A 222,206-nucleotide genomic window follows, 5' to 3' on the forward strand; every position below is an offset into this window, starting at 1 on the left:
AAGCGAATGTGGGCCTGCGCCAGGTCGCCCGCCTGTGCTGCCGGCGTGAGGGCGGCGATGGGGGCGCTGGCGTCAAAACCTTTGCCAATGCACCAGGGGCGGCCTTGTTTTTTCATCTCGGCCTGCAGGTCGCGCCGCGTCATGTCCAGGCCCACGGCGTAGCCCCAGACGTGGCGCAGCGCCTCGTCCACGGCAATATCGCGCCCGCCCAGGCCAATGGCCACCACCAGCTCCACTTCGTGGTGCAGCTCTTGCGTCAGGCTGGGGTAGGGCAGGTGGGTGGGGGCGCTGCCCTCTACGGGCAACAGGGCGTCGGCTGGCTTGAGGAAGAAGAACGGCGCCTCGCGCCCGCTGGCGCCCATTTCGCGGGCGTGCTCGGCGTAGTTGCGGCCCACGCAGTAAATGCGGCGCACCGCAAAGCGCGCTGGCGTGCCGACAACGGGCAAGCTGGGGGTGGGGGCGGGCGGTAGAACGTAGGCAGTCGTCATGGCAGCGGCTCAAAAACGCCAGTGTGCCACCACGGATGCTGCCAATTTGCCTATGGCGGCTGCAGTATGAGTTGGCAAACCCTATAGCCCCCTTGGGCTGCACTACACTGCCTCTATGAGCAGAGCTTACGATTTTCGTCAGGTACCGGCCCACTTGATTCGTCGCGCCCACCAGCGGGCGGCAGCGATTTTCATGGAAGAGATGCTGGAGTTTGATGTCACCCCGGTGCAGTTCGCCATCCTCATGACGCTGCTTGAACGCCCCCGGCTCGACCAGGTGACCCTGGCGCAGCATGTGGCGCTCGATGCGGCCACTTCGGGCTCGGTCATCACCCGGCTCGAAGGGCGCGGCTGGCTCGAACGTGAATCCGACCAGCGCGACCGCCGGCGCAAACTGCTGTGGCTCACGCCCGAGGGCGAGCGCCAGGCGCTGCAAATGGCGCAGATCGGGCCACAGATTCAAGAGCGCCTGGTGGCGCCGCTCGACGCCCACGAACGCGCCGAACTGGTGCGCCTGCTGGGCAAAATCGAACAAGGCCCGCTGTGAAGCTCTACAGCTACTTTCGCTCCTCGGCCTCGTACCGGGTGCGCATTGCCCTGCAGCTCAAGGGCTTGCCCTACGACTATCTGCCGGTGCACCTGGTGCAGGGCGAGCAGTTGCAGGCCGACTACGCCAGCGCCCAGGGCGACGCGCTCGTGCCCCGGCTGCAGACGGACGACGGCGCGCTCCTGAGCCAGTCGCTGGCCATCATCGAATACCTGGAAGAAGCCTATCCGCAGAGCCCGCGCTTGTTGCCGTCTGCCCCCCTGGCCCGCGCCCAGGTACGGGCGCTGGCGCAGATGGTGGCGTGCGAAATCCACCCGCTGAACAACCTGCGCGTGCTGCGCTACCTGGTGCACGACATGCACAGCAGCGAGGAGGCCAAAACCGCCTGGTACCAGCACTGGGTGCGCAGCGGCCTGCAGGCATTCGAGCGCCAGCTGGCCCTGCTGGCGCAAGAGCGCGCCCAGGCCGGACTGGCGCCCTCGCGCTACTGCTGGGGCGATGCGCCCACGCTGGCCGACTGCTGCCTGCTGCCCCAGCTCTACAACGCCGACCGTTTTGGCGTGCCCTGCGCCGATCTGCCGCACATCCTGGCCGTGCAGGCCGCCTGCCAGCAGCTGCCCGCCTTTGCCCGTGCGCACCCCAGCGCCTGTCCTGACGCCGCATGATGGATTTTTTGCGCCCCGACTGGCCAGCGCCGCCCGGCGTGCACGCCCTGTGCAGCACGCGCGCGGGCGGCGTCAGCCAGGCCCCGTTTGCCAGCCTCAACCTGGGCGACCATGTGGGCGACGACCCCGCTGCCGTGCACACCAACCGTGCCCGGCTGCTGCAGGCATTGCAGACCGAGGGCGGGCGACACGCGCCGTTTTTGCGCCAGGTACACGGCACGCACTGCCTGACGCTCTCGCCCCACACCCCGCAGGGCAGCGAGGCCGACGCCTGCGCCAGTGCCGAGGCCGGCCTGGTCTGCACCATCATGGTGGCCGACTGCCTGCCAGTGCTGCTGGCGCACCGCAGCGGCGCCGTGGTGGCCGCAGCCCACGCCGGCTGGCGCGGCCTGGCGGCGGGGGTGCTGACCACGACTTTTGAACGTTTTTCGGCCCTAGCGCTTACCAGGCAAGCGCAAGCAGCTCCTAAAACAATAGCAAGTCAAACCCTGGCCTGGCTCGGCCCCTGTATCGGGCCACAGGCTTTTGAGGTCGGCGCCGAGGTGCGCCAGGCTTTTTGCGCTGCCGATCCGGGCGCCCAGGGCTGCTTTGTTGCCCGGCCCGGTGGCAAATACCTGGCCGATCTGGCTGCCCTGGCACGCCGGCGGCTGGCGGCGCTGGGCATTACGGCCATCTACGGCAACGACAGCACACCGCCTTGGTGCACGGTGGGCAATGCCTCACGTTTCTTTTCGCACCGAGGCGGCAGCGACGCTGGTGGCAGCGGGCGCTTCGCCGCCTGCATCTGGCGCAGCACCTAGGGGTGGCGCTGCTTGCTGGGCCTCCCAGGCGGCCTGTTCTGCCGCCTGCTGCGCCCGCAGCTGGCGCTTGCGCGCCGGCGTGCCCAGGATGTAAACCACGATGCCCATGGGCAGCAGCCCGTAAAGCGTGAAAGTGATGGCAGCGCCGAGCAGCGAACCGTGGCTGCTCGTGGCTTCGGCCAGCGCCATCATGAAGGTGACGTAGAGCCAGGCAATGACGACCAAATACATGTGAAGGCAGGGGGCGAGTGAAAGCTTGATGAAAGGGTGAGTAAAACCCCGTAGCAATCGTTGCGTTTGCGCACAGCGCTGGGCAACAATGGCAAGTGGCGTTCTTTGTTTTTTGTTTACTGAGGTTGAGGCATGGATTCTGAATCACTCTGGGCCCAAGGCTCCCAGCAATTGCAGCAAATGTTCACCCAAGGCTGGGCCCAGGCATTGCAAGCTTTTCAAAACGTCGATGCGGGCAGCAGCAAGGCGCCGCTGCCGCTGCGCCTGGCGCCGGAAAAAATCCAGGCCCTGCAAAACCAGTACCTGCACGACGTCGCGCAGCTGTGGAACCAGGGCTTGCAGGCGCCAACGCCGGCGGGCGACAAGCGCTTTACGGGCGAGGGCTGGGCGCACAACCCGCTGGCGGCCTTCTCTGCGGCGGCTTATGCGCTCAACTCACGCACCATGATGCAGCTGACCGACGCCGTCGAGGCCGACGAAAAAACCCGCAACCGCATCCGCTTTGGCATCGAGCAATGGCTGGCGGCGGTGGCGCCGAGCAACTTCCTCGCCTTCAACCCCGAGGCGCAGAAAAAAGCCATCGACAGCCACGGCGAGAGCATTGCCAAGGGCCTGGCCAACTTGCTGCACGACCTGCGCCAGGGCCATGTGTCGATGACCGACGAGAGCCTGTTCGAGGTCGGGCGCAACGTTGCCACCACCGAAGGCGCGGTGGTGTTCGAGAACGAGCTCTTTCAGCTCATCGAGTACAAGCCACTGACGGAGAAGGTGTACGAGCGCCCCTTCCTGCTGGTGCCGCCGTGCATCAACAAGTACTACATCCTCGACTTGCAGCCTGAAAACTCTTTGGTGCGCTACGCCGCCGAGCAGGGCCAGCGCACCTTCGTCGTCAGCTGGCGCAACCCCGACAGCAGCCTGGGCCACAAGACCTGGGACGACTACATCGACGAGGCCGTGCTCACCGCCATTGACACGGTGCAAAAAATCAGCGGCGCGCCGCAGATCAACGCCCTGGGCTTTTGCGTCGGCGGCACCATGCTCGCCAACGCCCTGGCGGTGCTGGCGGCGCGCGGCGAAAAGCCGGTGGCCAGCGCCACCTTCCTGACCACGCTGATCGACTTTGCCGACACCGGCATCCTTGACCTGTTCATCGACGAGCCCTCGGTGCGCCTGCGCGAGCTGCAAATGGGCCAGGGCGGCCTGCTGCGCGGGCAGGAGCTGGCCTCCACGTTCAGCTTCCTGCGCCCCAACGACCTGGTGTGGAACTACGTCGTCGGCAACTACCTCAAGGGTGAAACACCGCCCGCTTTTGACCTGTTGTACTGGAACAGCGACTGCACCAATCTGCCCGGCCCGTATTACGCCTGGTACCTGCGCAACATGTACCTGGAAAACAAGTTCGTGCAGCCCGGCGCGCTCACCGTCTGCGGTGAAAAGCTCGACCTGCGCCAGGTGAACCTGCCGGTGTACATCTACGGCTCGCGCGAGGACCACATCGTGCCCATCAACGCCGCCTACGCCAGCACCCAGGTGCTGCCGGGCGAGAAGCGCTTCGTCATGGGCGCCTCGGGCCATATTGCCGGCGTCATCAACCCACCGGCCAAGGGCAAGCGCAGCCACTGGACGCGCGAGGGCGGCGAGCTGCCCGCCACGCTCGAAGCCTGGATCGACGGCGCTACCGAGCACAAAGGCAGCTGGTGGAGCGACTGGTCCGCCTGGCTGCAGGGCCACGCCGGCAAGCAGATCGCCGCGCCCAAGAGCTACGGCAAAGGCCAGCGCTACAAAGCCATCGAACCGGCCCCGGGCCGCTACGTGAAGCAAAAAGCCTGAGTTTCTCCTGCCACAATGGCAGGGTTGTCGCCCAGGCCCCGACCCTGCCTCGGATCATTCTCGTTCCCCCAAAGGATACAAAAGGATAGCCATGGAAGACATCGTCATCGTTTCCGCCGCCCGCACCGCTGTTGGCAAGTTTGGCGGCACGCTCGCCAAGACCCCCGCCACCGAGCTCGGCGCCATCGTCATCAAGGAAGCCCTGGCGCGCGCCCGCGTCAGCCTCGACCAGGTCGGTGAAGTCATCATGGGCCAGGTTCTGGCCACCGGCTGCGGCCAGAACCCGGCGCGCCAGGCGCTGATGAAGGCCGGTATTGCCAAGGAAACCCCGGCCCTGACCATCAACGCCGTCTGCGGCTCCGGCCTCAAGGCCGTGATGCTCGCCGCCCAGGCCGTGGCCACGGGCGACAGCGAGATCGTCGTTGCCGGCGGCCAGGAAAACATGAGCCTGGCACCGCACTTCCTCGCCGGCTCGCGCGATGGCCAGCGCATGGGCGACTGGAAGCTGCAAGACACCATGATCATCGACGGCCTGTGGGACGTGTACCACCAGTACCACATGGGCATCACCGCCGAGAACGTGGCGCGCGAGTACGGCATCACGCGCGAAATGCAGGATGCCCTGGCCCTGGCCAGCCAGCAAAAAGCCGCCGCCGCGCAGGATGCTGGCCGCTTTGCCGCCGAAATCGTGCCCGTGACCCTGGCGCAGAAGAAGGGCGACCCCATCGTCTTCGCCGCCGACGAGTACCTCAACCGCAAGAGCAACGCCGAGGCCCTGGCCGGCCTGCGCCCCGCCTTTGACAAGGCCGGCAGCGTGACGGCGGGCAACGCCAGCGGCATCAACGACGGCGCTGCCGCCGTGGTCGTGATGAGCGCCAAGAAAGCCGCCGCCCTGGGCCTCACGCCCCTGGCGCGCATTGCGGCCTACGCCACCAGCGGCCTCGATCCGGCCACCATGGGCATGGGCCCGGTGCCCGCTTCGCGCAAGGCGCTGGCGCGCGCCGGCTGGAGCGCTGCCGACGTTGATCTGTTTGAGTTGAACGAAGCCTTTGCCGCCCAGGCCTGCGCCGTCAACAAGGTGCTGGAGATCGATCCGGCGCGCGTCAACGTCAACGGCGGCGCAATTGCCATTGGCCACCCCATTGGCGCCTCTGGCTGCCGCGTGCTCGTCACGCTGCTGCACGAGATGCAGCGCAGCGGCGCCAAGAAGGGCCTGGCCGCGCTGTGCATCGGCGGCGGCATGGGCGTGTCGCTGGCGCTCGAGCGTTAAACCAATCAACACACCCGGCCCTTGATGGAGATATCAGGGGCTGGTTTACCACCGAAGAGGAGCACAAGAATGGGTCAGAAAGTAGCGTACGTGACGGGCGGTATGGGCGGCATTGGTACCGCCATCTGCCAGCGCCTGCACAAGGAAGGTTTCAAGGTCATCGCCGGCTGCGGCCCGACGCGGGACTACCAGAAGTGGCTCGACGAGCAAAAGGAGCTGGGCTACCACTTCTACGCCTCGGTGGGCAACGTCGGCGACTGGGAGTCCACCGTCGAAGCCTTTGCCAAGACCAAGGCCGAGCATGGCAGCATCGACGTGCTGGTGAACAACGCCGGCATCACGCGTGACCGCATGTTCCTGAAAATGTCGCCCGACGATTGGAAGCAGGTCATCGACACCAACCTCAACTCCATGTTCAACGTCACCAAGCAGGTGGTGGCCGACATGGTGGAAAAAGGCTTTGGCCGCATCATCAACATCAGCAGCGTGAACGGCGAAAAAGGCCAGGCCGGCCAGACCAACTACTCGGCCGCCAAGGCCGGGATGCACGGCTTCACCATGGCGCTGGCACAAGAGCTGGCAACCAAGGGCGTGACGGTGAACACCGTGGCTCCGGGCTACATCGGCACCGACATGGTCAAGGCCATTCGCCCCGATGTGCTGGAAAAAATCGTTGCCACCGTGCCCGTCAAGCGCCTGGGCGAGCCGAGCGAAATTGCCTCCATCATCGCCTGGCTGGCGAGCGAGGAGGGCGGCTACGCCACCGGTGCCGAGTTCTCGGTCAACGGCGGCCTGCACATGAATTGAGCGCCACGCGCCCACAAAAAAACCCGCTGTGTGCGGGTTTTTTTGTGGGCCGTGGAACCAGGGCCGCTGGCGGCTGTGCCCGGTCAGATGCGGGCGGGGGCGCGCTTGCGGTCACGTTCGTCTTCAGGCCAGGCGGTCAGGATAGCGGTGGTGTTCATGGCAAAAAACTCCTTAGAGATGAGTGAACAACGCCCCTGGTAAACACTGGGTTGACAGTTTTTTTAAAAAATTTTTTCGCTATTAAAAATATAGCTGCTTGCGCTTGCCTGTATTGGATTACAGCCCATTTTCTATTTCTTCAATGGTTTCGGACAGCTCCAGCCAGCGCAGCTCCAATGCCTCGATCTCGTCGCTGCAGGCCTTCAGGCGCCGGCCGCAGTCGGCGATGTCCTGCGGCGCCAGGCCCTGGCTCAGGCGTTCTTCGAGGGTGGTTTTTTCGGCGTTCAGGGCTGCCAGGCGGGTATCGACCTGGGCCAGCTCGCGCTTGTAGGGCTTGGTTTTTTCGGCCAGTTGCTGGCGTGCCTGGGCGCTGGCGCGGCGCTGTTCGCGCCCATCCTTGGGGGCGGCGGTGCTGGCCGGGGCCACTGGCGCGCTGGCGCGCAGCTGTTCGCGCAGGCGCTTGGCCTCGTCGAGCAGGTAGCGCTGGTAGTCGTCGAGGTCGCCGTCGAAGGGCCCGACCTGGCCGCGCCCGACGAGCCAGAACTCGTCGCACACCGCGCGCAAAAGCGCCCGGTCGTGGCTCACCAGCATGACCGTGCCCTCGAATTCGTTGAGCGCCATGGCCAGCGCCTCGCGCGTGGCCAGGTCGAGGTGGTTGGTCGGCTCGTCGAGCAGCAGCAGGTTGGGGCGCTGCCAGACGATGAGCGCCAGCACCAGGCGGGCTTTTTCGCCGCCGCTCATGCTGCCCACGGGCTGCGTGACCATGTCGCCGCTGAAGTTGAAGGAGCCCAGGAAGTTGCGCAGCTCCTGCTCGCGGGCGTCGATGCCGCAGGTGCGCGCCAGGCGCACCATGTGGCCCAGCGGGTGGTCGTCCGGGTGCAGCACGTCGAGTTCCTGCTGCGCAAAGTAGCCAATCGCCAGGCCCTTGCCCTCGGTCACTTTGCCCGCCAGTGGCGCCATGGTGCGGGCAATGGTCTTGACCAGCGTCGATTTGCCCTGGCCGTTGGCGCCCAGGATGCCGATGCGCTGACCGGCCAAGACGGTTTTGCTCACGCCGCGCAAGATGGTTTTTTCGCTGCCATCGTCCGCGCGGTAGCCAAAGGCGGCATCGGTCAGCGCCAGCATGGGGTTGGGCAGGTTGGCCGGCTCCTTGAATTCAAAGGTGAAATCGGCGCTGGCGAGCACGGGGGCGATTTTTTCCATGCGCTCCAGGGCTTTGACGCGGCTTTGCGCCTGGCGCGCCTTGGTGGCCTGGGCCTTGAAGCGGTCGATGAATTTTTGCAGGTGTGCGATCTTGTCCTGCTGGCGTTCGAAGGCCGCTTGCTGCAGCAGCATCTGCTGTGCCCGCAGGTCTTCAAACAGGCTGTAGTTGCCGCCGTAGCGCGTGAGCTGCGCGTTCTCGATGTGCAGCGTCACGCGGGTGACGGCGTCGAGAAACTCGCGGTCGTGGCTGATGACGATGAGCGTGCCCTCGTAGCGCGTCAGCCAGGCTTCGAGCCAGACGAGCGCATCCAAATCGAGGTGGTTGGTCGGCTCGTCGAGCAGCAGCAGGTCGCTCGGGCACATGAGGGCGCGCGCGAGCTGCAGGCGCATCCGCCAGCCGCCGGAGAAGCTGTTGACGGGGTTATCGAGCTGCCCGACCTGAAAGCCCAGGCCCAGGATCAGCGCCTGGGCGCGCGCTGGCGCGTCGTGGGCGCCGGCGTCCGCCAGGTCGGCGTGCGCCTGGGCAATGGCCAGGCCATCGCCCGCTTGCTCTGCTTTTTGTAGCTGCTCACGCAGGCTGGACAAGCGTGTGTCGCCATCGAGCACAAAATCGGTGGCCGATTCGCTGGTCTCGGGCATGTGCTGTGCGACCTGCGCCATGCGCCACTGCGGCGGCATGAAAAAATCGCCGCCGTCTTCGTGCAGGCTGCCGTTCAAGAGCGCGAACAAGGAGGACTTGCCCGCGCCGTTGCGCCCGACCAGGCCAACGCTTTCGCCGGGGTGGATGGTGGCGTTGACGGCGTCGAGCAGCACCTTGCTGCCACGGCGCAAGGTGACGTTTTTGAGGGTAATCATTCAGGCGGGAGAGAGTTCGAGCAGGGCGCGGCGGGTGATGAGCAGCACCTGGTCTTCGCCCGCGCTGGTGTCAAGCCAGAACACGGGCAGCTGGGGAAAGGCGGCCTCGAAGTGGGCGCGTTCGTTGCCAATTTCAAGCACCAGCACGGCGTCTGCGCTCATGCAGGCGGGGGCGTCGCGCAGCAGGCGGCGGATGAAGTCCATGCCGTCGGCGCCGCCAGCGAGCGCCAGTTCTGGCTCGGCGCGGTATTCCTGCGGCAAGGCGGCCATGCTGTGCGCGTTGACGTAGGGCGGGTTGCACAAGATCAAATCCCAGGGGCCGGGCACTTGCGCCAGGCCGTCGGATTGCACCAGGGTGATGCGCTCTTGCAGACCGTGTTTTTCGACGTTGATGCGGGCCACGGCCAGGGCCTCGGGCGAGAGGTCGGCGCCGGTGACCTGCACCTCGGGCCAGGCCATGGCGGCGAGCACGGCGAGACTGCCGTTGCCGGTGCACAGGTCGAGCACCTGGCGCGTCTGGTCCGAGAGCCAGCCGTCGATGCTGCCGTCGGCCAGCAGCTCGGCGATGAAGCTGCGCGGCACGATGGCGCGCTCATCGACGTAGAACGGCACGCCCATCAGCCACGCCTCTTGCGTGAGGTAGGCGGCGGGCTTGCGGCTGGCGATGCGCTTTGCAAAAAGTGTAGCTACTCGCGCTTGATCGGCGGGCGTTACAGGCGTATTGGCCACGGAATCGGGGGCGTCGTCCAAGGGGCTGTCGAGCGCCAGGCCCAGGGCCCAGAGCACCAGCCAGGCGGCTTCGTCCTGGGCGTTGCTGGTGCCGTGGCCAAAGCCGACGCCGGCCTGCGTGAGCGCCGCCGCGCCGCTGGCGATCAGGGCGCTGACGTGCGCGCCGTGCACGGGGGCGCCGCTCATGCCAGCGCCTGCGCGTGCAGGTTCTCAAGGGTGCGGCGGTAGATGTTCTTCAGGGGCTCGATGTCGGCCAGGGCAATGTGCTCGTTGATCTGGTGGATGCTGGCGTTGGGCGGGCCCAGTTCGATCACCTGCGGGCAGATGGCGGCGATAAAGCGCCCGTCGCTGGTGCCGCCGGTGGTCGAGAGCTCGGTCGCCAGCCCGGTTTCGGCGCTGATGGCCGCTTGCACGGCGGCGAGCAGGCTGCCGGGCTCGGTCAGGAAGGGCTGGCCGCCCAGCGTCCACTGCAGCGCGTACTCCAGGCCGTGGCGGTCGAGCAGGCTGTGCACGCGCTCTTTGAGGCCCTCGGCCGTGCTGGCGGTGCTGAAGCGGAAGTTAAAGTCGATCACCACCTGGCCGGGGATGATGTTGCTCGCGCCCGTGCCGCCGTGCATGTTGCTGATCTGCCAGCTGGTGGGCGGGAAAAAGGCGTTGCCCTGGTCCCAGACGGTGGTGGCGAGCTCGGCCAGCGCCGGCAGCGCCTGGTGGATGGGGTTGCGTGCCAGCTGCGGGTAGGCGATGTGGCCCTGCACGCCCTTGACGGTGAGCTTGCCCGAGAGCGTGCCCCGGCGGCCGTTTTTCACCATGTCGCCGGTGCGCGCCACCGAGGTCGGCTCGCCGACGATGCAGGCATCGAGGCGCTCGCCGCGTGCGGCCAGGCGTTCGACGACGATCTTCGTGCCATCGACCGAGGGGCCTTCCTCGTCGCTGGTGAGCAAGAAGGCGATGTCGATCGCCGGCTCAGGCGTGGCGGCGAGGAACTCCTCGACGGCGACGACGAAGGCGGCGATGGAGGTTTTCATGTCGCTCGCACCGCGCCCGTAGAGCTTGCCGTCGCGGATCGTCGGCACGAACGGGTCGCTGTCCCAGCGCTCCAGCGGGCCGGTGGGGACGACGTCGGTGTGGCCGGCAAACACTATTGTTTTGATAGCTGCTTGCGCTTTATTGGCGGGCGCTGCAGGCCGTTTGGCCCATAAATTGCGGACAAAAAAGCTGTCTGGGCCACTGTCCATGCGTTCGCAGGCAAAGCCCAGGGGCGCCAGGCGTGCGCACAGCAGTTCGAGGCAGTTGGCGTCTTCGGGCGTGACGGAGGGGCGCGCAATGAGTTGCTGCGCCAGTTCCAGGGTAGCGGTCATACGGGAGGGTCAGGTGGGTTTCACGTCCAGGACGATTTCGGTGAACGAGGGCGTGTCGTCCTCGGCGCCGTCTTCCTGGGCGGCTTTTTGGGCCTGGGCGGCGTTGGCCGCCATGGCAAAGTCGTTTTGCAGGCGCCACATCAGGTTGGTGGGCGAGTCAGCGTAGGCCAGGCCCTCTTTGCGGTCGATGCGCTCTTCGCGGATCAGGCGTGCCAGGTCTTCTTCAAAGGTTTGCGAACCTTCGGCCATGGATTTTTCCATGGCCTCGCGCACGCCAGAGAAGTCGCCTTTTTCCACCAGTTCGCTCACCAGTTTGGTGTTGAGCATGACCTCGCAGGCGGGCACGCGGCTGCCGTCTTGCGTGCGCACCAGGCGCTGCGAGATCACGGCCTTGAGGGCCGAGGACAGGTCGCCGAGCATGGTGGGGCGCACCTCGACGGGGTAGAACGACAAAATGCGGTTGAGCGCGTGGTAGCTGTTGTTGCCGTGCAGCGTGGCCAGCACCAGGTGGCCCGACTGGGCGTAGGCGATGGCGGCGGACATGGTTTCGCGGTCGCGGATTTCACCGATCAGGATCACGTCCGGCGCCTGGCGCAGGGCGTTTTTCAGGGCGATTTGCAGCGACTGTGTGTCGCTGCCGATCTCGCGCTGGTTGACCACCGATTTCTTGTTCCTGAACTGGTATTCGATGGGGTCTTCGATCGTCAGGATGTGGCCCGACATGACGGCGTTGCGGCTGTCGATCATGGCGGCGAGCGAGGTGCTTTTGCCCGAGCCGGTGGCGCCCACCATCAGGATCAGGCCGCGCTTGTTGAGCATCAGCTCGGGCAGCACGGCCGGCAGGTTGAGTGTGGACAGCTCGGGGATGTGCTGCGCGATGAAGCGGATCACGACCGCGTACGAGCCGCGCTGGCGCATGGCGCTGACGCGAAAGCGCCCGACGCCGCTGATGGGCACGCCCATGTTGAGCTCGCCGGTTTCCTCTAATTCTTCGATGCGCTCGGGCTCGACCACCTCGGCCAGCAGGTTTTTGGGCGCATCGGGCGGCAGAATTTGGTTGTTGATCGGCAGGCACTCGCCGTTGATCTTGATGAGGGCCGGCGCCGAGGCCGAAAGGTAGACGTCTGACGCCCTTTTCTCGGCCATCAGGCGCAGGATGCGCTCCATGGTTCCCATGCTGGTGCTCATGACAGTCTCCTTTCGTGGCTCGCTTCGTGGCTCGCGATCGCTGGGCTTAGTCGCGCAGCAGATCGTTCAGGCTGGTCTTGGAGCGCGTTTGCGCGTCCACGGTCTTGACGATGACGGCGGCGTAGGTGCTGTAGTCCTGGCCGGCCTTGGTCTTCTTGGGCAGGCTGCCGCTGATGACGACCGAGCCCGAGGGGACGCGGCCGTAGCTGATCTCGCCCGTGTCGCGGTTGAAGATCGGCGTGCTCTGGCCGATGTACACGCCCATGCCGAGCACGGAGTTTTCTTCCACGATCACGCCCTCGACCACTTCGGAGCGCGCGCCAATGAAGCAGTTGTCCTCAATGATGGTCGGGTTCGCCTGCAGGGGTTCGAGCACCCCGCCCAGGCCCACGCCGCCCGAGAGGTGCACGTTCTTGCCCACCTGCGCGCAGGAGCCGACGGTGGCCCAGGTATCGACCATGGTGCCTTCATCGACGTAGGCGCCGATGTTGACGTAGCTGGGCATAAGGATGGCGCCACGGGCGACGAAGCTGCCCCGGCGCGCCACGGCCGGCGGCACCACGCGCACGCCGGTGGCGGCCATCTCTTGTGCCGACAGGCCGGCGAACTTGGTCGGCACCTTGTCGTAAAAGCCCAGCTCGCCCGCTTGCATGAGGGCGTTGTCGTTCAGGCGGAACGACAGCAGCACGGCTTTTTTCAGCCACTGGTGCACCGTCCATTGGCCCACGCCGGTGCGCGTGGCCACGCGCAGGCGGCCATCGTTGAGTTCGGCCAGCACATGCTCGACGGCGTCGCGCACTTCTTGCGGTGCGCTCTGGGGCGACAGGCTGGTGCGCTGTTCCCAGGCGCTGTCGATGATGTGTTGCAGTTGTTCGCTCATGGCAGGGGGTCTCTAGTTGCTGTGGGATTGGATGAATTGGGCGATGCGCGTGGCCGCTTCGGTGCACTCGTCGGTCTCGGCCACCAGGGCCATGCGCACGCGCTGCGCGCCGGGGTTGACGCCAGCGGCCTCGCGGGCCAGGTAGCTGCCCGGTAGCACCGTCACATTGTATTGAGCGTACAGGGCGCGGGCGAACTCGGCGTCGCTCAGGCCCAGGCGCTCAGGCACTTGGGCCCAGAGGTAAAAACCGGCATCGGGCAGTTGCACGTCCATCACCGCCGCCAGCAGGGGCGTGACGCGCGCAAACTTCTCGCGGTACAGGGCGCGGTTGTCTTGCACATGGACCTCGTCGCTCCAGGCGGCGATGCTGGCGTTCTGCACCGCCGGCCCCATGGCGCTGCCGTGGTAGGTGCGGTAGAGCAAAAAGGCTTTGACGAGCGCCGCGTCGCCGGCGACGAAGCCGCTGCGCAGGCCCGGCACGTTGCTGCGCTTGGACAGGCTGGTAAAGGCCAGCAGGCGCCGAAAATCGCTGCGCCCCAGGCGCTGCGCCGCTTCCAGGCCACCGAGCGGGGGCTCGTCACGGAAATAAATTTCGCTGTAGCACTCGTCGCTGGCGATGACGAAGCCGTAACGGTCCGACAGCGCAAAGAGCTTTTCCCACTCGGCCAGCGGCATGACGGCGCCCGTCGGGTTGCCAGGCGAGCAAACGAACAACAGCTGCGTGCGCTCCCAGACGGCGGCGGGCACGCTGTCCCAATCGACGGCAAAGTTGCGCGCCGCATCGCTCGGGGCGTAGTGCACCTGGGCGCCGGCGAGCAGGGCGGCGCCTTCGTAGATTTGGTAGAACGGGTTGGGGCAGACGACGGTGGCGCCGGCCCGGGTCGGGTCGATCACGGTCTGGGCGAAGGCAAACAGCGCCTCGCGCGAGCCGTTCACCGGCAGCACCTGGCTGGTGGCATCGACCGCGACCGCGTAGCGCCGCTGCAGCCAGTCGGCGCAGGCCTGGCGCAGGCGCGGCTCGCCAGCCGTGAGGGGGTAGCTGGCCAGGCCCGGCAGGCCATCGACCAGGGCCTGGGCGATGAAGGCGGGCGTCGGGTGGCGTGGCTCGCCCATGCCCAGGCTGATAGGGCGGTAGGCGGGGTTGGGCGTGACCCCGGCAAAGAGCTGGCGCAGGCGCTCGAAGGGGTAGGGCTGAAGGTGGGAGAGCAGGGGATTCATGGCCAGCGGATTATCGGGGCTTTCCTGGGTGGGGCCTGGCGTGGCGCCAGCGCCAAATCCGTGGGCAGCACTCGCCTGTCAAGCTGACGTAAGGGGTAACAATTAGTTTCGCTGCGCGGATGTTATGCACACAAACAAAATTTCCGCTTTCCCTTACCCCTTACACGATAAACAGGAGACACAGGGTATGACAGGACGATGGATGATGCGCCCCGGCATCGGCTTGCTGCGGCGCTTGCCCCTGGGCGGCAAGCTGGCCGTGCTTGGCGTGTTGGCGGTACTGGCGCAGCTGGTGCTGTGGTGGTCGCAATCGGGGTGGGCGGCTCTGGCCGGCGCGCTGCTGCTGGGTTACCTGCTGCTGGCGCTGTACCTGGGGCAGAGCGCCAGTTTGCAGCGCATTACGCAGACCATGGAGCTGGTCACGCAGGGGGATCTGCGCGCCCGCGCTGCGATTGATGGCAGCGATGAGCTGGCATGCATGGCGGCGCTGCTCGATGCCATGACCATCACCCTCTCGGGCATGGTGGCCGACATCCGCAGCAACGCCGCCCTGGTGGCGCACGCCGGCCAGAGCCTGGCGCTGGACAGCCGCGCTCTGGCCGAGCGCACCGAGCAGCAGGCGGCGAATCTCAAGCAAACGGCGGCCAGCGTCGATGCCCTGGCTGGCACCGTACAGCGCAATGCGGACACGGCCCACAGCGCCGACCAGCGCGCGGCCCTGGTGCGCGATGCGGCCCAGAGTGGCGCGGCGGGTATGGAGCGTGCGGTGCAGTCGGTGCACACCATCGAACACAGCGCGCAGCGCATGAACGAGATCATCGGCGTGATCGACGGCATTGCCTTTCAGACCAATATTTTGGCGCTCAATGCCGCCGTCGAGGCCGCGCGTGCCGGCGAGCAGGGGCGTGGTTTTGCCGTAGTGGCGTCCGAGGTGCGCTCGCTGGCGCAGCGCTCGAGCGAGGCGGCGCGCGAGATTCGCCAGCTCATTGGTGACTCGGTGCAGCAGGTGGCGGCCAGCGCGGCGCTCATTCGCCAGGCGGGCAACGGCATTGCGCAAATGGCCGACGGCATCCGCACCGTGGCCAGCAACATGAGCGCGATTGCGCAGTCGGGCCAGGCGCAGCACCAGGGGCTCGGTGAAATCGGCCAGGCGGTGCAGCAGCTCGAACACATCACGCACAGCAACGCGCAAATGGTGGACGAGGCCGTGCACCACGCCGTGGCGCTGGAGCAGCGTGCGGCCACGCTCAGCTGCGCGGTGGTGGCATTTCGCCTGCAGCAGGGCACGGCCGAAGAAGCGCAGCAGCTGGTGCAGCAAGCCGTGGCCATGGCGCTGCAAAAAGGCCAGGGGCAGCGCCTGCTCGACAGCATCACCGATCGCAACCAGCCGTTTTACGACCGCGACATGTATGTTTTTGCGCTCGACACCGAGGGCCACTACCGCGCCTTTGCCGGCAACCAGGCCAAGGTCGGCACCCGGGTGCAAGACATTGCTGGCGTGGACGGTGAACGCCTGCTGCACGATATCTGGGCCCAGGCCGAGCGCGGGCCGGGCTGGGTGGAGTACGACATCGTCAACCCCACCAATGGCCGGGTGCAGACCAAGATGTCGTTCGTGCAGCGCCTGGGCGACGTGGCCCTGGGCTGCGGTGTTTACAAGGCTTTTGCGGCCTGAGTTTTTGCCTGGGTTTTTACCTGGGTTTTGGCCCGTGCCAGGGCGGCGGCGATAACGGCTGACTTGTCGGCTGCGCCCGCACTTGCGGCGGTGGGCGCGGCGCTGCGTGCCTGGCGCTGCTCACGCTCTTGGCGCTGGGCATAGCGCTCGCTAGCGGCCTGCGCCTGCGCGGGCGACCAGGCGGCCCAGCCGCTCGCTTGTGCCAGCGGGCCAGCGAGCGGCTGCATGGCAATGCAATCGACCGGGCAGGCGGGCACGCACAGCTCGCAGCCGGTGCAGTGCGCAGCGATCACGGTGTGCATGAGCTTGTTGGCGCCCACGATGGCATCGACCGGGCAGGCCGCCAGGCACAGGGTGCAGCCTATGCACCAGTCTTCGTCGATCACGGCCAGGGTGCGCGGGCCTTCCTGCCCATGCTCGGGGTTGAGCGCCAGCGGCGCCTGGCCTGTGAGTGCGGCCAGGCGCGCCACGCCCTCGGCACCCCCGGGCGGGCATTGGTTGATGGCAGCCTGCCCCTGCGCCATGGCCTGGGCGTAGGCGGCGCAGTCAGGGTAGCCGCAGCGCTGGCACTGCGTCTGCGGCAGGGCGGCGTTGAGCTGTACGGTCAGGACGGCTGCGGTGCTGCGGCTCATGCCTTGCGGGTGCTGCGTCGCGTGCGCGGCTGGGCGCTGGCGGTGACGGCGGCGGCGGCGGTCGGCACAGCGTCATCGACCGGGCCGGCGGCAGCGCCGGTGGCGGCGCGTGGCTGCGGCATCTGGTGCGCGGCGATGAAGCCCTGCACCTCGGGATAGACGTTGTCGCGCCAGCGCCGACCGCTGAAGATGCCATAGTGGCCTGCGCCTGTAACTTCCAGGTGGCGTTTTTGCCCTTCGGCAACGCCGGTGCACAGCGCATGGGCGGCGCGCGTTTGGCCGCTGCCGGAGATGTCGTCGAGCTCGCCCTCGATGGTCAGCAGCGCCGTGCGCTGGATGTCTTGCGGGCGTACGCGCTCGCAGCGGCCGTCGGGCGAGAGCACGTCCCAGGTGCCTTCGACGAGCTTGAACTCCTGGAACACGGTCTGGATGGTTTCCAGGTAGTAATGCGCGTCCATGTCGAGCACGGCGTTGTACTCGTCGTAGAACTTGCGGTGCGCTTCGGCGCTGGCGTCGTCGCCCTTGACCAGGTCTTTGAAGTAGTCGTAGTGGCTGCTGGCGTGGCGGTTGGGGTTCATGGCGACGAAGCCCGTGTGCTGCAAAAAGCCGGGGTAAACGCGCCGCCCGGCGCCCGGGTAGCCCTCGGGCACGCGGTAGATGACGTTGTTTTCAAACCAGCCAAAACTGCGCTCGACGGCCAGGTCGTTGACGGCGGTGGGCGATTTGCGCGCGTCGATGGGCCCGCCCATCATGATCATGGACAGCGGCGTGGTCTCGCCCCGGCTGGCCATGAGCGAGACGGCGGCGAGCGTGGGCACCGTCGGCTGGCAGACGCTGATGACGTGGCAATTGCCGTAGCTCGCCTGCAGGTGGCGAATGAATTCCTGCACGTAGTTGACGTAGTCGTCGAGGTGAAAATCGCCATCTGCCAGGGGCACCAGGCGGGCGTTTTTCCAGTCGGTGATGTAAACCTTGTGGTCCTTGAGCAGGGCACGCACCGTGTCGCGCAAGAGCGTGGCGTAGTGGCCCGACAGCGGCGCCACCACCAACACCACCGGCTGCACCTTGAGCTTGGCCAGGGTGGCGGGATCGTCAGAAAAGCGCTTGAAGCGGCGCAGTTCGCAAAACGGTTTGTCGAGCTCGATGCGCTCGTGGATGGCCACTTCGACGCCGTCCACATCCACCGTCGCCAGGCCGAACTCGGGCTTTTCGTAGTCCTTGCCCAGGCGGTACAGCAGATCAAAGCCGGCCGAGATACGCTGCGCAAACGGCGTTTGCCCCCAGGGCGAGAGTGGGTTGCTGTAGAGCTTGGCAGCCGCCAGCGCAAAGTCGGCAAAGGGCTCCATCAGCGAACGCTGGGTTTCGTAGAACTGGTACAGCATGGTGGGAAAGCGGAGTTATGTTGCAGTGCACAAATATAGCGAGGAACGCGGTTTTTTGACCACTGTGGAACACCGCACCAACTGTCACGCAAATGACAGGCAGTGCGAGAAAGGATTTTGCTTGCTATTAAAAATATAGCTGCTAGCGCTTGCTGCGCCTTGCTTTCAGGCCTTTTTTTCTCTGTGCTTACAGCGGTGCAGAAAATCCGGACTGTGGCGTGCGCGCGATGGCCATGACCTCGCTGGCGGGCAGGTGTTTGAGGCGGTGGTCGCTCCACACCTGGCGCCAGCGGCGTGCGCCGGGCAGGCCGTTGCGCAGGCCCAGCATGTGGCGCGCTACGGCATACCAGGGGGTGCCGTGCGCCTGCGCCTCGCGCTCCATGTAGGCCACCATGGCTTCTTCCACGCCCTCGCGCGTGGTGTGCTGCGGCGCGGCGCCAAAGTACAGCGCGTCCCACTGCGCCAGCCACCAGGGGTTGTGGTAAGCCTCGCGCCCGACCATCACGCCATCGACCAGGGCCAGCTGCTCTTGCACGGCGGCATCGCTGGTAAACCCGCCATTGATGGCGATGTGCAGCTGCGGGAAATCGCGCTTGAGCTGCGCCACCACGGCGTAGCGCAGCGGCGGAATGTCGCGGTTTTCCTTGGGCGAGAGGCCCTTGAGCCAGGCATTGCGCGCGTGCACGATGAAATGGTTGCACCCCGCCTGGGCCACGGTGCCGATGAAGTCGCGCACAAAGCCGTAGTCTTCTTCCTTGTCGATGCCAATGCGGTGCTTGACGCTGACGCGAATCTGCACCGCATCGCGCATGGCCCGCACGCAGTCGGCCACCAGCTGGGGCTCGCGCATCAGGCAAGCGCCAAAGGCGCCGCGCTGCACGCGCTCGCTCGGGCAGCCGCAGTTGAGGTTGACCTCGTCGTAGCCCCAGTCCTGGCCCAGCCGTGCGCAGCGCGCCAGGTCCTGCGGTTCGCTGCCGCCGAGCTGCAGCGCCAGCGGGTGCTCGGCCGCATCAAAGCGCAAATGCCGCGCCACGTCGCCGTGCAAGAGGGCGCCGGTGGTCACCATCTCGGTATAGAGCAGGGCGTGGCGTGAGAGCAGGCGGTGCAGGTATCGGCAGTGGCGGTCGGTCCAATCCAGCATCGGGGCCACGGAAACCCGCCAGGGCGATACTTTTTCTTTAAGTTGTTGATTTTGTTCTACATTCATTCTTTGGCCTCTCGGCGTCGCCCGCGCTTTCCTGGGCATTTAACGGGGTAAAAACGCACAAAGTGCAACGGCTAAGTGCAACTTTCCGCTACAGTTGCACCACATCATAAAAGCAAGTTGCACTGGAGATCACACCATGGCGTCAATCACACCACGCGGCGACAAATTCCTCGCGCAGGTTCGCATCAAACAGGGCGGCGCCCTGATTTTCTCAGAGTCGAAGGTCTTCGACACCAAGGCCCAGGCAGTCTCCTGGGGCGATCGCCTGGAGGCCAAGGTCAAAGCTGAGGGGCCGGCCAGGCACGCCTCCGGCAAGATGACCGTAGGCGACCTCGTCCGCATGCACCTCGCTGCGCAGCTGGCGGTGCGCCCTCTATTGGGCCGCTCGACGATCCACAACCACAACAAAATCGCGGACGAGTTCGACACGGTTCTGGTGCGCGAGCTCAAGCCCAAGCACCTGATCGACTACGCGACTCGACGGAAAACCGAGGACGGCGTTGTACCCGCCACCATCAAGTCCGATCTCTCCCCCTTGTCGGCAGCGTTTGGCGTCGCCCGCATCGCGTACCACGTCGACGCCGACCCCGCCGTCATTCAAGAGGCCATGTTCCACCTCGACAAGCAGGGCCTGGTCGGTAAATCCCGCGAGGTCATCCGCTGGGTGGACGGGGAGGAGGAAGAAGCGCTGCTGGCCGAGTTTGCACGGCGCAACGCACACCACCAGACGACCATCGACATGGCGCAGCTTTACAAGTTCGCGCTGGCCTTCCCGAGGCGGCTGAGCGAGCTGGGGCGCCTGGAGTGGAAGGACATTGATACCAAGCGCCGGACGATCATCCTGCGCCAGGTGAAGCACCCCAACAAGAAGGAATACAACGACCAAGTGGTGCCCCTGCTCACGCCGGCCTGGACCCTGCTGGAGGAGATGCCAAAGCTGGACGCCCGCATCTTTCCGTACAACATGGAGTCCGCCTCATCCGCATTCGAGCGGGCACGCGATCGCATCGCGGAAACCGGGCTGCCCAAAATCAAGGACCTGCGCTTCCACGACCTGCGCCACACGGGCATCTCGATGCTGTTCTGGTACGGCTTCAAGATCGAGGAAGTTGCTCTGGTGTCGGGGCACAAGAACTGGAACACGCTGCGCCGGTATACGCACATCCGACCGGAAGATCTGCATCGGCGGTTCGAGGCGCTGAAGCCGGCGGGCTGAGCGTCAGCTCGGTCGACCGGACTCGAGTCGGAATTGGAGGACATTTGTGGCTTTCCAGACCTCCTGGCGGTCCTTCTTTGGAAGGCGCTCCCTCACGTACCCACCGCCACTCCGGCCGCACCCAGAGATTGCCCCTCCGAGCAACGCTCGACTCTCCTACACACAAAAATCCAAAGACGAGGAAACCTGCAGCGTTTACAGTCTAGCGTCTGCACAAGAGGAGGCATAGGGTCGGGCAGGTCGTGCATATCGGGCAAAGCTTCAAGGCGTCAAAAACCTCGAAACCAACTTTGAAAAAGCGGCCGGCGCCCTCGAAAGCGCCTGAACAGAAAACAACAATCTCAACCTCTCAAGTTCATAAGGAGAACGCCATGGACCCTGAAAATGTGTCATACGCTTTCAATGCAAACGGGAAATTTTCCTGGAGCAAAACCCTCGGACCTTGGGCTTTGGCGATTGCATGCTCTGCTCAGACGGGTGGACAGTTCCATTCTGCCCAACCCTATGCCCCTTCTACCTAGTTCGGCGCACGGCGCGAGCCAAGGCCATTGCGCTCGGAACTAACCCGCGTTGAACGACGGCGCATGGATGTCGTTATCAAAAGTCGAACTCGCGATTCGGGCCTTGCGCAACATCACCCCAAATCCGGTTCGGAAGCTCATGGCGGCTGAAGAAGACTAGGTGATAAAGGGGCCGATTGCCGTCATCGCGAACCAGAGGCATGCGGTGACTGATCGAGAACCCGAGTTTTTTGACCAGCCCGCACCAATAGTCAAAAAATTCCTCATCAGCATCGCCACGTACGAATGCGAGAGGATCGACATGCTGGCGCCAACCAGGTGCCGCGTCGTCGAATCGCGCGCGGTCGGGGTTGTACTCCATCAGGATGTTGCGCCGCAAATCCATCGTGCTGAAATGGACTGCAAAGTCAACATAGGGCAGGCGAGCCAGCTTCTCGATCACGTTGAACGAGAGGTACTGGAGGTTGTAGGGGTCAAGATATGCAAGGCACAGTGCACTTCTAGGAATTTGCCCAAGCACTTGATCTACCGTGGATTCCGCCGCACCCGGGAATGCAACGGCCGGGGCTCCCATACCCCGCAAGCGCTCTGCACAGGCGGCTGCACGGGCAGCATCCAGATCGCCAACAAGGCACGAGGTGAAAGCAATATCGTCTCGCAGCGAATGTTGCCATGCAACCTGGGCGCCGCCGGGGCGTGTCATCGTCTCGCCTTTGACCTGGATACGCCCAGGCCCACAAAACAGATCGACATACACGCGCTGCTTGAACTTCTCCCTCGCGCGCCGTGTGCCCTCCACATACTTCGCCAAGAAGGTGTGCTTCATCTCGGGAACCCAGCGACCAACACCCTCACCGGCCCGTCCAAGTTCGATTGGAAGATGCGGCATGGGGTCCGCGTCATGGACAAGACGAAAGCTCATTGCGCGAGTACCTCTGGAGATTTGAACAACGACCCCTGCCGATTGCGCTCAATCCAATCGGTGTCACGCATGTACCTCGCGCGCCGCCGAACGGTACCGTCCTCGGCACGAATGACGATGTCCTTCTCACCGGACAACTTCTCCAGAACGTCTTTGTACATGCCGGAGGTACCCGGCGAAGTGTTGCAAGTCGAGGCGTACAACTGCCCGATCTGCACAGGCTGGCTTCGCCCGTAAATGTTGTCGGCCAGTTGTTGAACCAGAGCCTCAGACGACAACCGATGCGCCACATCGTCGAAAAGAAATCCGCCGGTGAACTCCTGTCGAAAACCCATCATGTGCGTGGCGAGCATGTCGAGGCCTGGACCGCCGTAGTGGATGGAATGATTCTGGTGCATCCAGTGCACCTGCTTCATGACGTCCTGCGCACGGGGATGCCGAGAGAGATGCACAAGCCAGTATTCGCCCTGGCCGCTGCCCTCACCTCGAATGAAGAATGGCGTGAAATACTCAGCCCCACATCCCCGCACCAGGGCCTGATAGAGCGCCGCCTGAATGAAGCGCCGCCAATCCGCTGAATCTTCTTCCTTGATCTGTTCAACCGTTCTGCCACCCAATGCAGTACGGATATTTATGGCCAACTTGTCAGACACCTGGTCTGTGAACTTGTCGTTGGTATAGGTCGCGAACGCCGAGACATGGAATGTCAAGACGACCTCGCTTCCGGGCAGCTCCGAAAATATCTTCTGAATCAGCGGCGCCGGGACGTCGCTATAGCCGTACTGGTCCAGAAAGAAAAGCGCAGTGTTTGCGCGTGGCGTATGGTCTCTGACCAGTTGGAGCGCCGAGGACGACGCCGAAACAAAATCGTTGTGGATGATGTGGATGGAGTGACCGATGGCCTCTCCATAACCGCGATCTTGCAGGACTTTCCTCAGATGGGACAGCGCCCTCGCGTCCTTGTCGATGAATACATATCGGACATCCAGATCGAGCGGCTTCGTTCTTTTGGCGTTGATCAGAACGCGTGCTTCCTCGACGGCTGCCAGCATACGAAGAGGTGAACCCATAACCTCCTTGTTCCGGCCTTTAAGCGTATACAGCCCACCACCGCAAAAACCATCAACCAGCGTAATCCGAAGCCGCTCCCGGCCGCGGGCATTCAGCGTTCGCTGCTCGAAGTACCGAATCAGGTAGCCGACAAGCACCTCGTGCTTGGTGACACTATGCGGATCGATCTCTGCCGGACCGCTCCCCCAATCGTAGTGACTCTGTGCCAAGAGCTAGCCTTTCTCCGGTGTGAATCGACGCTAAACCTGATTCTCGACGTTGGGAAACTGATCCCAATGGCGCCCGCCCAAAGTGCGGCCAGCTTTCCCCTTGCCGACGGCGGCCAATTTAACCTCTGAACCATCGCGTCTGACGATGTGAATCGGAGTCCGCCCGGTCACTACGTCTGACGACTGCTCAAGGGGTGCCCAATGCCCCCATTGCTTGAAATGAAACGCCACGCCAGCGTCGTTGCATTGCTTGCGAAGGTCGTCTGGCCATTGCGGCTCCATGGGCCGCGAACCCGGCCCTGACTCGCCGCCAGCGATAACCCAATCCACCCGCGTGCCGGCATCGCCCACCTGCAGCCACGGGCGTAAGTCCAGCGGCCCGAGCAGAGGCTCGCACGAAAGGAACCGCACAGCGGGCGTGTCGAATTCCAGAAGGTACTTCAGGCGCTTGCCCGCAGCGTCTTGGTTCTCAACGGTTGCACCGAGCCAGACATTGGAAGGGAACGCATAGCCCTTCGGCAGTTGCTTGCGCACCAAGTGAATCCGCTTGGTCAACAGCAGCCAGTCAAGATGGGGCGTGACCGCAATGAGTTCCAACAAACGAAGCCGATGAGGAACCAGGTCTTTACGGTTCTCAAAAACGTCCGCCATGGAGGCGCAAAACACGCGCCGCCTGGTCTTGCTCTCCTTCGCTTCGCGGTCCCACTTCAGGGGCTCCTTCCAGTGCGCATCGCTAAAAAAGCGGCGCTCCGACTTTGCGCCCCAAACATCTTCCCCGAGCCGTTTAGCCCAGGTTTCAGCATAGCAATGGTCACAAGCATCGGACACGCGCACGCAACCCCACCATGGATTGAAGGTGTGGTGCGTCCATTCAATGCGGGTGTCTTTTCCCATAAGTCATCTTTCAGTGCAGCACATCAATGCACTGTTTATTTGCACAGTATAAATCTACTGCGCAGCACGAATCAGCCGAGCGGTGGTGAGGTCGTATGACACGCCGGTGATCGACCCATCGCGAATGCACTGCACGGCCTCATCGATCACATGCAGTGGCACCAGAAACCACTCCCTTGGTTTGACCGGATTTCCAAAGCGATCCTCTATCGTTAGGTCCAACTGAGCGGCGCCGAACAGGCGATGAAAGATGTTTTCGAGCCTTGTGCGGTTCAGGTTGTGCAGCTTGTAGGTCGCAACAATGTCGACCTCAGCCAGCAGGTACGTCGCGTCCTTGTCGGCGCCAGCGATGCGGGTCTCCACCTTGCCCCCAGTCACGCCGATCTTGTGGATCAACTCACGGTGCTCGGCCACGAACGGATGACTGGACTTGCTGCGCAGCACATAGATGGTGCCGGACTCGATGTCGTCGGGCTCGGCTTCGCCACCGAACAGGGGACCCATGTCGGGGTCGGAGAGGCGCCGGCCGGTCTCGTCCTTGTAGAGCGCCCGTTGCAACGAGCGGCGCAGCAGGTTGCTTTCGGTGCCGTTGGCGTAGATGACGCGCAAGCGCGCATCGCTCTCGCCGTTCGGGGCCTTGATTGTGTCGCCGACCTCGGCCACGTATGCAAGCTGGCCGCCCACGATGAAGTAGTTGCCATGGAAAACGCTGGCATCGCGGCCAAATGGAAGGGCCTTGCGCACGCTGGATTTCAGCTCGCGTTCCACCTGCTCAAACAGGGGTTGGAAACGCTGGAAGTCCTCGCACGGCGTGCGGTCCGCCACCTCTTCAGCCGCGCGTTTCTCGACACTGGATCTGACGTGGCGAAGCACAGTGATGTCGCTGGCGTCCGCAGGCTCCGTGCTAACACCCAGTTCGGCCAGCAGAGCATCTTCGTCCAAGGCATCCACATCAGTGTGGGCTACAACGGCGCCGCTCAGCAGCCCCGGGGTATCCAGCCCGGCCAACAGCGCATGCGCTTCCGGCAACTTGCGCAACTGATCCAGCCTCACGGCATACAGCCGCTCAAAAATGTCGCCACCCTCGCTATGCTGAGGTGCGCGCCCATGCGTTTGGTGAAAGCGCAGGATGTCTTCAAAACCCGCGATGATGCGTTCCTCGCGCGGTGTGTGGCTTGAGGTCTTGAGTGGCGTCGCATCGACGCCCAGAGCGTCCAGCAGCTCGTCATCGTCCAATTCAGCCATTGCTGGACTCCCCTTGCGCCTGTGCTGCCTTGGCCTGAGCGCGATAGCGTGCGAAGGCTGCCACGCCTTCTGCCATGCGCTTTTCCCAGGCATCGGCCGAGTTGATGTCGGGCAGGCGACCACGCTCGTTCTTGAACTGCAACGCTCGCTTGGACAGGTCGCGCGCTTCTTCCTCAGGGATGCTCACTTTCTTTGCGGCAATGGCTGCCTGCACCTGGCGCAGCGATTTCTCGTCCATCGCTTTGGCCAGCACCGAATAAGCGGCGTCAAACGGGTTGATGCTGTCGATCAGGTCGATGTCCAGATCGCGCACGTTGACGAACTTGCGCACGCCATCAAGCAAAGCAGTGCTGCCCTGCACAGCGCTGCCGCCAGCGTCGGCCTGGGCCAAGGCCAGCTTGGCTTGCTGAGTAATGTTCATGGCGGCGATGGCGTGCTGGCGAATGGCTTCCTGGTCGGCCTCGCTCAGCTCGGGGTAGCGCTCGCGCACGATCTTTCCCATGCGCAATTGCGTCAGCTCTTCGGGTACGGTGTTTTCCTTGTCGAACAGGCCGCGTTCCAGCGCGGTCTTGTCCTGCAAAAAGCTGGTGACCACCTCGTTCAAGTCTTCCTTGCAGATGCGGGTGGCTTCGGGCGTTTCGGGCTTGGCCAGGCCATTGATCTCGACGTGGTACTGGCCTGTGGCCTCGTTTACGCCGACGTTGGTTCGGCCTTCTTGGTAGCCTTCGCCGCCGTTGTAGACGAAGCCATCCTGGGCTCCGGCATTCTTGGGCGTGAACTCATAGCGCGGCGCCAGCACCTGCTCCATCAGCAGACTGGCCGAGATGGCCTTGAGCATGTCGTTCACGGCCTCGGTCACGGCGGATTGCTCGGCCGTAGGTTCTGCGATCAGGTTGGTGAAGCGGGAGCGCTCCTTGCCTTTGGCGTCGCGCGTGGCGCGGCCGATGATTTGCACAATCTCGGTCAGGCTGCTGCGGTAGCCAATGGTCAGCGCATGTTCGCACCAGATCCAGTCGAACCCTTCCTTGGCCATGCCCAGCGCGATGATCACGTCCACATGATCGCGGTTGTCTTTTTGCGCCGGGTCTTTCAGCGCGCCCAACACCCGCGTGCGCTTGGCCGCGTCGCTGTCATCGACCAGGTCTGCCACCTTCAGCACGCGGCCCTCTTTGGTCTGAACCAAATGAAAGCCGGTGACAGGATCAACGCCTGTCCAGGTGCCCAGGCCGTGCATGATCTCGTCGACCTCACGCTGCTTGTCTTTCAGGCTCTCTCGCGCGTTGACGTTGGGAATGTGAACGATGGTCTTCAGCGCCGGGTCCAGCACCTTGGTCACGGCATCCACATACGGCCCGGTGTAGAAAAAGTAGCCGATGTCCAGCGATTTGAGCCACTGGTAGCCGTTGAGCTGTTCGTAGTAGGTATAGGTGATGGTCTCGAACCGAGATTCGTCCGCGGGACCCAGCACAGCCTCGCTGTCGCCGCGGAAGTAGGAGCCCGTCATCGCCACCAAGTGCACCTTGTCGCGGGCGATGAAGGCGCCCAGTTGGCTGCCCAGAACGTTGTCCGGGTTGCTGGAAACGTGATGGAACTCGTCGATGGCGATCAGCCGGTTGTCAAAGGCTGCGATGCCCATCTCTTCCACTGCAAAGCGGAAAGTTGCATGCGTGCAGACCAGAACCTTGTCGCTACTGGCCAAGAACTGGCGCACCGCCTCCACCTTGGACTTGGCCGCGCGGGGCTCGTCCCCACCTGGCGCGTTGCACAGGTTCCACTGCGGCGCCACCTGCCAGTCCCAATAGAAGCCGAAGCGGGTCAAGGCCTCATCCGCAAAGCTGCCACCGATGGACCGCTCCGGCACCACCACGATGGCCTGCTTCAGCCCTTGGTTGTGCAGCTTGTCCAGCGCAATGAACATCAGCGCGCGCGACTTGCCCGAAGCCGGCGGCGACTTGATCAGCAGGTATTGCTCTCCGCGCTTGGCATAGGCGCGCTCCTGCATGGCGCGCATGCCCAGCTCGTTGGCCTTGCTGGATGCGCCTGTGCGCGCTGTGGCGATGGACACCGAGGGAACGGTGTAGGCGTTGGTCGGGTTGTTGGCGAGGTCGCTCATGATGTTTTCTTTCTTCCCTTAGCGGCCTTAGCGGCGGGTTTGGCCTTTTCGGCCGCCGTCATCTTGGTGTACAGCTCAAACAGCTTTTCCAGCCGCTCGGTGTCATTCTTGAATCGGCGGCCGATGTAGATGCGCTCCAGCACCTCGTCATTTCGCTCGTGCGCGCGACGTAGGTTTTCCGGCATGTCGTCGGGGTCGTACAGGTCGGCGATAGCAGCGGGGAAATGCGCCTCGCGAGCCAGCAATATGTTTTCGGCGCACCGAGCCAAGTCGGCCTTGTTTTGTTCGGTGAGCATCGGCATCGGAAAAGTGTTCCAACCAAGGGTGTTGGAATATGAAAAGCGCATTTCAAGACGCACACATACAGCTCCAATCCAAACCCAGTGCAGACGTGAAGCAATTAGTGCCATGTTCCAAATGGGCGCATCATAGAGTGCAAAGCATTTATTTGAAACAATCGATTCTTTGCCCAGCAAATCAACCGGCAAATAACTTCTATTCTCCGACGAAACCACCGGAATCGCAAAAAAATAGTTATCACAACTTCGCATTTCACGAAACTGATGCGGTCTTTTGACCATGCCATTGGAAACAGCATCTTTTGATTTTTGGCGCGCAGCCTCCCCCTGCCTCAGCTTTTCCTTGATATCCAGAATTGCAACCACCTCAGCTGGAGGATCATCAGGAAACCAAAAACAAGAACGTGGTTTCGCTTTAATGACTTCTGACGAGCCGTAAAACTTCCTAATGTAAGCGGGATTCAATCCAGCATTCAGATATACCTGCCTCCCTGCTGAGTCAAAGATCAAATGCTCGGACATACCGTAGTAGTTGCCCTTGAGCATTGGCTGTATATCAGAAACCGGTCGAGAAACCGGATTAACCCAATAGTCATCAGCAGGCATCAAATAAGCATTGACATTCTTCGTTGTCAGCTTTTTATCTTCATCGTAAAGGTCCGCAGCAGTTGTTTGGGCCCCGGCACCAATGCAAACAACGGTAACACCCGCATCGTTAGCTGCCAGATTTGTCCATTTGAAAGAACGAACCGCAAAATTAAACTTCAGCCCGTCATCGAAAAGCGGCTTCCAGAAACCAGTGACATGCTGCCCCTGAGAAATGCTATTTGTTGCCACAAAAGCAAACTTTGACGGCGTATTTTTTGAATATTCGTGGGCTTTGAAGAACCATCCGCAAACATAATCCAGCAACCCCCACCCATCAATTTTTCTGTCGAGCAGATCTCCCATGTCGCTCTTTTGCTCGGCAGTCTTTTTAGCATTTCCCTTGTAGGGAGGGTTGCCGCAAATATACGTTTCACCACCCTCATTCTCAAAGTCGATTTCTTTTTGATCAAGTGGTGTACCAAATAGATCATCCGCAACCAACTTCACCCCAGTCCCGGTAGGTGGGCATATTTTCAGCCAGTCCAACCGAAGTGCATTCCCGCAGACAATCCAGTTTTGCGCATCCAAAGGCAGAAACTCTGCCAGTGCATCTTTCTGCCCGCGATGCAGCACGTCGCATTGAAACTCAGCAATGATCAGCGCCAGACGAGCAATTTCAGCCGGAAAGTCGCGCAGCTCAATACCTCGAAAGTTGGTCAGCGGAATCTCGCTACCTAAGTGCAATTCACCCCTGCGGCGATTGATCTCCGCCTCGATCTCGCGCATCTGCTTGTAGGCGATGACGAGAAAGTTCCCCGAGCCGCAGGCCGGATCGAACACCCGGATGCGCGCCATGCGCTTGCGCAGATTCAGCAGCTTGCGCTCGTTGTCGCCGGCCTCGGCCAAAGCGGCGCGCAAGTCGTCCAGAAACAGCGGGTTCAATACCTTCAGGATGTTGGGCACGCTGGTGTAGTGCATGCCCAGGGCCCCGCGCTCTTCGTCGTCGGCCACCGCCTGGATCATGCTGCCGAAGATGTCGGGGTTGATCTCACGCCAGGTCAAGGCCCCGGCGTGCAGCAGGTAGGTTCGCGCCATGCGCGTAAAGCGCGGCACCTCGGTGCTGCCAGAGAACAGACCACCGTTCACATAGGGAAAACCGTTGGCCCAGTTGGGCAAACGTGGCATGGCGGTCGCACGGTCGGCCACCTTGATGTTCATGGAACGAAATATCTCGGACAGCACCTCGTGGGTGTTGCTGCCGTCGCCGGCGCTCATCTGGTCCACGGTCTGGGTGAACAGGCCAGTGCCATTGAAGATGTCGGTGTCTTCGGCAAAGAAGCAGAACACCAGGCGCGCCATAAAGTGGTTCATGTCGCTGCGGCGCTCATCCGTGGCCCAAGCCGGGTTCTCGCGCAGCAGTTCGACGTAGAGCTTGTTCAGGCGCCCCGTGGCGCGCACGTCGATGGGGTTGTCCTTGATCTCCTTGATGGTGGAGATGCCAGCCAGCGGCAGCAGGAAACCGAAGTGGTTCGGGAAGTCTGAAAAGGCGCTGGCGATGGTTTCGCCGCTGGCCAGTTCTTCGGCCTCCAGGGTCTGTCCATCAGTGGCGAGGATGAACTTGGCCTTGGCCTTCGTCGTGGCCAGGCTGGCGCGCAGCGCCTTGAGCGTGTCGCCCACAGTGCCGGCCGCGCACACCGCGAGGTGGATGTTGTTGCGCAGCAGCACGCCGCCGGGCACGTCCGAGACATTGTTGTTGCCGGTGCGCAGGCGCTTGAGGGTGGTGTCCTTATTGCCGAAGGCGGCCAGAAACGTGAACGGGAATTCCGCCGCGTCAAATGGGTGCAGCGCCAGCTCTGAAATGGCTTGTTCGATTTCTACTGCGTTCATGGGCTCACAAGATCCAAACCCCGCCCTTGCGGAACGGGCGCGGCTTCAGCCGCGACAAAAAAGTACGGGGGCAAACTCCGCATGGGCCTGCGCGCGCTCACGCCAACGCCCACGGGTTGATGACGGTGACGCCCGCCGCCTCGAACGGGCTGATGTCTCGGGTGGCTACGGCGAATCCGTTGGCGGCAGCGATCGCCGCGATGTAGCCGTCGGCCGTGGCAACAGCCAAGCCAGCGCCGCGGGCCTTGGCCATCAGCGCCGCATAGGCCTGGGTGCAGGCCAAGTCAAAGGGCAGCACCCGGCCAGCGAACAGAGGTAGCACGCGCTTTTCCAAGTTCTCCTGCAGGCCTGCGCGTCGCTTGCCAGTCGGCAGCAGTGCGACACCTGCCCGCAACTCCGCCACCGTGATGGCGGAGAGGAACAAGGTTTCCATCGCCTGGGCATCGATCCACTCAATCACCCGCGGCTCCGGCGCCTGTCGGAGTGGCTCCGACATCACGTTGGTGTCGAGCAGGATCATTCGAAGCTCACCGGGCGCGCAGGCGTCTTGTCGCGCACCTGCTCGAACACCGCGAATTCTTCATCGCTCAGCTTGGCCTGGCGGCCCATGTCGGCCAGGAGCGAACCTAGCTTCACGCGCCCCTTGGGGCTGATCGCTGACTCCAAAATCTCGCGCACCTCGGCCTCCATGCTCTGGCCGTGCTGGGCAGCACGGACGCGCAGAGCACGGTGCACTTCCTCGGAAATGTTGCGAACTGTCAGCATGGCCATGGGATCACCTCGAATGCATTCGATGCATGCATTCTACAGCCACGCATTCACTCGTAAGTGAGGGGATCAGTTGAACGGTGGAATTCCCCTCGATTTCAGCGTCCAGGACGTCGCCGTGCCGGCCGCGGGCCGTTCCAGGGGACGCCCGATTGGGGGCCGGCTTCCAGGCCTTCAGGCTTCGCCAGACGAGCAGAAACCGCGCCCTTTGGCATCTTCGGCTGAGGACGGCGCCGCCACAGCAGCAAGTCGGACGCTGGGTCGTCGACAACATGCACCGGACGCTGGTCGTCTGGCTTTGGCTCAATCCGCGCAGCCAGGCGTGCTTTCATCCGCATCAGCTTGCCCGTCTGCTCGTCAAGGGCCTCCAACCGAGCATTCCGCTGTCGCAGACGCTCATTGAGACTGGCTCGCCCTCGGGCTGAAGCACCCTTGATGCCGATGTGCACGGCGGGCAACCGCTCAATACCTCGATCCTTGAAGCTTCTGTGGTCAACGCGCTCGGCAGATCCCTTGCGGGCCAGCGCAGCGTTCACAGAAAGCTGCCACCGTGGCCGCAGCCAAGACACGGAATCCGCTGCGCCACTTCGCTTGCACGCGATGGGGTCGAGCCGTTCTGCCTTTTTGCCGAGCCCGCCGTCGGCATCGACAGTGCATGCAGTCAGGAGCAAGTGCGCGTGAAAATTTCGGTCATCACCGTCACGGGACGGCGCGTGCAGGGCGCAGTCCACGCCGACACCAAACTCCTGCGCGATTTCCTTGGAGAAGCTGAAGGCCAACGCAGCGCGCTCGTCGGCATCCAGCTCGTTGGGAAGCGCGAGCACAACTTCGCGCGCGAGCACGGCATCACGCCGGCGGTGGTGCAGTTCCAAGTCATTCCAGAACCTGTCGCGATCGTACACAAGCCGGCCACCCGGCAAGTGGATGCGCGCATCGAGCACGCCCTTGCGGCGGCGGTAATCAAAGACCTGACCGGTGCGTTGATCAGTGATCAATGCGCCGGCGCGATAAGCCGCCGCCGCAGTTGCAGATCGGCCGCTGGCGCGAGCAATGGGCGGCCGGGCGCTCAAATGAAAAATTGCCATTCGCAGTTCCTTAGGGGTGTCGGGGCGCAGCCCTGACCGCACGTAATCCTGCGAAGCGGGATTACTCTAAGTGCGCCCTTCGGGGGGTAATTCGTTCGCGACCACCATCCAAGAGCCATTCGCAATATGGGCGAAATGACTGGGGGTAATCAGGATCGCGCAGCCCCACAGCTGGCTTGCCAATTCATACACTGTACTGAGCAAACGTATCCGAGCGCCACCATGACACACACCAACATCCAGGCAATTGACCTCAAACTGCAGCAGCTCAAAAACCGGCGTGCCCAGCTGCTCGCTCAGCATGACGCCACCGAGCGAAAACGCATCACGCGCCAGGCCGTGATCATTGGCAAATGGGTCATGGCCAAGCGGCCTGAACTCGTGTCCGAAATCGCCGGCACGCTGGAGCGTGATCAGGACCGTGCGGTGTTCAAGCTGCCGCCCACGGCTGGCACAGGACAAGTAGCGTCCGGGGCTACCCACATCGACATCTTGCTGCCACCGGATGAAGACGCCGCAGCCCCAGCCCTCGTGTGAGCGGCAGCAGCGGCGAGCAGAACGGCTGGGCGCTGCTGCAGATCTACGCGCGCTTTCACATGCCCATCAGCTGTGCACAAACCCCATTCCCGCGCGTCGAGCTGGCAGGCGCTCATCCATGCGCAGCGTGGGCCAGTCCTCTTCAACGAGATGGCTGCGTTGCGCCATCAACGCGCGTGCGAACGCGATCTCCGCAGCGAGCTTGATAGCTCGCGGGCTCATGTCCGCAATCTGCTTGTTCAGCACTACCGGCAGCTCAGCAGAAAACCGCACTCCCATCTTGCTAATCAGTTCGCTCAGGATCTCCTCGGCGATGGCCACCAGTTGCCCTGGTGAAGGCGGCGAGATCTGGAAAACCAGCATTCGCGAGCGCAACGCACCGGGGATCTGCTCGATGTCGTTGGCTGTTGCGACAAGTCTCAAATGACTGGCATCGAAGACCAGATCGGGCAACGACTGGTCAACGAAAAACTTCGCGGTGTGCTCCTCCAAAAGCGAATACAGCGGCCCGAGCCCGCTGTATCCGGTCGTGTTGGCCTTGTCGATTTCATCGAGCACGAGAAGTCCATTCGCCACCGGGTCGTGCCCCGCACGGCCCCAGGCGAGGAACTCGAAGACTTGACCCGGCGATGAGTTCGACCAGAAAGTGCTTGATCCCCCAATGGAGCTGCCGTTGGTCTCGGCCGCCATGGACACGAACAGCGGCGGCGGCGTGCCCAGCAGGTCAGCCAGCAAATTTGCGAATCTCGTCTTCCCGATCCCGGGCGCGCCTACGAGCAGGATGGGCGCAAGCCGATGCGGCAGGCCCTGCGCGCACAGTGTGACGTGCGGGCGGATTGCCGTCTCGATCACCTGCTCGAAACTTGGGAAGCTCTCTGCCAAGGCATCGAGGCGTTGCAGCCAATCTCCAGGCGGTGGAGCCATCGGCCGGCTGATGCCGCTGAGCGCCAAGCGCTCCAGTGTTTGCGCGATCCTGCGGCCGGCTTCGCCATCACGGCCTTTGATGCGCTGCTCGAGCTGATCTGCGTCTTCAGCAAATTTGAAGACATTGACCGGCTCGCGTGCCCGCGGCCCGGTGACCAGCGCCATCAGATCGAGGCCGCTCTCCACGTCTGGCAGATCGAAGTCCGGCACAACCTTTCCGGCCGGCTGCATGCTTTCGCGTAGCTCGGCCACCAGACGACGGTTGTGCAGTTCCTGCAAGGCCTCCGACAGGCTGGTCAGGACCGAGTGCTCCAGATCGCCGCGCCGCGGCGAGAAATCGAACATCACGTGCAGAGCACCGGCCACTTTCACACAGCTCACTGCCGCCCGGCGTGGTTGTCTGCGTCCCAGGATCAGCGCAAACGCGCGCAGGAAAATTTCGCTCAGTTGCCGGCCATCACGCGAGAGCTCGGGGTCGAGCCGAACGCTCAGCCAGTCGGGGCATTGAAACAGCGGCAGCAGCTCGGCCACGCTGACGGTGGGTTCAAACAGGTTTTCAGTCATACATAACGCTCAGTTGGGGCGAACGAAGTCCGCGAAGACGCCGTCAAATGCGGCGCGCCAACTGAGGAATGGGTGACCTAGATTCCGGCTATGCCCGCGAAATCCGGCCGGCCGCTCTCACGCACCACCTGTTGAGGCGGTGAAGTCCGGGCGTCGAAGAACTGGGGCATGTGGTGTGTGAGGCAAAAAACGCGGGATAGCTTTGAATCAGGTGCGAGCAATAACGCCGCCGTCACTGTAGCGTCACATCCATCGTCAGCACAAGAAAAATACCTGGCCGGCCAGCCGGCCGGTGAAGGCGGCAATGCTATCTCCGGTCACCCGGCCAGCTCGTCACCCACTGTGCCTTGAAGGAGCTTGTAGGCACGCTCGAACTCCCGAGAAAGCACAGGCAGGCTGCATCCCAGTGCGGCCGCAATCTTCACGACACCCACCAAATTTGGAACCGTTCGGCCGTTCTCGATGGACGACATGTTCGAGCGCCCGATAGCGGCTGCCAGTCCAACAGCTTCTTGCGACAGCCCCTTGGACGTTCGCAACACAACAACCGCTTGGCCGAAGGCCTTTGCAATCGTCGGATCGGTCGATTTGGAGCCGACGGGCCGGCCCCTGAGGATGACTTTTTTGCTTGCTGTTGCCATCCCGCAAGGGTCGTTTTACGTATGCATAAAAACCACACTTAATTAAATACATCGGTGTTAGAGTCGGTGCAAATGCTTTGAAAGCTGGAGGTGCCACTACTGGTACCACTTCAAGCATTTCCCTCAATACCTATCGCTGATGACCCCATCCATCTGGACTGACCTGAGAACCGCCGTGGCCCTTCTGTTGACGGGCTTACTGCTGAATGGCCCTGCAGGGGCGCAGACTGCTCAGACGCAGCCCAGAACATCGCAGCCCATGGCGACACCTCAACGCGCCGCGACCACCGTGTCCACCGGTTCGACTCAGCGTGATCTCGAGGCCCGCGCAGCGGCAGCCGCACAGAAAGATACGGATCCGCAAGTCAACGGATCGGTTCGGGACGTTCCGCAGCTCACTTCAGCCAGATAGCTCGCCTCGCTCGCCACTTGTTCAACCACTGTGGGAGCTCGTCCGTGATCGCATCCATTCTTCTCATCGCCTACGCCGCAGCGTCCGTCGCGCTGGCCTTCTGGGTCCGCCGCACAGTCAAACTGCGGCTTGACTGGGCCCACCCGCGCATGCGTGCGCCTGTCTTCTCTGGGGCCGTGCGCAGCACAGGCGGCGAAGGCGCACTCGGCGCAGCTGATGCAGTCAGCACGGCGGTGTTGAGCAGCGCTTCTCCGAACGCGGTCATGGTGTTCGTCATCGTCATCGCCGGCCTCATCGGGGGCGTCATCGGCGCAGGCGTGCTGCCCGCCCTCGTGGGCGGCATCGGGCAGCCTGGGTGGATGGGCATGATGGCGCTAGCGGTGGTCACTCTGGCCTGGGCCTGGATCGGGGGATCCCTCGCGCTGCCCGTGCTGGCCCTGGCATTCAGCCTCGCCCCCGTCCTGGCTGGTCTGGTCGTGATCGGGTTCATCGGCCTTGCGCTTGGGCAAACCTTCGGCTCTGGGCACCCCGGGCTCTTCTCGTCAACAAGCACCTGGCAAGCCGGCTTCGGCGCACGGATGGACTACAACCTGTGCGCGGCGGGCACCTCGCTGATCACGCTGGGCAACCCGCAGGAGATCGAGCGGCGGTGCAAACAAAAGGTCGTCGGCGCACACCCCGTCGAAGGGCGATTCGCCGGCGTCTACAGCTGTCAGCCAGGCCAGCGCGTGGCGGCGATCGTGGATGTTCGCCCCTATGGCCCCTTCCGGGACGGTCTGAAAACTGCCGAGTTCAGTTTCGGCGATCGGCCTGTTGAGGCCATGTTTCCAAACGGAATGTTTGCGGGCGTCATCCGCCCGAGTGGCGCCGTGAGCGAATTTCGATCTGACGGACTCAAGTGGATCCAGAATCCCACAGCCGGCTGGGGCAAACCTGATCAACTGTCCATCACAGCATCGGCCTCTGGCGGCATCAATGTGAGGCTGATGAACACGCCATGCACGGAGATCCAAGCTAAGCGCTGCGAGCCAGCGGAGCCCGGCCGCGTGCCCACCTGCGAGCAGGAGTTCGAGAAGCTGGGCATCAAGCTCTACAAGCCCCGGACGCCCAATGAGCTGGGCAAGGTGATCGCGGAGCAGGAAGCGCGGCAGGCACGATCCCGCTGAGCCTCCTCGGATCACGTCGCGACGCTAGTCGTATTGCGGTGAGGTCAATGTCGCTGCGGCGTCACGGGAGTCGCCGATATCCTTCTGGGCATCGCGCAACCGGTCGATCTCCGCGCCCTGCACGGCGCAGCGTGCGTCAAGAGCCGACATCATGGTGGACAGCCGCAGAATTTCCTTCTGCGATGCCCGATCCGCCTCCAAGGCCTTTTCCCGCGCCTCCTGCAGGCGCTGTAGCTGCTGACCAAGCCGGGATTCGCGAGCTGCGGTTTCGTTGGCGCGCTGCTTCTGCGCGTCGGCGTGAGAAGTAGCGACCGCCTCTGAAAGCTGGGCGCGCGCGACGTCGTCATGGCTGGCCTTCAGCAGTTGCCGGGATTGGTCCAATGCCGCCTGAAGGTCTGGCACCTGCTCCAGCCGCAGGGATGCGCGCACCAGTTCCTGGCGCACGGCTTCCGCCTGCGCACGTTCACGCTCGGCACGCTGGTCGGCCTCGGCGACCGTCGCAGCCGTCCGCGCCTTCAGCGCATCCATTTCCCGCTCGTTTGCCTGCAATAGGCCCTGGTGCTGCAGCAGTTGCGCCTGCGTCGTGGCCAGAGAGGCATTGCTGGCGTTGAGCTGGGCTTGGGTCTCGGCCATCTGCTTTGCCAGTTCGTCGAAGGCGTCCTCCGCCTCCTTGGCGCGCAACTCCGCCTTGCGCGATGCCTGCGCCATGGCTTTTGCAACCTGGGCCCGCCACAAGTCGCTGACCGCTGGGTCAATGTCGATACTGCTTTCATCGCGCGCGGCACGAGCCTCCTTCCATTTCCGCAGGAAGGGATTGATGGTCGTGTGGGAACCGCCGCCCAGCTTGTCCCGGACCGAACGCACGCCGGGTTCATGTCCTTCCTGTTCGATAGATTCGGCTGCGGCCGCGACGGTGCTGTAAGTGATTTCGGTCATGGTCATTCTTTCTGTGTACGGTGTTGGATAACAGTGGCGTTATCGGGTGTTACGGCGTTATCAGGTGTTATGGCGTTACGCGGCGTTATCACGTGGGCTGGCGATGGGCGGGACAGGGATACTTGTGTCCCCCCACCAAGGCGGAGGCACATGGATTGGCGGCCCGGGCGGCTCGGCCATGTGCTCCTCGCCCAGCCGTTCGGGCCACACCTCCAAGGCTTCCCCAAAGCGAAGCTCGACCTGCGGCTTCAGCACTTCGATGCCGGGAAAGGAGCCGTGCCCCTGCTTGATGCCGCGCCGGTACACCTCCAGCGCCCGTCCTTGGTGGCCGATGAGCACGGCATTGCGGCCGTTGAAGCCACCCAGTCCGGCCGGATAGCGGACCGAAGGGCGGTAGTCCTCGAAGGCCTTCATGAAGTCGCGCCGGGCAAAGCCAACGCGCTCGATGTCCCGGACCCACTGAGTGGTCTTGAACCACCCGCCGATGACATCGACGGCAAAGTGGATCGCGGGGTGTTCGAACACGATGAGGAAATCGCGGCACGAACACTCTTTGGCAGCCTGCTGCACCATCAGCCAGGCGCCCGAGATGCCGCCAAAGCGCAGGCGGTACAGCTCCTGGTAGATCGCGGCCATGCTGGGTGCAAAAGGCGAGTTCAAGGCGAAGTTGTCGAACGCCTGGCGCAACTCGATGGGATCGCAGTCCGCGAAGGCCGCGCACCACTCAGTGGCTTCCAGTTGACCGAAATCCTTGCCTGTCCGTTCGGCGACCAGGCACAGGCACTCGCCGACGACCCGCACGACGGCACCCGATGCACGGGATACTTGTGGCGTCATGCTGCATCCCCTTCCGGTTGCGAAGCCGGGAGCATGCCGACGTCGGTGATCTCCGCGTGCTGGTGACCCAGGATGGCTTCGAAGTGCCCCGCCGTGCTGCGGGTAGCCGGTTTCAGTTGGCCGGACCGGCTCCGCACATTGGCCGTGCTGCCGAGGCGCAGGATGCGGTCTGAATCCTTGCAGATCACGTCGAGCGTGTCGATCCGCTGCGGCTGTTTTGCAGTACGTCCCTGATAGAAGTCGCTGTCAGCGGCGTTGTCGATCGCGCGGCAGATCTGTGACGGACTGAAGCCTTCGGCCAATCTGGCCTTCACGATGCTGGTGCGGGATGCCGTCAGCTTTTCTCCGGGACGACCTGTACGCTGTTTCCAGTGCTCAAAGATCTGGACCACCGCATCGGCTTCGCTGACCTGTTGGAAGTCTTCCTTTGTGCCCGTTTCCGTGGCACTGCTGGGCAAGGAACTATCGGCAGTGGAAGCAGGAGGGAATGCGTCGGAGCAAGATTCCTCTTCTTTTTGATCCTGTTCATCTACGGTCTTATATGTGTCCTGTTCTCTCCTATATGGCTGAGCCGCGGCTGAGCCGTGGTCTGCAACATCGGATTCGTCGGCATCCTGATTCGCACCGGACCTGCGCGAACGCGCGCGCATGCTTTGCTTGGCACGGAACCGCTCATCGCTCTTCTTGGCATCCCAGGATTGCTGAGCCCAGGTCGCCAGTTCGGGGTGATGCCAGCGGCCATCGGAACACAGGGTCCAGCCTTGCAGGACCGGATCGCGCACATCGAGCCAGGCCTCGATGTCGCGGCCGAACCCGGTCATCGAGGCCAGTTGGATGTCGTCATCGGGTACCGTCATGGCGGGCTGCTGGCGCCATGCTTGAGCGATGAGCAGCACCAATGCCCTGAAGGGCTCGGCCTGCTGAGTCAGCGCCAGAGGATGCCCAGAGAGGAAGGCCAAGCGCACAGGCGCCCAGGGGAAGGTCTCCAGGTTGATCTCTGCCGGAACCAACGGCTGGGGCGCGATGCCCGCCCTGGGCACGCGGTGGTTGTCGACTGCTTTGAGTTTCTGCACGAACACCTCACATTTGAAAGTTCAAGAAAAGCGACCGGGGGGTCGCCGCCTGAATCAAATGTGCGGGTGGTGCCTCAAATTTTTTCGGAACGAAAATCAGGGCTGGTTTGTGCCCGTTCCGAATTTCAAGGCGTGAGGTCGACGCGCGTGTTTTTCGCGTGGTCGTCGATCAGACGCTCAAGCCTGTTTAACTGAGCCTTCTTCGCCTCGGCAAAATTCACGGGATGGAAGGGGTCTTCGCGGTTGTATGCCGCCTTCGGCCGATGCAGTGGTTCTTCGGCGGAAAGCCGGGCGAGAAATGATGCGCGCTCACTGAACTGATTGTCGATCTCCATCCGGCGGAAGAGCTTGCTGACATACGACCGCGCTTCGTCCTTGGCTTCCTTGACCACCACAGCCAGATCTGCGGCAAGTGCGTCGTCCTCATCCTGAAACAGGTCGAACATGCCAAGCACCTGGTGCAGCGACAGACGTGCCGCGATCTGGCTCACCTTCGCCAATCGCGACTCCAGCTCATTTCGGAACATGGGGACGTCCAGGCCGTCCTCGACCTCATACAGGTCGATCAGCTCGTCAGCCAGATGCTGCGCCGTTGACTTGGTCCTGCCGCTCGCGGTGTTCGCTCCTGCGAAGCGTGAGTCCCTGGCATCAAGGTCCATGACGAGACTGGTCAGAACCTCGGGCGTGGCGTGTCGAACCGCATCTCTGAAGGTTGTCTCGCTGGGCAGTCGTGAGGCCCTCGTTGCGGCGATCGTCGGCGAATTTTTGGTCAGCGCGCCAAGCCTTGCCTGCAGCGACTCTTTGACCTTCTGGCTGTTTCGGGATTGCAGGTTCCTGGGCAGACCGTCGATGAGGCCAATGAGTTCCTTGATCGCTCCGGAGGCGACGATGCAATCGCGCCAATTGCCAACCGTCTTGTCGCTGACCCCGAGAACGGATGCGATACCGTTGTCGGACAGGCCTTTGAGGATCTGGTACCTGACTGCTACGAACCAGAAATCGGTGAAGACCGCCAGTTGTCGCTCGCGATCGACATGCACACCGTACGAGGTGCTGAGAGTCCGCTTCACCGGGGCGACGGGCTTCGGGCTGGCCTGCCCTTTTGCGAGCGCGACTTTTTTCGGAACGCCGCGGCTTGGTGGCTGTTTTTCGTTCCGAACTTTTGTCCCCGTTGTCATTTGAAATTGCCTTCGTCGATCAATTACTGGAGTTATTTTGACGAAGAAAACCACTCAAACCGCAGCAACGGGCGGCAATTCGGAGCTCTTTTCCATTGCCATCTGCAAAGAGAACGCGGAGAGCCTGTCCGAAGCGCTGGCGCGCATTCAAGGGAGCGCCCACGCAGACATCCTCTGCGCTGATGACCTGCTGCATTTCGCTGGCGCAGCGGAGCGAAGACTGGAGAACGCCGGCATCGCCGCAAGCTACCGCGCCGGCGCAATGCTGCATGTGACGCCAAGCGGGCCGAGCTGCACGGCGTACAAGTACGCCCGGCTCGGCACCGCTGTTCAGCTGGAGCGCAAAGCGTCCGCCTGGACATTGGTGCGTGCCTACCGGACCAAGGCGTGGCCACGCCAAATCGGCCGCCAGCAACTGACGATGACGCCACGGCAGAAGCTGCTCGTGCTGAAGAACACGATGAAAGCACATGGCATCACCGTGGCCGAAGCCAACGTGGCCGTCGCCATGATTGCGAAGGCAGTCTGACACCACATTCGCGCTGATGGCCCGCCTCGGCGGGCCGACTGAAGCACCGCTTGACGTGGCGGAGAGCCAAGCCCTCAGCGAGGAGGCGGCGAGGTTCGTCCAAGTCCGGCGTCGAGCGCATCAGCCTGTGCCGCGAAGTCTGCGGGGCGCCGCTTGCGGAAGGCGTCCAGGTTGGTCAGCTTCCACCGCAGGGCTGGCAGTTGGGCGGCATGCTGGCAGTGCACGAGAGACCAATCCGGCGCTGCGCGCACCAGCCCGCTGAGAAATTGCCGGTGGGCCTGGGTCAGCCGGCCAGGCAGTGCCTGGCGCAACTGGGCCCGAACCTCCAGCAGTGTCTCCAACGGGCAGTGCACCTCGGTCATGCCGACGAAGGCACGCTCGTACTCGGCCGCGATGTCTTTGTCATTGCCAAACAGCACTTCGTGCGGTGGCCGGTTGTGGCCGGCCAGGTAGAGAACGAAACACTCGACCATGCCGTCAGTAAGGCCGCCGGCTTCGAAGAGCTGCCAGACGTCGAACAGGTCGCGCGGGTGCTGCCGGTCCAGGGCGGCCACCAGCTTGCCCGCGTACAACTCGTCGTGCGCGAGGATGGGCGCATCGAATTCGACACCGAAGAGATCGCTGGTCCTGGCGCTCAGCGGTTTGCGCTCCACCGGCAGCACCGTGCCACGGAAGACGACGTTCACTTCGATCTTGACCTGGCTGGTGTCGTTCTCGACGATCAGCTTGGTATCGGCCAGATCCTTGCTGCGGATCAGACGGGTCTGCAGGCCCAGCGGGCCGACCCGCTGCGCGATGGCGGCCAGCTCGTCATTGATCGCGGCCAGTGCTGCGTCGCGTGGCACGTCCCAGGGGCGAAACACCACATCGATGTCGACCGACAGGCGAGGCATGTCCTGCACGAACAGGTTGATCGCCGTGCCGCCCTTCATTGCGAAGATGTCGTTGGCGAAGACCTCTGGGGCAACGGACAGCAACAGGCGGACGGTGTCGGCGTAGTTTTTATCCATGGGGTTTCAGGCTCAGAAGGGTGCCATCGGCGAGCCGGCTCATCCAGCGCTTGTCACTGCCGGTGCGCAACGGATGCCGCGCCACCAGATCATCCACATCCACCACCCCGGTTTCGCGCGCCCAGGTGAGGAACAGCCGCACGGCCTTGACGCTGGTGCAGCAGGACAGCAGTTGGCCCAGCAGCTCCTTGCGCGGCGAGCGCAGGCCATCGAAAACGTTGCGGGCCTCTTCCAGGCTCTGCTTCGTGCCAGCGTCGTACAGCAGCTCCAGCACAGCGCGCTCGGGAAACGACACCCGCAAGCCATCAGGCAGGCCGGGTGGCGTGCCCAGCGTCTTGCTGTCCAGCGAGGCGTCCGGCCAGTCGAACAGGCGTGTGTGGACGTAGCGCGCCGGGAAGCGCGAGGTGAACCACTCGGGCGTGGTGTAGCGAGCCTCGCCCCACAGCACCAAGGTGTCGCGGCTACCCAGGTTGTGCCGCACGCCCTGCACTGCCAATGCGCTCTTGCCGCCGACATGCATGCCGGGCACGCGCTGCTGCAGGAACTTCAGCGCCCCATACACCCCGTAGTCGTCATTGGGAAAGGCGTAGACGCCCTGCGCCAGGCGAACCAGCCAGCCGCCCTCCGCATAGCGCGCGGCGAGCTGAGGCGACACGCCCAGCGTTGCCAGCGTGGCCAGATCGAACGGCGCTCCTCGGGGAAGCTCGGTCTGCAACCGCTTGATTAGCTGATGCCTTGAATTTTCACTCATAAAATAAAAATAGCACAAAATTCAATCAACACCTAGATCGCACGCTTGATATTCGCATGAAAATTCGCCTATGGAGCTATTTTTGGAGCTGAATCCAATCAGGGCGCCATACATCGACTCAGCGCCGCCGCGACTTTCGACGACGGTCCATTCAGCCCTCCGGTGCGCGTTGCAAAAATACATCAGCTCCGATTTCGCAGAAACGCGCATTTCTTGACCTGCGGTGCGGTGTATCCAGATACTGGCAACGTCCCTGAGCGAAAAAGAGTCTGACGCGGCAATGTGGGTGCACGGATCGCAGCAGGCAGTAACGGGACTTCACTAGTGCACTGACGACATCAGGGGTAGCCCCCTGATCCATGACGGAGCCCGGCGAACAAGATCTCCCGGGGCAGTGGACGGTCGGACATCGATAGATCCGGTTCGTGTCCCCTAATTCTGGGTAGGGGGACCAGGCGCGCGAAGTTGCGACGAACGGTGACCCGGTTCTTTTCCCCTCGGGGAATTCGAACCCTGGATCACCATGCACGATTGCCAAAAGTCCGTCGGCGCCACCAGCCGTACCCTCGCCGCAGCACAGTTCCACGTCGGCAAATCGCGCGACAACCCGGAGCCAGCGTCTCCTCGCCAAGGTTTCTGCACGCCGGAGAAAACACGCGCTGAAAACCTTCAAGATGAGGTGGAGCGCCGTCTCGAGTGGACGTTGACCCAACTGCTCGACCACGCAGCCGGTGGCGTCGACCACCAAAACGAAGCGCAGTTCAACCTGATCGCACAGTTCCACGGACAACTTCTGCTGCTCGACGAAAAGGCGCGCGAAGGAGGCGACCCTGACCACCAGGAAAAGCTGTTCGCACGCGCTGCCGTCACCTTCACGCTGATGAACGCAGCGCTGCCGGAGGTGGCACTGTGAACACCGCGTTCGCACTCATGGCCGTCTTCGATGGCCCCACCGTGTCGCTGGATCGCATCTGCGTCGACTACCTCGGGCTCAGCCGGCAGGAGGCGATGCGGCAAGCGGCACAGGGCGAGTTGCCTCTTCCCGTGTTCCGGCTCAACAAGTCTCAGAAGGCGCCTTACGTCATCCATGTCGGCGATCTGGCGAAACTGATCGACAAGGCCAGGGAACAGGCTGAAGAGACGTGGAAGCGATGCCAGGTGTGAACGGGCGTGGGGGGGGGCGCTCCGCGCGCTCGACCAGACTGATGAGCAATATGGCCTTCGCAAATTCAGACGGATGACGACCATCTGCCAAGTGCAGGCGAGAGGGGGATCGACTCCGCATTTACACTCGACCTCGTTGTGTGTTTTTCTCTGTCTTACGCCACAGCGCGCCAAGCCAGACGAGTTGGGAGGAATCGAATATGGCGTTTCTAAAAGGCCTGGACGATCTGCAGAAAACCTTGTCCGAGGCGCAGCGAGCACTTGAGGCTGTCAACGGCGAGCTCGGCACCTTGTCCTTCAATCCAGAGGATCCTGGGAGCGTCGAAGCTGCGATCGCCGAGTCCGAGCGGTTGGTCGACGAGCGACTGGGCAAGTACGCCAACAACTCAATCGTCGGGCCACTGATGGTCCAAATGAAGCAGTCGTTCAGGACTGCTGTGATCGAGAAGGCAGCTGAGGCACGGTTGAAGGGAGATGCGTCAGATGGTGAATAGAGATGTCCTGTTCAAGCGGATTAACAACGCCTTGTTTGACATGCAAGCGGCAACGTCGCAGACCTTCGAGCAGCACTTCCTGACCTATGCCCGACTCTTTACGGATTCATCTCTCCAAGCCCTGAACGAACAGCTGACCGCCAACCTCGATGTTGACCAGTTTCTGGAAGTCAGTTCCCGGTCGCAGGGCAGCATGGTCGGTTCGGCCCGTCTCGCTTGGCCTGAGAGCGCGGATCAGGTGCTCGGCCTGCGGTTCTTGTTGGTTCAGAAGTTTGCGCGTGAACCGCAGGGCTTGTTGAATTTCGCGCACACCTATTACACGGTTGGGCGCAACCTCACTGGCGAACTGCATAGCCTGACCCGTCAGTTGCTAATCCCCTTCGCCCGCGACTACAAGGACTATGTGATGGCTATTGAGCAATCGGAAGGGGCGGCGTCCGCGGGCAGCGTCGAAGGCGGCACTGCGCACCTGCCTACACAGATCACTTATCACATCAACGGAAACAATGCTCGAGTGAACCACCAGTCGGTGGACAACTCGGTCAACTCAGTGACGATTAACAGCACGGTGATGAACTGCATCCGTGAACTACGAGAAGAGGTTCAAAGGGCGTCGCTCTCCGAGGAGCAACGGACCTCAGCCGTGGAAGTGGTCGATGAGATCGAGTCACAGATTGCTTCCGGAAAGCCCAAGCGTGCGATCCTAGCCCCGCTGCTGGCATCACTGCCCGCTATGGAGTCGATCACGACAATCAGCAACAACTTGCTGGAAGCTCTGAAGACGACCGGGATCCTCTAAGCGCTCAGCGCCAGAGATCCCGATCGGTGCTCTATTCGGCGGAGACCGTACTAGCTATACCGATCCGGCGCCGTCGTCAGTTACGGGCTCAATACGGTATCCGCGCTGCCGCTCGAATTCGCGGTGCTGCGCGGAAACTTCCGCGTCCTCGAAGTTGCCTGCGACGGCGTCATCCACCCCATTGCCGTCGAGGCCCGGCAGTCCACCGATCATGCCGCCCCAAGCTTGGTGTTCCTGGCTCTCGCCCACGAATGGCAGCAGGTAGGCGTCCAGAATGCCCTTGCCCGGCGTAGCGATCTCGGCTCTCAGTGCAGTCAGGTAACCCATGCACCTGTTTTCTTGGTTAAATGGCCTCGGTTTGACCCGACGAATGTCCAAGCTCGCGGCTGGCAATCAAGAGAACGATGCCCTGTAGTCAGCCTCACTCAGGGAATCGCCGACATGGGCAAGAACATGGGCGACGGCGCGGGGCTCTTGTCGCCCTCCAGCGGCACAAAGCCCAGCTTCTGATAGAAACCGAACGCTCCCGCGTCGGCATCCAGGTACAGGCCGTAACTCCCGATGTTCTGCGCCCCGACTTTCACGATGTCCAGCGCATGGTTCATGAGCTGCAAGCCAAGCCCCTGGCCTGCGTCGGCATGGTGAACCCCCAGCATGATCAAGCGGACACAGGGAATAGCTTTGGGGAGCCCGCCACGCTGCAGGGTACCCAGCGCCGACAGCGCAATGGTGTGGCTGGCGATCGTGAAGAAGCCGGCGAATCGCTGCGTGGTCCCATCGTCCTCCAGTAGCACGTAGGCCACGCTCAGACCTTGTTTGACCTGCTTCCTGAGCGAGTCCTTGACAAACTTGTTGATGACGGCGTGCCGGCAATCGAACTGGTTGTAGCCCTCATACTTCGCCCCAGGATCGAAGCGAGTGATGAAAAAGCTCATTCACGCACTTTCAAGCGGGGCGTGCGGCGCAGTTCCTTCATGGCCTCGGTCGGAGCAACCGGCGTCTGCAGCACGCTGGCCAACTGCGCCTGCCCCTGCACCGAGAGCTGGATGGAGGTGTGGTCGAGCAGGATCGCACGCGCCTTTTCCATGGCGGTCGACAGCATGAAGGACGACAGGTCCATGCCGCCCAGGACGGCGGCCTTGCTCAGCAGCTCCTTGGCTTCCTTGGTGGTCTTGAGCTCCATGCGAGCATCTTTGAGTGCGAGCGCGCCCATGTCGGTTCTCCTAGTACAGGCCTCGTATCATACGGATATCAGCCGTACAGTCAAGTCATCCTTGAGCACGCTGGACTGGCATCCCCGCCGACGCTTCAGGCGCTGACGACCTTTTGGAAAGTGCAACTCGGCCCCGAACTCAAGCGCTTTTCTGCACATTCAGTGCAACGAAAATGCAACGACTCCAAACGAATAGTTGCAACACGTTGATTTGTCTATGATTTTTTAAGACGCCGTCCAGTCGAGCATGGGGGCGACGGACAGGCGCGGGTAGGGCGGTTCAGGGGTGCGCATTCACAGGTATCAGGGCGGGAGGCAGGGCGCGATTGTCCCGCATCCCGATAACTGCTGCCCGGCGCAGGAGGAAAGGCTGCGTGGGGTTATGGCAGTTGAGGTATATTTTTCGCCCTGTTCATGCGCGCAGGTTGGATGCTTTCCCCTTGGCTGCTGCGCGCTGCCCCTTATTCTTCTTGTCGCCACCGCAAGGCCAGCGCCGGGCGGTGGCGTTTTGCATTGGCACCATGATTGACCTACGGGGTATCACCCAGATTTATCAGGGCCCACAAGGCCCGTTCGAGGCGTTGCGCGGCGTTGATTTGAAAATTGAGCCGGGCGAGGTGTTCGGCATCATCGGGCGCTCGGGCGCGGGTAAAAGCTCTCTGGTGCGCGTCATCAACTTGCTCAACCGCCCCACGCGCGGTCAGGTCTGGGTGGGTGGGCGTGAGCTGACGGCGCTGCCCGAAGCGCAGCTGCGCGCGGCGCGGCGCGACATCGGCATGGTGTTCCAGCATTTCAACCTGCTGTCTTCGCGCACGGTGTGGGACAACGCTGCGCTGCCGCTGGAGCTCGCCGGCATGAGCGCCGCCGCCATCCGCGAGCGTGTGGGGCCGCTGCTTGAACTGGTGGGCCTGTCGCACCTGGCGGGGCGCTATCCGGCGCAGATTTCGGGCGGGCAAAAGCAGCGCGTGGGCATTGCGCGCGCCCTGGCCAGCCATCCCAAGGTGCTGCTCTCGGACGAGGCCACGAGTGCGCTCGATCCGGAGACGACGCGCTCCATCCTCGATCTGCTGCGCCAGGTCAACCGCGAGCTGGGGCTGACGGTGGTTTTAATCACGCACCAGATGCAGGTCGTCAAGCAAATTGCCGACCGCGTGGCGGTGATGGAGGCCGGGCGCATCGTCGAGCAGGGCCCGGTGGTCGATGTGTTTACCCAGCCGCGCGAGGCCATCACCAAGAGCCTGATCGACGAGATCGTGCCGCAGGAGCTGCCCGCGAGCGTGCTCACCCGCGTGCGCCGCCTGGCGCAGCAGCTCGCGCCCGGCCACAGCGGCCAATTGCTGCGCCTGGCGTACGCCGGCGAGCAGGCGTACGAGCCCATCCTCTCGCACCTGATCCGCGAGCTGGGGCTGGATTTGTCGATCCTGCACGGGCAGATCGACGAAATTCAGGAGCAAACCTTTGGCTCGCTGGCCGTGTACGCCAGCGGCCCCATGGCGCGCATTGGCGCAGCCATCGACTACCTGCGTGCGCAGGGGGTGACCGTGCGCACGGTCGATGTTCAAGACTGAGGGCAGGGCAATGTTTGAAAATTTTTCGGAAATGATGCTGGAGCTGCTGGCGACCTCGCTGTGGGAGACCATCGTGATGGTCGGTGTCTCGGGCCTGCTCAGCGGCCTGGCGGGCATTCCGCTGGGGGTGTTTTTGCGCCTGACCGACAAGGGCGGGGTGCTGCAAAACCTGCCGCTGAACCAGCTGGTGGGCGGCATCGTCAACGCGGCGCGCTCGACGCCTTTCATCATCTTGCTGGTGGCCATCATCCCGTTCACGCGCCTGCTGGTGGGCACCTCCATCGGCACCTGGGCGGCCATCGTGCCGCTGACGCTGGCGGCTGCGCCTTTCGTGGCACGCCTGGTGGAGACGGCGCTGCGCGAAGTCGATGCAGGCTTGATCGAGGCGGCGCAGTCCATGGGCGCGAGCACCTGGCAAATCGTCTGGAAAGTGCTGCTGCCCGAGGCCCTGCCGGGCATCGTCGCCGGCCTGACGATCAGCTTCGTCAGCCTCACGGGCTACTCCGCCATGGCTGGCGCCGTGGGCGGCGGCGGTCTGGGCGACCTGGGCATTCGCTATGGCTACCAGCGCTTTTTGCCCGACGTGATGCTGGCCGTGGTGCTGATCCTGATCGTCTTCGTGCAGCTGATCCAAAGCCTGGGCGATTGGGCGGTGCGCAGGCTCTCGCACCGCTGAGCCGCACCCAAAGTCTTGGGTGCAGCAATTATTCAGCTATTATTTTTATAGCTGCTTGCGCTTGCCTGGAGCGCCTTAGAGGCATTTTTAACCCGCAATGGCAGCGCGCACCGTGGCGGCAAGTGCGGCAATGCCGGTGTCGATCTGCGCACTGCTGGCCGTGACGAAGGACAAGCGCAGCGTGCGCGGGTCGGCGTGCTCGGCGTAGAAGGCGGCGCCGGGCACGTAGGCCACGTTGCGCTGCACGGCCTCGGCCAGCAGGGCCGTGGCGTCCAGCCCCTCGGGCAGGCGCAGCCACAAAAACATGCCGCCCTGCGGGCTGTTCCAGTGCACGCCCAGGCCCGCCATTTCGCGCTCCAGGGCGGCGAGCATGGCGTCGCGCTGCTGCTTGTACAGCGCGCGGATGGTGGGCACGTGGCGGTCAAGAAAGCCGTCTTTGAGCACCTCGGCCACCATGCGCTGGTTGAAGCCGGGGCTGTGCAGGTCCGCTGCCTGCTTGGCCTGCAGCAGCTTGGGGTACACGGCCTGGGGCGCCACGATATAGCCCAGGCGCAGGCCCGGCGCCAGCACCTTGGAGAAGCTGCCCAAATAGATGCAGCCTTCGGGGTTGCGTGCCGTCAGCGGCGCCGGTGGCGGGCTGTCGAACCACAGGTCGCCATAGGGGTTGTCTTCCACCAGTGGCAGGCCCAGGGTGGCCGCTTGCTGCACCAGGGCGGCGCGGCGCGCCTCGCTCATGGTGCGGCCGGTGGGGTTCTGAAAATTGGGCAGCACGTACAAGAAACGGGCTTTATCGGCGCCGCTGCCGGTTTTGGCGCTCAGGTCGTCAATGTTCACGCCTTGTTCGTCGCTGTCCACGCTCACCACCTGGGGTTGCATGGGCGTGAAGGCCTGTAGCGCACCGAGGTAGGTGGGGGTTTCAACCAGCACGCGGCTGCCCTCGTCGATCAGCACCTTGGCCACCAGGTCCAGGCCCTGCTGCGAGCCGGTGGTGATGAGCACTTGGGCCGGGTCCACGTCCCAGGGCAGGTGCGCGGCAATGGCTGCGCGCAAGGGGGCGTAGCCTTCGCTGGCGGCGTATTGCAGGGCGGCTGCGCCGTCGTGCGCCAGCACTGCTGCGCAGGCGCTGGCAAAGGCATCGACGGGGAAGGTCTTGGGTGAAGGCAGGCCGCCAGCCAGGCTGATGATGCCGGGCTTTTCGGTGACTTTGAGGATCTCGCGGATCACCGAGGGATTCATTTTTGCCGCGCGCGCGGCCAGGTTCCAGTGTGTCATGTGCGGTGTTTTCTCAGGGGAGCGGCGCCGGGGGTGGGGCGCTGCAGATCGCAAAAAAGGCCGGGGTAGGGCCTGCCTGGCAGCCCGGGGTTGGGCCGCCAGGGTGCGAGCTTAACCGCTGCAACCGCAAGTTGCCGGGCTCAGGCTGCGGCGCTGACGCGTTCCTGGTTGGCTGCCGGGCCGTGCAGCAGCTCGGCCAGATTTTGGCGTGCGTTGCCCAGGGCCTTTTCCTTGTCCATGGCCACGCCTTCGGCGCGCACAAAGCGCACATCGGTGATGCCGAAAAAGCCCATCACGGTCTGCAAATAGCTTTCCTGGTGCTCCAGGGCGCGGCCCGCTTCGCTGGTGGAGTAAATACCGCCCCGGCTCGACGCCACGATCACCGTCTTGCCTTTGGCCAGCCCTTCGGGGCCGTTGGCGGTGTAGCGGAAGGTGCGCCCGGGTTGGGCGATGCGGTCGATCCAGGCTTTGAGCTGCGTCGGGATGCTGAAGTTGTACAGCGGCGCACCAATGACGATCACGTCAGCGCCCAGAAATTGCTGCACCAGGCGCTCGGAGACAGCGTTTTCCTGCTGCTGCGCCGCGCTCAGGCCCTCGGTCTGGCCGGTGCGCGGGGCCATGGCGTCCATGGTGAAGTGGGCCGGGGCGTCTTGCGCCAGGTCCAGGTACTGCACCTGGGTGTTGGCGTGCTGCGCCTGCCAGGCGGCAACGATGTGCGCCGTCAGTTCGCGCGAGATGGACTGGGTGCCGGTGATGGCGGAATCAATGTGCAGCAGTTGCATGAAGGGCTCCTGAAAGGTGTAGGTGTTTTTGTTGCAGTGCAGCGATTGTCCATTGAATCAAAAACATTGATAAGACAGCGGTGTTGCAATAGATTGTCCTGTTTGTAGAACAATACCCCACCATGCAAGACTTCAACGACATGCTGTTTTTCGCCGAGGTGGCCGAGCGCGGCGGCTTTGCCGCTGCCGGGCGGGCGCTGGGCGTTCCAAAATCGCGCCTCTCGCGCCGCGTGGCCGAGCTGGAGGCGCGCCTGGGCCTGCGGCTGTTGCAGCGCACCACGCGCAGCCTGGCGCTGACCGAGGTGGGCGAGGCGTATTTGCGCCATTGCCAGGCGATGCGCGAATCGGCGCAGGCGGCGGCCGAGCTGGTGGCGCAGGTGCAGGAGGCGCCACGCGGCACGGTGCGCGTGAGTTGCCCGGTGACGCTGGCGCAAACCGTGTTGGGCGAGCTGATCCCGGATTTTTTGGCGCGCTACCCCGAGGTGCGCCTGGAAATGCAGGTCAGCAACCGCGCCGTGAACCTGGTGGAGGAGGGCATCGACGTTGCCCTGCGCGTGCGCGCCACGCTCGAAGACAGCGCCAGCATGGTCGTCAAGCGCCTCGATAGTGCGCAGCAGGTATTCGTTGCCAGCCCAGCCTTGCTGGCACGCCAGGGGCGACCGCGCACGCTCGATGAGCTCGCGCGCATGGACTGCATTGCCATGACTGCCGTCGATGGGCGCACCAGCTGCCTGCTGCACAACGCCCAGGGCCAGGTGCACACCGTGCACTGCAAGCCGCGCTACGTGGCCGACGACCTGCTCACGCTCAAATTTGCCGCCCTGGCCGGCACCGGCTGGTGCTGGCTGCCTGACTACATGTGTCACGAAGAAATCCGGCGCGGCACCCTGGAGCAGCTCCTGCCCGACTGGGCGCCGCCCGGGGGTATCGTGCACGCTGTTTTCCCCTCGCGCCGGGGGCTGGCGCCAGCAGTGCGGCATTTTCTGGATTTTCTGGGCGAGGCCATGCCAGGCTGCAACCACTGGCAGGGGCGGCAGGAAAAGCCCTGATGCAAACCCAGATACAGGCTTCTATATGCCATATCCTGATTAACAAACAAAAATATATTCGTTTGCGTTGAATGCGTGCCTTTGGACAATCGCGACTTCCCTCCGCTTTGCAAGGTGACACCGCCCATGAACGCATCCACCCTCAAGTCCCTGACCGCTGCCCTGGCCCTTACCCTCGGCGGTACGGCTTTTGCGCAAAATCAGCTGCTCAACGTCTCGTACGACGTAGCGCGGGAGTTCTACAAGGACTACAACGCAGCCTTTGTCGCCCACTACAAAAAGGCCAAGGGCGTGGAAGTGAAGGTGGACCAGTCGCACGCCGGCTCCAGCGCCCAGGCGCGTGCCGTCAATGATGGCCTGGCTGCCGACGTGGTGACGTTCAATACCACCACCGACGTGCAGTTCCTGGCCGATAACGGCGTCGTCGCCAAGGACTGGGCGCAAAAATTCCCGCACAATGCCGCCCCCACGACCTCGACCATGTTGTTCCTGGTGCGCCACGGCAATCCGAAAAATATCAAGGACTGGAGCGACCTGGTACGCCCTGACGTGAAGGTCATCGTCGTCAACCCCAAGACCGGCGGCAATGGCCGTTATGCCTACCTGGCCGCCTGGGGCAGCGTGCGCGAGAAGGGCAGCAGCGATGCGCAGGCGGCCGAGTTCGTCGGCAAGCTGTACAAAAACGTGCCCCTGCTGGCCAAGGGCGGGCGCGATGCCACGGCCACCTTCTTGCAGCGCAATATTGGCGACGTGCTCATTACCTTCGAGTCCGAGGTGGTGTCGGTCGAGCGCGAATTCGGCCAGGGCAAGGTCGATGCGGTGTACCCCTCGGTCAGCATCACGGCCGAGAACCCGGTGGCCGTGGTCGAGCGCACCGTGGCCAAGAAGGGCTCGGGCGAGCTCGCCCGCGCCTACCTGGACTACCTCTACTCCGACGAGGCGCAAGAGATTGCCGCGCGCCACGCCATCCGTCCGCGCTCCGAAGCCGTGCTGAAAAAGCACGCCGAGCAGTTCAAGCCGATCGCGCAATTTACCGTCGCCAAGTACTTTGGCAGCCTGACCGAGGCGCAGAAGGTGCACTTCAATGACGGCGGCCAGTTCGACAAGCTCTACCAGGCCGGCAAGTAAGCGCGCCATGATCACTGCCCGCCAGCGGGTGTTGCCCGGCTTTGGCCTGACGCTGGGCTACACCCTTTTTTACTTGAGCGTGATCGTGCTCGTGCCCCTGGGGGCGCTGCTGCTCAAGACCTTTTCCATGACTTGGCCGCAGTTCTGGGAGGCCGTGACGGCGCCGCGCGTGCTCGCCGCCTACCGGCTCTCCCTGGGGGCCTCGCTGCTGGCGGCCTGCGTCAACCTGGTGTTTGGCCTGCTCATCGCCTGGGTTCTGGTGCGCTATTCGTTCCCCGGCAAGCGCGTGGTCGATGCCCTGGTCGATCTGCCCTTTGCCCTGCCGACGGCGGTGGCCGGCATCTCGCTCACGGCGCTGCTGGCGGGCAATGGCTGGGTCGGGCAATATCTGGAGCCCATGGGCGTTCAACTGGCGTTTCAGCCCGGTGGGGTGGTGGTGGCGCTCATCTTCATCGGCCTGCCGTTCGTCGTGCGTACGGTGCAGCCGGTGCTCGAAGACGCAGAAAAAGAGCTGGAAGAAGCCGCCACCAGCCTGGGCGCGACGCGCTGGCAAATTTTTACCCAGGTGATCCTGCCGGGCATCACGCCGGCGCTGCTCACGGGTTTTGCCATGGCGTTTGCACGCGCCTTGGGTGAATACGGCTCGGTGATTTTCATTGCCGGCAACGTGCCCATGGTGTCGGAGATCACGCCGCTCATCATCATCGGCAAGCTCGAGCAGTACGACGTGGCTGGCGCCACAGCGGTGGCCGTGGTCATGCTGGTGCTCTCGTTTGCCATGCTGCTGGTCATCAACGCGCTGCAAGCCTGGCAGCGCCGCCATGCGGGGATGTCGGCATGAGCACCACCGAAGCACCCTGGGTGCGCAGGCTGCTCATTGGCCTGGCGCTGGCATTTTTGCTGCTGTTTTTGCTGCTGCCGCTGGCGGCCGTGTTCACCGAGGCGCTGCGCCAGGGCTGGGGCGCCTACCTGGCGGGCCTGGCCGAGCCCGATGCCTGGTCGGCCATTCGTCTGACGCTGCTCACAGCCCTGATTTGCGTGCCACTCAATTTGGTGTTTGGCGTTGCGGCGGCCTGGTGCATTGCCAAGTTCGAGTTCCGGGGCAAGGCGTTTCTCATCACCTTGATCGATCTGCCGTTTTCCATCTCACCCGTGGTCGCCGGCTTGATGTACGTGCTGGTGTTTGGCGCCAACGGCTGGTTCGGCCCCTGGCTGGCGGCGCACGACATCAAAATCATTTTTGCCGTGCCCGGGATTGTGCTGGCCACCGTGTTCGTCACCTTCCCCTTCATTGCGCGCGAGCTGATTCCGCTGATGCAGGCCCAGGGCCAGGACGAGGAGCAGGCGGCCACGGTGCTGGGCGCCAGCGGCTGGCAGACGTTTTGGCATGTGACGCTGCCGAACATCAAATGGGGCCTCTTGTACGGCGTGATTCTGTGCAACGCCCGCGCCATGGGCGAGTTTGGCGCCGTCTCGGTGGTCTCGGGCCATATCCGGGGCCAGACCAACACCATTCCGCTGCACGTGGAGATTCTCTACAACGAGTACCAATCCGTCGCCGCCTTTGCCGCCGCCTCGCTGTTGGCGCTGCTGGCGCTGGTCACGCTGGCGATCAAAACCGTGGCCGAACACCACAGCGCGCAGCAGCTGCGCCAGAGCACCCCATGAGCATAGAAATCCGCAATATCAGCAAGCGCTTTGGCGCATTTCAGGCACTGCAGGGCGTCAACCTCGACATCGCCTCGGGCGAACTGGTGGCGCTGCTCGGGCCGTCTGGCTGCGGCAAGACCACGCTGCTGCGCATCATCGCCGGGCTGGAGAGCCCTGACACCGGCAGCATCGCCTTCGCCGGGCAGGACCAGACGGCCGTGCACGTGCGCGAGCGTGGCGTGGGTTTCGTCTTTCAGCACTACGCGCTGTTCCGGCACATGACGGTGTTCGACAACGTCGCCTTTGGCCTGCGTATGAAGCCGCGCCGTGAGCGAGCGAGCGAGGCGCAGATCCGCGCCAAGGTCATGCAGCTGCTCACCATGGTGCAGCTCGACTGGGTGGCCGAACGCTTTCCGGCGCAGCTCTCGGGCGGGCAGCGCCAGCGCATTGCCCTGGCGCGGGCGCTGGCCGTGGAGCCCCAGGTGCTGCTGCTCGACGAGCCCTTTGGCGCGCTCGACGCCAAGGTGAGAAAGGAATTGCGCCGCTGGCTGCGCCGCCTGCACGATGAGCTGCACGTGACCAGCATCTTCGTCACCCACGACCAGGAGGAAGCGCTGGAGGTGGCCGACCGCGTGGTCGTCATCAATAAAGGCCGCATCGAGCAAGAAGGCACGCCCCAGCAGGTGTGGGACAGCCCGGCGAGTCCGTTCGTGTATGGCTTTTTGGGTGACGTCAACCTGTTCCATGGCCGCGCCCACGAGGGGCAGCTGCACATGCAGGGCCTGCAAATTGCCGCCCCCGAGCACGCCAGCGCCGACAACGCCAGCGCCTTTGCCTACGTGCGCCCGCACGACCTGGACGTGGCGCGCTACAGCGCCCACACGGCAGCGGGGCAGGGGGGCATCGTCGCGCGGCTCGATCGCGCCATCGTCGTCGGCCCGATTGCGCGGCTGGAACTTATCGCCTGCGAGGATGCCAAAGCAGCCGACAATGCCAGCCCGCAGCCAGTGATTGAGGCGCAAATTCCGGCGCAGCAATTTCGGGACATGGGGTTTGCCGAAGGGGAGGTTTTGCTACTCACCCCCCGGCGCGCCCATGTCTTCCTTGACCAGGCGGCGGGCATTTGATGAACCCCTCGCTGCTTTTCACGACCGTGCTGCATTACATCGACACCTCCCCGCGCCGCCTGCTCGCCGCCCTGTGCGCCATCTGCCTGGCCCTGCTGGCCTTTGGCCTGTACCTGCAGTATCAGCAGGGGCTCGAACCCTGCCCGATGTGCATCGTGCAGCGTTATGCTCTTATTTTGGTAGCTGCTTGCGCAGGTCTGGCAAGCCTTGGGGCCAAAAAATGCTGGCAAACCGCCTGGGCCACCCTGGCCCTGTTGCTGGCTGGTTTTGGCGCCTTCACGGCGGCGCGCCAGAGCTGGCTGCAGTGGTACCCGCCCGAATTCGCCAGCTGCGGGCGCGACTTCTTCGGCATGGTCGAGAGCTACCCCTTGAGCCGCGCCATTCCCATGATCTTCCGGGGCTCGGGCGATTGTGCGGCGGTGGACTGGTCGTTTTTGGGCGGCTCGATTGCCAACTGGTCGTTCCTGTGCTTTAGCGCCATGGCGCTGTTTTTGCTGGTCTTCGTCGTGCGCCGGGGGCGCTGCCGCGCGCACTGAGCCCGCACCGGCCCATACCGGGCGCGCGCGGCCAGTGGGCAAAAGCCTGAGCCTCACTGCGGCGCCATGCCGGGGCGGCGCGGGCGCGCCACGCGCAGCTTGAGCGCCACGCGCCGCCAGCCGATCACGATACCCGTCAGGCTCATGACGGCGCCACCCAGACTGAGCACGATCAGCACGCCATCCCACAGCGGGCGCAGGCTGAGCAGCGGCAACCAGTCCCAACTGTGCAGCATGGCAAACAGCCAGCGATGCAGGCGGCGGTGGCTGTCGGTGCGGCCGAGCACCGCGCCGGTGTGCGGGTTCACGTGCACCCAGCTGGCCTGCGCGTCGCTGAAGACCACGCGCAGCACCGGCAGGGGCTTGTCGGCGCCGCCGCCCATGGTGTGTTCGGCGCGGGCGTAGTAATGGGTGTCATAGGCCTGCAGGGTGTCGATGCGCACCACCGGGTCGGGCAGCAGGCGGGCGACGGCGGCTTCCAGCTCGCCCGGCGCCCAGGCGTGGGGGCGGGCCGTGGCGGCGTCCAGCAGTGTGGCCGGCTCCCCCGGGGCCGTGGCCTGTACCAGGGTGTGGCCTGCCGTGCGCGTCCAGCGCAGCTCGCGCACGCTCGCCGGGGCGGCGGCCAGCAGGGCCGGCACGCCAGCCGGCTGCGCTGGCAGCAGGAGGGGGCCGCCCTGCATCGCCGCCATCCGCAGAGGTGTGGCGCCACTGTCGAAAAGGCGCCAGGGGTTCATCGACATCAGGCCGCTGAAGATCCAGGTGAAGGTGATGGCTGCAAACAGCAGGCCCGTGGCGTGGTGCCAGCGCATCATGGCGCCGGGGTAGGGCGAGCGCCTGCCGCTTTTGTACCTGCCGGCAAAGCGCCAACGCAGTACCCCGACCACGGTGCCCAGCAGCGTCACCGCGATACCCAGGATGGACAGCCCGTTCACGATATCCGTCCAGTACGCATTGAAGGCATTGCCGCGCAGGGGGTAGAGCCAGTGGATCCAGGCGCCGGCGTAGTTCCACAGGCGTTCGGTGCGCGGGGCATCGCGCACCACCTCGCCGGTGGTGCCGGAGATGTAGAGCAGCGTGCCTTCGGCGTCGTCCAGCCGCACGCGGTGCAGCGGGCGGTGGGCGTCGAGCGCGCGCGAGTGGGTGAAGGCGTCTTCATCCAGCGGGCCCTCGTAGGCCAGGGCAACGCCTGCGCCCGCGTAGGCGGCGGCGCTGGCCAGGGCGTGCGCCGTATCCACGCCGGCCAGCCGGGCGCCGGTTTCGGCGTCGATGACCACGGTGGCAGGGCGCGCCATCCTGGCGTTCTTGCGGCCTGCCGCCGGGGCGTCTTGCGCGGGCGTGGCCAGGTACACCGGGCGGCCCGCGCTGGCCACGGCCAGGCGCAGGTCCTGCAGCGGGCCGTCCAGTCCGGCGGCGGCCAGCGCCTGCGCGGGGCCGAGCGCCACCGGGGCCGTGCGCAGGGGCGGCAGGTGCTCCAGCCGCTCGGCGGGCGTGAGCTTGGGGTAGCCCACGTACATCATCACCACGCCCGAGACGAACCACATGGCAAAGAAGGCGCACAGCAGCACCCCCAGCCAGCGGTGGATCAGGAACAGCCAGCGTTTGGCATGTGCCATGGCAGCCTCCGGCAACTCAGAACGCGACGTGCAGCGTCACGTCGGCGGTGCGCGGCGCGCCGAGGTAGACCTGGTCCCGCGTCTCGGCCGCATAGATGCGGTCGGTGGCGTTGCGCACGCGGCCTGTCAAGGTCGTCGTCTTGTTGATCTTCCACGCCAGGCCCAGATCGAGCAGCGTGTACGACGGCCAGTACTTGGTGTTGGCCGCATTGCCATACACCTTGCCGACATAGCGCACGCCAGCGCTGGCGGTGACGGTGGGCGTGATCGCATACGACGCCCATAGGTTGGCCACCTGCTGCGGCACCAGTTGCGGCACATTGCCCGCGCGCGAAACGCCGCCCTGCACAAAGTTCTCGTACCGTGCACGGATCAGCGACAGGTTGCCCTGCAGCTGCCATTGCGGCGTGGGGCGAATGCCCGCCGACAGCTCGATGCCCTTGGACGACTGCTCGCCAACCAGCACCGTGAGGTTGGGGTTGGACGGGTCTTGCGAGGCGATGTTCTGGCGGCGGATGTCAAAGGCCGCCACCGTGGCGCTGCCCTTGCCGTCCCAGAAGTCGAACTTGCTGCCGACTTCGACCTGGCGGCCCGTGGTCAGCTCGCTGTTGTTGCGCACATCGGCAAACGAGGCCGAGGCCAGCGAGCCCGAGGGCGGGTCGGCGGCGTTGGAGGCCTGCGCATACAGGTTGGCACCAGGCGCAATGTCCCACACCACACCCAGGCGGCCCGTGGTGGGGTTGTAGCTGCGGCTGAAAGTGGCAGGCGCGGTGGCCGTCACGGCGCGGCGGTTCACCAGCTCCAGGTCGATGCGCTCGTGCCGTAGCGCAGTAATCAGGTTCACCCCGGGGGCTACCAGGGTGCGGTTTTCCAGGTACAGCGCGGTGTTGGTGATCTTGTTGTTCTTGTCCGGGTTCAACGCTGGCGACATGCCGGGGATGTCAAAGAAGTTCTCGGTCGTGAAGTGGTAGGGGTTTACCGTGCTCACCGTGACCGAAGGGCCGAAGGGGAAGCGCGTCTGCCGGTTCACGCTCACGTCCAGGCCAAAGGCCCAGTCGCTTTTTTTGCCCGCCCACTGGCCTTGGTAGGTGCCCTCCAGCCGGTCGCCCACCAGCGTCTGGTCGTGGCGCTGCAGGTAGGGGGAGGTGCGGGTGACAGCGGTGTTGTTCGCGTTGAAGGTGTAGATCTCGACATTGCGGTAGTCGCGCAGGGCGTCGTACACGTAGAACGTGTTCTTGAGCTGCAGCGCATCAGACACGCGCCACTGCGCCACCGAGCGCAGCCACTGCACACGGTGCTCGTACATACCGTCCGCACTGTTGTAGTTCTTGAAGCGCGTGGCCGGGTCGATGCGCAGCGCGCCCTCGGCGGGGTTGAGCACCGGTGTGCCCCAGTAGGGGCGGTCCACATGGTCCTTCTGGTACTCGTAAGCCAATGTGTGCGTCCAACCTCCGCCCAGATCCGACAACAGCGAGGTCGCCAGCTGGGTGGACTCGGTCTTGGTGCCCTCGGTCCAGCTGCCTGCGTTGCGGTGGTTGAGGTCGATGCGCGCGTAGTGCGCAGGGCCTGCGCTGCCATCGCCGCCTGCGATGCGGCGGTTCAGGCCCACCGACACCTCCTTCAAATCGTACGCGCCCAGGCGCAACTGGCCCTCGGCAAAGTCGCTGCGCTCGGCCGTCTTGGTGATGTAGTTGATGGAGCCGCCGACGCCGCCCGAGCCGTACAAAAAGCTTGACGCGCCGCCGATGGCCTCGACGCGGTCGTAAATCCAGCTGTCCACCGCACGCGTGGCACTGCCGTACTGTGGGCTGATGCCGTTGTAGAGCTGCGCTACCGAATTGCTGGTGAAACCCCGGTAGTGCGCAGCCATGGAACCCGGTGCGTTGTGCGCGGTCACCCCAGGAATGGCGCGCAGGATTTCCTGCGTGTCCTGGGCGCCGCGCGCCTCGATGGTGGCGCGGTCCACCACGGTGACGGCGGCTGGGTTCTCGCGCGCCGTCAGACCCAGGCGGCTGCCGGTTTCGACCGGAGTATCGAGGTTCAGGCGGCCATTGGGCGTGGGTACGGAATCGACCACCTGCACGGCTTGCAGCGTGGGCGTATCAGTGCTCTGGCCTTGGGCTGCGGCTGCCAGGGGCGCGAAGGCCAGGCCTGCCAGCAGGCTGGCATACAGAGGTGACAGGGTGAACGAAGGGGCATGGGCGCGCGTGGCGGCCACGCGGGCAGGGAAACGGGTCATGGAAACTCTCTTGAACGGATGGCGCGGCTGCGCGGGCCGGCCCTTGTGCGCAAAGGCGGCGTGGCGCAGGCAGGCTCAGGCGCAGACACACAGGCCCACGGCCGCAGGGGGGGGCGGGTGCAGGCGAAGCGGGAGTCGGTCAGGAGAGTGGGGGCGGGCCACGCGCCGGCAGGGGCGCAGCGGTGGCGGCTGCGATGCGTGCAGCCTCGATGGGTTGCAGCGCATGGGCCAGGGGCAAGGGCGGGATCACTGTGCCGATCGCCGGGGCCGGCGGTGCACCTACTGGCGTGCACAGCGGGCAGTCCATGCCGGACGATCCCATTTTTTCCACCGTGCCGTCATCGGTCTGCATGAGCAGCATGATGGCGCCAGTGCCGGAGCAGATGAGCTGCACCGGCTGCGGATGCACGATGGGCGCGGCGATGGCCACACCGAGTGATGCCAGGAACCAGGCCAGCACCCACAGGCGTAGCACATAAAAGATTCTTGGCATATTCATGTTTGCGATCATACCCGGCAACACACTGGTGCATCACCTGCGCTCTGCTAACTCACATTTGGCTACCATGCGTCCATACCAACCGCCAGGAGGGGATGATGGGCCAAGACAGTGAACACGCGCTGCTCGAACGGCTGGAGCAGCTCAACCGCATCGGCGCTGCGCTCTCGCGCGAACGTGATACCGAGCGCCTTCTGGCCAGCATTCTCGATGCTGCCAAAGAGCTGCTGGGCGCCGATGGTGGCACGCTCTACCGCGTGCGCGAAGACGGCCAGGCGCTGCGCTTTGCCATCGTGCGCACCGATTCGCTGGGCCTGCGCCTGGGCGGCCCGGGGGAGGAGGCGCCGCAGTTTCCCGACCTGCCCCTGCACCAGGCCGATGGCAGTCCCAACGACCGCCTGGTGGCCGTGCACGCGGCGGTGCACGACCGCACGGTGAACATTGCCGACGCCTATTGCCAGAAGAATTTTGATTTTTCTGGCACCCGCGCCTTTGATGCCCGCACGGGCTACCGCTCGCAGTCGTTTTTGACCGTGCCGATGAAAAACCACGAGCATGAGCTGATCGGCGTGCTGCAGCTCATCAACGCCCGCGCCTGCGAAGGCGGCGCAGTACGCGCCTTCAGCGCGCAAGACCAGCACCTGGCGGAATCGCTGGCCTCGCAAGCGGCCATCGCCTTGAGCAACCGCCAGCTCATAGGCCAGCTCGAACACCTGTTTGAGTCCTTTGTGCAGCTCATCAACCTGGCGATTGACGAAAAATCTCCCTACACCGGCGGCCATTGCCAGCGCGTGCCCGCCCTGACCATGGCGCTGGCCGAAGCCGCCCACGCCTGCACGCAAGGCCCGCTGGCCGAATTTGCCATGACCGAGCGCGACCGCTACGAGCTCAAAATGGCCGGCCTGCTGCACGACTGCGGCAAGATCACCACGCCCGTGCACGTGGTGGACAAGGCCACCAAGCTGCAAACCATTTTTGACCGCATCGACCTGATCGACACGCGCTTTGAAGTGCTCAAGCGCGACGCCCAGATCGACACGCTGCGCCACCAACTGGCGCTGCGCCCCGTGCAAGACGCGGTGGCAGAAGCACAACTGCAGCAGCAGCTGCAGCAGCACATGCGCCAGCTGCACACCGAGCGCGATTTTCTGCGCAGCAGCAACCAGGGCAGCGAAGCCATGTCCGAAGCCGCACAGCAACGCGTGCGCGACATTGCCCAGGCGCACCAGTGGCGCAACCCGCAAGGGGTGCGCACGGCCTTTTTGACGGCCGAGGAGGTGGACAACCTGACGATACGCGCCGGCACCCTGACCCAGGCCGAGCGCGATGTCATCAACCACCACATCGTCGCCACCATCAAAATGCTCGAGAGCCTGCCCTGGCCCGGGCACCTGAAAAACGTGCCCGAATACGCCGGCGGCCACCACGAGCGCATGGACGGGCGCGGCTACCCCCGGGGCCTGACGCGCGAGCAAATGAGCTGGCAGGCGCGCATGTTGGGCCTGGCGGACATCTTTGAAGCCCTCACGGCCGTCGATCGGCCCTACAAGCGAGGCATGAAGCTCTCTGAAGCGCTGGCCATCATGCAGCGCATGACCGACGGTGGCCACATCGACCCGGACCTGTTCGCCATCTTTGTGCGCGAGCGCGTGTACCTGCGCTACGCCCAGCAGTTTCTGGACCCGGCGCAGGTGGATATCGACTGACCCAGCGCGCGTTTGTTACAGCCGCTTGACCAGTACCTGGCTCTTGCGGTCCCAGTTGTACTTGCGCTTGCGCGCCTCGGGCAGCCAGTTGGGATCGACCGGGGCAAAGCCGCGCTTCAAGAACCAGTGCATGGTGCGCGTGGTCAGCACGAACAGGCTGGCGAGCCCCTGCTCGCGTGCGCGCTGCTCGATGCGCTTGAGCAGCTTCTCGCCGTCGCCCGTGCCCTGGCTTTGCGGTGAGACGGTGACGGCGGCCATCTCGCCGGTTTTTTGTTCGGGGTAGGGGTAGAGCGCGGCGCAGCCAAAGAGCACGCCGTCGTGCTCGATGATGGTGTAGTTGGCAATGTCGCGCTCGATCTCGGTGCGGTCGCGTTTGACCAGGGTGCCGTCTTTCTCGAAGGGCTCGATCAGTTGCAGGATGCCGGCGACGTCGTCGGCCGTGGCCTCGCGCAGCTCTTCGAGTTTTTCATCGACCACCATGGTGCCAATGCCGTCGTGCACGTAAATTTCGAGCAAGAGCGCGCCGTCGGCAGCAAACGGGATGATGTGGCTGCGTTCGACGCCATGCTGGCAGGCGCGCACGCAGTGCTGCAGGTAAAACGCCGGGTCGGTCGGGCGCAGCGCCGGGGGCAGCTTGGTGAGCAGCTGGCGTGCCTGGGCCAGGGGCAGCTCGGTGTCGATGGGGTTGTCCTCGCTCTCGGGCTCCTCCGGGCGCGTGCGGATGCCGGGCACTTCGGCCAAAAAAATGAGCTTGTCGGCCTTGAGCTCGCTGGCCACGCGCGTGGCGACTTCTTCCATCGCCAGGTTGAAGGCTTCGCCGGTGGGCGAGAAGCCAAAGGGCGACATCAGTACCAGCGCGTCCATGTCCAGGCCGCGCTGGATGCCGGCCACGTCCACCTTGCGCACCATGCCCGAGTGCTGAAAATCCACGCCATCGACGATGCCCACCGGGCGCGCGGTGATGAAGTTGCCCGAGATCACCCGCACCTTGGAGCCCGCCATGGGCGTGTTCGGCAGGCCCTGGCTGAACGCGGCCTCGATCTCGTAGCGCAGCTGGCCGGCGGCCTCCTGGGCGCAGTCGAGCGCCACCGGGTCGGTGATGCGCAGGCCGTGCGAGTAGCGCGCCGCATGGCCTTTGGCCGCCAGTTGCTCGTTCACCTGCGGGCGAAAGCCGTGCACCAGCACAATCTTTACGCCCATGGCCTGGATCATGGCCAGGTCTTGCGCAATCACCTGCAGCTTGCCGGCCGCAATCGCCTCACCCGGCAGGCCGATGACGAAAGTCTGGTGGCGAAACTTGTGGATATACGGCGCCACCGAGCGAAACCAGGGCACGAAGGTGAAGTTGAAAACGGTGGACATGGGCGGTGTCAACGGCAGTCAGGATGGAAAAAAGCCTGCCCCCGGGGCCGGGGGCAGGCACAAAACGTTGCGCAGTGTATGCGGTTTCGCGGTTTTTGGTGCTTTTTTGGCTCAAACAGGCGCCGGACAAGCGCGAGTAGCTATTGTTTTTGTAGCTTTTACAGGAGCCGTTGGCGCCGCCAGGGGCACAGGGCGTGGGCTGCGTGGCTGGCGTTGGCGGTCGCGCCAGCGCAGCGCCCAGCGCTCGACCGTCATGAGCGAAACCCAGGCCAGCAGCGCCGACAGGGCAAAGCCCAGCAGCACCGTGGGCGCCCAGTGCCAGTCGGCGCGCAGATAGCGCACGATGGGGTAATGCCAGAGGTAGATGCCGTAAGAAAGTTTGCCCACCCACACCAGCGCCGGTGCGCGCAGCATCTCGTGCAGGGGGCTGCGGTCGTTTTGCAGCGCCAGCAGCACGACCAGGGTGGCGCATTCGACCAGGGTCAGGCCCCAGAGCATGACGTTCATGTCGTCCCAGGCATGGGCCATGAGCAGCGGCACGGCCAGCACCAGCCACATGCCGTGCGCCAGACGCTGGCGCAGGGCAGCGAACCAGGCCGGCTGCTCCAGCAGCAGCGCAGCCAGCAGGCTGCCCAGCAGCAGGCCGCTGGCGCGGGTGTCGAAGCGAAAGAAAATCTCGTAGAACTGCTGGCCCTGCGCCACCCACAGCCCACGCCAGGCCCAGGCCAGCAGCCACAGCAGGGCGATGGCACGCCAGCGCTGGCCGGGGGCGCTGGTGCGCACCAGCAGCATCAACAGCGGTGGCCAGACGAGGTAGAAATGCTCCTCCACCGCCAGCGACCACATGTGCAGCAGCGTGCCGGGCTGGTCGAAAAAGGCAATGCCGTAGTCCGCCAGGTAGAAGAAGGACACCAGGGCGTCGCTATAGACGTCGGTCAAATCGGGCCAAAGCAGCGGCGCGAACAGGCAGTAGGCGAGCAGGAACAGCGCCAGCGCCGGCATCAGCCGGTACAGGCGGCGGCTGTAGAAGCGCCAGTAGGCAATGCGCCCGCTGCGTTCCACCTCCTGCAGCAGCAAGGTGCTGATGAGGTAGCCGCTCAGCACAAAAAACAGATCGACGCCGTAGAACGCCCCCTCGAACAGCGGTGCGTGCGCGTGCGAGAGCATGACGAGCAAGATGGCCACGCCGCGCAGACCGTCGAGCGCGGGGTTGTAGGGCAGAGCGGGGCGGTGTCCTGGTGGCTGGTGCATGGGCGGGCGGCGATGACAAAGGGCGATGGCCGGGCGGCCTGGGGTAAACCCGAAAGGCGCGGATTGTAGTCAAAGCCCGCCGGCGCTGCTGTAACGGATAATTGCGCCCCTTATGCCCCCCCACTTGCCTCTGCCGTTTCAGATCACCTTTCCCGAGTCCCTTCCCGTCTCCAGCCGCCGCGAAGACATCATGGCTGCGATGCAAAAGCACCAGGTCATCATCGTCTGCGGCGAAACCGGCTCGGGCAAGACCACGCAATTGCCCAAGATCGCCCTGGCGCTGGGGCGCGGCAAGTGCAACGCCCCCGAGGGCCAAAAGGGCCGCCTGATCGGCCACACCCAGCCCCGGCGCATTGCGGCCAGCAGCGTCGCCAAGCGCATTGCCGAGGAGCTGAAAACGCCGCCCGGCGAGGTCGTGGGCTACAAGGTGCGTTTTGCCGACACGCTGCAAAAAGGCGCCTCCGTCAAGCTCATGACCGACGGCATTTTGCTGGCCGAGACGCAGACCGATCCGCTGCTCACAGCATATGACACCCTCATCATCGACGAGGCGCACGAGCGCAGCCTGAACATCGACTTTCTGCTGGGCTACTTGCGCCAAATCCTGCCGCAGCGGCCCGATTTGAAGGTGGTGGTCACGTCCGCCACCATCGATGCCGAACGCTTTGCCAAGCACTTTGAAAGCAAGAACGGGCCAGCGCCGGTCATCATGGTGTCCGGGCGCACCTACCCGGTGGAGATGCGCTGGCGGCCTTTTGAAGAAAAAAAGGACTTTGACCTCAACGATGCCATTGCCGATGGCGTCGATGAGTTATGGCAAGGCGGCGCGGGTGGCGACATCCTGATCTTCCTGCCCGGCGAGCGCGAAATCCGCGAGGCCGCCGACCACCTGCGCAAGCACCTGCAGCATTCGCCCATCCTCCGAAGCGCCGAGGTGCTGCCGTTGTTCTCGCGCCTGTCGCAGGCCGAGCAGGACAGGATTTTTGACAGCCACACGGGCCGGCGCATCGTGCTCGCCACCAACGTGGCCGAAACTTCGCTCACCGTTCCTGGCATCAAATACGTGATTGACGCAGGCACGGCGCGCGTCAAGCGCTATTCTTTTCGCAGCAAAGTAGAGCAGCTGCTGGTTGAGCCCATCAGCCAGGCGGCCGCCAACCAACGCGCTGGCCGCTGCGGGCGCGTGGCCAACGGCATCTGCATCCGCCTGTATGACGAGGCGGACTTCAACCAGCGCGACCGCTTCACCGACCCGGAAATTTTGCGTTCATCGCTTGCCGGCGTCATCCTGCGCATGAAGTCGCTCGGCCTGGGCGACGTGGTCAACTTCCCCTTCCTCGAAGCGCCCTCGGGCCGCGCGATTGCCGACGGCTACCAGCTCTTGCAGGAGCTGGGCGCGGTGGACGAGCGCGGCCAGCTGCAGCCCATGGGCCGGGAGCTGGCCAAGCTGCCGCTCGATCCACGCGTGGGCCGCATGATCGTCGAGGCGCGCACACGCGGCGCGCTGGCCGAGGTGCTCATCATCGCCGCCGCCCTCTCGGTGCAGGACGTGCGCGACCGCCCCCTGGAGGCGCAGGCCCAGGCCGATCAGGCGCACGCCAAGTTTGACGACGAGAAAAGCGAGTTTTCCGGCTACGTGCGCCTGTGGCACTGGCTGCACGACGCGCGCGGCGGCAAGGTGGTGGCCAGCAGCCGCAAGGAGATGGCGGCGCAGGCGGCGCCGGCTGACAAGGCCAGGAACCAGGCGTTTTTACCGGTGAGCCAGCGCGCCAGCGGTGCCCAGCCAGCGCCCACCGCCCCCGCCACGCCCGCGCCAGGGGCTGACACGCACAAACTCAGCAACCGCCAGTGGGAGCAATTGCTGCGGCAAAACTACCTGAACATCCGCCGTGTGCGCGAGTGGCGCGACATCCACTCGCAGCTGCTGACCGTGGTGCGCGAGCACCAGTGGCCGCTCAACCCCCAGCCGGCGGGCTACGAGGCCGTGCACCTGTCCATGCTCGCTGGCCTCTTGGGCAACATCGGCTTCAAGGGCGAGGAGAGCGAGGCTTATTTGGGCGCGCACGCCATCAAGTTCCACCCGCACCCGGGCGCGCACCTGAACAAGAAGCCGGGGCGCTGGATCGTCGCCGCCGAGCAGGTCGAAACGTCGCGCCTGTATGGCCGGGGCATTGCCGCCATCGAGCCGCAGTGGCTGGAGGAGGTGGGCGGCCATCTGCTCAGAAAACAGCTTTTAGACCCGCATTGGAGCAAAAAGCAGGCCGATGTCGTCGCTTACGAGCGTGCCACGCTCTACGGCCTGGTCGTTTACAGCCAGCGCGGCGTGAGCTACGGCCGCATCGACCCGCACGAAGCACGGCAGATGTTCATCCGCCGCGCACTGGTCGAGGGCGAATGGGAGTCGCCCTGGCCCTTCCTCGCCGCCAACCACAAGACGGTGCGCAAAGTCGAGGAACTGGAGCACAAAAGCCGCCGCCAGGACGTGCTGGTGGACGACGAGCTGATCTACGCCTTCTACGACCAGGCGATTCCCGAGGGCATCTACAGCGGCGCCACGTTTGACAAGTGGTTCCGCCAGGCGAGCAAGGATCAGCCGCAGCTTTTGCGCCTGTCCAAAGACGAGCTCATGCGCCACGAGGCGGCGGGCATCACCAGCGACAAATTCCCCAAAATCGTGCGCCTGGGCGGCGTCGATTGCGCCGCCAGCTACCTGCACGAGCTGGGCAACCCGCGCGACGGGCTGACGGTGACGATCCCGCTGTTCGCCCTGAACCAGGCGAGCGAGGAACGCGCCGAATGGCTGGTGCCAGGGATGCTCAAGGAAAAAATCCAGGCGCTCTTGAAAAGCCTGCCGCAGCGCCCGAGAAGCCGCTTCGTGCCCCTGCCCGAGCACGCCGAGCGCCTGGCGCAGCAGTTTTTGCAGCAGGAACGCTGGCGCCAGGGCGGCTTGATCGACGTACTTTTGAAACAGGCGCGGGATGAAACTTCGCTCGATGTCAAGCGCGCCGACTTCAAGCCCGACATGCTCAGTCCGCACCTGTTCATGAACCTGCGCGTGGTCGATGAGCATGGCCGCCAGCTCGGCCAGGGGCGCAACCTGGCCGCGCTCAAGGCCGAATGGGGCAGCAAGGCACGCGGCGCGTTCCAGGCGCTTGCTACGTTAAAGATAGCTGCTGGCGCTGACCCAGAGCCAAAATCAGAGCAAAAACTACCTGAAACCAGCACTGGGCAAGCGCAAGCAGCTCCTAAAAAAGAAGCGCCTGAAAGTGCCACAGCCCCTCACCACAGCGACAGCCGCTATACCCAGTGGAGCTTTGGCGCGCTGCCCGAACTGATGGAGCTGAAAAAAGGGGCCCACACCCTGGTCGGCTTTCCAGCCCTGATCGACCAGGGCGACGCCGTCACCATCGAAGTCTTTGACGAGCCCGAGGTGGCCGCCGCCCGCCACCGCCTGGGCCTGCGCCGCCTGGTGGCGCTCGCCATCAAGGATGCGCTCAAGTACCTGGAGAAAAACATCCCCGACCTGCAAAAAATGGCCGTGGCCTATATGCCGCTGGGCACGCAGGAGGAGCTGCGCGCGCAGATCATCGCCACCGCCATGGACCGCGCCTTTTTGCAAGAACCCCTGCCGCACAACGCCGAGCAGTTCGCCCAGCGCGTACAAGAGGGCCGGGGCCGCCTGACCCTGATTGCCAACGAAGTGGCGCGCCTGGCCGGCACCATCCTGACGGAATACGCCGCCGCACAGCGCAAGATCAAGGACACAAAAAACGCCCCTGAAGCCACGCAGGACGCGGGCAAGCAGCTACAAAATTTGATAGCCAAGCAGTTCATCGCCCAGGCCCCTTGGGCGCAGCTGCAGCATTTCCCGCGCTACCTCAAGGCCATCACCGTGCGCCTGGATAAATACCGCGCTGATCCGGCGCGCGATGCAGCCCGGCTCAAAGAGCTGCAACCGCTGGAGCAGCGCTACACGCGTTTGCTGGCCGAGCGCAAGGGCGCGCAGGATGCGCGGATGCAGGAATACCGCTGGATGCTGCAGGAGCTGCGCGTGAGCTTTTTCGCCCAAGAGCTCAAAACCCCGTACCCGGTGAGCAGCAAGCGGCTCGATAAGGTGTGGGCGCAGCTGCAAACCTGAAAACGCAGCCGGGGCTGGCGTAGCGCTCAGCACGCGCAAGCAGTACGCCGAGCAGCGTTTCGAGGCCATGGGCTACATCGGCAACCGCTTGCACGTAATGATTTATTGCCTGCGCCCCGATGCCGTGGGCGTCATCAGCCTGCGCCAGGCCAACAAGCGAGAGGAAAAGCGATATGCCGCCCTACAACGCAGGGCGGTTGTCTCCAACCGTGCCCTCACTCCCCAGCGCCTGCGCAAACCGCGCCTGCAGACCACTGCCGCCGGCGTCCAGGTAGCGCAGGGCGGATTTCATGTCCTTCCAGCCGACGTAGGCCATCAGCTCGCGCAGATCCCAGCCGGCATCGCGCGCCCAGTTGGCAAAGCCACGGCGCAGCGAGTGGCTGCTAAAGCCTGCAGCGCCTTCAATGCCCGCAGCGTGCAGCAATTTCTGCAACCAGGGGGCGATGCTCGCGGCGGCCATGGGGCGGCTGGCAACGTGGCCCCACTGGTCAATGCCCGGAAACAACGGCCCCGCCCGCAAGCCTGAGAGCTGCAGCCAGGCATGGGTGGCGGCCACCGGGCACAGGCGCGGCAGCGCCGGGCAGTCAAAACTGCGCCCAAGGTTGAGCCGATCGCCCTTGGATTGCGGCAGGTAGCACACCAGGGCCTGGCCGGGCGTGAGCTGCAGGTGCTCGATCGCCAGGCGTGTGATCTCGTCGGAGCGAAAGCCGCGCCAAAACCCCAGCAGGAGCATCGCCCGGTCGCGCGCGTGGCGCAGCGCTTGCACCTTGTCGCCCCCGGTCTGCGCCGCAGCCTGCTGGTGTGCCAGCCAGGCATCGGCCTGCTGCAGCTGCGCCAGCGCCAGGGGCTGTGCCTGCTGCACCTGGATCGGGCGCGTGGCGCGGATGCCGCGCAGCACTTTTTTCACCAGCAAGCCCTTGGTCGGATCGGCAAAGCCCTGCTCCCCATGCCAATGCGCCAGGGCGGCCAGGCGCTGGCGCAAGGTGGCGATCGACAGGCTGTGGGCGTGATCGGCCAGGTACTGCGCCACCTGGCCCTCGGTGGCGGGCAGGAAGCCCTGCCATTCCTGCTCGAAATGGCGCAACGCCTGGGCGTAGCTGCGCTGGGTATTGGCGCGCTCGGCGGCGGCGAGCAGGCTGTCCAGGCTGGGGGGTAGGGAAGGGGCTGGCGGTGGCATGTTTTCAGGAGGTGCGGCGGCGCAGGTGTACCGCCCACGGGGCGCCAGGGGCAGCAACACCCCTGAAAAACCCGGTCGGATTTGATAATACGCCATTATCCAATGTGAAATTTTTCAAATAACAAAACAATCGCATCGATAAATAGTATGTACAATCGTACCACGTAACACAGTACGAAATTACAGCAAAGGGCATGGCATGGCACGCGGCGGTATTTACAAGGCAGAGGTGCAGCGCGCGCGCGAGCGCCTGCTGGCGCAGGGGCGCAACCCCAGCATTGACGCGGTACGTGCCGAACTTGGGCATACGGGCTCCAAAACCACCATCCACCGCTATCTGAAAGAGATCGAAGAGGAGGAGGGCGCGCCCAGCGGCAGCAAAATTGCCGTCAGCGAGGCGTTGCAAGAGCTGGTGGGGCGCCTGTCCGCACGCCTGCAGGAAGAGGCTGACGCCCGCATCACCACGCTGCAGGCGCAGCACCAGGCGCAGCTGCAGGCGCTAGAGGCCAGTGCCCAGGCCCAGCAGGCGCAGTTGCAAGAGCAGCAGCAGCGCTGGCAAGCCCAGGCCGAGCTGCTGCATGCCGAGCGCCGGGCGCACCAGGGCGCGCAAGAGCAGCTGCGCGCTGCCGAACTGGCCCAGGCCCGCCAAGGCCAGGAAAACGCCGACCTCAAGGCGCGCCTGGGGCAAGAGGCACAGCACCGCCAATCGCTCGAAGAAAAGCACCAGCACGCACAGCGCAGCCTGGAACATTTCCGCCAGGCCGCCAAGGAGCAGCGCGAGCAGCAGCAGCGCCAACACGAGCAGCAGGCGCAGTACCTGCAAAGTGAGATTCGCCGCCAGGGCCAGCAGCTCACGGCCAGCCAGCAGGCATTGGCACAGGCGCAGCAAGAGGCGGCCGCGCAAGCCTTGGCACTGGCCCAGGCCGAGCAGCAGGCGCGCCAGCACCAGGCCGAGGGCGCGCAGTCGCAAGCAGCCCTACAGGCGCTGGAGCAGGCGCACGCCCGGCTGCAAGCGCAGCACAGCGCACAGGCCCAGGCACTGCAAGCGGCGCAAGAAATGGCACAAAAAATAGCGCAAGAGCAAGAAAATGCAGAGCAAAAAGCCGTGCAAGCCTTGCAGAATCAGCGTGAGACGCTACAAAATTTGCAGCAAGAACAACAGCAGCTGCAGCAGCGCTGCCAGCAGCTGGAGCAAGACAACGCCCGCAGCCAGGCCATGCTGCAGGCGCACAAAGAGGCGTTTGCCCTGCTGGCGCAGCAGGTGCGCCCGCCCGAGCCGGGGCGGGATTAACGCTTTTGATTTACCGCTTTTGGTACAGGGCTTCGATGGCGGCGCTGTAGTGCGCCATCAAGGGCTTGCGCTTGAGTTTGAGCGTCGGGGTCATGAAGCCGTTGTCTATGGTCCAGGCGTCGCGCACCAGGTGTACGGCGCGTGGCACGGCGTAGCGCGGAAAGTGGGCGCAGCGGCGCTCGATGTGCTCTAGCACCCGGCGCTGGGCAGCAAAATCCTGCAGGCTCGCCGGGTCGTCGGCGGGCAGGCCCAGTTCAGCCGCCAGTTGGCGCCATTCCTGGCTGCGCAGCGTGACCACACACGAAATGAAGGGGCGCTGCTCGCCAATCACCAGCGCCTGCTCGATCAGCGGGTCGGCGGCGATGGCCAGCTCCAGGTCGGCGGGCGGCACTTTTTCTCCGGTCGAGGTGACGATGATTTCCTTGATGCGCCCGAGGATGCGAATGCGCCCATCGACGATCTCGGCCTGGTCGCCCGTGCCCAGCCAGCCGTCGGTGGTAAAGGCTTTGGCCGTGTCCTCGGGGCGGCCCCAGTAGCCTTTCATGACGATGGCGCCGCGCACCTGCAGCTCGCGGTTCTCGCCAATGCGCACCTCCACCCCGGGCAGGGCGCGGCCCACGGTGGCGGGGTCGTTGTCGTGCAGGCCGTTGGCGCTGACCACCGGGGTGGTTTCGGTCATGCCGTAGCCCTGCAGCAGCGGCAGGCCCAGGCCGAGAAAGCATTCTGCGATGGTGGGCGAGAGCGGCGCGCCGCCACTCACAGCCACACGCACGCGCCCACCCAACTGGGCCAGCAGTGGCCGCGCGACCAGTGCGCGCAGCAGCGGCCAGGGCAGGTGGCGCAGCCAGCCGCCGGCCTGGTCTGTTGGCACGGGGGACAGTTTTTGCGCAGCGCGAAAACGCCGCCAGCCGACGGCCTGGGCGGCGGCAAACAGCTGCTGTTTGAACGGGGAGGCGCTGAGTTTTTCTTGCAGCTTGGCGTGGATGCGCTCGTAAATGCGCGGCACGGAGATGAGCACGGTCGGGCGCTGGCTTTGCAGGTCTTCAGCCAGCAGCGCCACCGAGCGCGCGTAGACCACGCAGCTGCCCGCTGCCAGCGCCAGGTAGTAACCGGCGGTGCGCTCAAACGTGTGCGATAGCGGCAAAAACGACAGGAAAACGTCTTGCGGCGTGGGCGTGACGCGCGCGAGCACCGCCTTGACGTCGGCCATGACGTTGGCGTGCGTGAGCATCACGCCCTTGGGCTTGCCGGTGGTGCCGCTGGTGTAGACGATGGCGGCCAGGTCTTGCGGGCCGGGCGGCGGCGGCAGAGCCTGGTCGTCGGGTGCCTGGGCCAGCCAGTCGGCCAGGCGCGAGATGCGCGGCAGGTTCAGGCTGGGGCTGGCGCGTTGCTGCTGCGGGTCGGTCAGCACCACGTGCTGCAGCTGGGGCAGCTCCAGGCCGGCGTCGCGCACGCCCTCCCATTGCTGCGCCTCGGCGACGATCAACATGCTGACCTGCGCGTCTTGCAAGATGAAGGCAATGCTGCCGGGGTTGTCGATGGCGTGCAGCGGCACCGGCACGCAACCGGTGGCCAGTGCAGCCTGGTCGATGCTCATAGCATCCCAGCCATTGGGCAGCAAGATGGCAATGCGCGCACCTGCGGGCAGGCGGCTGGCAGCGATGGCGCGCGCCCATTGCTGCACGCGCGCCTGGGTTTGCTCCCAGCTCAAGCTGGCCCAGCGGCCTGCGGCGGGGTCAAACTGCCGATAAGCCTCGCCCCCCGGGGTGCGTGCGCTGCGCCAGGCGAGCAGCTGAGGCAGGGTGTGGCAGTCTTGCAAAGAACGGGCGGCAGGCGTGGGCAGGAGGGTCATGCGGGCAGGTGAGTCAGGGTCAACCCTGGGTAAAGCCCGAAATGATAGCGCTGCGCCTGGGGGAAGGGGTTCAGAGCGTGTTTACGCTCTCAGGCCGCTGCCTGCAGGCCGTTTTCAAAATGCGACTGCATCGCCAGCCGTGCCGCGCTGGCATCGTGCGCCTGCAGCGCCGCCATCAGGTTGCGGTGCTCGGTCAGGGATTCTTCGATGCGCCCCTGCTTGAGCAGGGAATTGTGGCGGTTGAGCTTCATCACCTTGCGCAAATCGGCCACCAACTGGTCGCGCCAGCGGTTGTTGGCAATTTCCAGCAGCGCCATGTGAAAACGCTCGTTGACGGCAAAAAACTGGTCGCGCTCGCCGGTGCTGCGTTCGAGCTCGGCGTGCAACGCCTGCAATTGCTGCAGCTGCTCTGCGCTGGCGGTGTGGGCGACGATGGCGGCGGCGTCGCTCTCCAGCAGCGAGAGCAGGTGGTACACGTCGTGCAAATCCTTGTCGCTCATCTCAGTCACGTAGGCGCCCCGGCGCACCTTCATGGTCACCAAACCTTCGGCGGCCAGCACCTTGATGGCTTCGCGCAGCGGGGTGCGGCTGATGCCAAATTCCTCAGCGATTTTCAACTCGTCGATCCAGCTGCCCGGAGCCAGCTCGCGCCGGAAGATGCGCTGGCGCAGTTGCTCGGCAACCTGCTCGTACAAGGCTTTGGGTGTAAGGGGGGCGACAGGGTACATGTGCTCAAATGTAAAGCAAAAGAGTTAAGAATTAATAATTACAGCTAGGGTACACTCCCGCCATCGTGCAAATCGGCGTAGCCATGCGCCGGGTTTGCCCTCCGTCTTGCCAATTTTGCGAAAGCGGCCTGCCACCATGAGCCACCCCGATTCCATCTTCAAGACTGCCGACCTCGACGCCTGGGCCAAGGCCGCCGCCAAATCTGCCCCCGGCGGCAACGTGGAGGCGCTCCACTGGACAACACCCGACGGCATCAGCGTCAAACCCCTGTACACCGCCGCCGACACGCAGGATTTGCCCTACGCCAACACGCTGCCGGGCTTTGAGCCCTATCTGCGCGGCCCACAGGCCACCATGTACGCCGTGCGCCCGTGGACGATCCGCCAATACGCGGGCTTCTCGACCGCTGAAGAGTCCAACGCCTTCTATCGCAAGGCGCTGGCTGCGGGCGGGCAGGGCGTTTCGGTGGCGTTTGACCTGGCCACGCACCGGGGTTACGACTCAGACCACCCGCGCGTGACCGGCGACGTGGGCAAGGCGGGCGTGGCGATCGATTCGGTGGAGGACATGAAAATCCTCTTCAACGAGATTCCGCTCGACAAGGTATCCGTCTCCATGACCATGAACGGTGCCGTGCTGCCGGTGCTCGCCGGCTACGTGGTGGCAGCGGAAGAGCAGGGCGTGAGCCAGGACAAGCTCTCCGGAACGATTCAGAACGACATTCTGAAAGAGTTCATGGTGCGCAACACCTATATCTACCCGCCCAAGCCGTCGATGCGCATCATCGGCGACATCATCGAGTACACGGCCAAGAACATGCCGAAGTTCAACTCGATCAGCATCAGCGGCTACCACATGCAGGAAGCCGGTGCCAACCAGGCGCTGGAACTGGCCTTCACGCTGGCCGACGGCAAGGAGTACGTGAAGACCGCCGTCGCCAAGGGCATGGACGTGGACGAATTTGCGGGCCGCCTGTCGTTCTTTTGGGCGATCGGCATGAACTTCTACCTGGAGATCGCCAAGATGCGCGCCGCGCGCCTGTTGTGGTGCCGCATCATGAAGGCCACGGGCGCGAAGAATCCCAAGAGCCTGATGCTGCGCACGCACTGCCAGACCTCAGGCTGGAGCCTGACGGAGCAAGACCCGTTCAACAACGTGGTGCGCACCACCATCGAGGCCATGGCCGCCGTCTTTGGCGGCACGCAAAGCCTGCACACCAACGCGCTCGATGAAGCCATTGCCCTGCCGACGGAGTTTTCTGCGCGCATCGCGCGCAATACGCAGCTCATCATCCAGGAAGAGACCCACATCACCAACGTGATCGACCCCTGGGCTGGCAGCTACATGATGGAGAAGCTGACCCAGGACATGGCGGACGCCGCCTGGAAGATCATCGAAGAAGTCGAAGCCATGGGCGGCATGACCGCTGCCGTGGACTCGGGCTGGGCCAAGCTCAAGATCGAGGCCGCAGCGGCTGAAAAGCAAGCGCGCATCGACTCGGGCAAAGAGGTCATCGTCGGCGTCAACAAGTACAAGCTGGCCAAGGAAGACCCGGTGGACATCCTGGAGGTGGACAACGTCAAGGTGCGCGAGAGCCAGATTGCACGCCTCAACGCCATCAAGGCCAAACGCGACCAAAGCGCCGTGGATGCTGCGCTGGCAGCTCTCACTTCTGCAGCAGAGTCGGGCAGCGGCAACCTGCTGGACCTGGCCATCAAAGCCATTCGCCTGCGCGCCACGGTGGGCGAGGTGTCGGACGCCCTGGAAAAATCCTTTGGCCGCCACCGTGCGGATACGCAAATGGTCACTGGTGTCTATGCTGCCGCCTACGACAGCGCCGAGGGCTGGGAAAAGCTCAAGGGCGAGATCAACGCCTTTGCTGAACAAGAGGGCCGCCGCCCGCGCGTGATGATCGCCAAGCTGGGCCAGGACGGCCATGACCGGGGTGCCAAGGTGGTGTCCACCGCCTTTGCCGATCTGGGCTACGACGTGGACATCGGCCCGCTGTTCCAGACGCCCGAGGAATGCGCGCGCCAGGCGATCGAGAACGACGTGCACGCCATTGGCGTCAGCACGCTCGCCGCCGGCCACAAGACGCTGGTGCCCGCCATCATCAAGGCTTTGAAGGAACAGGGCGCAGATGACATCATCGTCTTCGTCGGCGGCGTGATTCCGGCGCAGGATTACGACTTTTTGTGGGATGCGGGCGTCAAGGGCATCTACGGCCCTGGCACGCCGATTCCGGCCAGCGCCAAGGATGTGCTGGAGCAAATCAAGAAGGCGATTGCCTGATGCCCTGATTTGAAATACAGTAATACCGTATTTCAACAGGAGAACACCATGGCTGTATCTGTCCGCATGGAGCCTTTGCTGGAGCGTGAGCTGGAGCTTGCCGCCAAGCGTCAAGGGGTGACCAAGTCGCAGTTCATCATCGCTGCCGTCGAGCGTGCGCTCGGGCGCAAAGACCCGGCGCAGCTCTACCACCAGGTGATGGAAGAGGCGGCGCAGTACCGCGTGGGCGAGGGGGTATTGGAAGGCACTGTGCCACCCAGCACCGGGGACAGCCTGCGCAGCAAACTGCGCGCGCAACACGAAGAACAATCCCGAGACTGGCTGGCCTACCAGGAGGCGCGCAAAAAAGGCGTGGCCTGGGTGCCCGACGATGAAGGCAGCGCACCGTGAACGTGGCTTTGCTCGATACCGGCCCGCTGGTGGCGCTGTTTGATGGGGATGAAATTGCCCACCCGCATTACCGCGCGCTGCTGCAGTCTGAGCCTGCAGGCTGGCGCCTGACCACCACCTGGCCCTGCGTGGTCGAGGCCTCGCACTTTCTGTCCCCGACAACCCGCTGGCAGATGCTGCGCTGGATAGAGCAGGGCGCCGTCAACATCTTTCCATTCGACCCCGGCCATTTGGGTGAGATGCTGGCGCTGATGCAGCAATACACCGACAGCCGGCGGACGCAAATGGACTTTGCCGACGCCACGCTGGTCTGGGCTGCGCAAGAAACCAACACCCAGCAAATCTGGACCATCGACGTGCGCGACTTCTCCCGCTACCGCCTGCCCGATGGTCGCAGCTTCGAGATTTTGTAAACCGGCATGACACCTTTCACCTTGCTCGACGCCATCACCAGCGGTGCGCCCCTGGCGCGCCGCCGCGCCATGGCCAAGGCCATCACGCTGCTCGAATCGACCCGGCCCGACCACCGCGCCCAGGCCGACGAGCTGCTCACCGCACTGCTGCCGCACACCGGCCGCGCGCTGCGTTTGGGCATCAGCGGCGTGCCCGGCGTGGGCAAATCCACCTTCATCGAGGCACTCGGCCTGTACCTGATTGGCCAGGGGCTCAAGGTGGCCGTGCTGGCGATCGACCCCTCATCGTCCGTCACCGGCGGCTCCATCCTGGGCGACAAGACGCGCATGGAGCAGCTGTGCCAGCAGGAAGCCGCCTACATCCGCCCCAGCCCCAGCGGCGGCACCCTGGGCGGCGTGGCAGAGAAGACACGCGAGGCCATGCTGGTGTGCGAGGCCGCAGGCTACGACGTGGTGATTGTGGAAACCGTGGGCGTGGGCCAGAGCGAAACCGCAGTCCACGGCATGACGGACATGTTCTGCCTGCTGCAACTGCCCAACGCGGGCGACGACCTGCAGGCCATCAAAAAAGGCGTGATGGAGCTGGCCGACCTGGTGGTCATCAACAAGGCCGACATCGACCCACGCGCCGCCACCCGCGCGCAATCGCAAATCACCTCCAGCCTGCGCCTCTTGGGCCTGCACGGCAACCCCGAGCGCGACCCGCACGACGCCAGCCATTGGGTGCCGCAGGTGCTGCAAATCAGCGCCCTGCAGCACCAGGGCGTGGATGGCTTTTGGGCGGCAGTGCAGCAATACCGCCAGTTGCAGACCACCAATGGCCGCCTGGCCGCGCGCCGCGAGAAGCAGGCCCTGGCCTGGATGTGGGAGCGCATCGACACCGGGCTCAAGCACGCTTTTCGCCAACACCCCCAGGTGCAGGCGCTCTTGCCCAGCTTGCAGGCCGACGTGGCCGCAGGCCGCATCGCAGCCAGCACTGCAGCAAGAAATCTGCTTGCAGCGCAGGCTGGATAAGCGCGAGCAGCTACTAATTTAATAGCAAACAGAATTTTTCAAAGGACGACCCATGCAAACCATCCTCGACCAATTGGAGCAAAAGCGCGAACTCGCCCGCCTGGGCGGGGGGCAAAAGCGCATCGACGCGCAGCACAAAAAGGGCAAGCTCACGGCGCGCGAGCGCATTGAGTTGCTGCTTGACGAAGGCACGTTCGAGGAATGGGACATGTTCGTCGAGCACCGCTGCACCGACTTCGGCATGGAAGGCCACAAGATTCCTGGCGACGGCGTGGTCACCGGCTACGGCATGATCAATGGCCGCCTGGTGTTCATCTTCAGCCAGGACTTCACCGTCTTTGGCGGCGCCTTGTCCGAATCGCACGCCGAGAAAATTTGCAAAATCATGGAGCAGGCCATGAAGGTGGGCGCGCCAGTGATCGGCCTGAACGACTCGGGCGGTGCCCGCATCCAGGAGGGCGTGGCGTCTTTGGGCGGCTACGCCGACGTATTTCAGAAGAACGTGCTCGCTTCTGGCGTCATCCCACAAATTTCCATGATCATGGGGCCCTGCGCCGGCGGCGCCGTGTACTCGCCCGCCATGACCGACTTCATCTTCATGGTGAAGGACAGCAGCTACATGTTCGTCACCGGCCCCGAGGTGGTCAAAACCGTGACGCACGAGGAAGTCACGGCAGAGGAACTGGGCGGCGCCATCACCCACACCACCAAGAGCGGCGTGGCCGACATGGCGTTCGAGAACGACGTCGAAGCGCTCTTGATGCTGCGCCGCCTGTACAACTACCTGCCGCTGAACAACCGCGAAAAGCCACCCGTGCGCCCCAGCCAGGACCCGGCCGACCGCATGGACTACAGCCTCGACACCCTGGTGCCGGACAACCCGAACAAGCCCTACGACATGAAGGAGCTGATCGTCAAAACCGTGGACGATGGCGACTTCTTCGAGCTGCAGCCCGAGTACGCCAAGAACATCCTCATCGGCTTTGCGCGCATGGAGGGGCAGACGGTGGGCATCGTCGCCAACCAGCCGCTGGTGCTCGCCGGCTGCCTGGACATCAAGAGCAGCATCAAGGCGGCACGCTTTGTGCGCTTTTGCGATGCCTTCAATATCCCCGTGGTCACCTTCGTGGATGTGCCGGGCTTTATGCCGGGCACGGCGCAGGAATACGGCGGCATTATCAAACACGGTGCCAAACTACTGTTTGCCTACGCGGAATGCACGGTGCCGAAAATCACCGTCATTACACGCAAAGCCTACGGAGGCGCTTACGACGTGATGAGCAGCAAACACCTGCGCGGCGACGTCAACTTTGCCTGGCCCAATGCCGAAATCGCCGTGATGGGCGCCAAGGGCGCGGTGGAAATCATTTTCCGCGAAGATAAAAACGACCCGGTCAAACTCGCCGCCCGCGAGGCCGAATACAAAGAGCGTTTCGCCAATCCCTTTGTTGCCGGCGCACGCGGCTTTATTGACGACGTGATCCTGCCGCACGAGACGCGCCGGCGCATCTGCCGCAGCCTGGTCATGCTGCGCGAGAAAAAAATGGAAAACCCGTGGCGCAAGCACGGCAATATCCCACTTTGATTGTTTCCCCCCAAGGAGAAAAATATATGTTTACCAAAATTTTGATTGCCAACCGGGGCGAGATAGCGTGCAGAGTGATTGCCACCGCCAAGAAAATGGGCATTGCCACCGTGGCGGTGTATTCCGAGGCCGATAAAAGCGCACGCCATGTGCAACTGGCCGACGAGGCGGTGTGCATTGGCGCCGCACCCTCACGTGAATCGTATTTGCTGGCCGAAAAAATCATTGCCGCAGCCAAACAAACCGGTGCCCAGGCCATTCACCCCGGCTACGGTTTTTTGAGCGAAAACGAAGCCTTTGCCCAGCGCTGCGAGGACGAGGGCATTGCCTTTATCGGCCCCAAGGCGCATTCCATTGCCGCCATGGGCGACAAAATCGCGTCCAAAAAACTGGCCAATGAGGCCAATGTCAACACCATTCCGGGCTACAACGACGCCATTGTCGGCCCCGAGCAGGCGGTGGAAATCGCCAAGAAAATCGGCTACCCGGTCATGATCAAGGCCAGTGCCGGCGGCGGTGGCAAGGGCCTGCGCGTGGCGTTCAACGACAAAGAGGCGTTTGAAGGCTTTGCCAGCTGCCAGAACGAGGCGCGCAATTCGTTTGGCGACGACCGCATCTTTATCGAAAAGTTTGTGCAGGAGCCGCGCCACATCGAAATCCAGGTGCTGGGCGACAGCTTTGGCAACGTGATTTACCTCAACGAGCGCGAATGCTCCATCCAGCGCCGCCACCAGAAGGTGATCGAGGAGGCGCCGTCGCCTTTCATTTCGGACGCCACGCGCAAGGCCATGGGCGAGCAGGCGGTGCAGCTGGCCAAGGCCGTGAAGTACCAAAGCGCGGGCACGGTGGAGTTCGTGGTTGGCAAGGATCAGGATTTCTACTTCCTGGAGATGAACACCCGCCTGCAGGTGGAGCACCCGGTGACGGAATGCATCACCGGCCTGGATTTGGTGGAGTGGATGATCCGCATCGCCGCCGGCGAGCAGCTGACGGTGACGCAGTCGCAGGTCAAGCGCGACGGCTGGGCGATTGAATGCCGCATCAACGCCGAAGACCCGTTTCGCAACTTTTTGCCCTCCACGGGCCGCCTGGTGCGCTTTACGCCACCGCCGCAGAGCATGTTCCAGGCAGATACCAGCAAGAAGCTGGGCGTTCGCGTCGATACCGGCGTGTATGAGGGCGGCGAGATTCCCATGTACTACGACTCGATGATCGCCAAGCTCATCGTGCACGGCAGCGATCGCAACGACGCCATTGCCAAGATGCGCGCCGCGCTCAACGGCTTTGTCATTCGCGGCATCAGCAGCAACATCCCGTTCCAGGCGGCGCTGCTGGCGCACCCCAAGTTTGTGTCGGGCGACTTCAACACCGGCTTTATTGCCGAGCATTACGCCCACGGCTTTGTTGCCGAGGACGTGCCGCACGAAGACCCGGACTTTCTCGTCGCCCTGGCCGCCTACATGCACCGGCGCTACCGCGCGCGTGCCTGCGGCATCAGCGGCCAGCTGGCCGGGCACGAGGTGCAGGTGGGCGAGGAGTTCGTCGTCGTCACCCTGGGCCACGAGGGCCAGCACCAGTACCACCGCGTGAGCGTCAGCGATTTTCAGGCCCAATCGGGCACCAGCACTGTGGCTATCGGCGGCAAGAGCTACAAAATCAGTAGCGAAGCGCACCTGGGCAGCCGCCGCATTCAGGGTGCGTGCAACGGCCAGGGCTTTACCGCCCAGGTCGAGCGCGGCACGCCCAAGAACCCGCTGGGCCTGCGCATTGCGCACAACGGCACCCAGGTGGAGGCGCTGGTGCTCACGCCCGCGCGCGCCGAACTGTTCAAGCTCATGCCCTACAAGGCGCCGCCGGATCTGTCCAAGTTCCTGCTCTCGCCCATGCCGGGCCTGCTGGTCGATATTGCCGTGCAGCCGGGGCAAAAGGTGCAGGCGGGCGAAAAGCTCGCCGTCATCGAGGCCATGAAGATGGAAAACATCCTCTTTGCCGCCCAGGATGGCGTGGTCAGCAAGGTGGTGGCAGGCAAGGGCGAATCCCTGGCCGTGGACGACGTGATTCTGGAATTTGCATAAAAAATGCCGCTAGCGCTTATCCAGCAAGCGCCAGCAGCTATCAATACAATAGCAAACATTACAGGAGAAAACACATGGCACGCCCCTTCAAAGTCCTGGGCATCCAGCAGGTCGCCATTGGCGGCACGGACAAGGCCCGCATGAAAAAACTCTGGGTCGATATGCTGGGCCTGGCGCAAACCGGCCAGTTCACCAGCGAGCGCGAGAACGTCGATGAAGACATCCTCGCCATGGGCCAAGGCCCCTACAAGGTCGAGGTGGACATCATGCAGCCGCTGGACATCGCCAAAAAACCGGCGGTGCACACCACGCCGCTCAACCACATCGGCTTGTGGATCGACGATTTGCCCCGCGCGGTTGACTGGCTCACGGCCCAGGGCGTGCGCTTTGCGCCGGGCGGCATCCGCAAGGGAGCGGCGGGCTACGACATCTGCTTTTTGCACCCCAAAAGCAATGACGAATTTCCGATTGCCGGGGAGGGCGTCTTGATCGAACTGGTGCAGGCGCCGCCCGAGGTGATTGCGGCCCTGGGCTGACGCCTGAAATCCCCAGCCCATGGAAAACCCGTGCCCCACCAAAGGGGCAGGTAAAATCTCCCGCGCCCGATGCCACCGCATCGGGTTTTTTTATGCGTGTCTTATCCGCCCCATGCATCACCACACGATTTTTGATACCCCCCTCGTCAACACCTTGCTGCGCGGCCTGTCGCTGGCTGTCTTGCGCCTCAATGGTTGGAAAGTAGAGGGCAGTTTGCCCCCTGAAGCCGCCAAAAGCGTGCTGATTGCCGCTCCGCACACCAGCAACTGGGATTTGCCCTACACCTTGATGATTGCCTTTGCCCTGCGCCTGCGGGTGTACTGGATGGGCAAGCAAAGCATTTTCAACTTCCCCTTCGGCGCGCTCATGCGCTGGATGGGGGGCATTCCCGTCAACCGCAGCCAGAGCAACAACCTCGTCGCCAGCTCCGCCCAGGCCATGCGCGAGGCCGATGGCCCCATGCAGCTCATCGTGCCGCCCGAGGGCACACGCGGCAAAACGCGGCATTGGAAAACCGGCTTCTACTTCATCGCCAAAGAGGCCGGCGTGCCCATCGTGATGGCATTTGTCGATTACGAACGCAAAGTGGGCGGCCTTGGCCCCTTGTTCGTGCCCACGGGCGATGTGGATGCCGACATGGCGCGCATCAAGGCGTTCTACGTCCCCATCAAAGGCAAGAACCCGCACCAATTCGAGGCTTGATACCAGCGGCGATGAGCGATGTTGCCACCCATTCGCCGCACAATACCGCCCAAAGCCGTCAGAAAACGCCAATGCGTTTTTCTGACGGCATTTTCCATGCAACTTCGCTCATCTGACGGCAATTGCATGGCGTTTTGCGTGCATTTGCTGCGTTTTGCACGCCTGCGGTTTTTTCGAGGCCGGCACTTGGAAGCGCGGCCAAAGCTGCGCACAATGCGCCGGTACGCGGCCTGACCCTCCCGGCAGGCGCGCCCCTGGAGCTTTTGCATGACCTCGACCGCCACCGCCCAACCCCTGCAATTCATCCCCCCCGTTGCTGCGGCCCCCACAGCGCCGGGCGCCTGGAGCATCGACGCCGTGCAGGCCCTGCTCGATCTGCCCCTGATGGAGCTGCTGTGGCAGGCGCAGACCGTGCACCGCCAGCATTGGCCGGTGGGCGACATCGAGCTGGCAACGCTGCTCTCCGTCAAAACCGGCGGCTGCCCGGAGAACTGCGGCTACTGCCCGCAGGCGGCGGAGTTCGAGACCGGCGTCAAGGCCGAGAAAATGATGAACGTGCAGGAAGTCACGGCCGCTGCCCAGGCCGCCAAAGACGCCGGCGCCACCCGCTTTTGCATGGGCGCCGCCTGGCGCGCGCCCAAGGACCGCGACATTGAAAAGATGAGCGACATCATCAGCGCCGTCAAAGGCCTGGGCCTGCAAACCTGCGCCACCCTGGGCATGTTGGCGCCGCACCAGGCGCAGGCGCTCAAAAGCGCGGGGCTGGACTACTACAACCACAACCTCGACACCGCGCCCGAGTACTACCAGGACGTGGTCAGCACGCGCCAGTACCAGGACCGGCTCGACACCCTCAAGGCCGTGCGCGACGCCGGCATCAGCGTCTGCTGCGGCGGCATCATCGGCATGGGCGAGGCGCCCGTGCACCGCGCCGGGCTGATCGCGCAGCTGGCCAACCTCAACCCTTACCCGGATTCGGTGCCCATCAACAGCCTGGTGCCCGTGCCCGGCACGCCGCTGGCGGACAGCGACCCGGTCGATCCGCTCGATTTCGTGCGCGTGATTGCCGTCGCCCGCATCACCATGCCCAAGGCCCGCGTGCGCCTGTCCGCCGGGCGCCAGCAGCTGGGCGAGCCGGTGCAGGCGCTGTGCTTCCTGGCCGGGGCCAACTCCATCTTCTACGGCGACAAGCTGCTGGTGACGGGCAACCCGGACGTGGCCGCCGACGAACAGCTGCTGGCCAAGCTCGGCCTGCGCGCGCACCGCACCACGGTGCAGCAAGAGGGCGAACCCAGCGCCGAAGCGGGCGCCGGCTGCGGTGGCGGGTGCTCCTGTAGTTGTAGCGGTTGACGCTTGCCAGCCAAGCGCTACACCTGCGCGTGCAGCTGCCCGTGGCCCCGCCCGGGGCGCAAGATGCTATGAATTAAGGAGCTGTTAGCGCTTGACTGGCAAGCGCTAGCAGCCGTTTTTAGCCTTGATTTAGCCTTAATCAGGCTTTTTCATCGGGCAGGTGTTCATGCCCAGCAGGCCGTAGGCCGGGCAAAAGCGAAACACCCCGGTCAGCACAGGCACCACGCCAATAAAGCCCCACCAGCCGACCACGCCGGTGGCGGCCAGGCCGATCAGCACCAGGCCGACGACGATGCGCAGAATGCGGTCGATGCCGCCAACGTTGAATTTCATAGCTATTTCCTCCGTAAAAAATCAACCAAAACTCGGGCTTTGCGGCGCTGCCACGGGATTGCCTGCGGCGGCCCAGGCGTCAAAGCCGCCGCTGATGGAGCGCACGTTCAGGTAGCCCATCTCCTGCAGCGAGGCCGCAGCCAGGGCGGCGCGGCCACTGGTTTTGCAGTACAGCACGATGGCCAGGTCGCGCGCCTGCAGCTGCGGCTGGGCGCTGAGCTGGAATTCGAGCAGGCCGCGCGGCATGTTCACGGCGCCGGGCAGGTGGCCCTGGCGGAATTCGTCGGGCTCGCGCACGTCGATCAGTACGTCGGCCTGGGCGATGGCGGCCTGGGCCGCATCCAGGCCCACTTCGTGGATGCGCGCCTTGGCGGCGGCGACCAGGTCAAGAGCAGTTTTCATGCGGGGCTCCTGGGTTCAGCAGCCTTGGCGTGCACCGAGTTTGCGCAGGATGGTTTCCATCATGCACCACTTGGTCAAGCCGCTTTGCAGCAGGTTCAGGCCGACGAAAGCGGTGAACGCGAGCCACCATTGGCTCATGAACAGCGGGCTGGCCGGGCTGCCGAGTGCCAACGACAGCAGGATGAAGATGCCGGCGACGGTGCGCACGATTTGCCAGGAGGTCATGGCGGGTTCCTTTCTTGAGAAAAAACAGGTGTAGCCCTTGCGGGGCCTGCGCGAGCAGCTATGGTTTTTGCTGCCCCGTGAGGTGTTCCAGGCCCTTGCTTGGTGGTTCAACCTGGTGGTTGAACTTGGTGATAAAAACCTTTTAAAACCATTGCCAGTCAAGCGCTAGCAGCTCTTTATTTGATAGCGTCCAGCAGCCCCTCGTCGAGCGCACCCGCCAGCAGCGCCAGGCGCAACTGGTGCTGCAGCAGCTCGGCGCGGGCCTGTGCCAGGGCGAGTTGCTGGCTCGCCAGGTCGCTTTGCGCGTTCAGCAGGTCGAGCAGGCTGCGCTCGCCCACCTCGCGCCCGGTCTGGGTGGCATCGAGGCGCGCGGCGCTGGCGGTCTGCGCCGCCTGCAGGGCGCGCACACGCTCGGCGCCCAGCTGCAGGCCAAGCCAGGCGGCGTGCACCTGCTGCGCCACCTGCTCGCGCGTGCTGGCCAGCTGCGCCTGCGCCTTGTCCAGCAGGCGCAGGCTTTCATCCTCTTTTGCACTCTGCCAGCCGCCGGTGTACAGCGGCACGCTCAGCTGTACGCCCACCAGGGCGTTGAGGCTTTTGTTCTGCGCGCTGCCGTAGCTGCCGCTGCCGTGGATGCGCTCCTGCCCGGCCTGGGCCACGAGTTCGACGCGGGTGGAGGCGCTGCGGCGGTTTTTCTCCACCTCGGCCTGGGCCACGTCCAGCGCCAGTTGCTGCAGGCGGATGCCGGGGTTGCCCTGGGCGGCGCGCTCTTGCCATGCGCCCAGCGGGGCCGGCGGGGGCAGGGTGGCGCTGGGCAGCCGGGCCTGCAGCGCGGCAGCGGACAGGCCGGTGCTGTCGGCCAGGACGCGCTCTTGCAGGCCCAGCTGCACCTGCGCTGCCAGTTGCTGCGCCTGCAGGGCCGCCAGGCGGGCCTGGGCCTCGTGCTGCTCGGTGATGGGGCTGGCGCCGATGCGAAAGCGCTCCTGCGCCTCGGCGTGGGCGTTTTGCACCGCCTGCAGCTGCTGCGCCGTGACGGCCAGCGTTTGCTGTGCCAGCGCCAGGTCCAGGTAGCGCTGCACGGTGCGCAGCAGCGCCTGCTGCCATTGGGCCTGCCACTGCAGCTCGGTCATGTCGGCCTGCAGGTTGAGCTGCTGCTGCTGGGCGCGGCGCTCGGGGTGGTACAGCGGCTGGCTGGCCTGCAGCGCCCAGCGTGTGGTGCTGCTGCCGGTCACCGAGGTGGCAAAGTTGACGCCGGTGTTCGTGCCCATGCCGGGGGCGGAGAACTGCGCGCCCTGCATCTGCGATTCGCTCGTGCCCAGGCCGGCCGTGGCCGTGAGGGCCACGCCCGGGCGCCACAGCGCTGCCGCCTGCGCGCGCTGCGGCTGGGCGCGTGCGTACTCGGCGCGGGCCACGGTCAGCTCCTTGTCGTGCTGCTGGGCCGCTTGCCAGGCACTGGCGAGGTCGATGGCCCCGGCCAGGCCAGGCAGGGCGGCCAGGCTGGTGGCAAGCGCCGCCCGGGCCAGGGGATGCAGAAGAGGGCGCATGGCGGCGGCTCAGGCAGTGGTTTTTTGCGCCTGGGCGGCGAACTGGTCGAAGGCTTCGCTGGCGCGCGCGGCGTACATCAGCGAGGGGCCGCCGCCCATGTAGACGGCCATGCCCAGGGCCTCGGCCAGCTCCTCGCGCGTGCAGCCGAGCTTGACCAGGGCCTGGGTGTGGTAGCCCAGGCAGGGGTCGCAGCGCACCCCGACCGAGAGCGCGATGGCGATCAGCTCCTTGGTCTTGGCGTCGAGCGCGCCGTCCTTGGTGGCGGCCTGCGCCATGGCGGTAAAGCCTTTGAGGGTATCGGGAATGTCGGCGCGCAGCTTGGCAACGGCGGCGCTGGTGTCTTTGATGATTTCGGGGTAGTTGGGCAGCATGAGGGCTCCTCTGGTCAGGGGTGGGTGGGCTTACGGTGGTAAGCGGCGTAGTACAGGGTGGGAATGACGATCAGCGTCAGCAGCGTGGACACCAAGATGCCGAAGATGAGCGCGATCGCCAGGCCGTTGAAGATCGGGTCGTCGAGGATGAAGAAGGCGCCGATCATGGCCGCCAGCCCGGTGAGCACGATGGGCTGGGTGCGCGTGGCGACGGCGTGCACCACGGCGCGTGCCAGCGCCATTCCCTGCGCTTGCTGCAGGCGGATGAAATCGACCAGCAAGATGGAGTTGCGCACGATGATGCCGGCCAGGGCGATCATGCCGATCATGCTGGTGGCGGTGAACTGCGCGCCCAGCAGCGCGTGCCCGGGCATGACGCCAATCACGGTCAGCGCAATGGGCGCCATGATGATCAGCGGCGTGAGGTAGGAGCCAAACTGCGCCACCACCAGCAGGTAGATCAGCACCAGGCCGACGGCGTAGGCGGCGCCCATGTCGCGGAAGGTTTCGTAAGTGATGCGCCATTCGCCGTCCCAGCGCAGGGTGTAGTCGCGCTGTGCGTCGGCGGGCAGGGCCACAAAGGTTTCCTTGAGCAGCGCGCCGCCGGGCGCGGCAATGCCGGCGATGGCGCTGCGCATGGCAAACATGCCGTACAGCGGGCTGTCCACGCGCCCGGCCATGTCGCCCTGTACGTAGTCCACCGGCAGCAAGTCCTTGTGGTAAATGGGTTGCTCGCGCAGCGTGTCGCTCACCGTCACCAGCTCACGAATGGGCACGCCCTGGCCGCTGGGGCCGGCCACTTGCAGCTGCAGCAGGGCGTCCAGGCTGCCGTGCAGCTCGCCGGGCAGCTGCAGCCACACGGGCACGGGCACGCGGCTGGCATCGTGCAAATAGGTGGCAGCGTCGCCGCTCAGGCCCGCGTGCAGCGTGGCGGCAATGGCCTGGGGCGTGACGCCCGCTGCAGCCGCCTTGCGCCGATCGATCAGCAGCCACTGGCGCGGCGCGGCGGCGATGGTGGTGCTGTCCACATCGACCACGCCCTCTGTTTTTTCGAACACAGCGCGCACGGCCTGCGCCACCTGGCGCCGGCCTGCGGCCTCGGGGCCGTAAATTTCAGCCACGATGGGCGCGAGCACCGGCGGGCCGGGTGGCACTTCCACCACCTTCACGTTCGCCCCCCAGGGGGCGGCAATGGCCTGCAGCTGCGGGCGCAGGCGCATGGCAATGGCGTGGCTTTGTTCCTTGCGGTGCTGTTTGTCCACCAGGTTGACCTGGATGTCGCCCAGTTCGCTGGCAGCACGCAGGTCGTACTGGCGCACCAGGCCGTTGAAGTTGATGGGCGCGGCCGTACCGGCATAGGCTTGGTAGTTTTCCACCTCGGGCACGGTCGCCAGGTGCGCGCCCAGGGCCTGCAGCACGGCGGCAGTGTCTTCGAGCGGCGTGCCGGCGGGCATGTCCAGCACCACCTGGAACTCCGATTTGTTGTCGAACGGCAGCATTTTGAGCTGCACCCAGCCCACCACCGGCAGCAGTACCGACAGCGCAATCAACCCTGCCACGCCCAGGCCGAGCAGGGCGCGGTTGCGCCCGCCCTTGCGCTCATCGAGCAGGGGGCCAAAGAGGCGCTGCAGGTGCGGTTCGAGCTTGTCGGCAAAGCTGCTGTGCGCCGCTGCCGCGCCGGTGTGGGGCTTCATCCAGCGCTGTGCCAACCAGGGCGTGACGACGAAGGCGATCGCCAGCGACAGCAACATGCCCATGCTGGCGTTGATGGGGATGGGCGCCATGTACGGCCCCATCAGCCCCGAGACGAAGGCCATGGGCAGCAGGGCGGCAATCACCGTCAGCGTCGCCAGGATGGTCGGGCCGCCGACTTCATCGACCGCACGCGGGATGCTCTGCAGCAGCGACAGTCCGGGTTCGAGCTGCTGGTGGCGGTGGATGTTCTCGACCACGACGATGGCGTCGTCCACCAGAATGCCGATGGAGAAGATGAGCGCAAACAGCGACACCCGGTTGAGCGTGAAGCCCCAGGCCCAGGAGGCAAAGAGCGTGGCTGTCAGCGTGAGCACCACCGCCAGGCCGACGATGGCCGCCTCGCGCCGGCCCAGGGCGAGAAACACCAGCGCCACCACCGAGGCGGTGGCAAACAGCAGCTTCTGGATGAGCTTTTGCGCCTTGTCGTTGGCCGTGGCACCGTAGTTGCGCGTCTCGACCGCTTGCACGGCGTCGGGGATGACGCTGCCGTGCAGCTGCGCCATGCGCGCGGCCAGGGCGTTGGCAACGTCGATGGCGTTTTCGCCGGCTTTCTTGGTGATTTGCAGCGTCACGGCGGGCCATTGCTCGCCGCCCGGGGCGCCAAACCAGACGTAGCGCTGCGGCGTTGGGGCGCCGTCTTGCACCTGGGCGATGTCTTTCAAGAAGACCGGCTTGCCGGCCCGGGTGGCGACCACCAAATCCGCCACTTCCTGGGCGTTGGACAAGAAGGGGCCTGCGTCAAGCGCTATTGTTTTTGCAGCACCGAGCAGGTCGCCCACCGGCAAGCCCTGGTTGGCTGCCTGCAGCGCGGCGCGCAGCTCCAGCACCGTCACGCCCGTGCTCGCCAGGCGCGCCGGGTCGAGCTGCACCAGCACCGCGCGCCCCGGGCCGCCAATGGTTTGCACCGCGCGCACGCCGGGCACGCGCTGCAGCTCGGCCTGCACGCTGTGCGCCACGCGCTCCAAATCGAAGGCGCTGGTATCCGCATTCTGGCCGTGCAGGGTGAAGCTGACGATGGGCACGTCGTCAATGCCCTTGGGGCGAATCAGGGGCGCCTGCACCCCCAGGCCCGCAGGCAGCAAATCGCTGTGGCTGCGCAGCTCGTCGTGCAGGCGCACCAGGGCTTCGGTGCGCGGCACGCCGACCTTGAATTGCACCGAGAGCACCGCCAGGCCGGGGCGCGAGACGCTCATCACGTGCTCCACGCCCTGCATTCCAGCGAGCAGGCCCTCGACCGGCGTGGCCACCATCTGCTCCACGTCCTGCACGCTCGCCCCCGGGAAGGGCACCAGCACGTTGGCCATGGTGACGTTGATCTGCGGCTCTTCCTCGCGCGGCGTGACCAGCACGGCAAAAGCGCCCAGCAAAAACGCCACCAGGGCGAGCAGGGGGGTGATCTGGGCCGTCAAAAAGAACGCTGCAATGCGCCCGGAGATGCCCATTTTGTCGTTGTGCGCTGCCATGTCACTGCACCTGTGCTGCGGCTTGGGGATCGGTGGCAATGCGTTCGCCGCTGCGCAGGCCGCTGAGCACCTCGACGCGGGCGGCGCCATCGGCCGCTGCCGGCAGCGCTCGGCCCAGGCGCACCTGGCGCAGGCGGGGCTGGTCCTGGGCATCGAGCACGAACAATCCGGTCATCTCGGCGCGGCGCCAGATGGCGCTTTGCGGCACGCTCACCGGCGCCTGCGCCTTGTCCGCCCCCGGCAGCCACAGGCGGGCAAACATGCCTGGACGGGCCTGCGCTTGCAGCGCTGCGGGCAAGTGGGCGCGCAGCTGCATGGTGTGGCTGCGGGCATCGACGGTGGGCAGGCGTTCGAGCTGCGCCATATCGAGCGGCACCCGGGTGCTGCCCAGGCCGGGAATTTCAAGCGCCACGCTGCCCTGCGCCGGCAGGGCCAGCACCTGAGACTGCGCCGCCGTGGCCGTGATGCGCAGGGCGCGCGGATCGTACAGGCGCAGCAGCGTGCGCCCGGGGGTGGCCATGTCGCCCAGGGCCACCGGCACTTCGCTGACCACGCCGGCGTAGGGCGCACGCACGACGTAGAACTGGGTTTGCGCGCTCGCCGCGCCCGCCTGGGCCTGCAAGGCGCGCACCTCGGCCTGGGCCGCATCGTGCTGCGCCTGGGCGCGATCGAATGCCGCCTGGCTGATGTAATTCTTGGCCAGCAACTGCCGCTGGCGCGCCAGCTCTTGCACCGCCAGCTGCGCCTGGCTGCGCGCTGCCTGCACCTGCGCGCTGCTGGCAGCCGCCGTTTGCTGCGCCGCCTGGGCATCGAGCCGCAGCAGCTCTTGCCCGGCTTGCACCTTGTCGCCCACCTGCACCCGCAGCTGCACCACGGCGCCAGCCACCTGGGCGGCAACGGCGGTATCGCGTACGGCTTCGACCACGGCATCGGCGCTGCTCCAGCCGGTGGCGGCGGGGGCAGACACGACTTCGCTCGCCAGTGGCGCTGCCAGGGCCGGGGCCACAGCCGTCGCCAGGCAGGCCGCCAACGCCCAGGCGGGCAGGGCAGGGGGATGAGGAAAAGAGAAGGTGTGCAGCATGTTTTTAATTATTTAACCAATTGATTAAATAGTCAAGCAAGAATAGAATGCAGTCTCTACAGAGAAAGCCCCTTATGAAAGACTTGCCCCCCGAAGCCATGGAGCAGGTCGCGGCCTATTTCCAGGCCCTGGCCGAACCGACACGCTTGCGCATCCTCAACCTGCTGCGCGGCGGTGAGCACAACGTTGGCTTTTTGGCCCAGCAGTGCGGCTACACCGCTGCCAATGTCTCCAAGCACCTGTCGCTGCTGACCAAGCAGGGCTTGGTGGCGCGCGAGAGCCGGGGCAATTGTGTGTACTACCGCATCGACGATCCAGCGGTATATGCCTTGTGTGACCTGGTCTGCGGCAGCATCGCCAGCCGTTTTGAGCGCGAGGCGCAGCACCGCGCCTTGTTCAGCAGCAACGCGTCTTGAGCGCCTGCAGCAACGTCTCGCGCGCGTACATGCAGGCGCCGGGTGGGTTCTGGCCTATCGCGCCACGAAACCTGGGGTTCACCCCTGGTATGCCGACATAATGGGAGCGGTTTTGTTACACCTTGGGCAACGGCCTCTTCATGCTCGACGACATCAAAAAAACACTCTGGGCCACCGCCGACAAGCTGCGCGCCAATATGGATGCAGCCGAATACAAGCACTTGGTGCTGGGCCTCATCTTTTTAAAGTTCATCTCCGACACCTTCACAGCCCGCCGCAGCGAGGTTCTGGCGCGCCTGCAAGACCCAGACGACGAGTTCTATTACGGTGAAGCCGCCGACGAAGACCTGCAGGCCGAGCTGGAAGACCGCGACTACTACGCCAGCGCCAACGTCTTCTGGGTGCCCGAAGGGGCGCGTTGGGAAGCGTTGCGCGCCGCCGCCAAGAGCGTGGAAATCGGTAAGCACATCGACCAGGCGCTTGCCCTCATCGAGGCCGAAAATCCCAAGCTCAAGGGCATTCTGGACAAGCGCTACGCCCGCGCCCAGCTGCCCGACGGCAAGCTCGGCGAGCTGGTGGACCTGGTCTCCACCATCGGCTTTGGCGACAGCCCCGACGTGGCGCGCGACGTGCTGGGCCAGGTCTACGAATACTTCCTGGGCCAGTTCGCCAGCGCCGAGGGCAAAAAGGGCGGTCAGTTCTACACCCCCGCCTCCATCGTCAAGACGCTGGTGGCCGTGCTGGCACCGCACCACGGCAAGGTCTACGACCCCTGCTGTGGCTCGGGCGGCATGTTTGTACAGAGTGAAAAATTCATAGCAGCCCACGGTGGCCGGGTGGGCGATGTCAGCATTTATGGCCAGGAATCAAACCCCACCACCTGGCGCCTGGCGGCCATGAACCTGGCCCTGCGCGGCATCGACTTCAACCTGGGGCGCGAGCCTGCCGACACCTTGGTGCGCAACCAGCACCCGGACCTGCGCGCCGACTACATCCTGGCGAACCCGCCGTTCAACATCAGCGACTGGTGGCACGCCAGCCTGGAGGGCGACGTGCGCTGGGTCTACGGCGACCCGCCCCACGGCAACGCCAACACCGCCTGGCTGCAGCACATGCTGCACCACCTGCGGCCCACGGGCCGCGCCGGCATCGTGCTGGCCAACGGCAGCATGAGCAGCAGCCAGAACAACGAAGGCGTGATCCGCGCCGCCATGGTTGAGGCCGACGTGGTGGAAATCATGGTGGCCCTGCCGGGCCAGCTGTTCTTCAACACCCAAATCCCCGCCTGCCTGTGGTTCCTGGCCAAAACCAAGCCCGCGCACCGCAAGGGGCAGGTGCTGTTCATCGACGCCCGCAAACAGGCCCGCATGATCAGCCGCGCGCAGGCCGAGCTGGACGACGCCGCCATTGCCCGCATCGCCAACACCGTCGCCGCCTGGCGCGGGGGTGGGGGCAGCATCGCCACCGGCTACCAAGACATCCCAGGCTTCTGCCGCAGCGTCCCCCTGGCTGAAATCGCCCAACACGGCCACGTCCTCACCCCCGGCCGCTACGTGGGCGCAGAGGCCGTGGACGACGACGACGAGGCCTTTGCCGACAAGATGCAAAAGCTCACCGAAAAATTGGGCGCGCAAATGGCTCGGGGCGCGGAGCTGGATGTGCTGATAAGGCAGAAGTTGACCGCGCTTGGCTATGACTTTTGACCCCGCCCGCCCCCTCGTAGGTCGGGTTAGCGCAGCGTAACCCGACACCCACCCATGCACTACCGACGCGCATCCACCCCCGGCGGCTCGTTTTTCTTCACCGTGGTGACAGAAGGCAGGCGCCCGGTCTTTGCAGCTGCCGAGAACGTGCAGGTCTTGCGCACCGCTTTCAAGCAAGTGCGCGCCACGCGTCCCTTCACCATCGAAGCCATCATTGTTTTGCCCGACCACCTGCATTGCATCTGGACGCTCCCCCCGGATGACGCCGATTTTTCCACCCGCTGGCGCCTGATCAAAACCTGGTTCACCAAACACAGCCTCCCCGAGCTGCGCCACACCTCCAACGCCGCACGCGTCGCAAAACACCAACAGGCCATTTGGCAGCACCGTTACTGGGAGCACCAGCTGCGCGACGGTGCCGACTTCGCAAACCATGCGGACTACATTCACTACAACCCCGTCAAGCATGGCCTGGCAGCGTCCCCCGCGCAGTGGCCTTACTCCAGTTTTCAGCGTTATGTACAAGCAGGCACCTACCCCGCCGATTGGGGCCAGGAAAGCATGGCCATGAAAGACATCGGACATGAATAAGCGCACGCCCCCCGTAGGTCGGGTTAGCCCGGAGGGCGTAACCCGACAAGATGCCGAAGCGCAGGGCGCGGAAGATATGGGAGATGTCGGGTTACGCTGCGCTAACCCGACCTACGGAGCTTTGAAGCAGCGAACCGCTGCGAAAGGCAAACGCCATGAACGATGAAGCGAAACTGGAACTGGAACCGCTGCGCCGCGCGCTGGCATCACTGGAGGATGGGCTGGACGTGGTTTGTGACGCCCTCTGGTTCAACCAACAATCGGACAAGGTGCAAAACACCCTGATCGCCGGTGTCATCCAAAACTTCGAGTTCGTGTACGAAATCGGCTTCAAGATGCTGCGCCGTCAAATGGAAGCCGAAGCCGCCAGCCCCGCTGATGTGGACGCGAGCAGCTTCCGCGATGTGCTGCGCATGGCCGGCGAAAAAGGCCTGATTGCCGATGTAGAGGCATGGTTTGGCTACCGCAAGATGCGCAACATCACCGCCCACACCTACGACCACGAAAAGGCCCAGCAGGTGTACCAAGGCACGCTGTTGTTCATCGCCGACGCCCGTGACCTGCTGGCCCAGCTGGAAAAACGCAATGGATGAGCGCCCCCTGATCGACGTACGTCCCGACCTGTGGGACACCGTGCGCAGCATCCTGCAGACCCACGTGCCGCAGTACGAGGTGTGGGCGTTTGGCTCGCGTGCCAAGTGGACGGCCAAACCCTGCTCCGACCTGGACCTGGCGGTCATCACCCGCCAGCCCTTGTCGCTGGCCGTCAGCACGGCACTGAGCCTGGCCTTTGAAGAATCCGACCTGCCCTGGCGCGTGGACGTGGTGGACTGGGCCACGACCAGCGAGGCGTTTCGCAAGATCATTGAAAGCAATAGGGTGGTGGTGCAGCAGGCGCAAAAAGACGGCGCACCCCCCGCCGCCCCCGTAGGTTGGGTTAGCCCGCAGGGCGTAACCCGACAGGATGTTGGCGCAGGAGATGTCGGGTTACGCTGCGCTAACCCGACCTACGGGGCTGCGTGGTCAACCGGAAAACTCGGTGATTTCCTCGAACTCAAGCGTGGGTACGATCTTCCTCAGGCCAAGCGCGAACCTGGAATGGTGCCGCTTGTCTCGTCGTCAGGGGTCAGTGACCGTCACAGTGTGGCAATGGTGAAAGGCCCCGGTGTAGTGACCGGTCGATACGGCACCATCGGACAGGTTTTCTACGTCGAAGAAGATTTTTGGCCACTCAACACGACGCTTTACGTTCGTGATTTCAAAGGGAATGAGCCAAAATTCATCCATTACTTCCTGAAAACAATCGATTTTTTCGCCTACTCCGACAAGGCTGCGGTTCCAGGGATAAACCGCAATCACCTGCATGAAGCGCTGGTTACCCTGCCTCCGGCTGCGGATCAGAAAAATATTGCGGCATTTTTGGGTGCTCTCGACGACCGCATCACCCTCCTGCGCGAAACCAACGCCACCCTCGAAGCCATCGCCCAGGCTTTATTCAAATCCTGGTTCGTCGATTTCGACCCCGTGCGCGCCAAGATGGAAGGTCGCACCCCCGAAGGCATGGACGCGGCCACCGCAGCGCTGTTTCCCGATGGGTTTGAAGCGTCGGAGTTGGGGGAAGTGCCGAGGGGGTGGCAAGCCACCAACTTGGCCGACCTCACCTCGCAAACCGGGGGAAACATTCAAACCGGGCCTTTCGGAAGCCAGCTTCATGCATCCGACTATGTCGAGGTAGGCATCCCGGTTGTTATGCCCAAGGACATCAGCTTGCGGCGTGTTCTGACCGATTCAATTGCGCGGGTATCACCCAGCGATGCAGATCGCTTGGCTCGTCACAAGATTGCCCCGGGGGACGTGGTGTTCAGTCGGCGCGGCGATGTTGAAAGGCACGCGCTCATCTCTGAAACCGAGCGTGGATGGCTTTGTGGAACAGGTTGTTTGCTGGTAAGACCGGGGCCGAAATGGCCCTCATCGAACTTTTTGTCTTTACTGCTGGACTCGCCACAGTCCCGGCTTTGGCTCGTGCAACACGCCGTTGGAGCAACCATGCCGAACCTCAATACAGGCATTCTTGGGTCTGTTCCCGTTGTGCTGCCATCTCGTGAAGTGGTCATGGCGTTTGAAGAAATCGTCTCAGGACTTGAAGCGCGCCGGGCTCACAACGCTCACCAAACCCAAACCCTCGCCACCCTCCGCGACACCTTGCTCCCCCGCCTGATCTCCGGCCAGCTGCGCCTGCCCGAAGCGACCTCCTTTGAAATGGCCACGCCATGACCTCACCGACCCCACCCGCCCAACCACGCAACCCCCTGCATGGCCTCACCCTGGAGGCCATCGTCACGGCGCTGGCGGCGCACTATGGCTGGGAGGAGCTGGGCAGGCGCATTCCGGTGCGCTGCTTCACCAGCGAGCCCAGCGTGTCGTCCAGCCTGAAGTTCCTGCGCAAGACGCCCTGGGCGCGCGAAAAGGTAGAGGGGCTGTACCTGTTCATGCTGCGGGAGCAGCGGCGCGGGCCAGCGCAACCAAATTCGTAGCCATGCCGCTCTGCTTCAATAGCAACCCATGACCGAAGACCAGCTCGAACAAGAAACCCTCTCCTGGCTTGCAGACATTGGCTATGCGGTGCGCTTTGGCCCCGACATGGCCCCCGACAGCGCAGGTGCCGAGCGCAACCACTACCGCCAGGTGGTGCTGGCGGGCCGCCTGCGCCAGGCGCTGGCACGGCTCAACCCCCAGGTGCCGCAGGCCGCGCGCGAGGACGCGCTGCAGCGCGTGCTGGAGCTGGGCGTGCCGGCGCAGCTGGCGGCCAACCGGGTGTTTCACCGGCTGCTGGTGGGGGGCGTGCCGGTGCAGTACCAGCAGGGCGACGAGACAGTGGGCGACTTTGTGCGCCTGCTCGACTGGGGCGACGTGGCGCGCAACGACTGGCTGGCGGTGAACCAGTTCACCATCAAGGGCGCGCACCACACGCGCAGGCCGGACATCATCCTGTTCGTCAACGGCCTGCCGCTGGTGCTGATCGAGCTGAAAAACCCCACGGATGAGGCGGCAGACATCTGGAAGGCTTACGAGCAAATCCAGACCTACAAGGCGCAAATCCCGGACGTGTTCCAGTACAACGCGGTGCTGGTGGTCTCGGACGGCAGTGAGGCGCGCATGGGCAGCCTCTCGGCCAATGCCGAGCGCTTTCAGCAGTGGCGCACGATTGACGGCGTGGCGCTGGACCCGCTGGGCGAGTTCAACGAACTGCAGACGCTGGTGCGTGGGGCGCTGGCCCCCGCCATGCTGCTGGAGTACCTGCGCTTTTTTGTGCTGTTCGAGGACGACGGCCAGCTCGTCAAGAAGATTGCCGGCTACCACCAGTTCCATGCCGTGCGCGCTGCGGTGCAGCAGGTGATGGCCGCATCGCGCGCCGACAGCCCGGCACCGCTGCAGGGCAAGGGTGGGGTGGTGTGGCACACGCAGGGCAGCGGCAAGAGCATCACCATGACCTGTTTTGCCGCGCGCGTGATGCAAGAGCCGGCGATGCAGAACCCCACCATCGTCGTCATCACCGACCGCAACGACCTCGACGGCCAGCTGCTGGGCGTGTTCGGCCTGGCACAAGACCTGCTGCGCGAGACCCCGGTGCCGGCGCGCACGCGCCAGGAGCTGCGCCAACTGCTGGCCAACCGGCCCTCGGGCGGCATCGTGTTTGCCACCATCCAGAAGTTCATGCTGGGGGAAGACGAGGATGTGTTCCCGCTGCTGTCCGAGCGGCGCAACATCGTCGTCATCGCCGACGAGGCGCACCGCACGCAGTATGGCTTTGAGGCGAAGCTGAAAACGCGCAAACTGGTTTCAGAACAAAAACCGGCTGCAGCGCTTGCTGGGCAAGCGCAAGAAGCTATCAATTTAGTAGTGACGGGTGATGGTGAGCGCCGTGCACCCACGGCCCAGTTTGAACCACCGGCCTACATCGCCCGCTACCAGGTGGGCTACGCCCAGCACCTGCGCGACGCGCTGCCGCACGCCACGTTCGTGGCCTTCACCGGCACGCCAGTGTCCAGCGCCGACCGTGACACGCGGGCTGTGTTTGGCGACTACATCCATGTCTATGACATGCAGCAGGCCAAGGAGGATGGCGCGACAGTGGCCATCTACTACGAGAGCCGCCTGGCCAAGCTCAAGCTGAAGGAAGCGGATCTGTCGCTGCTCGACGAGGAGGTCGATGAACTCACCGAGGATGAGGAAGAGGGCGCCCAGGCACGCCTGAAAAGCCGCTGGGCCGCGCTGGAGCAGGTGGTGGGTGCGCAGCCGCGCGTGGCCAGCGTGGCCGCCGACCTGGTGGCGCACTTTGAGGAGCGCAACCAGGCCCAGGACGGCAAGGCCATGGTGGTGACCATGAGCCGTGACATTTGCGTGCACCTGTACGACGAAATCGTGCGCCTGCGCCCCGACTGGCACAGCGACGACCCGGAGCAGGGTGCCATCAAGGTTGTGATGACCGGCAGCGCCAGCGACAAGGCGCTGCTGCGCTCGCATATCTATAGTGCCCAGGTCAAAAAGCGCCTGGAAAAGCGCTTCAAGGACCCCGCCGACCTGCTCAAGCTCGTCATCGTGCGCGACATGTGGCTCACGGGCTTTGACGCGCCCTGTGTGCACACCATGTACGTCGATAAACCCATGAAGGGCCACAACCTGATGCAGGCCATCGCCCGCGTCAACCGCGTATTCAGGGACAAGCAGGGCGGCCTGGTGGTGGACTACATCGGTATCGGCAACGAGTTGAAGGCCGCGATGAAGGAATACACCGCCAGCAAGGGCCGGGGCAGGCCGACGGTGGATGCGCACGAGGCGCTGGCACTGCTGCTGGAAAAGCTCGACGTGCTGCGCGCCATGCTGCATGGTTTTTCCTACAGCGCCTTCAAGACCGGCGGCCACAAAACCCTGGCAGGCGCCGCCAACCATGTGCTGGGCCTGCCGTCCGACACCAAGGACAAGAATGGCAAGCCGGTGCGCGACGGCAAGAAACGCTTCGCCGACGCTGCATTGGCCATGGGCCGGGCCTTCAGCCTGTGCTGCACCCTGGATGAAGCCAAGGCCGTGCGCGAGGAGGTCGCTTTCATGCAGGCCGTCAAGGTCATCCTGACCAAGCGCGACATTTCGGCGCAAAAGAAAACCGACACGCAACGCGAGGCGGCGATCCGCCAAATCATCGGCCAGGCGGTGGTCAGCGAATCGGTGGTGGACATCTTCGACGCCGTGGGCCTGGACAAGCCCAACATCGGCCTGCTGGACGATGAGTTCCTGGCCCAGGTGAAAAATCTGCCCGAACGCAACCTGGCGGTGGAACTGCTGGAGCGCCTGCTGGAAGGCGAAATCAAAAGCAAATTCGCCACCAACCTGGTGCAGCAAAAGAAGTTCAGCGACCTGCTCAGCAACGTGATTACCCGCTACCAGAACCGCAGCATTGAAACCGCGCAGGTCATGGAAGAGCTGGTGGACATGGCCAAGAAGTTCAAGGACGCGGCGAGCAGAGGAGAGCAGTTGGGCCTGTCCGACGACGAAGTGCGCTTTTACGACGCGCTGGTCAACAACGCGTCGGCCGTCAAGGAGCTGGCCGATGAAACCCTGAAGAAAATTGCCCACGAACTGACCGAGAACCTCAAGAAGAACATCACGGTGGACTGGGCCCAGCGCGAGAGCGTGCGCGCCACGCTACGGCTGATGGTCAAACGCATTCTGCGCAAGTACAAGTACCCACCAGACCAGCAGGAAACCGCCGTGGAGCTGGTGCTGCAACAGGCGGAGACGATTGGTGAGAGCTGGGTTTGATCAGCACCTTGGGCCAATAGAAACGTGTTTGTTGGCGACAGTAGGCGGAGCGCTTAGGTGGTATAGGGTGGCTCTTTTGATTAACATAATACACATCGTATTAATTTAGCAAGTCAGGCCCCGGTTGGCTTGGGCAGAGATAATCGGCCCATGCAATTCCTTCACACCATGCTGCGCGTTGGCAACCTCCAGCGCTCGATCGACTTCTACACCCAGGTGCTGGGTATGCAACTGCTGCGCCGCTCTGAAAACCCCGAGTACCGCTACACCCTGGCATTCCTTGGTTTCGATGGCGGCAACCCGCAGCAGGCTGAAATTGAATTGACGCACAACTGGGATACCGAGCAGTACGAGCTGGGCACCGCCTACGGTCACATCGCCCTGGGTGTGCCCGATGCCTACGCCGCCTGCGAAAAAATCAAGGCCGCCGGTGGCAACGTGACGCGTGAGGCCGGGCCCGTCAAAGGCGGCAGCACGGTGATTGCCTTTGTCACCGATCCGGACGGCTACAAGATCGAGCTCATCCAAATGAACAGCCGCAGCCACGGCACTGCCAGCAGCGATCCACTGCGCAGCGCTTAACACCAAAGCGGCTGCAGCGCCGCACAGGGAGAAACCATGCCCCAGCGCCCACAATGGCCCACCAGCCTTGCGCTCTGCCTTTTGCTCAACGCCTGTGGCGGTGGGGTGACCAACCCGTTTCCTCCCAGTACCCCTGGTACGCCCAACATCCCCCCCACAGTAGATTCCGGCCCACCTTTTGCGCCGCGCGCCGACGATCTGCCGGCGGCAACAAGCAGCATCTATCCCTATCCCAACGCCTTGCTACGCCTGAGCGCCCGCTACGTCAACACCCCGGTAGCGGGCCCTGGCAACTACCTCGATGCCGACAAGCGCTGCAGCCCGCAAAACAGCCCCCCTGGCGCGACCTACCCCAACGGCCTGGTCACGCTCGATACCGTCAATCTCGACGAGAGCAAAAACGACGCTTGCGAGCCAGAGATCAAGCTCCAGCTCAGCGGCGACGCGCTGCCTGCAGCCAGCGCCAAACTGCGCCAGCGCGGCAGCAGCAGCCGCCTGGCAGAACAAAAGTCCTATCGCATCAAGTACGACAGCGGCACGCCCTGGTTTGGCGAAGATACTTTTCAGCTCAACAAACACCCCTGGGATTTGACCCGGGTGCGCAACAAGCTCGCTTTCGATCTGATGCGCGAGGTGCCCCACCACCCCAGTCTGCGCACCCAATTCGTGCAGCTGCAGTACGACGACAGCAACGGCACGGTGCGTGACATGGGGCTTTTCACCCATGTCGAAAAAATGGGGAAAAGCTACCTCGCCCGGCGCGGCTGGGTTGCGGGCTCCAACGTTTACAAAGCCGAAAACTTCAGCTTCAGCACCGACGATTTAAATCAATTAACCACCAAACCAGACGGCAGCGCCGGCCCTGATTTTGAAAAATCCCTCTCCATTGAGGCAGACAGCAAGCAACACCAGGCGATCATTCAAACCATCAAAGATATCAACAACGAAAACAAAGATTTCAATACTGTATTCAACCAACATTTCAATCGAAATAATTACCTTACCTGGTTGGGTACAGCGATTTTGCTGGGTAATTATGATACCCAGACCCAAAATTTTGGTCTCTACCAACCCCTGGGTACTGAGAAATTTTATTTCCTACCCTGGGATTACGACGGCGCCCTGGGTTACCCACAACAGCCCGGCGCAGAAGCGCACCCAGAGTGGACTTACGGCATTGGCACCTGGTGGGCCAATGCTTTGCACCGGCGCTTTATGCAGCAGCCAGGGAATATCACGCTGTTAACGGCTGCCGTGGCTGAACTGCGACAAAAATACTTCACCGATGCCCGTGTGCAAGCCCTGCTCAACCAGTACCGACCTACGGTCGAGCCCCTCATCACCCAGGCCCCGGATCTGACCAATCTGCCATCCCAGCCCCAGGGCAATGCCCAGGCCTGGGCAACCGAATACCAGCGCCTGCTGCAAGTCATTGAACACAACCACCAAACCTTTTTGCAAAGCCTGCAAGCACCCCTGCCCTATTGGATAGCAGCCAGCGCCCAAGGCAATGCGCTGCAGCTCGACTGGGGCTGGCCCACACCGTTTCACCCCCAAGGAAAACCCATGACGTACCGGGTGGAAGTAGCCCGCAAACCGGGCAACCCCAGCCAGGCATTCGACAACGCAACCCTGGTGCGCCAGGAAGGCGGTTTGCGCAGCACCCAATGGCGCCTTGAAGGTCTGCCAGCGGGCGAATACCTGCTGCGCGTCACCGCCAGCGATGCCCAAGGCCACAGCACCTCCGCCTTCAACCGTTACGCCATGCAGGGGCAGGAGATTTTGGGCGCCATGTGCGTGCAGTGGCCCAGCGGGCAGGAATGCCCTTGAGCCGTTTTATTCTTCTGTGCCCAATTGTTGCGCCAAAAAATCCATCAACACACGCACCCCTTGGGCCATTAAACGGTTGCTGGGTAAAATCGCATAAATGCCAATCGGGGGCAGGGAAAATTCCGCCAAAACAACCTCCAGGGTGCCTTCTGTCAGATAGGTATTGACGATAAAATCCGGCTGCACCGTGACTCCCATGCCTTGGGCAGCAGCCTCTGCCAGTGCATCTCCATTATTCGCCTGCAGGCGGTAAGGCACATTCACCGGATAATGTTTACCGTCAACAAAAAACACCAGTGGCGCATTCAGCGCCTTGACGGAATACCCCAGGCAATCGTGCTGCAATAAATCTGCTGGCTGCAAGGGCCGGCCTTGGCGTTGTAAATAATGGGGAGCTGCGACAGTTATCAACCGAATCTCACCGAGCTTGCGTGCAATATGACCTGGATCGAGTGCTGTGGCAATGCGTATGCTCACGTCCATGCCCTCGTCAATCAAATCCATGTGCCGATCGGTAAATTCAAGGCTGAGGGTAATTTCCGGATATTTTTCTAAAAACTGCGGCAGCAACGGCGCGATACGTTTCAAGCCAAAGCTCAGCGGCAGGCCCACGCGCAAATGACCACGTGGGGTATTGCGCGCCTGCATCACGTCGGCCTCGGCACTCTCTATCTGCTGCAAGATGGTGCGGCACTGGGCCAGGTAGTGCACACCAGGGCTGGTCAGTGTCAGCTTGCGCGTGGTGCGGACGATGAGCTTGACGCCCAGGTACTCCTCCAGCGCCGCAATCTGGCGCGTGACCACCGAGCGCGCCACACCCAGTTGCTGGGCCGCCGCTGCAAAGCTGCCCAGGTCGGCCACACGCACAAACAGGTTCATGGCATCAAGACGGTTCATACAAGCTCCCAAACACCCCACATTGTTGCCAAATCAGCAATAAAGATTTCGCAAGTGTCCCCTATTTCACAACAACAAGTTTGCGTACAGTCCGGCCCCATGCACTACACCACCACCGCCAAAGCCTTGCACTGGGGCATGGCCTTTTTGATTTTTGCGCTGCTGGGGCTGGGCTTTTATATGGCGGGCCTGCCGTTGTCGCCGTACAAGCTGCAGCTGTACTCCTGGCACAAATGGGCTGGCGTCAGCCTGTGGCTGCTGGTGCTGCTGCGCCTGGTTTGGCGCACCACGCACCGCCCCCCTGCCCTGCCCGGCCACATGACGCCCCTGGAGCGCCTGGCGGCGCACGCGGGCCATGGCCTGCTGTATCTGCTGATGCTGGCCATCCCGCTGTCGGGCTGGCTGATGGGTTCGGCCAAGGGCATCCCCACCGTCTGGTTTGGCGTGCTGCCGCTGCCGGACTTGGTTGGTAAAGACAAAGAGCTGGGCAAGCTGCTGCAAACCCTGCACTGGGCGCTCAACATGGGTTTGATTGCCGTGCTGCTCGGCCATGTGGGTGCGGCGCTCAAGCACCATTTCATTAACAAGGACGACGTGCTGCGTCGAATGCTGTAAAGGGAAACGACCACCATGAACCCCATCACACCCTGGGCCCTGCTGCCCGCCCTGCTCCTGGCCACGGCGGCCCAGGCCGCCGAATACCAGCAGTTCAACCCGGCGAAAAGCCAGGTGCGCTTTGACTACCAGCAAATGGGCGTGGCCATGCAGGGCAGCTTCAAGAAGTTCAGCGGCCAGCTGCGCTTTGACCCTGCCGCCCCCGCTGCCGCCAAGGCCAGCCTCGAAGTGGAACTTGGCAGCGTCGATACCGGCAGCAGCGAGGGCGACGACGAGCTGGCCACCAAGACCTGGTTCAACACCAGCGCCTTCCCCAAGGCACGCTTCGAATCCAGCAGCGTCAAGGCCCTGGGTGGAGCGCGCTACGAGGTGGCGGGCAAGCTCACCATCAAGGGCATGAGCCGCGACGTGGTCGTGCCCGCAACTTTCACCAGCCAGGGCAAAAACGGCCAGTTTGACGGCCAATTCACCATCAAACGCGGCGATTTCTCGATTGGCGAAGGCGCCTGGAAGGCATTTGACGTGGTTGCCAACGATGTCGTGGTGCATTTCCGCATTGCTGCCACTGCGCCTTGATACGCCCTGAACTTTTTCCCTTTCCTTTTCTCTGACCGCTTCATTTTCTGGAGACCTTATGCACCGCTTTGCCAAAATCACCGCCGCCGCCCTGTTGACCGCCGCCTGCGCCGCCCCGGCCCTGGCCGCCCCTGAGACCTACGCCGTGGACAGCACGCACAGCTTCCCCAGCTTCTCGTACAGCCACTTTGGCCTGTCGCAGCAAATCTCCAAGTTCGACAAGACCACCGGCACCGTGACGCTGGACAAGGAAGCCAAGACCGGCGCCGTCGATGTGACCATCGACATGACCACGGTCGATACCGGCTTTGACGTCTTCAACGGCCACATCCAGGGCGAAGACTTCCTCGACACCGCCAAGTACCCCACGGCCACGTTCAAGTCCACCCACGTCACCTTCGAGGGTGACAAGCCCGTCAGCATCGACGGCAACCTGACCATCAAGGGCGTGACCAAGCCTGTGACGCTGAAAGTGACGCACTTCGTCGCCAAGCCGCATCCCATGCTCAAGAAGGATGCCATCGGCGCCAACGCCAGCACCACCATCAAGCGCAGCGAATTCAACGCCGGCAAATACGCCCCGAACGTGGGCGACGACGTGACCATCACCGTCTCGCTCGAAGCCGTGAAGAAATAACCCCCGGCCCAGCCTCCCTCCTCTGCGTCTGCCGCGCTGCACTTCCTCGTGCAGCGCGGTTTTTTTGTGTCCGGCTTTTCCCGAGGATAGGGCGCGGCACAATGCGCGCATGAATGCCACGCCCTCCTCCATCGCCGACCTGCGCAAGAGCTACGAGCGCGCCGAGCTGAGCGAAGACGCCTCCCTGGCCGATCCGCTGCAGCAGTTTGACCAATGGTTCCAGCAGGCCCTGAGCGCCCAGGTGCCCGAGCCCAACGCCATGACGGTCGCCACCGTCGGCCCCGACCTGCGCCCGAGCACGCGCATCGTGCTCATCAAGGGCTACGACGCGCAGGGCATCGTCTGGTACACCAACTACGATAGCCGCAAGGGGCGCGAACTCGCCGGCAACCCTTTTGCCGCACTGCAGTTTCACTGGATCGAGCTCGAACGCGTGGTGCGCATCGAGGGCCAGGTGCAGCCGGTGAGCGCCGCCGAGAGCGATGCCTACTTTGCCAGCCGTCCGCTCGATTCGCGCATCGGCGCCTGGGCCAGCCCACAAAGCCAGGTCATCCCCGGGCGCAGCCTGCTGGTGGCCAATGCCGCCAAGTACGGCGCGCAGTTTTTGCTGCAGCCCCCGCGCCCGCCGCACTGGGGCGGCTATCGCCTGGTACCCGAGCGCTGGGAATTTTGGCAAGGCCGCAAGAGCCGCCTGCACGACCGGCTGCAATACCGCCGCGAGGGCGAGAGCTGGCGGCGCGAGCGCCTCGCGCCTTGAAAAACGGGGTTCTTTGCCGCTTTGATTGCGCTTTTACCGCCGACCAGCCCCTCTATGCTGACCCCGCGCCCACAGTGGAGCGCGGGAGACAGCCATGCTTTTTAGCGACGCCGAAATCCATGCCGCCGTACAGCGGCTGCTGACCCTGGGCTATGCCGCCCTGACGCTGCGCGAGCGCGACATCGTCCAGAGTCTGAGCGCCGTCTGCTGACGCAGATTAAAAATCCACGCGCATCCCAAGCACCAGGTTGCGCCCGGCCAGCGGCGCAGCCTCCTTGATGAACGAGGTGTGCGCCCAGGCCAGGCGGTTCGTCAGGTTCTGCCCCTTGGCGTACAGCTGCCAGGGGCCGCTGCGGTAGCTCAGGCCCAGGTTCAACATGCCGTAGCCGGGGGTGGACGTCTCCAGCGCTGCCACGCGGTTCTGGCGCGCCACCTGCAGCCATTCAGCCTCGCCTTGCCAGCCCTGCCAGCGGGCGTCCAGACGCAAGCCGGCGCGGGCCGCAGGAATGCGCGGCAGGTCGCCGCCGGCGGCAAAACGCGCGCGCACCAGGTCGCCCAGCACCGTCACGCCCCAATGCGCATTCAAGCGCTGGCGCAGCTGCGCCTCCAGGCCGGTAAAGAGCGCGTCTTGCTGGCTGTATTGCAGCAGCTGCAGGCCCTGCTGCACATCGAGCGTGCGGCCGTAGATGTAGTCGTGCACGCGGTGGTGGTAGGCGCTCAGGCTCCAGGTGGTGGCGCCAGCCGTTTTGCGCAGGGCCAGCTCCAGCGCCGCCGTCGTCTCCGGGCGCAATCCGGGGTCGCCCAATTCGTAGCTGTTGGTGGCCATGTGCAGGCCCTGGGCGTACAGCTCCTCGGCGCTGGGCAGGCGGCTGGCGTAGCTGGCGTTGGCCTGCACGGCGTAGCCGGGGCGCCATTGCCAGCGCGCCTGCAGCGCCAGGGACGTGGCCTGGTGCGAGCCCTGCAGGCCCTTCTCGGGTGCGCTCACGCGCTGGCGCTCGTGGCGCAGCGCGGCCGTCCAATGCCACTGCTGCCAGCGGTATTCCTCCAGGGCAAACAGGCCCAGGCGCTGCGTGCGGCTGGCGGGTACGTAAGCCTCCTCGCCCTCGGCGCTGAAGTCGCGCTGCAGCAGCGTCATGCCCAGCAGGCCCTGCCAACCCGCCAGCGGCGCGTGTTGCAGCTCCAGACGCAAGTCCTGCGCCCGGTTGCGAAAGGTGGTCACCACCTGCCCCGCCTCGGCTTCATCGTGCTGGTAGTCGGTATGGCCCGCACGCAGGCGCAGGGCCTGCCAGCCAGGGGCCGGGTTGCGCCATTCACCGCGCAGGTCCCAGCGCTGGCTGTGCATGTCCACCTGGGGCGGCGCCGCCGCCTCCGGAGCGCCCTGCGCCAGGTCGCAGTGCAGCTGCAGGCCATGGGCATGGCAACCCTCGTGCGCATGGTCGTGCCCCGGCAGGCCGTAGCGTGCCGTCTGGCGCGTATACGCCAGGCCCAGGTAACCCTGGGCGTGCAACCACGACAGGCCGAGGCTGGCATCGTCGTTGCGCCCCCAACTGCCCGGCAAGCGCCGGCCAGCAGCCCAACCAGCGCCGACGGCGTAGTCACCCGCATCACGGGCCAAGGCCTGGACATGCCAGGCCAGCGCCCCCTCGCCCCCGGTAAGAGCGACGGCGCCGGTTTTTTCCCCGGCGTTGCTGCCCCAGAGCAGCTCGGCGCGGCCCGCGTGGCCTTGCGCCGGCAAGGCGGTGGGCACCTTGTCGTCCTGCACGTTGAGCACGCCGGCGGCCGGGTTGCCACCGTAGAGCAACGCCGCCGGCCCGCGCAGCAGCTCGATCTGGCTCGCCAGCAGCGGCTCGACGGTAATGCGGTGATCCGGGCCGACGTTGGCAGCATCCTGCACCGGCGCCCCATCGCTGAGCACCGGCGTGCGTTCGCCCGTCATGCCGCGCAGCACCGGACGGTTGGCGCCAGCGCCAAAGGGGCTGGCGTGGATGCCAGGCTCGCCCGCCAGCGTCTCGCCCAGGGTAGCGGCGCGCTGGCGCTGCAGGGCCTCACCCTCCAGGATCAGGCTGGGCGCTGCCAGCTCGGGCGGCAGTGCACCGGCCGAGACCGTGAGCTCAGGCAAGGTGTCTTGGGATTCTTGGGCCTGCGCCGCCAGGCACAGGAAGGACAGCGCCCAGGCGGCGCGGGGAAAAAAGCGATCAGTCATCACAAACCAAACCATGACACCGCCCTGCCCGGCAGGCAGCCAGGCAGGCACGGCAGCCTTGCAATGCCAGGCATTGAAGGCAAAAAACGGGGCTAACGCTTGTCAATCAAGCGCGAGCAGCTATCAAAAAAGGAGTATCAAGCCCAGGGCGGGGCGCGTGCCTGGAAGGCGTAGAACGGCGCCGCCGGCGCCTGTACGGCCAGGGGCGGCACGGGCACAAGGCCGGGCCACAAGGCCAGCAGTGGCGGCGGCTGCCAGGGGGGCGCGTGGCCCTGGGTGAGCTGATCGAGCTGCTCGCAATCGGCCGGGCTGTGGCCGGCAAACAGAGCCGCCAGCCCGTCAGCGTGCTGCGCAGCAGCGCTGCTGCCTGGCAGGTGCAGTACGCGGTGCATCTGCCCCAGGCTGGGTGCCAGCAGCAACGCCAGCCACAGCCAAGCCCAGACCCAACGGGGAGTCTGGCGGCGGTGAGCAAGGCGATCAGTGGCAAACGGCATGGCGGGCGGCGAGGATAACCCAGGGCGTGTGACCAGCAAATGACCAGCCAATGGCCGGTGAACGGCGCGCGTATCAGCAATCAGCCTGTGGCCCGCAGATGCGGGGCGCACAGCGCCTGCACATGGGCGAGCTTGGGTTGCACCACCAGGGCGCAGTAGCGCTGGTGGGGCTGGCGCTCGAAGTAGTCCTGGTGGTAGTCCTCGGCCAGCCAGAAATTGTGCAACGGTTCCACCTCGGTCACGATGGGCGCGCCAGCCGGCCACTGCGCCTGCAGCGCCTGCACCCAGGCCCGCACCTGGGCTTCTTGCGCGGCAGAGGTGCAATAAATGCCGCTGCGGTACTGGGTGCCCACATCGTGGCCCTGGCGGTTGCGCTGGGTTGGATCGTGCGCGGCCATGAAAACTTCCAGCAACGCTTCCAGGCGGACCTGGGCCGGATCGAATTGCACACGCACCACTTCGGCGTAGCCGGTATCACCCTGGCAGACCTGCTCATACGTCGGCTGCGGCCCCTTGCCGTTGGCGTAGCCGCTTTCGACGGCAAGCACACCGCGCACCAAGGTGAACACGGCGTGCGTGCACCAAAAACAACCGCCGCCTAAAACCACCGTTTCCATGCCACTCTCCCGATACCCTGGAAGGTTGAGCGTAGCGTTTTTGCCTTCTCTGCGTTGACGGCACGGCAAAGCCCCGGCTAGCATTACTGACCCGTTAGTCAATAAGCACTTTGAATTCCTCCCCTGCCCCCCTCCCCGCTGCCCCGTCCACACCGGGCGCCCCGGCCGACAGTGCGCGCCGCAGCCGCCGCAAAGACGCCCGCCCTGGCGAGCTGCTCGACGCCGCGCTCGATCTGTTCGTGGAAAAAGGCTTTGCCGCCACACGGGTGGAGGAGGTGGCGGCGCGCGCCGGCGTCTCCAAGGGCACGCTGTTTTTGTATTTCCCGAGCAAACTCGAACTCTTCAAAGCCGTGGTGCGGCACAACATTGCCGGGCGGTTTGACGAGTGGCGCGAGGAAATGCGCGATTTTGACGGCAGTTCGTGCGAATTGCTGCGCCACTGCTTTACGGTCTGGTGGCAGCGCATTGGTGCCACCAAGGCGTCGGGCATCACCAAGCTGATTCTGAGCGAGGCCGGTAATTTTCCGGAACTGGCACAGTTTTACCGCCAGGAAGTCATCGCCGTCGGCCAGGAGCTGATCCGCAACATCCTGCAGCGCGGCATGGCCAGCGGCGAGTTCCGCGCCATCGACCTGGACTACGCCATCTACCTCGTGATCGCCCCCATGATTTTTCTCATGACCTGGCGCCACTCCATCGGCATGTGCGTGCCCGACGCACTCGGGCTCACGCCCGAAGAGTTCATCGCCGTGCAGGTGGACAACCTGCTGCTGGGGCTGTGCACACGCCCCGTTCCTGCCCCAACTTCTTACTGCACACCATGAAACGCTGGACTCCCTGGGTGGCTGCGGCCATCGTCCTCGCACTGCTGGGCCATGGCGCCTGGCGCGCCGTCTCCGCCCGCAAGGTCCAGCAACAGGCCCAGGCAGCGCTAAGCCAGGAGCGCGCCCTGACGCCCATAATGCTACAAAAATCAGAGCTACTCACGCTTGAAGTACGGGCGATAGAGGCCAATTTGCCTGTATCTGGCGTGCTGCGCGCGCTGCACAGCGCCAGCATCAAGGCGCGGGTGCCGGGCGAGCTGCAGGGCCTGGCGCTGCGCGAGGGCGACAGCGTGCGTGCTGGCCAGGAGGTCGCCCGCATCGACGCCACCGAATCCGCCGCCCGCCTGCGCCAGGCACAGCAGCAGGCCGAGGCGGCGCAGGCGCAAGTCGAAATTGCGCGCCGCCAGCTCGACAACAACCGCGCCCTGGTCAGCCAGGGCTTTATTTCGTCCACCGCACTGCAAACTGCCGAGGCCAACTGGCAGGCGGCGCAGGCCAACTGGCAAGCAGCCAACGCCGCTGCCGACGTGGCGCGCAAAGCGCTGCAGGACACGGTGCTGCGCAGCCCGATCAGCGGCCAGGTGGCGCAGCGCCTGGCGCAAAACGGCGAGCGCCTGGGGGTCGATGCCAAGGTGCTGGAGGTGGTCGATCTCTCGCGCCTGGAGCTCGAAGCCCTGATCGCCCCGGCCGATGCGCCCCTGCTGCGCCTGGGCCAGCAGGCGCAGCTGCAGCTCGAAGGCAGCACGCACCGCGTGAGCGCCACCCTGGTGCGCATCAACCCCAGCGCCCAGGCCGGCAGCCGCGCCCTGCCGGTGTACCTGGCCATCGATGCCGCCCAGGCCGGCGCCGCCCGCGCCCTGCTGCGCCAGGGCCTGTACGTGCAGGGGCTGCTGGCCACCGGCAGCACCCAGGCGCTGGCCCTGCCCGTGGCCGCCGTGCGCAACGACAAACCCCAGCCCTACGTGCAAACCGTGGAAAACGGCAAGGTGGCGCACCGCACGGTGCAGCTGGGCGCGCGCAGCCAGATCGACGGCGCGCCCTGGGCCAGCGTGGCCGAGGGCCTGCAGCCCGGCGCCCAGGTGCTGCTCGGCGGCGTCGGCCTGCTGCGCGAGGGCACGCCGGTGCAGGCATCCACCGACGACAGCGCCCCGGCGCAAAAGTGAGCCGCCATGTGGTTTACCAAAGTCAGCCTGCGCAACCCGGTGTTCGCCACCATGGTGATGCTTGCCTTCGTCGTGCTCGGCCTGTTTGCGCTGCAGCGGCTCAAGGTCGATCAGTTCCCCAACATCGACTTCCCCGTGGTGGTGGTGATGGTGGACTACCCCGGCGCCTCGCCCGAGATCGTCGAGAGCGAGGTGACGAAAAAGATCGAGGAGGCGGTGAACTCCGTCGCCGGCATCAAGGCCGTGACCTCGCGCAGCTACGAGAGCAGCTCCGTCACCATCGTCGAGTTTGAGCTGCACATCGACGGCCGCAAGGCCGCCGACGACGTGCGCGAGAAGGTGGCCACCGTGCGCCCGAACCTGCGCACCGAGGTCAAGGAGCCGCGCGTGGTGCGCTTCGATCCCGCCAGCCGCCCCGTCTGGACCCTGGCCGTGCTGCCCGACGCCGCCCACCCCTTGAGCGCGGTCGAGCTCACCAGTTGGGCCGACCAGGTGCTGAAAAAGCGCCTGGAAAACGTGCGCGGCGTGGGCGCGGTCAACCTGGTGGGCGCCACCAAGCGCGAGATCAACATCTACCTCGACCCCCAAGCGCTCGAAGCCTTTGGCATCAGCGCCGACCAGGTCGCCAGCGCCGTGCAGCGCGAGAACCAAGACCTGCCGCTGGGCGCCGTGCGCTCGCTGGCGCAAGAGCGCGTGGTGCAGATCGACGCCCGGATGCAGCGCCCCGAGGACTTTGGCCGCATCATCGTCGCGCGCAAGAACGGCGCCGCCATCCGCCTGGAGCAGCTGGCGCAGGTGCACGACGGCGCGCAGGAGGTGGAGAGCCTGGCGCTCTACAACGGCGCGCGCACGCTGCTGCTGTCGGTGCAAAAGTCGCAGGACGAGAACACCATCGAAGTCGTCGATGGCCTCAACCGCGCCATCGCGCAGATGCAGACCGAACTGCCCCCGGGCGTGCGCCTGGAGCCCGTGAGCGACAGCTCGCGCCCGATCCGCGTCGCCGTCGATAACGTCAGCCAGACCCTGGTCGAAGGCGCGCTGCTGACGGTGCTGATCGTGTTCCTGTTCCTCAACTCCTGGCGCTCGACCGTCATCACCGGGCTGACGCTGCCGATTGCGCTCATCGGCACCTTTTTCTTCATGCACTGGTTTGGCTTTACGGTCAACATGATCACGCTCATGGCCTTGTCGCTGTGCGTCGGTCTGCTGATCGACGACGCCATCGTCGTGCGCGAGAACATCGTGCGCCACGTGCAGATGGGCAAGGGCGCCTACCAGGCGGCCATGGACGGCACGCAGGAAATCGGCCTGGCGGTGCTGGCGACCACGCTGTCCATCGTCGCCGTGTTCCTGCCCATTGGCTTCATGCAGGGCATCATCGGCAAGTTCTTCCACGAGTTCGGCATCACCATCGTCGCCGCCGTGCTGATCTCGATGTTCGTCAGCTTCACGCTCGACCCCATGCTCTCGTCCGTCTGGCACGACCCCAGCATCCACGCCCACGGCGCGCGCAGCAGCGGGCCGCGCAGCCTGTACGACCGCACCATTGGCCGCGTCACCGGCTGGTTCGACGACGCCACCGAGCGCCTGGCGGGCGTTTACCAGCACATCCTGCGCTGGTCGCTGGCGCACAAAATAGCCACCATAGCCCTGGCACTGGCGGTGTTCGTCAGCAGTGTGTTCATGGTGCCGCTGCTGGGCACGGAGTTCGTGCCCAAGGCGGACTACTCCGAGACCATGATCAACTTCTACACCCCGGTGGGCTCCTCGCTCGAAGCCACCGAGGCCAAGGCGCGCCAGGTCGAAGCGCTGGTGCGCGAACTGCCCGAGGTGCGCTACACCCTCACCACCATCAACACCGGCAGCGCCCAAGGCAAAATTTACGCCAGCGTTTACGTGCGCCTGGTCGATCGCACGCAGCGCCAGCGCAACGTCGATGCCATGTCGGCCGTGCTGCGCGCGCAGCTGCGCGCCGTGCCCGGCATCACCGTCACCCACGTCGGCCTGCTCGACCCGGTGGGGCAGCAAAAGCAGATCGAGTTTTACCTCCAGGGCCCGGACCTGAAGGAACTCGAACGCCTCAACGGCCAGGTTCAGGCCCAGCTGCAGCGCATTCCTGGCCTGGTCGATCTCGATTCGAGCCTCAAGCCCGACAAGCCGGTGATCGACATCGCCGTGCACCGCGACGCGGCCTCCGACCTGGGCCTGTCCGTCGCCGGCCTGGGCACGCAGCTGCGCACCCTGATCGCCGGCCAGACGGTGGGCAACTGGCGCGCTGCCGACGACCAGACCTACGACGTCAACGTGCGCCTGGCGCCCGACGCGCGGCGCCAGCCGCAAGACCTCGAACGCCTGCCCTTTGCCCTCACGGGCGCCGACGGCAGCAGCCGCATCGTGCGCCTGAACCAGGTGGCCGAGGTGTACGAGAGCACCGGCAGCAACCAGATCAACCGCCGCGACCTGATGCGCGAAGTGGCCATCAGCGGCAACGCCGACGCGCGCTCGGTGGGCGAAATCTCGGCCGACATCCGCCGCGCGCTCGACACCGTGGTGTTCCCACCCGGCTACCGCTACCAGTTCGGCGGCTCGACCAAGAACATGCAGGAATCGTTCGGCTACGCGCTCTCGGCGCTGGTGCTGGCCATCGTCTTCATCTACATGATCCTGGCGAGTCAGTTCAAAAGCTTTTTGCAGCCGCTGGCGCTGATGACGGCGCTGCCGCTGACGCTCATCGGCGTGGTGCTGGCGCTGCTCATGTTCGGCTCGGCGCTGTCCATGTTCTCCATCATCGGCGTCGTCATGCTCATGGGCCTGGTGACCAAGAACGCCATCTTGCTGGTGGACTTTGCCATCCGCGCCCGCGAGGAGCACACCGACGACACCGGTCGCACTGTGCCCGGCCTGCCCCGCAACGAAGCCCTGCTGCAAGCCGCGCGCGTGCGCCTGCGCCCCATCCTCATGACCACGCTGGCCATGATCTTCGGCATGGTGCCGCTGGCCTTTGCGCTCAGCGAAGGCTCCGAGCAGCGCGCGCCCATGGGGCAGGCGGTGATCGGCGGCGTCATCACCTCCTCGCTGCTGACCCTGGTCGTGGTGCCGGTGGTGTACTGCTACATGGACGATCTGGCGCAATGGGCCCGCCGGCGTTTTGCGCCCGGCGGCGCCCAGCGCCATTAAACTTGCCCGTTTGTCCAGAACACCCACTCCCCTGCCCCTCTACCCGGAGAATTCCATGGCCCTGCCCCTGAACACCACCGCCAGCAACGACCCCACCACCGTAGCCCGCTACCACATGGTGGAGCAGCAAATCCGCCCCTGGAACGTCTCCGACATCGAGGTGCTGGAGCTGCTCTCGCGCATCCCGCGCGAGGACTTCGTGCCCGCCGCCTACCGCGCCATGGCCTTCGTCGATATGGAGATCCCGCTGCTGCCCGACACCGATGCCGCGCTGCGCGACGGCCACTGCATGTTGGCCCCCAAGATCGAAGCGCGCCTGCTCAATGACCTGCAGGTGCAGCCGGGCGAGCGCGTGCTCGAAATCGGCGCCGGCTCGGGCTACATGGCCGCCCTGCTCGCCGGCCGTGCCGAGCGCGTGGTCAGCCTCGAAACCCACCCCGCCCTGGCGCAAATGGCACGCGAGAATCTGGCCCGCGCCGGCATCCAGAACGCCGACGTGCGCCAGGCCAATGGCGCCACCGACCCCATTCCGGACGGCCCGTTCGACGTCATCGTCCTCAGCGGCTCGGTGGCCGAGGTGCCGCAGCGCCTGCTCGACCTGCTCGCCGACGGCGGGCGCCTGGCCGCCATCGTCGGCCAGCAGCCCATGATGCGCACCACCATCGTGCGCCGCAACGGCGCGCAGTTCGAGTCCAGCCAGCCCTGGGACACCGTGGCAGCACGCCTGCAAGGCTTTGCCGAGCCCTCGCGCTTTCAGTTCTGAGCCCCGGCCATGATTGCGCAAATCCGCCCCACCGAGCTGGCCGCCTGGCTGGCCCAGGCACAGGCCGACAGCGGCCAGCAGCCCCTGCTGCTGGACGTGCGCGAGCCCTGGGAGCTGCAGACCGCCAGCGTGCGCGCCGAGGGCGCCGACTTTGTGCACATGCCCATGGCCAGCGTGCCGCTGCGCCTGGCCGAGCTGGGGGCCGAGCGCCCCATCGCCTGCCTGTGCCACCACGGCGGGCGCAGTATGCAGGTCGCCTACTACCTGCAGCAGCACGGCTTTGACCAGCTCGCCAACGTCGCCGGCGGCATCGACGCCTGGGCCCAGGAACTCGCGCCGCAGGTGCCGCGCTACTGATTTTTCATTCGTTCGAAAGCCTTCGCCATGACCTTGCTCCGCCGCCTCCCCCTTGCCCTGGCCCTGGGGGCCGCATTGGCAGGCCCCGCACAAGCCCAAAGCCTGCTGGCCCTGGTGGAACAGGCGCAGGGCTACGACGCAGCCTGGCAGGCAGCGCGCGCGCAGCTCGACGCCGCCACCAGCCGCGCCGGCCAGGCCCGCGCCGGCTTGCTGCCCACGGTGGGCGTAAGCGCCGGCGTGACGCAGGCGCGCAGCGAGATCACCCCCGGCAACCTGACGCTCGATACCCCTAACCGCAACCTGATGCTCGCCGCCTCGCAGCCGCTGTACCGCCCGGCCAACCGCATCGGCTACGAGCAGGGCCAGCGCGGCATCGAGGTGGCGCAGGCGCAGCTCGACGGCGCGCAGCAAGACCTGCTGGTGCGCGTGAGCCAGGCCTACTTTGACGTTCTCGCCGCGCAAGACACCCTGGCCTTCGTGCGGGCACAAAAAGTCGCCGTGGCCGAGCAGCTGGCAGCGGCGCAGCGCAATTTTGAAGTCGGCACCAGCACCATCACCGACCAGCGCGAAGCCCAGGCCCGCCACGACCTGGTGAGCGCCAAAGAAATCGCCGCTGCCAATGACCTGCAAGTCAAGCGCCTGGCGCTCGACCAGGTGGTGGGTAAAAGCGGCGTCGCACCCCAGCCCCTGCAGCAGCCCGTGCGCCTGCCACCCCAGGCGCTGGGCGCGGTCGATGACTGGGTACAAAAATCGCAAGACCTGCAGCCCCTGGTGCGCCAGGCGCAGCTGGCGCTGGACGTGGCCCAGCTCGAAACCCAAAAAGCGCGCACCGGCCACCTGCCCACGCTCGACCTGCAAGCGGGCTACAAGGTCGATCGCTACCCCAAGGGCACGCCCACGGTTCCGGGGGTCAACATGGGCACCAACACCGCCAGCGTGGGCGTGGCGCTGAACCTGCCGCTGTTTGCCGGTTTTGCCGTGCAAAACCGGGTGCAAGAAACCCTGGCGCTGGAAGAAAAAGCCCGTGCCGACCTGGAAAACGCCCGCCGCAGCACCGCCCAGGGCACGCGCACGGCGTTTTTCGGCCTGCAGTCGGGCGCCGGCCAGGTGCAGGCCCTGGAAGCGGCAGAAGCCTCCAGCCAGAGCGCGCTCGAAGCCAACCAGATGGGCTACCAGGTGGGCGTGCGCATCAACATCGACGTGCTCAACGCCCAAAGCCAGCTGTTTGAAACCAAGCGCGACCTGGCCGTGGCGCGCTACAACCTGCTCATGGGCCAGCTCAAGCTGCGCCAGGCGGCGGGCACGCTGCAGCTGTCAGACCTGAACGCCATCAACGCCTTGCTGGCGCCTTAATTCGCCTCACTCACTCGCCAGCTGCGCCGGGTGGCGGCGCAGCTCCTGCAGCGGCATGGGGCGGCCGAGCAAATAACCTTGCAGAAAGTCGCAGCCCTCGGCCTGCAAGATGGCGCGCTGCTGCGCCGACTCCACGCCCTCGGCCACCACTTTCAGGTGCAGGCTGTGCGCCATGGCGATGATGGCGCGCACCAGGCTGTGGTTGCGGCTGCCCTCTTGCAAATTCATGACGAAGCTGCGGTCGATTTTGACCGTGTGCAGGCGGAAATGCGCCAAGTAGCTCAGCGACGAGTAGCCGGTGCCAAAGTCGTCGAGCGACAGGCCCACGCCCGCCGTGTGCAGGCGCTGCAACAAACCGCCCACGCCATCGTCCTGGCCGACGAGCAGGGTTTCGGTCAGCTCCAGCTCGATGCTCGCTGGCGGCAGGCCGTGGCGCTGCAAGCCGCTCCACAGGCGCTCCTCAAACCCTGGCTGGGCAAACTGGCGCGCCGAGACGTTGATGCTCATCACCGGCGCGCTGCCACTCTCGGTGCGCCACTGCGCCAGCTGGCGCAGCGCCTCATCGAGCACCCATTGGCCAATATCGAGGATCAGGGCGGATTCTTCAGCCAACGGAATGAAGCGCGCTGGCGAGACCCAGCCCAGCTGCGGGTTGTGCCAGCGCACGAGCGCCTCCACCTTGGCCAGCTGGCCACTGGCGGCAGCGTAGATTGGCTGGTAATGCAGCTGCAGCTCGTGGTGGGCAATCGCCAGGCGCAGCGCCGCTTCCAGGCGCAGCGATTCGGCCAGGCGGGTATCCATGGTGCTGTCAAAAAAACACCAGCTGCCGCGCCCCCGGCCCTTGGCTTCGTACATGGCCACCTCGGCCTGCTGCAGCAGCGTTGCCCCCTGATCCAGCGCGCCGCCATGGCTCAAGGCAATGCCAATGCTGGCGTCCAGCGGGTACTCTCCGCCCTCCTCCGTCATGTGCTGGCGCAGCCGTGCCAGCAAGGCCTGCGCCCGGGCCTCCACCTGCAAAATGCCGCTGTGCGGTGCCAGCGCGGTCAGCACCAGCACAAATTCATCACCACTGACGCGGGCGAGCAAGTCGCCCTCTTGCACCTGGCCCTGCAGCAGCGCGGCCATGTGGCGCAGCACCTCATCGCCACGGGCGTGGCCCAGGCTGTCGTTGATTTTTTTGAAGTGATCGAGGTCGAGCAGCAGCACCGCACAGCCCGTACCCTGGCGCTGCGCCACCCAGAGCACGGCATCGAGCTGCTGCAGCAAAAAAGCGCGGTTGGCCAGCCCGGTGAGCGGGTCGGTATTGGCCTGGCGCAAACGCTCTTGTTCGGCACGCTTGTGCTCGCTCAGGTCACGGATTTGGCACAGCACCACGGGTGCACCCAGGTTGGTGTAACTCGAGAACAGCAACTCCGCCGGAAAGGATGCGCCCTGCACAGGCTCGATCTGGCGCTCAAGGCGGATGGTTTCGTCCAGATTGGCAGCCTGCACCATGGCGGTGATCTTGTGCATCACCGCATCGGCCTCCATCTCCTCCCGCGCCAGCAACGGAACTTTTTGCCCTACCAGCGCTGCGGGCGAGGCCGCCCCCGCGAGCTGGGCAAAACGCTCGTTGCAAAACACCACCTGCCCTTGGAGATTGCGCGCCACCAGCGGATCGGGCAGGTATTTGAGGACGTTGTTCAAGCGCTGCTGCGCCAGGCGAATCGCCAGGTCGATGAGCACCAGGCCCAGCAGCAGGTTCGACAACCACCCCACCCAAAGCAGGTGCAGGCTCTGAAACGGCGTCCCCACGGCCTGCAGCTCGGCCAGATACAGCAGATAACTCAGCGCCTTGAAGGCCAGCGCCGCACCGGCCAGGCGCTCCTGCATACGCCAAAGAAACAAGGCCGTGGCGCCGTAGGTCAGCTGCATGAGCACCATCACTAGCAAGCGCCCGGCCATCTGATCACCCGCAAACCCGACCACTGCAATCAGCAGCGCCACGCCCAAGGTGCGCAACCCCAGCGTACGCAGCCCGAGCGGTCGCGCACGCATGGCCTCGGTAGCGCCATGCAGGCAGACCAGGAACAGCGCCGTCAGCACCGTGGACAGCAGCCCAGCCAACGGCAGGCCTTCGAGCTGAAAGCGGTAGCCCAGGTACGAGGCCCCAGCCAGCGCCAGATGCGCCACACCCCACAGCAGCGCTGCCTGGTTCATGCGCGCGGCGTTCCAGCAAATCAGGAAAGCAATTCCCAGCACAGCCAGGGTGACGGCAGAGATGAGATAAATCGCAATCATGGTTGAAAAAAAGGCCCAGGGCGGCTATTTTGCTCTATTTTTTATAGCGCCTGACGCTGAATTATCAAGCGTTTTCAGCCGATTTGTTACGTAACGCAAGCCGTACCGCCTGCGCCGTTGCCGCCGCCGCGCCCCGGTGCGCCTGGGCAAAGCTTTGCGCGGCCTGGCGCGCCTGGGCCAGGGCAGCGTCGTTTTGCAGCCAGCGCTCGGCCGCGCTCAGGGCAGCGCCCATGTCGGCCACGCGCTGCGCGGCGCCGGCGGCACAGGCATCTTCTGCCGCCTGGGCAAAGTTGAAGGTGTGCGGGCCCAGCAGCAGCGGGCAGGCGCAGGCGGCGGCCTCGATCAGGTTCTGTCCGCCCAGGGGGGCAAAGCTGCCGCCGAGCAGTGCGGCATCGGCCAGGCCGTAGTACAGCGGCATCTCGCCCAGACTGTCGCCGAGCCAGACGTCGGCGGGCGCGGGCGCATCGCCCCACTGGCTGCGCCGCGACACGCTCAGGCCAGCAGCCTGCAAGAGCGCCGCCACCTCGTCAAAGCGCTGCGGGTGGCGCGGTACGAGCAGCCATTGCACCGCGCCATCAACCATCCAATCAGCGCTTGAATTAGCTATCAAATCAGGAGCTGCTGACGCTTGCCTGGCAAGCGCTTCTTTCCTTTTTTGCTCTAAAGCCTGAAGCCACAGCGCCTCTTCGCCCTCGCGCGTGCTCGCCAGCAGCAGCACCGGGCGCGGCTGCTGCGCGCGCCAGCGGCGGCCCTGCGCCAGCTGGGCGCTGTCGGGCTGCACGTCAAACTTGATGTTGCCAAACACCCCTTGCACCGGCGCGCCCAGCAGGCGCAGGCGGGCGGCGTCAGCCTCGGTTTGTGCCCAGACGGCCGCCAGGCGGCGGTAGGCCGGGCGCGCAAGCCAGCCCAGGCGCTGGGCCTGGCGCAGCGAGCGCTCGTTCAGGCGCGCATTGGCCAGCACCAGCGGCAGGCCCTGGGCGTGGCAGGCGGCGATGAGGTTGGGCCAGACCTCAGTCTCCAGCAGCACGCCGATCTGGGGGCGAAAGTGGCGCAAAAAGCGCCGCACCGCGCCCGGCGTGTCCCAGGGCAGCCAGGCCTGCACATCGCCCGGCTGCAGCAGCTTGGCGCCTTCGGCCCGCCCGGTGGCCGTGCCGTGGGTGAGCAGCAGGCGCATGTCTGGCCACTGAGCGCGCAGGGCCTGCAGCAAGATGGCAGCGGCGCGCGTCTCGCCCAGCGAGACGGCGTGCAGCCACAGCAGCGGGCGCGCATCTGGGGCTGCGGTGGGGGCCGTGTGGTAGTGGCCAAAGCGCTCCTCCACCGCATGGGCGTAGCCGGGCTCGGCCAGGGCACGCCGGCGCAGCTTGCGCCGCAGCAGCGGCTGGGCGGCCCAGGCCAGGGCGCTATAGAGCCAGCGCACGGCGCGTATCAATGCGCGGCGCTGCCCGGCTGCGCGCCGGGCTTGACGCGTTCGAGCAGCGCCAGCATCTGCGCCTGGATGCGCGCCAGGGCCTCGGGGGTGTGGCCCTCAAAGCGCAGCACCAGCACGGGCGTGGTGTTGCTGGCGCGGATCAGGCCAAAGCCATCGGGCCAGTCCACGCGCAGGCCGTCGATGGTGTTGACCTGCGCCGGCGCGGCAAAGCTGCCCGCAGCCAGCGCCTGCAGCTCGGCGGTGAGGCGGTGCGGCTCGCCCTCTTCGCAGGCCACGTTCAGCTCGGGCGTGCTGCAGCTGCTGGGCAGCTGGTGGAGCACGGCGCTGGGGTCGGCGTGGCGGCTGACAATTTCAAGCAGGCGGCAGCCGGCGTAGGTGCCGTCGTCAAAGCCGTACCAGCGCTCCTTGAAGAAGATATGGCCGCTCATCTCGCCGCCCAGGGGCGAATCGACCTCTTTCATGCGCGCCTTGATGAGCGAGTGGCCGGTTTTGTACATCAGCGGCACGCCACCAGCGGCGGCAATGGCGGGGGCCAGCTGCTGCGTGCATTTGACGTCAAACAAGATGGTGCCGCCAGGCACGCGCTGCAGCACGTCTTGCGCAAACAGCACCAGCTGGCGGTCGGGGAAGATGTTTTGCCCATCCTTGGTGACGATGCCCAGGCGGTCGCCGTCACCGTCAAAGGCCAGGCCCAGTTCGGCGTCGCTGCCTTGCAAGGCGGCGATGAGGTCGCGCAGGTTCTCGGGCTTGCTCGGGTCGGGGTGGTGGTGGGGGAAGTTGCCGTCCACCTCGGAGAACAGCTCGATCACCTCGCAGCCCAGGGCGCGGAAGATGGCCGGGGCCGAGGCGCCGGCAACGCCGTTGCCGCAATCGACGACGATTTTCATGGGGCGCGCCAGCTTCACATCGGTGGTGATGCGCTCTGCGTAGGCGGGCAGCACATCGGCCTGGCGCACGCGGCCACCGGGGGCCAGCTGCCAGCTCTCGTCCTGCATGGTGCGGCGCAGCTGCTGGATGTCCTCGCCGTAGATGGCGCGGCCGGCGAGCACCATCTTGAAGCCGTTGTAGTCCTTGGGGTTGTGGCTGCCGGTGATCTGGATGCCGCTGGTGCACAGCGTGCTGGCCGCAAAGTAGAGCATAGGCGTGGTGCACAGGCCAATGTCTATCACCTCCACCCCCGCCTCCACCAGGCCCTGGATCAGCGCTGCCGACAGCGCCGGGCCCGACAGGCGCCCATCGCGCCCCACGGCCACCACCTGCTCGCCCGCAGCGCGTGCGGCAGCTCCAAAAGCGCGGCCCAGGCCCAGGGCCACGTCCTCGTTCAAGGTGCTGGGGACTATGCCCCGGATGTCGTAGGCTTTGAAGATGGCGGGGGACAGCTGCACGGGAAAAATCCTCTGTAAAAAAGCTGGGGGCGATTGTAGGAGCGCCCCCGGCACGACCAGGGGAATCTCCGCAGTGCAGCGGCCCGCAATGGTCTTTACATCCCCATACACTCACCCTCTATGCCTGATTCTGTTGCTCCCCTGCTACTGCCCCCCGATGTGCTGCACGCCATGCAAGCCATGGGCTGCGGCTATTGGCAGTGGGACGTGGTGCGGCGCCAGCTGCAGTTTGCCGGCGCGTTCTACCGCCCGTTTGGCGTTTTTGAGCAGCCGCCCGAGCAGGTGCACCGCTACTGGGACAGCCTGCGCCACCCCGACGATGCCGGGCGCCTGAAAGACTATCTGCAGCGCGTGCGCGCCGGTTTTGAGGAGAACTACGCCAGCGAAGGGCGCATCCGCGACCTGCAGGGGCAGTGGCACTGGATTGCATCGCGCGGGCGCGTAGCCGAGCGCGATGCCAAAGGCCAGCCGCTGCGCATCGTCGGCCTGACCAAAGACGTGACGCGCCGGCGCAAGCAGCAAGAGGAACTACAAGCCTTCAACAGCCTGCTGCTGCAGGCCGGGCGCCTGGCACGCCTGGGCACCTGGGAGCTGACGCCAAACCAGGGCATCATTTACTGGTCGGACATGTGCTACGCCATCCACGGCCTGCCCCTGGGCGCGCCGCTGCCACGCCACTACACCAGCACCCACGTCGCCCTGCCCTGGCGCCAGGCGCTGCGCGACAAGCTCACCGACTGCCTGCGCTTTGGCCTGGACTGGTCGATGGAGCTGCAAATCGTGCGCAGCGACGGCGAACTCATCTGGGTGCGTGCCCACGGCGAACCGGTGGTGGAAAACGGGCGCCTGCAGCGCGTGCGCGGCGTGATGCAGGACATCAACGACTACAAGCTCGCCGAAGTGCAGCTGCGCCAGTCCGAGGAGCATTTCACGCGCATCTTCCAGCTCGTGGAGCAGCCCATGGGCATGGTGCACTGCGGCGACGGGCATTACCAATACGTCAACCCCGCCTGGGAGGCCCTGACCGGCTACAGCGCGGCCGAGGCCATGGGCCATGGCTCGGTGGAGCTGGGTTTCTTCACCCCCGAAGACCGCGCGCAAATGCTCGCCGCCCTGGGCCAGGGCGATACCTTGTCGAACTACGAAATCAAGCTGCGCCGGCGCGACGGCCAGGTGCGCACCCTGCTGCAGTCGCTGCGCCGCCTGGATTACTACGACGAGCCTTGCTGGCTGTTCTCGGCCCAGGACATCACCGAACACAAGCAGCGCCAGGAGCAGCTGCAGCACCTGGCGCATTTCGACCCCCTCACCGGCCTGCCCAACCGCGTGCAGCTGGCGCAGCGCCTGCAAGACGCCATGGCCCAGGCCCGCCAGGCCGGCCAGCTGCTGGGCGTGGCCTACCTCGATCTCGACGGCTTCAAGCCCATCAACGACCGTCTGGGGCACGAGGCGGGCGACCGCCTGCTCATCGCCGCCGGCGCCCGCATGGCGCGCAGCCTGCGCAGCAGCGACTGCGTGGCGCGCCTGGGCGGGGATGAATTCGTCATCTTGCTGCCCGGCCTGGGCACGCGCAGCGACTGCGAGCACAAGCTGCAGCAGCTCATGCAGCGCCTGGCCACGCCCTACACCCTGGATACCGAGCGCGTGACCATCACCGCCAGCATCGGCTACACCCTCTACCCCGAGGACGATGCCGACGCCGACACCTTGCTGCGCCACGCCGACCAGGCCATGTACCAGGCCAAGCAAGCCGGGCGCAACCGCTTTCACGGCTTTGACGCCCTGCAGGCGCGCAGCCAGCGCGAACAGCAGGCCCAGGGCGAGCAGCTGCGCCAGGCGCTCGCGCGCGGCGAGTTCGTGCTCCACCTGCAGCCGCAAATCGACATGGCCAGCGGCGCCGTGGTGGGCGCCGAATGCCTGGCGCGCTGGCAGCACCCCGAGCGCGGCCTGCTCAGTCCGGCGCATTTTCTGCCCGCCATCGAAGGCACGACGCTGGAAATTGAATTTGGCCAATGGGCCTGCGCCGAGGCCCTGCGCCACTGCGCACAGCTGCAGCGCCAGGGGCTGACGCTGCGCCTGGCCGTCAACATTGCCGCCCAGCACGTGCAGCAGCCGGGCTTTACACGCGCGCTGCGCGCCCTGCTCGACGGCCACCCGCAGCTCGACGCCAGCTGGCTGGAGATCGAAATCACCGAAAGCGCCGCGCTCTACGACCTCGACGCCCTGACCACCGAGCTGACCGAGCTGCGCCAGCTGGGCGTGCGCATAGCGCTCGACGACTTTGGCACCGGCTACTCCTCGCTGTCGTACCTGCGCCACCTGCCGCTGGACCTGCTCAAAATCGACCAAAGCTTTGTGCGCGACATGCTCACCGACCCCGGCGACCTGGCCATCGTGCAAAGCGTGATCGGCCTGGCGCAATCCTTTGGCCGCCAGGTGATTGCCGAAGGCGTGGAAACCGCCGCGCAGGGCGCGCGCCTGCAGCAGCTGGGCTGCACCCTGGCGCAGGGCTACCACTTTGCCCGCCCCATGCCGCTCGATGCCCTGGTGGCCTGGCTGCAACACACCAGCCAAGGAAAAAGCGCTGACTGATCATCCGCTACACTGAAACTTGGTGCACTTGAACTGAAGCTTGCCCTTACCAGTCAAGCGCCAGCAGCTATCATTTTTGACATTGATTTGTAACATTAATTTGTAACATTGTTTGGAAAATTTACTGCCGCCATGAGCCACCCCACTGCCTTCGCCCCCATGCCCGATACCGACGGTTTCTTTGGCCCCTACGGAGGCCAGCTGGTGCCACCGCACCTCAAGCAGGCCATGGACGACATCAGCGCCGCCTACGCTGCCATCGCGCAGCGTGCAGATTTTCAAGACGAGCTCTCGCAGCTGTTTGCCGACTACGTCGGCCGGCCCAGCCCGATTTTTCATGCCAAGCGCCTCTCAGCGCAGCTCGGCGGCGCGCAGATCCACTTGAAGCGCGAGGACCTCAACCACACGGGCGCGCACAAGATCAACCACTGCCTGGGCGAGGCGCTCTTGGCCAAGTTCATGGGCAAGAAAAAGGTGATTGCCGAAACCGGCGCCGGCCAGCACGGCGTGGCGCTGGCCACGGCCTGCGCGCTGGTGGGCATCCCGTGCGAGATCCACATGGGCCAGGTCGATATCGAGAAAGAGCACCCCAACGTCACCAAGATGCGCATCCTGGGCTGCAAGCTGGTGCCCGTCACACGCGGCGCAGCCACGCTCAAAGAGGCGGTGGACAGCGCTTTTGACGAATACCTCACCAACCCCCAGGACTACCTCTACGCCATCGGCTCGGTCGTCGGCCCGCACCCCTTCCCGATGATGGTGCGCGACTTTCAAAGCATCATCGGCCGCGAGGCGCGCGCGCAGTTCCTGGCCAAGCACGGCCGCCTGCCGGACTACGCCACCGCCTGCGTCGGTGGCGGCTCCAACGCCATGGGGCTGTTCACCGCCTTCCTCGATGACGCCGACGTGCAGCTGGTGGGCGTGGAGCCCGCTGGCGAAGGCGTGGACAAGCCTGGGCGCCACGCCGCCACCTTGTCGGTGGGCAAACCCGGCGCCATCCACGGCATGAAGTGCTACGTGCTGGAGAACGCTGCGGGCGAACCCGCAGCCGTGCACAGCATTGCCTCGGGCCTGGACTACCCCGGCGTCGGGCCGCAGCACAGCTATTTGAAGGACACCGGCCGCGTGCAGTACGAGAGCGTGACGGACCAAGAATGCCTCGATGCCTTCATGCGCCTGTCGCGCGTGGAGGGCATCATCCCGGCCCTCGAGAGCGCCCACGCCGTCGCCTGGGCCATGCGCAAGGCCCCCACCCTGGGGGCCGAGCAACACATCCTGGTCAACCTCTCGGGCCGGGGCGACAAGGACGCCGACTACGTGGCCAAGGTTTTGGGGCTTTAAAGCAACGCTGAAACCTTTCTGGTAGTGCGTCAGCAGCTATCAAATAAAGAGCAGACAAAACAATCCGCCACCGCCTCAGGGCGTGGCGGATTTTTTCTTGCCACATAGCACAAAGGTGGAATTCGGGTAAACCCTAGGATTTGGAAATTCCATGGTAAATTCACCGGCTTTCTGATTTACATCAAGCCTTTGCCAAGCACCCCCTGGGGCACTGCACTGGACAAGGGTGGCCCTTTCCCATGAACACCAACATCCCTCTGGGCGAAATTACCCAAACTTCGTACAACTTCGGCCTTGTCGCCCTGTCTTACATCATCGCCGTCATCGGCTCTTTCGTTGCCCTCACGGCGGCGCAGCGCATCCAGAAAAAAGGGCAGATGCACATGCTCAACCTGATTGCAGCCAGTGTCTCGCTCGGCGGTATTGGTGTGTGGTCGATGCACTTCACTGGCATGTTGGCGCTGAACCTGGGCATGGGCTCGGGTTACTCGGCGTTTGAAACCGTGGTCTCGCTGCTCGCTGCAGTCATTGCCACGGGCATGGCCCTGGCTTTTGTGGCCAAAAACCCCAATGACCATGCCCGCCTGCTCACCGCCGGTGGCCTGCTTGGGCTGGGCATTGCCTTTATGCATTACCTGGGCATGTTTGGCCTGCGCTTTCCGGGCTACATCACCTGGGACTGGAGCATCATCGCCCTGTCGGTGGTGATTGCCATCGTGGCAGCGAGCGTGGCACTGTGGCTGGCGTTTCGCTCGGCCTCGGTGGCACTGCGCGGCGTGGCTTCGAGCCTGATGGGCGTGGCCGTCTGCGCCATGCACTACACCGCCATGGAAGCGGCCGATTTCGTCTGCACCGCCCCCACGACCGAGCGCTTTGCCACCCCGTTGGGCTTTGGCGTCATCAGCTCCCTGGACCTGCCCATGGTGGCCGGCATGGCCGCCATCAGCATGGCCGCACTCATTGGCTACGACCAGCTGATCCAGCGCACGCAAGAGAGCAACGCCACCGTGCGCGCCTGATCCTGCTGCATCAAGGCACAAAAAAACCGTGCCCGGCAAACGCTGCCGGGCACGGTTTTTTCATTCCTGGCCGGGGGCCAGGGCTTACATGGCGCCGATCATGACCTGACCAAAGCCCGAGCAGCTGACCTGGGTGGCGCCCTCCATCAGGCGCGCAAAGTCGTAGGTGACCTTTTTGCTCTGGATGGCTTTTTCCATGGCGCTGATGAGCAGGTCGGCGGCCTCGCTCCAGCCCATGTGGCGCAGCATCATCTCGGCGCTGAGGATGAGCGAGCCGGGGTTGACGTAATCCTTGCCCGCGTACTTGGGCGCCGTGCCGTGGGTGGCCTCGAACATGGCGACGCTGTCCGACAGGTTGGCGCCCGGGGCAATGCCGATACCGCCCACCTGCGCCGCCAGGGCGTCGGAGATGTAGTCGCCATTGAGGTTGAGCGTGGCAATCACGCTGTACTCGGCCGGGCGCAGCAGGATTTGCTGCAGGAAGGCGTCGGCAATGCTGTCTTTGATGGTGATCTCGCGCCCGGTTTTGGGGTTTTTCAGACGCATCCAGGGGCCGCCGTCGATCAGCGTGGCGCCAAACTCCTGCGCCGCCAGCTGGTAGCCCCAGTCGCGAAAGCCCCCTTCGGTGTACTTCATGATGTTGCCCTTGTGCACCAAGGTGACGCTGGGCTTGTCGTTGTCGATGGCGTACTGGATGGCCTTGCGCACCAGGCGCTGCGTGCCTTCGCTGGAGACGGGCTTGACGCCGATGCCGGAGGTGGCGGGGAAGCGGATTTTCTTCACGCCAAATTCATCTTGCAAGAAGGCGATGAGCTTTTTCGCCTTCTCTGAGCCGGCCTCGAACTCGATACCGGCGTAGATGTCTTCGGAGTTCTCGCGGAAGATCACCATGTCGGTCTTCTCGGGCTCTTTCAGGGGCGAAGGCACGCCCTGGAAGTAGCGCACCGGGCGCAGGCAGACGTACAGATCAAGCTCCTGGCGCAGCGCGACGTTGAGCGAGCGGATGCCGCCGCCCACCGGCGTCGTCAGCGGGCCCTTGATGGAGACGACGTAGTCGCGCACGGCGGCCATGGTTTCCTCGGGCAGCCAGACGTCGGGGCCGTAGACGCGGGTGGCTTTTTCGCCAGCAAACACCTCCATCCAGGCAATCTTGCGCTGCCCGCCGTAGCATTTGGCGACGGCTGCATCCACCACTTTGCGCATCACCGGCGTGACGTCCACCCCGGTGCCATCGCCCTCGATGAAAGGGATGATGGGCTGGGCCGGCACGTTGAGCGACATGTCGGCGTTGACGGTGATTTTTTGGCCCTCGGTGGGTACTTGAATGTGCTGGTAAGTGGTCATGCGCGAAAGTCTCCGTAGCAGGGCAAGGGCCAAACAAACGCTGCGCGGCCCTCGGGGGGTGCAGCGCAGAAATTCTAGCCACAAAAAACCGCACAATCGGCAGCCACCACAGCCCCTGCCTCCTTATGTCTTCCCCTTCTTTTGCCCGCCTTGGCCTTGTGCTTTGCCTGGTTTGCGCCGCCCCGGCCCAGGCCCAAAACGCCCCCCAAATGGATTTGCCGCGCACCGCGCTCACGGCCGGCATGTACCGCATCGACGCCCAGGTGGCGAGCGCGCCACGCGAGCGTGAAGTGGGCCTCATGTTCCGGCGCGAGATGCCGGCGCAAGAAGGCATGTTGTTCGTCTTCGAGCAGCCCGGTGTGCAGTGCTTCTGGATGAAGAACACCCTGCTGCCCCTGACCGCCGCCTTCGTCGCCGACGATGGCCGCATCGTCAACCTGGCCGACATGAAGCCACGCAGCGAAGATTCGCACTGCTCGGCCGAGCCCGTGCGCTACGTGCTGGAGATGAACCAGGGCTGGTTTGCCAAACGCGGCATCCAGGCCGGCGCCAAGCTGGGCGGTGTGCTATTTAAACGATAGCTGCTCACACTGCCTGCAAGCGCTCTACAAGCGCTTTTTAGCCTGATTTGCCCATAAAAAAGCCGCCCGGGCGGGCGGCTTGGGGTACAGACTGCTGCCTCTTAGGCTTTGAGCGCAGCCAGGGCGGCGTTCAAGGTCTGGCTCGGGCGCATCACGGCGTCGAGCTTGGCCAGGTCGGGCAGGTAGTAGCCGCCAATGTCCACGGCCTTGCCCTGCACGCTGTTGAGCTCATCGACGATCTGGGCCTCGTGGTCGGCCAGGGCCTTGGCCAGGGGCGCGAACTGGGCCGCCAGCGCGGCGTCTTCGGTTTGCGCTGCCAGCTCTTGCGCCCAGTACATGGCAAGGTAGAACTGGCTGCCCCGGTTGTCGAGCTGGCCGGTGCGCGGGCTGGGGTTCTTGTTGTTGTCCAGCAGCTTGCCGGTGGCGGCGTCGAGCGTCTTGGCCAGAAGCTGGGCGCGGGCGTTGCCGTTCTTGATCCCCAGGTCTTCCAGGCTCACCGCCAGGGCCAGGAACTCGCCCAGGCTGTCCCAGCGCAGGTGGTTTTCTTCCACCAGCTGCTGCACGTGCTTGGGTGCCGAGCCGCCGGCGCCGGTTTCGTACATGCCGCCGCCGGCCATCAGCGGGACGATGGAGAGCATCTTGGCGCTGGTGCCCAGTTCCATGATGGGGAACAGGTCGGTCAGGTAGTCGCGCAGGATGTTGCCGGTGGCGCTGATGGTGTCCAGGCCACGGATGACGCGCTCCAGGGTGTAGCGCATGGCGCGCACCTGGCTCATGATCTGGATATCGAGGCCCTGCGTGTTGTGCTCGTGCAGGTACATCTTGACCTTGGTGATGAGCTGGGCTTCGTGCGGGCGGTACGAGTCGAGCCAGAAGACGACGGGCATCCCGGACTGGCGCGCGCGCGTGACGGCGAGCTTGACCCAGTCGCGGATGGCGGCATCTTTCACCTGGCACATGCGCCAGATGTCGCCCTCTTCCACGTTCTGGCTCATCAGCACCTCGCCGGTGGCCAGGTCGGTGATGTTGGCCACGCCGTCTTCGGTGATTTCAAAGGTCTTGTCGTGGCTGCCGTATTCCTCGGCCTGCTGCGCCATCAGGCCGACGTTGGGCACCGTGCCCATGGTCTTGGGGTCGAACGCGCCGTGCCACTTGCAGAAGTTGATCATCTCCTGGTAGATGCGGGCGAAGGTCGATTCGGGCATCACGGCCTTGACGTCCTTGAGGCGTCCGTCCGCGCCCCACATCTTGCCGCTGTTGCGGATCATGGCGGGCATGGAGGCATCGACGATGACGTCGTTGGGCGAGTGGAAGTTGGTGATGCCCTTGGCCGAATCGACCATGGCCAGCTCCGGGCGGTGCTCGTGGCAGGCGTGCAGGTCGGCCTTGATCTCGTCTTGCAGGCTCTGCGGCAGGGTGGCGATCTTGTTGTACAGATCGACCATGCCGTTGTTCACGTTCACGCCCAATTCTTCAAACAGCTTGGCGTGCTTGGCAAAGGCGTCGCGGTAGAAAATTTTCACGCAGTGGCCAAAGACGATGGGGTGCGACACCTTCATCATCGTCGCCTTGACGTGCAGCGAGAACATGACGCCGGTCTTGCGCGCGTCCTCGATCTCCTTTTCATAGAAGGCCACCAGCGCCTTCTTGCTCATGAACATGGAGTCGATGACCTCGCGCTCTTGCAGGCTGACCTTGGGCTTCAAGACGATGGTCTTGCCGCTCTTGGTGATGAGCTCCATCTTCACGTCGCGCGCCTTGTCCAGCGTCATCGACTTTTCGCCGTGGTAGAAGTCGCCGTGGTGCATGTGCGAGACGTGCGAGCGCGACGCCTGGCTCCACTCGCCCATGCTGTGCGGGTTCTTGCGCGCGTATTCCTTGACGGCGCGCGGCGCGCGGCGGTCCGAGTTGCCCTCGCGCAGCACCGGGTTGACCGAGGAGCCAATGCACTTGTTGTACTTGGCGCGAATGGCTTTTTCTTCCTCGCTGCTGGGGTTTTCGGGGAAGTCCGGAATCTTGTAGCCCTTGTCCTGCAGTTCCTTGATGGCCGCCTTGAGCTGGGCCACCGAGGCGCTGATGTTGGGCAGCTTGATGATGTTGGCCTCGGGCTTCAAGGTCAGCTGGCCCAGCGCCGCCAGGTTGTCGGCCACGCGCTGCTCGGGCGTCAGGCATTCAGGAAACTGGCCCAGCACGCGGCTGGCGACCGAGATGTCGCTCTCGGCAACGTTGATGCCGGCCTGGCCGGCAAACGCGCGCACGATCGGCAGGAACGAGGCCGTGGCCAGGCGCGGGGCTTCGTCGGTCAGGGTGTAGATGATGGTGGGTTGTTGGGTGCTCATCTGGTGTCTCTCTTGGGTGAAAAAACAGCGATCTAGGGGCCGACTCGCAACCGGGCAGCGGGGATGAGTGCTACCAGGCCATGGCTTACAAGGTTTGCTGCAATAGCGCGCTACAGGCTACGTGTTTTTCACGCAATCCGCAATCGGCTATCACGATACAAAATTTTAGCCGCAATCCCCACCCAAAAACCGTAAGTCTTCTATAAGAGTTGCAACGGTGGCAGACGCAAAAAAGCCCAGGGGCCCGGGAATCGCTCCCCGGGCCCCTGGGCCTGGTGTTCAAGGGCTGAACGGCTTAGGCGAAGTTGGCCTCGGCAAACTTCCAGTTCACCAGGTTCGAGAAGAAGGTCTCGACGAACTTCTGGCGCAGGTTGCGGTAGTCGATGTAGTAGGCGTGTTCCCACACGTCCACCGTCAGCAGGGCCTTGTCGGCGGTGGTCAGGGGCGTGCCGGCGGCGCCGGTGTTGACGATATCGACCGAGCCATCAGCCTTCTTCACCAGCCAGGTCCAGCCCGAGCCAAAGTTGCCCACGGCGCTCTTGACGAAGGCTTCCTTGAAGGCGGCGTAGCTGCCCCACTTGGCGTTGATGGCGGCAGCCAGCGCGCCCGTGGGCTCGGCGCCGCCACCGGGGGTCATGCAGTTCCAGAAGAAGCTGTGGTTCCAGATTTGCGCGGCATTGTTGTAGATGCCGCCGCTGGACTTTTTCACGATCTCTTCGAGCGTCATGCCCTCGAATTCGGTGCCTTTTTGCAGGTTGTTGAGGTTCACCACATAGGCGTTGTGGTGCTTGCCATGGTGGTACTCCAGCGTTTCCTGGCTGTAGTGCGGGGCCAGGGCGTCGATGGCGTAGGGCAGCGGCGGCAGGGTGTGTTCCATGGTGGGTTCCTCGTGGTCGAAGTTATCGTTGATGCAAGACAAACAAGACGAATAAGACAAATGCCTTGCGCGAAACGAGCCATTGTAGGAAGAAGCCGCCAACTCTGCAGGCGCCGGCGCAAACCCCCATCCGCCTAGAGCAGGCGCGGCGGCACCACCGTCAGGTCGATGCAGCCATCTGCGAGCTGCGCGCGCAGCGGCGCACCGGGGCGCACCTGGGCGGCGCTGGTGACGCTCTTGCCCTGGTCGTCGGCCAGCAGGGCGTAGCCGCGTTCGAGCACGCGCTGCGGCGCCAGCAGCTGCAGGCGCAGCGCCAGCTGCTCCAGCGGCGCGCGCTGGCGCTCCAGCCCCCGCGCCAGGCTCGGAGGAATTTTTGCCGCCAGGGCTTGCTGGGATTGCGCCAGCTGCTGCATTTTCAATAGCACCGCCTGGCGCAGCCGCTGCCCCTGGCGCTGCAGCTGCAGCTGCTGGCGCGCCACCAGGGCCGAGGGCCGGCCCAGGCGCTGCGCCGCCATGTCCAGGCGCTGCGCACGCGCATCGAGCTGGCGCTGCAGCCCGGCCTGCAGCCGCTCTTGCTGCCATTGCAGGGCGCCGAGCCAGTCGGCACGCGGCGGCGCTGCCAGCTCTGCCGCCGCCGTGGGCGTGGGCGCGCGCAGGTCGGCGCAAAAATCGGCGATGGTGAAGTCCGTCTCGTGGCCGACGCCGCACACCAGCGGCACCGGGCTTTGCACGATGGTGCGCGCGAGCTGCTCGTCGTTGAAGGCCCAGAGGTCTTCCATCGAACCGCCGCCGCGCACGAGCAAAATCACGTCGATCGGGAATTCGGGGGAGGTTTCAGCCGCCAGCCCTTGTCCAGACTGCGCCAGCAGATACATTTTTGATAGCGCCTGGCACAGCGACGCCGGCGCCTGCGCGCCCTGCACCAGGGCCGGCACGAGCAGCACCGGAATGTGCGGCACGCGCCGCTGCAAGGCGGTGACGACATCGTGCCAGGCGGCCGCCCCCGGCGAGGTGACGACGCCAATGCCGCGCGGCAGCGCCGGCAGGCTGCGCTTGCGCGCGGCGTCGAACAGGCCCTCGGCTTCGAGCTGGGCTTTGAGGCGCACAAACTGCTCGAACAGCGCGCCCTGGCCGGCGCGCTCCAGGCGCTCGACGATGAGCTGCAGATCGCCGCGCTGCGGATAGACATCGAGCCGCCCGTGCAGCTGCACCAGCTCGCCATCGCGCGGCACAAAATCAAGGCCGCTGGCGGCGCGCTTGAACATGGCGCAGCGCAGCTGGCCCTGCGCGTCCTTGAGCGAAAAATAGCAATGCCCGCTGGCCGCGCGTGCAAAGCCCGAAATCTCGCCACGCACCAGCACCGGGTTGAAGCGCGCCTGCAGCGCGTCGCCCACCGCCTGGCACAGCGCGCCCACGGCCCACACGGGCCGCGCCAGGCCTGGGTTTGCGGCCTCAGGCATGGGCTACCCCCGCCGGGATACTCCACAGTGCCGACGCCCGCTGCAGCCAGGGCGCACGCCCCCCGCGCAGCGCCAGCAAATAGGTGCAAGTTGTTGATTTCACGGTGTTTTTTGCTGAGCGTTTTTTCATCAATCTGTCCAAAGCCTGATTTGGCGCGGCTTTGCGGGCTCTATCCCTACAGTCATCCACAAAGTTATCCACAGGTTCTGTGGGTTCTGCTGCGGCGCTGGCCCCGGTCTGCAACCGTCTGCAACCGTGGCTGCCGCCAGGGCGCCGGGGCAGCGTGCTGGGCGATAATCGCCCGTTGCCCTCATTCGTGCGGAGAGAGAATTTTGCTGTCGATCATACAAGCCGCAGGCTGGCCGATTTGGCCCCTGGTTGCCTGCTCCGTCCTGGCGCTGGCGCTCGTCGCCGAGCGTTTTCTGGCCCTGAAAACGGCGCGCGTTGCGCCCCCGAAACTGCTCGACGAGGCCATTGCCGTCTCCAGCAAGGGCCTGCCCACGCCCGACACCGTGAACCAGCTGGCGCAGAACTCGGCCCTGGGCGAGGTGCTTGCCAGCGGCCTGCGCGCCCTCATCGCCCAGCCGCAAAGCTCCGAGGCTGAGCTGCGCGCCGCCATGGAGAGCGCCGGGCGCAGCGTGGCGCACCGCCTGGAAAAATACCTCAACGCCCTGGCCACCATCGCCTCGGCGGCGCCGCTGCTGGGCCTTTTGGGCACCGTCATCGGCATGATCGAAATTTTTGGTTCGCAAGGCGGCACCAGCACCGGCGGCAACCCGGCGCAGCTCGCGCACGGCATTTCCGTGGCGCTCTACAACACCGCCTTCGGTCTGATCGTCGCCATCCCGGCGCTGATCTTCTGGCGCTACTTCCGCAGCCGCGTCGATGAGTACCTGCTGACACTCGAACTCGCCGCCGAGCAGTTCGTGCGCCACCTGGGCCGCGTGCGCAAGTAAAAGGCCCGGCCCCGCCATGAACTTTCGCCCCCGCACCAAGGAAGAGCCGGAGATCAACCTGATCCCCTTCATCGACGTGCTGCTGGTGATCCTCATCTTCCTGATGCTGACCACCACCTACAGCAAGTTCACCGAGCTGCAGCTGACCCTGCCCGTGGCCGACGCCGAGCAGCAGCGCGACTATCCCAAGGAAGTCATCGTCGCCGTCGCCGCCGATGGCCGCTACGCCGTCAACAAGGCCGGCGTCGAGGGCAAGGGCGTGGACGCCATCGCCCAGGCGCTGCAGCAGGCCGGCAAGGCCGGCAGCGGCTCGGTGGTCATCATCAGCGCCGACGCCATGGCGCCGCACCAGTCCGTCATCACGGTGATGGAGGCCGCGCGCCGCGTCGGCCTGACGCAAATCACCTTCGCCACCCAATCCGCCGCCAGCGCGGGCCGCTGATTTTTCGCCCCATGCCCGCGTCCGATCGCCTGCGCCGCGCCTGGCGCCAGCGCGGGCCGCTGGCACTGGCGCTGTGGCCGCTGGCCCAGCTCTACGGCGCGCTGGTGCGCCTGCGCGGCGCGCTCTACCAGCGCGGCTGGCTGCGCACGCAGCGGGTGGACGTGCCCGTCATCGTCGTCGGCAACGTGATTGCTGGCGGCGCCGGCAAAACCCCGGTCACCCTGGCCATCGTCGAACACCTGCGCGCACGCGGCTGGCACCCGGGCGTGATCTCGCGCGGCTACGGGCGCCAGGGCCGCGATTGCCGCCCGGCCCGGCCCGACAGCCTGGCCAGCGAAGTCGGCGACGAGCCGGCGCTGATCGCCCGGCGCAGCGGCGTGCCGGTGTACGTCGCGCCCACGCGCTACCAGGCGGCCTGCGCGCTGCGCGCGGCGCACCCCGAGATCAACATCCTGGTGTGCGACGACGGCCTGCAGCACCTGGCGCTCGCGCGCGACGTCGAAATTTGCGTGTTCAACGACGAGGGCCTGGGCAACGGCTGGCTGCTGCCCGCCGGCCCGCTGCGCGAACCCTGGCCGCGCCGCGTCAGCGCCCTGCTCTACAGCGGCGCCCAGCCCCCGCCCGGCAGCAGCGCCCCCGCCTTTGCCCTGCAGCGGCGCCTGGCGCCCTGCGCCTACGACGCCCAGGGCCAGCGCTGGCCGCTGCAGGCGCTGCGCGGCCAGCCGCTGCAGGCCCTGGCGGCCGTGGCGCGGCCGGAGGAATTCTTTGCCATGCTGCGCGCCCAGGGGCTGCAGCTGGCGCACACCCAGGCGCTGCCCGATCACTATGATTTTGATAGCTGGCAGCGCGCTCCAGATAAGCCCTACACCCTGATTTGCACCGAAAAAGACGCCGTTAAACTCTGGCTGAGCGAACCCCAGGCGCTGGCCGTGGGGCTGGAGCTGGTGTTGCCCGAGGGCTTTTGGACGCTGCTCGACGCCTCGCTATCATCCCCTCCTTGATTTTTTGCCCAAGCCGCCATGGATACCAAACTGCTCGAACTGCTGGTCTGCCCCGTCACCAAAGGCCCCCTCACCTATGACCGCGAACGCCAGGAGCTGGTCTCGCGCAGCGCGCGCCTGGCCTACCCGGTGCGCGACGGCATTCCGGTGCTGCTCGAAAACGAAGCCCGCCCGCTGAGCGACGAAGAACTGCAGCAGGCATGAGCTTCACCGTCCTGATTCCGGCGCGCATGGCATCGAGCCGCCTGCCGGACAAGCCCCTGGCCGACATCGCCGGCCTGCCCATGGTGGTGCGCGTGGCGCGCCAGGCGCAGCAAAGCGGCGCGGCGCGCACCGTGGTCGCGGCCGACGACGCCCGCATCCTCGCCGCCTGCACCGCGCACGGCGTCGAGGCCGTGCTCACCGACGCCGCCCACCCCAGCGGCAGCGACCGCCTGGCCCAAGCCTGCACGCTGCTGGGCCTGGACGGCGACGCCGTGGTCGTCAACGTGCAAGGCGACGAGCCTTTGATGGCCCCCGCGCTCATCGACGCCGTCGCCGCCCTGCTGCCGGCCCAGCCCGGCGCCAGCATGGGCACGGCGGCCCACGCCCTGAGCAGCCTGGCCGAGTACGAGAACCCCAACGTCGTCAAGGTGGTGTGCAACGCGCGCGGCCTGGCGCAGTACTTCAGCCGCGCGCCCATCCCCTGCGCCCGCGACCACGCCGGCCAGGCCTGGTGGCAGGGCGCGCCGGCGCAGCCAGCGCTCGCCGACTTTGCACCGCTGCGCCACATCGGCATCTACAGCTACCGCGCCGGGTTCTTGCGCCAGTTCCCACAGCTCACGCCCGCGCCCACCGAGGCCATCGAGGCGCTGGAGCAGCTGCGCGCCCTCTGGCACGGCCACGGCATTGCCGTGCACATCACACCAGAAATGCCAGGCCCGGGGGTCGATACCCCGGCCGATCTGGCACGCGTGCGCGCCCTGCTGGCCACCGCCCGGGCGTAAGCCAGGCCAGGGTTTACGCGTGCTATCCTCTCAAGTCCTATACAAGAGTTGCACTTCGTAGCAGCCCCCGCGATTTACATACCATCCGAGGAACCTCCATGAGACTGATCCTGTTGGGCGCACCCGGCGCCGGCAAAGGCACGCAAGCGGCTTTCATCTGCCAGAAATACGGCATTCCGCAAATCTCCACCGGCGATATGCTGCGCGCCGCCGTCAAAGCCGGCACGCCGCTGGGCCTGCAGGCCAAGGCGGTGATGGATGCCGGCCAGCTCGTCAGCGACGATCTCATCATCAACCTCGTCAAAGAGCGCATCGCCCAGGCCGACTGCGCCCAGGGCTTTTTGTTCGACGGCTTCCCGCGCACCATCCCCCAGGCCGAAGCGATGAAGGCCGCCGGCGTCAAGCTCGACTACGTGCTCGAAATCGACGTGCCGTTCGACGCCATCATCGAGCGCATGAGTGGCCGGCGCTCGCACCCGGCCTCGGGCCGCACCTACCACGTCACCTTCAACCCGCCCAAGGTCGCCGGCAAGGACGACGTCACCGGCGAAGACCTGGTGCAGCGCGAGGACGACAAGGAAGAAACCGTGAAAAAGCGCCTGGACGTGTACAGCGCCCAGACCCGTCCGCTGGTCGATTACTACTCCAGCTGGGCCCAGCAAAACCCGGCCGCCGCGCCCAAGTACCGCGCCATCAGCGGCACCGGCAGCGTCGAGCAGATTACGGACCGCGCCCTCTCGGCCCTGGCCGGCTAAAACCCCATCGCTCAATGCCCACCCGCCCCCGGCCCCATGCCAGCGGCGGGTTTTTTATCCTAAATCCGGCAGTTGGATGCGCCCGTCAGTGCTGTGTTAGTTAGTCCCGCAGAGAAGCCGCTTTATTCAGCCCATGCTTTTTCAAACGGCATTCAGTTTCTCAGGCGTTATTCAGCGCCTTGCTGGCCGTTTCTCCGGGCTTCGCCTGCGGGCAGTTTGCCTATTTCAAGCCTTTTGGGCCCTGGCCCTTGCGCAGCAAGCGCAAGCAGCTATCATTTTGCAAGCGTTCCGCTGCCTCGGTGGCGCTGTGCTTTTGCGCAGTTCGCGCCCGTCGTCAAGTTGGGGCTTCCCGTTTTGGCCTCCGGGTCTAACTTTTCATCGCAGCCGACCGGCTACGCCGTCGGCTGAATTCAGGGCGTTAGTCGTCACTTGGTTCACTCAGGAATATCCATGAAGATCATTGGTCTTATCGGTGGTATGAGTTGGGAGTCAACGATTCCTTACTATCGTCAAATTAACGAAATAGTGAAGGAACGTCTCGGTGGATTGCACTCTGCAAAACTCATCCTTTATTCGGTTGATTTTGATGAGATTGAGCGACTTCAGCATTGCGGTAACTGGGAAGCAGCAGGGGCTGTCTTGGCAGGCGCTGCTCGCGCACTAGAAGCGGCAGGGGCATCTTTTTTAGTATTGTGCACAAATACAATGCACAAAGTAACACCCCATATTGAAGCGGCAGTCACTATCCCACTACTCCATATTGCAGATCCAACAGCCACTGAAATTAAACGAGCTGGTTATTCGACTATTGGTTTGCTTGGTACGCGGTTTACAATGGAACAGCCATTTTATCGCGACCGTTTAAGTACAACTCATAACCTTCGCGTCATCGTTCCTGAACAAAATGATCGCGAAATAATTCATCGCATCATTTACGAAGAATTATGTTTAGGAATTATCAAATCAGAATCTCGCAATGAATATCAAAGAATCATCAAAATCCTTGCATCAAAAGGTGCAGAGGCCATCATTCTTGGATGTACTGAAATATCACTACTCATCAATCAGCAAGATACAGTGATTCCATTATTCGACACCACTGCCATTCATGCCAAGGCCGCCGCACAGGAAGCTATAAATTAGAGATATTTTATTTTCTCAGTTCATACCTATCATAAATCTGGAGTTTCCCGTTTTTGCCTCCGGGTCTAACTTTTCATCGCAGCCGACCGGCTACGCCGTCGGCTGAATTCAGGGCGATGGGCGTGCCAGGCAAGGCGAGAGGACGCCGCGCACTCCTGTGCGCAAGGACGAGCAACGCAGCATGGCGCGGCCAGCACGGTGCTGGCGGGTGCATAGCGCTCTCACCCAATAGGTGAACGCTACCGGAGCCAAAAATATCAAAGCCCATAAGATGTTATTGAGGGTTGCAAGCGATCAACTGCCGGATTTAGGGTTATTTATGCCCCCAGCAGCTGCAGCTGCAGCGCAATGCGCGCCTTCACCGGGCTCAGGCCCGGGGTGCTGGGAAATGGATCGTCGGCCTGCACCAGCAGCTGCCCCAGGGAACAGCGCGTGGCCACACGCACCGCCACGCCGGCGCGCTGCGCCCGCTCCAGCGCCGCGTGCAGGGCGCGGTGCAGCGTACCGTTACCCGTGGCAGCAACAACGATGCCCTGCGTGCCATCGGCCACCAGGGCATCAACGATGCGGCCATCGGCCCCGGCGTGGCTCAGCACGATCTCCACGCGCGGCGCAGCCCCGGCGTCCACTATCTTTTTAATAGCTGCTGGCGCTGGATTGACAAGCGCTAGCGGCCTGTTATGCCTCCAGCGCAGCACCCCCTCTTCGACCCAGCCCAAGGGGCCATCGTCGCCCGAGCTGAAGGCGTCGATCCGGTACGGGTGCACCTTGCTCACGGCCTGCGCGCCGTGCACGCTGCCCGCAGCCACCACCAGCACGCCCTGCACCCCGGCGCTGGCGGCCACGGCCAGCGCGTCGCGCAGGTTTTGCGGCCCATCGGGCGCGAGCGCCGTCGCCGGGCGCATGGCGCAGGTCAGCACCACGGGCTTGCGCGCTGCCAGCACGCTGTGCAAAAACCAGGCCGTTTCCTCCAGCGTATCGGTGCCGTGGGTGATGACGATGGCGCGCACCTGGCTGTTCACCAGCAGCTGCGTGCAGCGCTGCGCCAGGGCGCGCCAGACGGCCCAATCCATGTCCTTGCTATCGACCTGGGCCAGCTGCTCCATCGCCAGCGGGCCACGCGCGGCCTGCTCCAGCCCCGGCACGGCAGCGAGCAGGGCCTGCACCGACAGCTGCGCCGCCCGGTAGCCCAGGCCCGCCCCGGGCTGCAGCGCCGTACCGGCAATGGTGCCGCCCGTGCCCAGCACGACGATTTTTCCTGCGCTCACTTGCCCACCCCTTGAAACTGTTTAAAAATACAGATACTGAAATAAAACCCAGGTCACCCCTGCACAGGAGCCGCCCGAATGCACGACCAGCCCAAACTCACCGCCCGCCAGCAGCAGGTGCTCGATTTGATCCAAACCGCCATCGCCCACACCGGCGCCCCGCCCACGCGCGCCGAAATCGCGGCCGAACTCGGCTTCAAGTCGGCCAACGCCGCCGAAGAACACCTGCAGGCGCTGGCGCGCAAAGGCGTGATCGAGCTGGTCAGCGGCACCTCGCGCGGCATCCGCCTGTGCAGCGAAGCGGTGCGCAGCATCAACGCCCTGCGCGGCACCCAGTTCAGCCTGCCCATTGCCGGCCTGCAGCAGCTCACGCTGCCCCTCATAGGCCGCGTTGCCGCCGGCGCGCCGATTCTCGCGCAGGAACATGTCGATCAAACCTACTGCGTCGAAAGCAGCCTGTTTGCGCACAAGCCCGACTACCTGCTCAAGGTGCGCGGCATGTCGATGCGCGATATCGGCATCATGGATGGCGACCTGCTGGCCGTGCAATCCACGCACGAGGCGCGCAACGGCCAGATCGTCGTTGCCCGCCTGGGCGATGAGGTCACCGTCAAGCGCCTGCGCCGCACCGCCCAAGGCGTGGAGCTGCTGCCCGAGAACCCGGACTACCCCGTCATCCACGTCGGCCCTGGCGAGCCCTTCGCCATCGAGGGCCTGGCCGTGGGCCTGATCCGCAACACCTTGCTCAGCTGATACCGTTGGTTGCAGTGCCGCAAGGCACAATGGTGGGATGAACATTGTCATTCTTGACGATTACCAGGACGCCGTCCGCAAGCTGCACTGCGCCACGCGCCTCGATCCCTACACCGCCAAGGTCTACACCAACACCGTCAAGGGGCTGGGCCAGCTCTCGGTGCGCCTGCGCGATGCCGACATCATCGTCCTCATCCGCGAGCGCACGCACATCACGCGCCAGCTGGTAGAAAAGCTGCCCCGGCTCAAGCTCATTGCGCAAACGGGCCGTGTCGGGGGCCACATCGACGTCAACGCCTGCACCGAGCGCGGCGTGGCCGTGGCCGAGGGCGTGGGCTCGCCCGTGGCGCCAGCGGAGCTGACCTGGGCCCTCATCATGGCCGCCATGCGCCGCCTGCCGCAGTACATCGCCAACCTCAAGCACGGCGCCTGGCAGCAATCGGGGCTGCGCTCTGCCTCCATGCCGCCCAATTTCAGCCTGGGCCATGTGCTGCGCGGCAAAACGCTGGGCATCTGGGGCTATGGCCGCGTGGGCCAGCTGGTGGCGGGCTATGGCCGCGCCTTTGGCATGAACGTGCGCATCTGGGGGCGTGAAGCTTCGCGCGCCCAGGCCCTGGCCGATGGCTACCAGGTGGCCAACTCGCGCGAAGAATTTTTTGCCCAAAGCGACGTGCTCTCGCTGCACATGCGCCTCAATGAGGACACGCAAGGGGTCATCAAGCTGCAGGATTTGTCGCTCATGAAGCCGACGGCACTGCTGGTCAACACCGCCCGCGCCGAGCTGATAGAAACCGACGCCCTGATCGCCGCCCTGAACCGGGGCCGCCCCGGCATGGCGGCCCTGGACGTGTTCGACACCGAACCCATCTTGCAGGGCCACGCCCTGCTGCGGCTGGAAAACTGCATCTGCACGCCGCACATCGGCCTGGTGGAGCAAGACAGCTACGAGCTGTATTTCGGCTCGGCCTTTGACAACGTCGTCAACTTCATTCGGGGCACGCCGACGAACATCGTCAACCCCGGGGCGCTGCAGGTGCGGCGCTAAAGCGCGCAGCGCCACCCAAGCGCCCAGCTACGGCTCCTGCAGCTCCTGCGCCACGGCCTCATAGACGGCCTGGCGCACCACGGTTTCCACTTCCTGGCGCACGCGCTGCACCATGGTACGCGTCTGCTCCTGCACGACGATGGCGATGGCTTCGCGCAGACGCTGGTCGAGCACCAAATCCACGCGCTGCAACACCCGGTGCACCAGGTCTTCCTCCAGCCCCTCGGGCACGGCCGGCGCCGGGCTGGTCAGCAGCAAATCGGGCAGCAGCACGGCTGGCGGCGGCGCTGCAGGCTCGGGCGCCCACACTGGCGGCGCTACAGGCGCTACGGGCGCTGGAGGCACCACCGGGGGCAGCGGCTGCGACAGCTCAGTGGCGGTATGCGTCACCACCTCCGTCAAGGTGGGCACAAAACGCGGCGGGGTGCGGGGGGGCGGCTGGGTCATGGATCAAGAGCCTTGCAGCACCAGGTCATGGCGAATGAGGCCATAGCCCTGCGCCTGGTAGTCGCGCCAGCGCTGGCGCGCCTGTTGGCGGTCGGACATATCGTGGGCACTGACGACTTCGATCACGCGGGCAAAGCGTTCAAAGCCGCTGGGAATGCCAGCCCCGAGGTTGAGCAGCATCTCCTGGTGCGGCGCATCGTCGGTGCGGCTGGCCAGCACAATGGGCGAGAGGCGCCACAGATCAGCGTCGCAGCCCTCGACCGCATGGGCGACGAAGTCCTGCGGCCGCATATGCCACATCAGCTCATCGAGCGGCGCCAGCAGCTCTGGCGGCGCCAGCACCACCAGGCGGGATTCGCGCTGCAACGCCTTGCGCGCAAAACGGCAGGCGTAGGCGAGCTTGTCGGGGGCGTTGAAGTGAAACGCGATCTCTGGCACGGCGCCCTCGCTCACTGCGCCTTGGCTTTGGGCTTGGCTTTGGGATTGCCTTTAGGCTTGGCGGCCTTGCCCACGGCAGCGCTGTCGAGCAGGTACTGCAGCAGCAGGCCCACGGGGCGGCCCGTGCCGCCCTTGGCGGCGCCGCTTTTCCAGGCGGTGCCGGCAATATCGAGGTGCGCCCAGGGCGTATCGCCCACAAAGCGCTGCAAAAACTTGGCCGCCGTCACGGCGCCCGCCGGGCGCCCGCCGACGTTGGCCAGATCGGCAAAATGGCTCTTGAGCCCCTCGGCGTAATCGTCGTCGAGCGGCAGGCGCCAGCAGGGATCGAGCGCCGCATCGCCAGCGGCCTGCAGGCTGCCAGCGAGCGTGTCGCAGCTGGCAAACAAGCCGCTGCGCACGCCGCCCAGGGCAATCACGCAGGCGCCGGTGAGGGTGGCAATGTCGATGATGGCGCGCGGCTTGAAGCGGGCGGCGTAGGTCAGCGCGTCGCACAGCACCAGGCGGCCTTCGGCGTCGGTGTTGAGGATTTCAATGGTCTGGCCGCTCATGCTGGTGACGACGTCGCCAGGCTTGACGGCTTGACCACCCGGCATGTTCTCGGTAGCGGCGATCAGGCCAACGACGTTGATCTGCGGCTGCAGCAGCGCCAGCGCCTGGAACACGCCCAGCACGCTGGCAGCGCCGCCCATGTCGAATTTCATCTCGTCCATCTCGGCGGCAGGCTTGAGCGAGATGCCGCCGGTGTCAAACGTAATGCCCTTGCCGACCAGCACCACCGGCGCCTCTTTCTTGCCCGCGCCCTGGTAGCGCAGCTCGATGAAGCGCAGCGGCTCGGCCGAGCCCTGGGCCACGGCCAGGAAAGCGCCCATGCCGAGTTTTTCCAGCGCGGCCCGCTCCATCACCTGGCATTCAATCGGCCCGCCAGCGAGCGCCTGCGCCGCCTGTGCCAGCAGCGTGGGCGTGGCGTGGTTGGCCGGGCGGTTGGCCCATTCGCGCGCCAGGGCCACACCCGCTGCCAGCGCCTGGCCCTGTGCAAAGGCCGCCTGCAGCGATTTTTTCTCGGGCACGGCCAGCACCACCTGCACCAGCGCCGGCGCCTTGGCCTGGGGCTTGGTGGCGGTATACACGTAGCTGGCATCGGCCACAGCCTGCACTGCTGCCGTCAGCGCCGCAGCGCTGGGCGTATGGGCAAAACACACCAGAGCCTGGGCCACGCCCGCCGCCTTGAACGCGCCAGCGCAGGCCAGCAGCGCCTGGCGCACGGCCTTGGCGCTGCCATTGCCGCAGCCAGCGAGCAGCACGCGGCGCGCGGCCACGGCGGGCAGCTGGTACAGCTCTAGCAGTTTGCCTGGCTGGGGCTCCAAATCCTGGTGCTTGAGCGCGTGCGCCACCAGCGCCGACAGCGGATCACTGCCAGCGACGAACCCCTCGCCCACCAGCAGCACCAGCAGGTCGCATTTTTCGGTGGCGGCTTGCGGCAGCGCCAAGGCCTTGAGTTCAAAGTTCATAATCGACGTTTTCCTTGGGCCGTGATGTTATTCGATTCATCTATTCGTAAAGAGCTGGCGCGCAGCTTTGGCGCGACGCTGGTGGTGCTGGTCACCGTGGTCATGACCATGATGCTGATCCGCACCCTGGGCCAGGCCTCGCGCGGCAACGTCAATCCGTCGGACGTGATGCTCATCATGGGCTTTACCGTACTCGGGCAGTTGTCCACCATCTTGAGCCTGAGCCTGTTCATTGCCATCGTCGGCACACTCTCGCGCATGTACCGCGACAGTGAGATGGTGATCTGGTTTGCCAGCGGGCGCGGCCTGGCCAGCCTGGTCGGGCCCCTGCTGCGTTTTGCCTGGCCGGTACTGCTGACGATTGCCGTACTGGCGCTGGGCGTGTGGCCTTGGGCCAACGAGCAGATTCAAACGCTCAAAACCCAGTTCGAACAGCGCAGCGACGTCGATCGCATCGCCCCGGGCGAATTTCAAGAGTCGGCCAACGGCACGCGCGTGTTCTTCATCGACAAGGACAGCCCGGACGACAAGTCGGCCAGCAACGTCTTCATCGCCGCCAACGAGCATGGGCGCGAATCGGTCACGTCGGCGCGCAGCGCCAAGGTGGAGATCATCGACGGCGAACGCGTGGCCTTTTTGCTGCAGGGCTCGCGCATGGAAACGCGCACCGACAGCCCCACCCTGCGCCTGAGCAGCTTTGCCGAATACAGCACCCGCATTGAGCGCAGCACGACACCGAGCGCCATCGTAGAAATCATGGCCAAGTCCCTGCCCACGCTAGCGCTGCTGCAAAGCCCCGAGCCCTCGCTGCGCGCCGAACTTGGCTGGCGCCTGGGGCTGGCCCTGGGCGCCTTCAACCTGGTGCTGCTGGCGCTGGCCGTCGCCAGTGTCAACCCGCGCGCCGGGCGCAGCAGCAGCCTGGTGTTTGCGCTCTTTGCCTTCATCGTTTACTACAACTTCATGACCCTGGGCCAGAGCTGGGTCGGCGCCGAACGCATCGGCCTGCTGCCCATGCAGCTGCTGCTGCACGGCGGCATGTTCAGCCTTGCCTTGCTGACGCTGGCCGTGCGCCACAACCGCTGGTCGCCGCGCCAGCTGCTCGGGGCGGGCCGCACTGGGGCTACTGCATGAAAATCCTGCGCCGCTTTATCTACCGCGAGGCTGCCCTGGCGATCACCTACGTCACCATCAGCTTTCTCGCGCTGTTTTTCTTCTTCGACATGATCGACGAGCTGCGCTGGGTGAACAACCAGCCCGGCGGCTACCAGCTCTCGCACGCCCTGCTGACGGTGGCGCTGCGCCTGCCCAACTACCTCTACGAACTGCTGCCGATCACGGTGCTGATCGGCACCATCTACGTCATGGCCAGCCTGGCGCAAAGCTCGGAGTTCACCATCATGCGCACCAGCGGCCTGGGGCCGGGGCGGGCACTGGGCACGCTCTTGGCGCTGGGCGGCATCTTCGTCGTCATCACGTTTGCCGTCGGTGACTACCTGGCGCCGCTGTCGGATCGCACCGGGCAGCTGCTCAAGGCACGCTTTCGCGGCGAGCTCACCGGCAGCGCCAGCGGCGGCTGGCTCAAAGAGCGCCAGGACGACCATGCCCTGGCCGTCAACGTGCGCGCCCTCGGGCCTGACGGGCTGATGCTCGATCTGCGCATTTTTGACTTTGACGCCCAAGGGCGCCTGAGCCGCCAAATCCGTGCCGCCTCGGCCCGGGTGGCCGCCGACGGCCAGGGCTGGGAGCTCGAGCAGGTGCAGCAGCGCCAATTCCTGCTCAGCGGCGCCGACCAGGCACGCGTCGAAGTCAGCCACAGCCCCCAGCTGCTGTGGCCCACCAGCATCAGCGCCGACATGGTGTCGGCGGCGCTGCTCAAGCCCGACCGAATGCCCACCATCGAGCTATTCCAGTACATCCGCCACCTGCAAGACAACGGCCAGTCGGCGCAAAAATACGAAATCGAGTTCTGGCGCAAGGTCTTCTACCCCCTGTCCTGCCTGGTGATGGTGGTGCTGGCGCTGCCCTTTGCCTACCTGCACTTTCGCTCTGGTGGCATTGCTGCCTACGTCTTTGGCGGCGTCATGGCAGGCATCAGCTTCTTCATGCTCAACACCGTGTTCGGCTACGCCGGCAACCTGCGCCAGTGGTGGCCCTGGCTGACGGCGGCGGCGCCGGGGCTGATTTACTCCGCGCTCTCACTGGGCGCTTTTGGCTGGTTGGTGCTGCGACGATGAGCCGCCGTGGCCTGATCCTGTTCGCCCATGGCTCGCGCGACCCGCTGTGGCGCGCACCCATCGAGGCCGTGCGCCAAGCCCTGGCCACGCTGCACCCAGAACTGCCCGTGCGCTGCGCCTACCTGGAGCTGTGCCAGCCCGACCTGGCCCAGGCAGCTACAGAATTGATAGCTGCTGGCGCTTGTCAGATAAGCGTTACACCCATGTTTTTAGGCACAGGCCGGCACGCCCGCGAAGACCTGCCGCAGCTGATTGCCGCGCTCGCTGCGCAGCACCCAGGGGTGCGCTTTCACGTCCAGGGCCCCGTGGGCGAAGACCCGCGCATGGCGCTGCTCATGGCACAAATTGCCGCTGAAGACGCCCTATAAAACCTTGCAGCATAATGAAGAAAATTTTTATTAAATTTTCGATATGAATCTGCACCAGTTCCGCTTTGTCCAGGAAGCAGCGCGCCGCAACCTCAACCTCACCGAGGCCGCCAAGGCCCTGCACACCTCGCAGCCGGGCGTCTCCAAGGCCATCATCGAGCTCGAAGACGAACTGGGCGTGGACATCTTCGCGCGCCACGGCAAGCGCCTCAAGCGCATCACCGAGCCGGGCCAGCACGTGCTCAAGAGCATCGAGCTGATCATGCGCGAAGTCGGCAACTTGAAGCGCATCGGCGAGCAGTACAGCGCGCAAGACAGCGGCACCCTGTCGATTGCCACCACCCACACCCAGGCGCGCTACGTGTTGCCGCTGCCGGTGGCGCGCCTGCGCGAGGCCTATCCCAAGGTGCACATCAGCCTGCACCAGGCAACGCCGCACGAGGTTGCGCGCATGGTGCTCGACGAGGTGGCCGAAATCGGCATGGCGACCGAATCGCTGTCCGACTACCCCGACCTCGTCACCCTGCCCTGCTACGAATGGCAGCACGTGCTGGTGCTGCCCACTGGCCACCCGCTGGCGCAAAAAGAGCGCGTCGGCCTCGACGACATCGCCCACGAGGCGCTCATCACCTACCACCCCTCGTTCACCGGGCGCGGCAAGATCGACCAGGCCTTTGCCGCGCGCAAGCTGCAGCCGCGCATCGTGCTCGAAGCCATCGACTCGGACGTCATCAAGACCTACGTGCGCCTGGGCCTGGGCATCGGCATCGTCGCCGAAATGGCCATGCGCGAGGACCCGCTGGGCGACCTGGTGGTGCGCCCCATGGGCCACCTGTTTGGCCAGAACTCGGCGCGCGTGGCCTTCAAGCGCGGCGCCTACCTGCGCAACTTCGTCTACAAATTTGCCGAGCTGCTCAGCGACCGCCTGAGCCGCGACCTGGTCGCCCGCGCCATGAGCGGGCACGTGCACGACTACGAACTATGAGCTGCCCGCGCTTTCCCAGCCGCCTGCCCAGCGTCGGCACCACGATTTTCAGCACCATGTCGGCCCTGGCCGCCGAATGCGGCGCCGTCAACCTCGGCCAGGGCTTTCCAGACTTCGACTGCGACCCAGCGCTGCACAGCGCCGTCAGCGCGGCCATGCAGGCCGGCCACAACCAATACCCACCCATGCCCGGCCTGGCGGCGCTGCGCCAGGCGGTTGCTACAAAAATAATAGCTACTCACGCACGCTCCTATTGCCCTGAGGCCGAAATAACCATCACAGCCGGGGCCACGCAGGCGATCTTGACGGCCATCCTCGCCTGCGTGCAGCCGGGCGACGAGGTGATCGTGCTCGACCCCTGCTACGACAGCTACGTGCCCGCCATCACCCTGGCCGGGGCCCACGCCGTGCGCGTGCCACTCACGCCCGGCAGCTTTGCGCCGGACTTCGAGCGCATCGCCGCAGCGCTTTCGGCGCGCACGCGCCTGCTCATCATCAACAGCCCGCACAACCCCAGCGCCAGCGTCTGGAGCGCCGACGACATGCGCGCCCTGGAGGCCCTGCTCGCGCCCACCAACGTGCTGCTGCTGTCTGACGAGGTGTACGAGCACATGGTGTTCGACGGCGCCACGCACCACAGCGCGGCGCGCTTTGCCGGCCTGGCCGAGCGCGCCTTCATCGTCAGCAGCTTTGGCAAAACCTTCCACGTCACAGGCTGGAAGGTGGGCACCGTGGCCGCGCCCGCAGCGCTGATGGCTGAATTTCGCAAGGTGCACCAGTTCAGCGTCTTTAGCGTCAACACCCCCATGCAGCACGGGCTGGCGGCCTACCTGCAGGCGCCGGCGCCCTACCTGCAGCTGCCCGCTTTTTACCAAGCCAAGCGCGACCTGTTCCGCCAGGGGCTGCAGGGCTCGGGCCTGCGCCTGCTGCCCTGCGCGGGCAGCTACTTCCAGTGCGTGGATTACACCGCCGTGAGCGCGCTGCCCGAGCTTGATTTTTGCCAGTGGCTGGCGCGCAGCGTGGGCGTGGCGGCGATCCCGCTGTCGGCCTTCTACGGCAACGGCTACGAGCAGCGCGTGGTGCGCTTTTGCTTTGCCAAGCGCGAGGACACCTTGCACGCCGCCCTGGAGCGCCTGCGGCGGCTGTAGAACTCGGCCACAATCGAGCCGCCTTTGCTTGCCGCGTCCACCATGAGCCGCCCAGACCTTTCCTTTCTCTTTCAGCACCCGCCGGCGGATACCGACGAGGGCGACAGCGCTGGCGCAGCGCTGCAGCCCCACAGCAGCGCCCCAGCAGCGCAGCCGCACGACGCCATGCAAGAGCTGGTCAACGAGCTGCGCAACTACCAGTTCGAGCTGGAGACGCAAAACAAGGTGCTGCGCTTTAGCCAGTCCTCGGCCGAGAGTGCCTCCGAGCGCTTCGAGGCGCTGTTCTCCAGCGTGCCGCTGGCGCTGATGGTGATCGACGAGCACGACATGGTGGTGCAGGCCAACTCCATGGCGCACCGCTCGTTCCAGCCCACCGAGCAAGACCCGGGGCTGATCTCGCTCATGCCCTTCGTCAGCGCGCCCGACACCGAGCGCGTGCGCCGCGCCTTCCTCACCGCACGCGCGCAGGGCCGCGCCGACACCTCGGAGGTGCTGTTTCACATCAGCCCCCAGGTGCGCATGACGGGCGACTTGCACATCGCCTGCATCGAAGCGCCCCAGGGCAGCCTGCTGCCGCTGCGCCAGTACCTGTGCGCCGTCATCGACCAAGGGCCCTTGATTGCCGAGCGCCAGACGCTGCAGCAGCGCAACGAGCAGCTGCACGCCAGCGAGCGGCGCCTGGAGGCGGTCATCAACTCCGCGCTCGACGCCATCATCTGCGTCGATCAGCACCAGCGCATCACGGTCTTCAACCCGACGGCGGCAGCGCTGTTCCAGTGCGCCACCAGCGACGCCCTGGGCAGCCCGCTGCAGCGCTTTTTGCCCGAGGTGGCGCAGGCGCTGGACCTCAACCAGATCGCCACCCAGGCGGTGCTCGGGGAAATGCAGGCGTGCACCGCCACCGGCGGCGTGCTGGCGGTGGAGGTCAGCATCAGCTTCGAGCGCCACAGCGAGGGCGAAACCACCACCGTCTTCGCGCGCGACCTGACCGGGCGCAAAAAAGCCGAGGCCCGGCGCACCGAACTCGAAGCGCAGCTGCGCGAATCGCACAAGATGCAGGCCGTGGGCACCATGGCCGGCGGCATTGCGCACGACTTCAACAACATCTTGAGCGCCATCCTCGGCAACGCCGAACTGGCCAAAGCCGACGCGCTGGCGCAAAGCCCCGACTCCCCCATTCTGGAGAGCCTGCGCGAGATCGAAAAAGCCGGCCGGCGCGCGCGCGACCTGGTGCGCCAGATCCTCACCTTCAGCCGCAACGAGCCGCTGCAGCGCAGCCCGGTGCAAATGGCCGAAGTCATGCAAGACACCGCCCGCCTGCTGCGCGTGACGCTGCCGCCCACCATCGAGCTGCAAGTGCAGGCACCAGCGCAGCTGCCGCCCATCCTGGCCGACGTGACGCAGATCGAGCAGGCCGTGCTCAACCTGTGCACCAACGCCGTGCACGCCATTGGCGAGCAACGCGGCAGCATCGTGGTGCAAGCACGCCTGGAGCACCCCGCGCCGCACCGGTGCGAGCGCCTGGGCCTGCCGCCGGGCGACTACGTTGCGCTGGACGTGCAAGACAGCGGCCCCGGCATCGACAGCGCCACGCTCTCGCGCATCTTCGAGCCCTTCTTCACCACCAAGCCCGTCGGCCAGGGCACGGGCCTGGGCCTGCCCGTGGTACACGGCGTGATGCGCACCCACGGCGGCGCCATCGACGTGCACAGCGTGCCCGGCGAGGGCACGCGCTTTACCCTGTACTTTCCGGCCGCCGGCGAGGCCCAGCCCCAACCCGCCGCCGCCCCCAGCAGCCCGCCGCCAGCGCCAGCGCCACAGGGCGCGCGCACGCACCACATCCTGTACGTGGACGACGACCAGGCGCTGGTCTTTTTGGTGCAGCGCCTGCTGCGCCGGCGCGGCTACGAGGTCAGCGGCTACACCGACCCGCACGAGGCCATGGCCGCGCTGCAAGAAAATCCTGAGCGCTACGACCTGCTGGTGACCGACTACAACATGCCCGGCTACTCCGGCGTCGAGGTGCTGCACGCCGCCCGCGCCATCCGCCCGCAGCTGCCCGTGGCCCTGGCCTCGGGCTACGTCACCGCCGAGATCGAGCAAGCCGCCCTCGCCGCCGGCGCGCGCGCGCTGATCCACAAGCCCAACGATGTGGACGAGCTCTGCACCACCGTCGATCGCCTCATCCATGAAGCCCAGTGAGCCCGCACCAGCGCTGCACTGCTGGTCCCAAGACGCCGATATGCTGGTGCTGGACAAACCCAGCGGCCTGCTGTGCGTGCCCGGGCGCGGCCCGGACAAGCAGGACTGCCTGAGCGAGCGCGCCCAGGCGCAGTGGCCCGGCGCGCTCATCGTGCACCGGCTCGACCAGCCCACCTCCGGCCTGGTGCTCATGGCGCGCCACGCCCAGGCGCAGCGCGACCTGAGCCTGGCCTTTGCCGAGCGGCGCGTGCACAAGCAGTACCTGGCCGTGGTGCGCGGCCAGCCGGCCCTGCCCACCGATGCCGACGGCTGGGGCCTGATCGACCTGCCGCTGATCTGCGACTGGCCGCACCGCCCGCTGCAAAAAGTCGATTGGGAGCACGGCAAACCCAGCCAGACGCGCTGGCGCAGCCTGGGCTACGAGCGCCAAAGCGACACCAGCGTGCTCGAACTCGAACCCCTGACCGGGCGCTCGCACCAGCTGCGCCTGCACCTGGCGCACCACGGCCACCCCATTTTGGGGGATTCTCTCTACGCCGACGCCGCCACCCAGGCCCAGGCGCCACGCCTGCTGCTGCACGCGCACCGCCTGGGATTGGCGCATCCAGGCAGCGGCAGCTGGCAGCAATGGCAATCGCCCGCCGACTTCGGCGCGCCCTGGCAGGCGCTGCTGGCCGCTACCATGGGCGCATGAGCGTTTTTCACCTGTACATCCTCACCGGCAGCTCGCGTGGCATGGGCCTGGCCATGGCCGCGCAGCTGCTGCAGCCGGGCCAGCACCTGCTGTGCATCGCCCGCCAGCCCAGCACCACGCTACAGGCCCCGCCCGGGGCACTGCTCGAACAATGGCCGCTGGACCTGGCCCAGGGCGCACAGGCGGCGCAAAAGCTGCACGCCTGGCTGCAGGGCCTGGCGCCGGCACGCTACGCCAGTGCCACGCTCATCAACAACGCCGGCGTCATGCCCCGCATTGCACCGCTGGCCGATTGCGCTGCCAGCGACGACCTGAACGGCATCGCCAACGCCCTGCGCGTGGGGCTCGAAGCGCCCATGCTGCTGAGCGCCGCCTTCCTCGCCGCCACCGAAGATTGGGGCCTGCCGCGCAAGCTGCTCAATATCTCGTCTGGCCTGGGCCGCCGCCCCATGGCCGCGCAGGCTCCCTACTGCGCCGCCAAGGCCGGGCTCGATCATTTCAGCCGCTGCCTGGCGCTGGAAGAAGCCGCCAAGCCCCACGGCGCGCGCGTCTGCGCCCTGGCGCCGGGCGTGATCGACACCGACATGCAGCTGCAACTGCGCAGCGCCAGCGCAACCCACTTCCCCGACCAGGAGCGCTTTGCCGCCCTGCACCACAGCGGCGAGCTCACCGACAGCACCAGCGCCGCCGCCCGCGTGCTCGCCTGGCTGGCAAGGCCAGACTTTGGCCAGGCCGCCGTGGCCGACGTGCGCACGCCCTGAGCCGCAGGGTGAATGCTATGTTATTGATAGCTGCTCACGCTTATTCAGCAAGCGCTAGAGCCCGATTTTTACCTCAACCACAGGAGTATTTCCCATGACCCGTGAAGTCGTCGTCGTCAGCGCCGTGCGCACCGCCATTGGCACCTTTGGCGGCAGCCTCAAAGATGTGCCCCCCACCCAGCTCGGCGCCACCGTGGTGCGTGAATCGCTCGCGCGCGCCAGCGTCGAGGGCCAGGACGTGGGCCACGTCGTCTTCGGCCATGTGGTCAACACCGAGCCCAAGGACATGTACCTCTCGCGCGTCGCGGCCCTCAATGGCGGCTGCGTGCAAGGCACGCCGGCGTTCAACGTCAACCGCCTGTGCGGCTCGGGCCTGCAGGCCATCGTCAGCGCCAGCCAGGCCATCTTGCTTGGCGATTGCGATATCGCCATTGGCGCCGGCGCCGAGAACATGAGCCGCGCCCCCTACGCCAGCCTCACCAGCCGCTGGGGTGCACGCATGGGCGACATGAAAATGATCGACATGATGATCGGCGCGCTGCACGACCCGTTCCAGAACATCCACATGGGCGTGACGGCCGAGAACATCGCCGCCAAGTGGGGCATTAGCCGCGAGGAGCAAGACCAGCTCGCCGTCGAAAGCCAACGTCGCGCGCAAAAAGCCACCGAGGCCGGTTACTTCAAAGACCAAATCGTGCCGGTGATGCTCAAGAGCAAGAAAGGCGAGGTCGCCTACAGCACCGACGAGCATTTCCGCGCCAACGCCACGATGGAGGACATGGCCAAGCTCAAGCCCGTGTTCCTGAAGGAAAACGGCACCGTCACCGCCGGCAACGCCTCGGGCATCAACGACGCCGCTGCCGCCGTGGTGCTGATGGACGCCAAAACCGCCCAGGCCCGTGGCGCCAAGCCCCTGGCGCGCCTGGTGGCCTATGCCCACGCCGGCGTCGATCCTCAGTACATGGGCATCGGCCCCGTGCCCGCCACGCAGCTGGCGCTGAAAAAAGCCGGCCTGACGGTCCATGATCTGGACGTGATCGAAGCCAACGAAGCCTTTGCCGCCCAGGCCTGCGCCGTCACGCGCGACCTGGGGCTCGACCCCGCCAAGGTCAACCCCAACGGCTCGGGCATCTCGCTGGGCCACCCCATCGGCGCCACCGGCGCGGTCATCACCGTCAAGGCACTGCACGAGCTCCAGCGCATCCAGGGCCGCTACGCGCTGGTGACGATGTGCATCGGCGGCGGCCAAGGCATTGCCGCGATTTTTGAGCGCATGTAAATTCACCCGCCACAGGCGTCCGCCGCCGTCTTGATCCATGCAAAGAGCAATCATGACTTGCATCAAGACAGAAAACGGCGGGCGCCGCCATACTCCGCCCCATTCTTGGAATTTGGAGAATTTTTGTGGCCATCCTCACCTGGGTTCCCGACCTGGACACCGGTATCGACGAAATCGACCGGCAGCACCGGCGCATCGTGGACTACATCAACAAGCTCTATGAACTGCGCAACACCCCGGATCGCGAGGCCCTGGGCGACGTCATCGCCGAAATGGTGGACTACACCATCTCGCACTTTGTTTTTGAAGAAGCGCTGATCGAAAACGCCGGCTATATGTTTGCCGGCCCGCACAAGAAAGTGCACGACCTGTTCACCCGCCGCGTGGCCGAAATGCAATCGCGCTTCGACGCCGGCGAAGACGTGACCGCCGAGCTGCACGGAATGCTCTCGCGCTGGCTCTTCAACCACATCCGCAATGAAGACCACGGCTACGTGGACGCGGCCAAAACCTATCTGCGCATGGCCCGCGAAAATAGTCCCGCCGGAGAAAAAGCCAAACTCAAGGCCGAGTTGCTGCAGGAAATCGAGCAGCGGCAGCAGAAAAAAGGCTGGCTGGCCAAACTCCTGGGGCGCTAACGCCAACCTATAACGCAGCCCCAACCCACGCCCTGGCGATTCAAACGCCCAGGGCGATTTTTTTTGCACAAAAAAAATCGCCTAGCTTTTTTACAAAGCTAGGCGATTTGAATAAATGGTCGGCGTGGCGGGATTCGAACTCGCGACCCCTTGCACCCCATGCAAGTGCGCTACCAGGCTGCGCTACACGCCGACAAGACTTAGATTATATACACAATTTTTAGCTCAAAAAGAAAGAAGGGCACGAAGTTCCAATAATTCCTGGCGCAGGGCCAGTGGCCTGGTGGGGGGCGCATTTGGCAAGGCGTTCGACGGGGGCGAAGCGTTGGGTTCTGCGCCCTCGTCTGGCGTACCGTCCAGGGCCCACTCCTGCAGGCGGTTGCGTGCGCCGCTGATGGTGAAGCCCTGGTCGTAGAGCAGATCGCGGATGCGCCGGATCATGAGCACTTCGTGGTGCTGGTAGTAGCGCCGGTTGCCCCGGCGCTTCATGGGGCGCAACTGGGTAAATTCCTGCTCCCAGTAGCGCAGCACGTGGGGCTTGACGCCGCACAACTGCGCCACTTCGCCGATGGTGAAGTAGCGTTTGGCAGGAATCGGTGCGAGCAAGGGGCCCATGATGGTGTCGCCGGCAGCAGTGATTGAACCCGGCAGCTTAGCCGATGCCAGCTGCGTCCTGAATCTGCTCTTTGAGCTTGCTGCTGGCGTGGAAGGTGACCACGCGCCGCGCCTCGATGGGGATGGACTCCCCGGTGCGCGGGTTGCGCCCGGGGCGCGGGGCCTTGGTGCGGATTTGGAAGTTGCCAAAGCCCGAGAGCTTGACGTCCTGCCCCTGCACCAGGCGCTGCACCAGCAGATCAAAAAATGCATCGACCATGTCTTTGGATTCGCGCTTGTTCAGGCCGATCTGGTCAAACAGCAGATCTGCCAGCTGCGCCTTGGTCAAGGCGTTGCTTTCCAGGCTATCGACAAATTCCATCACGAACGGGCTCCTTCGGTCATGCCGTGCTTCATGCAATGTTGCAAGGTCACCATCAGCCGCGCAGCTTGGCGCCGGTGCGCTCGGCCAGTTGCGCGAGCACGGCTTGCACTGCGGCGTCGATGTCCACATCGCTCAATTGCGCGTCGTCCTGCGCCAGCGTCAGGCGCAGAGCCAGGCTTTTCTCGCCCGGCTGCAGTGCGCCGGCAGCGGGCTGTTCACCAGCGCGCAGCGGCTTGGGGCGATAGACATCAAACAGCACGGCGCTGCGCACGGTGGGCGAGGCGGCGGCAATGGCGGCCTGCACTTGGGCGTGGGTGACGCCCTCGGCCACGACCACGGCAATGTCGCGCTGCACCGCCTGGTGCTTGGCCACGGCGCGCGCCTGGGGCACGGCGCGGGCCAGCACGGCGTCGAGTTCGAGCTCGAACAGCACCGGCGCCTGCGGCAAGTCCCAGCCCTGGCGCCAGCGCGGGTGCAGCTCGCCGACAAAGCCGATCGCCTGGCCGCCGACGAGCACGCGGGCGCAACGCCCAGGGTGCATGGCCGGGTGCGCAGCGGGCTCGAACTGCGCTGGCAGGGGGGCAAGCAGTGCTTCCACATCGCCCTTGGCGTCGTAGAAATCAACGGCCTGCTCCTTGCTGCCCCACTGCAGCGGCGCGGCGCTGCCGTAGGCCAGACCGGCGACGCGCATGGGCTGGTGAAAGCCCTGCACGGTGGTGTCGGAATCTGGCACGCCCTCGTCGCGCAGGAACACGCGGCCCAACTCGAACACGCGCACGCGCTCGGCGCGGCGGTCGAGGTTGAACTTCAAAACCTGTAGCAAGGAACCCAGCAGGGACGAGCGCATCACGCTCATCTGGCTGGCAATGGGGTTGAGCAGCTTGATGGGCGCGGCATTGCCCGCCAGCTCATGCTCCCAGCGTTCTTCGACGAAGCTGAAGTTGATGGTTTCCTGGTAGCCCAGGCCGGCGAGCAGGTGGCGCACGGCAAAGGGGCTGCGCGTGGCCTCGGACGGCAGCTTGGGCGTCGTGGGTGCCAGCGGCGGCGTGGTCGGCAGGTTTTCGTAGCCGACGATGCGCGCCACTTCTTCAATCAGGTCTTCTTCGAGCGTGAGGTCAAAGCGGAACGACGGCGGCGTGACGGTGACTGTGCCTTCGCCCCCATCGCCCTTTTCTTGCACCGCCAGGCCCAGGCCGCGCAGCGCGTTGGCGCATTGCGCCTGCGTCAGCGGCATACCGATGACCTTGGCCGCACGCGCCACGCGCAGCGTGACGGGCTGGGGCTTTGGGGTGTTGGGGCGCTGGTCGGTAATGGGGCCGCACTGGGTTTGCGCCGTGCCGCAGATTTGCAGCACCAGGGCGGTGATGCGCTCGATGTGCTCGACGGTGTATTCGGGATCGACGCCGCGCTCGAAGCGGTGGCCAGCGTCGGTGGAGAAGTTAAAGCGCCGCGAGCGCCCGGCAATCGCCTTGGGCCACCAGAAGGCGGCTTCGATGTAGATGTTCTGCGTACCGTCCGACACGGCGGTGGCGTCGCCGCCCATGATGCCGGCGAGCGACTCGATGGCCTGGCTGTCGGCAATCACGCCTACCTTCTCGTCCACGGTGACGGTGTTGCCGTTGAGCAGCTTGAGGGTTTCGCCCGCCTGGCCCCAGCGCACCTGCAGGCCGCCGTGGATTTTGTCGAGGTCAAAAATATGGCTGGGGCGGCCGAGCTCGAACATGACGTAGTTGGAGATATCGACCAGCGGCGAGACGCTGCGCTGGCCGCAGCGCGCCAGGCGCTCGACCATCCACGCCGGGGTTTGCGCCTGGGTGTTGATGCTGCGCACGATGCGCCCGGAAAAGCGCCCGCACAGGTCGGTGGCGGCAATGTCTACCGGCAAGGTGTCGGGCGTGCCGATGCTGGCCTGCGCAAAGTCCAGCGCCTTGAGCGGTGCGCCGGTCAGGGCCGATACCTCGCGCGCAATGCCATAGACGCTCAGGCAGTGCGCCAGGTTGGGCGTGAGTTTGAGCGTGAACAGCGTGTCGTCGAGCTGCAGGTACTGGCGCACGTCCTGGCCCAGCGGCGCATCCAGGGGCAGCTCCAGCAGGCCGCCGTGGTCGTCGGCAATGCCGAGCTCGCGGGCCGAGCACAACATGCCGTAGCTCTCCACGCCGCGCAGCTTGCCGACCTTGATGAGGAAGGGCTTGCCGTCTTCGCCCGGTGGCAGCTCGGCCCCCACCTGGGCGCAGGGCACGCGAATGCCCACGCGCGCATTGGGTGCGCCGCAGACGATGGTCAGCAGCGCGGGGCCGCCCACATCGACCTGGCACACGCGCAGGCGGTCGGCGTTGGGGTGCTGCGCGGCTTCCTTGATTTCACCGACGACGATGTTGGTGAACGGCGGGGCAACGGGGACGAGTTCTTCGACCTCCAGCCCGGCCATGGTCAGGGTGTCGGCCAGCGCTTGCGTGGACAGCGGCGGGTTGCAAAATTCGCGCAACCAGGATTCAGGAAATTGCATGGTCAGACTCTATGACGTGCTCTTAAAAAATGAGCTGTTTGCGCGCTCTGCGCCTTGTTTTCAGCATAAAAACTATCTGAAACCCTTACAGGACAAGCGCGAGCAGCTCTCTTTTTTGATGATTCTTCGGGGGCCTCACCGCCCCCATTAACGGAACTGCGACAGAAAGCGGATATCGCCATCAAAGAACAGGCGCAGGTCGTTGACGCCGTAGCGCAGCATGGTCAGGCGATCGGGCCCCATGCCAAAGGCAAAGCCGATGTAGCGCTCGGGGTCCAGCCCCATGTTGCGCACCACGTTGGGGTGCACCTGGCCGCTGCCGGCCACCTCCAGCCACTTGCCGGCCAGCGGGCCGCTTTGGAACTGGATGTCGATCTCGGCGCTGGGCTCGGTGAAGGGGAAGAAGCTGGGGCGGTAGCGCAGCACCAGGTCGTCGCTCTCGAAGAAGGTGCGGCAAAAGGCGGTGAAGATGACCTTCAAATCCTTGAAGCTGACGTTCTCGCCAATCCACAGCCCCTCGCACTGGTGGAACATGGGCGAGTGCGTGGCGTCCGAATCCACGCGGTAGGTGCGGCCCGGGGCGATGACACGAATCTCGGGCATGGTCTGCCCCGCGTCGAGCAGGGCGCGGTATTTCTTGACGTGCTGCACCGCGTGGCGAATCTGCATCGGGCTGGTGTGCGTGCGCAGCAGGTTGGGCGCCTCGGGGCTGCCGCCTTCGACGTAAAAGGTGTCGTGCATGGAGCGCGCCGGGTGATCCTCGGGCGTGTTCAGCGCGGTGAAGTTGAACCAGTCCGATTCAATCTCCGGCCCCTGGGCCACGTCAAAACCCATGGAGCCAAAAATGCCCTCGATGCGCTCGAGCGTGCGCGAGACGGGGTGCAGCCCGCCCTGCCCACGCGTGCGCCCAGGCAGGGTGACATCGAGCGCCTCGGCCTGCAATTGGGCCTGCAGCTCGGCTTCGGCCAGCTGCTCGCGCCGGGCGGTGAGCGCGGCCTCGATGGCCTGCTTGGCGACGTTGATGGCCGCGCCGCGTGTTTTTTTCTCTTCGACAGAGAGCTGGGCCATGCCCTTCATCAGCTCGGTCACGCGGCCGGCCTTGCCCAAAAACTGGGCCTTGGCGTTTTCCAGCTCGACAGGGGTGGCGGCCTGCGCAAACAGCTCGCGGGCGCTGGCGGCCAGGGTATCCAACTCGTTCATGGTGTTCTCGGGGTGCATGAAAAAAACAAGGGCCAGTGCCTTTTCAAGCCCTGGCCCTTATTGGTAGTGCGCGAGCAGCTATTAAATTAATAGCTGCTGATCGTGACTTAAGCGGCAGCCAGCTTGGCCTTGACTTGTTCCACGATGCTGCCAAAGGCAGCCTTGTCGTGCACGGCGAGGTCGGCCAGCATCTTGCGGTCGATCTCGATGGCAGCCTTCTTCAGGCCGTTGGCGAACTGGCTGTAGGTCATGCCCAGTTCACGCACACCGGCGTTGATACGGGCAATCCACAGACGGCGGAACACGCGCTTCTTGGCACGGCGGTCACGGTAGGCGTACTGGCCTGCCTTCATCACCGCCTGTTTGGCGATGCGATAGACGTTGCCACGGCGGCCACGGAAACCCTTGGCCAGGGCAAGAACTTTTTTGTGACGGGCGCGTGCCGTTACACCACGTTTGACGCGAGGCATGTGTTTTCTCCTTGTTCGTCTTGATTACAGGCCCATGCCGGGCAGCATCTGTGCGATCGAGCCCATATTGGTCTCGTGCACGTTCACTGCACCACGCAGATGGCGCTTGTTCTTGGTGGTCTTCTTGGTCAAGATGTGACGCTTGAAGGCTTGACCGCGCTTGACGGTTCCACCCGGACGAACGCGAAAACGCTTCTTCGCGCTGCTCTTGGTTTTCATTTTGGGCATGTCACTGCTCCTATTTATGTTGTGCTCGTGAGGCGTTGGCAGCCACTGCTGCCCCCTTGTTGGCCCCGAGCCACTTTTACAGCCAGGCCCCGAGGGGCCCAACCGACTTTCCAGCGCCACCCCAAGGGCCGCGCCAGTCCATTCTTTGGATGACCATCAAGCCGCTGCTGCCGGCGCTGCGGCTGCAGCACCTTCGGCCTTGCCCGCCGGCTTCTTGCGCGCCGGTGCGATCATCATGATCATCTGGCGGCCTTCGAGCTTGGGGAACTGCTCGACCTGGATGCTGTCAGCCAGATCGTCACGCAGGCGGTTGAGCAGGGCCAGGCCCAGCTCCTGGTGCGTGATCTCGCGGCCCCGAAAGCGCAGCGTGATCTTGCACTTGTCGCCATCGGCCAAAAAGCGGCGGATGTTGCGCAGCTTGATGTTGTAGTCGCCATCGTCGGTACCGGGGCGGAATTTGACTTCCTTGATGTCGATGACCGTCTGCTTGGCCTTGGCCTCGGCGGCTTTTTTCTGCTCCTGGTACTTGAACTTGCCGTAGTCCATCAGGCGGCAGACAGGCGGGCTGGCCGTGGCGGCGATTTCCACCAGGTCCACGTCCAACTCCCCTGCCATGCGCAGGGCCTCTTGCAGGCTGACGATGCCGATGGGCTCGTTCTCAGGGCCCGACAGGCGCACTTCAGGCGCCATGATTTCCCGGTTCAGGCGGTGCTTGCGCTCCTCGCGCTGGCGACGGTCACGAAATTCAGTAGCGATGGTTTTCACCTTCAATCAAAAATGCTACGAAAAGCGTAGCAGCTCACGCACTACCCGTGCGCTCTTAGGCCAGTTTTAACGTCAAAAATCAGGCTTTGGAGGCGATGTCCTGTGCGATCAATTCGACAAAGGCGTCGAGGGACATCACACCCAGGTCTTTGTTGCCCCGGGCGCGCACTGCGACGGCTCCGGCGGCCTTTTCCTTGTCGCCCGCGACGAGGATGTAGGGCAGCTTTTGCAGCGCGTGCTCGCGTATTTTATACGTGATCTTTTCGTTGCGCAGATCGGTCACCACCCTAAGGGCTTGATGCGGCAGTGCTTTTTGCAGCTTTGCAGCAATTTCGCGACAGTAATCGCCTTGCGCGTCGGTGATGTTGAGCACCGCCACCTGCACCGGCGCCAGCCACACCGGCAGCGCGCCCGCGTGCTGCTCGATCAAAATGCCCAGGAAGCGTTCGAGCGAGCCGACGATGGCGCGGTGCAGCATCACCGGGCGGTGGCGGTTGCCGTCCTCGCCCACGTATTCGGCGTCCAGGCGCTCGGGCATGGAGAAGTCCACCTGGATGGTGCCGCACTGCCAGTGGCGGCCAATGGCGTCCTTCAGGGTGTATTCAATCTTGGGGCCGTAGAACGCGCCTTCGCCGGGCGAGAGCTCAAACGCGCAGCCCGAAGCCTCCAGGCTGTGGATCAGCGCCGCCTCGGCCTTGTCCCAGCTCTCGTCCGAGCCAATGCGCGCCTCGGGGCGGGTGGCCACTTTGTAGATGATGTCGCTATAGCCAAAGTCGGCGTACACCTTTTGCAAGAGCTGGGTAAAGGCCAGCACCTCGGGCTGAATCTGGTCTTCGGTGCAGAAGATGTGGCCGTCGTCCTGCGTGAAACCGCGCACGCGCATGATGCCGTGCAGGCCGCCCGTGGGTTCGTTGCGGTGGCACTGACCAAACTCGCCGTAGCGCAGCGGCAGGTCGCGGTAGCTCTTGATGCCCTGCTTGAAGATCAGCAGGTGGCCGGGGCAGTTCATGGGCTTCAAAGCATAGTCGCGCTTTTCGCTCTCGGTGATGAACATGTTCTCGCGGTACTTGTCCCAGTGGCCGGTCTTCTCCCACAGGGTCTTGTCCAGAATCTGCGGGCCCTTGACCTCCTGGTAGCCGTTGTCCTGGTAGACGCGGCGCATGTACTGCTCGACCTGCTGCCACAGCGTCCAGCCCTTGGGGTGCCAGAACACGGTGCCGGGCGAATGCTCGTCGATGTGGAACAAATCCAGTTCCCGCCCCAGTTTGCGGTGGTCGCGCTTTTCCGCCTCTTCGAGCATGTGCAGGTAGTTCTGCAGCTCGTCCTTGCTCGCCCAGGCCGTGCCGTAGACGCGCTGCAGCATCTCGTTGCGGTGGTCGCCACGCCAGTAGGCACCGGCCACCTTCATCAGCTTGAAGAATTTGAGCTTGCCGGTGCTGGGCACGTGCGGGCCACGGCACAGGTCTTCAAACGCGCCTTCGCGGTACAGGCTCACGTCCTCGTTGCTGGGGATGCTGGCGATGATCTCGGCCTTGTAGTGCTCGCCCAGGCCCTTGAAGTACTGCACGGCCTCATCGCGCGGCAGCACGCGGCGCACCACGGGCTCGTCCTTGGCGGCCAGTTCCGTCATGCGCTTTTCGATGGCCACCAAATCCTCGGGCGTGAACGGGCGCTTGTAGGCGAAGTCGTAATAAAAGCCGTTTTCAATCACCGGGCCGATGGTGACCTGCGCGTCCGGGAACAGCTCTTTGACGGCGTAAGCCAGCAAGTGGGCGGTGGAGTGGCGAATCACCTCCAGGCCGTCGGCATCCTTGGCAGTGACGATGGCCAGCGGGCTGTCTTGCGTGATTTGGTAGCTGGTATCAACGATTTTGTCGCCAATCTTGCCGGCCAGGGCCGCCTTGGCCAAGCCAGAGCCGATGGAGGCGGCCACCTCGGCCACCGTCACCGGGCCGGGAAATGCGCGTTGCGAGCCGTCGGGGAGCGTGATGTGAAGCATGGAAACAAATCCTTGGGGGTCTGAGGGTGGGGTCTGCCGCGCTTCAGATGCCTTAAAGCAAAAAGCGCGGAACACAGTCCGCGCTTGATGTGGGGGAGAAAAGCTCTCGTGCAGGCGCGAACGGCCAGCCTTAACGGCTGGTGGAGGTCTCCGTCGTAGTTCGCGGTGTCATAACCAGCATTGCCTTTCTCGCCCTTGTGTATTGAAAGGGTGCATTTTAACCTGCACCAACGCAAAAGGCCCGAAGCCAAAGCTCCGGGCCTTCCCCGCACCACGAAGATCAGTGGAACTGCTCTTCTTCGGTGGAGCCGGTCAGGGCCTTCACGCTGGAAGAACCGCCTTGGATCACGGTGGTCACGTCGTCGAAGTAGCCTGCGCCCACTTCTTGCTGGTGCGACACGAAGGTGTAGCCCTTCTCACGTGCGGCAAACTCAGGCTCTTGCACCTGGTTGACGTAGTGCTTCATGCCTTCGCCACGGGCGTAAGCGTGGGCGAATTGGAAGGTGTTGTACCAGTTGACGTGGATACCAGCCAGGGTGATGAACTGGTACTTGTAGCCCAGAGCCGACAGGTCTTCCTGGAAGGAAGCGATCTGGCTGTCGTTGAGGTTCTTCTTCCAGTTGAACGACGGCGAGCAGTTGTACGACAGCAGCTTGCCAGGGCAGGCAGCGTGCACGGCTTGTGCAAATTCGCGGGCAAAGCCGATGTCCGGCACGCCGGTTTCGCACCACACCAGGTCGGCGTAGGGGGCGTAGGCCACGCCACGGCTGATGGCTTGCTCCAGGCCGTTCTTGACGCGGTAGAAGCCTTCTTGCGTGCGCTCGCCAGTCACGAACGGACGATCGTTCTCGTCGCAGTCAGAGGTCAGCAAGTTGGCGGCCTCGGCATCGGTACGGGCCAGCACGATGGTGGGCACGCCCATCACGTCGGCAGCGAAACGGGCAGCGATCAGCTTCTCAACCGCTTCGCGGGTAGGAACCAACACCTTGCCGCCCATGTGGCCGCACTTCTTCACGGCGGCCAGCTGGTCTTCAAAGTGCACGCCGGCAGCGCCGGAGGCGATCATGTTCTTCATCAGCTCGAAGGCGTTGAGCACGCCGCCGAAACCGGCTTCCGCGTCCGCCACGATGGGCAGGAAGTAGTCCACGAAACCTTCGTCGCCGGGGTTGATGCCACGGCCCCACTGGATTTCGTCAGCGCGCTTGAAGGTGTTGTTGATGCGGCGCACCATGGTGGGCACCGAGTCGTACGCGTACAGCGACTGGTCGGGGTACATGGTTTCGGACGTGTTGCCGTCGGCAGCGACTTGCCAGCCCGACAGGTACACGGCTTCCAGGCCGGCCTTGGCTTGCTGCATGGCCTGGCCGGCGGTGATGGCGCCGAAGGCGTTGACGTAGCCCTTCTTGGCGCCGCCGTTGACCTTTTCCCACAGCTTTTCAGCGCCATTCTTGGCCAGGGTGTACTCGGGCTGCAGGCTGCCGCGCAGGCGCACCACGTCGGCGGCGCTGTAGCCGCGCTTGACCAGCTTCCAGCGGGGGTTGGTGGCCCAGTCTTTTTCCAGGGCGGCGATTTGCTGTTCGCGGGTCAGCGTGCGGTTCGATTCGGTCATGTAAACACTCCAAGAGGTGGGGTTGAACACTGCGGGCGAAAGCCTCGCCCTTGGGGTTAACTTTAAGTCTTCTATAAGACTTCCACAAGCTCTTATGTCTTATACAAGAGATAATTTTTTGACCATATAAATCAACAAGTTAGATGAAAATACCTCAATGTGAAATGATTTTTCTTAAATTGAGACATCCAACCGCATGGGGAGCATCTTTCAATTTCGCATTGCAAAATCACGCTTGCACAAAGTGAAAAACAATCGACACACGCCATCGGGCATGATCGACGCCCACCCCTCCCTTGACCGCCCTGCCCCGCCGTGAACTCCCCCAGCCGCCCCCTTGCCTACCTGTGCCTGGCCCTGAGCATGTCGCTCGTGGGCGCCTATGTGGCCCTGTCCAAGCCGCTGGCGGCCGCCATTCCAGTGCTGCTGCTGGCCTGGCTGCGTTTTGGCATTGGCGCCCTGGCCATGCTGCACTGGCTGCCCAAGCCGGCGGACGAGCCCGCGCTCACCCCCGCCATCCGCCGGCTGCTGTTCCTGGAGGCGCTGCTGGGCAATTTTCTTTTTACCCTGTGCATGATCGGCGGCGTCAGCCTCACGAGTGCGGTCACGGCCGGCGTCATCATGGCCGGCATTCCGGCGGCGGTGGCGCTGCTGAGCTGGTGGTTTCTGAAAGAGCACATCAGCACCCGCACCTGGCTGGCGGTGGCGCTGGCGGTGCTCGGCATCACGCTCTTTGCGCTCTCAAAACAGGAGCTGCCCGCGCAAGCTGGACAAGCCCTAGAGGCCAAAAACACCCAAAACATGGTCTGGCTGGGACATTTGCTGCTGGTGGCGGCGGTGCTGTGCGAGGCGGCGTATTCGGTGATTGGCAAAAAACTCACCGGCACCCTGGGCCCCAAGCGCATCACGGCGCTGATCAATCTCTGGGGCCTGGCGCTGGCCACGCCGCTGGGGCTGTACACCGCCTGGCAGTTCGACTTTGCCGCCGTGCCCGCCGGCATGTGGCTGCTGCTGCTGTTCTACGCCCTGGCCGCCTGCATGTGGACGGTGTGGCTGTGGATGACGGGACTCAAGGTGGTGCCGGCGGCGCAGGGCGGCATCTTTACCGTGCTGCTGCCCGTGAGCGCCGCCCTGGTCGGGGTGCTGGTGCTGGGCGAGCGCCTGAGCGCCTGGCAGCTCGCCGCCTTTGGCCTGGCGCTGGCCAGCGTGCTGCTGGCCACCTTACCGACACGCCTGGCGCGCGGCGTGCGGCGCTGATGGCCACGCCAATTACAGCGCGCGCTCGCTGACGACGATGCCGTCGGCATCGGCGTACAGCCAGTCGCCCGGGCGCACCCACACGCCCTGGATCTGCACCGGCACCTCGCTGCGGCCCTCGCCCTTGCGCTCGGTCGGCATGGGGATCAGGCCCAGGGCGCAAATGCCGACGGCCGCCGTGCGCAGCTCGGCCACGTCGCGCACGCAGCCGTTAACCAGCACCCCGGCCCAGCCATTTTTAGCCGCTGCGGCGGCGATGTTGCCGCCGACCAGGGCGCGGCGCAGCGAGGCGCCACCATCGACCACCAGCACCCGCCCCAGGCCGGGGGTATCGAGCAGCGCCTTGACCTGGGTGTTGTCCTCAAAACACTTGACCGTCACCACCGGGCCGGCAAAGGTCGTTACGCCGCCGTAGCTCTGGAACAGCGGCGGCAGCACGCGCAGGCCGCCGGGCTCGTCGCCCTTGTGGGCATCGCAAAAATCACAGGTGCTGAAAGATGCAGTCGTCATGGCACTATCGTTTCGGTTGGGTAGATACAGGCAAACTCTGGGCACGATTGTGGCGCCACAGCAGGCCACAGGGTTTGCCCGCGCTGCCTGGGCGCAACAAATCGGGGTAAAAAAGTCGGTGTGCTGCACGGGGAGATGATTTTTCCCAGTAGCATCGCCCCCTACCAGTAGAGCCACGCCGTGTTCGCTGGTGACTCAACGATTTCCCCCAAAGGACTGAACCACCATGGCAACCGCTGCAAAGAAGGCCCCTGCAACCAAAACCGAAGCCCCGGCTGAAAAGAAGCGCACCCCCAACGCCGCCTTCATGAAGCCCCTGACCCCCAGCCCAGCCCTGGCTGCCGTGGTCGGCGCCAAGCCCCTGCCGCGCACCGAGATCATCAGCAAGCTGTGGGTGTACATCAAGGAACACAACCTGCAGGATGCCGCCAACAAGCGCAACATCAACGCCGATGCCAAGCTCAAGGAAATCTTCGGCAAGCCGCAAGTGACGATGTTTGAACTCGCCGGCCTGATCGGCAAGCACGTCAAGTAATTGGCGCTGCCGGCCCTGCCACCGTCCCCCAGCCGACCCCCGGGTCGGCTTTTTTACGCCTGTGGCAAATCCGCATCAATGCAAATGAGAATAAAGATCATTTGATGTAACATAAAGACAACGACTGCGCACAGCCACGACATTTTCCAGCCACTGCCGTCGCCCACCCCGCGCGCCCGCCTTTTGGTAGCGGCGCGCTTTGTTTTTTGTTTTTGGAGCGCGTACCTTGTCCCACCCTCTGCAGCACGGCAGTGCCAATGAACACCCTTTGCAACCCCCTGCGGCCACGCCTTCTATCGCCAGCCTGGACGCCAAAACCGCCCTGCTGCCCCTGGGCGCGCTGATGCTCGCGGCCTCGGTGTCGAGCTGGGCCCAGAGTGCGCCTGAGGTGCAGATGTCCACCGTCACGGTCAAGGAAAAGGCCGAGGTGCAAAGCAAGGACAAGCTGCAGACGAAGAAGACCCAGATCGGCCGCAGCACGCAGGACATCCGCGACATTCCGCAGTCGCTCACCGTGCTGACTGAACGCATGATCGACGACGCCAAGCTCGACACCCTCAAGCAGGCGCTGCACTACACCTCGGGCATCACCTTTGCCGCCACCGAGAACGGCACCGACCAAGACATCCGCCTGCGCGGCTTTCCCGTGGCTGCGGTGGGCGATTTGCTCATCGACGGTATGAAAGACCCCTCGCAGTACGACCGCGACACCTTCAACTACGACCGCATCGAGGTGCTGCGCGGCTCGGCCTCGCTGCTGTTCGGGCGCGGCTCCACCGGCGGCGTGGTCAACCAGGTGAACAAAAAGCCGCTGCTCATCGACCAATACCAGCTCGAAGCCACCTACGGCACGGACAGCGTGCTGCGCACCACGGCCGACTTGAACAAGGTCATCGGCCAGGACGCGGCGCTGCGCGTGAACCTGATGCGCACCGCCGGCGACAACCACGGCGCCAAGATCGACAAATACGGCATTGCGCCCACCGTCAGCTGGGGCATTGGCACGCGCGACGAATTCTCCGTCGGCCTGTTCTACCTCGACGTCGATAACCGCCCGATGAGCAACATCCGCTACCTCGAAGGCAGCGTGCCCAGCGCCCTGGACGCCAAAGACTTCTACGGCAGCAAGAGCGACTACCTGCGCGGCAAGGCCAGCTACGCCACGGCCTCGTGGATCCACCGCTTCGACAGCGACGCCGAACTGCGCACGCAAATGCGCGCCGGCACCTTCGACCGCGCGCAGTGGGGCTCGACCGCCAGCTTTGCCAGAGGCACCACAGTGGCCAACCTGAGCGACCGCACCGTGCTCAACGTCGTCGGCCTGAGCCCGCGTCAAGACCGCCATGAAGGCGTTTACCTGCAGTCGGACTACAGCACCAAGGCGCAATGGGGCGGCCTGCAGCACCAGTTGCAAGTGGGCGTCGATGCCGCACAGGAAAAAGCCACCTTTGAAGCCGCCAACGGCCAGCCGGGCACCAACTTCAACAAGGGCAGCACCACCGTGGGCAACGCCGGCGGCCTGCCAGAGCTTGCGGTGTCGCCGCGCTACCGCTACGACCAGAGCTACGACGCCTGGTCGCTCGGTGCCTACGTGCAGGACCTGGTGCAGGTGGCGCCGCACTGGAAGATTCTGGGCGGCCTGCGCTGGGACCGCGTCAGCGCCTCGCCCGAGCGCGACGTGTACACCGCCGGCGTGTACCAGCGCCACGAGAGCAGCAGCCTGCGCTACAACAACCTCTGGAGCCAGCGCCTGGGCGTGCTCTACCAGCCGACCGAGTCGGCCTCGTTCCACGCCGCGTACAGCACCTCGTTCAACTCCTCGGCCGACACCTACCGCTTCACCTCGCAGCAAACGGCGAACACCGACGCGGAAAAGAGCCGCAACTTTGAACTCGGCGCCAAGCTCGACTGGCTCGGCGGCAACCTGTCCACGCGCGGCGCGATCTTCCGCACCGAGAAGTACAACGAGCGCACCACCGACGCCGACTTTGCCGGCGACGCCTACCTGCTCAACGGCAAACGCCACGCCGCCGGCGTCGAGCTCGACGTGGTCGGGCGCATCACGCCGCAGTGGGACGTGTACGCCAGCTACACCTGGATTCCGGTCGCCACCATCGACAAAACCGGCAGCGCCCAGGCCAACACCGTTGGCCAGCGCGTGGGCCTGACGCCCAAGCACAGCGGCAGCCTGTGGCTGGGCTACCAGGCCACGCCCAAGCTGCGCCTGGCCGGCGGCCTGCGCGGCGTCTCGACCAACCGCCCGGTCAGCGGCGCTACGGGCGCCGCCTCGCAAACAGCGCGCGCTCCAGGCTATGTGGCCATGGATTTGATGGCGGAGTACCAGTTCACCGACACCGTGTACGCCAAGCTCAACATCACCAACGCCACCAACCGCACCTACGGCGACCAGCTCTATCCCGGCTTCGTCACCCTGGGTGAAGCCCGCAACGTGCGCCTGACCGTCGGCACACGCTTCTAACCATCGCAAGAAAGGCCGCACCGCCATGCTGCTGCAAATCCCCGGCGTTCTGACGCCCGAAGAAGTCTCTCACGCCCGGGATCTGCTCCGGGATGCGCCCTGGCAGCATGGGCGCATCTCGGCCGGCGTGCAGGCGGTGCTGGCCAAGAACAACGAGCAACTGCCCGAAGGCTGCGCGCAGGCCGTGGCCCTGCGCCAGATCCTGCTGCGCGGGCTCGAACGCAGCGCGCTGTTTTTCTCCGCCGCGCTGCCCAAACACATCTCGCCGCCCATGTTCAACCGCTACGGCGGCAGCGCCAACACCTACGGCAACCACGTCGATAGCGCCGTGCGCTTTCTGCCCGAGGGCAAGGGCCGCGTGCGCACCGACGTCTCGTGCACCGTCTTCCTGGCCGAGCCCGAGGAGTACGACGGCGGCGAGCTGGTGATCGAGGACACCTACGGCAGCCAGCGCGTCAAGCTCGCCGCCGGCAGCATGGTGGTCTACCCCGGCACCAGCGTGCACCGCGTCGATCCCGTCACGCGCGGGCACCGGCTGGCGAGCTTTTTCTGGATCCAGAGCATGGTGCGCAGCGACGAGCAGCGCCGCCTGCTGTTCGACATGGACCAGCACCTGATCGCCCTGCGCCAGCAGGCGGGCGAGGCCGACCCGGCCATCGTCGGCCTCACCGGCAGCTACCACAACCTGCTGCGCATGTGGGCTGACGTTTGAACAGTCCTGCATATTTACTATCAAATTGATAGCTGCTCGCGCTTACCCACAAAGCGCTAGCAGCATTTTTTATCCCTAAAAATGCCCATCCCCGCCCTGCAAGCCCTGCCGCCCGGCGTCGTCAACCTGCAAGACCACGAGGACAGCGCACGCCAGCGCCTGGACGCCAACGCCTGGGCCTACTTTGCCGGCGGCGCGGGCGACGAGATCACGGTGCGTGCCAACCGCAGCGCCTGGGATGGCCTCACGCTCACGCCGCGCGTGCTGCGCCCCCTGGTGGGCGGGCACACGCGCTGCACCCTGCTCGGGCGCACGCTGGCGCACCCCATCGTGCTCGCGCCCGTGGCTTTTCAGCGCCTGGCCCACCCCGACGGCGAACTCGCCAGCGCCTACGCCGCCGCCATGCTCGGCGCCGGCCAGGTGCTGAGCACGCAGTCGAGCATCGCGCTGGCGACCATCGCCCAGGCCGTGCTGCCCGAGCCCACGCGCGGGCCGCTGTGGTTTCAGCTCTACCCGCAGCACGACCGGGGATTCACGCTGGAGCTGGTGCGCCGCGCCGAAGCCGCCGGCTACGAAGCCCTGGTACTGACGGCAGACGCCCCCGTCAGCGGCGCCCGCGACCGCGAACGCCGCGCCAACTTTCGCCTGCCGCCGGGCGTAGAGGCCGTCAACCTCGCCGGCCTGGCCCCGCCCCCGCCACGGGAGCTGGCGCCCGGCCAAAGCGCCCTGTTCGACGCCCTGCTGCACCAGGCCCCCACCTGGGATGACCTGGCCTGGCTGCAAACGCACACGCGCCTGCCGATCCTGCTCAAAGGCATCTTGCACCCCGACGATGCGCGCCTGGCCTGCGAACGGGGCGCAGCCGGCCTGATCTGCTCCAACCACGGCGGGCGCACGCTCGACACCGCCCCGGCTACGGCCCGCGTACTGGCAGGCATCGTCGCGGCCACCGAAGGGCGCGTGCCGGTGCTGGTCGATGGCGGTATCCGCCGGGGCACCGATGTGCTCAAGGCCCTGGCCCTGGGCGCCAGCGCCGTGCTGGTGGGCCGCCCCGTCGTCTGGGGGCTGGCCAATGCCGGCGCCGCCGGCGTGGCGCACGTGCTGCGCCTGCTGCGCGACGAGCTCGAAATCGCCATGGCCCTGACCGGCTGCCGCACCCTGGCCGACGCCGGCCCCTGGCTGCTCGATACCCAATGATTGCAAATGCGATGAATTCGCATTTATAATCTCAACATCGTTTTAACAGCCAGCCGCACCGGCCCGCCACCATGATCGTTTGTGTTTGCCGCCGCATCTCTGACCGCGAGATTGCCCGCCACGCCCGTGCTGGCATGAGCTTTGACGAGATTCAGTTTGAACTTGGCGTAGCCACGCAATGTGGCTGCTGCGAAAACAGCGCACGCGACGTGGTGGCCCAGTGCTGCGCCAGCCAGCCCATGGCCGCCCTGCGCAAAGAAGAAGTGCAGGCCGGCTGCTGCTCTGCACAAGGTGCCTCATGCCACTGCTCTCTAGCCTCGTTGCCAGTTTGATGGTCGTCCTCGGCTGCGCTTGGTGGGTTTTGCGCCCCTGAACGGGCTGCCCCCACCGGGCCACTAAACTCCCCCTCTTTGCACCGCCCGGGCTGCCCGCCTGGCGCCGCGCCGCCTGCCGCCCCTGCCTATGTCCTCCTCTGAACGATTCGCCCCGGCCCCGGGCCTGAGCCGCAACGCCGTTATCGCCCTGTCCGTCATCGCTCTGCACGCAACGGCTCTCTGGGCGCTGCAGTCGGGCCTGCTGCGCCGTGCGGCCGAAGTCATCGTCCCTGCCGAAGTACTCGCCGAATTCCTGGCGCCTCCCGCGCCCGAAATCCCCACGCCGCCACCGCCCGCACCGCCGCCGCCCCAACCCGCAGCGCGCCAGCCAGTGCAGCGGCGCGCGCCCATGCCGGTGGCCAAGCCCGACCCGGCCCCAGCGCCCAACGCCCCCGTGGCCGTGACCGAAGCCGTGGCCGCGCCGGTCAACGACGCCCCCGCCGTGGCTGCGCCCCCGGCCCCTCCCGCGCCGCCCGCGCCCCCGGCCCCGCCGCGCATCGAGCTGCCCAGCAGCAACGCGGCTTACCTGAACAACCCCAAGCCCAGCTACCCCGCCATCAGCCGCCGCATGGGCGAGCAAGGCAAGGTGGTGCTGCGTGTTTTCATCGACGCCGAGGGCCTGCCGCAGCAACTCGAAGTCAAGCAATCGAGCGGCTACGAGCGCCTGGATCAGCAAGCGCTCGACGCCGTGCGCCGCTGGCGCTTCGTACCCGGCAAGCGCAACGGCGTAGCCGAAGCCATGTGGAACATCGTGCCGATCAACTTCGTTCTCGAATAACTTTCATCTTTATCAGGAGTTCTCATGCAATCGCAATTCGGCCTCGCCAGCGTCTGGATCCAGGGCGACTTCGTCACCCGCACCGTGGCGCTGATCCTGCTCGCCATGTCGCTGGCATCCTGGATCGTCATCCTGATCAAGGCGCTGGACATCATCAAGTTCAAAAAACTCGCCCGCCAGTCGCAAGATTTCTGGCATAGCGAAGACTTTGCCGCCGGCCTGGACAAGCTCGGCCAGGATCCGAGCAACCCCTTTCGCCACCTGGCCCTGGAAGGGCGCGAAGCCACCCAGCACCATCGCAACACCAAGGCCCACCTGCACGACACGCTGGACGTGAGCGACTGGGTCACGCGCTGCCTGCGCAACTGCATCGACGAATTCACCGCCCGCCTGCAATCGGGCCTGGCCATCCTGGCCTCGGTCGGCTCCACCGCCCCCTTCATCGGCCTGTTCGGCACCGTCTGGGGCATCTACCACGCGCTCGTGGCCATTGGCGCCTCGGGCCAATCGACCATCGACAAGGTCGCCGGCCCGATTGGCGAGGCCCTGATCATGACCGCCCTGGGCCTGGCCGTGGCCATTCCGGCGGTGCTGGGCTACAACGCTCTGGTGCGCGGCAACAAGTTCATCTTGAACCGCCTCAACAGCTTTGCCCACGAGCTGCACGCCTACTTCGTCACCGGCGCGCGCATGGCCAGCAGCACCGAGACGGCCAAGGTGCTGCCGCTCAAGAAAGGGGCGTAAGCCATGGCGTTCGGAACCCAAGACGATGCCGACGAGGTCATGAACGAAATCAACATGACGCCCCTGGTGGACGTCATGCTGGTGCTGCTCATCATCTTCATCATCACCGTGCCGGTGATGAAACATTCGGTCGCAGTCGATCTGCCCAAGGCCAGCAACCAGCCCGAAGAAATCAAGCCCGAGACGGTACGCCTCTCGGTCGATGCCGAGGGCAACTACCACTGGAACGAATTCCACATCAGCGACGAAGAACTCGCCCCCCGCCTCGCCGCCGAGGCCGCCAAGGAGCCGCAGCCAGACCTGCACATTCGCGGCGACAAGAACGTGCGCTACGAGCGCGTGGCCCAGGCCATGGCTGCTGCGCAGCGCGCCGGGGTACGCAAGATTGGCTTCGTCACCGACCCCCAGTGAAGGCAACGCCAAAACGTAAAAATGCACCAGCCACCCGGAAATAAGGGGTGGCCCCTAAAAAAATCTACGTCGCCTCTTGTTTTAGTTATTGAGAATCGTTATCATTCACATGAACAATCGCACTGAGGGAGATTTCATGCAAGCAGCTCTGTCGAGCCCCCATCCGGCCACCTCCGCAGCCCCCGTACTGAGCGGTGTGCTGCCACCCACCGCTGCGGTGGACAGCCAGGCCCTGCTGCAAGGCCAAAAGGCCATCACCATCACGCACAACGGCGCGGTCTATCGCTTGCAGGCAACCAAGTTGGGCAAGCTGATTTTGACCAAGTAAGAATTTTTCGTATCGCTTTCATCGTGGGGCGACTCCGGCCTGTCTTCATGGGCCCAAGGGTCGTTTTTGCCAGCCAAGGGTTTTCCTTTTCCTGGTAGCCAGGCATTTTTTCCCACTGCGCAGTTTTTGCCACACACAACGAGCGGCAGCCAATTTCGGTATGATGCCGCCCTGCTATGGAACCTCCCTCCCGATGGCGCTTTACGGCGCCACTTCTCCCCTCCCCTCATCCCATCCCCCCCTCTAGCGGCGTGTGCCGCAGCCCAGGAGCCCTCCCATGGAAGGCTTGAGTCTGGCCTGGGTCACCGACCCAACGATTTGGATCGGCCTACTGACGCTGATCGTTCTTGAAATTGTCCTTGGGGTGGACAACCTGGTGTTCATCGCCATCCTGGCCGACAAGCTGCCACCCGCGCAGCGCGACCGCGCGCGGCTGATCGGCCTGGGCCTGGCGCTGCTCATGCGCCTGGTGCTGCTGTCCGTCATGTCCTGGCTGGTAACGCTGACTACCCCGCTGTTTTCGCTCTGGCGGCTGTCGTTCTCGGGGCGCGATTTAATTTTGCTCGTGGGCGGCCTATTCCTGCTGTTCAAAGCCACGAGTGAGCTGCATGAACGCCTCGAAGGCATAGAGCATTCGAGCAACGGCCAGCGCGCCTGGGCCAGCTTTGGCGTGGTGGTGGCGCAAATCGTGCTACTCGACGCCGTTTTCTCGCTCGATTCGGTCATTACCGCAGTCGGCATGGTCGATCACCTGGGCGTGATGATGGCCGCCGTCGTCATCGCCATGGGGGTGATGGTGCTGGCCTCCAAGCCATTGACCGCTTTCGTCAACGCCCACCCCACGGTCGTCGTGCTGTGCCTGAGCTTTTTGCTGATGATTGGCCTGAGCCTGCTGGCCGAAGGTCTGGGCTTTCACCTGCCCAAGGGCTATCTGTACGCGGCCATTGGCTTCTCGATCATGATCGAGTTCTTCAACCAATGGGCCAAACGCAACCTGCTGCGCAACCAGGCACGCATCCCCTTGCGCGAGCGCACGGCCAACTCCATCTTGCGCATGTTGGGCGGGCGCAGCGACCAGAACCATGCACCCCAGGAGCAAGGCAAGGCGCTGGAGCTACCCGCTTTTGGTCAACAAGAACGCCACATGGTCAGCGGCGTACTCTCGCTGGCCGAGCGCAGCGTGCAATCGGTGATGACACCGCGTGCCGACATCGAATGGCTCGATCTGGCCGAAGACCCGCAGGCGCTGCGCGCCCAACTGGTGCAGGCCAACCACGGCCTGTTCCCCGTGGCCCACGGCGAGCTCGATCGGATTGCGGGCATAGCACGGGCACGCGATCTGCTCGCTGACCTGCTGGCCCACGGCAAGATCGACCCAACCAACACCATGCGCCAGCCGCTGGTGGTACCGGCCTCGGTCAACGTCGTCAAGCTGGTCGAGCAAATGCGCAGCTCACGCGCGCCCATGGCGCTGGTGAGTGACGAATTCGGCTCCATCCTTGGCCTGGTCACACCGATTGACCTGCTCGAAGCCATTGCCGGCGAATTCCCCGAGGAAGGCGAATTGCCCGAAATCCAACCCCAGGCCGACGCCGGCCATTGGCTGGTCGATGGCCTGGCAGACCTGCACGCCCTCGAAGCCGCCACCGACGTCCACAGCCTGGCTGGCAACGACGACTACAGCACCCTCGCCGGCTTCTTGCTCGACCGCCTGGAGCAACTGCCACGCGAAGGCGAAGTGCTGGAGGTGGAAGGCCTGCGCTTTGAAGTGCTGCGCATGGACAAGCACCGCATTGCCCTGGTGGATGTGCGCCGCACCACAGCCCCAGCGCTGTAATCGCCGGGGTACTGCGGTTAAATTTTGCAGTCAAACTCCCCCATAACAGCCGCACGGCAAAAATCCAGCAATAAAAAATGTCCGGTGTCAAGATTTTTTGGGAAAGTCCAATGACCCGGAAAGCTAAGCAGGACGCTAGGTGTCCCATCTCGTGTGATCATATACCCCACAGGAGTTGGGCATTCTTCCAAGCAAGAGAGGTAATGCGCAACGTGGTGGAATCCTTCAAACAGGAGCAATCGACATGAGCCAAGTGCACGCGCAAGCACGAACCACACCGCGTACGAGAGCCGAGATTAAAGCTTCGTCAGCATCGATTGCAGAACTGGCCGATCGCTACAACATCAACCGTGCGACAGCACGCAAATGGAAGCACCGAGACAGCCCGGATGATCTCTCGCACCGTCCGCACACGCTGCATACCACGCTCTCGCCCGTGCAGGAAGCCATCGCTGTGGAGCTGCGCCGCCTGCTGTTTTTGCCCCTGGATGACCTGCTGGCGGTGGTGCGAGAGTTTGTGAACCCGCAGGTCTCCCGTGCAGGTCTGGATCGTTGCTTGCGCCGCCACGGTGTCTCCAGTTTGCGTGAACTTCAGGCCCAGGCCCAGGCCGACGCAGGCACTGCTGACAAGCCCGTCAAGACCTTCAAGGACTATGAACCAGGCTTTGTGCATGTGGACATCAAATACCTGCCGCAGATGCCCGACGAGCGCCAGCGGCGCTATCTGTTCGTGGCCATAGACCGGGCAACGCGCTGGGTGTTCATGCACATCTATGCCGACCAGAGCGAGGACTCCAGCGTGGACTTCCTGGAGCGTCTGGAGCGTGCAGCACCCATGAAGATCGTCAAACTACTCACCGACAACGGCAGTCAGTTCACGGATCGGTTCACGAACAAAAAACGCGAACCCAGCGGGCGGCACAAGTTCGATATGCGCTGCAAGGCGTTGGGCATTGAGCACCGGCTGTGTCCGCCGCGTCACCCGCAGACCAACGGCATGGTGGAGCGTTTCAACGGGCGTATCAGCGAAATCGTCAGGCAAACGCGCTTTGCATCCGCAGCGCAGCTGGAGGCAACGTTGATGAACTACCTCCAGACCTACAACCACCACATTCCACAGCGTGCACTCAAGCACGTTTCACCCGTTCAGGCATTGAAGGATTGGTATGCAAAAAAACCGGAATTGTTCAAGAAGCGTGTTTACAAACAGGCGGGACTTGACATGCCAAGCCCTTGATCTGGTTGTGCAATTTTGGTGGGTGATGCAGGGTTTGAACCTGCGACCCCTGCCGTGTGAAGGCAGTGCTCTACCGCTGAGCTAATCACCCAAAACTACAGGCACGCACCTGCAGTTTAAAAAACTGGTGGGTGATGCAGGGTTTGAACCTGCGACCCCTGCCGTGTGAAGGCAGTGCTCTACCGCTGAGCTAATCACCCGAGTCGTCGTTGCGACAGCCCGCAATTATGGCACAGCTTTTTACCCGCCTTCGGCAACACGCCAAATTGTTTTGCCACCGCTGGCCTTATCCAGCTGTGCCAGCAGCTCCTCGTGCGCCGCCAGCTCGTGTGCATTGGCGTGCAGCACGGGCAAGGCAAAACCGCTCAGGTCGATGGCCGGGGTGTTGGCCGCGCCGGGGTGGCTGGCGTTGCCGGGCTCGTCGTCGGCGATGAGCGCGTCCTGGCCGCGCGTGAGGTTGATGTAAACGTCGGCCAGCAGCTCGGCGTCGAGCAAGGCGCCGTGCAGCTGGCGGCCGGAGTTGTCCACGCCCAGGCGCGAGCACAGGCCGTTGAGCGAGTTGTTCTTGCCCGGGAACATCTCCTTGGCCATGGCCAGGGTGTCGATGATGCCGCTGACGTAGCTCGACAGCGGCGCCCGGCCCAGGCGCGCGAGCTCTTTGTCGAAGAAGCCGACGTCGAACGCGGCGTTGTGGATGACGAGCTCGGCGCCCTGCATGTAGGCCAGCACCTCATCCACAACGTCCGCAAACTTGGGTTTGTCGCGCAGGAACTCGGTCGTCAGGCCGTGCACGCGCAGCGCGTCGGGGTGGCTCTCGCGCTCGGGGTTGAGGTACAGGTGCAGGTTGTTGCCAGTGAGCTTGCGCGCCAGCAGCTCGACGCAGCCGAGCTCGATGATGCGGTCGCCGTTTTCGGCCGAGAGGCCGGTGGTTTCGGTGTCGAAAACGATCTGGCGCGTCATGCGTGCCCCCACGCTTGGCGCTTTGCGTCGTCGCTGACGCCCAAGGGCGCGCGCGCTTGTTGCTTGGGGTGGCCCGGCGCTGCGTTCATCAGTGGTTTTCCTTGGCGTGGTTGATGGTGTATTTGGGGATTTCCACCGTCAGGTCTTGCTGCGCCAGGATGGCCTGGCAGGACAGGCGCGACTGCGGCGTCAGGCCCCAGGCGCGGTCGAGCAGGTCTTCTTCCTCTTCCTCGGCTTCGTTGAGCGACTGCAGGCCGGCGCGCACGATGACGTGGCAGGTGGTGCAGGCGCAGCTCATGTCGCAGGCGTGCTCAATCTTGATGCCGTTGTCGAGCAGCGCTTCGCAGATGCTGGTGCCAGCGGGGGCGGTGATTTGCGCGCCCTCGGGGCAGTGTTCGGCGTGGGGCAGGATTTTGATGATGGGCATGGCAAAAATTAGAGGGCGTTAACGCTCTGGCCGGCCAGGGCTTGCTGTATGCCCCGGTTCATGCGCTCGGCGGCAAAGGCTTCGGTGCCCCGGGCCAGGGCTTCGGTGGCGGCTTCGATGGCGGTGGCATCGCTGGCGGCGCGCTGCGTTTGCAGCTGGCCGAGCAGTGCGTCGATGGCGCTGCGCTCGGGGGCGGAGAGCAAATCGCCGTCGGCGGCCAGGGCGCTGTGCGTGGCCAGGATCATGCGGTCGGCATCGACGCGGGCCTCGACCAGCGCGCGCGCCTGCATGTCTTGCTGCGCGGTGGCAAAGCCTTCTTGCAGCATGTGGGCGATCTGCGCGTCCGACAGGCCGTAGCTGGGCTTGACGGCAATGTGCGCCTGCACGCCGCTGGTTTGCTCCTCGGCGCTGACGGCGAGCAGCCCGTCGGCATCGACGGTGAAGGTGACGCGAATGCGCGCCGCGCCGGCCGCCATGGGCGGGATGCCGCGCAGCTCAAAGCGCGCCAGACTGCGGCAGTCCTGCACCAGGTCGCGCTCGCCCTGCACCACGTGCAGGGCGAGCGCGGTCTGGCCATCCTGGTAGGTGGTGAAGTCTTGCGCGCGCGCCGTGGGAATGGTTTCGTTGCGCGCCACGATGCGCTCGACCAGACCGCCCATGGTTTCGATGCCGAGCGAGAGCGGGATGACGTCGAGCAGCAGCAGATCGCCCGCTGCGTCGTTGCCGGCGAGCTGGTTGGCCTGGATGGCGGCGCCCAGGGCCACGACCTCGTCGGGGTTGAGGTTGGTCAGTGGTGCGCGGCCAAAGAACTCGCCCACAGCTTGCTGAATCTGCGGCATCCGCGTCGAGCCGCCGACCAGCACCACGCCCTGCACCTCATCGGGGCGCAGGCCGGCGTCGCGCAGGGCGCGGCGCACCGCCGCGAGCGAGCGGGCGGTGAGTGCGGCGGTGACGCGATCAAAGTCTTGCCTTGTGAGGCCGAAATCGACGTTTACGCCCGCCAGGCAAGCGCGATACGCTACATTTTCTGTAGCAGTCAGGGCTTCTTTGCAGGCCCGGGCAGCCAAACGTGCAGCGGCCTTGTCGCTGGCGCTGTGCAGCTCCAAGCCCTGCTGCTGCAGCACCCAGTCGGCCAGGGCGGCATCGTAGTCGTCGCCGCCCAGGGCCGAATCGCCGCCGGTGGCGATGACTTCAAACACGCCCTGCGTCAGCCGCAGGATGGAGATGTCGAAGGTGCCGCCGCCCAGGTCGTACACGGCGTAAATGCCCTCGCTGGCGTTGTCCAGGCCGTAGGCGATGGCCGCAGCCGTGGGCTCGTTGATGAGGCGCAGCAGCTCAATGCCAGCCAGGCGCGCTGCGTCCTTGGTGGCCTGGCGCTGGGCGTCGTCGAAATAAGCCGGCACGGTGATGACGGCGCCGTAGATATCGCTGTCAAAGCTGTCTTCGGCGCGCTGGCGCAGGCGGGCCAGGATCTCGGCGCTGACCTCGACCGGGGATTTGACGCCGTCGGCCGTGGCCAGGCCGACCATGCCGCCATTTTCGGGCTGGACGAAGTCGTAGGGCAGCTGCGCGGCGCCGGCAACGTCGGCCAGGCTGCGGCCCATGAAGCGCTTGGCCGAGGCGATGGTGTTGCACGCATCCTGCGCCTGCGCGGCGGCGGCGGCGTGGCCGACCTCGCGCCCGCCACCGGCCAGGTAGCGCACCACCGAGGGCAGCAGCACGCGCCCCTGGGCGTCGGGCAGGCATTCGGCAGCGCCGCTTTTGACGGCGGCAACCAGCGAGTGCGTGGTGCCCAGGTCGATGCCGACGGCAATGCGCCGCTGGTGCGGGTCGGGGGACTGGCCGGGTTCGGAGATCTGCAAAAGCGCCATGGGTGCAATCAAACGGTGTTCAGGTCAACCCGCTATTGTCCCAGTTGCTCTTGGCGCTTTCGTAGCTCCTGCACAAATCGCGCAAGAAACATGAGGGCTCTGACCTGCTGCGCGGCCCCCGCCCAATCCTGCGCCTGGTCCAAGAGCTGCGCACACTGCGCCAGCGTGGCGGCCTGGGCCTGCTGCACCTCGCGTTCGAGGGCGTCAAGGGCCGGGGCGTCGCCGGCATCCGCCGCGTCGTCCAGCGCTTCGCGCCACTGCATTTGCTGCAGCAAAAAGGCCGCCGGCATGGCGGTGTTGTCCTCGGCACGCAGCGGCGCGCCGTGCAGCTCGCACAGGTAGGCGGCGCGCTTTTGCGGGTCTTTGAGGCGCTGGTAGGCCTCGTTGATGCGCACCGACCACTGCATGGCCACGCGCTGCGCGGCCGCGCCCTGGGCGGCAAAGCGGTCGGGGTGGGCCTGGCGCTGCAGCTCTTTCCAGCGCAGGTCGATCTGCGCGCGCTCCTGCGCAAAGCGCCGGGGCAGGCCAAAGAGTTCAAAGTCGTCGGATTGCAAATGCATGGAGCACTATCAATAAAGGAGCTGCTTGCGCTTGTCTGGCAATGGTTTCAGTGGTTATTTATGCCCAAACCATTACCAATCAAGCGCTACCAGCTATTGTTTTTATAGTCCCCTACCCGCTCGCAGGGCACAAAAAAACCGCCAGCCGGGGACAGGGGTGGCGGTCGGGGCCGGGCTGGGCCGGCGGCGGTCAGACCCGAAAGCTCTCGCCGCAGCCGCAGCGGTCGCGTTCGTTCGGGTTGTTGAACTTGAAGCCTTCGTTGAGTCCTTCGCGCACGAAGTCGAGCTCGGTGCCGTCGATATAGGCCAGGCTCTTGGGGTCGATCAGCACCTTGACGCCGTGGTTCTCAAACACGAGGTCTTCGGGCGCGGCCTCATCGACGTATTCGAGCTTGTAGGCCAGGCCCGAGCAGCCCGAGGTCTTGACCCCCAGGCGCACGCCCAGGCCCTTGCCACGCTTGGCCAGGTAGCGCGAAACGTAGCGCGCAGCGGCTTCGGTCAGCGTGATGGCCATGGCGCTCAGGCCGCCTCGGCCACGGCTGCGGCTTCGTGCTTGGCTTTGTAGTCCTTGACGGCGGCCTTGATCGCGTCTTCGGCCAGGATGGAGCAGTGCACCTTCACCGGCGGCAGGGCAAGTTCTTCGGCGATCTGGCTGTTCTTGAGCGCGGCGGCTTCGTCCAGCGTCTTGCCCTTGACCCATTCGGTCACCAGCGACGACGAGGCGATGGCCGAGCCGCAACCATAGGTCTTGAAGCGCGCATCCTCGATCACGCCCGTTTGCGGGTTGACCTTGATTTGCAGCTTCATCACGTCGCCGCAGGCGGGCGCGCCCACCATGCCGGTGCCCACCGAGTCGTCGCCCTTGTCGAAGGAGCCGACGTTGCGCGGGTTTTCGTAGTGGTCAATGACCTTGTCGGAGTAAGCCATGGAAAGAAATCCTCTTGCAGTTCGTGAAATCGCGGCCGGCGGCCCTCAGTGCGCGGCCCATTCGATGGTGCTCAGATCGACGCCGTCTTTGTACATTTCCCACAGCGGCGAGAGTTCGCGCAGGCGCGCCACGTTGTCGCGGATGGTGGCGATGGCGTAGTCGATCTCTTCTTCGGTGGTGAAGCGCCCAATCGTCATGCGCAGGCTGCTGTGCGCCAGCTCGTCGCTGCGGCCCAGGGCGCGCAGCACGTAGCTCGGCTCCAGGCTGGCCGAGGTGCAGGCCGAGCCGCTGGAGACCGCCAGGCCCTTGATGCCCATGATGAGCGATTCGCCTTCGACGTAGTTGAAGCTGATGTTCAGGTTCTGCGGCACGCGGCGCGCGGGCTCCATGCTGCCGTTGATGAACACCTGCTCGATGTCTTTGAGGCCGTCGAGCAGGCGCTGCTGCAGCGCGCGCGCCTTGGCGTTGACCTCGTCCATCTCGGCCTCAATGATGCGAAACGCCTCGCCCATGCCCACGATCTGGTGCGTGGGCAGCGTGCCCGAGCGCATCCCGCGCTCGTGGCCGCCGCCGTGCATTTGCGCCTCCAGGCGCACGCGGGGTTTGCGGCGCACATAGAGCGCGCCCACGCCCTTGGGGCCGTAGGTTTTGTGCGCCGTCAGGCTCATCAGGTCGATTGGCAGCTTTTGCATGTCGATGGCCACGCGGCCCGTGGCCTGGGCGGCATCGACGTGCAGCAAGATGCCCTTTTCGCGGCAGAGCGCACCGATGGCCGGGATGTCCTGGATGACGCCAATTTCGTTGTTCACGAACAGCACGCTTGCCAGGATGGTGTCCGGGCGCAGCGCGGCCTCGAAGGCGGCCAGGTCGAGCAGACCGTCGCTTTGCACGTCGAGGTACGTGACCTCGAAGCCCTGGCGTTCGAGCTCGCGCATGGTGTCGAGCGTGGCCTTGTGCTCAGTCTTGAGGGTGATAAGGTGCTTGCCCTTGCCCTGGTAGAAATGCGCCGCACCCTTCAAGGCCAGGTTGGTGGACTCGGTGGCGCCGCTGGTCCAGACGATTTCGCGCGGGTCGGCGCCAATCAGGCTGGCGACCTGGCCCCGGGCTTTTTCGATGGCCTCCTCGGCCTCCCAGCCCCAGGCGTGGCTGCGCGAGGCGGCGTTGCCGAAATGCTCGCGCAGCCAGGGAATCATGGCGTCCACCACGCGCGGATCCACCGGGGTGGTGGCGCCGTAGTCAAGATAAATCGGGAAATGCGGGGTCATGTCAGTGGCTGGCTCGGTTGCGCGAGCTGGCAAAAAGGCAAACGATCAAAAAAGGCGCATAAAAGCGCCGGCAAACGCGCAGGTTTACAGCTTGGCAAAGGCATTGCCCAGGGCAAACACCGAGTTGGGCGCATTCACGCGGATGGGTTTGACCACCGGTTGGGTGGAAATGGCACGGCGCACCACGGGCTTGTCCTCGATCTGGATGCCTTTGGCGAGCTGCTCATCGACGAGTTTTTGCAAGGTGACGGAGTCCAAGAACTCCACCATGCGCTGGTTCAGCGCCGACCACAGGTCGTGCGTCATGCAGCGGCCCGATTCGCCCAGGCAGTTTTCCTTGCCGCCGCACTGGGTGGCGTCGATGGGTTCATCGACCGAGACGATGATGTCGGCTACGGTGATGTCGCCCGCCTTGCGCGCCAGGGTGTAGCCGCCGCCGGGGCCACGGGTGGACTCCACCAGCTCGTGGCGGCGCAGCTTGCCAAAGAGCTGCTCCAGGTAGGACAGGGAAATTTGCTGGCGCTGGCTGATGGCCGCCAAGGTAACGGGGCCGTTGTTCTGGCGCAGGGCCAGGTCGATCATGGCGGTGACCGCAAAACGGCCTTTGGTGGTGAGACGCATCGTGAGCTCCTCGGGTCAGGATTGGTAGTTATGGGAAATGCCGTGCACGCCCGGGTGAAGGCCGCACCGCACTGTCTCGCCCTTTGTTTCGCGCCGGGTGAGGCGCGACTCCCTTCATAATGGGCTGTTTTGTTGACTGTTTTGTGGGAGTATAACACCTATTCCCTAGTATTTTTGTCGGGTAAATTGTCTGCGCCTGGTCAAACAATCCCCCCAAAAGCGTCGCCCCCACGCATCACACACGATACGTTACAAGCTGCCATGGGCGCCAAAAGCGCGCTCCTTGAGCAAAGCCAACTGATCGCGCACCTGCGCCGCCTGTTCAAACTCCAGGTTGCGCGCATGTTCAAGCATGAGTTTCTCCAGGCGCTTGATCTCGCGCCCCATGTCTTTTTCCGGCATTTCTTCCACGCGGGCACGCTGCAGCGCCTCTTGCGCCAGGCGTTCAGCATCTTTGCCGGCCTTGTCGCTATAGACACCATCAATCAGGTCTTTCACCTGCTTGACAATGGCGCGCGGAGCAATTCCTTGTGCCTGGTTGTGCGCCAGCTGCTTGAGCCGCCGGCGCTCGGTCTCGCCAATGGCTTTTTTCATGGACTCGGTATGGCGGTCGGCATACAAGATCGCCTTGCCGTGCAGGTTGCGCGCCGCCCGGCCTATGGTCTGGATCAGGCTGCGCTCGGCGCGCAAAAAGCCTTCTTTGTCGGCATCCAAAATGGCCACCAGCGAGACTTCGGGGATATCGAGGCCCTCGCGCAGCAGGTTGATGCCCACCAGCACGTCAAACATGCCCAGGCGCAGGTCGCGGATGATCTCCACGCGCTCGACCGTCTCCACATCGCTGTGCAGATAGCGCACCTTGACGCCGTTGTCCGCCAGGTAATCGGTCAGCTGCTCGGCCATGCGCTTGGTGAGCGTGGTGATGAGCACACGCTCCCCGGCCAGCACGCGCAGGCGGATTTCGTGCAGCACGTCATCGACCTGGCTGCTGGCCGGGCGCACTTCAATTTCCGGATCGACCAGCCCCGTGGGCCGCACCACCTGCTCCACCACCTGGCCGGCGTGCTGCTTTTCATAATCGGCCGGCGTGGCCGAGACAAAAATCACCTGGCGCATCCGCTGCTCGAACTCGGCAAACTTCAGGGGCCGGTTGTCCAGCGCCGACGGCAGGCGAAAGCCATAGTCCACCAGCGTGGTCTTGCGCGAGCGGTCACCGTTGTACATGGCGTTGAGCTGGCCGATCATCTGGTGGCTCTCGTCCAAAAACATCAGCGCATCTGGCGGCAAATAATCCGTCAACGTCGAAGGCGGCTCGCCCGGCGCCGCGCCCGAGAGGTGGCGCGAGTAGTTCTCGATGCCCTTGCAGTGCCCGACTTCGCTCAGCATCTCCAGGTCAAAGCGCGTGCGCTGCGCCAGGCGCTGGGCCTCGACCAGCTTGCCCTCGCGCTCAAAAAATTCCAGACGCTGGCGCAGCTCCTCCTTGATGGTTTCCACCGCCGCCAGCACCTGGTCGCGTGGCGTGACGTAGTGGCTGCTGGGATAGACGGTGAAGCGCAGGATTTTTTGCGCAATGCGGCCCGTGAGCGGGTCGAACAACTGCAGGCTCTCGACCTCGTCGTCGAACAGCTCGATGCGCAGCGCCAGCTCCGAATGCTCGGCCGGAAAGACGTCGATGGTGTCGCCGCGCACGCGGAATTTGCCGCGCGTGAACTCGGTGTCGTTGCGCTGGTACTGCATACGCACCAACTGCGCAATCGCCTCGCGCTGGCCCAGCTTGTCGCCCGCGCGCAGCAGCATCACCATGCGGTGGTAGCTCTCGGGGTTGCCAATGCCGTAAATGGCCGACACGGTGGCGACGATGACCACGTCGCGCCGCTCCAAAAGGCTCTTGGTGCAGCTCAAACGCATCTGCTCGATGTGCTCGTTGATGGCGCTGTCCTTCTCGATGAACAGGTCGCGCTGCGGCACGTAGGCTTCGGGCTGGTAGTAGTCGTAGTAGCTGACGAAATACTCCACCGCATTCTTGGGGAAGAACTCGCGGAATTCCGAATACAGCTGCGCCGCCAGCGTTTTATTCGGCGCAAAGACAATGGCCGGGCGCCCCAGCTGCGCGATCACGTTCGCCATGGTGAAGGTCTTGCCCGAGCCGGTGACGCCCAACAGCGTCTGGAACACCTCGCCGTTCTCCACGCCTTCCACCAACTGGGCAATGGCTGTCGGCTGGTCGCCCGCTGGCAGATAAGGCTGGAACAAGGAAAACGGCGAGTCGGGGTAATCCACAAACGCGCCCGCCGTGGGCGGTATTGCATCGTTTTGCATGGTGTGATGTGCAGCTGGCATGGGGCGGGGTCGCTAAAATCGCAGGCTGGCCTGAGCCTAACCGCTTTCCCCTTTCTTCTCAGAACCCTCAAGGACGACCATGTCTCTGTTCTCCGCCGTCGAAATGGCCCCCCGCGACCCCATCCTGGGTCTGAACGAGCAATTCAACGCCGACACCAACCCCGCCAAGGTCAACCTCGGCGTGGGCGTGTACTTCGACGACAACGGCAAGCTGCCCCTGCTGGCCTGCGTGCAAGCCGCTGAAAAAGCCATGATGGACAAGCCCGCCGCACGCGGCTACCTGCCCATCGACGGCATCGTCGCCTACGACAACGCCGTCAAGGCGCTGGTGTTTGGCGCTGAATCCGACGTGGTGCAGGCCGGGCGCGTCTCCACCGTGCAGGCCATTGGCGGCACGGGCGGCCTGAAGATTGGCGCCGACTTCCTGAAGAAAATCAGCCCCACGGCCAAGGTGCTGATCTCTGACCCGAGCTGGGAAAACCACCGCGCCATCTTCCAGAACGCCGGTTTTGAAGTCGGCAGCTACCGCTACTACGACGCCGCCACGCGCTCGGTCAACTTCGACGGCATGTTGGCCGACCTGAACGCTGCCGCCCCCGGCACCATCGTCGTGCTGCACGCCTGCTGCCACAACCCCACGGGCTACGACATCACGCCCGCGCAGTGGGAGCAGGTGATTGCCGCCGTCAAGGCCAAGGGCCTGACCGCCTTCCTCGACATGGCTTACCAGGGCTTTGGCCACGGCATTACCGAAGACGGCGCGGTGATTGGCAAATTCGTCGCCGCCGGCCTGAACATCTTCGTTTCCACCAGCTTCTCCAAGAGCTTCAGCCTCTACGGCGAGCGCGTGGGCGCGCTGTCCGTCGTCGCCAACGACAAGGAAGAAGCCGCGCGCGTGCTCAGCCAGCTCAAAATCGTCATCCGCACCAACTACAGCAACCCGCCCACGCACGGCGGCGCAGTGGTGGCTGCGGTGCTGAACAACCCCGAGCTGCGCGCCCTGTGGGAAAAAGAGCTGGGCGAGATGCGCGTGCGCATCAAGGCCATGCGCCAAAAGCTGGTCGATGGCCTCAAGGCCGCTGGCGTGCAGCAGGATATGTCGTTCATCACCACGCAGATCGGCATGTTCAGCTACTCGGGCCTGTCGAAAGACCAAATGGTGCGCCTGCGCAGCGAGTTTGGCGTCTATGGCACGGATACCGGTCGCATGTGCGTGGCCGCGCTCAACAGCAAGAACATCGACTACGTCTGCCAGGCGATTGCCAAGGTGATGTAAGCCTGCCATTCGCAGCCACAATAAAACCGCCCGCAAGCCCTGGAGCTTGCAGGCGGCTTTTTCATGTCTTTAGGGGCATTTTAAGACCCTAAGGCGCGCAAATAAAGCGCAAGCAGCTATGCTATTTATAGCAAATTAATCGGCCGCCAGTTCTTCAGGCTCGGAGCGCGCGCCACGCTCCTTCTTCGGCAGGGGCTGAATGTCGAGCTGCACCTCGGCCACCTCCGCGCCCTTGTCGTCGCTCTTGTGCACCATGTCCACCGTCAGGCGGCCACCGTCTTGCAAGCGGCCAAAGAGCAGCTCGTCGGCCAGGGCCTTGCGGATGGTGTCCTGGATCAGGCGCTGCATCGGGCGTGCGCCCATGAGCGGGTCAAAGCCCTTCTTTGCCAGGTGCTTGCGCACGGCATCCGTGAAGGTCACCTCCACCTTCTTCTCGGCCAGCTGGGTTTCGAGCTGCAGCAGGAATTTATCCACCACACGCAAAATCACCTGCTCGTCGAGCGGCTTGAAGCTGACGATGGCGTCCAGGCGGTTGCGGAACTCGGGCGTGAACAGGCGCTTGATGTCGCCCATCTCGTCGCCCGCCTGGCGCGGGTTGGTAAAACCAATCGTCGCCTTGTTCATGGTCTCGGCGCCGGCGTTGGTCGTCATGATGAGGATGACGTTGCGGAAATCCGCCTTGCGGCCATTGTTGTCGGTCAGCGTGCCGTGGTCCATCACCTGCAAAAGCACGTTGAAGATGTCCGGGTGCGCTTTTTCGATCTCGTCGAGCAGCAGCACGGCGTGCGGCTTCTTGGTGATGGCCTCGGTCAGGAGGCCGCCCTGGTCAAAGCCGACATAGCCGGGGGGCGCACCGATCAGGCGGCTGACGGCGTGGCGCTCCATGTACTCGGACATGTCAAAACGGATCAGATCGACGCCCATGATGAACGCCAGCTGCTTGGCGGCCTCGGTCTTGCCCACGCCCGTGGGGCCGCTGAACAGGAAGCTGCCAATTGGCTTGTCGGGCTTGCCCAGGCCCGAGCGCGCCATCTTGACGCTGGCGGCGAGCTCTTCAAGCGCCTTGTCCTGGCCGAACACTACGCTCTTCAAATCGCGCTCCAGGGTTTGGAGCTTGCTGCGGTCGTCGTTGCTGACGTTGGCGGGCGGGATGCGGGCTATTTTTGCCACGATGTCCTCGATCTCGGCCTTGCCAATCGTCTTTTTGCGCTTGCTGGCCACCAGAATGCGTTGCGCCGCACCGGCCTCGTCGATCACGTCAATCGCCTTGTCGGGCAGATGCCGGTCGTTGATGTACTTGGCCGACAGTTCAGCTGCCGCCTGCAGAGCGGCGGCGGCATATTTCACGCCGTGGTGCTCCTCGAAGCGGCTCTTGAGGCCCTTCAAGATGTCGATGGTCTCGGCCACCGTGGGTTCGACCACATCGACCTTCTGGAAGCGCCGCGACAAGGCCGCGTCCTTCTCGAAGATGCCCCGGTACTCGGTGAAGGTGGTGGCGCCAATGCACTTGAGCTGGCCGCTGGAGAGCGCGGGCTTGAGCAGGTTGCTCGCGTCCAGCGTGCCGCCCGAGGCTGCACCCGCACCGATCAGGGTGTGGATCTCGTCGATGAACAGAATGGCGTGCGGCTTGTCCTTGAGGTTTTTCAAAACGCCCTTCAAGCGCTGCTCAAAATCGCCCCGGTACTTGGTGCCCGCCAGCAGCGCACCCATGTCCAGGGCGTACACCGTGGCTTCCTGCAGCACCTCGGGCACCGTGCCTTCGGTGATGCGCCAGGCCAGGCCCTCGGCAATGGCGGTTTTACCCACGCCGGCCTCGCCCACCAGCAGCGGGTTGTTCTTGCGCCGGCGGCACAAAATTTGGATAGTGCGCTCGACCTCGTAATCGCGCCCGATCAACGGATCGATCTTGCCGTCCTTGGCCGCCTGGTTGAGGTTTTGCGTGTACTGCTCCAGGGGCGAGGCTTTTTCGTTGCGCTCGCCGCCCTGGCCGCCCTCCTCGCCTTCGGCGGGGTTGTCGGCATTCTTGGCTGGCTCTTGGGCTTCGCCTTTTTTGATGCCGTGGGCAATGTAGTTGACCACGTCCAGGCGCGTCACGCCCTGCTGGTGCAGGTAGTACACGGCGTGCGAATCCTTCTCGCCAAAGATGGCCACGAGCACGTTGGCGCCGTTGACCTCTTTCTTGCCGCTGCCGGTGGACTGCACGTGCATGATGGCGCGCTGGATGACGCGCTGAAAACCCAGCGTCGGCTGGGTATCGACCTCGTCGGTGCCGGCCACCTGGGGCGTGTTGTCCTTGATGAAGTTTGACAGCGAAGCGCGCAAATCATCAATCTGCGCCGCACAGGCGCGCAGCACCTCGGCGGCGCTGGGGTTATCGAGCAGGGCCAGCAGCAGATGCTCCACGGTAATGAATTCGTGGCGCTGCTGGCGGGCCTCAACAAAGGCCATGTGCAAGCTGACTTCCAGTTCTTGGGCAATCATGAGAGAACTCCTTGGGGCTTGCGTTAAAGGGAAAGTCGGGGCGCGAGCCCCTTTATTCAACGGGTTCCGTAATGGCCTGCAACGGGTGGCCGGCCTGGTGGGCAGCAGCGAGCACCTGCTCGACCTTGGTGCTGGCCACATCGTGGGTATAGATGCCGCACACACCCCGGCCATCGAGGTGGATGTGCAGCATGATCTGCGTCGCGGTTTCGCGGTCTTTGCCAAAAAACTCCTGCAGCACGACCACCACGAACTCCATCGGCGTGTAGTCGTCATTGAGCATCACGACCTGGTGCATACGCGGCGGCTGCACGCGCTGGGCCTGGCGCTCGGCCACGACCGAGCCGCCTTCATCCACGCCAGGGGCGGCGGCGGGTGGGCTGCGCAAGGGACGGGGAGGAATCGTTGCCATGGTGAATTTCATTCTAGCGAGGCCAACGCCGGGCGTTGGCAGGTAAATATGACGCTGCGGCGGTGTATTTCAAGTGATGCGCCGCTGGCAACGGTTCAGTCGTACACCACCTGGGCCAGGCCGCCCTCGGCCTGCGCCGACCAGGCGGCGAGCGCGGCATCGCAGGGGTAAAAACGCACGCCGTCGCCCAGCTGCAGCTCGGCCTGGGCGCCCTCCTGGCCCGGGGCGGCGGCGGGGCACTGCAGCGACAGGCGCAGGCGCAGGCCCTGCAGCAGCTCGCCGTGCTCCGTCTCCTGGCGCCGGGGGGCAAACTCCTGCAGCAGGCGCGCGAGCTGCGGCAGCAGCGCCGGCCCCTGCGCGCCGACTGGCAGGTGCAGGTAGCGGCCAAAGCGGCAACGCGCGTCCGCCAGGCTCCACAGCTGCTGCACCTTCACGCGCAGGCCACCGCTGAAGTGGTCGAGCTGCAGGCGGCCGCTGACCAGCACGAACTCGTCGTCCTTGAGCAACTCGCGGTGCGCATCCAGCAGCGCCTCGTCGGCCGAGGCTTCGATGGCGCGCGATTTGTCGTCGAGCCTGAACAGCCCCAGGCGCCCGCGCTGGCCGTTGATGACGCGCAGCTCGCTGACGATGCCGCACAGCAGCTGCGGCTCGCGGCTATCCTGCAGCTCGGCAATCTTGGTGCGTACGAAGCGGCGCACCTCGGCCTCGACTTCATCAAACAAATGGCCCGAGAGGTAAAAGCCGATGGCGGTTTTTTCCTGCAGCAGGCGCTCCTTCACGCCCCAGGGCCGGGCCGGCACCAGCTCGGGCTCCTGCGTGCTGCTGCCGTGGGCGTCGCCGTCCATCATGTCGAACAGGCCGCCCTGGTTGGCATTGGCGATCTGGGCGTTGGCAAAGTCAAAGGCGCGGTCGATGGATGCCACCAGCTCGGCGCGGTTGCGGTGGATGGCATCAAAGGCGCCGGCCTTGATGAGCGCTTCGAGCGTGCGCTTGTTCAGGCGTGCGCGATCGACGCGCACACAAAAATCGAACAGGCTCTTGAACGGCCCCTTTTCATCGCCGCGCGGGCCTGTGCCCTGGCCTTCGCGCGCCGCGACGATGGCCTCGATCGCCTGCTGGCCCGTGCCCTTGATGGCGCCCAGGCCGTAGCGGATCACCTGGTCGGTCACGGGCTCGAAGCGGTAGCGGCCCCGGTTCACGTCCGGCGGCTCGAACGACAGGCCCTCCTTCACAGCATCCTCGTACAGCACCTTGAGCTTGTCGGTGTCGTCCATTTCCACCGTCATGTTGGCGCAGAAGAACTCGGCCTTGTAGTGCACCTTGAGCCAGCCGGTGTGGTACGCCAGCAGCGAGTAGGCGGCGGCGTGCGACTTGTTGAAGCCGTAGCCGGCGAATTTCTCCATCAGGTCGAACACTTCGTCGGCCTTGGCTTCGCTGATGCCTTTTTCTGCCGCGCCCTTGCGGAAGATGGCGCGGTGCTCGGCCATTTCCTCGGCCTTTTTCTTGCCCATGGCGCGGCGCAGCATGTCGGCGCCGCCCAGGCTGTAGCCGCCGAGCACCTGCGCCGTCTGCATCACCTGCTCCTGGTACACCATGATGCCGTAGGTCTCGGCCAGCACGGGTTCGACCAGCGGGTGCGGGTACTCCACCACCTCCTTGCCGTGCTTGCGGTTCACAAAGCTCGGGATCAGGTCCATGGGGCCCGGGCGGTACAGGGCGTTGAGGGCGATCAGGTCTTCGAGGCGGCTGGGCTTGGCCTCCTTGAGCATCCCCTGCATCCCCCGGCTTTCAAACTGGAACACGGCCTCGGTGCGGCCTTCGGAGAACAGGCGGTAGGTGGGGCCGTCGTCGAGCGGGATGTTTTCAAACGCAAAGTTTTCCTGGCCCTTGTGGCGTTTCTGGATGAATTCGCGCGCAATCTCCAGGATGGTGAGTGTGGCCAGGCCCAGAAAGTCGAACTTCACCAGGCCGATGGCCTCGACATCGTCCTTGTCGTACTGGCTCACCGCCGATTCGCTGCCGGGCTGCTGGTACAGCGGGCAAAAATCGGTCAGCTTGCCCGGCGCAATCAGCACGCCGCCGGCGTGCATACCGATGTTGCGCGTCATGCCCTCCAACTGCTGCGCCATCTCGATGATGGTGCGCACGTCTTCCTCGTTCTTCACGCGCTCGTAGAGCTGCGGTTCGAGTTCGAGGGCGTAATTGTTCTTGTCGCCCTCTTTCTTGGGCTCGGGCGGATAGGCCAGGGTGTAGGTCTGGCCGGGTTTGCCGGGCACCAATTTAGAGATGCCGTCGCAAAAGTTGTAGCTCATGTCCATGACGCGGCCCACGTCACGGATCGCCGCCTTGGCCGCCATGGTGCCGAAGGTGGCAATCTGGCTGACGGCGTTCTTGCCGTACTTGTCCTTCACGTAGTCGATCACGCGGTCGCGGTTGCCCTGGCAGAAATCGATGTCGAAGTCGGGCATGGAGACGCGCTCGGGGTTCAAAAACCGCTCGAACAGCAGGTTGTACTGCAGCGGGTCGAGGTCGGTGATCTTGAGCGCATAGGCCACCAGCGAGCCCGCGCCCGAGCCCCGGCCCGGCCCCACCGGGCAGCCGTTGTTCTTGGCCCACTGGATGAAGTCGCCCACGATCAAAAAGTAGCCCGGAAAACCCATTTTCAAGATGGTGCCGAGCTCGAACTCCAACCGCTCTTCGTAGCGCGGTCGCTGCTGCTCTCGCTCGGCCTCATTCGGGTACAGGTGCTGCAGGCGCTCCTTCAAGCCCTCGTGCGAGGCGTAACGGAAGTACTCCTCGATCGGCATCCCGTTGGGCGTCGGAAAGTCCGGCAGCTGCGGCTTGCCCAGCACCAGCGTGAGGTTGCAGCGCTTGGCGATCTCCACGGTGTTTTCAAGGGCACTGGGCACATCGGCAAAGCGCCGCTGCATCTGCGCCGTGCTCTGGAAGTACTGCTCGCGCGTAAAGCGGCGCACGCGGCGCGGGTTGGCCAGGATTTCGCCTTCGGCAATGCACACCCGGGCCTCGTGCGCCTCGTACTCGTCCTCGGTCTGGAACTGGATCGGGTGCGTGGCTACCACGGGCAGCTGCAGGCGCGCCGCCAGGGCCACGGCGGCCGCGACATGGGTTTCATCGTCGGCGCGGCCGGCGCGCTGCAGCTCCAGGTAGAAGCGGTGCACAAAAATACCGCCCAGGCGCAGCGCCACGTCGGCCGCGCCGGCCTCGTCGCCGCGCAGCAGCGCCTGGCCCACCGGCCCGGCCTGCGCACCCGAGAGCGCGATCAGCCCCGCGTGCAGCTCCTGCAGCCAGGCCCAGGTGCACACGGCCGTAGTCTTGACGACGTTGCGCGTCCAGGCGCGCGCCAGCAGCTCGCACAGATTGAGGTAGCCCTCGCGGTTTTGCACCAGCAGCAGGATGCGCGTGGGCGCGCCGCCGCCCGCGTCTTCGAGGAAAACTTCAGCGCCCAGCACCGGCTTGACGCCCTTGCCCCGGCTTTCCTTGTAAAACTTGATGGCGCCAAAGAGGTTGTTCAGATCCGTAATCGCCATCGCCGGCTGCTGGTCGCGGCTGGCGGCGCGGGCCAGTTCGTCGATGCGGGTGATGCCGTCAACGACGGAAAATTCGGTGTGCAGGCGCAGGTGTACAAACATCCCCAGGATTTTAAGTTCCCCCTCGCTACAATGCCCGGTTTGTCCCTCGCCAGAAAGCTGCTCACCATGCTGCGTGCCCCCCTGCCCTTTTCCTCAGCCTTCACGGCCCTGCTGGCCGCCGGCCTGATCGCGGGCTGCGCGAGCAGCAACGAGGACAAGACCGCCGGCTGGAGCCCCGACAAGATTTACGCCGAAGCGCGCGACGAGATGAACGGCGGCGCTTACGACAAGGCCGTGCCGCTGTTTGAAAAGCTCGAAGGCCGCGCCGCCGGCACACCGCTGGCGCAGCAAGCACAACTTGACAAAGCCTACGCCCAGTACAAGGGCGGCGAAAAAGCCCAGGCCCTGGCCACGCTCGACCGCTTTTTGAAGCTACACCCAGCCAGCCCAGCAGCGGATTACGCGCTCTACCTCAAGGGCCTGGTCAACTTCAACGACAACCTGGGCATGTTCTCCTGGATCTCGCGCCAGGATCTGTCCGAGCGCGACCAGAAGGCGGCCAAGGACTCCTACGAGTCGTTTCGCGAGCTGTCCACGCGCTTTCCCGATTCGCGCTACGCCGCCGATGCACGCCAGCGCATGACCTACATCGTCAACGCCTTGGCGCAGTACGAGGTGCATGTGGCGCGCTACTACTACGAGCGCGGCGCCTACGTCGCTGCCGTGGCGCGGGCGCAGCAGGCGATTGCCGACTACCAGAACGTGCCCGCCACCGAGGAGGCGCTGTACATCCTGATCCGCTCCTACGACGCGCTGGGCATGACCCAGCTGCGCGACGACGCCCAGCGCGTGATGCAGGCCTCGTACCCGCAAAGCGCCTACATGCAAAGCGGCTTCAAGGCCAAGGACAACCCCTGGTGGAAATTCTGGTAAGCAGCCCCCCAAAAAAAATCCGAAAAAATCTCCAAAAGAAACGGCCCGCACGCAGCGGGCCATTTTTTTATCTGCCGAAAAACTCAGCGCCGCAGCGGCACACCAGTCTGGCTCTGGATTTCTTCAAACGTCACATCCGGCGCCAGCTCGACGAGCCGCAGGCCCTCGGGCGTGACGTCCATCACGCCCAGGTCGGTGATGATGCGGTTGACCACGCCCACGCCCGTCAGCGGCAGGGTGCAGGCGGGCAGGATTTTCAAATCCGTGCTGCCGTCTTTTTTCTTGGCGACGTGCTCCATGAGCACGATCACGCGCTTGACGCCGGCCACCAGGTCCATGGCGCCGCCCATGCCCTTGACCATCTTGCCCGGGATCATCCAGTTGGCCAGATCGCCCTTCTCGCTCACCTGCATGGCGCCGAGGATGGAGAGGTTGATCTTGCCGCCCCGGATCATGGCAAAGCTCTGGTCGGAGCTGAAAATGGCCGAGCCCGGCAGCGTCGTCACGGTTTGCTTGCCGGCGTTGATGAGGTCGGCGTCCACCTGCGCCTCGGTCGGGAAGGGGCCAATGCCCAGCATCCCGTTCTCCGACTGCAGCCACACCTCCTTGTCGCCGGTGTGGTTGGCCACCAGGGTCGGGATGCCGATGCCGAGGTTGACGTAGAAGCCGTCCTGCAGCTCTTGCGCCGCACGGGCGGCCATTTGGTCTTGCGTCCAGGGCATGGGATCAGTCTCCTTTTTGCTCGCTCAGGGTGCGCTTTTCGATGCGCTTTTCCGGGTGGGGGTTGTGCACGATGCGGTGCACGTAGATGCCGGGCAGGTGCACGTCGTCGGGGGCGATGGCGCCCACTTCCACCAGCTCCTCGACCTCGACGATGCACAGCTTGCCCGCCGTGGCGGCCGCCGGGTTGAAGTTGCGCGCCGTGAGGCGAAACTGCAGGTTGCCGCTCTTGTCGGCGCGGTGCGCCTTCACCAGTGCCACGTCGGGCACGAGCGAACGCTCCATCACGTAGGTCTCGCCGTCGAACTCGCGCAGCTCCTTGCCCTCGGCAACGATGGTGCCGACGCCGGTCTTGGTGAAGAAGGCCGGAATGCCCGCGCCGCCGGCGCGCAGCTTCTCGGCCAGCGTGCCCTGGGGCGTGAATTCGAGTTCGAGCTCGCCCGCCAGGTACTGGCGCTCGAACTCCTTGTTCTCGCCGACGTAGGAGCTGATCATTTTCTTGATCTGGCGCGTATTGAGCAGCTTGCCCAAGCCAAAGCCATCGACGCCGGCGTTGTTCGACACCACCGTCAGGCCCTTGACGCCGCTGGCGCACAGGGCGTCAATCAGCGCCTCGGGGATGCCGCACAGGCCAAAGCCGCCGACTGCCAGCAGCTGGTTATCCGCCACCACGCCCTGCAGGGCTGCAGCGGCGCTGGGATAGAGTTTGTTCACGCAAGTCTCCTTCGTCCGTCAAGAATCAAGAATGAAAAGCGCCCCGGGCACCACGCGCCCGCCGGCCTGCGCTGGGCATTACACCATGCAGCTGCTGTGCAAAAATGAGAGCTGCTCGCGCTTTATTGCCAAGGGTTTGCGTGTGTTTTATGCCGCAAACCCGCACAGATAAAGCGCGAGCAGCTCTCATTTTTGATGTCACCCCAGGGCCATGCCATCGTCGGCGCTGATGACGGCGCCGTTGACGAAGTGGCTCTGGTCGCTCGCCAGCAGCACGATGAGCGCATCCAGATCCTGCGCCTGGCCCAGGCGCCGGCGCGGCAGCCCGGCGATGAGCTGGCGCCCGGCCTCGGTCTGCCAGTGGCGGTGGTTCATCTCGGTGTCGATATAGCCCGGGCACAGGGCGTTGACGTTGATGCCAAAGCGCCCCCATTCCAGCGCCATGGCGCGCGTCATGTGGATCAGCGCCGCCTTGCTCATGCCGTAGGTGCCGATCTGCGCCAGCGCCCGCAGCCCGGCGACCGAGGCAATGTTGACGATGCGCCCGCCCGTGAAACTGCCCGGCGCCGCGCCCTGGGCGCGCGCGATCATGCGCCGCGCCACCTCTTGCGCCATGAAGAAGGCGCCGCGCAGATTGGTGTCCATGACGAAGTCAAAATCCGCCTCGCCAACGTCGAGCAGGCGCTGCGGCGCCGAGACGCCGGCGTTGTTGACGAGGATGTCGATCGAGCCCATCTCGGTCTCGGCGTGCGCCACGGCGGCCTGGATGGAGTGGCGCTGCGTCACGTCCAGCGCCACCACGTGGGCATCGCCACCCTCGCCCTCGATGCGCGCGCGCAAGTCCTTCAGGCGCTCGCTGCGCCGCCCCGCCAGCACCACGGCAGCGCCCGCGCGCGCCAGGGTTTGCGCAAACTGCGCCCCCAGGCCGCTCGAAGCCCCCGTGACCATGGCGATGCGGCCGGACAGATCAATGGAGTAGGCCATTTAGAGACTCCTCACGAGAAAAATAGCACGCTCGTTCGCTTATTGCACGATCCATGCATACAATCGGGCGCGACCTACCAGGGTCGCCAGGGTTTGCCCTAAAGTATCGTCCAAATTCCTCCAACGCCCCATCCGACCGTCATGACCAACGAAGAAATCCTCGCCCAGTTCGGCCCCCGCGAATCCATGGAATACGACGTCGTGGTCGTGGGCGGTGGCCCCGCCGGCCTGTCCACCGCCATCCGCATCAAGCAGCTGGCGGCAGAGAAAAACCAGGAAGTCTCGGTCGTGGTGCTGGAAAAAGGCTCCGAGCCCGGCGCGCACATCCTCTCGGGCGCCATCATGGACCCCAAGGCGCTCAATGAACTCATCCCCGACTGGAAGGAAAAAGGCGCACCGCTGACCCAGCCCGTCACCGACGACGCCTACATCTTCCTTTCGGAAAAATCCGGCTGGCGCACGCCCAACATGCTGCTGCCGCCGTTTGCGCACAACCACGGCAACTACATCGTGCGCCTGGGCGACGTGACCAAGTGGCTGGGCGAGCAGGCCGAGGCCCTGGGCGTGGAAATCTTCCCCGGTTTTGCCGCCGCCGAAGTGCTGTACAGCGAAACCGGCGCCGTCAAGGGCGTGGCCACCGGCAACATGGGCATCGGCAAAGAGGGCGAGCCCACCGACAGCTTCCAGCTCGGCATGGAGCTGCTGGGCAAGTACACCATCTTTGCCGAAGGCGCGCGCGGCCACCTGGGCAAGCAGGTCATCGCCAAATACCGCCTGGATGAGGGGCGCGATCCGCAGAGCTTTGGCATCGGCATCAAGGAACTGTGGGAAATCGACCCGAAGAAGCACCAGCCGGGCTTCGTCATGCACACCGCCGGCTGGCCCATGGAGAGCGACACCTACGGCGGCGCCTTCCTCTACCACCTCGACGGCAACAAGGTGGCGCTGGGCTTTGTCACCGGGCTGAACTACACCAACCCCTACCTGAGCCCGTTCGAGGAATTCCAGCGCTGGAAGACGCACCCGAACATCCGCTACTACTTCGAGAACGACCAGGGCGAAGTGACCGCCAAGCGCCTGTCCTACGGCGCGCGCGCCATCAACGCCAGCGGCATCAACTCCCTGCCCAAGACCGTGTTCCCGGGCGGCGCGCTCATCGGCTGCGACGCCGGTTACCTGAACGTGAGCCGCATCAAGGGCAGCCACTCGGCCATCAAGACCGGCATGTTGGCGGGCGAAGCCGCCTTCGAGGCCGTGACCGCCGGCCGCCAGCACGACGAACTGAGCGCCTACCCCAAGGCGTTCGAGGAAAGCTGGCTCTACACCGAGCTGAACAAGGACCGCAACTTCAAGAACTGGTTCAAGTACGGCCTCACGGTGGGCACGGTGATGAACGGCTTCGAGCAATTCGTGCTGCGCGGCCACATGCCCTGGACGCTGCACCGCACCAAGGCCGACCACGAGTACTTGAAGCCCGCCAGCGAATGCAAACCCATCGCCTACCCCAAGCCCGATGGCAAGCTGACGTTTGACCGCCTCTCCAGCGTCTTCATCAGCAACACCAACCACGCCGAAGACCAGCCCGCGCACCTGACGCTGAAGAACGCCAGCGTGCCGGTGCAAATCAACCTGGCCAAGTACGCCGGCCCCGAGGCCCGCTACTGCCCGGCCGGGGTGTACGAATTTGTGGGCGAAGGCAGCGACAAGCGCTTGCAGATCAACGCGCAGAACTGCGTGCACTGCAAGACCTGCGACATCAAGGACCCGACGCAAAACATCGTCTGGGTCACACCCGAAGGCGGCGGCGGGCCGAATTACTCGGGCATGTAAAACCCGAAACGCTATAAATTAAATAGCTGGTGGCGCTTGCCCTATAAGGGCTAGCGCCATTTTTTATCTAAAAATAATGCCTTGCGATCAGCTCCCAACGGGCTGCCCAAGGCCATGCACCAAAGTGGCTTAAGGCCGCGCCATGGTTGCGCTGCCATTGCAGCGCCATATCCAGCCGCCGCCCCCGGTGGCGCAGTTCAAGCCAGCAGCGGCGGCTGGCGTCGTCAAGGTCAAACTGGCACATGCCATTCAAATCCAGGCCGGGGTGCACGGCATCCTTCCAGGCGGCGTGCAGGAACAACCCGTGCCGGGTGGCAGGCTCCAGGGCATTGGCCGCCCAGGCCCGGTACTGCCCATACACCGGCAGGGGCATGGCACGCAGGGCCTGCCAACCGCGCCGTCCAGGGGCTGCGCCGTTGTAATGCAGCTCTGCCGTCAGTGTGAGTTGGTTGGCGCTGGTGTGCCTGGCGCCTACGGCCAGCCGGTGGTGCCACTGTTCAGGGCCCACCAGGCCCAGCGCCTGCTGCAACTGCGTGGGCGAGGTGCCGCCCGACCACTCCAGGTAGGCTACCGTGGCCTGACCCAGCAGGCCCGAGAGGTTCATCCCCCACTGCGCGCCCTGCCCCTGGCGCAGGTGCAGCAGTCCCTGTGCGCTGATCGACTCCCCCCAGCGTGGGGCATAGGCCAACAGCGCACGGTTCAGGTGGTTGGTGGCACCCCAATCGAGGTTCCATCCACCAGGCGCAGGCTTGTGTGTCGCCAAGCGGGGCGAGAAGGCGAATTGCCACACACCGTTTGCACTGTGGTGCTGCAGGTGCAGCATGGCACTGCCCTGGCGGTTCTCGCGCAGGCTGGCGGGGTCCATGGACACTTCCGACCGGATCGATCCATCGCGGAAAAAATCGGTTGGGTTGTAGCCCAGGGCGACACCCTGGCGCAGCCGGATGCGGCCAGCCTCCAGCACCAGGTTCTGCGTCGGGGTATAGCCCAGGACGGCATCCTTCAAGGTATGGATGGCGTTTTCCTGCGTCAGCATGGGGCGTGAGCGCATGTCCAGGCGGCCCGCTGCGCGCACATACCAGGGGCCGCTGGCAGCGGGCTCCAGCCGCCAATCGAGGCTGAGACGGCCGTCGTCTTGGGCCAGGCCCGCTGCCTGGGGCCATGCCCGTCCCGCCGCGATCTCGGCGTAGGCCTGCCAGGGGCGTTGTTCCGTGGTGCTGGTGGGGGTGTCGTCGGCTAGCTGCAGGGCGTCGGCCTCTGCATCACTTGCCAGGGCGGATGTGCCCCACAGCAGGCACAGGGCAATGAGAGGCCGGCGCATCATTCGGGGCGCCAGTGGGGCAGGTAGTCGCGCTGCAGCCAGGCTTGCGGCACATCGCGGCGCTCCCACTGGGAGTAGCGCATCACGGTGACCCAACTGGGATCCAGGCCGTCGATGATCACGGTTTCCGTGGGGCGCTCGGTGCCAAAGGCGTTCTCGTAGCGCCGGTAATACGCCGTCTTGAGCAGGTTGCCCGTGTCGGCATAGAAGCGTGCCTTGACGGGCCGGTGGTTGCTGGCATCGACCCACATCTCGACGCGTGGATAGTTGGCGTCGGGCCCCTGGGCTTCGAGCGCGAGTTTCAGGCACAGGCGTGGCTTGCGGTCACCGTCCTGCGTGGTTTCTTCCGCCGCACTGGTGGCACGGTAGTCGCGCGCAAAGTTGGTGGTGACCACGTCACCGTTGGACGCCTGGCCCAGCAGACGCTGCTGGGGCGAAAGGCGGATGCTGCCCTGGCTGGCAGGGTCGTAGAACCACAGATCCTTGCCGTTGTAGAGAATGAGCTTGCCCACGTCGCGCGCCGGGGCCAGGTAGCGCACCAGGCTGCGGAACTGCCCGCCCGCAGTATCGGGCCGTGAGTACACGGCGAGCTGGCTGCTGTCGGTCTGCCGCCCCTGGCGGTACTCCACCAGGGTGTTGACCAGCCTGAAGGAGAAATCCGGGTTGCGGATCGCATCGCTGGCCGCCAGAACGGCCTGGGGATCGGGGCCGGCCCAGGCTTTGTGGTGCCATGGGGCCAGTGCCGCCAGGGGGAGGGCAAGAAGTGAACGTCGTTGCATGGTGGGCCTTGATGTGACGGGTTTTCAGGCGTGGCGCAGTGCATCCACGATGTCCATGCGCGCGGCACGCCGTGCGGGCCACCAGGCCGAGGCCAGGGTGATCGCCAGCAGGCCCACGATGCTGCCTGCCAGCAAGGGCAGGTCTTGCCACACCCGCACCAGCACCAGGTAGGCGTAGGCATAGCCTGGGGGTGTCCACGTCCAGCCGCTGTGGTTGATGGCCCAGGCCAGCACCGCCGTGGCCAGCAGGCCCAGCACCGTGCCCGCCGCGCCCAGCAGCAGGGCTTCGCACAGGAAGAGGCGGCGGATACCGCTGCAGCGCTGGCCCATGGCGCGCAGGGTGCCAATCTCCACCGTGCGCTCCACCACCGCCGTTCCCATGGTGTTGGCAATGGTGAACAGCACGATCACCGCAATCAGCAGTGCGATGAAACCAAACATGGAGGCCATGAACTCATCCGTCTGACCGAACATCGGATTCAGCGTGCGGAAGTCCAACACCTCCAGCGCTTGCGCGGCAAACTGCTGGCCCAGCAGTGCCTCTAGCCGGGCACGTGCCGCAGGCAACTGGGCGGTGTGGTGCAGTTGCACCACGATGGAGGTGACCTCGGGCGCTTGCGTGCCGTAGAGCAGGCGCTGGGCCTGGGGCAGGTGCATGGCGAGGTAGAGGTCGTCAATGGCCTTGACGCCCAGGTTGACCGCCTTGATGGCTTGCAAGCTCGCCACGTTGGGTGCGCCTCGGGCCGTGGCCACCAGCATCTCGATGCGCTGGGCAGACGGCTCGGACGGTGTGGATCGCTCCATGGCCGACAGGGCGGCTACATCGTCGGGCACGGCGGTGGCGTCTGCGGTCTGGTGCAGGGCGGGGGAGCCTGCGTTTTCGCAGCTTGGTACCTGGAGCGCGGCGCACAGTTGCAGCTTGCGCGCCACGCCGGTGCCGATGACGGCGGCGTTGGCTGCCGTACCCTCCAGTGCCAGGGGCTGGGCGTAGCTGACCATTCGATAGTCGTTCCATTGCATCAGGCGGTTGTATTCCTGTGCCACCAGGCCGTTGGCCAGCACCGAGCGCGTGTGCCCCGACTCCATGTGCCCCGCAATGCCGCCCAGTTGCAGCGTCGGCGTCACCACGCGCAGCAAAGGCGCCAGTTCGGGGTCGCTGGCAATGGCATCCATGATGCGCTGGTAACCCGCGATGCCATAGGCCGACGGGTTGTCGCCCCCATCCGCAAAATAGCCGCGCCGCTGTACCTGCAGGTGGCCGCTGAACTGGACGAAGCCGGTCTCCATGCCATACAGGATGTTGGAACGGTAGCCGCCAAACAGCAGGATGGCGGTGAGCCCCACCACCATGGCCAGCAGGGTGGCCAGGGAGCGGCGGCGGTTGCGCAGCAGGTTGCGCAGGGCGAGCATCCAGAGGTTCATGCGGCCACCTCCGTACCGTTGTCACGTTGCTCTATGGCTTCGATCCGGCCATCGCGGATGCGCACCACGTCATCGGCCTGGGCCAGCACCATGGGGTCGTGGGACGAGAACACAAAGCTGGCGCCGCGCGCGCGCTGCAGGCGGCGCATCAGGGCAATGATCTCGGCACCTGTCTGGCTGTCGAGGTTGGCAGTGGGCTCGTCGGCCAGCACCAGCGCAGGCTCGGTGGACAGGGCCCGGGCAATGGCCACGCGCTGGCGCTGCCCGCCCGACAGTTGCCCAGGGCGGTTGCCAGCGCGGTCTGCCAGGCCCACGGCGTCGAGCAGCGCGCGCACCCGCTCTTTGCGCTGGGCAGCCGGTACTGCGGCCAGCACCAGCGGGTATTCCACATTCTCAAAGGCGGTCAGCACCGGCAACAGATTGAAGTTCTGGAACACGAACCCGATGCGCCGTGCGCGAAAGTCCGACAGCGCATCGTCCGTCATGGCCTGCACGGCCTGGCCATCCACCTGGATTTCGCCCTCGTCGGGCCGGTCAATGCAGCCCATCATGTTGAGCAGCGTGGTCTTGCCGCTGCCCGAGGGGCCGCACAGCACGGTGAAGCGGCCGGGCCGGATGTCGATATTCACCCCGCTCAGGGCGGGCACGGTCACGGTGTCCAGCCGGTAGGTCTTGCCCACGTTGCGTAAACTCACTGGGTACATGCAGACTCCCTTGTTGATGCATGGCGTCCATCGTAAGAATCCCACCCAGGGCGTGTATTGAATGATTGCGACATCGCCGCCTGCGGCACCTCCGCCGTACCACCATTTGCGCAAAGTGTCCGCCTGGCCCCGGGAGCTTGGCATGACCTACAGCGATGCGCGTTCCGAGCTGTGGCTACCGCGCAGCGCCCTGGCCTCCTGCGTTCGTGGGGTGATGGCGCGCGATACCCTGTCGGTAGCGCTGGATGAGCCGCAGCGCTACAACCACATGCCGGTAGCGCCCACTTGCGCGTTGCTCTGGTATCTGCAGGGCGAATGCCATGTCCTGGCGCCAGGTGCACCGGCGCAGCCCCACAGCCCGCGTGCGCCCATTGCTTCTGCCACCTTGTGCGGCCCCTTCACCCGGCCCACCATCAGCTGGAACCCCGGCCCCATGCACGCCTTCATGGTGCTTCTCATGCCCGATGCGCTGGCGCACATGACGGGCCTGGATACCACTGCGCTGCTAGACCGGATTGTTCCGGTGCAAGAAGTCTTTGATGCCGAATGGCAGGCGATGTTTGCCCAGGTGGCGCAGGCGGCCGACGACGAGCAGCGCGTGGCCCTGGTCGAGTCCTTTCTGTTGCCGCGCTGGCAGCAGTCGCGGCCGGCGTCGGCATTGCACAGCCACCTGCTCACCGACTGGTCGCGCAGCGTGGCCCTGCGCGCCGCCAGCTCAGGCCTGGGCCGCAGCCTGCGCCAGGCGGAGCGCCGCATCAAGCAATGGACCGGGCAAACGCAGCGCAACCTGCATGGGCTGGGCCGTTCAGAGCGCGCCTTCTTTGAGGGCGCACAGGCACACCAGGATGGCGCTGTGCGCTGGGGGGACATTGCCGATGCCAGCGGCTACGCCGACCAGGCCCACATGTGCCGAGAGTCCCGGCGCATCACCGGCCATGCGCCGGGCGAGCTGTACCGCCTGATGCAGAGCGATGAGAGTTTCTGGGCTTACCGGCTGTGGGCTTTTGGGGTGGGGGTTTTGCTGGAATAAGCACCCAGCAAAACCACACCGGGATAAACCCTCACACCCACGCGCACTCGCAGGTGAAGTGGCGCAAAAACTTCGGCTGCTTGGTGATCTTCACGCCGCGAATACTCGCCGCTTTTTCCTTCACCTCGGCAATCACCTCCGCCGCGTAATCAAAGTGGCTTTGCGTGTACATGCGGCGCGGGAAGGCCAGGCGCACCAGCTCCATGCTGTGGTAAGTCTCGGTGCCGTCATCGAGGCGCTTGCCGAACATGACCGAGCCGATCTCGACGCCCCGAATGCCGCCCTCCAGGTAGAGCGCGTTGCACAGCGCCCAGGCCGGGTAGTGCGCCACCGGCATATCGGGCAGCACGGTCTTGGCGTCGATGTAGACGGCGTGGCCGCCCGTGGGGCGCACGAAGCCGACGCCGGCGGCGTCGAGCTTTTCGCCCAGGTACTCGGCGGTGCGCAGGCGGTAGCGCAGGTAGTCCTCATCCATGCCCTCCTCCAGGCCCACGGCCAGGGCTTCGAGGTCGCGCCCGGCCATGCCGCCGTAGGTGGGAAAGCCTTCCATCATGATCAGGCCGTTCCTCACCCCATCGAGCCATTCGTCGCTGCGCAGCACGATGAAACCGCCGATGTTGACCATGCCGTCCTTCTTGGCGCTCATGGTGGCGCCGTCGGCGTAGGAGAACATCTCGCGCACGATGTCCTTGATGGGCGTGTTCTCGTAGCCCGGCTCGCGCATCTTGATGAACATGGCGTTCTCGGCGAAGCGGCACACGTCCATGACCAAGGGCTTGCCGTATTTCTTCAGCAGCGCAGCGTAGGCGCGGATGTTGGCCATGGAGACGGGCTGGCCGCCGCCGGTGTTGTTGGTCACGGTGATCATGCCAAACGGAATGCGCGCACCGTGCTCCTGGAGCACCGCCTCGGCTTTTTCCAGGTCGATGTTGCCCTTGAAAGGGGCGATGGTGGCGGGCTGCAGGCCGACGGCGGCAACGCAATCGAGCGCCTGCACGCCCATGGATTCGAGGTTGCCGCGCGTGGTGTCGAAGTGGCAGTTGTTGGGCACCAGGTCGCCAGCCTTGCAAGTGGCGCTGAACAACACCTTCTCGGCGGCGCGGCCCTGGTGCGTGGGGATGAAGTGCGCCATGCCGGTGATGTCCTGCAAGACTTTTTCCAGCCGGTAAAAACTGCGCGCACCGGCGTAGCTCTCGTCGCCTTCCATGATGGCGCCCCACTGGCGGCTGGACATGGCGCCGGTGCCCGAATCGGTGAGCCAGTCGATGAGCACATCGTCGGCGTGCAGCTTGAAGACGTTGAGTTTGGCTTCTTCGAGCAGGCGCAGGCGGTCGGCGGCGCTGGTCATGCGAATCGGCTCCACACTTTTGATGCGAAACGGTTCAATCAGGGTCTTGGGCATGGCAGTCTCCAGGTGCGGTGTCGGGTACGGTGTCGAAAGCCGCGAAAGTAGCACCGGGCTGGGGGCCGTGGTGTCGGTTTTTTCCAACGCAGGCTCCCGGAAAAACTACAAAAAACATAGCTGCACACGCTGATAGTCACACGCTTGCCAGCTGTCTGGGGCAGGAACCTGCACAGCCCGCGCCTGCGGCGTACACTCGGTGCCCGGCACGCTCGCCGTGCCGCCCACTCAATAGGATTCAACAAGGACGGATGGAGATGCAGATGAAGAAATTGCCCTGGATGACCCTGGGTGCCGTGGCACTGGCCGTAGCTGCGATCGCGCCCGCCAGCGCGGCGGAAAAATCCGTGGCCGTGACGGCCATCGTCGAGCATCCCGCGCTCGACTCGGTGCGCGACGGCGTGCAGGCGGCCCTCAAGGAAGCGGGCTACGAAGCCGGCAAGAACCTCAAGTGGCAATACCAGAGCGCACAGGGCAACACCGGCACGGCAGCGCAGATTGCGCGCAAGTTCGTCGGCGACAAGCCCGACGCCATCGTCGCCATCGCCACCCCCTCGGCCCAGGCCGTGGTGGCCGCCACCAAGAGCGTGCCGGTGGTCTACTCCGCCGTCACCGACCCCGTCGCCGCCAAGCTGGTGGCCAACTGGGAGCCTTCGCACACCAACGTCACCGGCGTCTCTGACCTGCTCGCGCTCGACAAGCAAATGGACCTGCTCAAGCAGGTGGTGCCGAACGCCAAGCGCATCGGCATGGTCTACAACCCGGGCGAAGCCAACTCGGTGGTCGTCGTCAAAGAGCTGGAAAAGCTGCTGCCCAAGCTGGGCATGACCTTGGTCGAAGCCGCCGCCCCGCGCTCGGTGGACGTGAGCAGCGCCGCGCGCAGCCTGATCGGCAAGGTCGATGTGATCTACACCAACACCGACAACAACGTCGTCTCGGCCTACGAGTCGCTGGTCAAGGTCGGGCAAGACGCCAAGATTCCGCTGATCGCCTCGGACACCGACAGCGTCAAGCGCGGCGCCATTGCGGCCCTGGGCATCAACTACCGCGACCTGGGCGAGCAAACGGGCCGCATCGTGGTGCGCATCCTGAAGGGCGAAAAGCCCGGCGACATCAAGAGCGAAACCAGCACCAAGCTCGAACTCTTCGTCAACCCCGGCGCTGCCGAAAAGCAAGGCGTGAAGCTGCCCGAGGCGCTGATCAAGTCGGCCGCCCAGGTCATTCAATAAAATCGCCGTTTTCGCGTCGCACACAGGAGCCCCCTTCGGGGCTCTTGTTTTGCGTGATATCCCTCTTTTTTCCTCTGCCTGCGACCCGCCCCATGTCTTTGTTTTCCCTGTTCGGGGCCGTTGAAATCGGCCTGATCTTCAGCCTGGTGGCGCTGGGCGTCTATATCTCGTTTCGGTTGCTGCGCTTTCCCGACCTGACCGTGGACGGCAGCTTTCCGCTCGGTGGTGCGGTCTGCGCCATCTTGATCTCCACCGGCACCAACCCCTGGCTCGCCACCTTGGCGGCCACTGCGGCGGGCGCCGTGGCCGGGCTGATCACCGGCTGGCTCAACGTCAAACTCAAAATCATGGACCTGCTGGCCTCCATCTTGATGATGATTGCGCTGTACTCGATCAACCTGCGCGTCATGGGCGGCCCCAACGTGCCCCTCATCAACGACACCACCCTCTTTACCCTGCTGCAGCCCGAGGGCATGGCCGACTACGTCGCCCGCCCCCTCATCCTGCTGCTGATCGTGGTGCTGGCCAAGCTGGCGCTCGACTGGTTCTTTGCCACCGAACGCGGCCTGGCGATTCGCGCCACGGGCTCGAACGCGCGCATGGCGCGCGCCCAGGGCGTGAACACCGGCGCCATGGTGCTGCTGGGCATGGCCATCTCCAACGCCCTGGTGGGCCTGGCGGGCGCGCTGTTTGCGCAGACACAGGGCGGCGCCGACATCTCCATGGGCATTGGCACCATCGTCATCGGCCTGGCCGCCGTCATCGTGGGCGAATCCATCCTGCCGTCGCGGCGCATCGTCTGGGCGACGCTGGCGGTGGTGGTGGGCGCCATCGTCTACCGCTTCTTCATCGCCGCCGCGCTCAACAGCGACTTCATCGGCCTCAAGGCCCAGGACCTGAACCTCGTCACCGCCCTGCTGGTGACGGTGGCGCTGGTGATTCCGCAGCTCAAGCGCAAGCTCGCCAGCCGCAAGGCATAAAAGAAAGAACGCCCATGCTGAGCGCACACAACCTGACCCTTACCTTCAACCCCGGCACGCCCATTGAAACGCGCGCGCTGCGCGGGCTCTCGCTCGACATTCCGGCCGGCCAGTTCGTCACCGTCATCGGCTCCAACGGCGCGGGCAAGTCCACGTTTCTGAACGCCGTCTCCGGCGACCAGGGCGTGGACGGCGGGCGCATCCTGATCGACAACGTCGATATGACGCACAAGCCCGTCTGGGAGCGCGCCGAGCGCGTGGCGCGCGTCTTCCAGGACCCCATGGCCGGCACCTGCGAAGACCTGACGATCGAGGAAAACATGGCCCTGGCGCAGCGCCGGGGCGGGTTTCGCAACCTCTCGCGCGCCGTCAAGAACCACATGCGCGACGGCTGGCGCGAGCGCCTGTCCACGCTCGGCCTGGGGCTGGAGAACCGCCTCACCGACCGCATCGGCCTGCTCTCGGGCGGCCAGCGCCAGGCCGTGAGCCTGCTCATGGCGGCGCTGCAGCCCTCGCGCATCCTGCTGCTCGACGAGCACACCGCCGCGCTCGACCCGCGCACCGCCGACTTTGTGCTGCAGCTGACGGCGCGCATCGTCGCCGAGGCCCAGCTCACCACCATGATGGTCACGCACAGCATGAGGCAGGCCCTGGACGTGGGCAGCCGCACCGTGATGCTGCACCAGGGCCAGGTGGTGCTCGACGTCTCGGGCGAAGAGCGAGCCCGCATGGACGTGCCCGACCTGCTGCACATGTTCGAGAAAGTGCGCGGCGAAAAACTCGCCGACGACGCTCTGCTGCTGGGTTAAGCCCTCTAGCAAATCCCGCCCCGGGGCCGATACCATCGGCCCCTTTTCTGATCTTTCCCAGGTCGTTTTTCATCCACCCCGACTGCTGCTGTTGCCAAGCCCTATCCAGGCTCCCTCGGCACGGCTGCCCTGCACAAAGAAAACCACACCATGAGTGCAAGCCCCACCTCCTCCGGCGGCGAACTGCGCCGCGTGCTCAAGGCGCGCCACCTGTCGATGATCGCCATCGGCGGCTCCATCGGCACCGGCCTGTTCGTTGCCTCCGGCGCCACCATCTCGCAAGCGGGCCCCGGCGGCGCCGTGCTGGCGTACATGATCGTCGGCCTGATGGTCTATTTCTTGATGACCAGCCTGGGCGAGATGGCCGCCTACCTGCCCACCTCGGGCTCGTTTGCCACCTACGGCGCGCGCTACGTCGATGAGGGCTTTGGCTTCGCCCTGGGCTGGAACTATTGGTACAACTGGGCGGTGACGATTGCCGTCGATCTGGTGGCGGCGCAGCTCGTCATGGCGTACTGGTTCCCGGACGTGAACGGCGTGCTCTGGAGCGCAGGCTTTTTGGCCATCATGTTTGCGCTCAACGCCATTTCGGTGCGCGGCTTCGGCGAGGCCGAATACTGGTTTGCCGCCATCAAGGTGGCCACCGTCATCGTCTTCATCGGCGTCGGCGTGCTGATGATCTTCGGCATCCTGCGCGGCGACGCGCAGCACCAGGGCCTGTGGGCGCACCTGCAGCTGTGGACGCTGGGCGACGCACCCTTTGCCGGCGGCTTTGCCGCCCTCATCGGCGTGGCCATGATCGTCGGCTTCTCCTTCCAGGGCACGGAGCTGATCGGCATCGCCGCTGGCGAATCCGAAGACCCGGCCAAGAACATCCCGCGCGCCGTGCGCCAGGTGTTCTGGCGCATCTTGCTGTTCTATGTGTTCGCCATCCTGGTCATCAGCCTGATCATTCCCTACACCGATCCGCAGCTGTTGAAGAACGACGTTGGCGACATCGCCGTCAGCCCCTTCACCCTGGTGTTCCACCGCGCCGGCCTGCTCTCGGCCGCCGCCCTCATGAACGCGGTGGTATTGACATCGGTGCTGTCGGCCGGCAACTCGGGCATGTACGCCAGCACGCGGATGCTCTACGTGCTCGCCTGCCAGCGCATGGCGCCGCGCATTTTTGCCCGCGTCAACGCCAGCGGCGTGCCCATCATGGCGCTGCTTGCCACCACCATCGTGGCGGCGCTGTGCTTTCTGACCAACATCTTCAGCCCGCAGCTGGTGTACGTGTGGCTGCTCAACCTCTCGGGCATGACCGGCTTCATCGCCTGGCTGGGCATTGCCATCAGCCACTACCGCTTCCGCAAGGGCTACGAGGCCCAGGGCCTGCAGCTGTCGGCCCTGCCCTACCGCGCGGCCGCCTTCCCGTTCGGCCCCATCTTCGCCTTCGTGCTGTGCCTGGTGATTACCCTGGGGCAGAACTACCAGGCGTTCCTGCAGGACAAGATCGACTGGACGGGCGCCATCGCCACCTACATCGGCCTGCCGCTGTTCTTCCTGATCTGGGGCGGCTACCGCTGGGTCAAGGGCTCGCGCATCGTGCCCTACAGCGAGATGAAGGTGCAGCCTGAAGTGGTGTAAACCGCAAAATTGAGAATAAAAATAGCTGCCAGCGCCCGTCCAACAAGCGCTGGCAGCTATTTTTTTTATAGCATCACACCCCCAGCGGCAGATCGGCGCGCTTCAAGGTGCGCAGCACAAAGCTCGACTGGCTGTGGCGTATGCCCTTGATTTTGTAGAGCTTCTCGCGCAGCAGGCGTTCGTAATCGCGCGTGTCCTTGACCACCACACGCAGCAGGTAGTCGTACTCGCCCGAGACCAGGTGCGCCTCCACCACCTCCGGAATGCTGGCCAGCACCTCGCCAAACTTCTCCAGCGTGTTGTCCGAATGGCTGTCGAGCGTGACCATGACCAGCACCGTGTCGCCCAGGCCCAGCGCCTGCGGGTTCAGGCGCACGGTGTAGCCCTCGATGACCCCGGCCTCCTGCATCTTCTTGATGCGCGCCCAGCACGGCGAGGGCGAGAGGCCGACGGCGGCGCCAATCTCTTGCAGGCTGGCGCGGGCGTCGTGCTGCAGGATGGAGAGTATTTTTCTATCGAGCCGGTCTATTTCCATGCATTCACTCCGTTGATGACAAGCAAACAGAAAATTATTCTGCAGCAACGGCTTTTTAGCAGAAATTTCAGCAAATCCAACTGCAGCCCCGCGCGCATACTTGCTGCCATCGCAGGCGCTTTGACCGAGGCGCACAGCAGGCCAGGCTGCCCCGGGTTACCGCCCAGGGCCGCGCTGCACAAGCCACAAGCTTGAGAGCCATTCAAGGGAGCATCCACTGCCGCTATACTCCGGCGATTCGTCAGGAGAGAGTGCCCCGCCACCCGCGTGCGGCGCCGCCGAAGGCGCAGGCCCACCGCCAAACGCTCAGGCAAAAGGACTGACAGAAGCGCCCGCTCACGCGGGCGTTCCCTTGCTGGAGAGAGGCGCCGCGCCGCACAGGCCGCGCCCACCGAAGGAGCAAACCCGCATCGGCGGGTGAATCTCTCAGGTAAAGAGGACAGCAGGGCAAACACCGTGGCCAGCGCGCCATGGCCCGCATTTGCCCTGGAGAAACACCCGTGTCCACCGCCGACCTGCTGACCACCCCCCTGAACGCCCTGCACCTGGAACTGGGCGCGCGCATGGTGCCCTTTGCGGGCTACTCCATGCCGGTGCAATACCCCGCCGGCCTGATGGCCGAGCACCTGCACACGCGTGCTGCAGCGGGCCTGTTCGACGTCTCGCACATGGGCCAGCTCAAGCTCATCGGCCCCGACGCCGCCGCCGCCTTTGAAACCCTGGTGCCCGTGGACGTGCTCGGCCTGCCCGAGGGCAAACAGCGCTACGGCCTGCTGCTGGCCGACGACGGCACCATCATCGACGACCTGATGTTCTTCAACCAGGGCCTGGTCAACGGCGAGAGCACCCTGTTCGTCATCGTCAACGGCGCTTGCAAGGCGGGCGACATTGCCCACATCCAGGCGCGCATCGGCAGCCGCTGCCGGATCGAGCTCATGCCCACCCAGGGCCTGCTGGCGCTGCAGGGCCCGCAAGCCGCTGCCGCCCTGGCGCGCCTGGTGCCTGGCGCCGAGCAGCTGGTGTTCATGAGCGGCGGCGCTTTCCGCTGGAACGGCGCCGAGCTGTTCATCACCCGCAGCGGCTACACCGGCGAGGACGGCTTTGAAATCTCCGTGCCTGGCGCGCAGGCCGAGGCCCTGGCGCGCGCCCTGCTGGCCGAGCCCGAAGTCAAACCGATTGGCCTGGGCGCGCGCAACTCGCTGCGCCTCGAAGCCGGCCTGTGCCTGTACGGCAACGACATCGACCGCAGCACCACGCCGCCCGAGGCGGCGCTGAACTGGGCCATCCAGAAAGTGCGCCGCACCGGCGGCGCGCGCGCAGGCGGCTTTCCGGGGGCCGAGACGGTGCTGGCGCAGATCGACAACCCGGCCGTGCTGACGAAAAAACGCGTCGGCCTGATCGCCAAGGAACGCGTGCCCGTGCGCGAGCCCGCCGTGCTGGAGAACATGGACGGCCAGCCCATCGGCCAGGTGACCAGCGGCCTGCTCGCACCCACGCTCAACCAGCCCATTGCCCTGGCCTACGTGCAGCCCGACTACGCCGCCCCCGGCACCGAGATTTTTGCCATCGTGCGCGGCAAGCCCGTGCCCATGGTGGTGGCGCCCACGCCCTTCGTGCCGCCGCGCTATTTCCGGGGCTAACCCCCTTCCCGCAAGGCGCCAGGCCGCTACAGTGCGCCCTGGGCCTTTCTCCATACACGCTTTTCATCCTTTTTTCGGAGCCTTCCATGACCATCAAATTCTCCCAAGACCACGAGTGGATCAACGCCGCTGACACCAACGCCGCCGTCGTCGGCATCACCGTGCACGCGCAGGACGCGCTGGGCGACGTGGTGTTCGTCGATCTGCCCGAAGTGGGCAAAACCTTCGCCCAGGGCGAAGTCGCCGGCGTGGTCGAATCCGTCAAGGCCGCTGCCGACGTGTACATGCCGGTTTCGGGCGAAATCGTGGAAGTGAACGAAGCCCTGCGCGCCGACCCCTCGCTGGCCAACAGCGACCCGCTGGCCAGCGGCTGGTTCTTCAAGGTCAAGCTCTCCAAGCCCGCCGAGCTCGACGCGCTGATGGACGAGACCGCCTACGGCAACTTCGCTGCCAACGCCTGAGCCCCGACACCTCCATCAAAAAACATAGCTGCTTGCGCTGGACCACAAAGGGTTTGAGGAATCAATCTGCCTCAACTCCTTGATAGACCAGCGCAAGCAGCTACTTTTTTAATAGCATTTGAGACTGGCCCCATGAACGCCCCTGCCGCCCTGCCCCTGTCCGCGCTGGAAAACCCCGGCGAATTCATCCCCCGCCACATCGGCATCGACGCCGCCGATGAGGCGCACATGCTCAGCGTGATTGGCGAAGCCACGCGGCGCGCCCTGGTGGCCTCCATCGTGCCGCGCTCCATCGCCCGCGAGCGCGCCATGGACCTGCCCCCCGCCTGCACCGAGGCCGACGCGCTGGCCGAACTCAAGGCCATCGCCGCCAAGAACCAGGTCAAGAAGAGCTTCATCGGCCAGGGCTACTACGGCACGCACACCCCCGGCGTCATCCTGCGCAACATCCTGGAAAACCCCGCCTGGTACACCGCCTACACGCCCTACCAGGCCGAAATCAGCCAGGGCCGCATGGAGGCGCTGGTCAACTTCCAGACCATGGTCACCGACCTGACCGGCATGGACATCGCCAACGCCTCCATGCTCGACGAAGCCACCGCCGCCGCCGAAGCCATGACGCTGGCGCGCCGCTCCGTCAAGGCCCGGGGCAACGTCTTCATCGTCTCGGGCGACTGCCACCCGCAGACCATCGAGGTGATCCAGACCCGCGCCGCGCCGCTGGGCTTCACCGTCAAGGTCATCCGCTCGGCCGACGAATGGATCGCCGCCATCCACAGCGACGACTACTTTGCCGCGCTCAACCAATACCCAGGCTCGACCGGCTGGCTGGCCGACTGGCAGCAAAGCGCCGACCTCATCCACGCCAAGGGCGCAGCCTTCATCCTCGCCGCTGACCTGCTGGCGCTCACCCTGCTCAAGGCCCCCGGCGAAATGGGCGCGGACATCGTCGTCGGCACCACCCAGCGTTTTGGTATGCCCATGGGCGCGGGCGGCCCGCACGCTGGCTACATGGCCTGCCAGGATGCGTTCAAACGCTCCATGCCCGGCCGCCTGGTGGGCGTGAGCGTGGACGCGCACGGCGCGCCCGCCTACCGCCTGGCGCTGCAAACGCGCGAGCAACACATCCGCCGCGAAAAAGCCACCTCCAACATCTGCACCGCGCAGGTGCTGCCCGCAGTGATTGCCAGCATGTACGCCGTGTACCACGGCCCGCAGGGCCTGGTGCGCATCGCCCAGCGCGTGGCGCGCCTGACTGCCATCCTGGCCGCAGGCGTGCAGCAAATGGGCCTCAAGCTCTTGCACGCCAGCGCCTTCGACACCCTCACCATCGACCTGGGCAGCAGCGAAGCCGCCCAGGCCGCCGTGCAGCGCGCCCTGGCCGCCGGTGCCAACCTGCGCACGTTCCCGGGCGCACAGCGCAGCCAGTGCGTGGGCATCTCGCTCGACGAAACCAGCACCCGCGCCGACCTGGCCCTGCTCTGGCAGGCCCTGGCGCCCAGCGCCGCCCAGCCCAGCATCGAAGCGCTGGAAGGCGCCGCCAGCCTCATCCCCGCCAGCCTGCAGCGCAGCAGCAGCTTCCTCACGCACCCGGTGTTCAACACGCACCACTCTGAGACGGCCATGCTGCGCTACATCCGCGCCTTGAGCGACAAGGACTTGGCGCTCGACCGCAGCATGATCCCGCTGGGCAGTTGCACCATGAAGCTCAACGCCACCAGCGAGATGATCCCCATCACCTGGCCGGAGTTTGCCCACATCCACCCCTTTGCCCCGGCCCACCAGCTCGCCGGCTACGCCGAGCTCGATGCGCTGCTGCAGCAGTGGCTGTGCCAGGCCACCGGCTACGCCGGCGTCAGCCTGCAGCCCAACGCCGGCAGCCAGGGCGAATACGCGGGCCTGCTGGCCATCAAGGGCTGGCACGAGGCACAGGGCAACGCGCACCGCACCGTCTGCCTGATCCCCAGCAGCGCCCACGGCACCAACCCGGCGAGCGCGCAGATGGTGGGGATGCAGGTCGTGGTCACCAAGTGCGACGAGAACGGCAACGTCGATATGCAGGACTTGCAGGCCCAGTGCGAAAAGCACAGCCAGAATCTGGCCTGCGTGATGATCACCTACCCCAGCACGCACGGCGTGTTTGAAACCCAGGTCAAGGAGCTGTGCCAGATCGTGCACCGCCATGGTGGCCGCGTGTACGTGGACGGCGCGAACATGAACGCCCTGGTCGGCGTGGCCGCGCCCGGTGAGTTTGGCGGCGACGTCAGCCACCTGAACCTGCACAAGACCTTCTGCATCCCCCACGGCGGCGGCGGCCCGGGCGTGGGCCCGGTGTGCGTCGTTGAAGACCTGGTGCCCTTCCTGCCCGGCCACGCCACGGCGGGCAACGTCGGCAAGACAGGGGCCGTGAGCGCAGCCCCCCTGGGCAACGCCGCCGTGCTGCCCATCAGCTGGATGTACATCCGCATGATGGGTGCCGAGGGCCTGACGGCGGCCACCGAAGTGGCGATTTTGAGCGCCAACTACATCAGCGCGCGCCTGAAGGACCACTACCCCACGCTGTACGCATCCGCCAACGGCCACGTCGCGCACGAGTGCATTCTGGACCTGCGCCAGTTGAAGGAAACCAGCGGCGTGATGGCCGAAGACGTCGCCAAGCGCCTGATCGACTACGGCTTCCATGCCCCCACGTTGAGTTTCCCGGTGGCCAACACGCTGATGGTGGAACCCACCGAAAGCGAAGACCTGGCCGAACTGGAACGCTTCATCGCCGCCATGATCGCCATCCGCGAAGAAATCCGCCAAGTGGAAAACGGAATCTGGCCGCAGGACGACAACCCCCTGAAAAACGCCCCGCACACCGCCGCCACCCTGCTGGCCCAGGACTGGAGCCACCCCTACACGCGCGAAGCCGCCGCCTACCCGGTGGCCAGCCTGCGCCAGTCCAAATACTGGGCCCCCGTGGGCCGGGTGGACAACGTGTATGGCGACCGCAACCTGTTTTGCAGCTGCGTGCCGGTGAGTGAGCTGGAATAACGCGGAAATCGCACGGGGCATTTCACCCGAAAAAAACAAAGGCCCGGAAACGGGCCTTTGTTTTGAACACAGCGCGACTCACAAGGCATCGAGCGGGCTCAAAATTCCCCGCCCACCCTTGTTCAGCACATGGGTGTAAATCATGGTGGTGCTGACATCGGCATGGCCGAGTAATTCTTGCACCGTGCGAATATCGTAGCCCGCCTGCAGCAAATGCGTGGCAAAGGAATGGCGCAGCACATGGGGCGACACCGGCTTGGCAATCTCCGCCCGCCGCGCCGCCTCGCGCACACCGCGCTGCACCGACTCAGGATATACGTGGTGGCGCCGCTCCAATAACTCTCCGGTACGCACATCCGGGCGCGGATCGGTGGAGCGCACGGGCGACGGAAACACCCATTGCCATGCCCAAGCCTGGTCTGCATTGGGGTATTTGACCGCCAGCGCATGGGGCAACAACACCCGCCCCAGGCCTGCAGCCAAATCCTTTTCATGCAGCGCCCGCGCCTTTTGCAACTGCGCCTGCAGTGGGGCAATTAAATTTTCAGGCAACACCGTCACACGGTCTTTATTGCCCTTGCCCTCGCGCACCGTGATTTCACGGCGGGCAAACTCCACATCCTTCACACGCAGGCGAAGCGCCTCCATCAAGCGCAAGCCCGTGCCATACATGAGCTGAATCACCAGCCCCGGCGTGCCCTCGGTATGCATCAGCAGAGAACGCACCTCAGCCGGAGTCAACACCACCGGCAAACGCTTGGGACGCTTGGCCTGTATGACCTCATCGAGCCAGGGCAAATCCATCCCCAGCACCTGTTTGTACAAATACAACAACGCCGCCTTGGCCTGGTTTTGCGTGGAAGCAGCCACATGGCGCTCCACCGCCAAATAGCTCAAAAACGCCTCCACCTCCGCCGCCCCCATATCCTGTGGATGGCGTTTGCGATGGAACAAAATAAAGCGCCGCGCCCAGTCCACATAAGCCTCTTCCGTACGTATGCTGTAGTGCCGCGTACGCAGGTGGATGCGCATCCGATCGAGCAACTTGGGCGGCGGTGCAGTACCCTCCACTTCCGGCTGGCCGGACGGCGCAGGGGCAGAGCGTGGAGGCAGCGTCATCCGCAAAATTTTAGGCTTGGCTAAACGCCATAATCAGAGGGTTTCACTCTAGATGTTGCAAAATGTGTTGCGTTACCCGACTTCTTCCGCTAGGATGCGGATCGTCTATTTCTAGTTAGTCCCGCAGAGAAACCGCTTTATTTGGCCCATGCTTATTCCAACGGCATTTAGTTTCTCAGGTGTTATGCAGCGCCTTGCTGGCCGTTTGTCCGGGCTTCGCCTGCATTTGCTGCGCCAGTTTTCAGCATTTTTGGCCGCTGGCCCTTGCGTAGCAAGCGCGAGCAGCTATTATTTTGCAAGCGTTGCGCCGCCTCGGTGGCGCTTTGCTTTCTCCCAGTTCGCGCCCGTCGTCAAAGTGGGGTTTCCCGTTTTGGCCATCGGGTCTAACTTTTCATCGCAGCCGACCGGCTACGCCGTCGGCTGAATTCAGGGCGTTAGCCAGTCAACAGGAGAGAATGTGTTCCGTATCCTTCTCATTGCTCTGCTCGCCTTTGGCGTTTGGAAGGGCTATGAAAAATACCAATCTCAACGCCCAGCACAGCAATTTCAAGAAATTGATATTTCAAGTGGTTCTTCCAGGAGAAACCGAAGCATTGATCTAACACCAAAATTTCAGTGCGATGGACGAACCCATTGCTCTCAAATGACTTCTTGTGAAGAAGCCACCTTCTTTCTTAAAAATTGCCCGGGCACAAAAATGGACGGGAACAATGATGGTGTCCCGTGCGAGCAGCAGTGGTGCAAATAAATCAAGCCATTGGGGCTAACAATTCGTCGCAGCCGACCGCCTACGGCGGCGGCTGAACTCAGGGCGTTAGACACCGCGAGCAAAAAATTTGCCCTGAATGAACCATCCTAAAAAAAGCCATGAGCGAAAAACTTACAGTAAGCAACTTTTTGTTAATCAAGAAGGCTTCGTTGGACATCAAACAAATCAACATTGTTATTGGCCCTCAGGCAAATGGCAAAAGCTTACTTGCCAAACTACTTCACTTTTTCAAAACCATAAATATAGATTTCTTCGAAGGTGTACGGCTTGGAAAATCAAAACGAGATTTTGATAAAGGCATACTTACCACCTTTGAAAAGAATTTCCCAAGGTACGCCTGGGAAGGAAGTTCATTTTCCATTGGCTATGAGTTCAATGAAATTTCAATAATAGTTTTCGGCAGGAAAAATTCTTCCGGCAAAACAAGCCTAAGCATCGATTACTCACCTCTACTGGCCAAACTATTTACAAGCAAGAAAAAGATTTATGCCAAACATTTGATAGAGGCGAAGGCACAAGAGAAACCGGGGCGGCAGCAAGTTGCGCACACGGAATCTCAAGTATTTTATGAGCACGTAATCGAGCCCCTTCGAAATGAAGGGTACTCGCCATTCTTTTCAAGCCCAATATTTATCCCCGCAACCAGGTCGTTTTTCGCCAACCTTCAAAAAAACATCTTTACGTTCTTGGCTTCCAACCTCGATATTGACCCATACCTTAAGGAGTTTGGGAGCCTCTACGAAAACTCAAAAAGATGGTACAAAGATGGATATCTAAACAAAGATAACAAAGAACTCACGGCGGAAATATACAGCGCCGTCGAATCTATCATATCTGGCGACTACGAGTATCATGATGAGCAAGACTGGATCGTAAACAAAGGTCGCAGAATAAATCTAGCAAATGCCTCATCCGGTCAGCAAGAAGCACTCCCCATGCTGCTATCACTGTGTGTTTGGCCAATTTTACGAAAGCATCAACCCGGAAACATGTGCTTTATCGAAGAGCCTGAAGCGCATCTATTCCCCACATCGCAAGGTCATATTGTCTCAATATTATCAATTTTGTACGCAAGAGTTGGAACAAACTTCTTTGTCACAACCCATAGCCCTTACATAATATCCGCACTAAACAACTTCATTCTAGCCGCGGACAAAATTAAAGACAGAACATTAACCACAAAGGAATTTACGAAGCTAAATGGCTCCGGACTACCCATTAAGTTCGAAGATGTAGCCGCGTACTCGATGAGTAATGGTGAAGCAACATCAATTAGCGATCTTGAGTACCGCATAATAGGCGCTGACATGCTCGACGGCATCTCGGAGCACTTCGAATCAGTGATGAATGAAATGCTCACTCGGGGGGTGCAGCAATGAACTACGACAAATGCACTATAGCAACCCGGGATTCGACTGTCGTCTTAAAGGAAAACAGAAGCAAATTTGAGATTCACAACAAGGCCAAACAAAAAATCCACAAAATAAAAGTGGACGGCTGCCTTATTGGCAACGAGCATGAGAAATGCGACTGGATTGTAACCACCGAAGACGCAGATAAAAAGCGCGCCCTTTTTATTGAACTGAAAGGTTGCCAGTTGGATAAAGCTATCTCGCAACTCAGAACCACCCTGCAACTGACCGCCGAACGTTTCAAACATCACGAAAAAGAATGCTATGCCGTAACGACACGAGTCCCCAAACACGGTACATCAGTCAGGAAACTTGCACTTGATTTTTTCAATAAAACGAATAGTCCACTGAGCGTAAAGAATGAAATATGCAGCATCCATCTGTAAATGATCGGCACAACGACGTCTAACTGGCGGTTCAACGCGGACAAAAATGCTTCGCATTTTTGCTGATTAACCTTGACGTTAGCCTTTTATCCAGGAGTGTTATGAAGTACGCAAAACAAGTTTTTTTTATTTTTATTGCAATAGCACTGACCGCTTGCGGTGGTGGGGGAAGTGATGATGCGGATTGCTCAGATTTCGCATACCAACAAGACGCTCAAGCATGGCATAAAAGTAATCCAGGCTCAGATCTGGATGCTGATAATGATGGAATTGCTTGCGAACATCTCCCTCGTCGTTAATTTTATAGCGCTGTGCGTGTGCGCAGCATTTTCGGTTTGGCTGCTGTGGCTAACCGGTCAGTCAAGCCGACCCGCCTTCGGCGGGCGGCTTACTTTTGTTCGTTAGTCCCGCATAGAAACCGTTTTATTTGGCCCATGCTTATTTCAACGGCATTCAGTTTCTCCGGCGTTATTCAGTGCCTGGTTTGCCGTTTCTCCGGGCTGCGCCTGCATTCGCTGCGCCAGTTTTCAGCCTTTTTGGCCGCCTACCCTTGCGCAGCAAGCGCAGCAAGCTATCATTTTGCAAGCGTTGCGCCGCCTCGGTGGCGCTTCGCTTTTTCGCAGTTCGCGCCCGTCGTCAAGCTGGGGCTTCCCGTTTTGGCTTCCGGGTCTAACTGTTCATCGCAGCCGACCGGCTACGCCGTCGGCTGAATTCAGGGCGTTAGGCCGCTTACACGCCCCGCTCGGTATTGGGACGCGGCTTAGCACTCACATTTCTAACTCAGCGCCTTTAGCCTCATGAATCGCACCATAACTCTCCAAAGCGCACTGTTTGCAGTTCTTATTGCGATTAGCGGGTGTACATCCTTAGGACACGAATCACGATCCACACCCCAACTTACTAGAGAAGTACCTGAATCACAGACGCGCATAGTCCTAATGCAGAGCACTGGCTCACTGCCAGTCGCTCTTGAGCGTTTACTAGAGGCTAGAGGCGTGAAAGTACTGGCACTGCCTGACAACACGACCCGCCGACCCGGCGCCAGATACATGGTAACAGCCACATCTTTTGATCTAGACACTTGCGTACCAGAGGGATCGCGTCAAATGCACTTCGACATTGTTGTCCTTGACACCATTACAAATCAGCGCGCATTTGTGCTAAACGGAAAGTATGGGTGTCAAACGACAGTTCTCAAGAGCTTCGAGACATGGCTATTCTCCGGCCTGAAATAAAGCCTCCTAACAGGCCGTTGCAGCCGAAAGTCAACGGCTTGCCGCCTTTGGGCCTCCATTTCATTCTGGCCCAAAGCCGTCAACCCGTTGCCTTCGGCTGAACTTTACGTTAGTCCCGCGTAGAAACCCGCTTTATTTAAGCCATGCTTTTTCAAAGGGCATTCAGTTTCTCAGGCGTTATGCAGCGCCTTGCTGGCCGTTTCTCCGGGCTTCGCCTGCATTCGCTGCGCCAGTTTTCAGCCTTTTTGGCCGCTGGCCCTTGCGTAGCAAGCGCAAGCAGCTATCATTTTGCAAGCGTTGCGCCGCCTCGGTGGCGCTTTGCCTTCTCGCAGTTCGCGCCCGTCGTCAAGTTGGGGTTACCCGTTTTGGCCTCTGGGTCTAACTTTTCATCGCAGCCGACCGGCTACGCCGTCGGCTGAATTCAGGGCGTTAGGCGTCACACTTCCAGCCCGTGGTTCTTTGCGCTGCCTTCTAAATGATCGGCGAACGCCTGTTGATCTGCCTTGAGTTCACCCCACCTCGGCACCATTCCGAGCGCGACCTCGGGATGGTTCATCATCCACACAATCATCTGATTTACCTGTGTCGGCAAATTGTTATGGGCAACATGAATACGCGAACCGGTTGATGTTTTTGCCTTGTAATCGGCAAGGACGGTTGTTTTCATCGTGCGCTTCCTTGTATCAAAATAAGGCCTAACCTTTCATTCCAGCCGACCGCCTTCGGCGTCGGCTGAATTCGTGGCGTTAGGTGTAATCACCGTTTTCATCGAACAGGCTGTAGAACTGCGTAATTTCAGCCCCGCACTTGGGGCACAGTTCCACCTTGTTTTCAAATTTGTTTTTGTCCTTCACGAGCGCTTTGCACTCGCTGCATTCCCATTTGATAGTCCCGTCACCTTCTTCAATCATCGTCATTTCTGCCATTTCAATCCCCTATGCCTAACATTTGCGTCAACGCGGACGCTCCGCAAGCTACGCGCCGGTTACGCCAGCGTTAGTCCCGCATAGAAAACCGCTTTATTCAGCCCATGCTTTTTCAAACGGCATTCAGTTTCTCAGGCGTTATTCAGCGCCTTGCGTGCCGTTTTTCCGGGCTTCGCCTGCGGGCCGCTTGCTTGTTTCAAGCTTTTTTGGCCGCTGGCCCTTGCGTAGCAAGCGCAAGCAGCTATCATTTTGCAAGCGTTGTGCCGCCTCAGTGGCGCTTTGCTTTTTCGCAGTTCGCACCCGTCGCCAAGCTGGGGTTACCCGTTTTGGCTTCCGGGTCTAACTGTTCGTCGCAGCCGACCGCCTACGGCGTCGGCTGAACTCAGGGCGTTAGTGCCCTCATTTCCCATTTATGCAGGCCGCTATTTATTCCAGCGCTTCGCATTTCTCAAAGGTTTCTTCTTTGGGGTTTCCTGCCGGGCTTCGCCTGCATGCGCTGTGCCAGTTTTTGGTTTCCAGCGCTGCGCCGCTTCCGTGGCGCAGCGCTTTTTCGTGGGCTGCGCCCGTCTCCAAGTCAGGGCGTTCCCTTTTGGCCTTCGGGTCTAACTCCGCGGTCAAGCGGACTGGCCTACGGCCAGCCGCTTACCTTGGCCGTTAGACAGGGGGAAAGTGTGGCAAAGGATTTGACGGAAGGCTCAATCATGCGCGCATTGGACTTTGCGTACGACAAAGCGGTCAATGGCGTCGTTGGCATGGACTCGGCCAGCGAGATAGCTGAGAGCTACATGAAGGTGGAAGGGTCAAAGATAGATCAGGCTAATTCACTGATCCGCTGGCAAAACACAAAGGCTGGAACATCAGGCTTCCTTACAGGCCTTGGCGGCATCATTGTCATGCCC

At 64.4% G+C, this 222,206-nt stretch carries 209 protein-coding genes, 3 tRNA genes, 1 pseudogene and 2 riboswitches (2 of these 215 running past the window's edge); of the genes and pseudogenes, 113 read left to right on the top strand and 100 right to left on the bottom strand.

Translation table 11 applies throughout. The annotated features are described in order from the left end of the window. On the bottom strand, positions 1 to 488 hold the 5' portion of the coding sequence (locus G7045_RS06065) for a fumarylacetoacetate hydrolase family protein (protein WP_166158723.1). Its footprint begins 214 nt before the window's first position; only the first 488 of its 702 coding nucleotides appear in the window; the start codon lies at positions 486 to 488; its stop codon lies beyond the left edge, outside the window. Between the two features lie 193 nt (positions 489 to 681). Here G7045_RS06065 and G7045_RS06070 point away from each other — a divergent pair, with 193 nt between their 5' ends. From G7045_RS06070 to pgeF, 3 genes are read left to right on the top strand one after another with little or no spacing between them, the layout of a single operon-like run. Then, on the top strand, positions 682 to 1,035 hold the full coding sequence (locus G7045_RS06070) for a MarR family winged helix-turn-helix transcriptional regulator (RefSeq protein WP_240919286.1): 354 nt from the start codon (positions 682 to 684) through the stop codon (positions 1,033 to 1,035). Next, positions 1,032 to 1,700, top strand: a complete 669-nt coding sequence (gene maiA, locus G7045_RS06075) for a maleylacetoacetate isomerase (RefSeq protein ID WP_166158728.1) — start codon at positions 1,032 to 1,034, stop codon at positions 1,698 to 1,700. Before G7045_RS06070 ends, maiA begins: the two co-directional genes overlap by 4 nt. Further along, entirely contained in the window at positions 1,697 to 2,500 is an 804-nt protein-coding gene (gene pgeF, locus G7045_RS06080; protein ID WP_166158730.1) for a peptidoglycan editing factor PgeF, read from the top strand. The genes maiA and pgeF overlap by 4 nt, the downstream gene beginning before the upstream one ends. Here the strand turns inward: pgeF and G7045_RS06085 are convergent. Continuing rightward, complete coding sequence (locus G7045_RS06085) at positions 2,420 to 2,731, bottom strand: hypothetical protein (protein WP_166158732.1); 312 nt, start codon at positions 2,729 to 2,731, stop codon at positions 2,420 to 2,422. The two genes, pgeF and G7045_RS06085, sit on opposite strands and share 81 nt — an antisense overlap. A gap of 132 nt (positions 2,732 to 2,863) precedes the next feature. Here G7045_RS06085 and G7045_RS06090 point away from each other — a divergent pair, with 132 nt between their 5' ends. The 3 genes from G7045_RS06090 to phbB all read left to right on the top strand — a co-directional run bounded on the left by G7045_RS06090 (position 2,864) and on the right by phbB (position 6,638). Further along, positions 2,864 to 4,561, top strand: coding sequence for an alpha/beta hydrolase (locus G7045_RS06090; RefSeq protein WP_166158734.1), 1,698 nt, complete (start codon positions 2,864 to 2,866; stop codon positions 4,559 to 4,561). 91 nt (positions 4,562 to 4,652) lie between these two features. Next, a complete protein-coding gene (locus G7045_RS06095; protein ID WP_166158736.1) occupies positions 4,653 to 5,831 on the top strand; it encodes an acetyl-CoA C-acetyltransferase in 1,179 nt (392 codons plus the stop codon). Positions 5,832 to 5,900: 69 nt separating this feature from the next. Next, positions 5,901 to 6,638 (top strand): acetoacetyl-CoA reductase, encoded by a 738-nt coding sequence (phbB, locus tag G7045_RS06100; RefSeq protein WP_166158738.1) that lies wholly within the window; start codon positions 5,901 to 5,903, stop codon positions 6,636 to 6,638. 276 nt (positions 6,639 to 6,914) lie between these two features. Here phbB and G7045_RS06105 read toward each other — a convergent pair whose 3' ends face one another. The 6 genes from G7045_RS06105 to dapC are packed head-to-tail and all read right to left on the bottom strand — an operon-like array spanning position 6,915 to position 14,228. After that, positions 6,915 to 8,855: an ABC-F family ATP-binding cassette domain-containing protein gene (locus G7045_RS06105; protein WP_166158740.1), complete on the bottom strand. Its 1,941-nt coding sequence runs from the start codon at positions 8,853 to 8,855 to the stop codon at positions 6,915 to 6,917. Continuing rightward, entirely contained in the window at positions 8,856 to 9,770 is a 915-nt protein-coding gene (gene prmB, locus G7045_RS06110; RefSeq protein WP_166158742.1) for a 50S ribosomal protein L3 N(5)-glutamine methyltransferase, read from the bottom strand. Further along, positions 9,767 to 10,942 carry a succinyl-diaminopimelate desuccinylase gene (gene dapE / locus G7045_RS06115; RefSeq protein WP_166158744.1) on the bottom strand — a complete coding sequence of 392 codons (1,176 nt, stop codon included), beginning with the start codon at positions 10,940 to 10,942 and terminating at the stop codon, positions 9,767 to 9,769. Before dapE ends, prmB begins: the two co-directional genes overlap by 4 nt. A 9-nt stretch (positions 10,943 to 10,951) precedes the next feature. Next, the gene (locus G7045_RS06120) at positions 10,952 to 12,118 is read right to left on the bottom strand and encodes a PilT/PilU family type 4a pilus ATPase (RefSeq protein WP_166160370.1); all 1,167 of its coding nucleotides are present in this window, start codon (positions 12,116 to 12,118) and stop codon (positions 10,952 to 10,954) included. A gap of 58 nt (positions 12,119 to 12,176) precedes the next feature. After that, on the bottom strand, positions 12,177 to 13,010 hold the full coding sequence (gene dapD / locus G7045_RS06125; RefSeq protein WP_166158746.1) for a 2,3,4,5-tetrahydropyridine-2,6-dicarboxylate N-succinyltransferase: 834 nt from the start codon (positions 13,008 to 13,010) through the stop codon (positions 12,177 to 12,179). A gap of 12 nt (positions 13,011 to 13,022) precedes the next feature. Continuing rightward, complete coding sequence (dapC, locus tag G7045_RS06130) at positions 13,023 to 14,228, bottom strand: succinyldiaminopimelate transaminase (protein WP_166158748.1); 1,206 nt, start codon at positions 14,226 to 14,228, stop codon at positions 13,023 to 13,025. Between the two features lie 187 nt (positions 14,229 to 14,415). Between dapC and G7045_RS06135 the strand changes: the two genes are divergently transcribed. After that, positions 14,416 to 15,903, top strand: a complete 1,488-nt coding sequence (locus G7045_RS06135; RefSeq protein WP_166158750.1) for a methyl-accepting chemotaxis protein — start codon at positions 14,416 to 14,418, stop codon at positions 15,901 to 15,903. On the opposite strand, the gene G7045_RS06140 is transcribed toward G7045_RS06135, so the two are convergent. The 3 genes from G7045_RS06140 to dusA form a co-directional block, all read right to left on the bottom strand. Next, positions 15,882 to 16,535, bottom strand: coding sequence for an RnfABCDGE type electron transport complex subunit B (locus G7045_RS06140; RefSeq protein ID WP_166158752.1), 654 nt, complete (start codon positions 16,533 to 16,535; stop codon positions 15,882 to 15,884). The two genes, G7045_RS06135 and G7045_RS06140, sit on opposite strands and share 22 nt — an antisense overlap. Then, positions 16,532 to 17,917, bottom strand: coding sequence for a polyhydroxyalkanoate depolymerase (locus G7045_RS06145; RefSeq protein ID WP_166158754.1), 1,386 nt, complete (start codon positions 17,915 to 17,917; stop codon positions 16,532 to 16,534). The genes G7045_RS06140 and G7045_RS06145 overlap by 4 nt, the downstream gene beginning before the upstream one ends. A 187-nt stretch (positions 17,918 to 18,104) precedes the next feature. Further along, complete coding sequence (gene dusA / locus G7045_RS06150; protein ID WP_166158756.1) at positions 18,105 to 19,124, bottom strand: tRNA dihydrouridine(20/20a) synthase DusA; 1,020 nt, start codon at positions 19,122 to 19,124, stop codon at positions 18,105 to 18,107. 136 nt (positions 19,125 to 19,260) lie between these two features. Between dusA and G7045_RS06155 the strand changes: the two genes are divergently transcribed. Then, positions 19,261 to 20,340, top strand: a complete 1,080-nt coding sequence (locus tag G7045_RS06155) for a tyrosine-type recombinase/integrase (RefSeq protein ID WP_166158758.1) — start codon at positions 19,261 to 19,263, stop codon at positions 20,338 to 20,340. Positions 20,341 to 20,937: 597 nt separating this feature from the next. Here the strand turns inward: G7045_RS06155 and G7045_RS06160 are convergent. The 9 genes from G7045_RS06160 to G7045_RS06200 form a co-directional block, all read right to left on the bottom strand. After that, positions 20,938 to 21,783, bottom strand: a complete 846-nt coding sequence (locus G7045_RS06160) for a three-Cys-motif partner protein TcmP (RefSeq protein WP_166158760.1) — start codon at positions 21,781 to 21,783, stop codon at positions 20,938 to 20,940. Further along, a complete protein-coding gene (locus G7045_RS06165; protein ID WP_166158762.1) occupies positions 21,780 to 23,063 on the bottom strand; it encodes a three-Cys-motif partner protein TcmP in 1,284 nt (427 codons plus the stop codon). The genes G7045_RS06160 and G7045_RS06165 overlap by 4 nt, the downstream gene beginning before the upstream one ends. A gap of 30 nt (positions 23,064 to 23,093) precedes the next feature. Beyond that, on the bottom strand, positions 23,094 to 23,957 hold the full coding sequence (locus G7045_RS06170; protein WP_166158764.1) for a DUF5131 family protein: 864 nt from the start codon (positions 23,955 to 23,957) through the stop codon (positions 23,094 to 23,096). Positions 23,958 to 24,011: 54 nt separating this feature from the next. Next, on the bottom strand, positions 24,012 to 25,202 hold the full coding sequence (locus G7045_RS06175) for a GIY-YIG nuclease family protein (protein WP_166158766.1): 1,191 nt from the start codon (positions 25,200 to 25,202) through the stop codon (positions 24,012 to 24,014). After that, positions 25,195 to 27,315, bottom strand: a complete 2,121-nt coding sequence (locus G7045_RS06180; protein WP_166158768.1) for a DEAD/DEAH box helicase — start codon at positions 27,313 to 27,315, stop codon at positions 25,195 to 25,197. The genes G7045_RS06175 and G7045_RS06180 overlap by 8 nt, the downstream gene beginning before the upstream one ends. After that, a complete protein-coding gene (locus tag G7045_RS06185; RefSeq protein WP_166158770.1) occupies positions 27,312 to 30,089 on the bottom strand; it encodes a DNA methyltransferase in 2,778 nt (925 codons plus the stop codon). The genes G7045_RS06180 and G7045_RS06185 overlap by 4 nt, the downstream gene beginning before the upstream one ends. A 97-nt stretch (positions 30,090 to 30,186) precedes the next feature. Continuing rightward, positions 30,187 to 30,609 carry a type II toxin-antitoxin system VapC family toxin gene (locus G7045_RS06190; RefSeq protein WP_166158772.1) on the bottom strand — a complete coding sequence of 141 codons (423 nt, stop codon included), beginning with the start codon at positions 30,607 to 30,609 and terminating at the stop codon, positions 30,187 to 30,189. Then, positions 30,606 to 30,860, bottom strand: a complete 255-nt coding sequence (locus tag G7045_RS06195; protein WP_166158774.1) for a plasmid stabilization protein — start codon at positions 30,858 to 30,860, stop codon at positions 30,606 to 30,608. The genes G7045_RS06190 and G7045_RS06195 overlap by 4 nt, the downstream gene beginning before the upstream one ends. Positions 30,861 to 30,955: 95 nt before the next feature. Next, entirely contained in the window at positions 30,956 to 31,942 is a 987-nt protein-coding gene (locus G7045_RS06200; RefSeq protein ID WP_166158776.1) for a MobA/MobL family protein, read from the bottom strand. 222 nt (positions 31,943 to 32,164) lie between these two features. Between G7045_RS06200 and G7045_RS06205 the strand changes: the two genes are divergently transcribed. Then, the gene (locus G7045_RS06205; protein ID WP_166158778.1) at positions 32,165 to 32,479 is read left to right on the top strand and encodes a hypothetical protein; all 315 of its coding nucleotides are present in this window, start codon (positions 32,165 to 32,167) and stop codon (positions 32,477 to 32,479) included. Positions 32,480 to 32,545: 66 nt separating this feature from the next. On the opposite strand, the gene G7045_RS06210 is transcribed toward G7045_RS06205, so the two are convergent. Then, complete coding sequence (locus G7045_RS06210; protein ID WP_166158780.1) at positions 32,546 to 33,967, bottom strand: AAA family ATPase; 1,422 nt, start codon at positions 33,965 to 33,967, stop codon at positions 32,546 to 32,548. 317 nt (positions 33,968 to 34,284) lie between these two features. Beyond that, positions 34,285 to 34,608 carry a helix-turn-helix domain-containing protein gene (locus tag G7045_RS06215; protein ID WP_166158782.1) on the bottom strand — a complete coding sequence of 108 codons (324 nt, stop codon included), beginning with the start codon at positions 34,606 to 34,608 and terminating at the stop codon, positions 34,285 to 34,287. Between the two features lie 456 nt (positions 34,609 to 35,064). On the opposite strand from G7045_RS06215, the gene G7045_RS06220 reads away from it, so the two are divergent. Beyond that, complete coding sequence (locus tag G7045_RS06220; RefSeq protein ID WP_166158784.1) at positions 35,065 to 36,186, top strand: hypothetical protein; 1,122 nt, start codon at positions 35,065 to 35,067, stop codon at positions 36,184 to 36,186. A gap of 24 nt (positions 36,187 to 36,210) precedes the next feature. Here G7045_RS06220 and G7045_RS06225 read toward each other — a convergent pair whose 3' ends face one another. The 4 genes from G7045_RS06225 to G7045_RS06240 all read right to left on the bottom strand — a co-directional run bounded on the left by G7045_RS06225 (position 36,211) and on the right by G7045_RS06240 (position 40,210). After that, a complete protein-coding gene (locus G7045_RS06225) occupies positions 36,211 to 37,122 on the bottom strand; it encodes a DNA-binding protein (RefSeq protein ID WP_166158786.1) in 912 nt (303 codons plus the stop codon). A gap of 75 nt (positions 37,123 to 37,197) precedes the next feature. After that, positions 37,198 to 37,959, bottom strand: coding sequence for a hypothetical protein (locus G7045_RS06230; protein WP_166158788.1), 762 nt, complete (start codon positions 37,957 to 37,959; stop codon positions 37,198 to 37,200). Next, positions 37,956 to 39,032: a hypothetical protein gene (locus G7045_RS06235; RefSeq protein ID WP_166158790.1), complete on the bottom strand. Its 1,077-nt coding sequence runs from the start codon at positions 39,030 to 39,032 to the stop codon at positions 37,956 to 37,958. Before G7045_RS06235 ends, G7045_RS06230 begins: the two co-directional genes overlap by 4 nt. A 125-nt stretch (positions 39,033 to 39,157) precedes the next feature. After that, on the bottom strand, positions 39,158 to 40,210 hold the full coding sequence (locus G7045_RS06240) for a hypothetical protein (RefSeq protein ID WP_166158792.1): 1,053 nt from the start codon (positions 40,208 to 40,210) through the stop codon (positions 39,158 to 39,160). 37 nt (positions 40,211 to 40,247) lie between these two features. Between G7045_RS06240 and G7045_RS06245 the strand changes: the two genes are divergently transcribed. Continuing rightward, positions 40,248 to 40,739: a hypothetical protein gene (locus G7045_RS06245; protein WP_166158794.1), complete on the top strand. Its 492-nt coding sequence runs from the start codon at positions 40,248 to 40,250 to the stop codon at positions 40,737 to 40,739. Between the two features lie 74 nt (positions 40,740 to 40,813). Here G7045_RS06245 and G7045_RS06250 read toward each other — a convergent pair whose 3' ends face one another. After that, a complete protein-coding gene (locus G7045_RS06250; protein WP_166158796.1) occupies positions 40,814 to 41,749 on the bottom strand; it encodes a nucleotidyl transferase AbiEii/AbiGii toxin family protein in 936 nt (311 codons plus the stop codon). Further along, positions 41,742 to 42,500: a type IV toxin-antitoxin system AbiEi family antitoxin domain-containing protein gene (locus G7045_RS06255; RefSeq protein ID WP_166158798.1), complete on the bottom strand. Its 759-nt coding sequence runs from the start codon at positions 42,498 to 42,500 to the stop codon at positions 41,742 to 41,744. Before G7045_RS06255 ends, G7045_RS06250 begins: the two co-directional genes overlap by 8 nt. Before the next feature lie 523 nt (positions 42,501 to 43,023). Between G7045_RS06255 and G7045_RS06260 the strand changes: the two genes are divergently transcribed. From G7045_RS06260 to G7045_RS06275, 4 genes are all read left to right on the top strand, one after another. Next, positions 43,024 to 43,413 carry a hypothetical protein gene (locus G7045_RS06260; RefSeq protein ID WP_166158800.1) on the top strand — a complete coding sequence of 130 codons (390 nt, stop codon included), beginning with the start codon at positions 43,024 to 43,026 and terminating at the stop codon, positions 43,411 to 43,413. Then, on the top strand, positions 43,410 to 43,664 hold the full coding sequence (locus G7045_RS06265) for a pyocin activator PrtN family protein (protein WP_205737214.1): 255 nt from the start codon (positions 43,410 to 43,412) through the stop codon (positions 43,662 to 43,664). The genes G7045_RS06260 and G7045_RS06265 overlap by 4 nt, the downstream gene beginning before the upstream one ends. Before the next feature lie 200 nt (positions 43,665 to 43,864). Then, positions 43,865 to 44,158, top strand: a complete 294-nt coding sequence (locus G7045_RS06270; RefSeq protein ID WP_166158802.1) for a hypothetical protein — start codon at positions 43,865 to 43,867, stop codon at positions 44,156 to 44,158. Next, positions 44,148 to 44,957 carry a hypothetical protein gene (locus tag G7045_RS06275; protein WP_166158804.1) on the top strand — a complete coding sequence of 270 codons (810 nt, stop codon included), beginning with the start codon at positions 44,148 to 44,150 and terminating at the stop codon, positions 44,955 to 44,957. The genes G7045_RS06270 and G7045_RS06275 overlap by 11 nt, the downstream gene beginning before the upstream one ends. 54 nt (positions 44,958 to 45,011) lie before the next feature. Here the strand turns inward: G7045_RS06275 and G7045_RS06280 are convergent, their stop codons facing one another. From G7045_RS06280 to G7045_RS06290, 3 genes are all read right to left on the bottom strand, one after another. Beyond that, the gene (locus G7045_RS06280; protein WP_166158806.1) at positions 45,012 to 45,284 is read right to left on the bottom strand and encodes a hypothetical protein; all 273 of its coding nucleotides are present in this window, start codon (positions 45,282 to 45,284) and stop codon (positions 45,012 to 45,014) included. 98 nt (positions 45,285 to 45,382) lie between these two features. Further along, positions 45,383 to 45,892, bottom strand: coding sequence for a GNAT family N-acetyltransferase (locus tag G7045_RS06285; RefSeq protein WP_166158808.1), 510 nt, complete (start codon positions 45,890 to 45,892; stop codon positions 45,383 to 45,385). Further along, the gene (locus tag G7045_RS06290; RefSeq protein ID WP_166158810.1) at positions 45,889 to 46,170 is read right to left on the bottom strand and encodes a DUF1778 domain-containing protein; all 282 of its coding nucleotides are present in this window, start codon (positions 46,168 to 46,170) and stop codon (positions 45,889 to 45,891) included. Before G7045_RS06290 ends, G7045_RS06285 begins: the two co-directional genes overlap by 4 nt. A 521-nt stretch (positions 46,171 to 46,691) precedes the next feature. On the opposite strand from G7045_RS06290, the gene G7045_RS06295 reads away from it, so the two are divergent. Both G7045_RS06295 and G7045_RS06300 read left to right on the top strand, forming a co-directional pair. Beyond that, positions 46,692 to 47,738 carry a methionine ABC transporter ATP-binding protein gene (locus G7045_RS06295; RefSeq protein WP_166158812.1) on the top strand — a complete coding sequence of 349 codons (1,047 nt, stop codon included), beginning with the start codon at positions 46,692 to 46,694 and terminating at the stop codon, positions 47,736 to 47,738. Positions 47,739 to 47,748: 10 nt separating this feature from the next. After that, positions 47,749 to 48,414, top strand: a complete 666-nt coding sequence (locus G7045_RS06300; protein ID WP_166158814.1) for a methionine ABC transporter permease — start codon at positions 47,749 to 47,751, stop codon at positions 48,412 to 48,414. Between the two features lie 87 nt (positions 48,415 to 48,501). Here G7045_RS06300 and G7045_RS06305 read toward each other — a convergent pair whose 3' ends face one another. Both G7045_RS06305 and G7045_RS06310 read right to left on the bottom strand, forming a co-directional pair. Further along, positions 48,502 to 49,686 (bottom strand): PLP-dependent aminotransferase family protein, encoded by a 1,185-nt coding sequence (locus tag G7045_RS06305; RefSeq protein ID WP_166158816.1) that lies wholly within the window; start codon positions 49,684 to 49,686, stop codon positions 48,502 to 48,504. 140 nt (positions 49,687 to 49,826) lie between these two features. Further along, positions 49,827 to 50,468 carry an FMN-dependent NADH-azoreductase gene (locus tag G7045_RS06310; RefSeq protein WP_166158818.1) on the bottom strand — a complete coding sequence of 214 codons (642 nt, stop codon included), beginning with the start codon at positions 50,466 to 50,468 and terminating at the stop codon, positions 49,827 to 49,829. Positions 50,469 to 50,590: 122 nt separating this feature from the next. Between G7045_RS06310 and G7045_RS06315 the strand changes: the two genes are divergently transcribed. From G7045_RS06315 to G7045_RS06340, 6 genes are all read left to right on the top strand, one after another. Beyond that, positions 50,591 to 51,517 carry a LysR family transcriptional regulator gene (locus G7045_RS06315; protein WP_166158820.1) on the top strand — a complete coding sequence of 309 codons (927 nt, stop codon included), beginning with the start codon at positions 50,591 to 50,593 and terminating at the stop codon, positions 51,515 to 51,517. A 126-nt stretch (positions 51,518 to 51,643) separates the two neighbouring features. After that, positions 51,644 to 52,645: a sulfate ABC transporter substrate-binding protein gene (locus G7045_RS06320; protein WP_166158822.1), complete on the top strand. Its 1,002-nt coding sequence runs from the start codon at positions 51,644 to 51,646 to the stop codon at positions 52,643 to 52,645. Between the two features lie 7 nt (positions 52,646 to 52,652). Next, positions 52,653 to 53,486, top strand: coding sequence for a sulfate ABC transporter permease subunit CysT (gene cysT / locus G7045_RS06325; protein WP_240919287.1), 834 nt, complete (start codon positions 52,653 to 52,655; stop codon positions 53,484 to 53,486). After that, positions 53,483 to 54,313 carry a sulfate ABC transporter permease subunit CysW gene (gene cysW, locus G7045_RS06330; protein WP_166158826.1) on the top strand — a complete coding sequence of 277 codons (831 nt, stop codon included), beginning with the start codon at positions 53,483 to 53,485 and terminating at the stop codon, positions 54,311 to 54,313. The genes cysT and cysW overlap by 4 nt, the downstream gene beginning before the upstream one ends. Continuing rightward, positions 54,310 to 55,422 (top strand): sulfate/molybdate ABC transporter ATP-binding protein, encoded by a 1,113-nt coding sequence (locus tag G7045_RS06335; RefSeq protein WP_166158828.1) that lies wholly within the window; start codon positions 54,310 to 54,312, stop codon positions 55,420 to 55,422. Before cysW ends, G7045_RS06335 begins: the two co-directional genes overlap by 4 nt. Then, entirely contained in the window at positions 55,422 to 55,958 is a 537-nt protein-coding gene (locus G7045_RS06340; RefSeq protein WP_166158830.1) for a disulfide bond formation protein B, read from the top strand. Before G7045_RS06335 ends, G7045_RS06340 begins: the two co-directional genes overlap by 1 nt. Positions 55,959 to 56,011: 53 nt before the next feature. On the opposite strand, the gene G7045_RS06345 is transcribed toward G7045_RS06340, so the two are convergent. From G7045_RS06345 to G7045_RS06355, 3 genes are all read right to left on the bottom strand, one after another. Continuing rightward, positions 56,012 to 57,571 carry a PepSY domain-containing protein gene (locus G7045_RS06345; protein ID WP_166158832.1) on the bottom strand — a complete coding sequence of 520 codons (1,560 nt, stop codon included), beginning with the start codon at positions 57,569 to 57,571 and terminating at the stop codon, positions 56,012 to 56,014. Between the two features lie 16 nt (positions 57,572 to 57,587). Then, positions 57,588 to 59,810 (bottom strand): TonB-dependent siderophore receptor, encoded by a 2,223-nt coding sequence (locus G7045_RS06350; RefSeq protein ID WP_240919288.1) that lies wholly within the window; start codon positions 59,808 to 59,810, stop codon positions 57,588 to 57,590. A 139-nt stretch (positions 59,811 to 59,949) separates the two neighbouring features. Then, complete coding sequence (locus G7045_RS06355) at positions 59,950 to 60,309, bottom strand: DUF2946 family protein (RefSeq protein WP_205737215.1); 360 nt, start codon at positions 60,307 to 60,309, stop codon at positions 59,950 to 59,952. Between the two features lie 98 nt (positions 60,310 to 60,407). Between G7045_RS06355 and G7045_RS06360 the strand changes: the two genes are divergently transcribed. Continuing rightward, the gene (locus tag G7045_RS06360) at positions 60,408 to 62,015 is read left to right on the top strand and encodes an HD domain-containing phosphohydrolase (RefSeq protein ID WP_166158834.1); all 1,608 of its coding nucleotides are present in this window, start codon (positions 60,408 to 60,410) and stop codon (positions 62,013 to 62,015) included. 15 nt (positions 62,016 to 62,030) lie between these two features. On the opposite strand, the gene argA is transcribed toward G7045_RS06360, so the two are convergent. Beyond that, positions 62,031 to 63,377, bottom strand: coding sequence for an amino-acid N-acetyltransferase (gene argA / locus G7045_RS06365; RefSeq protein WP_166158836.1), 1,347 nt, complete (start codon positions 63,375 to 63,377; stop codon positions 62,031 to 62,033). Between the two features lie 111 nt (positions 63,378 to 63,488). Then, positions 63,489 to 64,628 carry an acyltransferase gene (locus G7045_RS06370; protein ID WP_166158838.1) on the bottom strand — a complete coding sequence of 380 codons (1,140 nt, stop codon included), beginning with the start codon at positions 64,626 to 64,628 and terminating at the stop codon, positions 63,489 to 63,491. A gap of 112 nt (positions 64,629 to 64,740) precedes the next feature. On the opposite strand from G7045_RS06370, the gene hrpA reads away from it, so the two are divergent. Both hrpA and G7045_RS14895 read left to right on the top strand, forming a co-directional pair. Then, positions 64,741 to 68,766: an ATP-dependent RNA helicase HrpA gene (gene hrpA / locus G7045_RS06375; RefSeq protein ID WP_370521741.1), complete on the top strand. Its 4,026-nt coding sequence runs from the start codon at positions 64,741 to 64,743 to the stop codon at positions 68,764 to 68,766. Next, positions 68,738 to 68,917, top strand: a pseudogene (locus G7045_RS14895) (BrnT family toxin); the annotation flags it as partial. The gene hrpA and the pseudogene G7045_RS14895, both read left to right, overlap by 29 nt. Positions 68,918 to 68,947: 30 nt before the next feature. On the opposite strand, the gene G7045_RS06385 reads toward G7045_RS14895, so the two are convergent. Beyond that, positions 68,948 to 69,943 carry a tyrosine-type recombinase/integrase gene (locus G7045_RS06385; protein ID WP_166158840.1) on the bottom strand — a complete coding sequence of 332 codons (996 nt, stop codon included), beginning with the start codon at positions 69,941 to 69,943 and terminating at the stop codon, positions 68,948 to 68,950. A 199-nt stretch (positions 69,944 to 70,142) separates the two neighbouring features. Between G7045_RS06385 and G7045_RS06390 the strand changes: the two genes are divergently transcribed. Beyond that, a complete protein-coding gene (locus G7045_RS06390) occupies positions 70,143 to 71,234 on the top strand; it encodes a DNA-binding protein (RefSeq protein ID WP_166158842.1) in 1,092 nt (363 codons plus the stop codon). Between the two features lie 10 nt (positions 71,235 to 71,244). On the opposite strand, the gene G7045_RS06395 is transcribed toward G7045_RS06390, so the two are convergent. Together G7045_RS06395 and G7045_RS06400 are read right to left on the bottom strand one after the other, a co-directional pair. Further along, positions 71,245 to 73,086, bottom strand: coding sequence for a long-chain fatty acid--CoA ligase (locus G7045_RS06395; protein ID WP_166158844.1), 1,842 nt, complete (start codon positions 73,084 to 73,086; stop codon positions 71,245 to 71,247). Between the two features lie 89 nt (positions 73,087 to 73,175). Beyond that, complete coding sequence (locus G7045_RS06400; RefSeq protein ID WP_166158846.1) at positions 73,176 to 73,814, bottom strand: GntR family transcriptional regulator; 639 nt, start codon at positions 73,812 to 73,814, stop codon at positions 73,176 to 73,178. A 136-nt stretch (positions 73,815 to 73,950) separates the two neighbouring features. Between G7045_RS06400 and scpA the strand changes: the two genes are divergently transcribed. From scpA to bioB, 9 genes are all read left to right on the top strand, one after another. Further along, positions 73,951 to 76,107 carry a methylmalonyl-CoA mutase gene (gene scpA, locus G7045_RS06405; protein WP_166158848.1) on the top strand — a complete coding sequence of 719 codons (2,157 nt, stop codon included), beginning with the start codon at positions 73,951 to 73,953 and terminating at the stop codon, positions 76,105 to 76,107. Positions 76,108 to 76,155: 48 nt separating this feature from the next. After that, positions 76,156 to 76,497: a hypothetical protein gene (locus G7045_RS06410; protein WP_166158850.1), complete on the top strand. Its 342-nt coding sequence runs from the start codon at positions 76,156 to 76,158 to the stop codon at positions 76,495 to 76,497. After that, positions 76,494 to 76,910, top strand: coding sequence for a type II toxin-antitoxin system VapC family toxin (locus tag G7045_RS06415; protein WP_166158852.1), 417 nt, complete (start codon positions 76,494 to 76,496; stop codon positions 76,908 to 76,910). Before G7045_RS06410 ends, G7045_RS06415 begins: the two co-directional genes overlap by 4 nt. A gap of 6 nt (positions 76,911 to 76,916) precedes the next feature. Further along, entirely contained in the window at positions 76,917 to 77,924 is a 1,008-nt protein-coding gene (gene meaB / locus G7045_RS06420; RefSeq protein WP_166158854.1) for a methylmalonyl Co-A mutase-associated GTPase MeaB, read from the top strand. A 52-nt stretch (positions 77,925 to 77,976) separates the two neighbouring features. After that, entirely contained in the window at positions 77,977 to 79,509 is a 1,533-nt protein-coding gene (locus tag G7045_RS06425; RefSeq protein ID WP_166158856.1) for an acyl-CoA carboxylase subunit beta, read from the top strand. A 26-nt stretch (positions 79,510 to 79,535) separates the two neighbouring features. Beyond that, complete coding sequence (accC, locus tag G7045_RS06430; RefSeq protein WP_166158858.1) at positions 79,536 to 81,584, top strand: acetyl-CoA carboxylase biotin carboxylase subunit; 2,049 nt, start codon at positions 79,536 to 79,538, stop codon at positions 81,582 to 81,584. A gap of 74 nt (positions 81,585 to 81,658) precedes the next feature. Next, a complete protein-coding gene (locus G7045_RS06435; protein ID WP_166158860.1) occupies positions 81,659 to 82,120 on the top strand; it encodes a VOC family protein in 462 nt (153 codons plus the stop codon). Between the two features lie 112 nt (positions 82,121 to 82,232). Then, on the top strand, positions 82,233 to 82,823 hold the full coding sequence (locus tag G7045_RS06440; protein WP_166158862.1) for a lysophospholipid acyltransferase family protein: 591 nt from the start codon (positions 82,233 to 82,235) through the stop codon (positions 82,821 to 82,823). Between the two features lie 267 nt (positions 82,824 to 83,090). After that, on the top strand, positions 83,091 to 84,173 hold the full coding sequence (gene bioB, locus G7045_RS06445) for a biotin synthase BioB (RefSeq protein ID WP_166158864.1): 1,083 nt from the start codon (positions 83,091 to 83,093) through the stop codon (positions 84,171 to 84,173). Positions 84,174 to 84,308: 135 nt separating this feature from the next. Here the strand turns inward: bioB and G7045_RS06450 are convergent, their stop codons facing one another. The 7 genes from G7045_RS06450 to G7045_RS06480 all read right to left on the bottom strand — a co-directional run bounded on the left by G7045_RS06450 (position 84,309) and on the right by G7045_RS06480 (position 91,345). Continuing rightward, on the bottom strand, positions 84,309 to 84,506 hold the full coding sequence (locus G7045_RS06450; RefSeq protein WP_166158866.1) for a DUF2892 domain-containing protein: 198 nt from the start codon (positions 84,504 to 84,506) through the stop codon (positions 84,309 to 84,311). 21 nt (positions 84,507 to 84,527) lie between these two features. Next, positions 84,528 to 84,908: a rhodanese-like domain-containing protein gene (locus G7045_RS06455; RefSeq protein ID WP_166158868.1), complete on the bottom strand. Its 381-nt coding sequence runs from the start codon at positions 84,906 to 84,908 to the stop codon at positions 84,528 to 84,530. A gap of 15 nt (positions 84,909 to 84,923) precedes the next feature. Further along, positions 84,924 to 85,133: a DUF2892 domain-containing protein gene (locus G7045_RS06460; RefSeq protein ID WP_166158870.1), complete on the bottom strand. Its 210-nt coding sequence runs from the start codon at positions 85,131 to 85,133 to the stop codon at positions 84,924 to 84,926. A gap of 176 nt (positions 85,134 to 85,309) precedes the next feature. Continuing rightward, positions 85,310 to 86,674 (bottom strand): TolC family protein, encoded by a 1,365-nt coding sequence (locus G7045_RS06465; protein WP_166158872.1) that lies wholly within the window; start codon positions 86,672 to 86,674, stop codon positions 85,310 to 85,312. Between the two features lie 9 nt (positions 86,675 to 86,683). Beyond that, on the bottom strand, positions 86,684 to 87,046 hold the full coding sequence (locus G7045_RS06470) for a carboxymuconolactone decarboxylase family protein (RefSeq protein WP_166158874.1): 363 nt from the start codon (positions 87,044 to 87,046) through the stop codon (positions 86,684 to 86,686). A 14-nt stretch (positions 87,047 to 87,060) separates the two neighbouring features. Continuing rightward, entirely contained in the window at positions 87,061 to 90,264 is a 3,204-nt protein-coding gene (locus tag G7045_RS06475) for an efflux RND transporter permease subunit (RefSeq protein ID WP_240919289.1), read from the bottom strand. A 1-nt stretch (position 90,265) separates the two neighbouring features. Further along, complete coding sequence (locus G7045_RS06480) at positions 90,266 to 91,345, bottom strand: efflux RND transporter periplasmic adaptor subunit (RefSeq protein ID WP_166158876.1); 1,080 nt, start codon at positions 91,343 to 91,345, stop codon at positions 90,266 to 90,268. A gap of 74 nt (positions 91,346 to 91,419) precedes the next feature. Between G7045_RS06480 and G7045_RS06485 the strand changes: the two genes are divergently transcribed. From G7045_RS06485 to G7045_RS06525, 9 genes are all read left to right on the top strand, one after another. After that, entirely contained in the window at positions 91,420 to 91,761 is a 342-nt protein-coding gene (locus tag G7045_RS06485; RefSeq protein ID WP_166158878.1) for a helix-turn-helix transcriptional regulator, read from the top strand. Between the two features lie 140 nt (positions 91,762 to 91,901). Next, positions 91,902 to 93,464 carry a class I SAM-dependent DNA methyltransferase gene (locus tag G7045_RS06490; RefSeq protein WP_166160376.1) on the top strand — a complete coding sequence of 521 codons (1,563 nt, stop codon included), beginning with the start codon at positions 91,902 to 91,904 and terminating at the stop codon, positions 93,462 to 93,464. 54 nt (positions 93,465 to 93,518) lie between these two features. After that, on the top strand, positions 93,519 to 94,055 hold the full coding sequence (locus G7045_RS06495; RefSeq protein WP_166158880.1) for a transposase: 537 nt from the start codon (positions 93,519 to 93,521) through the stop codon (positions 94,053 to 94,055). 155 nt (positions 94,056 to 94,210) lie between these two features. Beyond that, positions 94,211 to 94,648 (top strand): nucleotidyltransferase substrate binding protein, encoded by a 438-nt coding sequence (locus G7045_RS06500; RefSeq protein WP_166158882.1) that lies wholly within the window; start codon positions 94,211 to 94,213, stop codon positions 94,646 to 94,648. Further along, positions 94,641 to 96,329 carry a restriction endonuclease subunit S gene (locus tag G7045_RS06505; RefSeq protein WP_240919290.1) on the top strand — a complete coding sequence of 563 codons (1,689 nt, stop codon included), beginning with the start codon at positions 94,641 to 94,643 and terminating at the stop codon, positions 96,327 to 96,329. The genes G7045_RS06500 and G7045_RS06505 overlap by 8 nt, the downstream gene beginning before the upstream one ends. Beyond that, positions 96,326 to 96,589 carry a VF530 family DNA-binding protein gene (locus G7045_RS06510; protein ID WP_166158884.1) on the top strand — a complete coding sequence of 88 codons (264 nt, stop codon included), beginning with the start codon at positions 96,326 to 96,328 and terminating at the stop codon, positions 96,587 to 96,589. The genes G7045_RS06505 and G7045_RS06510 overlap by 4 nt, the downstream gene beginning before the upstream one ends. A 28-nt stretch (positions 96,590 to 96,617) precedes the next feature. Beyond that, positions 96,618 to 99,872 carry a type I restriction endonuclease subunit R gene (locus G7045_RS06515; RefSeq protein WP_166158885.1) on the top strand — a complete coding sequence of 1,085 codons (3,255 nt, stop codon included), beginning with the start codon at positions 96,618 to 96,620 and terminating at the stop codon, positions 99,870 to 99,872. A 150-nt stretch (positions 99,873 to 100,022) separates the two neighbouring features. Further along, positions 100,023 to 100,454 carry a lactoylglutathione lyase gene (gene gloA / locus G7045_RS06520; RefSeq protein ID WP_166158886.1) on the top strand — a complete coding sequence of 144 codons (432 nt, stop codon included), beginning with the start codon at positions 100,023 to 100,025 and terminating at the stop codon, positions 100,452 to 100,454. Between the two features lie 36 nt (positions 100,455 to 100,490). Then, on the top strand, positions 100,491 to 102,284 hold the full coding sequence (locus G7045_RS06525; protein WP_166158887.1) for a CotH kinase family protein: 1,794 nt from the start codon (positions 100,491 to 100,493) through the stop codon (positions 102,282 to 102,284). A 6-nt stretch (positions 102,285 to 102,290) separates the two neighbouring features. On the opposite strand, the gene G7045_RS06530 is transcribed toward G7045_RS06525, so the two are convergent. Beyond that, on the bottom strand, positions 102,291 to 103,181 hold the full coding sequence (locus G7045_RS06530) for a LysR family transcriptional regulator (RefSeq protein WP_166158888.1): 891 nt from the start codon (positions 103,179 to 103,181) through the stop codon (positions 102,291 to 102,293). Positions 103,182 to 103,280: 99 nt separating this feature from the next. Between G7045_RS06530 and G7045_RS06535 the strand changes: the two genes are divergently transcribed. From G7045_RS06535 to pdxH, 4 genes are all read left to right on the top strand, one after another. Further along, the gene (locus tag G7045_RS06535) at positions 103,281 to 103,796 is read left to right on the top strand and encodes a cytochrome b (RefSeq protein WP_166158889.1); all 516 of its coding nucleotides are present in this window, start codon (positions 103,281 to 103,283) and stop codon (positions 103,794 to 103,796) included. A 15-nt stretch (positions 103,797 to 103,811) separates the two neighbouring features. Beyond that, positions 103,812 to 104,372, top strand: a complete 561-nt coding sequence (locus tag G7045_RS06540; protein ID WP_166158890.1) for a YceI family protein — start codon at positions 103,812 to 103,814, stop codon at positions 104,370 to 104,372. Positions 104,373 to 104,430: 58 nt separating this feature from the next. After that, entirely contained in the window at positions 104,431 to 105,009 is a 579-nt protein-coding gene (locus G7045_RS06545) for a YceI family protein (RefSeq protein WP_166158891.1), read from the top strand. Between the two features lie 109 nt (positions 105,010 to 105,118). Next, positions 105,119 to 105,766, top strand: a complete 648-nt coding sequence (gene pdxH, locus G7045_RS06550; RefSeq protein ID WP_166158892.1) for a pyridoxamine 5'-phosphate oxidase — start codon at positions 105,119 to 105,121, stop codon at positions 105,764 to 105,766. Positions 105,767 to 105,983: 217 nt separating this feature from the next. Here pdxH and G7045_RS06555 read toward each other — a convergent pair whose 3' ends face one another. The 3 genes from G7045_RS06555 to msrA form a co-directional block, all read right to left on the bottom strand. Beyond that, entirely contained in the window at positions 105,984 to 107,969 is a 1,986-nt protein-coding gene (locus tag G7045_RS06555; RefSeq protein ID WP_166158893.1) for a TonB-dependent receptor domain-containing protein, read from the bottom strand. A 137-nt stretch (positions 107,970 to 108,106) separates the two neighbouring features. After that, complete coding sequence (locus G7045_RS06560; protein WP_166158894.1) at positions 108,107 to 108,463, bottom strand: hypothetical protein; 357 nt, start codon at positions 108,461 to 108,463, stop codon at positions 108,107 to 108,109. 80 nt (positions 108,464 to 108,543) lie between these two features. Continuing rightward, positions 108,544 to 109,080 (bottom strand): peptide-methionine (S)-S-oxide reductase MsrA, encoded by a 537-nt coding sequence (gene msrA / locus G7045_RS06565; protein ID WP_166158895.1) that lies wholly within the window; start codon positions 109,078 to 109,080, stop codon positions 108,544 to 108,546. Positions 109,081 to 109,190: 110 nt separating this feature from the next. Here msrA and G7045_RS06570 point away from each other — a divergent pair, with 110 nt between their 5' ends. The 6 genes from G7045_RS06570 to G7045_RS06595 are packed head-to-tail and all read left to right on the top strand — an operon-like array spanning position 109,191 to position 116,717. Next, a complete protein-coding gene (locus G7045_RS06570; protein WP_166158896.1) occupies positions 109,191 to 109,904 on the top strand; it encodes a TetR/AcrR family transcriptional regulator in 714 nt (237 codons plus the stop codon). After that, positions 109,901 to 111,067, top strand: coding sequence for an efflux RND transporter periplasmic adaptor subunit (locus G7045_RS06575; protein ID WP_166158897.1), 1,167 nt, complete (start codon positions 109,901 to 109,903; stop codon positions 111,065 to 111,067). The genes G7045_RS06570 and G7045_RS06575 overlap by 4 nt, the downstream gene beginning before the upstream one ends. 6 nt (positions 111,068 to 111,073) lie before the next feature. Further along, positions 111,074 to 114,244 (top strand): efflux RND transporter permease subunit, encoded by a 3,171-nt coding sequence (locus tag G7045_RS06580; protein ID WP_166158898.1) that lies wholly within the window; start codon positions 111,074 to 111,076, stop codon positions 114,242 to 114,244. A 55-nt stretch (positions 114,245 to 114,299) separates the two neighbouring features. After that, positions 114,300 to 115,007, top strand: a complete 708-nt coding sequence (locus G7045_RS06585) for a protein-L-isoaspartate O-methyltransferase (protein ID WP_166158899.1) — start codon at positions 114,300 to 114,302, stop codon at positions 115,005 to 115,007. Between the two features lie 9 nt (positions 115,008 to 115,016). After that, positions 115,017 to 115,364, top strand: coding sequence for a rhodanese-like domain-containing protein (locus G7045_RS06590; RefSeq protein ID WP_166158900.1), 348 nt, complete (start codon positions 115,017 to 115,019; stop codon positions 115,362 to 115,364). 27 nt (positions 115,365 to 115,391) lie between these two features. After that, entirely contained in the window at positions 115,392 to 116,717 is a 1,326-nt protein-coding gene (locus G7045_RS06595; protein WP_166158901.1) for a TolC family outer membrane protein, read from the top strand. A 6-nt stretch (positions 116,718 to 116,723) separates the two neighbouring features. Here G7045_RS06595 and G7045_RS06600 read toward each other — a convergent pair whose 3' ends face one another. From G7045_RS06600 to G7045_RS06610, 3 genes are all read right to left on the bottom strand, one after another. Beyond that, positions 116,724 to 118,997 carry a bifunctional diguanylate cyclase/phosphodiesterase gene (locus tag G7045_RS06600; RefSeq protein ID WP_166158902.1) on the bottom strand — a complete coding sequence of 758 codons (2,274 nt, stop codon included), beginning with the start codon at positions 118,995 to 118,997 and terminating at the stop codon, positions 116,724 to 116,726. Between the two features lie 64 nt (positions 118,998 to 119,061). Beyond that, the gene (locus G7045_RS06605) at positions 119,062 to 120,423 is read right to left on the bottom strand and encodes a 3-deoxy-D-manno-octulosonic acid transferase (RefSeq protein ID WP_166160378.1); all 1,362 of its coding nucleotides are present in this window, start codon (positions 120,421 to 120,423) and stop codon (positions 119,062 to 119,064) included. Further along, entirely contained in the window at positions 120,423 to 121,811 is a 1,389-nt protein-coding gene (locus tag G7045_RS06610) for a phosphomannomutase/phosphoglucomutase (RefSeq protein ID WP_166158903.1), read from the bottom strand. The genes G7045_RS06605 and G7045_RS06610 overlap by 1 nt, the downstream gene beginning before the upstream one ends. Positions 121,812 to 121,931: 120 nt before the next feature. Between G7045_RS06610 and G7045_RS06615 the strand changes: the two genes are divergently transcribed. The 3 genes from G7045_RS06615 (at position 121,932) to G7045_RS06625 (ending at position 126,763) form a co-directional block, all read left to right on the top strand. Next, positions 121,932 to 124,403, top strand: coding sequence for an EAL domain-containing protein (locus G7045_RS06615; protein WP_166158904.1), 2,472 nt, complete (start codon positions 121,932 to 121,934; stop codon positions 124,401 to 124,403). A gap of 132 nt (positions 124,404 to 124,535) precedes the next feature. Then, positions 124,536 to 125,744 carry a tryptophan synthase subunit beta gene (gene trpB, locus G7045_RS06620; protein WP_166158905.1) on the top strand — a complete coding sequence of 403 codons (1,209 nt, stop codon included), beginning with the start codon at positions 124,536 to 124,538 and terminating at the stop codon, positions 125,742 to 125,744. Between the two features lie 239 nt (positions 125,745 to 125,983). After that, positions 125,984 to 126,763 (top strand): MHYT domain-containing protein, encoded by a 780-nt coding sequence (locus tag G7045_RS06625; protein WP_166158906.1) that lies wholly within the window; start codon positions 125,984 to 125,986, stop codon positions 126,761 to 126,763. Positions 126,764 to 126,847: 84 nt separating this feature from the next. Here the strand turns inward: G7045_RS06625 and icd are convergent, their stop codons facing one another. Further along, the gene (gene icd / locus G7045_RS06630) at positions 126,848 to 128,107 is read right to left on the bottom strand and encodes an NADP-dependent isocitrate dehydrogenase (RefSeq protein ID WP_166158907.1); all 1,260 of its coding nucleotides are present in this window, start codon (positions 128,105 to 128,107) and stop codon (positions 126,848 to 126,850) included. Between the two features lie 125 nt (positions 128,108 to 128,232). Here icd and G7045_RS06635 point away from each other — a divergent pair, with 125 nt between their 5' ends. Next, positions 128,233 to 128,688 (top strand): DUF192 domain-containing protein, encoded by a 456-nt coding sequence (locus G7045_RS06635; RefSeq protein WP_166158908.1) that lies wholly within the window; start codon positions 128,233 to 128,235, stop codon positions 128,686 to 128,688. A 101-nt stretch (positions 128,689 to 128,789) separates the two neighbouring features. On the opposite strand, the gene G7045_RS06640 is transcribed toward G7045_RS06635, so the two are convergent. The 3 genes from G7045_RS06640 to xseA form a co-directional block, all read right to left on the bottom strand. Beyond that, positions 128,790 to 131,027: an NADP-dependent isocitrate dehydrogenase gene (locus G7045_RS06640; protein ID WP_166158909.1), complete on the bottom strand. Its 2,238-nt coding sequence runs from the start codon at positions 131,025 to 131,027 to the stop codon at positions 128,790 to 128,792. Positions 131,028 to 131,322: 295 nt separating this feature from the next. Next, positions 131,323 to 131,904 carry a superoxide dismutase gene (locus G7045_RS06645; RefSeq protein ID WP_166158910.1) on the bottom strand — a complete coding sequence of 194 codons (582 nt, stop codon included), beginning with the start codon at positions 131,902 to 131,904 and terminating at the stop codon, positions 131,323 to 131,325. Between the two features lie 134 nt (positions 131,905 to 132,038). After that, the gene (gene xseA / locus G7045_RS06650; protein WP_166158911.1) at positions 132,039 to 133,364 is read right to left on the bottom strand and encodes an exodeoxyribonuclease VII large subunit; all 1,326 of its coding nucleotides are present in this window, start codon (positions 133,362 to 133,364) and stop codon (positions 132,039 to 132,041) included. Between the two features lie 333 nt (positions 133,365 to 133,697). Between xseA and G7045_RS06655 the strand changes: the two genes are divergently transcribed. From G7045_RS06655 to G7045_RS14900, 9 genes are all read left to right on the top strand, one after another. Then, positions 133,698 to 134,321, top strand: coding sequence for a MotA/TolQ/ExbB proton channel family protein (locus G7045_RS06655; RefSeq protein ID WP_166158912.1), 624 nt, complete (start codon positions 133,698 to 133,700; stop codon positions 134,319 to 134,321). Positions 134,322 to 134,337: 16 nt separating this feature from the next. After that, entirely contained in the window at positions 134,338 to 134,763 is a 426-nt protein-coding gene (locus G7045_RS06660) for a biopolymer transporter ExbD (RefSeq protein WP_166158913.1), read from the top strand. A gap of 11 nt (positions 134,764 to 134,774) precedes the next feature. Continuing rightward, positions 134,775 to 135,764, top strand: coding sequence for a tetraacyldisaccharide 4'-kinase (gene lpxK, locus G7045_RS06665; protein WP_166158914.1), 990 nt, complete (start codon positions 134,775 to 134,777; stop codon positions 135,762 to 135,764). Between the two features lie 18 nt (positions 135,765 to 135,782). Continuing rightward, positions 135,783 to 135,968: a Trm112 family protein gene (locus G7045_RS06670; RefSeq protein WP_166158915.1), complete on the top strand. Its 186-nt coding sequence runs from the start codon at positions 135,783 to 135,785 to the stop codon at positions 135,966 to 135,968. Next, positions 135,965 to 136,750 (top strand): 3-deoxy-manno-octulosonate cytidylyltransferase, encoded by a 786-nt coding sequence (kdsB, locus tag G7045_RS06675; protein ID WP_166158916.1) that lies wholly within the window; start codon positions 135,965 to 135,967, stop codon positions 136,748 to 136,750. Before G7045_RS06670 ends, kdsB begins: the two co-directional genes overlap by 4 nt. Before the next feature lie 98 nt (positions 136,751 to 136,848). Beyond that, positions 136,849 to 137,505, top strand: a complete 657-nt coding sequence (gene adk, locus G7045_RS06680; protein ID WP_166158917.1) for an adenylate kinase — start codon at positions 136,849 to 136,851, stop codon at positions 137,503 to 137,505. 93 nt (positions 137,506 to 137,598) lie between these two features. After that, positions 137,599 to 137,913, top strand: a complete 315-nt coding sequence (locus G7045_RS06685; RefSeq protein WP_240919304.1) for a DUF1010 domain-containing protein — start codon at positions 137,599 to 137,601, stop codon at positions 137,911 to 137,913. Between the two features lie 42 nt (positions 137,914 to 137,955). Next, positions 137,956 to 138,648 carry an aspartate/glutamate racemase family protein gene (locus G7045_RS06690; protein WP_166158918.1) on the top strand — a complete coding sequence of 231 codons (693 nt, stop codon included), beginning with the start codon at positions 137,956 to 137,958 and terminating at the stop codon, positions 138,646 to 138,648. A 22-nt stretch (positions 138,649 to 138,670) separates the two neighbouring features. Beyond that, positions 138,671 to 138,754, top strand: coding sequence for a DUF1010 domain-containing protein (locus tag G7045_RS14900; RefSeq protein ID WP_370521760.1), 84 nt, complete (start codon positions 138,671 to 138,673; stop codon positions 138,752 to 138,754). A gap of 211 nt (positions 138,755 to 138,965) precedes the next feature. Here G7045_RS14900 and G7045_RS06695 read toward each other — a convergent pair whose 3' ends face one another. Next, complete coding sequence (locus G7045_RS06695; RefSeq protein ID WP_166158919.1) at positions 138,966 to 139,916, bottom strand: asparaginase; 951 nt, start codon at positions 139,914 to 139,916, stop codon at positions 138,966 to 138,968. Positions 139,917 to 139,994: 78 nt separating this feature from the next. Between G7045_RS06695 and lexA the strand changes: the two genes are divergently transcribed. Continuing rightward, on the top strand, positions 139,995 to 140,669 hold the full coding sequence (gene lexA / locus G7045_RS06700; RefSeq protein WP_166158920.1) for a transcriptional repressor LexA: 675 nt from the start codon (positions 139,995 to 139,997) through the stop codon (positions 140,667 to 140,669). Between the two features lie 37 nt (positions 140,670 to 140,706). Further along, positions 140,707 to 141,714 (top strand): D-2-hydroxyacid dehydrogenase family protein, encoded by a 1,008-nt coding sequence (locus tag G7045_RS06705; RefSeq protein WP_166158921.1) that lies wholly within the window; start codon positions 140,707 to 140,709, stop codon positions 141,712 to 141,714. A 27-nt stretch (positions 141,715 to 141,741) separates the two neighbouring features. Here the strand turns inward: G7045_RS06705 and G7045_RS06710 are convergent, their stop codons facing one another. From G7045_RS06710 to G7045_RS06720, 3 genes are read right to left on the bottom strand one after another with little or no spacing between them, the layout of a single operon-like run. After that, on the bottom strand, positions 141,742 to 142,161 hold the full coding sequence (locus G7045_RS06710) for a hypothetical protein (RefSeq protein WP_166158922.1): 420 nt from the start codon (positions 142,159 to 142,161) through the stop codon (positions 141,742 to 141,744). 3 nt (positions 142,162 to 142,164) lie between these two features. Further along, positions 142,165 to 142,599, bottom strand: coding sequence for a DNA polymerase III subunit chi (locus tag G7045_RS06715; protein WP_166158923.1), 435 nt, complete (start codon positions 142,597 to 142,599; stop codon positions 142,165 to 142,167). 11 nt (positions 142,600 to 142,610) lie between these two features. Next, positions 142,611 to 144,107, bottom strand: a complete 1,497-nt coding sequence (locus tag G7045_RS06720) for a leucyl aminopeptidase (protein WP_166158924.1) — start codon at positions 144,105 to 144,107, stop codon at positions 142,611 to 142,613. Positions 144,108 to 144,131: 24 nt separating this feature from the next. Between G7045_RS06720 and lptF the strand changes: the two genes are divergently transcribed. From lptF to G7045_RS06770, 10 genes are all read left to right on the top strand, one after another. Beyond that, positions 144,132 to 145,238 carry an LPS export ABC transporter permease LptF gene (lptF, locus tag G7045_RS06725; protein ID WP_166158925.1) on the top strand — a complete coding sequence of 369 codons (1,107 nt, stop codon included), beginning with the start codon at positions 144,132 to 144,134 and terminating at the stop codon, positions 145,236 to 145,238. Beyond that, a complete protein-coding gene (lptG, locus tag G7045_RS06730) occupies positions 145,235 to 146,341 on the top strand; it encodes an LPS export ABC transporter permease LptG (protein ID WP_166158926.1) in 1,107 nt (368 codons plus the stop codon). The genes lptF and lptG overlap by 4 nt, the downstream gene beginning before the upstream one ends. Next, positions 146,338 to 146,709, top strand: a complete 372-nt coding sequence (locus tag G7045_RS06735; protein WP_166158927.1) for a sirohydrochlorin chelatase — start codon at positions 146,338 to 146,340, stop codon at positions 146,707 to 146,709. Before lptG ends, G7045_RS06735 begins: the two co-directional genes overlap by 4 nt. A gap of 43 nt (positions 146,710 to 146,752) precedes the next feature. After that, positions 146,753 to 147,694 (top strand): CysB family HTH-type transcriptional regulator, encoded by a 942-nt coding sequence (locus G7045_RS06740; RefSeq protein ID WP_166158928.1) that lies wholly within the window; start codon positions 146,753 to 146,755, stop codon positions 147,692 to 147,694. Beyond that, positions 147,691 to 148,842 carry a pyridoxal phosphate-dependent aminotransferase gene (locus G7045_RS06745; RefSeq protein ID WP_166158929.1) on the top strand — a complete coding sequence of 384 codons (1,152 nt, stop codon included), beginning with the start codon at positions 147,691 to 147,693 and terminating at the stop codon, positions 148,840 to 148,842. Before G7045_RS06740 ends, G7045_RS06745 begins: the two co-directional genes overlap by 4 nt. A 42-nt stretch (positions 148,843 to 148,884) precedes the next feature. Beyond that, positions 148,885 to 151,044, top strand: a complete 2,160-nt coding sequence (locus G7045_RS06750; protein WP_166158930.1) for a PAS domain-containing sensor histidine kinase — start codon at positions 148,885 to 148,887, stop codon at positions 151,042 to 151,044. Continuing rightward, complete coding sequence (locus G7045_RS06755) at positions 151,031 to 151,738, top strand: RluA family pseudouridine synthase (RefSeq protein WP_166158931.1); 708 nt, start codon at positions 151,031 to 151,033, stop codon at positions 151,736 to 151,738. The genes G7045_RS06750 and G7045_RS06755 overlap by 14 nt, the downstream gene beginning before the upstream one ends. Next, positions 151,735 to 152,499, top strand: coding sequence for an SDR family NAD(P)-dependent oxidoreductase (locus G7045_RS06760; protein WP_166158932.1), 765 nt, complete (start codon positions 151,735 to 151,737; stop codon positions 152,497 to 152,499). The genes G7045_RS06755 and G7045_RS06760 overlap by 4 nt, the downstream gene beginning before the upstream one ends. A gap of 94 nt (positions 152,500 to 152,593) precedes the next feature. Continuing rightward, the gene (bktB, locus tag G7045_RS06765) at positions 152,594 to 153,778 is read left to right on the top strand and encodes a beta-ketothiolase BktB (protein WP_166158933.1); all 1,185 of its coding nucleotides are present in this window, start codon (positions 152,594 to 152,596) and stop codon (positions 153,776 to 153,778) included. A 125-nt stretch (positions 153,779 to 153,903) separates the two neighbouring features. Then, positions 153,904 to 154,416, top strand: coding sequence for a bacteriohemerythrin (locus tag G7045_RS06770; protein WP_166158934.1), 513 nt, complete (start codon positions 153,904 to 153,906; stop codon positions 154,414 to 154,416). Positions 154,417 to 154,532: 116 nt separating this feature from the next. Here the strand turns inward: G7045_RS06770 and G7045_RS06775 are convergent. The 10 genes from G7045_RS06775 to aceA form a co-directional block, all read right to left on the bottom strand. Further along, positions 154,533 to 154,609: transfer RNA gene (locus G7045_RS06775), tRNA-Pro, on the bottom strand. Positions 154,610 to 154,641: 32 nt separating this feature from the next. After that, a complete protein-coding gene (locus G7045_RS06780; protein WP_166158935.1) occupies positions 154,642 to 155,031 on the bottom strand; it encodes a MerR family transcriptional regulator in 390 nt (129 codons plus the stop codon). Between the two features lie 37 nt (positions 155,032 to 155,068). Continuing rightward, complete coding sequence (locus G7045_RS06785; RefSeq protein ID WP_166158936.1) at positions 155,069 to 155,392, bottom strand: integration host factor subunit alpha; 324 nt, start codon at positions 155,390 to 155,392, stop codon at positions 155,069 to 155,071. A 55-nt stretch (positions 155,393 to 155,447) separates the two neighbouring features. Continuing rightward, the gene (gene pheT / locus G7045_RS06790; protein WP_166158937.1) at positions 155,448 to 157,901 is read right to left on the bottom strand and encodes a phenylalanine--tRNA ligase subunit beta; all 2,454 of its coding nucleotides are present in this window, start codon (positions 157,899 to 157,901) and stop codon (positions 155,448 to 155,450) included. A gap of 147 nt (positions 157,902 to 158,048) precedes the next feature. Beyond that, on the bottom strand, positions 158,049 to 159,101 hold the full coding sequence (gene pheS / locus G7045_RS06795; protein WP_166158938.1) for a phenylalanine--tRNA ligase subunit alpha: 1,053 nt from the start codon (positions 159,099 to 159,101) through the stop codon (positions 158,049 to 158,051). Positions 159,102 to 159,208: 107 nt separating this feature from the next. After that, positions 159,209 to 159,571: a 50S ribosomal protein L20 gene (gene rplT / locus G7045_RS06800; protein WP_166158939.1), complete on the bottom strand. Its 363-nt coding sequence runs from the start codon at positions 159,569 to 159,571 to the stop codon at positions 159,209 to 159,211. 24 nt (positions 159,572 to 159,595) lie between these two features. Next, on the bottom strand, positions 159,596 to 159,799 hold the full coding sequence (rpmI, locus tag G7045_RS06805) for a 50S ribosomal protein L35 (protein ID WP_166158940.1): 204 nt from the start codon (positions 159,797 to 159,799) through the stop codon (positions 159,596 to 159,598). Positions 159,800 to 159,955: 156 nt separating this feature from the next. Next, positions 159,956 to 160,564 carry a translation initiation factor IF-3 gene (infC, locus tag G7045_RS06810; RefSeq protein WP_205737217.1) on the bottom strand — a complete coding sequence of 203 codons (609 nt, stop codon included), beginning with the start codon at positions 160,562 to 160,564 and terminating at the stop codon, positions 159,956 to 159,958. 79 nt (positions 160,565 to 160,643) lie between these two features. Continuing rightward, the gene (thrS, locus tag G7045_RS06815) at positions 160,644 to 162,563 is read right to left on the bottom strand and encodes a threonine--tRNA ligase (protein WP_166158941.1); all 1,920 of its coding nucleotides are present in this window, start codon (positions 162,561 to 162,563) and stop codon (positions 160,644 to 160,646) included. A gap of 280 nt (positions 162,564 to 162,843) precedes the next feature. Continuing rightward, positions 162,844 to 164,172 (bottom strand): isocitrate lyase, encoded by a 1,329-nt coding sequence (gene aceA / locus G7045_RS06820; RefSeq protein ID WP_166158942.1) that lies wholly within the window; start codon positions 164,170 to 164,172, stop codon positions 162,844 to 162,846. Between the two features lie 363 nt (positions 164,173 to 164,535). On the opposite strand from aceA, the gene G7045_RS06825 reads away from it, so the two are divergent. Next, positions 164,536 to 165,429 (top strand): EamA family transporter, encoded by an 894-nt coding sequence (locus G7045_RS06825; protein ID WP_240919305.1) that lies wholly within the window; start codon positions 164,536 to 164,538, stop codon positions 165,427 to 165,429. A 12-nt stretch (positions 165,430 to 165,441) separates the two neighbouring features. On the opposite strand, the gene rraA is transcribed toward G7045_RS06825, so the two are convergent. Continuing rightward, complete coding sequence (gene rraA, locus G7045_RS06830) at positions 165,442 to 165,939, bottom strand: ribonuclease E activity regulator RraA (RefSeq protein WP_166158944.1); 498 nt, start codon at positions 165,937 to 165,939, stop codon at positions 165,442 to 165,444. 226 nt (positions 165,940 to 166,165) lie between these two features. On the opposite strand from rraA, the gene G7045_RS06835 reads away from it, so the two are divergent. The 11 genes from G7045_RS06835 to G7045_RS06885 all read left to right on the top strand — a co-directional run bounded on the left by G7045_RS06835 (position 166,166) and on the right by G7045_RS06885 (position 176,571). After that, entirely contained in the window at positions 166,166 to 166,474 is a 309-nt protein-coding gene (locus G7045_RS06835; RefSeq protein ID WP_166158945.1) for an SWIB/MDM2 domain-containing protein, read from the top strand. A 226-nt stretch (positions 166,475 to 166,700) separates the two neighbouring features. Continuing rightward, the gene (locus tag G7045_RS06840; protein WP_240919291.1) at positions 166,701 to 168,953 is read left to right on the top strand and encodes a TonB-dependent siderophore receptor; all 2,253 of its coding nucleotides are present in this window, start codon (positions 166,701 to 166,703) and stop codon (positions 168,951 to 168,953) included. A 25-nt stretch (positions 168,954 to 168,978) separates the two neighbouring features. Further along, the gene (locus tag G7045_RS06845; RefSeq protein WP_166158946.1) at positions 168,979 to 169,665 is read left to right on the top strand and encodes a Fe2+-dependent dioxygenase; all 687 of its coding nucleotides are present in this window, start codon (positions 168,979 to 168,981) and stop codon (positions 169,663 to 169,665) included. An 81-nt stretch (positions 169,666 to 169,746) separates the two neighbouring features. Then, positions 169,747 to 170,862 (top strand): alpha-hydroxy acid oxidase, encoded by a 1,116-nt coding sequence (locus G7045_RS06850; protein ID WP_166158947.1) that lies wholly within the window; start codon positions 169,747 to 169,749, stop codon positions 170,860 to 170,862. Between the two features lie 71 nt (positions 170,863 to 170,933). Then, complete coding sequence (locus G7045_RS06855) at positions 170,934 to 171,194, top strand: bacterioferritin-associated ferredoxin (RefSeq protein WP_166158948.1); 261 nt, start codon at positions 170,934 to 170,936, stop codon at positions 171,192 to 171,194. 130 nt (positions 171,195 to 171,324) lie between these two features. After that, complete coding sequence (locus G7045_RS06860) at positions 171,325 to 172,014, top strand: energy transducer TonB (protein ID WP_166158949.1); 690 nt, start codon at positions 171,325 to 171,327, stop codon at positions 172,012 to 172,014. A gap of 24 nt (positions 172,015 to 172,038) precedes the next feature. Next, positions 172,039 to 172,758, top strand: coding sequence for a MotA/TolQ/ExbB proton channel family protein (locus G7045_RS06865; RefSeq protein ID WP_166158950.1), 720 nt, complete (start codon positions 172,039 to 172,041; stop codon positions 172,756 to 172,758). A gap of 3 nt (positions 172,759 to 172,761) precedes the next feature. Then, positions 172,762 to 173,169: a biopolymer transporter ExbD gene (locus tag G7045_RS06870; RefSeq protein WP_166158951.1), complete on the top strand. Its 408-nt coding sequence runs from the start codon at positions 172,762 to 172,764 to the stop codon at positions 173,167 to 173,169. A 136-nt stretch (positions 173,170 to 173,305) separates the two neighbouring features. Continuing rightward, positions 173,306 to 173,497, top strand: coding sequence for a hemin uptake protein HemP (gene hemP / locus G7045_RS06875; protein WP_166158952.1), 192 nt, complete (start codon positions 173,306 to 173,308; stop codon positions 173,495 to 173,497). A 292-nt stretch (positions 173,498 to 173,789) separates the two neighbouring features. Beyond that, positions 173,790 to 175,334 (top strand): TerC family protein, encoded by a 1,545-nt coding sequence (locus tag G7045_RS06880; protein ID WP_166160381.1) that lies wholly within the window; start codon positions 173,790 to 173,792, stop codon positions 175,332 to 175,334. 244 nt (positions 175,335 to 175,578) lie between these two features. Then, entirely contained in the window at positions 175,579 to 176,571 is a 993-nt protein-coding gene (locus tag G7045_RS06885) for an IS481 family transposase (protein ID WP_166158953.1), read from the top strand. Positions 176,572 to 176,587: 16 nt separating this feature from the next. On the opposite strand, the gene G7045_RS06890 is transcribed toward G7045_RS06885, so the two are convergent. From G7045_RS06890 to uvrB, 11 genes are all read right to left on the bottom strand, one after another. After that, a tRNA-Val gene (locus tag G7045_RS06890) sits at positions 176,588 to 176,662 on the bottom strand. A gap of 34 nt (positions 176,663 to 176,696) precedes the next feature. Next, positions 176,697 to 176,771: transfer RNA gene (locus tag G7045_RS06895), tRNA-Val, on the bottom strand. Positions 176,772 to 176,811: 40 nt separating this feature from the next. Next, the gene (gene dnaQ, locus G7045_RS06900) at positions 176,812 to 177,531 is read right to left on the bottom strand and encodes a DNA polymerase III subunit epsilon (protein ID WP_166158954.1); all 720 of its coding nucleotides are present in this window, start codon (positions 177,529 to 177,531) and stop codon (positions 176,812 to 176,814) included. Positions 177,532 to 177,619: 88 nt separating this feature from the next. Beyond that, on the bottom strand, positions 177,620 to 177,958 hold the full coding sequence (fdx, locus tag G7045_RS06905; protein WP_166158955.1) for an ISC system 2Fe-2S type ferredoxin: 339 nt from the start codon (positions 177,956 to 177,958) through the stop codon (positions 177,620 to 177,622). Between the two features lie 8 nt (positions 177,959 to 177,966). Next, on the bottom strand, positions 177,967 to 179,829 hold the full coding sequence (hscA, locus tag G7045_RS06910) for a Fe-S protein assembly chaperone HscA (protein WP_166158956.1): 1,863 nt from the start codon (positions 179,827 to 179,829) through the stop codon (positions 177,967 to 177,969). A 32-nt stretch (positions 179,830 to 179,861) separates the two neighbouring features. Further along, positions 179,862 to 180,389 (bottom strand): Fe-S protein assembly co-chaperone HscB, encoded by a 528-nt coding sequence (hscB, locus tag G7045_RS06915; RefSeq protein ID WP_166158957.1) that lies wholly within the window; start codon positions 180,387 to 180,389, stop codon positions 179,862 to 179,864. A 190-nt stretch (positions 180,390 to 180,579) separates the two neighbouring features. Further along, positions 180,580 to 180,903 (bottom strand): iron-sulfur cluster assembly protein IscA, encoded by a 324-nt coding sequence (iscA, locus tag G7045_RS06920; RefSeq protein WP_166158958.1) that lies wholly within the window; start codon positions 180,901 to 180,903, stop codon positions 180,580 to 180,582. A 5-nt stretch (positions 180,904 to 180,908) separates the two neighbouring features. Continuing rightward, positions 180,909 to 181,316 (bottom strand): Fe-S cluster assembly scaffold IscU, encoded by a 408-nt coding sequence (gene iscU / locus G7045_RS06925; RefSeq protein WP_166158959.1) that lies wholly within the window; start codon positions 181,314 to 181,316, stop codon positions 180,909 to 180,911. Between the two features lie 45 nt (positions 181,317 to 181,361). After that, positions 181,362 to 182,582 (bottom strand): IscS subfamily cysteine desulfurase, encoded by a 1,221-nt coding sequence (locus tag G7045_RS06930; RefSeq protein WP_166158960.1) that lies wholly within the window; start codon positions 182,580 to 182,582, stop codon positions 181,362 to 181,364. A gap of 84 nt (positions 182,583 to 182,666) precedes the next feature. After that, positions 182,667 to 183,203 carry a Fe-S cluster assembly transcriptional regulator IscR gene (iscR, locus tag G7045_RS06935; protein ID WP_166158961.1) on the bottom strand — a complete coding sequence of 179 codons (537 nt, stop codon included), beginning with the start codon at positions 183,201 to 183,203 and terminating at the stop codon, positions 182,667 to 182,669. 249 nt (positions 183,204 to 183,452) lie between these two features. Continuing rightward, a complete protein-coding gene (uvrB, locus tag G7045_RS06940; protein ID WP_166158962.1) occupies positions 183,453 to 185,522 on the bottom strand; it encodes an excinuclease ABC subunit UvrB in 2,070 nt (689 codons plus the stop codon). A 100-nt stretch (positions 185,523 to 185,622) separates the two neighbouring features. Here uvrB and G7045_RS06945 point away from each other — a divergent pair, with 100 nt between their 5' ends. Continuing rightward, positions 185,623 to 186,819: an amino acid aminotransferase gene (locus G7045_RS06945; RefSeq protein ID WP_166158963.1), complete on the top strand. Its 1,197-nt coding sequence runs from the start codon at positions 185,623 to 185,625 to the stop codon at positions 186,817 to 186,819. A gap of 135 nt (positions 186,820 to 186,954) precedes the next feature. Here G7045_RS06945 and clpA read toward each other — a convergent pair whose 3' ends face one another. From clpA to dnaE, 3 genes are all read right to left on the bottom strand, one after another. Continuing rightward, positions 186,955 to 189,300, bottom strand: coding sequence for an ATP-dependent Clp protease ATP-binding subunit ClpA (gene clpA / locus G7045_RS06950; RefSeq protein WP_166158964.1), 2,346 nt, complete (start codon positions 189,298 to 189,300; stop codon positions 186,955 to 186,957). Between the two features lie 52 nt (positions 189,301 to 189,352). Further along, positions 189,353 to 189,712 carry an ATP-dependent Clp protease adapter ClpS gene (clpS, locus tag G7045_RS06955; RefSeq protein ID WP_205737218.1) on the bottom strand — a complete coding sequence of 120 codons (360 nt, stop codon included), beginning with the start codon at positions 189,710 to 189,712 and terminating at the stop codon, positions 189,353 to 189,355. Between the two features lie 95 nt (positions 189,713 to 189,807). After that, a complete protein-coding gene (gene dnaE, locus G7045_RS06960; RefSeq protein ID WP_166158966.1) occupies positions 189,808 to 193,362 on the bottom strand; it encodes a DNA polymerase III subunit alpha in 3,555 nt (1,184 codons plus the stop codon). A gap of 66 nt (positions 193,363 to 193,428) precedes the next feature. Here dnaE and G7045_RS06965 point away from each other — a divergent pair, with 66 nt between their 5' ends. Continuing rightward, complete coding sequence (locus G7045_RS06965) at positions 193,429 to 194,235, top strand: outer membrane protein assembly factor BamD (RefSeq protein WP_166158967.1); 807 nt, start codon at positions 193,429 to 193,431, stop codon at positions 194,233 to 194,235. Positions 194,236 to 194,318: 83 nt separating this feature from the next. On the opposite strand, the gene G7045_RS06970 is transcribed toward G7045_RS06965, so the two are convergent. The 3 genes from G7045_RS06970 to G7045_RS06980 form a co-directional block, all read right to left on the bottom strand. After that, a complete protein-coding gene (locus tag G7045_RS06970; protein WP_166158968.1) occupies positions 194,319 to 194,957 on the bottom strand; it encodes a 3-oxoacid CoA-transferase subunit B in 639 nt (212 codons plus the stop codon). 4 nt (positions 194,958 to 194,961) lie between these two features. Beyond that, positions 194,962 to 195,669 carry a CoA transferase subunit A gene (locus tag G7045_RS06975; RefSeq protein WP_166158969.1) on the bottom strand — a complete coding sequence of 236 codons (708 nt, stop codon included), beginning with the start codon at positions 195,667 to 195,669 and terminating at the stop codon, positions 194,962 to 194,964. 198 nt (positions 195,670 to 195,867) lie between these two features. After that, a complete protein-coding gene (locus tag G7045_RS06980; protein ID WP_166158970.1) occupies positions 195,868 to 196,653 on the bottom strand; it encodes an SDR family oxidoreductase in 786 nt (261 codons plus the stop codon). Between the two features lie 141 nt (positions 196,654 to 196,794). Between G7045_RS06980 and G7045_RS06985 the strand changes: the two genes are divergently transcribed. Beyond that, positions 196,795 to 198,483 (top strand): electron transfer flavoprotein-ubiquinone oxidoreductase, encoded by a 1,689-nt coding sequence (locus tag G7045_RS06985; RefSeq protein ID WP_166158971.1) that lies wholly within the window; start codon positions 196,795 to 196,797, stop codon positions 198,481 to 198,483. A 67-nt stretch (positions 198,484 to 198,550) separates the two neighbouring features. Here G7045_RS06985 and G7045_RS06990 read toward each other — a convergent pair whose 3' ends face one another. The 4 genes from G7045_RS06990 to G7045_RS07005 are packed head-to-tail and all read right to left on the bottom strand — an operon-like array spanning position 198,551 to position 202,709. Then, positions 198,551 to 199,807, bottom strand: coding sequence for a hypothetical protein (locus G7045_RS06990; protein ID WP_166158972.1), 1,257 nt, complete (start codon positions 199,805 to 199,807; stop codon positions 198,551 to 198,553). Continuing rightward, a complete protein-coding gene (locus tag G7045_RS06995; RefSeq protein WP_166158973.1) occupies positions 199,804 to 200,583 on the bottom strand; it encodes an outer membrane lipoprotein-sorting protein in 780 nt (259 codons plus the stop codon). The genes G7045_RS06990 and G7045_RS06995 overlap by 4 nt, the downstream gene beginning before the upstream one ends. A gap of 24 nt (positions 200,584 to 200,607) precedes the next feature. Beyond that, entirely contained in the window at positions 200,608 to 202,005 is a 1,398-nt protein-coding gene (locus G7045_RS07000) for an ABC transporter permease (protein WP_166158974.1), read from the bottom strand. Continuing rightward, positions 202,002 to 202,709 carry an ABC transporter ATP-binding protein gene (locus G7045_RS07005; RefSeq protein WP_166158975.1) on the bottom strand — a complete coding sequence of 236 codons (708 nt, stop codon included), beginning with the start codon at positions 202,707 to 202,709 and terminating at the stop codon, positions 202,002 to 202,004. Before G7045_RS07005 ends, G7045_RS07000 begins: the two co-directional genes overlap by 4 nt. Before the next feature lie 142 nt (positions 202,710 to 202,851). On the opposite strand from G7045_RS07005, the gene G7045_RS07010 reads away from it, so the two are divergent. Continuing rightward, entirely contained in the window at positions 202,852 to 203,739 is an 888-nt protein-coding gene (locus G7045_RS07010) for a helix-turn-helix transcriptional regulator (protein WP_166158976.1), read from the top strand. 31 nt (positions 203,740 to 203,770) lie between these two features. Here G7045_RS07010 and G7045_RS07015 read toward each other — a convergent pair whose 3' ends face one another. Further along, positions 203,771 to 205,141 (bottom strand): tryptophanase, encoded by a 1,371-nt coding sequence (locus tag G7045_RS07015; RefSeq protein WP_166158977.1) that lies wholly within the window; start codon positions 205,139 to 205,141, stop codon positions 203,771 to 203,773. 263 nt (positions 205,142 to 205,404) lie between these two features. Here G7045_RS07015 and G7045_RS07020 point away from each other — a divergent pair, with 263 nt between their 5' ends. The 4 genes from G7045_RS07020 (at position 205,405) to G7045_RS07035 (ending at position 209,788) form a co-directional block, all read left to right on the top strand. Continuing rightward, complete coding sequence (locus G7045_RS07020; RefSeq protein WP_166158978.1) at positions 205,405 to 206,370, top strand: ABC transporter substrate-binding protein; 966 nt, start codon at positions 205,405 to 205,407, stop codon at positions 206,368 to 206,370. Between the two features lie 92 nt (positions 206,371 to 206,462). Next, positions 206,463 to 207,350, top strand: coding sequence for an ABC transporter permease (locus G7045_RS07025; protein WP_166158979.1), 888 nt, complete (start codon positions 206,463 to 206,465; stop codon positions 207,348 to 207,350). 14 nt (positions 207,351 to 207,364) lie between these two features. Then, positions 207,365 to 208,159 carry an ABC transporter ATP-binding protein gene (locus G7045_RS07030; RefSeq protein WP_166158980.1) on the top strand — a complete coding sequence of 265 codons (795 nt, stop codon included), beginning with the start codon at positions 207,365 to 207,367 and terminating at the stop codon, positions 208,157 to 208,159. Between the two features lie 150 nt (positions 208,160 to 208,309). Beyond that, positions 208,310 to 209,788, top strand: coding sequence for an amino acid permease (locus G7045_RS07035; RefSeq protein ID WP_166158981.1), 1,479 nt, complete (start codon positions 208,310 to 208,312; stop codon positions 209,786 to 209,788). A gap of 73 nt (positions 209,789 to 209,861) precedes the next feature. Here the strand turns inward: G7045_RS07035 and G7045_RS07040 are convergent, their stop codons facing one another. After that, positions 209,862 to 210,317: an Lrp/AsnC family transcriptional regulator gene (locus G7045_RS07040; protein WP_166160382.1), complete on the bottom strand. Its 456-nt coding sequence runs from the start codon at positions 210,315 to 210,317 to the stop codon at positions 209,862 to 209,864. Between the two features lie 238 nt (positions 210,318 to 210,555). After that, a riboswitch (glycine riboswitch) is annotated at positions 210,556 to 210,655 on the top strand. Between the two features lie 13 nt (positions 210,656 to 210,668). Further along, positions 210,669 to 210,776: riboswitch (glycine riboswitch) on the top strand. 17 nt (positions 210,777 to 210,793) lie between these two features. Here G7045_RS07040 and gcvT point away from each other — a divergent pair. The 3 genes from gcvT to gcvP all read left to right on the top strand — a co-directional run bounded on the left by gcvT (position 210,794) and on the right by gcvP (position 215,460). Continuing rightward, complete coding sequence (gene gcvT / locus G7045_RS07045) at positions 210,794 to 211,963, top strand: glycine cleavage system aminomethyltransferase GcvT (RefSeq protein ID WP_166158982.1); 1,170 nt, start codon at positions 210,794 to 210,796, stop codon at positions 211,961 to 211,963. An 86-nt stretch (positions 211,964 to 212,049) separates the two neighbouring features. Next, a complete protein-coding gene (gcvH, locus tag G7045_RS07050; RefSeq protein ID WP_166158983.1) occupies positions 212,050 to 212,424 on the top strand; it encodes a glycine cleavage system protein GcvH in 375 nt (124 codons plus the stop codon). A 132-nt stretch (positions 212,425 to 212,556) separates the two neighbouring features. After that, positions 212,557 to 215,460, top strand: coding sequence for an aminomethyl-transferring glycine dehydrogenase (gene gcvP, locus G7045_RS07055; protein ID WP_166158984.1), 2,904 nt, complete (start codon positions 212,557 to 212,559; stop codon positions 215,458 to 215,460). A gap of 78 nt (positions 215,461 to 215,538) precedes the next feature. Here the strand turns inward: gcvP and G7045_RS07060 are convergent, their stop codons facing one another. Further along, complete coding sequence (locus G7045_RS07060) at positions 215,539 to 216,579, bottom strand: integron integrase (RefSeq protein WP_166158985.1); 1,041 nt, start codon at positions 216,577 to 216,579, stop codon at positions 215,539 to 215,541. Positions 216,580 to 216,763: 184 nt separating this feature from the next. Here G7045_RS07060 and G7045_RS07065 point away from each other — a divergent pair, with 184 nt between their 5' ends. From G7045_RS07065 to G7045_RS07095, 7 genes are all read left to right on the top strand, one after another. After that, entirely contained in the window at positions 216,764 to 217,003 is a 240-nt protein-coding gene (locus G7045_RS07065) for a DUF1010 domain-containing protein (RefSeq protein ID WP_240919306.1), read from the top strand. A gap of 33 nt (positions 217,004 to 217,036) precedes the next feature. Further along, positions 217,037 to 217,327: an excalibur calcium-binding domain-containing protein gene (locus G7045_RS07070; RefSeq protein WP_123675839.1), complete on the top strand. Its 291-nt coding sequence runs from the start codon at positions 217,037 to 217,039 to the stop codon at positions 217,325 to 217,327. Between the two features lie 119 nt (positions 217,328 to 217,446). Next, the gene (locus G7045_RS07075) at positions 217,447 to 218,727 is read left to right on the top strand and encodes an AAA family ATPase (protein WP_166158987.1); all 1,281 of its coding nucleotides are present in this window, start codon (positions 217,447 to 217,449) and stop codon (positions 218,725 to 218,727) included. Beyond that, on the top strand, positions 218,724 to 219,146 hold the full coding sequence (locus G7045_RS07080) for a hypothetical protein (protein WP_166158988.1): 423 nt from the start codon (positions 218,724 to 218,726) through the stop codon (positions 219,144 to 219,146). The genes G7045_RS07075 and G7045_RS07080 overlap by 4 nt, the downstream gene beginning before the upstream one ends. A gap of 101 nt (positions 219,147 to 219,247) precedes the next feature. Then, positions 219,248 to 219,445, top strand: coding sequence for an excalibur calcium-binding domain-containing protein (locus G7045_RS07085; protein WP_166158989.1), 198 nt, complete (start codon positions 219,248 to 219,250; stop codon positions 219,443 to 219,445). Between the two features lie 135 nt (positions 219,446 to 219,580). Further along, positions 219,581 to 219,856, top strand: coding sequence for a DUF1010 domain-containing protein (locus G7045_RS07090; RefSeq protein ID WP_166158990.1), 276 nt, complete (start codon positions 219,581 to 219,583; stop codon positions 219,854 to 219,856). A gap of 704 nt (positions 219,857 to 220,560) precedes the next feature. Further along, on the top strand, positions 220,561 to 220,800 hold the full coding sequence (locus G7045_RS07095; RefSeq protein ID WP_240919307.1) for a DUF1010 domain-containing protein: 240 nt from the start codon (positions 220,561 to 220,563) through the stop codon (positions 220,798 to 220,800). Positions 220,801 to 220,817: 17 nt separating this feature from the next. Here G7045_RS07095 and G7045_RS07100 read toward each other — a convergent pair whose 3' ends face one another. Further along, positions 220,818 to 221,048, bottom strand: a complete 231-nt coding sequence (locus G7045_RS07100; protein WP_166158992.1) for a hypothetical protein — start codon at positions 221,046 to 221,048, stop codon at positions 220,818 to 220,820. Between the two features lie 79 nt (positions 221,049 to 221,127). After that, positions 221,128 to 221,298: a hypothetical protein gene (locus G7045_RS07105; protein WP_205737171.1), complete on the bottom strand. Its 171-nt coding sequence runs from the start codon at positions 221,296 to 221,298 to the stop codon at positions 221,128 to 221,130. 113 nt (positions 221,299 to 221,411) lie between these two features. Between G7045_RS07105 and G7045_RS07110 the strand changes: the two genes are divergently transcribed. The 3 genes in view from G7045_RS07110 to G7045_RS07120 are tightly spaced (at most 43 nt apart) and all read left to right on the top strand, a layout consistent with a single transcriptional unit that may run on beyond the window. Further along, the gene (locus G7045_RS07110) at positions 221,412 to 221,687 is read left to right on the top strand and encodes a DUF1010 domain-containing protein (protein WP_166158994.1); all 276 of its coding nucleotides are present in this window, start codon (positions 221,412 to 221,414) and stop codon (positions 221,685 to 221,687) included. 32 nt (positions 221,688 to 221,719) lie between these two features. Continuing rightward, positions 221,720 to 221,965: a DUF1010 domain-containing protein gene (locus G7045_RS07115; protein ID WP_166158995.1), complete on the top strand. Its 246-nt coding sequence runs from the start codon at positions 221,720 to 221,722 to the stop codon at positions 221,963 to 221,965. A 43-nt stretch (positions 221,966 to 222,008) separates the two neighbouring features. Then, positions 222,009 to 222,206: the beginning of an EcsC family protein gene (locus G7045_RS07120; protein WP_240919175.1), read on the top strand. 402 nt of this gene lie beyond the right edge of the window; only the first 198 of its 600 coding nucleotides appear in the window; its start codon is at positions 222,009 to 222,011; its stop codon lies off the right edge, out of view.

Source organism: Acidovorax sp. HDW3, assembly GCF_011303755.1.
Taxonomy (GTDB): Bacteria; Pseudomonadota; Gammaproteobacteria; order Burkholderiales; family Burkholderiaceae_C; genus Paenacidovorax.

Excerpts from the sequence above, each read along its gene's own strand:
- G7045_RS06515 (WP_166158885.1), top strand. The coding sequence starts at position 96,618 with ATGACCGAAGACCAGCTCGAACAAGAAACCCTCTCCTGGCTTGCAGAC.
- pheS (WP_166158938.1), bottom strand. The coding sequence starts at position 159,101 with ATGAACGAGTTGGATACCCTGGCCGCCAGCGCCCGCGAGCTGTTTGCG.
- cysT (WP_240919287.1), top strand. The coding sequence starts at position 52,653 with ATGATCACTGCCCGCCAGCGGGTGTTGCCCGGCTTTGGCCTGACGCTG.
- G7045_RS06425 (WP_166158856.1), top strand. The coding sequence starts at position 77,977 with ATGCAAACCATCCTCGACCAATTGGAGCAAAAGCGCGAACTCGCCCGC.
- gloA (WP_166158886.1), top strand. The coding sequence starts at position 100,023 with ATGCAATTCCTTCACACCATGCTGCGCGTTGGCAACCTCCAGCGCTCG.
- dnaE (WP_166158966.1), bottom strand. The coding sequence starts at position 193,362 with ATGTTTGTACACCTGCGCCTGCACACCGAATTTTCCGTCGTTGACGGC.
- lexA (WP_166158920.1), top strand. The coding sequence starts at position 139,995 with ATGCACGACCAGCCCAAACTCACCGCCCGCCAGCAGCAGGTGCTCGAT.
- G7045_RS06395 (WP_166158844.1), bottom strand. The coding sequence starts at position 73,086 with ATGACCCTCCTGCCCACGCCTGCCGCCCGTTCTTTGCAAGACTGCCAC.
- G7045_RS06290 (WP_166158810.1), bottom strand. The coding sequence starts at position 46,170 with ATGGGCGCGCTCGCACTCAAAGATGCTCGCATGGAGCTCAAGACCACC.
- G7045_RS06135 (WP_166158750.1), top strand. The coding sequence starts at position 14,416 with ATGACAGGACGATGGATGATGCGCCCCGGCATCGGCTTGCTGCGGCGC.
- G7045_RS06740 (WP_166158928.1), top strand. The coding sequence starts at position 146,753 with ATGAATCTGCACCAGTTCCGCTTTGTCCAGGAAGCAGCGCGCCGCAAC.
- dusA (WP_166158756.1), bottom strand. The coding sequence starts at position 19,124 with ATGAATGTAGAACAAAATCAACAACTTAAAGAAAAAGTATCGCCCTGG.
- G7045_RS06465 (WP_166158872.1), bottom strand. The coding sequence starts at position 86,674 with ATGCGCCCTCTTCTGCATCCCCTGGCCCGGGCGGCGCTTGCCACCAGC.
- G7045_RS06500 (WP_166158882.1), top strand. The coding sequence starts at position 94,211 with ATGAACGATGAAGCGAAACTGGAACTGGAACCGCTGCGCCGCGCGCTG.
- G7045_RS06670 (WP_166158915.1), top strand. The coding sequence starts at position 135,783 with ATGGATACCAAACTGCTCGAACTGCTGGTCTGCCCCGTCACCAAAGGC.
- accC (WP_166158858.1), top strand. The coding sequence starts at position 79,536 with ATGTTTACCAAAATTTTGATTGCCAACCGGGGCGAGATAGCGTGCAGA.
- G7045_RS06090 (WP_166158734.1), top strand. The coding sequence starts at position 2,864 with ATGGATTCTGAATCACTCTGGGCCCAAGGCTCCCAGCAATTGCAGCAA.
- G7045_RS06105 (WP_166158740.1), bottom strand. The coding sequence starts at position 8,855 with ATGATTACCCTCAAAAACGTCACCTTGCGCCGTGGCAGCAAGGTGCTG.
- G7045_RS06280 (WP_166158806.1), bottom strand. The coding sequence starts at position 45,284 with ATGGGTTACCTGACTGCACTGAGAGCCGAGATCGCTACGCCGGGCAAG.
- G7045_RS06845 (WP_166158946.1), top strand. The coding sequence starts at position 168,979 with ATGCTGCTGCAAATCCCCGGCGTTCTGACGCCCGAAGAAGTCTCTCAC.
- G7045_RS06335 (WP_166158828.1), top strand. The coding sequence starts at position 54,310 with ATGAGCATAGAAATCCGCAATATCAGCAAGCGCTTTGGCGCATTTCAG.
- G7045_RS06400 (WP_166158846.1), bottom strand. The coding sequence starts at position 73,814 with ATGTACCCTGTCGCCCCCCTTACACCCAAAGCCTTGTACGAGCAGGTT.
- G7045_RS07095 (WP_240919307.1), top strand. The coding sequence starts at position 220,561 with ATGCAGCGCCTTGCTGGCCGTTTCTCCGGGCTTCGCCTGCATTCGCTG.
- G7045_RS06780 (WP_166158935.1), bottom strand. The coding sequence starts at position 155,031 with ATGGGCCCCTTGCTCGCACCGATTCCTGCCAAACGCTACTTCACCATC.
- G7045_RS06295 (WP_166158812.1), top strand. The coding sequence starts at position 46,692 with ATGATTGACCTACGGGGTATCACCCAGATTTATCAGGGCCCACAAGGC.
- G7045_RS06435 (WP_166158860.1), top strand. The coding sequence starts at position 81,659 with ATGGCACGCCCCTTCAAAGTCCTGGGCATCCAGCAGGTCGCCATTGGC.
- rplT (WP_166158939.1), bottom strand. The coding sequence starts at position 159,571 with ATGCCTCGCGTCAAACGTGGTGTAACGGCACGCGCCCGTCACAAAAAA.
- lptG (WP_166158926.1), top strand. The coding sequence starts at position 145,235 with ATGAAAATCCTGCGCCGCTTTATCTACCGCGAGGCTGCCCTGGCGATC.
- G7045_RS06505 (WP_240919290.1), top strand. The coding sequence starts at position 94,641 with ATGGATGAGCGCCCCCTGATCGACGTACGTCCCGACCTGTGGGACACC.
- G7045_RS06170 (WP_166158764.1), bottom strand. The coding sequence starts at position 23,957 with ATGGGAAAAGACACCCGCATTGAATGGACGCACCACACCTTCAATCCA.
- G7045_RS06480 (WP_166158876.1), bottom strand. The coding sequence starts at position 91,345 with ATGCTGCACACCTTCTCTTTTCCTCATCCCCCTGCCCTGCCCGCCTGG.
- G7045_RS06870 (WP_166158951.1), top strand. The coding sequence starts at position 172,762 with ATGGCGTTCGGAACCCAAGACGATGCCGACGAGGTCATGAACGAAATC.
- xseA (WP_166158911.1), bottom strand. The coding sequence starts at position 133,364 with ATGCCTGAGGCCGCAAACCCAGGCCTGGCGCGGCCCGTGTGGGCCGTG.
- aceA (WP_166158942.1), bottom strand. The coding sequence starts at position 164,172 with ATGACCGAATCGAACCGCACGCTGACCCGCGAACAGCAAATCGCCGCC.
- G7045_RS06225 (WP_166158786.1), bottom strand. The coding sequence starts at position 37,122 with ATGACCGAAATCACTTACAGCACCGTCGCGGCCGCAGCCGAATCTATC.
- G7045_RS06555 (WP_166158893.1), bottom strand. The coding sequence starts at position 107,969 with ATGACTGATCGCTTTTTTCCCCGCGCCGCCTGGGCGCTGTCCTTCCTG.
- G7045_RS06175 (WP_166158766.1), bottom strand. The coding sequence starts at position 25,202 with ATGGCTGAATTGGACGATGACGAGCTGCTGGACGCTCTGGGCGTCGAT.
- bioB (WP_166158864.1), top strand. The coding sequence starts at position 83,091 with ATGACCTCGACCGCCACCGCCCAACCCCTGCAATTCATCCCCCCCGTT.
- meaB (WP_166158854.1), top strand. The coding sequence starts at position 76,917 with ATGACACCTTTCACCTTGCTCGACGCCATCACCAGCGGTGCGCCCCTG.
- G7045_RS06455 (WP_166158868.1), bottom strand. The coding sequence starts at position 84,908 with ATGAAAACTGCTCTTGACCTGGTCGCCGCCGCCAAGGCGCGCATCCAC.
- G7045_RS06720 (WP_166158924.1), bottom strand. The coding sequence starts at position 144,107 with ATGAACTTTGAACTCAAGGCCTTGGCGCTGCCGCAAGCCGCCACCGAA.
- G7045_RS06575 (WP_166158897.1), top strand. The coding sequence starts at position 109,901 with ATGAAACGCTGGACTCCCTGGGTGGCTGCGGCCATCGTCCTCGCACTG.
- G7045_RS06470 (WP_166158874.1), bottom strand. The coding sequence starts at position 87,046 with ATGCTGCCCAACTACCCCGAAATCATCAAAGACACCAGCGCCGCCGTT.
- G7045_RS06260 (WP_166158800.1), top strand. The coding sequence starts at position 43,024 with ATGCACGATTGCCAAAAGTCCGTCGGCGCCACCAGCCGTACCCTCGCC.
- G7045_RS06195 (WP_166158774.1), bottom strand. The coding sequence starts at position 30,860 with ATGGCCATGCTGACAGTTCGCAACATTTCCGAGGAAGTGCACCGTGCT.
- G7045_RS06355 (WP_205737215.1), bottom strand. The coding sequence starts at position 60,309 with ATGAATATGCCAAGAATCTTTTATGTGCTACGCCTGTGGGTGCTGGCC.
- hrpA (WP_370521741.1), top strand. The coding sequence starts at position 64,741 with ATGCCCCCCCACTTGCCTCTGCCGTTTCAGATCACCTTTCCCGAGTCC.
- G7045_RS06635 (WP_166158908.1), top strand. The coding sequence starts at position 128,233 with ATGTCTTCCCCTTCTTTTGCCCGCCTTGGCCTTGTGCTTTGCCTGGTT.
- G7045_RS07105 (WP_205737171.1), bottom strand. The coding sequence starts at position 221,298 with ATGACGATGATTGAAGAAGGTGACGGGACTATCAAATGGGAATGCAGC.
- G7045_RS06545 (WP_166158891.1), top strand. The coding sequence starts at position 104,431 with ATGCACCGCTTTGCCAAAATCACCGCCGCCGCCCTGTTGACCGCCGCC.
- G7045_RS06860 (WP_166158949.1), top strand. The coding sequence starts at position 171,325 with ATGTCCTCCTCTGAACGATTCGCCCCGGCCCCGGGCCTGAGCCGCAAC.
- G7045_RS06510 (WP_166158884.1), top strand. The coding sequence starts at position 96,326 with ATGACCTCACCGACCCCACCCGCCCAACCACGCAACCCCCTGCATGGC.
- clpA (WP_166158964.1), bottom strand. The coding sequence starts at position 189,300 with ATGATTGCCCAAGAACTGGAAGTCAGCTTGCACATGGCCTTTGTTGAG.
- G7045_RS06560 (WP_166158894.1), bottom strand. The coding sequence starts at position 108,463 with ATGCCGTTTGCCACTGATCGCCTTGCTCACCGCCGCCAGACTCCCCGT.
- argA (WP_166158836.1), bottom strand. The coding sequence starts at position 63,377 with ATGTCCACCGTTTTCAACTTCACCTTCGTGCCCTGGTTTCGCTCGGTG.
- G7045_RS07030 (WP_166158980.1), top strand. The coding sequence starts at position 207,365 with ATGCTGAGCGCACACAACCTGACCCTTACCTTCAACCCCGGCACGCCC.
- G7045_RS06645 (WP_166158910.1), bottom strand. The coding sequence starts at position 131,904 with ATGGAACACACCCTGCCGCCGCTGCCCTACGCCATCGACGCCCTGGCC.
- G7045_RS06270 (WP_166158802.1), top strand. The coding sequence starts at position 43,865 with ATGGCGTTTCTAAAAGGCCTGGACGATCTGCAGAAAACCTTGTCCGAG.
- G7045_RS06885 (WP_166158953.1), top strand. The coding sequence starts at position 175,579 with ATGAGCCAAGTGCACGCGCAAGCACGAACCACACCGCGTACGAGAGCC.
- G7045_RS06140 (WP_166158752.1), bottom strand. The coding sequence starts at position 16,535 with ATGAGCCGCAGCACCGCAGCCGTCCTGACCGTACAGCTCAACGCCGCC.
- gcvH (WP_166158983.1), top strand. The coding sequence starts at position 212,050 with ATGACCATCAAATTCTCCCAAGACCACGAGTGGATCAACGCCGCTGAC.
- G7045_RS06460 (WP_166158870.1), bottom strand. The coding sequence starts at position 85,133 with ATGACCTCCTGGCAAATCGTGCGCACCGTCGCCGGCATCTTCATCCTG.
- G7045_RS06850 (WP_166158947.1), top strand. The coding sequence starts at position 169,747 with ATGCCCATCCCCGCCCTGCAAGCCCTGCCGCCCGGCGTCGTCAACCTG.
- G7045_RS06835 (WP_166158945.1), top strand. The coding sequence starts at position 166,166 with ATGGCAACCGCTGCAAAGAAGGCCCCTGCAACCAAAACCGAAGCCCCG.
- cysW (WP_166158826.1), top strand. The coding sequence starts at position 53,483 with ATGAGCACCACCGAAGCACCCTGGGTGCGCAGGCTGCTCATTGGCCTG.
- G7045_RS06930 (WP_166158960.1), bottom strand. The coding sequence starts at position 182,582 with ATGACCCCGCATTTCCCGATTTATCTTGACTACGGCGCCACCACCCCG.
- G7045_RS07075 (WP_166158987.1), top strand. The coding sequence starts at position 217,447 with ATGAGCGAAAAACTTACAGTAAGCAACTTTTTGTTAATCAAGAAGGCT.
- kdsB (WP_166158916.1), top strand. The coding sequence starts at position 135,965 with ATGAGCTTCACCGTCCTGATTCCGGCGCGCATGGCATCGAGCCGCCTG.
- G7045_RS06995 (WP_166158973.1), bottom strand. The coding sequence starts at position 200,583 with ATGCAACGACGTTCACTTCTTGCCCTCCCCCTGGCGGCACTGGCCCCA.
- G7045_RS06440 (WP_166158862.1), top strand. The coding sequence starts at position 82,233 with ATGCATCACCACACGATTTTTGATACCCCCCTCGTCAACACCTTGCTG.
- G7045_RS06300 (WP_166158814.1), top strand. The coding sequence starts at position 47,749 with ATGTTTGAAAATTTTTCGGAAATGATGCTGGAGCTGCTGGCGACCTCG.
- G7045_RS06120 (WP_166160370.1), bottom strand. The coding sequence starts at position 12,118 with ATGGGAACCATGGAGCGCATCCTGCGCCTGATGGCCGAGAAAAGGGCG.
- lpxK (WP_166158914.1), top strand. The coding sequence starts at position 134,775 with ATGCCCGCGTCCGATCGCCTGCGCCGCGCCTGGCGCCAGCGCGGGCCG.
- G7045_RS06710 (WP_166158922.1), bottom strand. The coding sequence starts at position 142,161 with ATGACCCAGCCGCCCCCCCGCACCCCGCCGCGTTTTGTGCCCACCTTG.
- rpmI (WP_166158940.1), bottom strand. The coding sequence starts at position 159,799 with ATGCCCAAAATGAAAACCAAGAGCAGCGCGAAGAAGCGTTTTCGCGTT.
- G7045_RS06275 (WP_166158804.1), top strand. The coding sequence starts at position 44,148 with ATGGTGAATAGAGATGTCCTGTTCAAGCGGATTAACAACGCCTTGTTT.
- G7045_RS06310 (WP_166158818.1), bottom strand. The coding sequence starts at position 50,468 with ATGCAACTGCTGCACATTGATTCCGCCATCACCGGCACCCAGTCCATC.
- G7045_RS06625 (WP_166158906.1), top strand. The coding sequence starts at position 125,984 with ATGAACACCAACATCCCTCTGGGCGAAATTACCCAAACTTCGTACAAC.
- G7045_RS06990 (WP_166158972.1), bottom strand. The coding sequence starts at position 199,807 with ATGATGCGCCGGCCTCTCATTGCCCTGTGCCTGCTGTGGGGCACATCC.
- G7045_RS07000 (WP_166158974.1), bottom strand. The coding sequence starts at position 202,005 with ATGAACCTCTGGATGCTCGCCCTGCGCAACCTGCTGCGCAACCGCCGC.
- G7045_RS06085 (WP_166158732.1), bottom strand. The coding sequence starts at position 2,731 with ATGTATTTGGTCGTCATTGCCTGGCTCTACGTCACCTTCATGATGGCG.
- G7045_RS06200 (WP_166158776.1), bottom strand. The coding sequence starts at position 31,942 with ATGGCAATTTTTCATTTGAGCGCCCGGCCGCCCATTGCTCGCGCCAGC.
- G7045_RS06660 (WP_166158913.1), top strand. The coding sequence starts at position 134,338 with ATGAACTTTCGCCCCCGCACCAAGGAAGAGCCGGAGATCAACCTGATC.
- G7045_RS06250 (WP_166158796.1), bottom strand. The coding sequence starts at position 41,749 with ATGGATAAAAACTACGCCGACACCGTCCGCCTGTTGCTGTCCGTTGCC.
- prmB (WP_166158742.1), bottom strand. The coding sequence starts at position 9,770 with ATGAGCGGCGCCCCCGTGCACGGCGCGCACGTCAGCGCCCTGATCGCC.
- dnaQ (WP_166158954.1), bottom strand. The coding sequence starts at position 177,531 with ATGACGCGCCAGATCGTTTTCGACACCGAAACCACCGGCCTCTCGGCC.
- G7045_RS06205 (WP_166158778.1), top strand. The coding sequence starts at position 32,165 with ATGACACACACCAACATCCAGGCAATTGACCTCAAACTGCAGCAGCTC.
- uvrB (WP_166158962.1), bottom strand. The coding sequence starts at position 185,522 with ATGCAAAACGATGCAATACCGCCCACGGCGGGCGCGTTTGTGGATTAC.
- bktB (WP_166158933.1), top strand. The coding sequence starts at position 152,594 with ATGACCCGTGAAGTCGTCGTCGTCAGCGCCGTGCGCACCGCCATTGGC.
- G7045_RS06745 (WP_166158929.1), top strand. The coding sequence starts at position 147,691 with ATGAGCTGCCCGCGCTTTCCCAGCCGCCTGCCCAGCGTCGGCACCACG.
- G7045_RS07020 (WP_166158978.1), top strand. The coding sequence starts at position 205,405 with ATGAAGAAATTGCCCTGGATGACCCTGGGTGCCGTGGCACTGGCCGTA.
- G7045_RS06705 (WP_166158921.1), top strand. The coding sequence starts at position 140,707 with ATGAACATTGTCATTCTTGACGATTACCAGGACGCCGTCCGCAAGCTG.
- G7045_RS06475 (WP_240919289.1), bottom strand. The coding sequence starts at position 90,264 with ATGGCAGCGCACAACGACAAAATGGGCATCTCCGGGCGCATTGCAGCG.
- G7045_RS06965 (WP_166158967.1), top strand. The coding sequence starts at position 193,429 with ATGCTGCGTGCCCCCCTGCCCTTTTCCTCAGCCTTCACGGCCCTGCTG.
- G7045_RS07090 (WP_166158990.1), top strand. The coding sequence starts at position 219,581 with ATGCTTATTTCAACGGCATTCAGTTTCTCCGGCGTTATTCAGTGCCTG.
- dapC (WP_166158748.1), bottom strand. The coding sequence starts at position 14,228 with ATGAATCCCCTGCTCTCCCACCTTCAGCCCTACCCCTTCGAGCGCCTG.
- G7045_RS06255 (WP_166158798.1), bottom strand. The coding sequence starts at position 42,500 with ATGAGTGAAAATTCAAGGCATCAGCTAATCAAGCGGTTGCAGACCGAG.
- G7045_RS06385 (WP_166158840.1), bottom strand. The coding sequence starts at position 69,943 with ATGCCACCGCCAGCCCCTTCCCTACCCCCCAGCCTGGACAGCCTGCTC.
- G7045_RS06485 (WP_166158878.1), top strand. The coding sequence starts at position 91,420 with ATGAAAGACTTGCCCCCCGAAGCCATGGAGCAGGTCGCGGCCTATTTC.
- pgeF (WP_166158730.1), top strand. The coding sequence starts at position 1,697 with ATGATGGATTTTTTGCGCCCCGACTGGCCAGCGCCGCCCGGCGTGCAC.
- G7045_RS06615 (WP_166158904.1), top strand. The coding sequence starts at position 121,932 with ATGCCTGATTCTGTTGCTCCCCTGCTACTGCCCCCCGATGTGCTGCAC.
- G7045_RS06340 (WP_166158830.1), top strand. The coding sequence starts at position 55,422 with ATGAACCCCTCGCTGCTTTTCACGACCGTGCTGCATTACATCGACACC.
- G7045_RS06750 (WP_166158930.1), top strand. The coding sequence starts at position 148,885 with ATGAGCCGCCCAGACCTTTCCTTTCTCTTTCAGCACCCGCCGGCGGAT.
- G7045_RS07065 (WP_240919306.1), top strand. The coding sequence starts at position 216,764 with ATGCAGCGCCTTGCTGGCCGTTTGTCCGGGCTTCGCCTGCATTTGCTG.
- pheT (WP_166158937.1), bottom strand. The coding sequence starts at position 157,901 with ATGCAATTTCCTGAATCCTGGTTGCGCGAATTTTGCAACCCGCCGCTG.
- G7045_RS06525 (WP_166158887.1), top strand. The coding sequence starts at position 100,491 with ATGCCCCAGCGCCCACAATGGCCCACCAGCCTTGCGCTCTGCCTTTTG.
- G7045_RS06390 (WP_166158842.1), top strand. The coding sequence starts at position 70,143 with ATGGCACGCGGCGGTATTTACAAGGCAGAGGTGCAGCGCGCGCGCGAG.
- iscR (WP_166158961.1), bottom strand. The coding sequence starts at position 183,203 with ATGCGTCTCACCACCAAAGGCCGTTTTGCGGTCACCGCCATGATCGAC.
- G7045_RS06095 (WP_166158736.1), top strand. The coding sequence starts at position 4,653 with ATGGAAGACATCGTCATCGTTTCCGCCGCCCGCACCGCTGTTGGCAAG.
- G7045_RS07015 (WP_166158977.1), bottom strand. The coding sequence starts at position 205,141 with ATGCCCAAGACCCTGATTGAACCGTTTCGCATCAAAAGTGTGGAGCCG.
- G7045_RS06360 (WP_166158834.1), top strand. The coding sequence starts at position 60,408 with ATGGGCCAAGACAGTGAACACGCGCTGCTCGAACGGCTGGAGCAGCTC.
- hscB (WP_166158957.1), bottom strand. The coding sequence starts at position 180,389 with ATGCATTTGCAATCCGACGACTTTGAACTCTTTGGCCTGCCCCGGCGC.
- G7045_RS06580 (WP_166158898.1), top strand. The coding sequence starts at position 111,074 with ATGTGGTTTACCAAAGTCAGCCTGCGCAACCCGGTGTTCGCCACCATG.
- G7045_RS06640 (WP_166158909.1), bottom strand. The coding sequence starts at position 131,027 with ATGAGCACCCAACAACCCACCATCATCTACACCCTGACCGACGAAGCC.
- G7045_RS06410 (WP_166158850.1), top strand. The coding sequence starts at position 76,156 with ATGGCTGTATCTGTCCGCATGGAGCCTTTGCTGGAGCGTGAGCTGGAG.
- G7045_RS06070 (WP_240919286.1), top strand. The coding sequence starts at position 682 with ATGGAAGAGATGCTGGAGTTTGATGTCACCCCGGTGCAGTTCGCCATC.
- phbB (WP_166158738.1), top strand. The coding sequence starts at position 5,901 with ATGGGTCAGAAAGTAGCGTACGTGACGGGCGGTATGGGCGGCATTGGT.
- G7045_RS06215 (WP_166158782.1), bottom strand. The coding sequence starts at position 34,608 with ATGGCAACAGCAAGCAAAAAAGTCATCCTCAGGGGCCGGCCCGTCGGC.
- G7045_RS06590 (WP_166158900.1), top strand. The coding sequence starts at position 115,017 with ATGATTGCGCAAATCCGCCCCACCGAGCTGGCCGCCTGGCTGGCCCAG.
- G7045_RS07010 (WP_166158976.1), top strand. The coding sequence starts at position 202,852 with ATGACCTACAGCGATGCGCGTTCCGAGCTGTGGCTACCGCGCAGCGCC.
- G7045_RS06530 (WP_166158888.1), bottom strand. The coding sequence starts at position 103,181 with ATGAACCGTCTTGATGCCATGAACCTGTTTGTGCGTGTGGCCGACCTG.
- G7045_RS06585 (WP_166158899.1), top strand. The coding sequence starts at position 114,300 with ATGGCCCTGCCCCTGAACACCACCGCCAGCAACGACCCCACCACCGTA.
- G7045_RS06315 (WP_166158820.1), top strand. The coding sequence starts at position 50,591 with ATGCAAGACTTCAACGACATGCTGTTTTTCGCCGAGGTGGCCGAGCGC.
- thrS (WP_166158941.1), bottom strand. The coding sequence starts at position 162,563 with ATGCTTCACATCACGCTCCCCGACGGCTCGCAACGCGCATTTCCCGGC.
- lptF (WP_166158925.1), top strand. The coding sequence starts at position 144,132 with ATGTTATTCGATTCATCTATTCGTAAAGAGCTGGCGCGCAGCTTTGGC.
- G7045_RS06825 (WP_240919305.1), top strand. The coding sequence starts at position 164,536 with ATGTCGCTCGTGGGCGCCTATGTGGCCCTGTCCAAGCCGCTGGCGGCC.
- rraA (WP_166158944.1), bottom strand. The coding sequence starts at position 165,939 with ATGACGACTGCATCTTTCAGCACCTGTGATTTTTGCGATGCCCACAAG.
- dapD (WP_166158746.1), bottom strand. The coding sequence starts at position 13,010 with ATGAGCGAACAACTGCAACACATCATCGACAGCGCCTGGGAACAGCGC.
- G7045_RS06160 (WP_166158760.1), bottom strand. The coding sequence starts at position 21,783 with ATGAGCTTTCGTCTTGTCCATGACGCGGACCCCATGCCGCATCTTCCA.
- gcvT (WP_166158982.1), top strand. The coding sequence starts at position 210,794 with ATGGCCCGCATTTGCCCTGGAGAAACACCCGTGTCCACCGCCGACCTG.
- G7045_RS07080 (WP_166158988.1), top strand. The coding sequence starts at position 218,724 with ATGAACTACGACAAATGCACTATAGCAACCCGGGATTCGACTGTCGTC.
- G7045_RS06980 (WP_166158970.1), bottom strand. The coding sequence starts at position 196,653 with ATGGCCTACTCCATTGATCTGTCCGGCCGCATCGCCATGGTCACGGGG.
- G7045_RS06320 (WP_166158822.1), top strand. The coding sequence starts at position 51,644 with ATGAACGCATCCACCCTCAAGTCCCTGACCGCTGCCCTGGCCCTTACC.
- G7045_RS06495 (WP_166158880.1), top strand. The coding sequence starts at position 93,519 with ATGCACTACCGACGCGCATCCACCCCCGGCGGCTCGTTTTTCTTCACC.
- G7045_RS06210 (WP_166158780.1), bottom strand. The coding sequence starts at position 33,967 with ATGACTGAAAACCTGTTTGAACCCACCGTCAGCGTGGCCGAGCTGCTG.
- G7045_RS07110 (WP_166158994.1), top strand. The coding sequence starts at position 221,412 with ATGCTTTTTCAAACGGCATTCAGTTTCTCAGGCGTTATTCAGCGCCTT.
- G7045_RS06450 (WP_166158866.1), bottom strand. The coding sequence starts at position 84,506 with ATGAAATTCAACGTTGGCGGCATCGACCGCATTCTGCGCATCGTCGTC.
- gcvP (WP_166158984.1), top strand. The coding sequence starts at position 212,557 with ATGAACGCCCCTGCCGCCCTGCCCCTGTCCGCGCTGGAAAACCCCGGC.
- G7045_RS06690 (WP_166158918.1), top strand. The coding sequence starts at position 137,956 with ATGAAGATCATTGGTCTTATCGGTGGTATGAGTTGGGAGTCAACGATT.
- G7045_RS06370 (WP_166158838.1), bottom strand. The coding sequence starts at position 64,628 with ATGCACCAGCCACCAGGACACCGCCCCGCTCTGCCCTACAACCCCGCG.
- hscA (WP_166158956.1), bottom strand. The coding sequence starts at position 179,829 with ATGGCGCTTTTGCAGATCTCCGAACCCGGCCAGTCCCCCGACCCGCAC.
- G7045_RS06490 (WP_166160376.1), top strand. The coding sequence starts at position 91,902 with ATGCTCGACGACATCAAAAAAACACTCTGGGCCACCGCCGACAAGCTG.
- G7045_RS06735 (WP_166158927.1), top strand. The coding sequence starts at position 146,338 with ATGAGCCGCCGTGGCCTGATCCTGTTCGCCCATGGCTCGCGCGACCCG.
- G7045_RS07025 (WP_166158979.1), top strand. The coding sequence starts at position 206,463 with ATGTCTTTGTTTTCCCTGTTCGGGGCCGTTGAAATCGGCCTGATCTTC.
- G7045_RS06540 (WP_166158890.1), top strand. The coding sequence starts at position 103,812 with ATGAACCCCATCACACCCTGGGCCCTGCTGCCCGCCCTGCTCCTGGCC.
- G7045_RS06345 (WP_166158832.1), bottom strand. The coding sequence starts at position 57,571 with ATGGCACATGCCAAACGCTGGCTGTTCCTGATCCACCGCTGGCTGGGG.
- iscA (WP_166158958.1), bottom strand. The coding sequence starts at position 180,903 with ATGGCCATCACGCTGACCGAAGCCGCTGCGCGCTACGTTTCGCGCTAC.
- G7045_RS07085 (WP_166158989.1), top strand. The coding sequence starts at position 219,248 with ATGAAGTACGCAAAACAAGTTTTTTTTATTTTTATTGCAATAGCACTG.
- G7045_RS06865 (WP_166158950.1), top strand. The coding sequence starts at position 172,039 with ATGCAATCGCAATTCGGCCTCGCCAGCGTCTGGATCCAGGGCGACTTC.
- G7045_RS06945 (WP_166158963.1), top strand. The coding sequence starts at position 185,623 with ATGTCTCTGTTCTCCGCCGTCGAAATGGCCCCCCGCGACCCCATCCTG.
- adk (WP_166158917.1), top strand. The coding sequence starts at position 136,849 with ATGAGACTGATCCTGTTGGGCGCACCCGGCGCCGGCAAAGGCACGCAA.
- G7045_RS06185 (WP_166158770.1), bottom strand. The coding sequence starts at position 30,089 with ATGAACGCAGTAGAAATCGAACAAGCCATTTCAGAGCTGGCGCTGCAC.
- scpA (WP_166158848.1), top strand. The coding sequence starts at position 73,951 with ATGAGCCACCCCGATTCCATCTTCAAGACTGCCGACCTCGACGCCTGG.
- G7045_RS07115 (WP_166158995.1), top strand. The coding sequence starts at position 221,720 with ATGCAGGCCGCTATTTATTCCAGCGCTTCGCATTTCTCAAAGGTTTCT.
- G7045_RS06755 (WP_166158931.1), top strand. The coding sequence starts at position 151,031 with ATGAAGCCCAGTGAGCCCGCACCAGCGCTGCACTGCTGGTCCCAAGAC.
- G7045_RS06350 (WP_240919288.1), bottom strand. The coding sequence starts at position 59,810 with ATGACCCGTTTCCCTGCCCGCGTGGCCGCCACGCGCGCCCATGCCCCT.
- G7045_RS06760 (WP_166158932.1), top strand. The coding sequence starts at position 151,735 with ATGAGCGTTTTTCACCTGTACATCCTCACCGGCAGCTCGCGTGGCATG.
- G7045_RS07100 (WP_166158992.1), bottom strand. The coding sequence starts at position 221,048 with ATGAAAACAACCGTCCTTGCCGATTACAAGGCAAAAACATCAACCGGT.
- G7045_RS06145 (WP_166158754.1), bottom strand. The coding sequence starts at position 17,917 with ATGCTGTACCAGTTCTACGAAACCCAGCGTTCGCTGATGGAGCCCTTT.
- pdxH (WP_166158892.1), top strand. The coding sequence starts at position 105,119 with ATGAATGCCACGCCCTCCTCCATCGCCGACCTGCGCAAGAGCTACGAG.
- G7045_RS06230 (WP_166158788.1), bottom strand. The coding sequence starts at position 37,959 with ATGACGCCACAAGTATCCCGTGCATCGGGTGCCGTCGTGCGGGTCGTC.
- dapE (WP_166158744.1), bottom strand. The coding sequence starts at position 10,942 with ATGACCGCTACCCTGGAACTGGCGCAGCAACTCATTGCGCGCCCCTCC.
- G7045_RS07005 (WP_166158975.1), bottom strand. The coding sequence starts at position 202,709 with ATGTACCCAGTGAGTTTACGCAACGTGGGCAAGACCTACCGGCTGGAC.
- iscU (WP_166158959.1), bottom strand. The coding sequence starts at position 181,316 with ATGGCTTACTCCGACAAGGTCATTGACCACTACGAAAACCCGCGCAAC.
- G7045_RS06985 (WP_166158971.1), top strand. The coding sequence starts at position 196,795 with ATGACCAACGAAGAAATCCTCGCCCAGTTCGGCCCCCGCGAATCCATG.
- G7045_RS06855 (WP_166158948.1), top strand. The coding sequence starts at position 170,934 with ATGATCGTTTGTGTTTGCCGCCGCATCTCTGACCGCGAGATTGCCCGC.
- G7045_RS07060 (WP_166158985.1), bottom strand. The coding sequence starts at position 216,579 with ATGACGCTGCCTCCACGCTCTGCCCCTGCGCCGTCCGGCCAGCCGGAA.
- G7045_RS06305 (WP_166158816.1), bottom strand. The coding sequence starts at position 49,686 with ATGACACACTGGAACCTGGCCGCGCGCGCGGCAAAAATGAATCCCTCG.
- fdx (WP_166158955.1), bottom strand. The coding sequence starts at position 177,958 with ATGCCCATCATCAAAATCCTGCCCCACGCCGAACACTGCCCCGAGGGC.
- msrA (WP_166158895.1), bottom strand. The coding sequence starts at position 109,080 with ATGGAAACGGTGGTTTTAGGCGGCGGTTGTTTTTGGTGCACGCACGCC.
- G7045_RS06155 (WP_166158758.1), top strand. The coding sequence starts at position 19,261 with ATGGCGTCAATCACACCACGCGGCGACAAATTCCTCGCGCAGGTTCGC.
- G7045_RS06785 (WP_166158936.1), bottom strand. The coding sequence starts at position 155,392 with ATGGAATTTGTCGATAGCCTGGAAAGCAACGCCTTGACCAAGGCGCAG.
- G7045_RS07035 (WP_166158981.1), top strand. The coding sequence starts at position 208,310 with ATGAGTGCAAGCCCCACCTCCTCCGGCGGCGAACTGCGCCGCGTGCTC.
- G7045_RS06600 (WP_166158902.1), bottom strand. The coding sequence starts at position 118,997 with ATGATTGCGATTTATCTCATCTCTGCCGTCACCCTGGCTGTGCTGGGA.
- G7045_RS06285 (WP_166158808.1), bottom strand. The coding sequence starts at position 45,892 with ATGAGCTTTTTCATCACTCGCTTCGATCCTGGGGCGAAGTATGAGGGC.
- clpS (WP_205737218.1), bottom strand. The coding sequence starts at position 189,712 with ATGGCAACGATTCCTCCCCGTCCCTTGCGCAGCCCACCCGCCGCCGCC.
- G7045_RS06190 (WP_166158772.1), bottom strand. The coding sequence starts at position 30,609 with ATGATCCTGCTCGACACCAACGTGATGTCGGAGCCACTCCGACAGGCG.
- trpB (WP_166158905.1), top strand. The coding sequence starts at position 124,536 with ATGAGCCACCCCACTGCCTTCGCCCCCATGCCCGATACCGACGGTTTC.
- G7045_RS06535 (WP_166158889.1), top strand. The coding sequence starts at position 103,281 with ATGCACTACACCACCACCGCCAAAGCCTTGCACTGGGGCATGGCCTTT.
- G7045_RS06970 (WP_166158968.1), bottom strand. The coding sequence starts at position 194,957 with ATGCCCTGGACGCAAGACCAAATGGCCGCCCGTGCGGCGCAAGAGCTG.
- icd (WP_166158907.1), bottom strand. The coding sequence starts at position 128,107 with ATGACCACTTACCAGCACATTCAAGTACCCACCGAGGGCCAAAAAATC.
- G7045_RS06180 (WP_166158768.1), bottom strand. The coding sequence starts at position 27,315 with ATGAGCGACCTCGCCAACAACCCGACCAACGCCTACACCGTTCCCTCG.
- G7045_RS06240 (WP_166158792.1), bottom strand. The coding sequence starts at position 40,210 with ATGACAACGGGGACAAAAGTTCGGAACGAAAAACAGCCACCAAGCCGC.
- hemP (WP_166158952.1), top strand. The coding sequence starts at position 173,306 with ATGCAAGCAGCTCTGTCGAGCCCCCATCCGGCCACCTCCGCAGCCCCC.
- G7045_RS06595 (WP_166158901.1), top strand. The coding sequence starts at position 115,392 with ATGACCTTGCTCCGCCGCCTCCCCCTTGCCCTGGCCCTGGGGGCCGCA.